The organism is Citrobacter braakii, from assembly GCF_009648935.1.
Classification (GTDB): domain Bacteria; phylum Pseudomonadota; class Gammaproteobacteria; order Enterobacterales; family Enterobacteriaceae; genus Citrobacter; species Citrobacter braakii.
Window position 1 is genome coordinate 2,076,176 of sequence record NZ_CP045771.1, and the last position, 230,686, is coordinate 2,306,861.

Here is a 230,686-nt window from a genome sequence, read left to right on the forward strand (position 1 = left end):
CTTGGTCCGGCCTGTGTACGCATGTGCCCGACCAAAGCCCTGCACCTGGTGAGTAACGTGGATATTGCCCGCGCCAGCAAACGTAAGCGTGAGCTGACTTTCAATACCGACTTCGGCGATCTCACCTTGTTTCAGCAGGCTCAGAGTGGGGATGCAAAATGAGCGCAATTTCACTGATTAACAGCGGCGTAGCCTGGTTTACGGCGGCTGCGGTTCTGGCATTTCTGTTTTCATTTCATAAACCGCTGAGCGGCTGGATTGCCGGGGTTGGCGGTGCGGTTGGCAGCCTGTGTACAGCGGCTGCGGGTTTCACCGTACTGACTAATGCTCTGGCGGTAAGCGGTGTGATGCCATTTATTGGTCACAGTGTGCAAATTACCCCGTTGAACGCTATCTGGCTGATTACATTGGGCCTGTGCGGCCTGTTTGTCAGCCTGTACAACATTGACTGGCATCGTCATCCGCAGGTAAAAGCCAACGGGCTGCTGGTGAATCTGCTGATGGCCGCGGCGGTATGTGCGGTGGTTGCCAGCAACCTCGGAACGCTGGTGGTGATGGCGGAAATCATGGCGCTGTGTGCCGTGTTCCTCACCGGCTGCAGCAAAGAGGGCAAACTGTGGTTTGCGCTGGGCCGCGTTGGCACGCTACTGCTGGCTATTGCCTGCTACCTGGTGTGGCAACGCTACGGCACCCTGGAGCTGCGCCTGCTTGACCTGCGCACTCAGGAGCTGCCGCTCGGGTCTGATATCTGGCTGCTGGGCGTGGCGGGTTTTGGCCTGCTGGCCGGGATTATTCCGCTGCACGGATGGGTGCCACAGGCACACGCCAATGCCAGCGCACCGGCTGCGGCGCTGTTCTCTACCGTCGTCATGAAGGTGGGGCTGCTGGGTATTCTCTCCCTGTCGCTGCTGGGCGGTAATGCGCCGCTGTGGTGGGGCATTACGCTGCTGGTGCTGGGAATGATCACCGCGTTTGTCGGCGGTCTGTATGCGCTGATGGAACACAACATTCAGCGTCTTCTGGCATACCACACGCTGGAAAACATCGGCATTATTCTGCTGGGGCTGGGCGCTGGCGTAACCGGAATTTCCCTGAATCAACCTGCGCTGATTGCGCTGGGTTTGACCGGCGGTCTGTACCACCTGGTAAACCACAGCCTGTTCAAAAGCGTTCTGTTCCTGGGCGCAGGCAGCATCTGGTTCCGTACCGGTCATCGTGATATCGAAAAACTGGGCGGTATCGGTAAACGTATGCCGGTTATCTCTCTGGCGATGCTGGTTGGCCTGATGGCGATGGCCGCACTGCCGCCGCTGAACGGTTTTGCCGGTGAGTGGGTTATCTACCAGTCCTTCTTTAAGCTTGGCAACAGCGGTGCTTTTGTCGGTCGTCTGTTAGGACCGTTGCTGGCGGTAGGACTGGCGATTACCGGCGCGCTGGCGGTGATGTGTATGGCGAAAGTCTATGGCGTTACGTTCCTTGGCGCACCGCGCACGAAGGAAGCTGAAAATGCCTGCTGCGCGCCAATCCTGATGGGCGTTAGCGTAGTCGCGTTGGCTATCTGCTGCGTGATTGGGGGCGTTGCTGCGCCGTGGCTGCTGCCGATGATCTCCGCTGCCGTTCCGCTGCCGCTGGAAACCGCGAACACCACCGTTTCTCAGCCAATGATCACGCTGCTGCTGATCGCATGTCCGCTGTTGCCGTTCATCATCATGGCGATTTTCAAAGGCAACCGTCTGCCATCGCGTTCACGCGGTGCGGCATGGGTGTGTGGTTACGATCACGAGCAGTCAATGGTCATTACCGCACACGGTTTTGCCATGCCGGTGAAAGAAGCCTTTGCGCCGGTACTCAAACTGCGCAAATGGCTGAATCCGGTATCACTGGTTCCGGGCTGGCAGAATGCGGCTGCACCGGTGCTGTTCCGTCGCCTGGCGCTGATTGAGCTGGCGGTACTGGTGGTGATTGTGGTTTCACGAGGAGCCTGAGAATGAGTGTTCTATATCCGTTAATTCAGGCGCTGGTGCTGTTTGCCGTTGCGCCGCTGCTGTCCGGTATTACCCGCGTGGCACGTGCGCGTTTGCACAATCGCCGCGGTCCGGGCGTTTTGCAGGAATACCGCGACATTATCAAACTGCTGGGCCGTCAGAGCATTGCGCCTGCGGACTCCAGTTGGGTTTTCCGCCTGACGCCGTTTGTGATGGTGGGTGTGATGCTGACTATCGCCACCGCGTTGCCGGTAGTGACCGTTGGCTCACCGCTGCCGCAACTGGGCGATCTGATCACCTTAATTTACCTGTTCGCCATCGCCCGCTTCTTCTTCTCTATCGCGGGCCTGGATACCGGTAGCCCGTTTACCGCTATTGGCGCCAGCCGCGAAGCGATGCTCGGCGTGCTGGTTGAACCTATCCTGCTGCTGGGTCTGTGGGTTGCGGCGCAGGTTGCTGGCTCAACGCATATCAGCAATATCGCCGATACCATTTATCACTGGCCTGCTGCACGCAGCATTCCGTTGATTCTGGCGCTGTGCGCCTGTGCTTTCGCCACCTTTATCGAAATGGGCAAACTGCCGTTCGATCTGGCAGAGGCAGAGCAGGAGCTGCAGGAAGGTCCATTGACCGAATACAGCGGCAGCGGTTTTGCGGTGCTGAAATGGGGCATTAGCCTTAAGCAACTGGTCGTTCTGCAAATGTTCGTTGGCGTGTTCCTGCCGTGGGGACAGATGGAAACCTTCACCTCGGGTGGGCTGCTGCTGGCACTGGTAATTGCCGTCGTCAAACTGGTTCTCGGCGTGCTGGTCATCGCCCTGTTCGAAAACAGCATGGCGCGTCTGCGTTTTTGTGCCACTTCACGCGTGACCTGGGCCGGTTTTGGGTTTGCGTTTTTAGCGTTCGTCTCCTTGCTGGTGGCGTGATTTAAGAGAGTTTGAGCATGTCTGAAGAAAAATTAGGTCAACAATATCTCGCGGCGCTGCACCAGGCCTTCCCGGGCGTCGTGCTGGATGAAGCCTGGCAGACCAAAGATCAGCTGACGATCACCGTCAAGGTGAACTACCTGCCGGAAGTGGTGGAGTTCCTGTACTACAAACAGGGCGGCTGGTTGTCCGTGCTGTTTGGTAACGACGAACGTCAGCTGTGTGGTCATTATGCCGTGTACTACGTGCTGTCGATGGAGCAGGGTACCAAGTGCTGGATTACCGTGCGCGTTGAGGTCGATGCCAATAAGCTGGAGTTCCCGTCCGTCACGCCGCGCGTGCCTGCTGCGGTCTGGGGCGAGCGCGAAGTGCGCGATATGTACGGTTTGATCCCGGTTGGTTTGCCCGATGAGCGTCGTCTGGTACTGCCGGATGACTGGCCGGACGAACTCTACCCGCTGCGTAAAGACAGCATGGATTATCGCCAGCGCCCCGCGCCGACTACCGATGCTGAAACCTACGAGTTCATCAACGAACTGGGCGACAAGAAAAACAACGTGGTGCCGATTGGCCCATTGCACGTCACCTCTGATGAACCCGGTCACTTCCGTCTGTTTGTTGACGGCGAGAACATCATCGACGCCGACTACCGTCTGTTCTATGTCCACCGCGGCATGGAGAAGCTGGCGGAAACCCGCATGGGTTACAACGAAGTGACCTTCTTGTCCGACCGCGTGTGCGGCATTTGCGGCTTTGCGCACAGCACCGCCTATACCACCTCCGTCGAGAACGCGATGGGCATCGTCGTGCCGGAACGTGCGCAGATGATCCGCGCCATTCTGCTGGAAGTTGAACGCCTGCACTCGCACCTGCTGAACCTCGGCCTGGCCTGTCACTTTACCGGTTTTGACTCCGGCTTTATGCAGTTCTTCCGCGTGCGTGAAACTTCCATGAAGATGGCGGAGATCCTCACCGGGGCACGTAAAACTTACGGTCTGAACCTGATCGGCGGTATTCGTCGTGATCTGCTGAAAGAGGATATGATCCAGACCCGTCAACTGGCGCAGCAGATGCGTCGTGACGTGCAGGAACTGGTCGATATGCTGCTCAGCACGCCGAACATGGAACAGCGTACCGTAGGTATTGGCCGTCTGGATCCGGAGATTGCCCGTGACTTCAGTAACGTCGGCCCGATGGTACGCGCCAGCGGCCATGCGCGTGACACCCGCGCCGATCACCCGTTTGTGGGCTATGGCCTGCTGCCGATGGAAGTTCACAGTGAGCAGGGTTGCGACGTTATTTCTCGTCTGAAAGTCCGTATCAATGAAGTCTACACCGCACTGAATATGATCGACTTTGGTCTGGACAACCTGCCTGGCGGCCCGCTGGCTGTGGAAGGTTTCACCTACATTCCACACCGCTTTGCGCTGGGCTTTGCTGAAGCGCCGCGCGGGGATGACATCCACTGGAGTATGACTGGCGACAACCAGAAACTGTATCGCTGGCGCTGTCGCGCGGCGACTTACGCCAACTGGCCGACGCTGCGCTACATGCTGCGTGGCAACACCGTTTCCGATGCCCCGCTGATTATTGGTAGCCTCGATCCTTGCTACTCCTGTACCGACCGTATGACCGTGGTCGATGTGCGTAAGAAGAAGAGCAAAGTTGTGCCGTACAAAGAACTTGAGCGCTACAGCATCGAGCGTAAAAACTCGCCGCTGAAATAAGGAATCGCCATGTTTACCTTTATCAAAAAAGTCATCAAAACCGGGGCGCCGACATCGTCGTATCCGCTGGAGCCGATTGCGGTCGATAAAAACTTCCGTGGCAAACCGGAACACAATCCGCAGCAGTGCATTGGCTGTGCGGCCTGTGTGAATGCGTGCCCGTCGAACGCGCTGACGGTAGAAACCGATCTGGTCACCCATGAGCTGGCGTGGCAGTTCAACCTCGGCCGTTGCATCTTCTGCGCCCGCTGCGAAGAAGTCTGCCCGACGGCGGCAATCAAGCTGTCGCAGGAGTATGAACTGGCGGTGTGGAAGAAAGAGGATTTCCTGCAGCAGTCCCGCTTTGCGCTGTGTAATTGTCGCGTATGTAACCGCCCGTTTGCGGTACAAAAAGAGATCGATTACGCCATTGCGCTACTTAAGCACAACGGTGACAGCCGTGCGGAAAACCACCGTGAAAGCTTTGAGACCTGCCCGGATTGTAAGCGCCAGAAATGCCTGGTGCCGTCTGACCGTATTGAACTGACTCGCCATATGAAAGAGGCCAGCTGATGAGCAATTTATTAGGCCCACGTGACGCCAACGGTATTCCGGTACCGATGACGGTGGATGAATCCATTGCCAGCATGAAAGCGTCGCTGCTTAAAAGCATCAAGCGTTCAGCGTACGTTTACCGTGTGGACTGCGGCGGCTGCAACGGCTGTGAAATCGAAATCTTCGCTACGCTTTCTCCGCTGTTTGATGCCGAACGTTTTGGGATCAAAGTTGTACCATCACCGCGCCATGCGGATATCCTGCTGTTTACCGGCGCGGTAACGCGTGCCATGCGCTCTCCGGCGCTGCGCGCCTGGCAGTCTGCGCCAGATCCGAAAATTTGTATCTCTTACGGTGCCTGCGGTAACAGCGGCGGTATCTTCCACGACTTATACTGCGTATGGGGCGGCACGGATAAAATCGTACCGGTGGATGTGTATATTCCTGGCTGTCCGCCAACGCCTGCGGCTACGCTGTACGGTTTTGCAATGGCGCTGGGTCTGCTGGAACAAAAAATTCACGCGCGTGCGCCAGGTGAACTGGACGAACAGCCGGCTGAAATTCTGCATCCGGATATGGTTCAGCCGCTGCGCGTGAAGGTGGATCGTGAAGCACGCCGTCTGGCGGGCTACCGCTACGGTCGCCAGATTGCTGATGACTATATGACCCAGTTAGGGCAGGGCGAGCATCAGGTGGCGCGCTGGCTGGAAGCGGAAAACGATCCGCGTCTGACCGAGATCGTCACGCATCTTAATCATGTTGTCGAAGAGGCGCGTATCCGATGAGTGAAACGGTGGTGTTCAGTCAACTGAGCCGTAAGTTTATTGATGAGAACGATGCAACGCCCGCTGAGGCGCAGCAGGTTGTCTATTACAGCCTGGCGATTGGTCACCACCTTGGGATCATCGATTGCCTGGAAGCGGCGTTAACCTGTCCGTGGGATGAATATCTGGCGTGGATTGCCACGCTTGCCGAAGGCAGTGAAGCCCGCCGGAAAATGGAAGGCGTGCCGAAGTACGGCGAGATCGTCATCGATTTCAACCATGTGCAGATGCTGGCGCGCGCGTTCGATGATGCGCGTGCCGTGCAGACCCCGCAGCAGCAGGAGTGGAGCAAGCTGATGCTTAGCATGCTTCACGATATCCACCAGGAAAGCGCCATCTATCTGATGGTGAGGAGACATCGTGACTGACGTTTTATTATGTGTGGGTAACAGTATGATGGGCGATGACGGCGCGGGGCCGCTGTTAGCCGAAATGTGTGCTGCAAATCCTCAAGGTCAATGGGTTGTCATCGACGGCGGTAGCGCGCCGGAAAACGACATCGTCGCCATCCGTGAGTTGCATCCGCAGCGTCTGTTGATTGTGGATGCCACCGACATGGGGCTAAACCCTGGTGAAATCCGCATTATCGATCCTGATGATATTGCCGAGATGTTCATGATGACCACCCACAACATGCCGCTGAACTACCTGGTCGATCAGCTGAAAGACGACGTTGGCGAGGTGATTTTCCTTGGCATTCAGCCGGATATTGTCGGTTTTTACTACCCGATGACACAGCCGATCAAAGATGCGGTAGATACCGTTTATCAGCGATTAGCCGGGTGGGAAGGACACGGAGGGTTCGCTGAATTAGAGGCACCGGAAGCCTGAGCCTGAGGGCACTGAATACCGGATGGTGTGTCGCATTACCACCATCCGGATAACGTCGACACCCTCGAAACAGACTATTCACCTGCTTGTTCAATAATTAATTTCCCCTGCGTAACCGATACTTTTACCGACGTGCCCGTTGGGAACCCCGCCTGTTCCAGCCAGTCTCCGTTCATCGTGAGTGAAGCATGGCGGCTTATACGTCGTGTAAAACCGGTTTTGCGATCTTCATGCCGTACTCTGACATAGCTGACTTTAAAATGACGTAATGGCTTGTTGATAACCGCTTCGGCATTACCATTTTTACCAGACATAAACACTCCCTTGTTACGAATAAAACGATGGAAAACTACTGAATAAAATGCCAGTAAAAAGGCGGGAGGGCAAACCCGAAACTGGAAGGCAGATCCATAAAATAGAATGCAAATAATGAAAAAGATGAGAAGTTGATAATAGCTGGGGGGAGAATATTCTCTTCTTTTACTAATACGGGAGTTATATTATATTTCGGCGTTGTTCAGGGAGGTTATATACTCGAATTATTTAGAATTTGAATGTATGGGAAGTTAATATACAGGAGTTATTTATGCGTTCAGGTATTCGTTTGGTAAATTTAATTATTATTTCCTCTCTTCTTAGCGGGTGCGAGACGGCGGCTGACGCGTTCTTCTCTGCGGGAGACCGATTATTTCAACCGGGGGAGTCATCAGCTGCGTCAATGCCAACCTTGTCCGTCGCTGATTTTGTCGCGCCCTATACCTTAAATCCTGTTAAAGCCAATAAGGACTATCTTGGTGAATGGGTGAAGCTGCGGGGCGTGGTCATTGATATTCGTAAGATTAATGGTATTTCCAATGCTTATTCTTATCTTGTCAGCCTGAAAGACGAAAATAATAAAACGAACAACGTGATTCAGTTCCAGTTTGGCTCCCATAATAGTACGAATGTTGAGTCATTACAGATTGGCCGGAGCGCGACAATTATTGGTCAGGTCCACGCGTTGGGCGAAGCGCCTTTGCCGCTGCTGCAAAATCCTAAAGTTGTACAATAAAAATGATAACAGACAGCGGGTATATATATTCTGAATAATACGTGTTGCCGGATGGCGGCGTCATCCGGCAATATTGTTATTCCAGATCGGTCCCGTTGCTCGCAATCACTTTCTTATACCACCAGAACGATTTTTTGCGTTTACGCGCTAACGTGCCGTTGCCCGCGTCATCGCGGTCCACATACACAAAACCGTAGCGTTTGCTCATCTCACCGGTTGAGGCTGAAACCAGATCGATACAGCCCCAGGTGGTGTAGCCCAGCAGCGGCACGCCATCTTCAATAGCATCTGCCATGGCGCGAATGTGCTCGCGTAAATAGCTAATGCGATAGTCGTCATTGATTTCGCCGTTAGCATCGATTTCATCTTTCGCCCCCAGCCCGTTTTCCACCAGAAACAACGGCTTCTGGTAGCGGTCATACATCATATTCATGGTGATGCGCAGGCCGAGCGGATCGATACCCCAGCCCCATTCGCTGGCGGCAATGTACGGATTACGCAGCGACTTCACCACGTTAGCGGCGCTGGTATTGCCAGTATTCATTTCAGCGGAGGCGCAGCGCGATGCGTAATAGCTAAACGAGACGAAATCGACGGTGTTTTTCAGGATATCGTCATCTCCCGCCGCTTTTTCTATCACCACGCCTTTTTCGCGAAACACACGGGCAGAGTAAGCGGGGTAAGCCCCGCGCGCCTGCACATCAATAAAGAACAGGTTTTCGCGGTCTTTTTCCAGCGCGGTCCACACATCTTCCGGTTTACAGGAATAAGGATAAAAATTACCGCCCGCCAGCATACAGCCGACCTGGTTTTGCGGATTAATTTCATGGGCAATTTTAGTTGCCAGGGCGCTGGCAATCAGTTCGTGGTGGGCGGACTGATATTTCACCTGATCCTGATTTTCACCTTCTTCAAACACCAGTCCGGCGCCAGAAAAAGGGCTGTGCAGCATAATGTTGATTTCGTTGAACGTTAGCCAGTACTTCACCAGACCGTCAAAGGCCTCGAAGCAGGTACGGGCGTAGCGGGTAAAGAACTCTACCATTTTGCGGTTACGCCAGGAGCCATACTCGCTGACCAGATGCATCGGCACATCGAAGTGACACAGCGTAACTAACGGCTCAATACCGTATTTTTTACACTCGGCAAACACGGCCCGGTAAAACGCGATACCCTCTTCATTAGGCGTCAGCTCGTCGCCGTTGGGGTAGAGACGGCTCCAGGCAATGGAAGTACGAAAAACCGTAAACCCCATTTCCGCCATCAGCGCGATATCTTCTTTATAGCGATGATAAAAGTCGATTGCCTGATGGCTGGGATAAAATTCGCCATCCCGCAGCGTAAAGCGTTTTTCCTGACCCAGTTTGACGGCCATGCGGTTTGTGCCGTGGGGGATCATATCGACGGTGGTCAGCCCTTTGCCGCCTTCCCGGTATGCCCCTTCAGACTGGTTGGCGGCCAGTGCGCCGCCCCATAAAAATCCTTGCGGAAAAACAGACATAGTTAACCTCAGTTCATACCAGTCAAATGCTGGCTCTATTGATATTGCCTGGTTGCGCGGCCTGGTTGCTTCTGGCCTGCGCGGCTGCATCTTCGACAGGAATATCTTCAAAGCCGAGGAGCAGTGTTAATACAAAGGAAAGCACGACCGCCAGCGCCATCACGCCAAACACCCAAACGATGGTCATCGGATTGGCTGGATCGAAAAACTGTACGCTGGTGAACAAGCCTGGAGCCGCCATGGAGTGGCTCGCCAGTCCGGCCATTCCGGCAACGGCACCGCAGATAAAGCCGCTGATAAGACTCGCAATCAGTGGGCGTTTCAGGCGGATCGCCACGCCATACAGCGCGGGTTCGGAAATGCCTGCCATGATGGCCGAGGCGGCTGCCGCTAACGCCGTCTGACGCAGTTCCGGGTTTTTGGTTTTCCATGCCACTGCCAGCGATGAACCGCCCAGCGACAAATTGGCGCCAATTTCTGACGGCATCACCATGCCTTCTTTTCCGGTTTCGGCAATGGTCTGAATAATGGTTGGCGTGAAGACGCGGTGCATACCGGTCATCACCAGCAGCGGCCACAATGCGCCCATAATGGCCACCGACAGCCAGCCGAGATAGCCGTGAATGGTATAAACCAGCGCTGAAATTGCACTACCGATCCAGATACCGATCGGGCCAATGATGACGATGGCGAGTGGGGCGGCGATCAGCACGATTAGCATCGGTTTAAGGAAGTTTTTGGTTACCGCCGGAGTGATGCGATCGACCCAGCGTTCGATGTAGGACAGACACCAGGTCATGACCAGCGCCGGGATCACCGTGTAGGTGTATTTCACCGCCGTCACCGGGATCAGGGCAAACTCAACGTGCTCACCCTGCGCGGCCTTCGCCATCAGTTCGATGAAGCTGGGATGCACCAGTACGCCAGCGATGGCGATTGCCAGCGACATGTTGGTTTTGAATTTTATGGCTGCTGAGGCGGCGACCATCAGTGGCAGGAAGAAGAAGGCACCGTCGCCGATTACGGTCAGAATAGTGAGCGTGGACGATCCTTTCACCAGCACGCCGGTCATTTCGAGGATCATTGCCAGCAGCTTGAGCATTGATCCGCCGATAATAGCCGGGATCAACGGGGACATTGTGCCGATCAGCGCGTCGAGGATCCCCGCGCCAATCCGCTTCAGCGTCAGCCGAGGTTTGGTTTGCGGCTCTGCAGGTTGCATATTGGCAGGCAACAGGCTGACTACCTCGCGATACGCCTGCGAAACGGTGTTGCCGATGATCACCTGGCACTGGTTATCGCTGCGCACCACGCCGAGCACGCCAGGGAGCGTCTTCAGCGTCGTGCTGTCGACCTGCGAGTCATCTTTGATAACGAAACGCAAACGGGTCATACAGTGGGTCACTGCTGTGATGTTGTCCACGCCTCCCAGAGCCGTCACAACCGAGCGCGCCAGCGCTGCATAATTTTTGGACATCGGATTTAATCCTGTTTTATCAGTAGAGTACGTTATGTTTTATCCGTTCACGTTGGTCGCTTTTCTGGGTTGATGAAACGCAGATAGGAAACCGGTTCCACAAAATCATGTTTAAATTACACGTAATGGGCAAGGTTTAATTTTGATCGTTTTTTATAATTGTGACTCCGATCACCAGATGTCAGCGTTTGCAATTTAGCAGCAAGGACAGCGGCGAAACGGTGCAGTACACTGCGTCACATTGAGAGAAAAGGGATGAGTAATATGACCACGATGCTGGAGGTGGCGAAGCGTGCCGGGGTGTCAAAAGCGACGGTTTCCCGGGTGCTTTCCGGGAATGGCTATGTCAGCCAGGAAACCAAAGACCGCGTGTTTCAGGCCATTGAAGAGAGTGGTTACCGCCCTAACTTGCTGGCACGCAGTCTGGCAGCGAAAACCACGCAGACGCTGGGTCTGGTGGTAACTAACACCCTTTATCACGGCGTCTATTTCAGCGAACTGCTGTTTCATACCGCGCGGATGGCGGAAGATAAGGGACGCCAGTTGTTGCTGGCTGACGGTAAGCACAGCGCAGAGGAAGAGCGTCAGGCGATCCAGTACCTGCTCGACCTGCGCTGTGACGCGATTATGATCTATCCGCGTTTTCTTAGCGTGGATGAGATAGACGATATCATCGACGCCCACGCCCAGCCGATTATGGTGCTTAATCGGCGGCTGCGGAAAAATACCAGCCACTGCGTGTGGTGCGATCAAAAGCAAACCAGTTTTAACGCCGTTACTCAACTCATTGCCGCCGGGCACAAAGAGATTGGTTTTATTACTGGCTCGATGGATTCGCCAACCGGCGTGGAGCGACTTTCAGGCTATAAAGACGCGCTGGCACATCATGGCATTCCGCTTAATAATGATTTGATTGTTAAAGGGAAATGGACGCCAGCCTGCGGCGCGGCGGGAGTCGATACTTTGCTTTCGCATAAGGTCAATTTTACCGCGCTGGTGGCCAGCAATGATGATATGGCGATCGGTGCGATGAAGCAGTTGCACGCGCATGGCGTGCGCGTCCCTGCTCAGGTGTCGGTGATTGGCTTCGATGATATCGCTATCGCGCCATACACTATTCCGGCGCTTTCCAGCGTCAAAATCCCGGTAACGGAAATGATTCAGGAAACGATAGGCCGCCTGATCTTTATGCTGGATGACGGGGCGTTTACCCCGCCAAAAACCTTCACCGGTGAACTCATTCAACGCGACTCTGTTGCGCCGCTCGTTTTGCGCTGACGGCTGTCATTTGTCATCGTCACTAGTGACGATGACACGGTTTCTCTGCATTCAGCAAAATAAAAAACCTTTAATAACAGTCAATTAAATTCTGGCACGATTTATGAATGCTTCGGCAGATAATCTGTCATTGCTGGAGAAATTGATGAACCGTTTCATCATTGCAGACGCCAATAAATGCATTGGTTGCCGTACCTGTGAAGTGGCCTGCGTGGTATCCCATCAGGATAACCAGGACTGCGCATCGCTGACCCCTGAAACCTTTTTACCCCGCATTCACGTCATCAAAGGCGTTAATGTCTCCACGGCGACGCTGTGCCGCCAGTGTGAAGACGCGCCGTGCGCTAACGTCTGCCCGAACGGTGCAATCAGCCGTGATAAAGGCTTTGTCCACGTGATGCAGGAGCGCTGCATTGGGTGTAAAACCTGCGTTGTGGCTTGCCCTTATGGCGCAATGGAAGTGGTCGTGCGTCCGGTTGTTCGTAACAGCGGGGCAGGTCTGAACGTCCGGGCAGAAAAAGCCGAAGCCAATAAGTGCGACCTGTGCCACCATCGTGAGGCCGGCCCTGCCTGTATGGAAGTCTGCCCGACTCACGCGCTAATTTATGTGGATCGCAATAAGCTTGAGCAACTGAGCGCTGAAAAACGCCGTCGCGCGGCGCTGGATTCCACGGCATCTTTGCTGTTCTGATATCTGAAAATCCGCGTAAAATACGTGCCGGATAAGGCGAAGCCGCCATCCGGCAAACGGACATTTCAGGGATACAATACCGCGGGAATTCATCATGACAATAAACAACCACTCCGGCGTACAGCTGCGTATTCGCGGTAAGGTACAGGGCGTCGGATTTCGCCCCTACGTCTGGCAACTGGCGCAGCGGTTACAGTTACATGGCGATGTGTGTAACGACGGTGACGGTGTGGTTGTGCGTATACAGGAAGATCCGGCAGAGTTTATTGCGCAGTTGCATCAACACTGCCCGCCGCTGGCGCGCATTGACAGCGTTGAGAGCGAACCGTTCGCCTGGACGCAGCCGCCTGCCGATTTCTCGATTCGGCAAAGTGCTGGCGGCACGATGAATACGCAAATCGTTCCGGATGCCGCGACCTGTCCAGAATGTCTGGTTGAAATGAATACCCCCGGTGAACGCCGCTATCGTTATCCCTTTATCAACTGCACCCACTGTGGCCCGCGCTTTACGATTATCCGCGCCATGCCCTACGATCGCCCGTTTACCGTGATGGCGTCATTCCCACTCTGTGCGCAATGCGATAAAGAGTATCGTGATCCGTACGACCGTCGCTTCCATGCCCAGCCCGTTGCCTGTCCGGCATGCGGTCCCCACCTCGAATGGTTTAGCGCGGGTGAGCGGGCGGAGAAAGAAGAGGCGTTGCAGGCGGCAGTATCGCGCCTGAAAGCGGGCGGTATTGTGGCCGTTAAAGGGATTGGTGGGTTTCATCTGGTGTGCGATGCACGAAATGATGACGCCGTAGCGCTGCTCAGGCTGCGCAAACACCGTCCGGCAAAACCTCTGGCAGTGATGCTGCCCGGTGATGACGGACTGCCTGAACCCGCTCGTCGTTTGCTGACAACCCCAGCCGCGCCGATCGTGTTGGTGCAGAAACGCTATATCGCAGCATTGAGCGAGGGCATTGCGCCAGGGTTAACGGAAGTGGGCGTCATGCTGCCAGCGAATCCGTTGCAGCATTTGCTCTTACAAGAGATGAATTGTCCGTTGGTAATGACCTCCGGCAATCTCAGCGGCAGACCGCCCGCTATTACCAACGCGCAGGCGCTGGAAGATTTACACGAAATTGCCGATGGTTTCCTGCTGCATAACCGCGAAATTGTGCAGCGGATGGATGACTCTGTGGTACGCGACAGTGGGGAGATGCTGCGTCGTTCACGGGGTTACGTGCCGGATGCGGTGGCGCTGCCGCCAGGATTTCACGACGTGCCGCCGATGCTTTGCCTGGGCGCAGATCTGAAAAATACCTTCTGCCTGGTGCGTGGTGAACAGGCGGTTATCAGCCAGCATTTGGGCGATCTCAGCGATGACGGCATTCAGCAGCAGTGGCGTGATGCGCTGCGCCTGATCCAAAACATTTATGACTTTACGCCGCAGCGTATCGTGCATGATGCACACCCTGGTTATGTTTCCAGCCAGTGGGCCAGCGAAATGAATCTGCCAACCGAAACGGTGCTGCATCACCATGCGCATGCCGCTGCGTGTCTGGCCGAGCACGGCTGGTCGCTCGACGGTGGTGACGTGATTGCCCTGACGTTAGACGGTATCGGCATGGGGGAAAACGGCGCGCTGTGGGGGGGAGAGTGTTTGCGGGTCAACTATCGTGAATGCGAGCACCTTGGCGGCTTACCGGCGGTAGCGCTGGCGGGGGGCGATCTGGCGGCAAAACAGCCGTGGCGCAATTTGCTCGCGCAGTGCCTGCGCTTTGTTCCTGACTGGCAGCGCTACCCGGAAACATCGGTGCTGCAACATCAAAACTGGAACGTGCTGGCGCGCGCCATTGGGCGGGGGATTAACGCGCCGCTGGCGTCATCGTGCGGACGGCTGTTTGATGCCGTTGCCGCCGCGCTTCAATGTGCGCCGGAATCGCTGAGTTATGAAGGTGAGGCGGCCTGCGCGCTGGAGGCGATGGCATCGCAATGTGCTGGCGTTGAGCACCCTGTCACGGTGCCGCTTGATGGCAATCAGCTGGACTTAGCGGTTTTTTGGCAGCAATGGCTGACCTGGCAGGCCAAACCTGCCGAAAGAGCGTGGGCGTTTCACGACGCGCTGGCGCGTGGGTTTGCTACCCTGATGCGTTTGCAGGCCGAAGAGCGGGGGATTAAGACGCTGGTATTCAGCGGAGGTGTGATGCATAACCGCTTATTGTCAGCCCGGCTGGCGTTTTATCTGCATGATTTTACCTTACTGTTCCCACAGCGTTTACCGGCGGGCGACGGCGGGTTGTCGTTGGGGCAGGGCGTGATTGCCGCGGCGCGGGCGTTGGCGCAAAAATAAAAAAAGCCCCGGGACTGGCGGGGCAAGAACAACAGGTCGGGGCATACCGACAAGTGGCAACGCACATCCATGTGCGTGAGGTTAATAAATCAAGCAACGGTATCCTGTACTTACACGGGCAGCGTTTTCAGCAGCGCAAAGGCCTCTTTCATGCGGTCTTCGCTGACGACAAAGGCACATAGCTGGCCTGCGTCGTTCATCCCTCTGGCCACCATCCCTTGCGCTTCGGCGGCAATATGCCAGTTCAGATCGCGGCGCTGGGTTTCCCCAGCCAGATGCAAAGGTAATTCCGGCGTTTTGACTTTTACCAGCATGGCAGGCAACTTCAATGGTGCATTGCCGCCGAGCAGGTTTTTCGCCAGATACATGGCGCTCAGCTGAATCGGTTGCAGGAACGGGAGTACCTGACCGTTAATTTCCGCACAGTCGCCGAGAGCATAAATGTCCGGGTGGCTGGTTTGCAGGTAACTGTCGACGCAGACGCCACGATTGATGTTCAATCCGGCGCGACGCGCCAGCGCGGTTTCAGGGCGCAGACCCGTAGCGGCGATCACCGCATCGACTTCTATGCTGCGGCTACGATCGAGCGTGGCGCGAATCCCCGACTCCGTTTTCTCCAGCCCCTGAAGCTGCGATTTCAGCAGCAGGTGTACGCCCATATCGGTCAGACGATGCTGTAAGCGACTGCTTACTTCTGGCGGCATCAGCGAAGCCAGAATGCTGGCGGCGTTGTCGATAAGCGTCACCACTTTACCAGCACGACAAAAATCCATCGCCAGTTCGCTGCCAATCAAGCCGCCGCCGACAATCAGCACCCGTTGGGCGTCACGCAGTTGTGTTTCACAGGCGCGATACTCTTGTTGGCTGTTCAGTGTGAGCATTAACTCACGTCCGGTAATCGGCGGTACGAAGGCAGATGCTCCCGTCGCCAGCACCAGTTTGTCGTATGGCCACTGTTGCTCCTGGCTTTTCACTACGTGAGCATCGGCATCGATGTCGGTTACCCAGGTGTGCGGAAAGAGGCGCAAATTAAACTGTTCGGCAAACTCCCCCGCCGACTGGCGGGTGAGGTCGTCTGCACGTTGCGACTGACTGATAACATGGCTGAGATCGGGCTTGTTGTACTCATCCATACTGTCCGCAGCAATCAGGGTCAGCGGGATATTTGCATCCTGCTTACGGATATTTTTGACTAACTGGCGGGCGGCGAAGCCCGAACCAATAATGACAATTCCGCGGCTCATTTTGCCTCCGTTGCCAGTACGTCGAAGACGTCTTTACCTAATGAACATTCCGGGCACAGGAAGTTATCCGGCACGTCGCTCCACGGTGTTCCCGGCGCGACATCCTGCAGCGGTTCACCTTTTGCCGGGTCGTAAATCCACTGGCATACGCTGCACTGCATGCTTGGACCAAGATCAGCGGCAGCCGCAGCGGCACAGGCGCACTCTTCCTCTTTGGTTGCCGTTTTGACGATTGTTTCCGGCAGCGGAGCAAGCGCCCACTGACGTGCGATTTCACGGCCATGCTGGCGACACAGTTCCAGCGCGTCCAGATCCGGACGCCATTTCGCTTTCAGACTCAGCGACATCTCGAAACCGGCATCCTGCAAGCGTGTGGACAAACGGTCTACCGCACCGCCGCTCCAGCCGTGTGAACCAAAGGCGCTGGCGCGTTTGTTACGAAAACGCAGGCCGGTCATCTCTTCTACCAGACCGGCGATTTTTGGCATCATTACGTTGTTCATCGTTGAAGTACCAACCAGCACGCCTTTAGAGCGGAAGACGTTAGTCAGGACTTCGTTTTTGTCGCTACGGGCGACGTTAAAGATTTTCACCGCCACGTTCGGGTCAACTTCGTTGATGCCCTGGGCAATGGCGTCCGCCATCATGCGGGTGTTGTTGGACATGGTGTCGTAGAAAATGGTGATACGGTCTTCCTGATAGTCAGCCGCCCATTTCAGATACATTTCAACGATTTGTGTCGGGTTGTCGCGCCATACCACGCCGTGGGAAGTGGCAATCATATCCACCGGCAGGTTGAAGCCGAGAATCTCAGTGATTTTCGGTGTAACCAGACGGCTGAACGGTGTCAGGATGTTGGCGTAGTAACGCTGGCACTGTTCGAACAGTTCGGTCTGGTCAACTTCGTCGTTAAACAGACGTTCATCACAGTAGTGCTGGCCGAAGGCATCGTTACTGAACAGCACCGCATCGCCGGTCATGTAGGTCATCATGCTGTCAGGCCAGTGCAGCATCGGTGTTTCAACGAAGATCAGCTGCTTACCGTTGCCAATGTCCAGCGAGTCGCCGGTTTTCACCACGTTGAAGTTCCACTCCGGGTGGTGGTGGTGCCCGTTGATAGAGTCAATAGCGTTGGCTGTGCAGTAAATTGGCGTGTCCGGGATGCAGGACATCAGTTCAGTCAGCGCACCGGCATGGTCCTCTTCCGCGTGGTTAATGATGATGTAGTCGATATCTGCCAGGTCAATTTCACTGCGCAGGTTCTGCACGAATTCACGGCTAAACTTGTGGTCTACTGTATCGATCAGGACATTTTTTTCTTCACGGATGAGATAGCTGTTGTAGCTGCTACCGCGCAGCGTTTTATATTCAGTCCCGTGGAAATCACGAACTTCCCAGTCACGTTGGCCAACCCAATGAATGTTATTTTTAACCAGAATAGACATAGCAACCTCAGTAATTAATTCAGCGTTTTTCTAAAAAAGATGTTTTGCTTATTGCAGGTTGCGTGCCAACTTTTTATTTTGTTGATTTTAAAGGGTTTGTTTTTTAATGCCTATAAGGTGGTAGTCAAAATGACTATTCATTTTATTGTCAATATGACAATATGAATTGTCAAAATGACAATGAGGTCGTCATGAGTTTTTCCGTAGACGTGCTGGCGGGTATCGCCATTGAATTACAAAGCGGTATTGGACATCAGGACCGTTTTCAACGCCTGATAACCACATTGCGTCAGGTGCTGGAGTGCGACGCGTCGGCATTGCTGCGCTATGAGTCGCGACAGTTTATTCCGCTGGCGATCGATGGGCTGGCGCAGGACGTTCTCGGCAGGCGCTTTACCCTGGAAGGGCATCCTCGTCTGGAGGCGATTGCCCGCGCCGGGGACGTGGTTCGTTTCCCTGCCGACAGCGATTTGCCAGACCCTTACGATGGGCTGATTCCGGGCCAGGAGAGCCTGAAGGTACACGCCTGCATTGGCTTACCGCTGTTCGCTGGTCAAAATCTGATTGGCGCGTTAACGCTGGATGGCATGGAGCCCGATCAATTCGACGTTTTCAGCGATGAAGAACTTAGGCTGATTGCCGCGCTGGCGGCGGGCGCGCTGAGCAATGCGCTGCTGATTGAACAACTGGAAAGCCAGAATATGTTGCCGGGCTCGTCGACGGCCTTCGAGCAGGTGACTGAAACCCAAATGATTGGCCTGTCGCCCAATATGCTGCAGTTGAAAAAAGAGATTGAGATTGTGGCGGGATCCGATCTCAACGTACTGATTAGCGGCGAAACGGGGACCGGGAAGGAGCTGGTAGCTAAGGCTATCCATGAAGGTTCGCCGCGCGCGGTGAATCCGCTGGTGTATCTGAACTGCGCGGCGTTGCCGGAAACCGTAGCGGAAAGTGAGCTGTTTGGTCACGTAAAAGGCGCCTTTACCGGGGCTATCAGCAATCGTAGCGGTAAGTTTGAAATGGCTGACAATGGGACGCTGTTTCTCGATGAGATTGGCGAGCTCTCGCTGGCGTTACAGGCTAAGTTGCTACGTGTGTTGCAGTACGGCGATATTCAGCGTGTGGGTGACGATCGCAGCCTGCGCGTGGATGTTCGGGTGCTGGCGGCAACGAACCGTGATTTACGGGAAGAGGTGCTGGCCGGGAATTTCCGTGCGGATTTGTTCCACCGTCTGAGCGTCTTTCCCCTTTCCGTACCGCCCCTTCGTGAACGCGGCGAAGATGTGGTGCTGCTGGCCGGTTATTTTTGCGAACAATGTCGGCTGCGGCTGGGACTTTCCCGCGTGGTGTTAAGTCCCGGCGCGCGTAGTCATCTGTTGAATTACGGCTGGCCCGGGAACGTGCGTGAGCTGGAACATGCCATTCACCGGGCGGTTGTTCTGGCAAGGGCCACCAGGGCAGGGGATGAAGTGGTGCTTGAGGCGCAGCATTTTGCCCTGCAGGATGAAACCCCGGCTCCCCAGGCAGAGGTTGTTGCGGAGATCCCGCAGCATCGCAACCTGCGTGAGGCAACGGAGTCATTCCAGCGGGAGATGATCCGCCGGGCGTTGGCGCAAAATAATCTCAGTTGGGCGGCAAGTGCGCGGGCGCTGGAAACAGACGTCGCCAACCTGCACCGGCTGGCGAAACGTCTGGGGCTGAAGGATTAGAGAATACCTGCCTGATAGAAATCCTGCAGGTTGATAGCACCGGTGAGTTTACCGTTTTCATCTACCACCGGTGCGGCAGTGATTTTGCGCTTCATCAGGATCTCTTTGGCGTCAATGGCGCGGCTCTGGGCCTGCAGCGTAATGCCATTATGGGTCATTGCTTCGCTAACCTGAGTGGTGAGCGCTCCGCCGCCAACCAGCCAGCGGCGCAGGTCGCCGTCGGTAAAGACGCCTTTCACCAGCGACTCGTCGTCGCAGACTGCCACCAGGCCAAGACCCGTACGGCTTAGTTCCAGCATCGCGTCCATGACGCTGGTGGTGAGCGTCACCTGCGGAATGGCATCGTCACGGCGCATCAGATGATGCACTTTATTTAACAGACGAGCGCCCAGCGCACCCGCCGGATGCGAGCGGGCAAAATCTTCTTCGTTAAAGCCGCGCGCCTGCATCACGGCGATTGCCAATGCGTCGCCCATCATCAGAGTGTTCACGGTGCTGGAAGTCGGTGCCAGGCGCATCGGACAGGCTTCACGCTCAACGGAAATATCCAGCACGGCTTTGGCTGCCAGACCCAGCGGTGAGGTCGGTTTTCCGGTCATTGCCAGCAGAGCGACGGATTTGTCTTCCAGGCGCGGAATGATGAGATCCAGTTCTTTTGCGCCGCCGGAGTAGGAAATAAACAGCATGACATCACGGCTTTCAATCATCCCTAAGTCGCCGTGCAGCGCTTCAGCCGGATGCACAAAAAAGGCGGGCGTGCCGGTACTGGCGAGGGTCGCTGCTATTTTTTTGCCAATATGGCCTGATTTGCCAATCCCGGAGACAATCACTTTGCCTTCGCAGTGGATGATAGTATTGGCGGCGCGGACAAAATCATCGCCCAGTCGTTCAGGCAGTCGGCTGGCTTCCTGTAGCTCCAGCATTAACGTCTGACGGCCCGCGTTCAGTAGTGCATCACTCATTGGTTTCTCCGGTTATGATCACTTCAATCCCTTTTGCTTCCAGCGCCTGACGAAACGCTGGGTTGATACCCGCATCGGTAATCAGCTTGTCGACGCTTTCCAGACTGCACACAACATTGGGGCTTTTGCGCCCAAATTTTGACGAGTCAGCCATCAGAATCACTTCGCGAGCGGCATTGCACATCGCTTTACTGACGCTAAACACCTCATTAAAGGTGGTCACGCCGGCATTGAGGTCAATGCCGTCGGTACCCATGAAGAGTTTATCAAAGCTGAACTGCTCAAAGGCGTTTTCTGCCAGCTGACCGTGAAATGACGCAGATTTTTTGCGAAAGGTCCCGCCGGGCATCAGGATAGTTTGCTCGTTGTCCAGCTCTGAAAGGGCGTTAACAATGTGCAGACTGTTGGTCATGACGGTGATGTTGCTAAAGCGGGTGAGCATCGGCACCATCTGCAATACGGTGCTGCCCGCATCCAGAATAATCGAGTCGCCATCGTGAATAAAACGGACGGCGGCTTCAGCAATCTGCTCTTTTTTATGCGTATTGATTAGCGTTTTGTGATCGATTGGCGGGTCGGATTCGTCTTTATTTAATACCACGCCGCCATAGGTACGAATGACGGTTCCGGCATTCTCCAGAATGACCAGGTCTTTGCGAATGGTCGTGCCGGTTGTGTCAAAGTAGTGGGCCAGTTCTTCAACCGAGCATTTCCCCTGCTTTTGCAGGTGCTCCAGTATGGCTGCCTGTCGCTGACGAGGTTTCATAGGCGTGATTACCCTGACTTATATATACCCGTCATACTTCAAGCTGCATGTGTGTTGGCTTTCCTCGCTCACCCTAGTCACGTACTTATGTACGCTCCTGGGGATTCGCTGCGTCGCCGCCTTCCTGCAACTCGAATTATTTAGGGTATAGGTTGCAAAATGATAATTTCGCAAGCTATTAGCATTCACAACGAAATTACCCATGTTTCAGTTTAAGCGCCAATGATAGTGCATTCTGCGCTAACGGATCATGGGGAAAGATCACATCAGGCTGTAAATCATCAAGATGTTTGCCCATTATCGTGGCAATTTTACCGGGCCTGGCAAATACAGTAAGACCTTTCATAAATAACGAATCGGTAACCCGCTGCTGTTCATCCAGCGCGATGGCGACCACCACGCGGGGTTTAAACCGTCCACCGGAACGACCTACGCCAACCCGACCCCGCTGGCAGAGTTGATCAAACGCCCGATTAAAGCGGGATATTTGCCAGCCACCGAGCGCCAGTTGCAGGCACCAGGCGATAGCGGCGACGGTAATCAGTGCGGAAACCATAATGTGCTCCTTTGATTTTGCCGGATGGTGGCTGTGCCTTATCCGACCATGTGTGTGTAGGCCCGGTAAGCGCAGCGCCACCGGGCAATCATGTTTCTTAGAACATCACCTGACCACCGGTCACGTTAATGGACTGACCGGTGCAGTAAGAGGCTTTCGGGCTGGCGTAAAACAGCAGCATGTTCAGCACGTCCTGATAATCGCAGCCGCGCTTAAGCGGAACCTTATCAATGTAGTACTGCTCGACTTCGTCTGGCTTAAGGCCAAGCTTGGTCGCATATTGCGGTAATAATGACTGAAACATCGGTGATTTCAGCAGATTGCCGAGCATCAGTGAATGCACGGTGATCCCGTATTCCGCCAGATCTAGCGCCAGCGACTGGGTTAAACCTACACCGCCAAATTTTGCCGCGCTATAGCCTGAGTTGTGTTTACTGCCCACTTTCCCTGATTTGGAGTTGATCTGGATAATGCGTCCCTGGACGCCATCGCGGATCATCAGGCGTGAAAATTCACGTGCGCAGAGGAAGTAGCCGACCAGATTCACCTGCAGTGAGCGGTCGAAATCCCCAAGCTGAAAGTCGCTGATAAACGCGGCTTTAGCGATACCCGCGCTGTAAACCAGCAGATCGACGCGGCCAAATATTTCATCCACTCCGCGCGACAGCGCCAGCACACTCTGTTCGCTGGTGGCATCAGCGCCAAAACCGTAGGCGGTGCCTTCGCCAAACTCGGCGTTAATTTCCTGCGCGACGTTGGCGGCTTTATCGCTTTGGATATCCACCACCGCGACGCGGTACCCTTCTGTCGCAAGCCCACGGCAAAGGAATGCCCCCAGGGTCTGGCCTCCACCAATGACAACGGCAACCTGATTCATCTTTATCTCCTTCAATCTTAAGCAATAAACTTCAAAATACAGCCCGGTGCGATACCGTCCGGTACGGGGCCCGCAACGTGTACGGTGCCGGGAAATTCCGCTTCACTCAGTCCGTCAAAACGCAGAGTGATATGCCCCAGTTCACGTAAGTTTTGTTCCGCCACGCTGCCAACGGCTGTGACCGGGTAGTGATGCTGGCCTAGCTCAAATTGGATCCCAGCCTGCAAAGAGCCGTTCAGCTCCCCATGGCAATGGATGAAGCAAAATTCTTCGATATCCGCAGGCGCGCCTTCACGAAAGGTAATTAGCATCTGGTCGCAGAGTGCATCCGGGGCGCTCTGGCCGATGCGGGTGATGGTGGTTTCATAAATCACGGTCATTTTTGAGTGCCTCTTATTGGTAAATAAAGCCGGAAACAAACCAGGCGATGAGAACGGTCGGTGCGCCGGTCAGAAAACGACTCACCAGTACGGATGGCACACCGACGCGGACCGTGTCCTGGCGCGCTTCGGCTAGCGACAATCCGACTGGAATAAAGTCGCATGCCGCCTGAGCGTTAATGGCGAACAAGGCAGGTAGCGCCAGATGCGGAGGAATGTTCCCCAAACCAATCTGTACGCCGATCAGGACGCCGATAACCTGGGCGATGACCGCACCAGGGCCGAGGAAAGGGGACAGCAGCGGGAAAGAGCAGATCAGCGCCAGGGTTACCAGCCCCAGCGGATGGCTGGCCAGCGGTGCGAGTCCATGGGCAATCCAGTCCCCCAGGCCAGACGCCATAATGATGCCGATCAGCGCCGAGACGAACGCCATAAACGGCAGAATGGTTTTCAGGACGGTATCGATAGTGTCTCGCCCGGCCTGAAACAGAACCGCAACGGCTGAACCCATTCCCATGCCGACTTTTGCCAACAGACCGTCGCTTTGTTCGGTAATTTTCTTGCTGGTGTCGTACTCGCGACCCATCGTGCTGTTTGCAGGCGTTGGCGCAGCGGATGCTTCACCGATAACGGTAATGTTTTCTTCTTTCACGCCAGAGACATAGATATCTTCGATAATATATTGGGCCAGCGGACCGGATTTACCCGTCGCGTGAATATTCACTGTTGGTATACGACGTTTTGGATAGATCCCGCAGCGCAGCGTGCCGCCGCAGTCGATGATCGCCACGCCAATTTCGTTCTCTGGCGGCTCGCCTTCTTTGAAGCCATCAACGGCCTGCCAACCTGTCAGGCTGGCTATCCTGTCGACTATTGCGGGGCGAGTCCCTGCGGTGATATAGACAATTTTCTTGCCTGGCACGGCATCCAGTTCAAGCGGGCCGCCCCAGCCGCCGGTGCCTTTTTCAATACGAATACGCGTCATGATGCTGCTCCCGCCAGATGTACTTTCTGCTCAAGTTGAATGCCCATTTTTTTCTCAAAGATGGTGGTGGTGAAATCGGTCACCCAGCCGCGGAAGAAGTTGGTCACCAGGCCGACCAGCAAATAGCTTACCGCCAGCGGGCCGAGCGGAAGACCCAGCGTGGTCAGACCGCTGGCGATCCCCAGATAGACGAACAGCTCACCGGGGTTGATGTGGGGAAATAAGCCGTTCATTGAATGGCAGCTGTAAGAGGCGGCTGCGTAGTAGCTGGGCTTGAACTTTTCCGGCATAAAGCGGCCCAGGCTCAGCGTCATAGGATTACAAAACACAAATGTGCCGATGCACGGCAGCAGTAGATAGCGGGACAGCGGGTTTCCGGCGCAGCGCTGGGCAAAACGTTCAATACGTTGCTGACCGATAAAGTTAATCAGCGCATTCATGATGACCAGCAGACTGATCAGCAGAGGCAGAATACCGGTCACCATGCCGGTAAACACCTCTCCGCCTTTCTGGAACAATCCGATAAACCACTCAGCACCGAGTGTGATGGTGTCGATCATTATTCTACTCCTGTAGGGGTTTTAGTTATCTTGCCAAACGGTAACTAATTTTAATCAGATTGAAAGATTTAAAAGTGTTATTTTGATCGCAAAATGAAAGATAAATATTTTAATTTGAAAGGTTGTGCGTGAGAACGCGCAAATGTGCCGGTCAGGAGTGCAAGAGGGGGGAAATTCTGTGAAGGAGAGCGACTACTGCTTCCTTGTGTGGCGGAGGATGCTTTACCATACTTCTCCCAGGCTGAATTTGTTTAATGGATGTCTCATGTTCAAGCGTCGTTATGTAGCGTTACTTCCCCTTTTTGTATTGCTTGCTGCTTGTAGCAGCAAACCTAAACCTTCAGAGACTCAAACGACTACGGGTACGCCATCCGGCGGCTTCCTGCTTGAGCCACAGCACAATGTCATGCAAACGGGCGGCGATTTTGCCAATAATCCAAACGCGCAGCAGTTCATCGAGAAAATGGTGAACAAGCACGGCTTTGACCGCCAGCAGTTGCAGGAGATCCTGTCGCAGGCCAAGCGTCTGGACTCAGTATTGCGTTTGATGGACCGCCAGGCGCCGACGACTCAACCGCCAGCCGGACCTAACGGTGCATGGCTGCGGTATCGTAAACAGTTCATCACTCCGGATAACGTGCAAAACGGTGTGGCCTTCTGGAACCAATATGAAGATGCGCTGAACCGTGCATGGCAGGTCTACGGCGTACCGCCGGAAATTATCGTTGGCATTATTGGCGTAGAGACTCGCTGGGGCCGGGTGATGGGTAAAACGCGGATTCTGGATGCGCTGGCGACGTTGTCGTTTAACTATCCTCGTCGTGCGGAATACTTCTCTGGTGAACTGGAAACCTTCCTGCTGATGGCGCGAGATGAAAGCGACGATCCGCTCGATTTGAAAGGTTCTTTCGCAGGGGCGATGGGCTACGGCCAATTTATGCCATCTTCCTATAAACAATATGCCGTTGATTTCAATGGCGATGGTCACATTAACCTGTGGGATCCGGTTGATGCTATCGGTAGCGTGGCGAACTATTTCAAAGGCCACGGTTGGGTGAAAGGCGATATGGTTGCGGTTCCGGCGAATGGCCAGGCGCCTGGGCTGGCGAACGGCTTTAAAACCCAGTACAGCATTTCTCAGCTTGCCGCCGCAGGCCTGACGCCGCAGCAGTCTCTGGGTAATCATCAGCAGGCCAGCCTGCTGCGACTGGATATCGGTACCGGTTATCAGTATTGGTATGGACTGCCGAACTTCTACACCATCACCCGCTATAACCACAGTACCCACTATGCAATGGCCGTGTGGCAATTGGGTCAGGCGGTCGCGCTGGCGCGCGTGCAGTAATCATTTGTTATCGGTCTACAGGGGCAATCCCTTGTAGACCGAATAGGCTATCCTGGTGCGTTATCCGGTACTCTTTTGAATGCGGTTTATCTATTTTCTGAATGCCCCTCGTAAAATTGTCTCCTCATCCCCATCTTGGTTATGAAAGTGCTATCTTGTCCGGCATATTTTTTTAACTGACAGAGGCTGAAATGACCGACAGTGAACTGATGCAGTTAAGCGAGCAGGTTGGCCTGGCGTTGAAAGCGCGCGGGGCAACCGTGACGACGGCAGAATCCTGCACTGGCGGCTGGGTAGCCAAAGCAATTACGGATATTGCCGGCAGCTCCGCCTGGTTTGAACGCGGGTTTGTGACCTACAGCAATGAAGCCAAAGCGCAGATGATTGGCGTGCGCGAAGAGACGCTGGTCCAGCATGGGGCGGTGAGCGAACCTGTGGTGGTGGAGATGGCGATTGGCGCGCTAAAAGCGGCCCGCGCGCATTTCGCTGTTTCGATTAGCGGCATTGCGGGGCCAGATGGCGGCAGTGAAGAAAAGCCCGTGGGGACGGTATGGTTCGCTTTTGCCAGCGCGAGCGGCGAGGGGATTACTCGCCGGGAATGCTTCAGCGGCGATCGCGATGCGGTACGTCGACAGGCGACCGCCTACGCGTTACAAACCCTGTGGCAACAATTTCTACAAAACACTTGATACTGTATGAGCATACAGTATAATTGCCCCAACAGAACATTATCTATCACGTTTCGCGGTTTAACCCGAAAGCGGCATGACAGGAGTAATTAATGGCTATCGACGAAAACAAACAGAAAGCGTTGGCGGCAGCGCTGGGTCAGATCGAAAAGCAATTCGGTAAAGGCTCCATCATGCGCCTGGGTGAAGACCGTTCCATGGATGTGGAAACCATCTCCACTGGTTCGCTTTCTCTGGATATCGCATTGGGCGCGGGCGGTTTGCCAATGGGCCGTATCGTTGAAATCTACGGGCCTGAATCTTCCGGTAAAACGACGCTGACCCTGCAGGTTATTGCTGCCGCCCAGCGCGAAGGTAAAACCTGTGCGTTCATCGATGCGGAACACGCACTGGATCCCGTCTATGCGCGCAAGCTTGGCGTTGATATCGACAACCTGCTGTGCTCTCAGCCTGATACCGGTGAACAAGCGCTGGAAATCTGTGATGCGCTGGCGCGCTCCGGTGCGGTTGATGTTATCGTTGTCGACTCCGTTGCCGCATTGACGCCGAAGGCAGAAATCGAAGGCGAGATTGGTGACTCTCACATGGGCCTTGCGGCACGTATGATGAGCCAGGCCATGCGTAAGCTGGCCGGTAACCTGAAGCAGTCCAACACGCTACTGATTTTCATCAACCAGATCCGTATGAAGATTGGCGTTATGTTCGGTAACCCGGAAACCACCACCGGTGGTAACGCCCTGAAATTCTATGCTTCTGTTCGCCTGGATATCCGTCGTATTGGCGCGGTGAAAGAAGGCGACAACGTGGTTGGTAGCGAAACCCGTGTTAAGGTCGTGAAAAACAAAATTGCAGCGCCGTTCAAACAGGCTGAATTCCAGATTCTTTACGGTGAAGGTATCAACTTCTACGGCGAACTGGTTGATTTGGGCGTGAAAGAGAAGCTGATTGAAAAAGCCGGTGCATGGTACAGCTACAACGGTGAGAAAATTGGTCAGGGTAAAGCGAATGCCACTAACTGGCTGAAGGAAAACCCGGCAACTGCGAAGGAAATTGAGAAGAAAGTACGCGAGTTACTGCTCAATAACCCGGATTCAAAACCAGACTTCTCTGTTGATGACAGCGGTGAAGATGTAAAAGAAACGAACGAAGATTTCTGATAATCTGACGTTATCGCACATAGAAGGGCTGCATACCATGCAGCCCTTTTCCATTTCTGAAGGCTCACTATGACAGAAGCAACTTCCCGCCGCTCCGCTTATTCCCGACTTCTTGACCGCGCTGTACGTATACTGGCGATGCGCGATCACAGCGAGCAGGAACTGCGGCGTAAGCTGGCCGCTCCGGTGATGGGAAAAAATGGACCGGAAGACATTGATGCAACGCCGGAGGATTACGACAAGGTCATCGCCTGGTGTATTGAAAGTCGTTATCTGGATGATGACCGCTTCGTTCAGCAGTTTATCTCCAGCCGTAGCCGTAAAGGTTATGGACCCGCGCGTGTGCGTCAGGAATTAAACCAAAAAGGGATTTCGCGGGAAGCCGTTGAACGGGCCATGCGCGAGTGCGAAATTGACTGGGCAGGGCTTGCGCGCGCGCAGGCCATTCGTAAATACGGAGAACCTTTACCTGTAGATTTTTCAGATAAGGTAAAGGTCCAGCGCTTTTTGCTCTACCGTGGCTATCTGATGGAAGATATTCAGGCAATATGGCGAAATTTTGACGATTGAGCGCATACGGGATTTTACTTCCCAGTAAAGAAAACTTATCTTATTCCCACTTTTCGATTGCCAGAGGCGCAGTTTACGTGCCGATGCTGGTAATGACATTTCGTTAGCTTGATTTCTTCAGGATAATTATGAGCAAGAGCACCGCTGAGATCCGTCAGGCGTTTCTCGATTTTTTCCATAGTAAAGGACATCAGGTAGTTGCCAGCAGCTCCCTGGTACCGAACAATGACCCTACTTTGTTGTTTACCAACGCCGGGATGAACCAGTTCAAGGATGTGTTCCTTGGCCTCGACAAGCGTAATTATTCCCGCGCAACCACCTCGCAGCGTTGCGTGCGTGCGGGCGGTAAGCACAACGACCTGGAAAACGTCGGTTACACTGCACGTCACCATACTTTCTTCGAAATGCTGGGCAACTTCAGCTTCGGCGATTATTTCAAACATGATGCTATTCAATACGCATGGGAACTGCTGACCGGTGAAAACTGGTTTGCCCTGCCAAAAGAGCGTCTGTGGGTCACCGTCTATGAAACTGACGATGAAGCCTATGAAATCTGGGAAAAAGAAGTCGGCATTCCGCGCGAACGTATCATCCGTATCGGTGATAACAAAGGCGCGGCTTATGCTTCCGACAACTTCTGGCAGATGGGTGATACCGGCCCTTGCGGTCCGTGCACCGAAATTTTCTACGACCATGGCGACCACATTTGGGGTGGCCCTCCGGGAAGCGCAGAAGAAGATGGCGATCGCTACATTGAGATCTGGAACATCGTCTTCATGCAGTTCAACCGTCAGGCTGACGGTACCATGGAACCGCTGCCGAAGCCGTCCGTGGATACCGGTATGGGCCTTGAGCGTATTGCGGCCGTGCTGCAACACGTTAACTCCAACTATGAAATCGACCTGTTCCGTTCACTGATTGAGTCCGTGGCGAAAGTCACTGGTGCGACCGATCTGAGCAACAAGTCGCTTCGCGTTATCGCTGACCATATCCGCTCCTGTGCATTCCTGATTGCCGATGGCGTTGTCCCGTCGAATGAAAACCGTGGTTATGTGCTGCGTCGTATCATTCGTCGCGCGGTACGTCATGGCAACATGCTGGGCGCGAAGGATACCTTCTTCTACAAGCTGGTTGGTCCGCTGGTGGACGTCATGGGCTCCGCAGGTGAAGAACTGAAGCGTCAGCAGGCTATGGTTGAGCAAGTTCTGAAAACCGAAGAAGAGCAGTTTGCGCGTACACTGGAGCGTGGTCTGGCGCTGCTGGATGAAGAACTGGCAAAACTGTCCGGTGATACACTGGATGGCGAAACCGCATTCCGTCTGTATGACACCTACGGTTTCCCGGTTGACCTGACGGCGGACGTTTGCCGCGAGCGCAACATTAAGGTTGACGAAGCGGGCTTTGAAGCCGCAATGGAAGAACAGCGCCGTCGCGCACGTGAAGCCAGCGGCTTTGGCGCAGACTACAATGCGATGATTCGTGTTGATGGCGCCTCTGAATTTAAAGGCTACGAACACCTGGAACTGAACGGCAAAGTGACCGCGCTGTTTGTTGATGGTAAAGCGGTAGACGCAATTAACGCAGGTCAGGACGCAGTTGTCGTACTGGATCAGACTCCGTTCTATGCGGAATCTGGTGGTCAGGTTGGCGACAAGGGTGAACTGAAAGGCGCAGGCTTCGCGTTTGCCGTGAGCGACACGCAGAAATATGGCCAGGCCATTGGTCACATCGGTAAGCTGTCTGCGGGTTCTCTGAAAATTGGCGATGCAGTACAGGCTGATGTTGATGAAACTCGTCGTGCGCGCATTCGCTTGAACCACTCCGCAACGCACCTGATGCACGCGGCGCTGCGCCAGGTACTGGGCACGCATGTGGCACAGAAAGGCTCGTTGGTTAACGATAAAGTGCTGCGCTTCGACTTCTCTCATACTGAAGCTATGAAGCCTGCTGAAATCCGTGCCGTTGAAGATCTAGTGAATGCGCAAATTCGTCGCAATCTGCCGATTGAAACGAACATCATGGATCTCGAAGCGGCGAAAGCCAAAGGCGCAATGGCGCTGTTTGGCGAGAAATATGACGACCACGTGCGTGTTCTGAGCATGGGTGATTTCTCTACCGAACTGTGTGGTGGTACTCATGCCAGCCGTACGGGTGATATCGGTCTGTTCCGTATTGTGTCTGAGTCAGGCACTGCGGCGGGCGTTCGTCGTATCGAAGCTGTGACCGGTGAAGGCGCTATCCAAACCGTGCATGCTGAGAGCGATCGCTTAAGCGATATTGCGCAGCTGCTGAAAGGCGATAGCCAGAATATTGGTGACAAAGTTCGTTCCGTGCTGGAGCGTACGCGTCAACTCGAAAAAGAATTGCAGCAATTGAAGGAACAGGCTGCGGCGCAGGAGAGTGCAAATCTCTCCAGCAAAGCGGTTGATATCAATGGCGTGAAGCTGCTGGTCAGCGAACTCGCGGACGTTGAGCCGAAAATGTTGCGTACCATGGTTGATGATCTGAAAAATCAACTGGGGTCTACCGTTATCGTTCTGGCAACGGTAGTGGAAGGTAAGGTTTCTCTGATTGCGGGTGTGTCTAAGGACGTGACAGATCGCGTGAAAGCAGGGGAACTGGTTGGAATGGTCGCTCAGCAGGTAGGCGGTAAGGGTGGTGGTCGTCCGGACATGGCGCAAGCCGGTGGTACGGATGCTGCGGCTCTGCCAGCAGCGTTAGCCAGTGTGAAAGGCTGGGTCAGCGCAAAACTGTAATAATTATAAGCGTAAGTCGACGCTGCGGACTTCAATCCGCAGCGTTTGTATCAACGCTATCGACAACGATAAAGTCAGGTTGAAGTTGTGTATATCGGCTAAACTTAGGTTTAACAGAATGTGATGCCGTGACTGCTTACACTTAGGTGTTTGTCATCGCTTACTTTTTGGCGTTATATGATGGATAATGCCGGGATACAGAGAGACCCGACTCTTTTAATCTTTCAAGGAGCAAAGAATGCTGATTCTGACTCGTCGAGTTGGTGAGACCCTCATGATAGGCGATGAGGTCACCGTGACAGTTTTAGGGGTGAAGGGCAACCAGGTGCGCATTGGCGTAAACGCCCCGAAAGAAGTTTCTGTCCATCGTGAAGAGATCTACCAGCGTATCCAGGCTGAAAAATCCCAGCAGTCCAGTTACTAAGGTTTTCGCGTCTCACCTTTCTGGTGAGGCGCAACCTGATTGAATTATCCCTTTTCTTCTCTTTTCTTCTTCGTCTTCCTCATTTTTTCGATTCTCATCCGCGTATTGCCTTTCCCTGCGATTTTTCCGTTTGTTCATTGCCTCAGGAAATTGCCAATTTATCTGTTGATAAAACACTCTTTTTGCCGTTTTTGCAGACTAATTGCGCGTGAAATGTGCAAACGATAAAAGCGCTGGAAAAATTGTTTGACTTATAAGTCCCAGAAAGTAATATGTGCGCCACGCAGCGACGATGAGCAGAAACAAGTTCTTCGAAGCACTCGCAAGAGGCGTGTTGGTGAGGTGGCCGAGAGGCTGAAGGCGCTCCCCTGCTAAGGGAGTATGCGGTCAAAAGCTGCATCCGGGGTTCGAATCCCCGCCTCACCGCCATTTGCATCCGTAGCTCAGCTGGATAGAGTACTCGGCTACGAACCGAGCGGTCGGAGGTTCGAATCCTCCCGGATGCACCATCTTCTCTGCAATAGCGCATTAGCGTTGTTACAGAAAATCGATATCACTTTAGCAGTGATATCAAATCTGCAGTAAGTAAGTTTCCCTGATGCATCCGTAGCTCAGCTGGATAGAGTACTCGGCTACGAACCGAGCGGTCGGAGGTTCGAATCCTCCCGGATGCACCATCTTCTCCGAGATAACAGCACAACTGTTGTTTCATGGTCTGCGAGATAATCGCGAGCACCAGGGAGGATAACGTTGCTTCAGCAACGGCCCACAGGGCGAGGCGCAGCCGAGTAATCCTCCCGGATGCACCATCTCTTACTTGATATCGCTCATTACGATATCAATATCGGCAGTAAAGCAAGTTTCCCGATGCATCCGTAGCTCAGCTGGATAGAGTACTCGGCTACGAACCGAGCGGTCGGAGGTTCGAATCCTCCCGGATGCACCATCTTCTCCGAGATAACAGCAAAACTGTTGTTTCATGGTCTGCGAGATAATCGCGAGCACCAGGGAGGATAACGTTGCTTCAGCAACGGCCCACAGGGCGAGGCGCAGCCGAGTAATCCTCCTGGATGCACCATCTTACTTGATAGCGCTTTAGCAGCGACATCAAGTCTGCAGTAAAGCAAGTTTCCCTGATGCATCCGTAGCTCAGCTGGATAGAGTACTCGGCTACGAACCGAGCGGTCGGAGGTTCGAATCCTCCCGGATGCACCATCTTCTCTCCTTTGAATCATTTCCACATACTCCCGGAACACCCCTTAATTCGCTGTCAGCGACAAAATCAATCAATTACGATAAAATAACGTCTGGTCATTCGGCTTGTGAGAAGACGATGTACGAACGTTATGCGGGTTTGATTTTTGATATGGATGGCACCATCCTGGATACCGAGCCAACGCACCGTAAGGCGTGGCATGAGGTATTGGGGCATTATGGGTTACGTTTTGATGAACAAGCCATGGTCGCCCTCAATGGCTCCCCAACGTGGCGTATTGCCCAGTCGGTAATTGAATTGAATCATGCCGATCTTGACCCTCATGCATTGGCGCGTGAAAAAACCGACAAGGTGAGAAGCATGCTGCTGGATAGCGTCCAGCCTTTGCCATTGGTTGACGTCGTGAAAGCCTGGCATGGTCGTCGTCCTATGTCGGTAGGTACGGGGAGTGAAAGCGCGATTGCGGAAGCTCTGCTCGCACACCTTGGGCTGCGTCGCTATTTTGATGCTGTAGTCGCAGCCGATCACGTACAACACCATAAACCTGCTCCTGATACGTTTTTGCTCTGTGCCGAACGTATGGGTGTTGCTCCGGCGCGCTGTGTCGTATTTGAAGATGCCGATTTTGGGCTTCAGGCGGCGCGTGCCGCAGGAATGGACGCGGTGGATGTCCGGTTATTGTGAGTGATGGACTATCGCTCCTGTCACTGTTTGCCAGCAGTTTTCTCAGCGCTACGCTATTACCCGGCAATTCTGAAGTTGTTTTAGTTGCTTTGCTGGTCTCTGGGATAAGTCATCCCTGGGTCTTAGTCTTAACAGCAACAATGGGTAATAGCCTTGGAGGGTTAACTAACGTTATCCTTGGGCGTTTCTTTCCATTGCGTAAAACATCGCGCTGGCAAGAAAAAGCCACTGGCTGGCTGCGGCGCTATGGCGCTGTCACACTATTATTAAGCTGGATGCCGGTTGTGGGTGATTTACTGTGCCTGTTAGCTGGATGGATGCGCATCTCGTGGGGTCCAGTACTTTTTTTCTTATGCCTTGGCAAGGCGCTGCGCTATGTAGTTGTCGCAGCGGTTACGACGCAAGGCATTATGTGGTGGCACTAATTGTGTTGTGAGATAGCCTTCAGGGTAACCAATACCATTATGCTAATTAAAACGATTTTGACAGGCGGGAGGTCAATTTGATCCCGGACGTATCACAGGCGCTGGCCTGGCTGGAAAACCATCCTCAGGCGTTAAAGGGGATTCAACGTGGGCTGGAGCGCGAAACGCTGCGCGTTAATGCAGATGGGTCATTAGCAACGACAGGCCATCCTGAGGTGTTAGGCTCAGCGCTAACGCATAAATGGATAACCACTGACTTTGCCGAAGCGCTGCTGGAGTTTATTACGCCTCCAGGCGACGACATTGAGAAAATGCTCACGTTCATGCGCGACCTACATCGGTATACCGCCAGGAACCTGGGCGACGAGCGTATGTGGCCGTTGAGCATGCCTTGCTATATTGCCGAAGGTCAGGATATCGAACTGGCGCAGTACGGTACGTCGAATACCGGTCGTCTGAAAACGCTGTACCGTGAAGGCCTCAAAAACCGTTACGGCGCGCTGATGCAGACTATCTCCGGCGTACACTACAATTTCTCATTGCCGATGGCTTTCTGGCAGGCGAAATGTGGCGTAACGGACGGCGAAGATGCTAAAGAGAAGATCTCCGCGGGTTACTTCCGTCTGATCCGCAACTACTACCGTTTTGGTTGGGTGATCCCGTATCTGTTTGGCGCCTCTCCGGCCATTTGTTCCTCTTTCCTGCAAGGAAAACCGACAACCCTGCCGTTTGAAAAAACCGACTGTGGGATGTATTACCTGCCGTATGCGACGTCGCTGCGTCTGAGTGATTTGGGCTATACCAATAAGTCGCAAAGCAATCTCGGAATTACGTTTAACGATTTGCATGAGTATGTGGCAGGATTAAAGCGCGCGATTAAAACCCCTTCCGAGGAGTACGCGGCGATCGGTCTGGAGAAGGACGGTAAGCGTCTGCAAATCAACAGCAACGTTCTGCAGATTGAAAATGAGCTGTATGCGCCTATTCGCCCGAAACGCGTCACTCGTCGTGGCGAAACGCCTTCTGACGCGCTTCTGCGTGGCGGTATTGAGTACATCGAAGTTCGCTCACTGGATATCAACCCGTTCTCACCGATCGGCGTGGACGAGCAGCAGGTGCGTTTCCTCGATCTGTTTATGGTCTGGTGTGCGCTGGCCGATGCCCCGGAAATGAGCAGCGATGAATTGCTGTGTACGCGTAAAAACTGGAATCGGGTGATTCTTGAAGGTCGTAAGCCTGGGCTGACGTTAGGTATTGGCTGTGAAACAGCCCAGTTCCCGCTGCCTAAGGTAGGGAAAGATCTGTTCCGCGATCTAAAACGCGTGGCACAAACGCTGGACAGCATCGATGGGGGAGAGGAGTATCAAAAGGTCTGTGATGAACTGGTTGCCTGTTTTGACAACCCAGAACTGACTTTCTCTGCCCGCATCCTACGGTCTATGATTGATGAAGGCATTGGCGGCACGGGTAAAGCGCTGGGTGAGGCTTACCGAAATCTGCTGCGTGAAGAGCCGTTAGAAATATTGCAGGAAGCGGAATTTATTGCTGAAACCGAGGCTTCAAAGCGTCGTCAGCAGGAGATCGAAGCGGCTGATACTGAGCCGTTTAGCGTGTGGCTGGAAAAGCACGCTTGATACAAAAGAAAAAGGCCACTCGGGAGTGGCCAAAATTTCATCTCTGAAAACAGGGATGATGATAACAAATGCGCGTCTTTCATATACTCAGACTCGCCCCGGAACAAAGAGTTCAGATTATTTTCAAAAAATTTATCGGAGGTGGCTAAATGCCGTTGTTAGATAGTTTTACTGTCGATCACACCCGGATGGAAGCTCCCGCGGTCCGGGTTGCAAAAAAGATGAACACCCCCCATGGCGACGCAATCACCGTGTTTGATCTGCGTTTCTGCATTCCGAACAAAGAAGTGATGCCTGAGAAAGGTATCCACACGCTGGAACACCTGTTTGCAGGTTTTATGCGTAACCATCTCAACGGCAACGGCGTGGAGATTATCGATATCTCTCCGATGGGATGCCGCACTGGCTTTTACATGAGCCTGATTGGTACGCCAGACGAGCAGCGTGTTGCCGACGCGTGGAAAGCGGCGATGGCGGACGTGCTGAAAGTGCAGGATCAAAACCAGATCCCGGAGCTGAACGTTTACCAGTGTGGCACGTATCAGATGCACTCTCTTAGCGAAGCACAGGATATCGCACGTCATATTCTGGAGCATGATGTACGCGTTAACAGCAATGAAGAGCTGGCGCTGCCGAAAGAGAAACTGCAGGAACTGCATATTTAGTCATACTGATTAGTTGTTCCAGTATTTAAATTAACCTCGGCTTATAACCGGGGTTTTTTATTGCCTCCCGTAAACCATCTCCCTGGGAGGTGGTTTACGGGGCAATAAAAAAGGGATCCGCAGATCCCTTTTATCAGATATTTAGTGCGCGCCACCGCCGCCGCCGCCCGCACCGAAGGGTGGTTTGGCAAACCACACCAGGCCAAGCAATACCAGGAAGATCCCCGCCGACATCCAGAAGATTTCGTTGGCGGAAATAATCAGCCCCTGATTGGTGATCTGCTGGGCTATCCAGCCTGACGCCTGCTGGTGCGTCATCCCTAAATCCTGCAGCTTATCGTACATTGCCTGCGCGTTTGGATTGTAAGGATTAACGGATTCCGTTAACTGCGCATGGTGAAGTGACTCGCGGTTAGTCCACATCGTCGTCGTAATTGATGTGCCAATAGAGCCGGCCAGCGTTCGCGTAAAGTTCGACAAACTTGATGCCGCGGCCAGACGCTCAGGCGGTAAGCCGGACAGCGTGATAGTCGTCAGCGGCATAAAGAAGCAGGCTACCGCGAACCCCTGAATAAACTGTGGCCAGGCCGATGCGCCAAAGTCCATACCCGGTTCGAACGTCCACGCACGCCAGTAGAAACAGACGGCGTACATAATAAAACTGAACGTAACTAACCGACGCATATCAAGCTTGTGCGCGAAGCGGCCGATAATCGGCGATAAGATCACCGGAATCACCCCAACCGGCGCTGACGCCAGACCGGCCCAGGTTGCCGTATAGCCGTATACCTCCTGCAACAGCTGCGGCAGCAGGACGATTGCGCCGAAGTAGAGCATATAGGCCAGACTGATACACAGACAGCCGATGGTAAAGTTGCGCGACTTAAACAGTGAGAGGTCGACAATGGGGTGCTCGTCGGTAAGCTCCCAGACGATCAGGAAGCTGATGGCGACAACGGCGACCACCGTCAGGATGATAATCTCCTGAGAGGCGAACCAGTCCAGCTCTTTGCCGCGGTCGAGCATAATCTGCAAACTGCCGATACCAATGACCAGCAGGGCCAGACCAATGGCATCGATGCGCCGCTGCTCGGTTTTGGTTTCCCGACCGCGCAGGGTTTGCAGGGTCATCAATACCACCGCAGCACCGATTGGCACGTTGATGAAAAATATCCAGCCCCAGTGATAGTTGTCGCTGATATAGCCCCCAAGAATAGGGCCACATATCGGGGCAACAATCACCGTCATCGACCATAGCGCCAGGGCGATGGAACGCTTGGCGGGAGGATAGTTATTCAACAACAAGCTTTGTGACAGCGGAATTAATGGACCGGCGACAATCCCCTGGATTACGCGGAAGAAAATCAGCATGCTCAGGCTGGTGGACATCCCGCATGCCCATGACGCAATGACGAAGGCGATAGTTGACCACATGAATAGCCTTACTTCGCCAAAACGCTTTGCCAGCCAGCCGGTGATCGGAATCGAGATAGCGTTCGCCACCCCGAATGAGGTGATCACCCAGGTTCCCTGGCTCAGTGAAGAGCCGAGGTTCCCGGCGATAGTGGGGATCGCCACGTTAGCAATGGTGGAGTCCAGCACCTGCATGAATGTCGCCAGGGACAGCGCGATCGTCATAATGACGAGCTGCGCGCCTTCCAGCGGTTTTTGCTGTTGCATCACACGCACCTTTGAATTAGCCCGCGTTGGCCTGCACGATCTCTTCGATCATCTTATTGACCGGAGCAAGGTTGATTTCCCGTGCATTACTTTCTGATACCGGCGTGGTGCGAACCTGGCTTGCCAGAATTTGTCCGTCACGATTTGAGGTATCTACCGTAACCAGCGTAGATAAACCGATACGCAGCGGATGCTGCGCCAACTGCTGTGCATCCAGTTCAATACGCACTGGTAGACGCTGGACGACTTTGATCCAGTTACCCGTCGCGTTTTGTGCTGGCAGCAGGGAAAAGGCGCTGCCCGTACCCATATCCAGGCCGACAACCTTACCGGTATATTTCACGTCATCGCCGTAAATATCACTGATAACGGTCGCCGGTTGACCGATACGCATGTGCGCGAGCTGTGTTTCTTTGAAGTTGGCATCCACCCACAGGTTAGTGGCTGGAACGACCGCCATCAGCGGCGTGGTCGGGCTAATTTGCGCTCCCGGCTGCACGGAACGACGGGAAACATAGCCAGTCATTGGGCTGACGATTCTGGTTCGTTCCAGCGCCAGCCAGGCATTGCGCACTTCAGTGGCCGCCTGTTGCACGGCGGGCTGGTCTTCCAGCTTACTGCCGAGAATCATCGCCTGGTTGGCATTATATTGTTGGATAGCGACATCAAGCTGAGCCTGAGCGCTGGCGACGGCATCACGCGCATGTTGCAGCTCTTCGCGGCCAATCAGGTTGGCGTTGCCCAGCGGGACACGGCGATTAAAGTCGCTTTGTGCCTGCGCCAGCGCGGTTCTCTGCACTTCAATGCTTGCCTGCAACTGCTTGCTGTTGATCATCAACTGGTGCGTCTGACGCACGCTGGAAGCCAGCGCAGTTTTGGCTTTTTCAAATGCCTGCTTTGCGTCCGTCTGGTCGAGGGTGACCAGCACATCGCCTTGTTTTACAAAGTCAGTGTTATCAGCCCAGACTTTCGTCACGCTGCCTGATACCTGCGCCATGATTTGAACCTGGTTCCCTGCCACGTACGCATCGTCTGTCTCTTCGACATGACGCAGTACTAAAAACCAATAAATCCCATATGCCACGGCAATGATAATAAAGAGCAAGGTCAGAAGGAGCAGCATACTTTTACGTTTGCCATTCTTCTTGACCGGTTGCTGCGGGGTTTGAGTCTCCGCATTTGCGCTCATGTTGTTCTCCACGATCTTCTTTTTTTTTCACATCGGCTGAGCCGACCTGTTTATCAGACAGGCCAGCAGTATGCGTGCTGGCCTGTCGGTTTTTTCATTTATAAATCTGGATTTCTGAGCGAGTCGGCGCGTTAGCGCAACGCTTCTAATACCGCGCCATCCTGCTCCATCTGGTCAAGACGGGTCAGAAGTTTACGGGTAATTTGCTCAAGCTGATCTTTTTCGGTGGTGCTGAGAGATGACCAAAGCTGATGCAGGCAGTTATGCTGAGGCGGTAACACCTCTTGCAAAAATGCGTGGCCTTTCTCGGTCAATTGCAGATGCAGACAGCGGCGATCGTTATCGCTTTCGCGACGTTCGATCCAGCCACGTTTTTCTAACTCATCCGCAATGCGGGTTGCGTTAGTGCGTGACGAGCCAAGCGCGCAACTCAGTTCAGAAGGCTGAATACTGTGGTTTTCCTGAGACTCCAGCGTAATCAACGCCATAAACAATGTCTCGTTAATCCCTTGAGCTTTCAGCATCTTATTGCGGTTTTCCAGCAGCTTGCCCTGCATGTGCATGCATAGACGAGTCAGAAGCACTTCCTGATAAGGGAACTCTTCGTAGCGGCTGGCGCGAAATTTTAGCATTTGTTCAATGGGCGTAAACGAACTATCCATTTGGGTATAACCTCATTAATTTCAGCCGATATAGTAACGACAGTGACAAATAAAGTAAATGTATTATTTATTTAAAATGATTGTTTTTATCTATAAGACAATCAGCATTTTCCAGGCTAATCCATAGCCCAGAGCACTCAGTAAGGTTGGAATGATGATGCTGCGGGTCTTATAGAAGCTTGCGCCCAGTATGACAAACCCCACCAGCGTAGGCACGAACCGACGAGAGTCGTGCATCACTTCTGGCGCGGTAGACACCACCAACAGGGCGCAAATTGATGCAATGCCAATGGTGTCGAGTAATATGCCCGTCGCGCCGCGCTTCGTCGGGCGAACATTCCCCACTCCAAGACGGAGCGGCAAATAACGAAAACAGTAGTTAACGCAGCCGACCAGCAGGCCAAGCAGCAAGACCTCATAGCTCATCGGGACCTCCCTGCCAAAATGACTGGATAAGAGCCGTCAGGCATCCGCAGACAATGCCTGCAAGGATGGCGGCAGGAATGGAAAACAGCATGACGCCAGCCAGCGCGCCGGCCAGTGCTGCAGTTACACAAAGTGCTTGTTGACGCTGGAAAGAGGCGAGCAGGAAGCTCATGAACAGCGCCGGGAGCATGAAGCCCAACGCCGCTTCAACTGCCGGGTAATCCTTGAGTAAACCACTACCGGAAAACGCGCCGATCACCGTGCCAAACACCCAGGAGGCCCAGGAGCATAGCGCAATGCCGATCATCCAGTTTTCACTCCAGCGCCGGTTATCCCGTACCAGCTTCGCCGTGGCGGCGGCAAAGACTTCATCGGTGAGGCCAAAGGCCCACAGCGCGCTTTTGGGTTTGCTCAGTCGCTGGGCGATTCGGCTACGCAGGGAAGGTCCGTACAAAACATGGCGTACATCCATGGCCATGACGGTCAGTGCGGCGACCCACAAAGAACTGCCTGCGGCGAGCATTGTGGTGATGACAAACTGGCTGGCTCCCGCATAGATAATGCAGGAGAAAAACACGCTTTCAACCGGAGTAAAGCCAAGGCGAGTGGCATTGAGACCAAATGCAAAAGCGACCGGAATATAGCTGATGACTATTGGCAGGCTGTCTTTGAATCCTTCAGTTAGCGTCGCAGAACTGGGTTCAGACTGGGATATCGGGCTTTCCATAGGGTTATAGGTTTCATTACCGAAATTAATATAAATTGGTTCAATGAGTTATAACCTTAGCAGACTGATGGGCTCCTTAACACCCTGCGGAGCCCAATCAGCGGTAAACATACGCTATATGCTTAATTTACGGCTTCCTGACGGTGATATCCTCGCCACCAGACCAACAGGTTGAGTAGGGCAACTGTCGTACCGGCCAGACAAACGCCAGCCCAACCGGCATGCTGCCAGGCGGAGGCCGAAATCAGCGAACCTGCCGCCCCGCCAATAAAATAGCTGGTCATGTATCCGGCGGTCAGGCGATTACGCGCGTCCGGATGAATGCGATAGATAACCGTCTGGTTGGTGATATGCACACCCTGAACGGTGAGGTCCAGGACCAGGATACCGATAATCAGCATTGGTACGGAACTATGCCCTAACCAGATAGCCCACCAGGAGAGCAGCAGTAATAACAGACCTGTGGTCGTGGTGAGATGTGATTTTCCCTTATCGGCAAAACCACCTGCCGGACGCGCGCCTAACGCCCCTGCGGCCCCTGCCAGGCCAAACAGCCCGATCGTTCCTTCGGAGTAGTTAAACGGCGGCGCGGCGAGCAAAAACGCCATAGAGGTCCAGAGAATACTGAAATTGGCAAAGGTCAGGCAGCCCAACATCGCGCGGGTACGCAGCAATTTATCATGGATAAACAGGCTGAATACGGAGCCTAACAGTTGCGGATAGTTGAGATGAGTATCTGATTTCATCTTCGGCAGACCGCGCCACAGCGCAATCGCCATCAGCGCCATTAATATCGATGCGACCCAAAATACGGTGCGCCAGCCGCCAAGATTGGCCAGTAATCCCGCCACGGTGCGCGCCAGCAGGATACCCAGCAGCAGGCCGCTCATAATGGTGCCGACAACTTTACCGCGCTTATCCGGCGTGGCAAGCGTCGCCGCCAGCGGAACCAGAATCTGTGCCACTACCGAGAACAATCCGGTAAGGGCGGTGCCGAGGATCAGCATGCCCAGCGACTGGCTGCTGGCGGTAATAAGCATGCCGCCTGCCGCTAACAGCGTCATGGAGACGATCAGCATCCGACGTTCAAACATATCGCCAAGCGGTACTAAAAACAGCAGGCCGGCGGCATAGCCGAGCTGGGCCGCGGTGACGATAAAGCCAGCGGTGCTGGCCGATAGCGAAAAGTTACGTGCGATGGTGTCGAGCAGCGGCTGCGCGTAATAGTTACTGGCGACGGCGAGGCCGGTGGCGATAGACATTAACAGGATCAGCGAAGGGCTAAGTCCCTGAGTGGTTTTCGTCATGGTTTTCAACTGAAAAATGGGTTGCAGAAAACAATCATAACGTAAGTGATTAAATGTTGCTGATTTGTTGGGTGATGGATTGTGTGGTTGGGAGGAGGGCGTGTAGGCCGGATAAGGCGCATCGCGCCACCATCCAGCATTGGTGTGATGGCGCTACGCTTATCAGGCCTACGAGGGGGTTATTTCTGCGCAGCCAGCGCTTCTTTCACCCAGCCATCAAACTGTTGCTGGTGGGCTTTGATCCAGCCGTCAACGTGACCCTGTACGTCGGCTTCAGATGCTTTCCCGTCGTGCATCATCGCGTTCTGCGCGTTGATATCCGCCAGCGGCAGCTTCATGACGGCAAACAGTTTCGCCGCAGCCGGGTTTTTCTCCGCCCAGGCTTTGTTGGCGACGATATGCATAGTGTTCACCGGGAAGCCGTAGTTGGCGCCGTTTGGCAGCTTGGTATCAATGTCTTTCTGCTCGCCTGGCAGGGAAGAGAACGGCACCTGCAGCCAGACCACATCTTTACCCGGTTTCATAACGTCGCTCACCCAGTACGGTGTCCAGGTGTAGTAAAGAATGGGTTTGCCTTCTTTAAAGCGGGTAATGGTGTCAGCCATCATCGCCGCATAGTTACCGTGGCTGACCTCGACGGTTTTTTCCAGATCGAAGGCTTTGTTCTGGTGGTTGATCACCGCTTCGCAGCCCCAGCCCGGCGAGCAGCCCATCATGTCTGCTTTTCCGTCGCCGTTGGTGTCAAAGATTTTGGCGATCTTCGGATCTTTTAACTGGGCAATGTTGGTGATTTTATACTGCTCAGCGGTTTTTTTATCGATCAGATAACCTTGCGCGGCACCCGTAACGAATACCCCCTCGCGATAGAACTTTTTGTCTCCGCCCGCTGCGGCATACATATCATCATGCAGAGGCTGCCAGTTCACAGCGGTAAAAGTTGCATCGCCAGAGGCAATGGAGGTATAGCCGACGTTGTAGTCAACTTCGCTTGTTTTGTTAACGGTATAACCCAGTTTCTCCAGCGCACGGGCGACCAGTTGCGTCTGGAAGGATTCTTCAGAGATAGTGCTCTGGATTGGCTGTACAGTGATGCCTTTGCCTGGCAGATCGGCAGCGAAAGTGCTGGTGGAGACAAGGGTGGCAAACGCTGTGGCAATAATGACGTTCTGTCGCATCGTTGTTCCTTAATTATTGGAGGGACGTATAGGCCCGGTAAGCAATGCGCCACCGGGCAACGGGTGAATTACTTCGTGAATGGGCGAGTGATAAGCCCAACGGGACCGGTGGTGTACCAGCGACGGTTACCACGGCTACGGGCGTCGCGACCGACAGCCTGCGTCAGGCGGTCGAGAATGATGGCGAGGATCACGATCCCAACCCCGCCGACGGTGGCAAGCCCCATATCCAGACGACCGATTCCGCGCAGAACCATCTGACCCAGTCCGCCGACGGCGATCATCGACGCGATGACGACCATTGAGAGCGCCAGCATCAGCGTCTGGTTGACCCCGGCCATAATGGTAGGCATCGCCAGCGGGAGCTGGACTTTAAACAGCATCTGACGCGGGCTGGCGCCAAATGAGCGCGAGGCTTCAATCAAGTCGGCTGGCACCTGGTTAATCCCCAGAATGGTCAGACGCACGATTGGCGGCAGGGCGAAGATAATCGTCACCACCACGCCCGGGACGTTGCCGATACCAAACAGCATGACGATCGGCACCAGATAGACGAACGCCGGTGTGGTTTGCATGGCGTCCAGCAGCGGACGAACAATTTTTGCCGCCCGTGGACTGCGCGCCAACCAGATCCCCATGGGTAGACCGATCACCACGCAGAACAGCAGCGCGGTTAGTACCAGCGCCAGGGTGATCATGGCCTGCGACCACGCGCCGATGGCCCCGATTGCAATCAATGAAATCAGCGTAGCAACGCCCATTCCAACGCCGGAAATCTGCCAGGCAATCAGAGCGAACAGGATAATCGCCACCGGGGCTGGCATACCCAACAGAAGCTGCTGGAAGCCGTTGAGAATATAATCCACCGGGACTCGAATGCCCTGGAAGACCGGACGGAAATGGGTAACGACCCAGTCGATCCCTTCTGTGACCCAGCTATCCAGCGGGATCAGCGTTTTATGGAACGGATCCATAATATTGAAATGCTCTGGCGCCGGCGCGGGTGCGCTGGTCAGCCAGTCTGCGCCACCGCCGTCAGCTGGCGCGCCTGATGGCGTACTCCAGGCATCGGCGGTTTGTGCGGCACTGTCGGCCGCTGGTGTGGTATCCCACGGATTGGTTTGATCAGCCATTGTTTGCCCCCTCACGATCTAAAGCCTGTAACAGCATGCGTTTTGAAATAATGCCCACATACTGCTGTTCCTCATCAACAACCGGCACCGCGCACGGGGCCTGGCCGACATGAGAAAGCAACTCGCTGAGAGGAGTTTGTGCATCCACGGCTAGCGGCTCATCGATCAATGCCGCTTCAATACCTTGCGCCTGACTTAATGCTGTTTTTAAAGAGTCGATAGAGACAACGCCGACGAATTTATTGCCGCGCTCGATCACGTAACCATATTCGCGATCTTTGTCCTGCAATAATTGCAGCGCTGAACGTGGACCGACCCCGGGCGTTTTACGAATTAAACCTTCAGGGCTACGACGTGAAATATCCTTGGCACTAAAGACCTGGCTAATATCAACGCCGCGGAAGAAGGTGCGTACATAATCATTGGCCGGATTATTCAGGATTTCATCTGGCGTGCCGACCTGGACCACTTCACCGTTTTGCATAATGGCAATTCTGTCGCCAATACGCATAGCTTCGTCGAGATCGTGGGAAATAAAGACCACGGTACGTTGATGTTTCGCCTGTAGTTTTACCAGTTCATCCTGCATCTCGGTACGAATTAACGGATCGAGGGCAGAAAAGGCCTCATCCATTAATAAGATGTCAGGGTTAATGGCTAATGCACGGGCGAGGCCCACACGCTGGCGCATCCCTCCGGAAAGTTCATCCGGGTATCCGTGAGCATAATTCTCCAGACCAACCTGACGCAGCGCATCTAACGCTTTTTCACGACGTTCATCCGCGCCAACACCGGCTAATTCCATGCCGAATGCCGTATTGTCCAGGACCGTCATGTGCGGCATCAGGGCAAAGGACTGGAAAACCATCGCAATCTTTTTTCTGCGCACCTCGCGAAGCTCAGCATCGGATATCCGGGCGATGTCTACGCCGTCAATCAATACTTGCCCGCGGGTGGGTTCAATCAGGCGATTGAGAAGGCGTACCATTGTGGATTTACCCGAACCGGATAATCCCATGATGACAAATATCTCGCCTTCTTCAATGGCCAGACTGGCGTTCTTAACGCCAAGCGATAGCCCTGTTTTATCCAGAATCTGCTCTTTTGAAAGTCCTTTTTCAATATATTTGAAGGCTCTCTGCGGATGCTCTCCAAATATCTTATAGAGATTTTTAACTTCTAATTTAATTGCCATGCAATAGAATGATTCCTGTTATTTGTTTATATCGATATATTACCTGATGGAAATAGTGACCTTTTTCTACCCTAACATACTGAGAATCTGAGACAACCCTGAATTTGTTTGTGGCACGAATATTGCCGAAGGCCATGTGGCGGGACTTCCCGTGATATAAGGGCTGAGCGCGAATGTGAATGGGGTAATATTTTTTGTAAATGGCAATGAAAAGTCGCCTGAATTGCTGAAATGCAGGCGAATAATGCGTCTGATATTGAGTGTAGATCACACAATTATATTTGCACGACAAAAGTGTGATCCTGTTAAAATATTTCCGCGAAAAATGTACGGTATTTCCCGCGGAAATGAGTGCTAGAAATTCCAGTCGTCGTCTTCGGTTTCGACAGCTTTTCCCATCACGTATGATGAGCCGGAACCCGAGAAGAAATCGTGGTTTTCGTCAGCGTTGGGCGACAGCGCAGCAAGGATTGCCGGGTTAACCTCCGCCATTTCTGGCGGGAATAATGCCTCATACCCCAAATTCATTAATGCCTTATTGGCGTTGTAGCAAAGGAAGGCTTTGACGTCATCCACCCAGCCGGTTTCTGCATACAATTCTTCCGTATAACGAGCTTCGTTATCATACAATTCCATCAGCCGGTCGAGGGCAAAATTCTTTAACTCCTCGCGTGCGGATTCAGAAATGTGCTCCAGACCTTTTTGATATTTATAACCAATGTAATACCCGTGAACTGCTTCATCACGAATGATCAGACGAATGAGATCGGCGGTATTGGTCAGTTTTCCGCGGCTGGAGAAATACATTGGCAACCAGAAGCCGGAATAGAACAGGAAGGATTCCAGAAACACGCTGGCAATTTTTTTCTTCAACGGTTCGTCGCTGGCGTAATGTGTCAAAACGATCTGTGCCTTGCGCTGGAGTGGGGTATTTTCTTCACTCCACGCGTAAGCCGCATCCACGTCTTTGGTCTGGCAAAGAGTGGAGAAAATTGAGCTGTACGAACGGGCGTGCACCGCTTCCATAAAGCTGATATTCGATAGCACCGCCTCTTCATGCGGCGTTAACGAATCGGCCATCAATGCTGGCGCACCGGCTATGTTCTGAATAGTGTCGAGCAGCGTCAGCCCGGTAAAAACGCGGATAGTCAGCTGCTGTTCGGCGGCGTTCAACGTTTGCCAGGCCGGGATATCGTTGGAGAGCGGGACCTTTTCCGGTAGCCAGAAGTTACTGGTCAGGCGATTCCAAACCTCGAGATCTTTATCATCCTCAATCTTGTTCCAGTTGATGGCACTCACGCGGGATAATGTCATGTTGTCCTCCTTACAGCGCGCATGACACGCAACCTTCGATTTCGGTTCCTTCCAGCGCCAACTGGCGTAGTCGGATGTAATACAGCGATTTGATGCCCTTACGCCAGGCGTAAATCTGCGCTTTGTTGATATCGCGAGTGGTGGCGGTATCGGGGAAAAAGAGCGTCAGTGAAAGCCCCTGATCGACATGCCGCGTTGCTTCAGCGTAGGTATCAATGATTTTTTGTGGACCAATCTCGTAGGCATCCTGATACAAGGCCAGATTCTCATTGGTCATAAACGGGGCAGGGTAGTAAACGCGCCCGGTTTTGCCCTCTTTGCGAATCTCCACTTTTGACACGATCGGGTGAATGCTTGATGTCGCATGGTTGATGTAGGAGATAGAACCCGTTGGCGGAACCGCTTGTAAATTCTGGTTATAAATGCCGTAGCGCATGACATCTTCACGCAGCTGCGACCACATTTCGCGCGTTGGCAGCGTAATGCCGCTGGCGGCAAACAGTGTGCGAACCTTGGCAGTTTTTGGCTGCCAGTCGCCCTGCAGATACTGGTTAAAATACTCACCGCTGGCGTAGCGGGACTGTCTGAATCCGGCAAAGGTTTTGCCGCGTTCCCGGGCGAGCTTCATCGACGTATTCAGCGCATGCCAGGTGATGGTGTAGAAATAGAGATTGGTGAAATCCAGCCCTTCAGGTGAGCCGTAGGCGATACCTTCCCGTGCCAGATACCCGTGCAGGTTCATCTGCCCAAGACCGATAGCGTGCGATGCGCTGTTCCCGGCCTCAATTGAGGGTACGCTGCGGATATGGCTCATGTCCGAAACGGCCGTTAAGCCGCGAACCGCCGTTTCCACGGTGCGCCCAAAGTCTGGCGAATCCATGGTATGAGCGATATTCAACGAGCCGAGGTTGCAGGATATATCGTGCCCTGTTTGTGCGTAATTGAGGTTTTCATCGTAGGTGGAAGCGCTATTAACCTGCAAAATCTCCGAGCACAGGTTGCTCATATTGATTCGACCGGCAATCGGATTGGCGCTATTCACCGTGTCTTCAAACATGATGTAAGGGTAGCCGGACTCGAACTGGATCTCGGCCAGCCGCTGGAAGAAATCGCGGGCGTTAATGTATTTTTTGCGCACTCGTTTGTCGGCAACCAGTTCGTCATACCGTTCAGTTACGGCGATATCACCGAATGGTTTGCCGTAAATTCGTTCCACGTCATACGGTGAAAACAGCGCCATTTGGGCATTTTCTTTGGCTAACTGGAAGGTGACATCCGGGATCACCACTCCAAGCGAGAGCGTTTTGATACGGATTTTCTCGTCGGCGTTTTCACGTTTGGTATCGAGAAAACGCAAAATATCCGGATGATGCGCGTGCAGATACACCGCGCCCGCACCCTGACGCGCCCCTAATTGATTCGCATAAGAAAACGCATCCTCCAGCATTTTCATTACCGGGATCACCCCAGAGGACTGGTTCTCAATGCGCTTAATGGGCGCACCCGCCTCACGCAGGTTAGAGAGCAAAAATGCCACGCCGCCGCCGCGTTTGGAGAGTTGCAGCGCCGAGTTGACCGCCCGTCCAATTGACTCCATGTTGTCTTCAATGCGTAACAGGAAGCAGGAAACCAGCTCGCCGCGTTGCTGTTTACCGCAGTTTAAAAAGGTTGGCGTGGCGGGTTGAAAACGCCCGGAGAGCATTTCATCGGTCAGTTGCAGAGCGAGCGCTTCATCGCCCTGCGCCAGAGTGAGCGCCACCATCGTTACGCGATCCTCAAAGTCTTCGAGATAGCGCTTCCCGTCGAACGTTTTCAGCGTATAGCTGGTGTAGAACTTCCATGCGCCGAGGAACGTCTGGAAACGGAATCCGCTGGCGTGGGCGTGGGCGAATAGCTTCAGCACAAACGCGCGATCGTAGCGGGCTAACACGCTGGCATCGTAATAGCCTTCATCCACCAACGTGTCCAGACGCGCCTGCTGGCTGGCAAACGTCACCGAGTTGGGGCGGACGTGGGCGGTAAAGAATGCCTCCACCGCCTGATGGTCTTTGTCGAACTGAATGCGCCCGGCCTTATCGTACAGATTCAGCATGGCGTTCAGGGCGTGATAATCCAGCGTCTGCTGTATTACACGTTCTGCGGTTGTCGTTGCCAAAATTCGCTCACTCCTTTTTGCACGTTGTCGATATCGCTTTGGGTGCCCATCAGCTCAAAGCGATAGAGCCACGGCACGCCGCATTTTTGTGAGATGACATCACCCGCGCGACCGTAGGCGTCCCCGAAATTGCGATTGCCGGAGGCGATCACTCCACGGATTAACGCCCGGTTGTGCGTATCGTTTAAAAAGCGGATCACCTGTCTCGGGACCGCGCCAGCTGTACCGCCGCCACCGTAGGAGGGCACGATTAAAATGTAAGGTTCGTCTACCCGGATCCGCTCGCGTTCGTTAAGCGGAATGCGGATGGCCGGCAGCCCCAGACGCTGCATGAAGCGGTGCGTATTTTCGGAGCTGCTGGAAAAGTAGACGAGCTGACTCATGCGCTGGCCACTTGAGGAGCCGGGCGCAGACGGTTGATCATGTCCGGGCGAAATCCTGACCAACTGGTTTCCCCTGCGACCACGACCGGTAACTGACGAAAGCCTTGATCGCGCAGGCGATCAGCCATATCGGGGTGTAAATCGACGTTTACCATCTCAAAGTCAAACCCGCGGCTTTCCATCGCCCGCTTAGTGGCGTGGCACTGAACACAGTTGTTACGAGTGTAAATGACAATGCGCATGATTCGTATTTCCATCTAAAAGTAAAAGAATGACGCGATAGAGGGCGTCAGGTTGCGTGTGTCTTGATAGAGGAGATACTAGATGTAGTTTTAAAAAGATTCAACCATACAAGATATGGTAATTTTAGATTGATGAGGGCATGGGTGATGAGCGTGACGGAGGAAGTGATAGAAACTATGGCAGGTTGCCGGATGGCGTTTATGTCGCCATCCGGCAGCGCAGAATCACATGCGCATCCCTACCGCCAGACGGTTAAAGCAGTTCATCAGGCTAATAGCAAACGTCAGATCGCTAATCTCTTTCGCGTTAAAATGGTCGAGCAGCGGCAGATAAACGTCATCTTCGGCATGGGTGCTGGCTATATGGGTGACGGATTCGGCCCACGCCAGCGCCGCACGCTCCTGCTCGCTGAAGTGATGACTCACCCGCCAGCCTGCCAGCGCGTCCAGTTTGGCCTGCGCAACACCGGATTTGCGCAGCGCCTTACTGTGCATTTCCAGGCAAAAGGCGCAGCCGTTGATTTGCGAGACTCGCAGGTAAATCAGTTCCGTCAGCGTAGGTTCCAGCGCGCAGTTTTCCAGCGCTTTGCTGGCCTGAACCAAAGCGTTATAGATTTCAGGACTGAGTTCATAATAGGGCTGGCGTAACATTGTCATGGTATTTCTCCTCGTTTGGATGACCCGCAATGTAGCACTATAATGGACTGCTACAGAGAGCCATATTGTTGCCAAAAAAGCAGACCATAAATGCCACGCTATCAGCAAATCGCCCGTCAGTTAAAAAACGCCATTGAGAAAGGTGAACTAAAGCCAGGCACAAGATTGCCCTCCAGTCGGACCTGGGCCCAGGAGCTGGGGGTATCACGTTCGACGGTGGAAAATGCCTATGCAGATCTGGTGGCGCAGGGCTGGCTCACGCGGCGCGGGCAGGCAGGAACATTTGTCAGTGAGCAACTGCGACCGGAAAACGCACCTGTGTCTCCCGCCATCTTCGCCGGAGAAAACCCCAGGCCGCAGCCTTTTCAGATGGGATTACCCGCACTCGATCTCTTCCCGCGGGACGTCTGGGCGCGGGTGATGGGGCGGCGTTTACGCACCCAAACGCGTTTTGACCTGGCCGTGGGCGATGTTTGCGGCGAACGGGTTTTACGTCAGGCGATTGTCGATTACCTGCGCGTCTCACGCAGTATTGAGTGCCAGCCGGAGCAGATTTTTATTACTTCAGGCTACGCGGCATCAATGACGTTAATCCTGCGCGCTCTGTCTCAACCCGGTGAGGGGATGTGGGTCGAAGATCCTGGCTTTCCGTTGATTCACCCCGTGGTGGCTCAGGAGCGCATTGAGCTGATGCCGGTGGCAGTTGATGCCGATGGCCTGGATGTCTGCGCTGGGATCCGTGACTACCCGCAGGCGCGTTTTGTGCTGCTCACACCCGCACACCAAAGTCCGCTGGGCGTCGCCCTGTCATTAGACCGTCGCCACCAACTGCTTGAATGGGCGACTCGGGCACAGGCGTGGATCATTGAAGATGATTACGACAGTGAATTTCGCTATCACGGTAAACCGTTGCCGCCGCTAAAAAGTCTGGATGCGCCCCAGCGGGTGATTTATGCCGGAACGTTCAGCAAATCGATGTTTCCGGCTTTGCGCACGGCATGGCTGGTGGTACCCCTGACTCAGGTCGAACATTTTCGTCAGCAGGCGGCGCTAACGGCCTGTAGCGTTCCGGTTTTATGGCAGCAAACGCTGGCGGATTTTATGCAAGATGGCCACTTCTGGCGCCACTTAAAACGTATGCGCCAGAATTATGCCCTGCGACGTCAATGGATGGAAAACGCGCTGAGCGAACAAGGATTTAACGTCATTCCTCAGGAAGGAGGGATTCAGTTGGTGATAACTGTCGACGGAGATGATGTTGCGCTAGTGCGCAAAGCGAATCAGGCCGGGCTGGCGGTTCAGGCGTTAAGCCGCTGGCGAATAACTTCAGCAGGAAAGGGGGGAATATTGCTGTCGTTTACCAACATCAGCTCGGTGGAAATGGCGCAGCAGGCGGCGTATCAACTGCGGATGTCGCTGACATAATTCTGCGCGGTTCTTAAGATATTCGTCCCACCATCGCCACTCGTTTATGGACTTTTCTGAAAGCGTTGCTAATGCTGAATCAGGTAAGGTAAGCCCGCAGTAAAAAAGATAACGAGGAAAATATATGTATTTACGACCTGATGAGGTGGCGCGCGTACTTGAAAAAGTGGGCTTTACCGTCGATGTAGTGACGCAAAAAACGTACGGCTATCGTCGTGGCGAAAATTATGTGTACGTTAACCGTGAAGCACGTATGGGACGTACCGCATTAGTTATCCATCCCACGCTAAAAGAGCGCAGCTCTTCGCTGGCGGAACCTGCGACGGATATTAAAACCTGCGATCACTACCAGCAATTCCCGCTATATTTAGCCGGAGAGACTCACGAACATTATGGTATTCCGCACGGCTTCAGTTCGCGAATTGCGCTTGAGCGTTATCTGAGTGGGTTGTTTGGCGACGTTAGTTCAAACTAATAATGCGACTGGCAGGGCCAGTCGCGAAGAGATCTGTCAGGCTTTAGCCTGATGATAGCTGCTGACCTTAAACAGGCGGCGGCAATAATCAAGAAAGTAGCCATAGACCGCGCCCATTAGCATTGATACCACGATGTTCGAACTTACTGCAGCCGTAATCTGGTGCCAGTCGGCGCCAACCGTCAAAAGAATAATCACATACACTGGTGACTGGAAGGTAACATAAGCCAGCACGTCCGCCAGGTTTTTCCCCCATCCTGCTTGCGTGGCTTTACGCGCCGCGCGCATAAACAAATCGCGATACATGCCGTATGGCCACGCGATCAGGATGTTGACGGGGATAGCCACCAGTCTGGAGTACAGAGACTGTTCGAAGCTCATTCCTGAAAGGAATATTTCGATCAACATGTTCACGACAGAACAATAAACAACCATCGCGAACGTGTCTGCTACTGCATGACGCAAGCGTGACTGCGGAGAGAACATGTTAATGCTCCTTGTAAAAAGGGAAAAAAAAGTTTTGAATACCTTCTTGCTAGTGATTTGTCTTGCTGCTTTCGCGTTTGAATAGGATATCTGCCTGGATAATAACTAGCAACTAGCTTAAAATTTTTATTTATTACCTTTTTGTCGATAAAATGCTCTGCAATGGTTTGTTTTTTGTTCGTTTTGGTATTTTCGTTGCTGATTTAATTAAAGGCATTTTAGATCAATGGGTTATGGAAATTTGTTTTTCTGAATTTTTTGCGCTCCTTTTCTCAATGTTGACTAATGTGCAATATGTATACGCACCGGCTCCGCGCGATGTTGTGGCCTGTTTCTCGAGTGATACCCTGAGACTCCTTGCAGGTATATTTATAGCGACTAGCAGAGGAATAGAATATATCGCATAGGCGATATCAAAATGGATGCTATAAATACACGAATTAGCTTTTTTGATTAGTAATATGCGAATAAATTAGACTGGAAATATAATAAGCAGTTGCATACAATATTTAGTGTAATACCGTTTTTATGTTTTACGTTAAAGAGGTTTTGTTAATATGAGTTCAATGTTAAAAAACTTAAATAATATCCGCTCGTTGCGTGCAATGGCTCGTGAATTTTCCGTTGATGTGCTGGAAGATATGCTTGAAAAATTCAGGGTAGTGACCAAAGAACGCCGCGATGAAGAAGAACAACTACAGCGCCAACGTGCAGAACAGCAGGAAAAAATTAATACTTTGCTGGCGCTGATGCAGGCAGACGGGATCAATCCGGAAGAACTGCTGAGCATGACGCCTGCGATGGCAGGTTCAGTTAAAAAACGTCAGCCGCGCCCGGCGAAATATCGTTTTACCGATCTCAATGGTGAAACAAAAACATGGACCGGACAGGGTCGCACACCGAAGCCAATTGCCCAGGCACTGGCTGCCGGTAAATCTCTTGATGACTTTTTGATCTGATTATTAATGCGGTGAGGGCGACCTCACCGCTTATTTTCAGCAAACGCCAAAATCACCCTCTTCGGTATATCGCGTCACGTCAGCTGCTTTTAGCGTGAATTTTTCGCCGCTTTCATTACTGGCGTGTACCGCCACAATGTGATCGCCATTGACTTCGACAACTTTCAGTTTAGGTCCACCCATGCGTGGTTGAACCAGATCGCCAGGTTTAAACATATTGCTCTCCTTTATTTATCGCAGAACTCACCATAGATCACGTCAATCAGCGGGTACAGCGCAGTTTCAATGATTACTGCTTAATGAGTACGTCGGTTCCAGGGCATGATATCCAGCAATCGCGCCATGCCGCAAAAGCCGGTCACGCCAGCGAGTATTAGCCCGGCGCCCACAAAACCGCTCAGCAGGAAGAAGGCGCTGCTAACGGTGTAGCCCAGAATGACGCCGAGTAAGGCAAGGCTGCCTGCGGCTATCTGCACCTGGCGCATCAGCGGTAACGGTTGTGAACGATCTTTTGCCACCGGAAAACCTGCGGCTTTCCAGCCGTCAATGCCACCTTCCAACAACCAGACCTGCGCAGGCGCGGCAATAGCGTTCAGTTTTGTCGCCGCGTTTTGTGTACGTTTGCCTGACTGGCAGTGAAAAATCACCTGCCCGGCGCGTAAATTCGCAGGCAGCGATCCCTGCTCTAGCGTAGGTAATGGCGCCAGATGTGCCTCCGGAATATGCTCGTACAGATACTCGTCAGCATCGCGGATATCAATCAGTTTTGCGCCTTGTGCGACCAGCGTCTGCGCCTCGCGTGGGGAAATCGTCCCAATGGTCATGATGGCTCCTTATGGGCAATACAGTGTTTTTAATGTGGCGATCAGTGAATTCACGGCCGCATTTTTGATGGAGTACAGGATGCGCTGGGCATCGCGTTGGCTGTCTATCAGGCCCTCTTCGCGCATACGCGCCAGATGCTGCGAAGTGGCGGAAGGACTCAGGCCGGTAACACGGGCTAATTCGCCCGCGCTGGTACCGGGTGAGCCGCAGAGCATGCACAAAATCAGCAACCTTTTCGGGTTACTCATCGCTTTTAGCAGGGCGGCAGCCTGCTCAGCGCTGGCCTGGAGTTGTTCAAGTTCAGTCATATGTATTTAAGCATGTTCTAAATTAAGATTATTCTAAAATAAACGGTCAACGTACGCCAGCGTAAAGAGCGTAAAGGAGGGTAAAACAGCAGGGGAAGGCTGGCAGAGTTAGGTACACTGACTATGCTTAGAGATAAAATCTCTTTTTAAACAATGAGTAACTTTTTGCTTGTATGGAGTGTGTATGGGTTTCTGGAGAATCGTTTTTACTATTATTCTGCCCCCGCTTGGCGTGCTGCTGGGGAAGGGGTTCGGCTGGGCATTTATCCTCAATATTGTTCTGACGCTGCTGGGCTACATCCCGGGTCTGATCCACGCCTTCTGGATACAAACGCGTAACTAATTACCTTTCTACTACGGCGCTTTGGCGCCGTTTTCTTTGCGCTCCTTACTCCTCTGCTACACTTCCTGGTGTTGATTGTTAACTACTGAGGTGGATATGGGACTCTTTAATTTTGTAAAAGATGCGGGTGAAAAACTGTGGGATGCGGTTACTGGCAACCATGACACTGCCGATCTGGCAAAAAAGGTACAGGAACACCTGAACAAAACGGGCATCCCGGATGCGGATAAAGTGAACGTCCAAATTAACGAAGGTAAAGCCACCGTTTCTGGCGATGGATTAAGTCAGGAAGCGAAAGAAAAAATTCTGATTGCGATTGGCAATATCTCTGGTATTGCCAGCGTCGACGATCAGGTAAAAACTTCTGCGCCGGCGAGTGAAAGCCAGTTTTATACCGTAAAATCAGGGGATACCCTGAGCGCTATTGCCAAACAGGTATACGGTAACGCCAACCTGTATAACCAGATATTTGAAGCGAATAAACCGATGCTGAAAAGCCCGGATAAAATTTATCCAGGGCAGGTTTTGCGTATTCCAGAACAATAAGAATGTTCAGGCTTATTACGTCAGCAATTTGCCGGACATCGCTTGTTGAATAATCGGAATGGGCGTCAGCAGGTGCTGGCGCATTAATTCGCTGGCACGTGCGGCATCGCGTGCCAGAATTGCTTCGGTCAGCGTTTGGTGCTGATCGTGTTTATCTTCCAACATCTCCACCGACAGCACCGTCTTTCGCAGCCAGATAAACCGGTAGCGCGCCGCCAAATCGAATAGCCGTTCGCGCATTTGCAGCAGATACTGTGAACCGCAGCCAGCGACAATTGCCGAGTGAAAAGCCTGATGGCGCTGATCCCACTCGTCGAGCATCTGTTCACTGGCGTCAACGGCTTCAAGCTTGCCGAGCATATGCGCCCGCGCCAGGATTTCAGCTTCCCAGGCGTCGCCGCCGCGTTCAATGGCCAGCGCGACCAGCATGGCTTCCATATTGGCGCGGGCATCGAAAATATCGAGTAACTCCTGTTCGGACATTGGGGCGACACGATACCCTTTCTGATTGACCACCGTGACCAGCCGCTCGGCAACCAACTGCGAAAGCGCTTCGCGTAACGGTCCCACGCCAAGCTCATAGCGTGAGGTCAGCAGGCTCATACGCAGTTTTTCATCAGGCTGATACACACCGCGGATGATGTCGTTTTTCAGCCAGCGGTATCCATCAATGGCCGTCGGTTGGGGAATGGCGGTCATGGTCTTACTCCTGAACGGTTTTCCCGGCCTGCGCCGGGAAAAGGTTTAATGCGTATTTTGCAACGGTGCTTTTTGCCACGATAGCAGTTTTTTCCAGCGTGACATAATAGGCACGGTGCAAATAATTCCTATGGCTAACAACCCGGTAGAGATAACTTCCAGTTGTTGAGCCGGGCGAAAGAGCATCACCACCAACACAAAGATAATAAAGGCGATTACCAGCCAGGTAAGCCACGGATAGAGCCACATTTTCAGTTTAATTTCACCGCCTCGCGCCAGCAGGATTTTGCGCATCCGCAGTTGGGAAATTGCAATCACCAAATAAACCAGCAGGGCGATGGCACCGGAGCTGTCGATCAGGAATTTGAACACCTTGGCCGGGGCGTAATAGTTGACCACCACGGTGAGGAACGCGGCACCCGTAGACAGCAACACCGCCACATAAGGCGTTTTACTCCGGTTCGTTTTACCCATAAAGGCGGGAGCATCGCCACGACGGCTCAGGGAGTAAAGCATACGCGACGACGTATACAGCGCGGAGTTCAGACAACTGGTTACCGACAGCAATATGACACAGTCCATGATCAGCTTCGCGTGTGGGATATGCAGTAACTCCAGCACCGAGCGGTAAGAGCCCACCTCTTTCAGTCCCGGCATGTTCCACGGAATCAGCGCGACGACCACGAAAATAGAGCACAGATAGAAGATGGAGATACGCCAGATAACCGAGTTGGTGGCGCGGACGATGTGCTTATCCGGGGTATCGGACTCGGCGGCGGCGATGGTAACAATCTCTGCGCCCATAAAGGAGAACATGGTGATTAGCATCGCGCTGATCACCGCGCCAAAGCCGTTGGGCATGAAGCCGCCCTGATCCCACAGGCGCGAAACTCCGCTGACCTCGGCATAGGGGTAGAAACCGCTAATCGCCACCGCGCCGAGAGTGATAAACGCCAGTATGGCAATCACTTTGCACAGCGCCAGCCAGAACTCGAACTCACCGTAATTTTTGACGCTCAGCAAATTACTGCCGGTTAATGCCAACGTGATAACCAGAGAAAACAGCCAGATAGGAATGCCTGGAACCCAGGAGTGCAGAATGATGGCGGCGATATTCGCTTCCAGCGGGATAACCAACACCCAGAACCACCAGTACAGCCAGCCGATGGTATAACCCGCCCACGGCCCGATGGCCTTATCGGCGTAGGTGGAAAAGGAACCGGTATCCGGGGTGGCAACGGCCATTTCGGCCAGCATGCGCATAATCATCACCACCAGCAATCCGGCGAACAGATAGGCCAGTAATACTGCGGGACCGGCTTCTGCAATCGCCACGCTTGAACCCACAAACAAACTTGCGCCGATAACCCCGGCAATAGACAGCATGGTGACGTGGCGTGATTTCAGCCCGCCCCCTAAATCATGTGATTGTGACACTTGCCCCATCTTTTAAACCTCTCGAAAGTATTTCACTTGGGAGAGCACCCCGGCATTCCCGCGCCGGGGCACGCGTATTTATTGTTATTGACCCTGTCTGCCGGATGGCGGCTCCGCCTTATCCGGCCTGAGGATTGCGTTTTTTATTGGTCGAATGCGGTGTTAACCCTGCTTCGCTTCGGCAAAACACTGAGCGATAATGTCCAGCCCCTGGCGGATTTGGGCATCTTCAATGGTCAGTGGGACAAGAATGCGCAGTACGTTGTAGTAAGGTCCGCAGGAGAGCAGGATCAGCCCTTTATCGCGCGCACGCGCGACGATTTCCGCGGTCAGTTTGGCGTTTGGTTTCGTGTGATCGCCGTCTTCAAACAGTTCGATTGCGATCATCGCTCCCAGCCCGCGTACATCGCCAATCTCGCGGTGGGTTTCCGCGATAGCCAGCAGGCCTTCGCGCAGGGTTTGCCCCAGGTCGTTGGCTTTTTGCAGCAGATTTTCCTGTTCGAAAATATTCAGTACCGCCAGTGCGGCGGCACAGGCAATCGGGTTACCGGCATAGGTACCGCCCAGACCGCCCGGTGGGATAGCGTCCATGACTTCGGCGCGCCCGGTCACTCCCGCCAGCGGGAAGCCACCGGCGATAGATTTGGCGAAGGTGGTGAGATCGGGCGCAACGCCCATCTGCTCCATAGCGAACAGCGTACCGGTACGGCCCGCGCCGCTCTGTACTTCATCGGCAATCAGCATGATGCCGTGCTCGTCACAAATGGCGCGCAGACGTTGCATAAAAGCAGGAGAGGCGGCGTAAAAACCACCTTCGCCCTGGACGGGCTCAATCACGATGGCGGCAACATCTTCCGGAGCGGCATCATTTTTGAAGATACGGTGAATGCTGGCGATAGCATCGTCTTCACTGATGCCGTGCAGCGGGCAAGGATAAAGCGCACGGTACACGTGGCCCGGCATCAGTCCCATTCCTGCAGAGTACGGGTTTACTTTCCCGGTCAGCGACAGGGTGTAGTGGGTTCGACCGTGGTAAGCGCCGCTGAAGGCGATAGTGCCGGTTCGTTTGGTGGCAGCGCGGGCGATTTTCACCGCGTTTTCCACCGCTTCCGAGCCGGTTGTCACCAGCAGGGTTTTTTTAGCGAAATCGCCCGGCACTTTCTTATTCATGATTTCGCACAGATCCAGGTACGGCTCATAGGCCAGCACCTGAAAACAGGTATGGGACAGCTTTTTCAACTGTGCTTCTACCGCAGAGACGATCTGCGGGTGCAGGTGGCCGGTGTTCAGCACCGCAATACCGCCAGCAAAATCGAGGAATTCACGGCCTTCAACGTCCCAGACTCGACAGTTTTCTGCACGCTCGGCAAAAATAGGGTGGATTTGTCCTACGCCACGGGGAACGGCGTTGCTGCGGCGTTGCATAAGTTCTTTGTTGGTGCTCATCAGGTGTTCTCCAGTATTTATTTTATTAAAGGCCGATGCACATATATTTGATTTCTAAGTAGTCTTCGATGCCGTATTTCGATCCTTCACGGCCAAGACCGGAGGCTTTGATTCCCCCAAACGGGGCGACTTCGTTGGAGATAATGCCGGTGTTAATCCCGACAATGCCGTATTCCAGCGCTTCGCCAACGCGAAAGACGCGGCTCAAATCACGGGCGTAGAAATAGGCGGCCAGACCAAACTCGGTGTCATTGGCCTGAGCGATGACGTCAGCCTCGTCCTTAAACCGGAACAGCGGAGCCAGCGGGCCGAACGTCTCTTCTTTGGCGACCTTCGCGTTATCAGGCACATCCACCAAAATGGTGGGCTGGAAGAAGTTGCCGCCGAGTGCGTGAGGTTTGCCACCCGCGATAATGCGCGCGCCTTTATCCAGAGCATCGGCGATGTGTTCCTGCACTTTGGCTACCGCTTTCTCGTCGATCAGCGGCCCGGTGGTGACGTCAGGCTGCAGACCATCACCGAGGTGCAGTTTGCTCACTGCCTGCTGGAGTTTTTCGGCAAAACGGTCATACACGCCGTCCTGCACGTACAGGCGGTTGGCGCAGACACAGGTTTGGCCAGCGTTACGGAACTTTGATGCCAGTGCGCCTTCCACGGCTTTATCGAGATCGGCATCGTCAAAGACGATAAACGGCGCATTGCCGCCCAGCTCCAGCGACACTTTTTTGATGTCTTTGGCGCACTGCTGCATTAACTGACGGCCAATTTCGGTTGAGCCGGTAAATGACAACTTGCGTACCAGCGGGTTGCCAGTTAGCTCGTTGCCGACCGCGCTCGCTGAACCGGTCACCACGCTGAAAACGCCTGCCGGGATCCCGGCGCGATTGGCAAGCTCTGCCAGCGCCAGTGCGGAGTAGGGGGTCTGGCTGGCCGGTTTAAGCACCATTGTGCAACCAGCCGCCAGCGCCGGACCGGCTTTGCGGGTAATCATCGCCGCGGGGAAGTTCCACGGCGTAATCGCGGCGGTAACGCCGATCGGCTGTTTGATGACGATTAGGCGTTTGTCGGCCTGGTGGCCGGGGATCGTATCGCCATAGATACGTTTGCCCTCTTCGGCAAACCACTCAATAAAGGAAGCGGCATAGGTGATTTCACCTTTGGCTTCTGCCAGCGGTTTACCCTGTTCCAGGGTCATCAGACGGGCGAGATCGTCCTGATGCTCAATCATCAGGTTGAACCAGCGGCGCAGGATGTTGGCCCGCTCTTTGGCGGTCAGCGCACGCCAGGCAGGCAGAGCGCGGTTAGCGGCGTTAATCGCTTCGCGGGTTTCATCCGCCCCCATTTTCGGTACGCTACCTAATTGCTGACCGTTGGCGGGGTTGGTCACCGCGATGGTCTCGCCGCTGTTGGCGTCACGCCAGTTGCCGTTGATCAGTGCCTGCTGGCGAAATAAGGTTGGATCGTTAAGTTGCATAATTGCGTCCTGTCTAAATCGTTTTAACGGGTGAATGCGGCGTGTAATGTTTCCACGCTACGTGCCGCACGCAGCGTGCGTCCGGGATTACTCTGGTTCTCCAGCAGCGCATGAACTTTGCTGACAATATGCGCGCCGATAGGGATCGCCGACGTTGCTGCCGGAGAAGGCGCGTTACAGGTGTGAATTGAGCGTGGCGTGGTGACAAACAGGAAATCGTCGATTAGCTTGCCGTCCGGCGACACAGCCTGTGCCCGCACGCCTGCAGGCCAGGGCTGCAGATCCTTGAGCGTCAGACTCGGGCAGTACTTTTGTACCAGCCGCAGATAACCGCTTTTGCACAGCGAATTCTTCATTTCGCCAAGTCCTGAGCGCAGGTTGTTTTGCAGCACGCGACGAATGCCGGAAGAGCTGAGGATCTCCAGCGTATCGCTGAGCGAGAAGTCGCGTTTACGGTAGCCTTCACGTTTAAATGCCAGTACCGCGTTGGGGCCCACGGTGACGCTGCCGTCAATCATCCGGGTCAGATGAACGCCGAGAAACGGCATCGCCGGGTCGGGGATGGGGTAGATCAGATGGTTGACTATCTGGTTATGTTCTGACGCCAGACGGAAATATTCGCCACGGAACGGACAGATGATAAAGCCGGGTTCAACGCCGAGCATTTTCACTAGTCGGTCCGCCATCAGGCCAGAGCAGCTGATCAGCGTCGCTCCCTCAAATTCCTGACCCTGACGGGTATGTACGACAACGCCCGCAGCGTGCTCTTTTAGCGCGCTGACCTCAGCGTTGTAGATAATCTCACCGCCTTTGGCCTGAAATATCTTCGCCATCGCAGCGGTGACTTCGCGGTAGCTGACGATCCCGCTCGACGGAACAAAAATACCGCCCAGCCCGGTGATGTTGGGTTCACGCTCGCGAAGCTCCTGCGCATTCAGCCATTCGCGCTCAAGGCCGTTAGCGGCGGTGCGATCCCACAGCGCGCGCATGCGCTCCATTTCCAGATCGGAGGTGGCAACCAGCATTTTTCCGCAGACGTCGTAGCGGATGCCGTTTTGGTCGCAAAAGGCTTTTGTGGCGCGATTTCCGGCCAGGCAAAACTGCGCCTTCAGGCTGCCGGGGGTGTAATAGACCCCGGCATGAATTACGCCGCTGTTGTGGCCCGTCTGATGACAGGCCGGGCCGGACTCTTTTTCCAGCAGCGCGATTCTGGCGTCCGGATAGACATCAATCAGCTGCATGGCGGTCGACATGCCGATAATGCCGCCGCCAATAATCACAAAATCATACATCCGCTTTATTCCTTCGCGCTTACTGATGAGTCTGGTAGTGGTTTGTCGCGTAAGCGAAATAACCACGCTGGCGCATCAGCTCGCGGCGCAGGTCAGGATGCGAGGTGAAGCGATCGCGACCGTGCAACCAGAACAGGTTGTTGATTAGCAGGAATTTACCGACTGAAACCGGAACGGAAATAATGGCCTTGCTGGTTTCCAACGCATCGGACAAATCGCTCAGCCAGACGCCTTCTTCATAATCTTTTGGCTGGACGAACTGGTCGATGTAGCGCATCACCGGGCGGCCCTGCTGGTCAACGTCAAACACCGGATGGAACACTTCCTGGCTGACGTTTTTGCTTGGCGGTGCGGCAAAGCGCATGGCGCGACGCGCCAGCGGGTGGGCAAAGTACTGATCCAGATGTTCCCAGTCGTCGAGGTGCAGCAGCAGCGAGTTACCGCCGGTCATGTTCTGCTCGTCAATCTTCATCATCAGCACATAGTCGGTGATTTCTTCGAGGTAGGTTCCGTCGTTATGCAGTTCCATTACACGGTGCGGCTGGCGCAGATAGCTGTCTGAGTTATCAACGTTTTTCACCACAAAACGGGCATAGTATTGACCGCTCATCGCATCAAAATTGGAGCGCCCGATAAGATGCGCTACCGCCGTCGCCAGCTTGACCATCTCTTCAGCCTGTGCCACATCATCCACGCCAACGGCGTTGATCAGCAGTGCGCCTTCGGCACGATCGAGCAACGTTTTCAGCAGCAAAGGCTGCAACTGATTGCCGCACAGGTCGTCGAGGATCTTGCCCACTTTGAAGCGCAGGAAGGATTTGTATTCCAGTGCCTGCACCGGCCACTGCGCTACGGCTTTCAGAAATTGCTCAGTGGTCTCAGCGGAAAAAGTCAGCTCCAGCAGGCGTGGGGACTGGGCTGATGGTTTCAACGTGAAACCGCTGTAGTGCTGGGCTGGATCATCAGCGTTCGGTTTTACGGCAGTCAGTGCGTTCATCAAATCGTTCCTCTCAGTAGATTGTCAGGGAGATATGGCGCAGCTCGTTTCGTAGCCATAAATTAAAAATATCTACATTTTTGAAAAACGCGCACAGAATGGGTTTATTTGTTTATTATTTGTGATCAAAAACAACAATTATTTAACATTATAAAAAGTGAGGTTAAGTACGGAGAGGAGAAGGGAGGACAGGTAATGTTATTTTAAAACAAAGAGTTAATTATTCTGCCGCTGAGGGTAACTCAACGGCAGCAGCAAAGTCAGTAACCGACTTTATAAATGCGCCCGGTTTGGATGCCTTCCACGCTGCGGCGATAGGCATTGGCAACGGTAGCGGCGGGGACGCTTTCAAAGCCAGGGAAGAAACCATCGTATGCTTCGGCGGATTCACTGAGTACGGTTGGGCTTATCAGGTTAATGCGCTGACCACGACCTAGCTCACAGGCAGCAGCGCGCACAAATCCTTCCAGCCCGGCATTGATCGTTGCTGCATTCGCCCCTTGTGTGATGGGTTCATGGGCGATAATGCCGCTAATTAGCGTAATCGAGCCGCCATCATTGAGGAAATGTTGCCCGGTTAATGCCAGACGTATCTGGCCTAATAGCTTATCCTGTAATCCCTGATTAAAGTCCTCGTCGGTCATTGTCGACAGCGGACCAAAGAACAGGTTGCCGGTGGCGGAAACGATCGCATCTATCCGACCGACTTTTTCAAACAATGCCCCGACACTCTCCTGCGAGGTGATATCGACCTGGTAATCTCCCCGCGTGCGACCTACGCGGATCACCTCATGTTTACGGCTTAACGTTTCTGTAACTGCGCGCCCCACTGTACCGCTGGCACCAATAATGACGATTTTCATAACCACCTCCAGAATAGTGTGAGCCACTATTCTTTAATGAAAATGAAATCGGATAAACTGGCTATAAGTTAGATGATTACTAACCAGAGGTTTGTAATATGGATAAGCTGCGCGGCATGGAAACGTTTATCGCCGTGGTGGAGAGCGGAAGCTTTACCTCCGCGGCAACAAGACTCGAGATGTCTGCGGTGATGGTGGGAAAATATATCACCCAACTCGAAGCACAGCTCGGCACGCGTCTGCTGGAGCGCAATACTCGCCGCCAGAGCCTGACCGATGCCGGGCGTGTCTATTTTGAAGAAGCCCGCCGCGTGCTGGAGCAGGTGTCGATAGCCGAGCGTTCGGTAGAGCGTCTGCGGCTGGCCCCTGCGGGGACGCTGCGCATTAGCGCGCCTACTTCTTTTGGCGCTTGCGTTATCTCGCCGCTGGCCGCTGCGTTTTTACAGGCCTGGCCAGAGGTGCGCATTGAGTTGGATCTGACCAACCGGATGGTTGATCTGGTGAATGAAGGCGTCGACCTGGCGATCCGTATTGGCGATATCCATCAGACTGATGTGGTGGCGAAATACCTGTGCCCTTACCGTATGGCGATCTGTGCATCAAAGGATTATCTTGCCCGTCATGGCACGCCCCTTACGCCTGCGGATCTGGTGGATCATCTGTGCCTGTCCCATACCGTGTGGACAGCTCGCAATGAATGGATACTGCCTGGCGTGACGGGCGAAGTTAGATGGAAGCGCGATGCGATCCTGCGCTGTAACGATGGTCATGGCCTGCGTATGGCGGCGGTAGCGGGGGCCGGACTGTTATTGCAACCGGAGGTGCTGCTGGCGCAAGAGTTGGCTACCGGGAAACTGATTCGGATACTGGAAAAGTTTACGCCGCAGCCGCGGCCGATTCATCTACTGTGGCGACAAGATTTGCGTCCGCTGCCCAAGCTGACGCGGTTTGTTGAGCACGTACTCAGTGCCGTTCAGGAATTAAGATGAAAATGCCGGATAAGGCGCGTCAGCGCCGCTATCCGGCATATTATTAGCTGATATCCACCTGCGGTTTGCTGTTACGTTTACGAATCAGGCGTAGCACTGGCGGGACCACGATAACCAGTACCGCCATCACCAGCAACACTTTCGCCACGCCGCTGGCCCACAGAATATCCATATTACCGTTACTGATAGACAGCGCCCGACGCAGGTTCTGCTCCAGCATTTCCCCGAGAACGAAGCCTAAAATCAACGGCGACATCGGGAAGTGCATTTTGCGCAATATGTAGCCCAGCACGCCGAGGGCAACCATCAGCACCAGATCGAAAGTGGTGCTGTGGACGGCATACACGCCCACCGCGGAGACTGCCGCGATAGCCGGTACCAAAAACCACAAGGGGATGGTCAGCATACGGGTAAACAGGCCGATCAACGGGATGTTCATCACCAGCAGCATCACGTTAGCAATCAGCAGCGCCGCAATCAGCCCCCAGACGATGTCCGGCTGTTCGGTGAACATGGCCGGACCCGGTGTGATATTGTACAGCGTCAGCGCGCCCATCATCACCGCCGTGGTGCCGGAGCCCGGTACGCCGAGCGTCAGCATCGGGATAAAGGAGCCACAGGCCGAGGCGTTGTTGGCGGCTTCGGGGGCCGCCACGCCGCGTATATCCCCTTTGCCGAAGCTGTCGCTATTGCCGCTGAGCTTTTTCTCGGTCATGTAGGTGATAGCGCTGGCAATGGTTGCGCCCGCGCCGGGAAGGACGCCGACGAAAAAGCCAATCACCGATGAACGCAGGGTTGCGCCAACGCACTGCGCACCTTCTTTGGCGTTAAATAACATGCGGCCCGTTTTACGCACCAGCGTCTGGCCACTGCTGGTATGTTCCAGCATTAACAGTATTTCAGAGACTGAGAACAGCCCAATCACTACCACGATAAACTGCACACCGTCGGAGAGATGAACGCTGTCAAAGGTAAAGCGATAAACCCCGGTATTGGCGTCTACGCCGACGGTCGCAAGGCCGAGACCGATAAGCGCTGCCAGAAATGATTTCAGCGGGTTTTGCGCCATCATGCTGCCGAGGCAGGCAATGGCGAAAACCATTAAGGCAAAGTATTCCGCCGGACCGAAGGCCAGCGACCATTGGGCTAACGCCGGGGCAAACAGAATGATGCCGCCGATAGCGATAAGCGAACCAATGAAAGAGCTGACCGCCGAGATAGAGAGCGCAACGCCGCCGCGGCCTTGCTGCGCCATCGGGTAGCCATCCAGCGCGGTCATAATCGCCGCCGCATCGCCGGGAACATTCAGCAAGATGGAGGAGATACGTCCGCCGTATTCACAACCTATGTAGACCGTAGCCAGCAGGATCAGCGCAGATTCTGCTGGCAGATGCAAAGCGAAGGCCAGAGGCAGCAGGATCGCCACGCCGTTAATGGGTCCAAGACCAGGCAACAGCCCGACAATGGTACCGACAAAACAGCCAATCAGGGCGATGACCAGGTTTTCCGGCGTCATGGCCACCGCGAAACCCTGAGAAAGATAAATCCAGGTATCCATCGTTTCTCCGTTAACCCAGCCAGGCGCCGAGTGGTAAGGTGACGTCAAGCAGCCGGTCAAAGGCATACCACAGCAGAATGCCGAGTACCGCGCCGGAAATCCCCGCAGCCGGAATCGTTGCGCCGAACAGCATGCCAATCACCACGGTGAGAATGGCGGTGGAGATGGGAAAACCGAGCCATTCGAAACCCCAGGCGTACATCAACAGAACAATCACCATCGTCAGCAGCTTTTGCAGCACGTGACGGCGGGGCCAACTGATGGTGTCGGGATGGCGCAACAGCAGCGCCACGGCGCATACCAGCATCAGGCTGATAATGCCAAGCGGAAAGGGACGCGGCCCAACCGGCTCATAGCTGTATTCGCTGGTGATTTGCCAGGCCACGAACAGCCCGGCTATGCAGAGCAACAGCCAGATACCTGCAAAAATACGATCGCTCATCATCTTTGCCTCTGCGCTTATTTCGCCAGACCGAAGGCTTTCGCCTGCTCACGGTAATCCGTGACCTGCTTTTTCACGTATTCGTCGAGCTGCTTACCGCTCATGTTGAATTCAAACAGGCCGCGCAGATCGCGCTGCTTTTTAAACTCATCGGTCTGCTGGAGTTTGTTAAAGGCATCAACCCACCACTGATACTCGGCGTCGCTGACTTTTGGTCCAACGTAGAAGCCACGAATGATGGGCCACACGAGGTCGTAACCCTGCTCTTTGGCGGTTGGTACGTTAGCTAACTGGCCTGGCAGACGTTGATCAGAGAACACGGCGAGCACGCGGATTTTGTCGCCGCTAAGATAAGGCACCATCTCGCTGAGATCGCCGGAAACCACCTGGACGTGATTCCCCATCAGCGCGGTGACCGGTTCGCCGCCGCCCTCAAAGGCCACATAGCGCATCTTGTGTGGATCGACGTTGGCTTTTTGCGCCAGCAGCGCCGACTTCATCCAGTCCTGACTACCGATAGAGGCGCCTGCGCCAATGACCACGCTGTTAGGATCTTTCTCCATTGCCGTCAGCAGATCTTTCAGCGTTTTCCAGGGTGAGTCCTGGCGTACGGCAATCATGCCGTAGTCAGTGCCGACGCTTGCCAGCCAGCGGACATCATCAACGCCGTAGCGACCAAACTTCCCTTGTGACAGGTTAAGCAGCGAGCCGCCGGAGAATGCCACTACGGTACCCGCTTCAGCCGGACGTTGCGCGACGATCGCGTTATAGGCCACGGCGCCAACGCCGCCGGGCATGTAGGTTACGCGCATCGGTTTTTCGATAGCGCCGGTTTCCATCATGCTCACTTGAATCAACTTACAGGTGAGATCGAAACCACCGCCAGGTTTAGCAGGGGCGATACATTCTGTGCGCGATGGCGCTTGTTCCGCCAGAACAGAGGTACTCATCAGTAAAATGCTTGCAGTAAGGGTACGAAGTAACTGTTTTTTCATTGTTTATCCTCACGCCGGAAAACCGGATTTTCGGGTACGGAAGAAGATTTTTGTGATTATGTGAGCCGATGTGTAGCGGTTCGGTTGCATGATTGTTAAAACATTAACCTTTCAATTCCCTTTCAATGCGGCAGAAACTTTACAGGATGTGATATGCGTCTCTTATTAGCGGAAGATAACCGTGAGTTAGCTCACTGGCTGGAGAAAGCGCTGGTGCAAAACGGTTTTGCCGTCGACTGCGTTTTTGATGGCCTGGCGGCCGACCATCTTTTACATAGCGAAACGTACGCGCTGGCGGTGCTGGATATCAATATGCCGGGACTGGATGGTCTTGACGTCGTTCAGCGCCTGCGCAAACGCGGGCAGACGCTTCCTGTGCTGCTGTTGACGGCGCGCAGCGCGGTGGCCGATCGGGTGAAAGGATTGAACGTTGGGGCCGATGATTATCTGGCAAAACCGTTTGAAATCGAGGAGCTGGATGCCCGGCTGAGGGCTTTGCTACGCCGCAGCGCGGGGCAGGTGCAGGGCATACAGCAACTGGGCGAACTGGCGTTTCACGATGAGGGCTATTTTCTGTTGCAGGGGCAGCCGCTGGCGCTCACGCCGCGCGAACAGGCATTGCTGACGGTGCTGATGTACCGTCGATTGCGACCGGTTTCGCGTCAGCAGTTGTTTGAACAGGTCTTCAGTCTAAACGATGAGGTCAGCCCCGAAAGCATTGAGCTCTACATCCATCGTCTGCGTAAAAAGCTACAGGGAAGCGATGTGCGCATCGCCACGCTGCGCGGGCTGGGCTATGTGCTGGAGCGTAGCGATGAAGTGGGTTAAACCCCAATCGTTGTACCTGCAACTGCTGATGTTTCTGGGTTTGCCGCTCATGTTGTTGTGGGGGTTGTCGGCATTTAACAGCTATGTCAGCGCGCTACAGGCGGCGACGCAGGCGTATGACCGGACGCTGCTCTCGTCTGCCAGAACCGTCTCCGAGCGACTGGTGGTGCACAACAAACAGCTGGAAGTGAATGTGCCGTGGGTGGTGCTGGACAGCTTTGAGCTGAATATGAACGACAGGTTGTATTACAAGGTGGTCGATCCGGCGGGGAAGGTTATCTCAGGTTATGACGATTTACCTGCGATGCCGCCTGCGACATCGCGTACGCGGCTTTATCCGGCGCTGGCGTGGTTTTATCACACTGAATATCGCGGGGAGGCAATTCGCGTGGCGCGTCTGCTGCAGCCCGTCAACGAGGGCGGCATTATAGGCATGGCGGAGATTTATGTCGCCGAAACGCTGCAATCGCGACGTTACCTGGCGCGACAGCTGCTGTTTTCCTCGTGGGTTTCGCAAGGGCTGCTGGTGCTGCTCACGCTGGTGCTGGTCGGCTGGCTGCTGCGTCGGGTGTTACGCCCGATGCGCCAGCTGTCATCGCTGATGGTGCGTCGCGAGCCTGGGCTGTTGACGCCGCTGCCGGAGCTGCTGCCGTGGTCGGAAACCCGTCTGTTGATTGTGGCATTCAACCGTTATCTGGAACGACTTCGCGGCCTGATCTCTCGCCAGGAGCGCTTCAGCGCGGATGCTTCCCATCAGCTTAAAACGCCGCTGGCGGTGCTAAAAACTCAGGCGTCGGTGGCCCTCGCCAGCCAGCAGCCGCAGCAATGGTATGAGAGTCTGCAAGCCATGAGCTCCACGCTGGACAACACCATTCAACTGACGGAAAGGCTGTTACAGCTGTCGGCTGTGAAGCGCAAAGAGCAAGGAGAAAGGCACTTCTCGCCGGTTAATTTGTATGAGGTGGTGCAAAGCAGTTGTTTCACGCGACTGGCGCAGGCGCGCAGTAAAGGGATCGATCTGGGCTATGAGGGGGAACAGGATGTGGTGTGGATTGAGGGCGATGAAGTCCTGCTTGGCGAACTGTGCGGGAATCTGCTGGATAACGCACTGAAATATACGCCGCCGCATGGTGTGGTAACCGCCCGTCTGCTGCGAAAAGGAGAGGCGGTGGTGCTGGTGGTTGAAGATAGCGGGCCGGGTATCGATGAGCAGATGGTGCACCAGGCGCTGCTACCGTTTCATCGCCTTGATAACGTCGGTAATGTCCCTGGCGCCGGGATAGGCCTGGCGCTGGTCAACGACATTGCTCGTCTGCACCGCACGCACCCTCAGCTATCACGGAGTGAAACATTAGGCGGGTTAAGCGTACGACTGCGGTTTTTATGCCTGGTGCGAGACGCGCAGGACGATCAGCATCGTCCTGCGCCTGTTATTTAAAGGTCACCGTCGCATTGACAGGGATACTAAATGTGCCGGGTTGGGGAGGATTCTTCAGCCAGAACAGGGTTGCCATGAACTCTTTGCGTCGGCTGTCGCTCTGGTTGGTAAACGCGCTGCTGGCAAAATCGATACGGTTGCCGCTGATAATGTCCCCGGAGCCGGGGTGTGCAGCATCCTGGAGCGTAACGCCGATATCTGGCGTCCCCTGACCGGTAAAAACTGCGCCGCTGTTGCTTGTGGTGCCGGTAAACGTTACCGCGTAGTTGATGCCGCGACATTCATGCTTCCCGGCGGCTTCTGCGGCAATAACGGCAAACTGTTTACTGTGGCTGTTATCTTTTCCCACTTTTGCTTCGGTAATGCTGATCCTGCCAAACTCGACGGTATCCGTTCCTTTGTCAGAGCTGATAGAGACGATCGGTTCGCAGTTGATATAACTGATGTTATTCAGGCCATTAAGCGCGGGGCCAAAGTTTTTTGCCGGATTGCTGGTGGAGCAATGCGAACCGCAGGCGTTAATGCTGCCAATACCGTCGACGACGAAAACTTTGTTGATGGTGCGACCGGCCAGCGCAGGCAAAGGATCCGGGAGTTTTCCGGTAGCGACCAGACTGAGGTTAAAGGTGAAAGAAAATGTTTGTGGGCGCGCCTGGCAGTCACTGGTATGGCTGTGGTTATTACTGCTGCAGTAGTTGTCTGAACGTGTTCGGGGCAACGTTGCCTGATATTGGGTGGTGACGGCCTGGGCGCTTTGATCGTAGGGGCGACCATCAATGCTCACCACCAGTTTCATATTGGTTCCCTGCAGAAAATGCGCAAACTCATGATCTGGGTCGATGTAGATTCTGGCGGCTTCGCCGTGGGGCATATAGTCTGTGTCGCGGCAAGTGACGCTAACGGTTTGTGGATTGGACACCCAAACGGTGTCCCCAGCGGTGGTACTGTGGCTGATTTTAATGGGATCAACGTGTACGGAGACGCTGTTTGCTGTACAGGTAACCGCATAGCTTGCACTACTGAATATCGGCAAACAAAGCAGCACCACGAGTTTAACTATTTTTAACGGATTCATTGATTGCACCTTACGAGCCGACGCACTGGGCGGTAATTTGTGTATATCCGATTTTCTTCACCGGCTGGTTATGGTTATCCGGCATTTGAATAAAGCAGTGTTCATTTGCATGGGAGCCCCAGCGCACTTCCAGGCGAGAATTGTCTTCCACGCCGCTGGCATACAGTGCGCCATGCATACCGACCAGACCGTGGCTACGACCTTTGGTATCTCGTACGTTCGCGCCGACCGGGGGGGCAATGTTGCCGGGCATGACGGCATTGACCAGATAGTTGCGGCCGCTGAAGGTTTCAAACACCACTTTGCCGATGGCTTTCTCTGTTGGAACAATTTTTTTCTGTGCCTGCGGAATATCCAGCCCGGCACCAATATCAGCAGTATTCAGACTCACCACGTTGTAATGCCATGCGTCTGCGGCGGTAAGGACCGCATAGCCGTTACCGTCAATTGCCACGCCATTTTGTTGCTGGATATGGACACCGTTGGCATTTTTGGCTTCGACCAACACCATGGTGTCGCCAGGAGAGTGCATGAGCGTCACGCCGCCTGCGTGCAGCATTGCCCCGCCGCTGATGCCCATATTCATATTCTGGTAGTTGCGTCCTGCGCTGTAGCCCCCCTGAACATTCATCTTGTCGCCTTGCCAGGCGGCGTTAACCCCGGCAGAGGAATCCTGTCGATCGGTGGTACTGCCCTGAACGCCCCAGCTCAGACGATCGTCAAATGCTGTATTGCTGTAGCTGGTGGAGTAGCTGTCGCCATTCTGCTGGCTATGCATGATGTTGGTGGAGACAAAGCCGCGGCTATCCATGAAATCGAATGGAATGGAAAGCGTCAGGTTGATACTGTGATCCTGGTAGTCGTACTGGTTACGGGTATCCTGTACATAAACGCTCCAGTTGATTTTCCCCAGTGTATCGTTGTAACCCAGCTGTATCGTGCGGTCGTGACTCCCGTTGTGCCAGTAGTTTTGCTGGCTGGCACTGACGTAAAGAGAGGCGTTATCCCACAAACGCTGGTTAACAGAGACCTCAAAACGTTGGCGGCGATTATTGTAGTTAGTGGTGTAGTAATGCTTTTTGTTGTGCTCCTCGCCAGGAAAACGCAGCTGTTGATTCGGGTCGTCATAGGCGATGTCGTAATAGCCCGAGGACCAGCTGTTATGCTCGTTAATGGTGTCGCTAAAGCTGTAATAACCGGAGGTATTGTAGCGGTAGCCTACCAGACGGAAATCCGTACCGTACTGGTTCAGCGATTTGGAGTATAAGAAACGGTAACTTTGTCCTGTGGACGCATCTCCACTGGCAAGCTGCGCTCTGGCGGTAGTGATATCGAAAGAGATCGCGCCGAACTGGTGCAGATCCTGAGCGATCCCGGTGGCAATCGCATTATAGCTTTCTGCGGTCAGGAAACCACCGTACAACGTGGAGCCAAAGCTGAGACCATAACTCAATGTGCCTTGAACAAAGCGGGGCCGCCAACCGCCGCTGTAACCGTCGCGGTATTCCCCTGCCGTAAACTGAAAGCGGCTGTTACCTGCACGCAGCATGTTCGGGACCGCTGAATAAGGCACACTGAAATTACGCCGACTGCCATCGGCTTCAATAACGCTGACGTACAGGTCGCCGCTTTGGTTGCTGGGGTTAATATCGTCGATGTCAAATGCGCCCGGCGCGACGTTTTTACTGTAAATCAGATAGCCATTTTGACGGATTTCGATTGTGGCATTGCTATTGGCGACGCCGCGAACGACTGGCGCAAAATCGCGTTGGCTATCAGGCAACATGTTTTCATCGCTGGTGAGTTGTGCCCCGGTAAACTGGATGCTGTCAAATACATCGTCGTCCGTATAGGTTTGCCCGAAGCGCAAGCGGCTACGCAGTGCAATAATATTACGTTCCACCCACGTGGAAACCGCCTGCCATTGACGGCCTGAACCGCTGGCATAGCTGAAAGTAGACTGGTTACGAAAATGCCATCCCGCCAGGTTTATACCGTTGGCAAAACTGGCAAAAACAGAGTCATGATCCTGGCCCTGTTCAATCAGGTGCGTCGTATTGGCGTTGTAGCCGACAAAAGCGGCATTAATCCCATCGTCATAGGCCGATTCAGGCACGGCGTCATGCGCAGTCGAAAGCAGAAACGCTTCCGGCACTGAAATATCAATGCGCTGGTAGTTTGCATCTGCCGTCAGGCGGCTGTTTGCGATCAGAGCCGTGAGCTCCACGCAGGTATCGGCGTTACCCTCCGGGATTTTAATCCCGTATTTGCGCAGATCGTCCGCGCTCAGGCAAGGTTGCGGCTTGCCTTGTGGTTTACGTCTTTTAAAGTCAACATTGCGCGTTTCGACGAAGCTATGGTCAAGATATATATCGTATTCAAACGTGCCTTCGCTAAGTCCGTCATTACGGGCTATTTGCACTACGGAGGTAATATTTTGCGTACCATGTACAAAACGGGTATTAAACTGCGGCGTGCTGCTGGCGTATGCAGGTATGCACACGGCCAGCGTTGACAGCGTAAAGAGGGTGTACCGTTGCGGGTGCTTATTTTTTTTCATCATGTGCAACCCCAGCTTAATTGCAAGATACCGGGACGTTATTAACCGCGTTAGTGCCGCCGTAATCATCTACCCAGCTAAAACCGATATGGCTGACTTTTTGCTGTGACAACGCAAACGTGCGTTCGCCATGCGGATTAATCATGTCGGCATCAATGTTTTGGCCGTTAATATGTAATTGCGTCAGGGAGATATGTAACGGCGTCGCATTGACCGCCCGCAGAGTATGACCGTGGCACTGCCACTGTAATTTCTCAACGGCTTCAGGTAGCGTCATATTCAGCCCAACAGGGCGATAAAATAGTTTGATGCGAATACGCTGCGCCAGCTGTAAGGTATTTTCTTCATTCTCGATGGTGGGGATTTCCTGCACATTAATCCACACTACAGATTCAACATCCTCAGGAAAGCCGTTGCCCTGATAAATAGCTCGCAACACGGCTGATTTATGGCCGTCAAGTTTCAGGATCGGAGGCGTAATTAACATTGGCAGATTGGCTGGCGTCTCATCCGGATTACCATTATCCAGCCACGTCTGTACCATATATGGCTTGTCTGTATTATTGTTGACGTCAAACATCGCCGCTTTATCGTTCTCATTATAAATAACGCGTGTTTGACCCAAATTAATTGCGCTGTGAGCGGTGCTAACCACACACAGCAACAGGTAAAAGAATATTTTATTCATCAGGTGCACTTTCCAGGTTCAGGGAAGAGTGCCATCCATAGCAATCAACGTCCGTTATTTATAAATGACGGTGTAATTCATATCCGCAGTGATCGTGCCAGCCGCAGGCAGCGTTGCGCCAATTTGCTGATATTTGGCGACCAGATCGATTTGTGCATCGCCATTTTGATCTGCTTTTAAGCTCACCTCATTACTACCGGAAGCGAAATCGAGGGCATGACCCGCTTGATCCACTTCGATGCCAACATCGGTGGCAGAAGCCGAGCCACGTTTCGCTTCCAGAAGTGCTGTGTTACTGCCAGGGGTTTTACCAGTAAAGACCACCACATAGCCGCTTCCTCCAGTTACCCCACTACAGCCGCTAAACTGCAACGTAAACGGAGTATCGCCGGTGCTAGAGCCCGCGCCGCTAAATAGCTGGTTGGTAACTTGTGGCAATGCCACTGTTTTACCTGGCTGGTTTGCTGTGCTCACCACGCAGGTACTGGCAACAATTTCACCGGTAAAATGGACCGTCGCGGTGGCTTTAGAACCTGTTGCGGCAGTGGTAACGTAATTCGCTGCTGCGCCAGCATTAGCGGCAAACAAAGCGACCAGTACACTGCTGGTAAGTGCAGTTTTCATCATCATAACTCCGTTAAATTTATTATTTACCCAGAAAAGTACTTGTCAGAGGCACAGATTCAGCTGGAGTTCATCAACGTCAAAAAATGATGTAGGACTTCATTTGAAAGAAATGATTAACGTGCGTAAATTGCTCAACAAGTAATCCGGCGCGGATATTATTTATTTGCGAAAAATAAGTAAACAAAATTTTTTGGCATCATTGAATGGCTTTGGAAGGTGTTTTTATATATATCTTAACAAAAGTGTATACATTGTTATCAATAATTCGTTGGGGCGATTTACGCTGCTTTTAACAAAATTTTAATGCTGTCATTTATTCTCTTCTCTTTATTTTAAATCGATGTGTTGGTAAGCGCTGAAAATTCTGATGCTAAAGGTGTGTTCATGCAGAATGTTGACATTAGTAATATGTAACACGCATTTTCTCAATGATTGGCTATCGTTTTAATTGAAGTCATGCTTGCCGCTTCATCTCCTCGGATTTGCTACAATTATTTAAACTAAATTTTTTTTATTATTCGTTTTTTTTTGAATTTTGAGCGTGAAAATGAAAGCAATCCCATACTCCTCGTAAAGTACCTTATTTATAATAAGGTTGCTAATCATTGCTTTGTAAATGTGTTACTAAGTTATTTTTATGGTGGGAATTATAAATACACTTATTGATTTCTTCTGTCGCTCTCCAGGACTCTCATCACTGACCGTAGCGCAACGAGGTTTGGACAAAGTATTGCTTTTTGTAAGGTTAACCCGTTGTCAGGCGCTCATCATGTGATTCTAGCCACTAGTAGCTTATGAATTGTGATCTGTCAATGACGTTTATGTTGCAATTAATCATGTTTTTCAAGGATGAAATTAAAAAATATTACCAATAAATAGTCATCTAAATCATTAGGTTGCATTTGTATGGTGCGAAACCCATCACATTGTATTACATTGTTTTTTACATTTACTGACAGTGTGCCATTGCGTTTTTAAGACTTGTGATATAATTAGCAACATAAATGAGAAAAAAACAATTAAAGATCAATAAATAATGGGCTGAGATATGCTTAAAAAATCGCTAAAGATTAGCAGCCAGGGATATCCAGTCTTTTTAAAACTGGTCGATTTCATTGTAATCAATGCGACGTTAATTTTTAGCGCCCATCTGTTAGGTCTGGCACCATTTAACACCATTGCCATTCTGAGTATTCTCTTCTCAGTCTTTTTCTTACTGTTTGCTGAATACATTAAAATGTATCAACAAAAGATTAAGACGATCGGTTTACGTAATCAAAAACGGTTGGTTTTTTGTACGCTACTGGCAATTTTTCTGAACGAACTGGTCAGCATGACGGTGGCTGAACCCAAGTCTCTCGGCTACTTAGACAAACTGCCTTCCCCCTTTTATTCAGCGATTATTTACTGGTACTTCATCCCATTACCTTTTCTTTATTACATTCGCTTTTTCATTTTTAAATATTCAACGAAAAAGAGTATGCGCGTGGCGATTATTGGTCTGACTGACAATGGTCTGGCGGCAGAAAACGCGTTAATGGATGAATACGCTAATATCACATTAGATCTGGCTTTTTATGATGAGCGCGCCTTATCCCGCTGTGGCGATATCGTCGATAAGGTAAAAAGCCCCTTTCGTGGGCCGGTGATCAATCTGGTTGAGGAAGCCCGGCAGGGAAATATAGACGAAATCTACATCGCTTTACCGATGGTAGCTTTACAACGCATTCGTCATTTTTTGGCGATGATGTCAGACACTACCGTAGATACGTATATTGTTCCTGACTTCTACACCTACAGTAACAACATGTCCAAGCTGCGCTCCATTCACAACCTGCAAACTATTGGCATTTTTAGTTCGCCGTTTGAAGGGGCGGGGTCGTTTATCAAGCGGGCGGAAGATTTGGTACTTGGTAGCATCATTATGGTGATGATTTCTTCGCTGATGTTGGCCATTGCCATTGGAATCAAACTCACTTCCCGCGGGCCAGTCTTTTTCAAACAAGACCGGTATGGTCTTAGCGGGCAAAAAATTAAGGTCTGGAAGTTTCGCTCGATGCGCGTTATGGAGAACGCCGATACGGTTATTCAGGCCACTAAAAACGATCCGCGGGTAACCAAGTTTGGTAGTTTCTTACGCCGCACCTCACTGGATGAACTGCCGCAATTTATCAATGTATTGCAGGGAAGTATGTCGATTGTCGGTCCCAGACCTCATGCGGTTACGCATAATGAGCAGTACCGTAAACAGGTCGAAAATTACATGATCCGCCATAAAGTTAAGCCTGGGATCACCGGGCTTGCGCAGATCAACGGTTTCCGCGGGGAAATCGATGCGCTTTATAAGATGGAAAAAAGGGTTCAGTACGATATTGAGTACATTCAAAACTGGTCTTTATGGTTGGATATAAAAATTATTATTAAAACTATTTTCAAAGGATTTATCGGTAAGAATGCATACTAAATTACTCGTGATTACCGGAATCGTGATATCGCAGCCCGTATGGGCTGATTTAACACCGAAATCACACATTGGCTTTGCGGGGATCGACTTCCAGGGCAAGGTCGCTGTGGACTATGGTTATAATGATAACGTGTCTTATCAGCCACATAGCAGAGATGCTATCGGTTCCTCGTTTCAGAGCGCAGCGCCCGTTTTGAGTATGATCGGAGAGCGCGGTCAGGATAAGTATTTACTGATGTACTCCGGTGATTATCGTAACTACTCAAGCGATTCCGCTGATAACTATAACGATCATTTTTTCCGTTTTAACGGTGCCTGGCGCTATGGGCTCAAGCACGGCTTAACACTCAATCTGGAGGATACGCTTGGGCACGAATCCCGCGGTCGAGGGATCACTGAGGGGTTTCTACCGGGTCAATTCGAGCTGTATGGGATTAAATCTCCGCTGACGACGAATTTTATTAACAGTGAATTGCGCTACAGCTTTGGCGCGCCGGATGGGCGCGGGAAAGCGGAACTGGCGTTGTTATACAAAAAACTGACGTTCGGCAATACGTCTGACGCCCAGGAGAGTAGTGAAGATTTCTACAATTACATTCAGGAACAGGAATGGCACGAAAATAGCCTGGTGGCAGAAATTTTTGACCAATACACATCCAGAACGCGTTTTCGCTATAGCTTTATTACTAACCAGCGTCACTATGATAACAACTCAGAAAAAGACACTAATGAGTATTATTTGCTGTATGGCCTGAAGTCGCAGTTGACGGGAAAAACCAATGTCGACATGAATATTTCATGGTTGTACAAGACATTTGAAAACAACGCAAACTCGCATGATTTTAATGGTCTAAACTGGGATATAAAAGGGGAGTGGAAGCCGTTACAGCAGTCTGTTTTCACGGTGCACTCAGCGCAAAGCATTAAAGACCCATCGGAAGTTGGGGGATATATTTTAGTCACCCAGTATGGTCTTTCTTACCAGCACTTCTGGTTAGGCAACCGTTTTTCTACCTTGCTGGATTACTCATACACTTCAGAAGACTATAAAAAACAGAATAAAGATCGGCATGATAAAGATGGGGTATTTAGCGTAACCATGAGCTATGACTACACGCCGTCGGTCAATTTTGAGATTAAATATCAAGTAGATACGTTGAATTCGAATAAGGATACTGATTCGTTTTATATCGGTCCCAACGACAATCAGGAAGTCATCAGAACGTTGGGTTATGATAATTCTATGATTATGCTTAAAGCTAAGGTTCAGATCTAAAATGAAAATAATAGAACTGTGCGCGGTTTTGCTATTCAGTATCCTGATGGTCGGATGCACAACGTCCAGCCCGAGATTAATGGACGATCCTGCTACTGTTCAGCAGGATTACCGACTTGGGGCAGGGGATACTGTCAATATCGCTGTTCATGGTCAACCCGATATGACGATGCGGTTTATTTTGGATAAGAGTGGGGAGATTAATTTCCCGTTTGTTGGTGCTCTTATATTAAAAGATAAAACTGTTGAGCAGGTGACTAACGAATTAACTCAACGCCTGACTGGAGATTATTTTACTACTCCGATGGTGACGGTGAGTATTGCGGAGTTCCGTAAATACTATGTTTCTGGCGAGGTGAAAAGTCCGAATGGATTCGCTTATGAGCCAGGACTTACCGTCGAGAAATCTATTGCGCAGGCGGGGGGATTTACAGATCGTGCTGACCGTCAAGATATCAACATTCGCCTGTCAGGTAGCAATCAGCTGCTTGAGAATGTTGATTTAACGCACTCTGTTCATCCTGGGGATGTCGTGATTATTGGCATGGGGTTCTTCTGACGATGAAACTATCAATAGTGGAAAACGGCAAAAAACGAGAAAGCACTGTTGAATTCTCCCGCTTTGCCAAAGCGCTGAAAAAGAACGCCTGGAAAATCGCGCTGGCCGGTATCGTTGCCGGGGTCGTGGCTTATCCGTTAATCAGCATGATGTCCTCAAAGTATGTATCAACGGCGACGGTGCTGATTAAGGCGCAGGCCGATAACGTTTCTCCGTTCCCACAGGTTGATGGTTTCGATTCAACGCGCAGTGGTTACTACGAAACGCAATATGCGTTGATGCATTCACGAATTGTGCTCGAGCAAGCCGTTCGCGATATGAAGCTGGATGAAAACCCGGCATTTACCGGGGAAAAAGCCGATGCTCAGGGCGCTGATAGCAGTGAAAGTCGGCAACTGAGAATGGAGCTGGCGCTGAAAACGTTGTCGAAAAACCTGAATGTCATCGGTATTCGGACAACGAACCTCGCCTCTATTACCTATGAATCGACTTCGCCCCAGGTTGCGGCTGATATCGCCAACGGCGTCGCGCAGGCTTTCATCAACTATACGCTGGAGCAAAAGCGTCAGAAAGTAGAGAAAGCCCGCGAACTGAATTATGAAAAAATGGAAGAGATTCAGAAGTCGATAGCGAAGCAAAAAGAAGAGATGGAAAGCTATCTGAAAAATGCCGGGCTGTTGACCTTTCGCGGTATCGATGGTTTTGAAACTGAGCAGTTAAGTATCGTGACCAATCGTCTGGCCGACGCGACCCAACGTCGTGTTGCCGCTGAATCCGTTTATAACGAGGTGAATGGAGCAGGGAAGTCCGCCGAGAGCGTTATCTCGCTGCCTTCGGTCTCTAACCATGCTCAGATTCAGGATCTGCGCATTGCGTTGATTCAGGCGCAGCGTACGTTGTCTGAACTGCGCAAAGTTTATGGGCCAAAAAACCCCGCCATTTTAAAAGCAGAGGCCGATGTTCAGTCGATCCAAAGCCAAACAGGACGGGTGTTGGGTGAGCTGAAAGTCGGCTTACGTCAGCAATATCTGGCGGCGCTGGCGGATGAAAAGAACTATCAGCAACAGGTGGAACAGCAGAAAGAGATCTTCCAGAAAATGGCGTCAAAACGGGATGCCTGGAACGGCCAAAAACTGTCGTTAGATAAAATGGAAGACCTGTATAAATCGCTCTATCAGCGTACTCAGGAGCTGTCGCTGTCCGGCGTGAATGCCGATGCGGTGTTATACGATCCCGCAGTTCCCGCATTAAAACCGGCGAAGCCGAATAAATCACTGCTGTTGGTGATGGTGGTCATGCTGGTGGTCGTGTTCAGCATCATGTATTTCATTGTCAAAGCGGCGATGGATAACTCAATCGCCAGCCTGAGTCGCATGAAAAAGCGCCTCAACGTTACCCCGCTGGGCGAAATCCGTCGTTTTAGTGGAACCTCAGGGCGTGCGCAAGTGCGGGACATGATCCTGAAGAACCCGCTGAATGCTGATATTGTGCACGGTATCCGTACCCGGATTATGCTGGATAATCGTCCATTACAGACGCTCGCCGTGGCATCGACGGAACACGGTGATGGGCGTTCTTTGTTGGCGAATCTGTTAGCGAACTCCTTTAGTTTTGACCAGAAAACGCTGCTTATTGATGCGGATTTCTTTAATACGGGCGGGCTTTCTTCTGAACTGGCATCACCTACATCCGCAGGCCTGGCTGAGCTGCTGCGCGGAGAGACTCAGCTGGAACAGGCGCGGATCACGCTCAGTGATAATCTCGACTTTATTGCGCACGGCAAGAGCACCATCTCTTCTTTACTGATGTTGTCGTCGGAGCATGTTGAACCCTTAATGCGCGAACTGAAATCGCATTATCAGCGCATCATTATTGATGTGGCTGCTGTGAATCAGAGTCAGGATGTTCAACTGATCAAACGTGCCGTCGATGGGGTTGTTTTCATTGTGAAAGCCGGGGTGGAGTCGGCGGGACACATCGCCAGCGCGCTGGATAAGATTGAGGAAAATAACGGCGTGGTGATTGGCGCGGTACTCAATGCGGTTGAAGAAAAAGATCTTGAAACCCAGGAGGGTCTGCGTTCACTTAACTTCAGTACCGATCAACTGATGACGACGCCAGGCCGGGTATGAGTCTACTGAAGAGCGCTTCCACGATAGCCGGTTCATCAGTCATCTCGCAGTTGATTGGTGCGCTGTCTATCTGGTTGATTTCGCACAAGTACGATATGGCTGAGGTGGGGCTTTATGCGCTCAATTACAGCATCGCCGTGGTGGGCGCGCAGGTGTGCACCTTTGCATCGCAGCTTTTAATTCCAAAACAGCACGACGACGAACTGGTACAGAACGTCGTTTTTTGCCTGATCCAAAGCACGATCATTGCCTTACCGTACGCCGTACTGACAGCGTGGCTGTTTCACCAGAACATCATGTTCCTCTATTTGCTGACGCTGGCGACGGCGTGGGTTTTAATCTCGGAAAACCTGTCGCTGCGCACGGCCAATTTTCGTTTTCTGATTTTCCAGCGCATCTCTGTCTCTGTGGTGGTATTACTTTCGGTTCTGGTTACGCATCAGGTGCAACTGTTTTATTGGTCATGGGCCTGCGCGACGATGGTGCTGACCATAAGCTGTATTTTGCATTCATTTGATATTCGTTCCGTGGCGGCCAGACATTTGCGACCTGCCAGTAACTGGCATTTTTTCAAACAAAATATCCATCACATTACCAAAGTCGGTAGTGCGGAAGTGCTGGCGATGGCCAGCAGCAATTTGCCGATTATGTTGATTAACTTTTGGTTCTCGGCGCTGACGGCAGGTTATTTTTCCGTGGTTAGCCGCTTTTGCCTGGCGCCGGTGGTGATCATCGGCAATGCAGTGCGCAATACTATTTTTTCCAAGTGGTCTATCGACTTCAGAAATAACACCTTTAATTATCAGGAATATACCAGGGTACGGTTGCTACTGTTGGTTCTGGGGGTTATCTGTACTCTCGGGGTGTTTATTTTCTATCCAATAGTGATGCGTCTGGGCTTTAGCGAAGACTGGATTAACTCCATTGAGACGTCGCGCTACATGTTGCCCTATTTATTCCCGGCGCTGGCGATAAGCCCTCTGACGGTGATTGAGCTTATTTTTGGTTCCCACCGCTATTTTCTGCGTATCCAACTGGAACAGCTGGCGATTGTGTTATTCGCATTTGTCGTCATTCCCTATTTTCATAAAGATTATGCTACGTCGGTTATCCTGTTTTCTTCACTGACATTTATTCGCTACGCCTTCATTTATCTGAAAATGAATAAGCGAGCCAATCTTCTGAAAGACAAGCCGGTGATACTATGACGCTGAATACCGGATACTATTTACAGGTTTTTAGCTTTGTCACGCTGATCCTGTGTGGCCTGGTGCAATACTTTACCGGCATGCAGTCGGTGCTATGGATCCCCTTTTTCCTGACCCTGTTGATGGTGGGATTATTGGTGATGCAGACGCGTGATGGCTCGCTGCAGCTGGATGCGCAGGAGACGATTGTCCTGGCGTTGTATTTTTCGTTCCTGATACTGGCCGGAACATCGACGCTGATTCAGGGCGGGATCACCGTCGCGATTGTGGCATTTAAAAATGAAATCGCATTGTCACTGGTGATGATCTGTTTGCTGCTGGGATTTTGCCGGGAGTCGCAGGTTTACCGTGCAACGCGCTATCTGTACTGGGTGTTTTACGCGCAAATCCCGGTAATGATTTATCAGGTTTTGCTGGTCGTTCCCCAGCGCGTTGCGGTGCGTGGCGAAGATGAGAAATGGGACTCCGTGGTTGGTACGTTTGGCGGTGACCCCATGGGGGGCGGTAACACTGCTGCGATGGGCCTGTTTTGCCTGTTGATTATGTTGTTAAAAGTCTCTGAGTATAAGCACGGGTTGACCTCGTTCAAGTCCATGGCGTTGCACATTGTTCTTGGGATCGGGCTATGTATTATTGGTGAAGTGAAGTTCGTCATTCTGCTGTCACCTCTGTTCCTCGCGTGGGTGTGGATCTCACCGAGCTACGTCAAAGACGTCAGTAAGGTTAATCTGAAAACGCTGTTGGTTATTGTGGCGGACATGCTGCTGCTTATTAGCCTGTCGATAGTGATCCTCGCGTACTATTATTCTTCCGCGTTTGGCGGCGATCCGTCGAAAAGCTCGTTAAGCATTTTCATCGACTCCTTAAGCTATATCTTTGACCCGAACTACATCATGTCTACCGGGGAGTTAGGGCGCTTTACGACGTTCCTGTTCTGGTTGAAAAATAACGATCTGTGGGGGCTTTCAGGAACGTTATTTGGTTATGGGCTCAACGCCACAAACAGTGGGAGTACGGTGTCGCCGGGCTTTTTGAATATCATTTATAACTTAATTCTCGACTCGACTTCCCTGAGTATGCTGCTGTGGGAAGTCGGGGTGATCGGCACGTTACTTTTTATTAGCTTATTCATTTATATCCTGAAAGTTTGTCAGCCAAAGCCATTACTGACGCTTGAACAACTGGACCAGCAGGATCTTCAGTTGCTGAGCTTTGCACCGGCGTTTAACGCTTTTGCTATCAGTTGCTTAATTAGCTTACCTTACAGCCAGATACTGATGATTACACCGATGTTACAATTCCTGTTCTATTTATCACTAGGATCAAGTTTAGTGATTCGTCGAACCGTCCTTCGCTGTGTAGGGTAATTGTATGGACCAAAAACCGTTTATTTCAGTGAGTATTAAAACACTCAATGAATCTGAATGTATTGAGAAAACGATAGACAGTATCCGCAGGCAGCTTGTTGATTATCCACATAAAATTATAGTGGCAGATAGCCTGTCAACGGATAACACCCAACAGCTTGCGATCGATAAAGGGGTGACCGTGGTCTCTTTAACTGACCCAGGCGATCGCTGCTGCGGCGTCGGGCATCAGTTAGGTTATCTGTATAGTGAAGGGGAATATCTGTTGCTGATGGACGGCGACATGGAGCTGGAAGAGGGCTTTGTGGATCAGGCTGTCGCTTTTTTGCAGGCTGAGCCGGAATATGCAGGTGTCGCGGGAACCGTTGAAATGGACGATGCCGTTAACTATGAATTTAAATCGCGTAAGCAGCGTATTAGTAAAATCTATCCGCTTGGAGATAGCGACCATTTAGGCGGTGGTGGGTTATATCGCCGCTCTGCGATTGAGAAAATTGGTTATCTCACCAACCGTAATTTGCACGCTTATGAAGAAGCCGAACTTGGCCTGCGTTTGCTCGATGCGGGTTATAAACTACGCCGTCTGAATATTCCGTATTTTATTCATACTTCGCATACCATGCCGACCTTTCAGATGCTGAAGCACCGCTGGAAAAGCGGATACTATCAGGCACCGGGCGAGCTTTTACGTTGTGCGTGGGGAAAACCTTATTTCGGCAAAGCGTTAAAAATGGTTAAGAATGAGGCGATTTTTTCTGTGTATCTGATTGCCTTGTTTATTGCGGCGGTGACCTTCAATCTCGAACTTTTCGATATTGCATTTCTACCCTTGCTTGCATTTATTATCTTGAAAACCGTGCAGAATCGATCGTTATTGAACGGATTGCAGAGCGTAATGAACCTGGCCGTGCTTTCTGCGGGACTTGTTAAAGGGTTGACTAAACCAGTACGCGATCCGTTGACTCCGCCTGACAGTAAAATCATTCATGAATAACTAAGGCTGGCGCAATGAAAGTTTTATTAGTGAATAAGTTTTTTTTCATTAAAGGCGGCGCGGAAACCGTTTATTTTCAAGAGCGCGAGATGCTGAAACAGGCCGGAGTACAGGTTATTGATTTCTCGATGCAGCATGAGAACAATTTCCCTTCGGACTATGCGGATTATTTCGTCAGCAATGTGGACTACCACCAAGAGCGCAATCTGCTGGGCGGGCTCAAAACGGCGGTTAACTTTATTCATAATTCGCAGGCCTGCAAAAAGATGCTGGCGCTACTACAAAAAGAGCGTCCGGATATCGTCCACTTCCATAACATTTACCATCAGTTAACGCCGGCGTTGATTAAAGTGGCCCGCAATTTTGGCTGCAAAACGGTGCTGACCGCGCATGACTATAAGATCGTCTGTCCTGCCTATTCCATGCTGCGCGACGGTAAAGTGTGTGATTCCTGTATTACCGGGACGGTTTTCAATGCCTTCAGGTATCGTTGCCAGGAAGGCTCCGCTTCAAAAAGCCTCCTGCTCTCTTTAGAGGCGACCTGGCAGTATATTGCGCAAAATTACCAGGCGCTGGATGTGATCGTTTCGCCGAGCGTCTTTTTACGCGGCGTATTGTTGCGTACGCTGCCGAATTCGCGCATTGATGTTATCGTCAATGGCGTTGATGACAGCCGTCCTCTGGGTGAGGTAAGCGATGCGGGCTATATGCTGTACTTCGGTCGCCTGAGCCGTGAAAAGGGCGTGGCAACGTTATTGGCGGCGCATGAGAAAATGCAGAACAAAGCGCCGCTGAAAATTGTGGGGCACGGTCCCCTGCACGATGAATTAGTCGCCCAATACCCGGACGTTGAGTTTTTAGGTTATGTGCAACAAGGGGAAGCTCTCGATAACCTTATTAAGCATGCGCGGGCAGTGATCCTTCCTTCAGAATGCTATGAAAACTGTTCTATGGCGATATTAGAGGCGATGTCCTTAGGCAAGCCGGTGATCGGATCGCGCATCGGCGGCATCCCGGAACAAATTCGTGACGGTATCGAAGGGATTTTATTCGAACCTGGCAATGCGCAGGAGTTAGCAAATGCGCTGGATGCACTGGCCGACTCGCCAGAGAAGGCGCGGGTCATGGGCTTACAGGGTCGTGCGCGATTGAGTGAAAAATATGCGCTGAGTAAACATATGGATACTCTACTGGCGCTCTATAAAGAACTGCTGAGCAGGCCATAGTATGAGTAAAAAAATAACGGTTTTTGGTACGCGTGGTATTCCCGATGTATTGGGCGGGGTGGAGACACACTGTCAGAATCTATATCCTGCCATTAAGCAGCAGTTGGACGTTGATATTTGCGTGATTGCACGCTCGCCGTATGTAAATTACAAACGATCGTTATATAAGAAAGTTGAAACCTACGCGCTGTGGGCACCCAAAAAGCGCTCGCTGGAAGCGATTGTCCATTCTGTTTTAGCGGCATTTAGGACAAGTATCGACCATTCGGATATTGTGCATGTCCATGCTATCGGGCCTGGGCTTGTGATCCCATTATTACGCATGTTAGGGAAGAAGGTGGTGTTCACCCACCATGGACCTGATTACGATCGTCAAAAATGGGGATTCGTTGCCAAAAAAATATTGCTGCTGGGTGAGCGTTGGGCAGTGAGATATGCCAACGAAGTGATTGTGATTTCTGAGGTTATTAATCAACTGATCCAGAAAAAACACGCTCGCTATGATGCGCATTTAATTCACAATGGCGTCAACGAGCCGCGGTCGTTATCTGCGCTGACCATCGACAATACGCTCTCCCGCTTTGGGCTGCAGCCGAAAAACTACCTCGTGGTGGTTGGGCGATTTGTGGAAGAAAAAGGGATGCATGATGCCATCGCCGCTTATCAGCGCAGCGGTTTAACTATGCCGTTAGTGTTAATTGGCGATGCGGATCATCCGACCGAATACAGCATTCGCCTCAAAAAGCTTGCCGCGGACACGCCTGGCGTTGTGATGACGGGGTTCTTGCGTGGTGATGAGCTTCAGGCGGTGTTTTCGCAGGCCCAGATGTTTGTGATGCCTTCATACCATGAAGGATTGCCCATTGCGCTGCTGGAAGCGATGTCATTTTCTCTTCCTGCCGTCGTCAGTGATATTCCGGCTAACCTCGAAGTTCAACTGCCGTCCGAGGCCTATTTTAAGGTGGGGGATGTGACCAGCCTGGCCGAAAAATTAACCGAGTGGGCGGCAACCAATAGCGTGGACTATCGTGTATATTTGCAAAACTACAACTGGCATGAAATCGCCAAAAAGACGATTAACGTCTATCACTCAATTGATAAAGATATAGGTTAATTTTGACCAGTCCTCAAAATCGTCCTCCCGTCATCGAACGATTTTATGCTCATCTTGACGAGCCGATTGCGCAAGGGTTGACCCCTGAACAAAAAGAAGGGGTGGAAAAAGCGATCCTGGCCTCGACTCTGACTTCGCGGCATCAGATCGATATTCGCCGAAGCTTTCCCTTTTTCAGTAAACGCTATTATCTGGTTTTTTTGTTTGGCAGAGATTTGCGTCGGCAGCATCGTCAGGAATCGACCCTGTCGAGAATATTGCTCACTTTTTTGCTGCTGATTGCCGTGTTGTTCGTTACCTGCTGCGTGTTGCTGACGCTGTATATGATCAAATCAGCATTAGGTATTGATGTGTTCCAAAATTTTCATGTGGGTATATGGGACTGGTGGTTAAGCCTGAAAAACCGCTAGCGTAAACAAACCTGTGGAGGGCGTCACTGCGATGAAGTGTAAATGGGTTTCTGCGCTGTTGTTGATGTCCTTTCCGTTGGCGGTTATGTCCGCATTAACGACCGTAACCCCCAAAGCATTAACGGGCCCGCTAACCAATCCGGGGATTGGCGTGGCAAGTTTCCATCAGGGGTACGGTGAAACGCTGGGTCTGGCGGACTATCCCAATACCGGATTTGAATACGAGCGATTTTACTGGCGAGAGCTGGAGCCTGTTGAAGGTCAGTATAATTTTGCGCTGGTGGATGATGCCTTCAAATACGCGGCAGCGCATCGTCCCGCGATGAATGTCGGGCTGCGGTTTATGGTGCTTGCCGATCCGGGGGATGGCACAAAAATTCCCGATTGGCTGATTAAAAAAGGCGTGAAAGGCGGCTGGACGCCCGATAATAAAACATTTATTCCGGATTTAAGCGACCCACTGTTTATTGAGTACAGCCAGCGTCTGCTGAACGCATTCGGAAAACGCTACGACGGTAATGAGAATCTCGCTTTTGTGGATATCGGCATGGTGGGGGCCTGGGGTGAATGGCATAACAGCAATTTCCCTGATCTGAAACCACTGTTGGAGCAGTACACCACCGCGCAGTTAGACCCCTACGTCGCAATGCACTTTTCTGCCTTCCCTTCGACGCCGAAAATAATGTTGATGAGCGGTGGGCAAAGCCTGGCGAATGCGGTGGCGCGAGGGGCTGGATGGCGGGCGGATTGCTGGGGTGACCTGCGCGTATTTTCGGACTCCTGGAGCCATATGGCCGATGATTACCCGCAGCGATTACTGGCAGCACAGCAGAGCTATACGGGGTTTAATGATGCCTGGAAACGTGCGCCGGTCAGTCTGGAAATCTGTTCATATATGCAGGACTGGAAGAACACCTTCCACTATACGCGTGCCGAAGTGCAGGGCATTTTTGACTGGGCGGTCAAGCAGCACGCCAGCACGATCAACCTGAAATCGAGAGCGATACCCAGCGATTATCGACCGATTGTTGACGACGCGCTGACCAAACTGGGCTATCGGTTTCGCTTAGCGTCTCTGAGCCATGAGTCCGTGTGGGACGGCGGACAAACGTTGAGGTTGAACAGTACCTGGTATAACGAAGGTATCGCACCGATTTATCTGCCCTACACGCTGGCATTTCGTGTGGTGGATAGCGCCAGTAAGGTAGTGGCGCAGGGGAATGCGGCGGATGATATACGACGTTGGCTCCCGGGCGTTTATCAGGTTAGCTACGCATTGCCCATGCCGGGTCGACTGGCGAAAGGGCAATACGCCATTGAGGTTTCTATGCTGGATAAATCCGGGGCGGCAAGAATTAGCTTTGCCAACGAAGGAAAGCAGAGCAGCGGCTGGTATCGCGTATCAACGATAACGGCACGCTAACCCGTCACGGCAACGAGCCTGAGGCTCAGGCTCGTTGCCGGGTACATCAGATGTTATAACCATTCGGGTTGTTTTTTTGCCAGTTCCAGGTGTCACGCATCATTTCATCAAGGTTGTAGATGGCCTTCCAGCCTAACTCTTTGTATGCCAGTGACGGGTCAGACCAACATTCGGCAATGTCGCCGGGCCTTCTGTCGACAAACTGATAGCTTATTTTTTTCTGCGCCGCTTTTTCAAACGCCTCAATCAGATTAATCACGGAATAACCGACCCCGGTACCGAGATTAATCACCTTGTAGGCTGCGCCTTTGTTCTGGCTATCCAGCGCGGCTAAATGGCCGGTCGCCAAATCCATGACGTGGATATAATCACGAACGCCGGTGCCGTCGGGGGTTGGATAGTCATTACCGTACACCGACACGGTTTTCAGCTTACCAATCGCAACCTGGGAGATGTACGGCACCAGGTTATTGGGGATACCGTTGGGATCCTCACCAATCCGACCCGATGGATGGGCGCCGACTGGGTTAAAATAGCGCAGGCAGGTAATGCGGAAATCGGGCTGCGCGCGGGAGAAATCGGCCAGAATCTGTTCGACCATTAATTTAGAGGTACCGTACGGATTGGTGGTACCCCCCGTACGCGATTGCTCGCTCAGCGGCACGCTTTCCGGATTACCGTATACCGTAGCTGATGAGCTAAAAATGAATCGATTAACGCCTGCGGCCAGCATCTCATCCAGTAAAACCAGCGTTCCAGTGACGTTGTTTTCGTAGTAAGCAAGGGGTTCTTTTATCGACTCGGAAACCGATTTGAGGCCCGCAAAATGAATGACATCGGTGATGTTATGGTTGGCGAAAATGTTTTTTAATGCCTGCCTGTCGAGAACATCAGCGATATAGACAATGGGTTCCCTTCCTGTGAGTTCCGCGACCCTGTCCAGCGAGATACGGCTGGCGTTTGCCAGATTATCGATGACAACGACATCATCGCCTCTTTCCAGTAGCGTTAAAACAGTATGTGAACCAATATAACCTGCACCACCAGTGACAAGAATAGCCATACAGACTCCAGAAAAATGCTAAAAACCCGAGCGATTTTCCACCAATACCACCCAAGGATCCAGTGGATCAGTTATTTTGCCGGGAAAGGTATACGTTTCTATATTTTATCATACACTTATAGGATATTTTTTTAAAGATTGCCAACAGACTGAACTTATTTATTTTTGTATCATAGGCAATATAGTTACTTGAGAAATTTAGCGTGTGAACGCCATCACTGTGGTTGATCGACGAATTGATTTGTTCGATCAGATTCTCATCAAAAGTAGCGTCATTCAGTGTGACTAATTCTTTGATGTAGATAGATTTTCCATATGTTTCAGGTGTGCATTCCTGGGTTAAGAAATACACTTTATTATCGGCAAGATAAGGCGCACCCGCTCCCCGATGATGATGATTGCTCACCTTCAATGCAGGAGTAATTCTTTGCCACTGTCCGTGGAGATGCTCTGCCGAATGAATAATTATTTTATTATCCATGGTGGTCGACATAAGATAGCAGGTCTCATTCATTGAAAGAAAAATGTTATCTGTCACTTCGGTATCAGAGATTAGAACTTTAATTTTCTTCCAGCGTGTAGGAAACTCTACTGACTGAAACAGTATCACTTCTTTTCTTTCTGATGATTCAGGAATCATGAAGAGCTGATCGTTAATATTAATCAGGAACGGAAATGATAAATGACACATCAGGTCGTCAAAACCTTCAAGTTTCACGTCATCAATTTCAACCAGTTCACGATCAAGAATACGGCATCGGAGCGTGCCTTTCGAGTTGCGAAAGCTAAAAGCTTCATAAAAAACATACAGTTTATCATCTTTTTCAATAAGAAAAGGATCGGCCTGAAACGTATATTTCTTTTTTAACTGCTGTGCAGCGGATTTACTTAATATATCCAGTGTATTATTCGGAAATAAGTGTGTACCATGATCTTTAATAATCATGATATCCCACGACTCATGATAGAATAACATATTTATTATTCTTTTTATTTTTGCTTGCATTCGTACCCGCTCCTTTTTATCGCCTGCATCATGTATGAACAGCTATTTGCGGCTCAGTTCATGAGACCTGTCGCAACGTTGTATGAATGTGCGAAAACTGATGTGAGAACACCAGTGGCTATTTTAAAACTAGTCGCAAGCATGTTTTTTGTCTATAGCACAAAAGTAGGTAAAAGCTCTCCAGAGCATCCTTGCTCCAGTGGACGATTTACTCGAAATGCACCTGCGGGTTATCAGCAAGGGAAACGTAGGTTTTGCTGTTTTTATCCAGGGTACGGATTTCACCGCTTTCGATGTCATATACCCAGCCGTGCAGACGAAGCGCATTATTTCGCAGCCCAACCGCGACGCAAGGATGCGTTTTAATATTATTGAGCTGTGCGATAACGTTTTCTTCCACCATGGCGTTAACTTTATCGATTGGGTTTTCCCAGGTTTTCTTCTCAACCACGGCTTTCGCGGCATCGGCATAGTGCAACCAGTGAGCCACCGCGGGCATCGGATCCAGAGGCTGGCTATCGGCAATGGCTTTCATCGCGCCGCAGTTGGAGTGTCCGCAAATGACGATATCCGTCACACCAAGTGCGACAACCGCGTATTCAATCGTAGCAGATACGCCACCGGGTTCCGGTCCAAAAGACGGAACGATATTACCGGCGTTGCGGATAACGAAAAGCTGTCCGGGCTCTTGCTGAGTAACGAGTTCTGGCACCAGGCGGCTATCGGAACAGGAGATGAAAAGCGCTTTGGGATTCTGGCTGGATGCCAGGCTGCGAAAGAGTTCCTTACGTTGAGGGAAAATCTCTTTTTGGAAGTTGAGGAAGCCCTCAATGATATGTTGCATAGCAGTGTCTCTTTTCTCTGTTTAAGCAGGTTATGATGAAGATCACACTTTCCAGTTTAACACCAGCCGACAGAACGGAAAAACTTTATAGCAGTTCTGCAACATCTTTGTATAGTTTTGCCCCACCGTGGCGGGGCAAAGAGTGTGATGCGCGCTACGCGTTCTGTCGTTTTTGGTACGCGGCTTTCAGTCGGTTCATCGCTTCTACCAGTACCGAGCGCGGGCACCCAACGTTGAGTCTCATGTGACCCTCTCCACCGGGGCCATATTGCGCGCCTGGTGACAGACCCAGTTTTGCTTCCTGCACAAAAAATGCGCCTAGCTGTTCATCGCTAAGATTCATTTTTTCCGCGTTCAGAAACAGAAGATACGATGCTCCGCCATACACAATGGAGATTAAGGGACAGTGCTTTTCAATTTCACTTTTAACAAACGCCACATTGTCGGCCAGGTAGGCTAATAATTTTTGGTGCCAGTCGCCACAATGGGTAAAGGCGCTGTAAATGGCCGCCTGCTGTAATGAATGTGTCTCGGCAAGGTAGCAGTTATCCAGGAAACCATAGAACTGATGGCGTAATTCATTATTTTTAATAATGGCAATTCCGCCCTGGATCGCCGCCGTGTTGAAGGTTTTACTGATTGAGGTCAGCACGATTGACTGGCTCCCTGTCGCTTCGTCTAAAGTAAAAAACGGCAGATGGCGCTTGCCTGGCAGGGTTAAATCACTATGCACTTCATCTGAGAGAATAATGACGCCAGCTTGCTGACAATAGTGACTTACTTTTTCCAGCGTTTCCCGCGACCACACCATACCGCCCGGATTATGCGGCGAAGGGAAAAGAAACATTTTGCACTGCTTGAGTTTTTCGCTGAAATCATGCCAGTCAAATTCGTAATGACCCTCTTTCTCAATGAGGCGCGTTTGAATCAAATTCCTGCCGCTGGTATTTACCAGATTAGGGTAGGGGTCATATATTGGCGTACAGGTTAAAATATTATCACCTGGTCGGGTAAACACCATCAGAGAGAGCACGATAGTTTTTATGACGCCGGGAATAAAATGCAACCAGTGTGGCTTTATGTCGACATCATACTGTTGCGCATACCAATGAATAACGGACTCTTTCCATTGCGGATAATCCAGGTTGTAGCCTTGTACCGGCTGCGACACCACTGAACGCAGTGTGCTCATGATTGGCTCTGGCGTCACAAAATCCATATCTGCAATCCACAGCGGTAATACATCGGTGGTGCCGTACATCTGTTGTAATTGACCGTATTTACGGCAATTAACATCCCTTATGACAATATCATCAAACAAAGACATTGCTGACTCCTGGACAGTCTCTGAAAAATAGTTTAAGCAACGCAACAGTGAAGAATATTTCTGTATATCTAATCGATATATTAAATTTACCCTGGTGGTAGCCAATATTTAGCTATTTATTAGCCTATGATTTTTGCTCAACCATATGCTCTGTAGCTTCATTTGGTTCATATTTAGCAATACCAATACCGGTGGCCGCCCACAGCAGGGCAAAGATGATGCCGCTGTAGCAGAGGATTGCCCATGGCAAATAATCAAGCGTCGCCACGCCCAGCATCGTGGCGCAATAAACGCCCGAGGCAGACCAAGGGATAATCGGTTCGACAACGGTTCCGGCATCTTCGGTAGTACGCGAGAGGTTCTTTGTCGCAAGCCCTCGTTTTTTATATTCTTCTTTAAAGGCATCGCCGCACAGCAGCAGTGGCAAGGTTCCATTTGCCGTACAGGCACAGATGGTGAACGTCGTCACAATCGTGGTGGCCACCAGGCGGAATGTGGATTTAACGCCTTTCGTGAGCGCGTTTATCACGGTGTGCAAAGAGCCTGTCGCACTCATTGCGCCGGCAAAGCTGAAGGCGCTGAAGACGGTGACGAAGCTGCTAAACATTGAAATGGCGCCGCCTCGTTCCAGTAAGCGGGAAACATCTGATGACAGTGTTGGCAGGTTATCTCCGGTGAGCATCGCGAGCTTAAAACCGCTAACCACGGATTCGCCAACCGATGATGCGGTAAATTGCTGAAAGGCTAATGCCAGAATCATCGAGACTATTGTGGATAAAAAGAGCATCGGGATTGGCGGTCTTTTTGACAGTGAGCCATACAAAACGATGATCGGTGGCAACAGTAGCAGAATGTTAAAGTGATAAATCTGGCCGATAGCGTTCATCAAGTTGGTGATATTGGCTGGCGCGCTGGATGAGGCATCAATGCCCATGCCCATATAGCTGTATACGACGCAGCAAATAATAAATCCCGGGCCGGTGGTCCACAGCAGATGGCCGATATGCGAGTACAGGTTTACACCGGCAGCCAGCGCCGCCATGTTGGTTGAGTCAGAAACCGGAGAAAGCTTATCACCAAACCAGCAGCCGGAGACAATAGCGCCAGCAGCAATGGGCAGCGAAACATTCAGACCAATCGCTACGCCAATCATGGCGATCCCGACGGTTCCGATAGATCCCCAGGAGGTGCCGGTACAGACTGAGATCAGCGCTCCCAGCATAAATGCTGAAATATAGAAATACTGCGGGTTAATCCACTTCAGACCATAATAAATCATCATTGGAATAGTGCCTGACACCATCCATGCGCCAATTAAGAAACCGATACTGGCGACGATTAATATGACAGGAAGCGCTTCAGATATTTTATTGCAAATAGATTGTAGAATGTCATCCCACGTGTAGCCGTGAGCGATGGCGATAAACGAGGCGGTTGCGGTTCCCATGAGGATCATGGGTTCAGCTCGAATATTGAAGATAAAATATCCGATGCTAATTCCACCCAGCATGACTATCATGGGTAAAACTGACCAAAAGAAAGACAATGGCTTTCTGTTGTTGGCGGTGCAGCTATTTAATTCCATAATTCCATCCCAATCGTTAATGGTTGAACACGTCAAATAAATACCTGCTACAGGTCACCCATAACTGAGTAACATAGTTGCCAGAGTTCATGGCTGAACCCTATTTTATTAACTGCTGCAGATTATCTATTTTGACCTGCTATTCTGATGCTTATATTTTGGTTGTAAGGTAAGAGTGAGTTTGACGAATAAATTACCCCTCGGCATAAGGTGAATGATTTCGGCGCTGTTGGCTCAGTTTGCGATACTGCTGCGGCGGCATGCCGACGTATTTATGAAATGAGCTATAAAAACGGCTGCTGGATCGGAAACCTGCAATTGTAGCGATATCCAGAATTGTTTTATCCGTATCGCTGAGCAAAGCCCGCACATGGTTGATGCGCATTGCGGTAATATACTGTTTCATTGTTAGTTGCATCACGCGATGAAAAATGCCCATCGCATAATTTGGGTTGAGCTTAACGTGTTCGGCAATAGCATCGACCGTAAGCTGTTTGTCGCAGTTTGCGGCAATAAACTCCAGCATCTGGCTGACGTAAAACTGTGAATGCCGTGAAATACTGTTTTTCTGGGTGCGCGATGTTTTGTTACCCAGCACTGGCCGCCAGCCAGCGAGGCTAAATCGCTTGAGCATCAGGGCAATCTCATCAATGGCTAATTGACGAATTTGCTCATTGTCGCTGTTGAGTTCACTCTGCCAGCGCTGCACTTCAAAAGCACTCAACTGCTGCGAGGCAAGCGACGTAATCACCATCCCATGCGTCACGTGGTTAATCAGTTCCCTGTCCAGCGGCCAGGACAAAAACAGATGCATCGGTAAGTTGAAGATGGCCATCTGTTTACAGTGCCCGGCATCCGTCAGCTGATGGGGTGTGCAGGCCCAGAACAGCGTGATAAAGCCCTGTTTGCTTTTCACCACTTCGTCATTGAAAAGGTACTCCACATCGCCATCAAACGGCACATTCACTTCAACCTGACCGTGCCAGTGGCTGTAGGTCATGGCCAGCGGAGCCCGCAGCTCGACGTCCATCCGCTGATACTCTGAGTAGAGCGCCAGCGGACTTCGCGACTTTTTTTCATAGCTGCGACACATATGTGGGTCGAGCGGCAGCTGCGGGGTACTTTTTGCCATTATGGGTGGGTTCCTGAATAGTGAATCTGACCATGGGTAGCGCCAAAGCATGAACATAGCTTAACCGAAAAAAAACGCCGTTTTCTCTCCATTTTCGCGAAGTTATTCCCAAAAGCTCAGATCCTGTGCCTGTCGCTTGCCGATCTGAGTTAACGGGAATGGCGGTTTTTAATTTAAAAAACGGTCAATCAAAGCTGCTCACTTTGCAAAGCGACAGCGTTTTTCTGCCAATAAATCGGATTCATAGCGATAGCCAATATTCACGCAATACCATACATTTTGTATGTATCCATATCTTAAGGAATCATCATGTCCAGGCTCCGTACTTTAGCAACGGCTTTAGTTGCCGTTGCCGCGATGTCGATGTGCGCTATCCCCATTTCGGCTAACCCCGGTAATGGCAACGGAAATGGTAATAGCGGCAACCATGGTAATAGTGGGAATAAGGGTAATAGCAGTCATAGCCAGAAAGGAAACCCAGGCCCAAAAAACAACTCGCAATCGGAACAGCGTAAAAATTATGGCAAGCCGGACCATGTTGATAGTGATATTAGCTATAACGTGGCCAGGCAATATGCCGTCAGATATGGTTTGACGGGATATAAGTCACTGCCTCCGGGCATCGCCAAAAATCTGGCGCGAGGAAAACCACTTCCTCCGGGGATCGCTAAGAAAAGTGTCCCATCCTCGATGCTGAATCAACTGCCATATTACCCGGGTTATGAATGGCAGGTTGTTGGCGACAATCTGGTGTTGATTGCACTGAGCACGGCAATTGTCACCGCGGTTATCAATGGTGTGTTTGATTAAGTATCCCTGTACTTAACCACCAAAAGCCCGCGCTACGCGGGCTTAATTGTTAAAAAAATGGGGCTCACAAACCATACAGTTTTATTTTTCGATAGAGCGTGGCAATACTGACTCCCAGTTCTGATGCAGCCTGTTTTTTGCCCTCCACGCTTGAACCAAATCGCTGAATGGCATTTTCGATAGCGTCCCTTTCCGCTTGTTTTCCTTGGTTCGCCAGCTGTCGGGGTTGTGCGGTCATCGTGGTTTTCCTGCTGTCAGCCGGGGAGAGTAAATAAGGAGGCAGATGGCTGGCGTTGATCCCGGCGGCTTCTCCGCGCATCACAAAAATGTATTCGATGACGTTGCGTAATTCACGAATGTTCCCCGGCCAGTGCCAGGCATAAAGGCGATTAATAACGTCATCGGGCAGTTTTTGCGGTGCACGTTGGTAACTGACCGAAAACTCATCGGCAAAGTATTGTGCGAGGACGGCGATATCAGCCCTGCGTTCACGCAGGGAAGGAAGCACCAGAGGGACGACATTCAGGCGATAGAAAAGGTCTTCGCGAAACTGATTATTCTCCACCATCGCGCTAATATTTTTGTTGGTCGCGGCAATAATGCGCACATCAATATTAATGATGTTATTAGAACCCACGCGGGTGATCGCTTTTTCCTGCAACACCCTGAGCAGCTTGGCCTGCAGGTGCAGCGGCATATCGCCGATCTCATCCAGAAACAGGCTGCCGCCGTTGGCCAGTTCAAATTTCCCCATTCGTCCTTTGGGATCTGCACCGCTAAATGCACCGCGTACATAGCCAAACAGTTCGCTTTCCAGTAGTTGCTCAGGGATTGCCGCGCAGTTGATTGTCACGAAAGGGGCGGCTTTACGGGGGCTGTTTTGGTGAATGGCAAATGCCACGACCTCTTTACCCGAGCCGCTTTCCCCGGTGATGAGCACGCTGGCGTAGCTGTTGGCAATTTTGCTAATGGTGCTTCTGAGCTGCTCCATTGAGGAAGAGTGGCCAATCAGCCGCACCTGCGTGTCAGACTCATAAGGGGATGGAGTAAGGTTACTCAGGTAGTCGTGCGCATCACGAAAGATGACCATCGTTAAGCGATCGTTATCCAGCGAGGAGAGCGAAATTTGTTTGCACAGTACATGGTGTTTCTGGCCTTCAAGCGTCAGCCATGCTTCTTCATCGCCATACAAACTGTCCCCGGTTGTTTCAATGGTCAGCGGTAATCCCTGAACTTCGCGGTTGAGAATGCGATCGGCTGAATGATTGGCATGCCAGATAAGACCATTGCCATCAATTGCTACAACGCCGCGGTCCATGGCATCGATCAGACGCCGAAATGCGCCGAGGGTTTCCTGCGCGCGTAAACGCTCCAGACATTCAAAGACCTTACTGGAGATCATTACCGCGATTTGCTCAATAAAAGTGACAAATTTATCAATCTGGCTCAATAACGCGTCACGCTGCGCCTGGGTTGAGCAAATAATTCCGATCACGCCAATCACACGATTGTTGAGAAAAATTGGTGCGTTCAAATCCAGCATTTCAGAACAGTAGTGGTGTTTTTCACATAACTGACACAGCGGATGTTCGCCGGGGTTTTTGATAAGAACCGTTTCTCGGACCTGCAAAACGTGGTGGTAGATGTAGCCATTTTTTGCCACGTTTTCATTGAGCATATGTCGGTATTTACCGGTGCCAGCGATGCGCATTAAGGATTCATCGATGATTTCAACATCCGTTCCGGTTATGCCAGAAATAGCGTCGGCATAATTGCAGATATCATCCTGGATATTGCTGAGTACTGAAATCATGGTACTTCTCCGGCAGCGAGTGGCATTTCTCAAGGGAGATGATAAATATGCGAAGCAATGCAAAAATGATTTGCGAAAAATCAATCTACTGCTCTGTTTTTGGATGTTTTTTTTATTTTATCTTCCGCGATCACACTATTTATCAATTGTGAGAATTTATCAAACGAGGCGATAAACTAACGCTGTGGTATTTTTCAGTGCCCATCTCGTTTTCTTTTTAATTATTTGAAAATAAAGACTTTATTAAAATATTTATAAGGTTTTACTCGATTAATAAAAAACTGGTAAGCATTTTGCTCTATTGGCAATACCGATAGCGTAAATATCTCTGTATACGTCTATTACAGGGAGTGAAATACCAGAACAATGAGGTTTTATGATGCAGGAAAACTTATCATTTTTTATCAACCAGACGCCGTTTACCGAACATCCAAACGCGCCGCTGGCACCGTTTAGTCGCCAGGAACTGGTAAAAGCGTTGAATTTTCATCGGTCTATTCCGGGTTATGCGCCGACGCCGTTATATACGCTGCCGGCTCTTGCAAAAAAGCTGGGTGTTAAAAATATCTATCTCAAGGATGAGTCTCAGCGTTTTGGCCTGAAAGCCTTCAAAGCGTTGGGCGGCTCCTATGCGATGGCGTGCCATATCGCGGAATTAATCGGCAAGGATATCAGTGAACTGCCGTTTGACGTGATGACCAGCGAAGAGGTGCGCCGCGATCTCCAAACCGTCACGTTTGCCACCACCACCGATGGCAACCACGGTCGCGGTGTGGCGTGGATGGCGCGCCAGCTGAAGCAAAACGCCGTGGTTTATATGCCGAAGGGCTCTTCGCAGCAGCGTTTGACCTCCATCCGTAATGAAGGCGCTACCGCTGAAATCGTCGATATGAACTATGACGATGCGGTTCGCATGACCGCTGAACAGGCACAAAAGCATGGCTGGATTGTGGTGCAGGATACCGCCTGGGAAGGGTATGAAAAAATCCCGCAGTGGATTATGCAGGGCTACGGCACGCTGATGCTGGAGGCGATAGACCAGCTGCATCAGGTTGCGCCGACGCATATTTTTGTTCAGGCAGGCGTTGGCTCGTTTGCCGGAATGGTGCAGGGAATGGTGGCGGCAGCCTGGGGTGAACACCGCCCGAAAGTGATCGTCGCTGAAGCGTTAATTGCCGATTGTCTTTACCGCTCTGCCCGTTCTAAAGAGGGGGATGCAATTGCGGTGGGCGGCGATTTGCAAACCGTGATGGCTGGTCTCGCCTGCGGTGAGGCGAACAGCATCGGCTGGAAACTGCTACGTGATTATGCCAACGCATTTGCCTCCTGCCCTGATGAAGTTGCAGCGCTGGGCATGCGTATGCTGGGTAATCCGTTGGCGGGCGATCCGCAGATCGTATCCGGTGAGTCCGGCGCGGTCACTTCCGGTCTGCTGGCGCTGCTGATGACCTCACCTGAACTGGCGCAAACGCGTGAACAACTGGGGCTGGATGCGCATTCCCGCGTGCTGTTGGTCAGTACCGAAGGCGACACCGACCCACAACAATATCTGGATATTGTCTGGGGCGGTCAGTACCCGGGCATCAAATAACACATTTCCTGATTGAGAGAAATAACGGAGAAACCCATGTTATCTGCAAAACGTATTGATGAAGTCATTAAAAACTGTCAGGCGCTGATCCAACAAAAAAGTTATTCCGGTCAGGAAGGGGAAGTGGTTAATGCCATAAAAAAAATGATGCAGCATTACCAGTTCGATGACATCCACGTTGATAAGTACGGCAACATTGTGGGCGGCATTGTCGGCAATCAGCCGGGGAAAACGCTGGTTCTCGATGGACATATCGATACCGTGCCGGTCAACGAAGAGAAGTGGAGCCGCAACCCGTACGGCGGCGATATCGACGATGGCAAAATTTATGGTCGCGGTACAACCGATATGAAAGGTGCCGTGGCGGCGATGATTTCCGCCGTGGGTTTTTTCGGCCAGGACAATCAGCGTAATTTTGCCGGCAAAATCTACGTTGCCTGCATCGTGCATGAGGAGTGCTTTGAAGGTATTGCTGCCCGGCTGGTCAGCGAGCGCTATAAGCCGGACTACGTGATCATCGGTGAAGCTTCCGAGTTAAACCTGAAAATTGGTCAGCGTGGCCGCGCTGAAATTGTGGTCGAAACATTTGGTAAACCCGCGCACTCCGCCAACCCGCAGGCAGGCATTAACGCGGTGTACAAAATGGCGCAATTGATCGACAAAATTCGCACAATTACTCCGCCAACGCACCCGGTACTGGGGCCTGGCATTCTGGAGCTTACCGACATTAAATCTTCGCCATACCCAGGAGCTTCGGTAGTGCCGGATTATTGTCGCGCAACCTACGATCGTCGTTTGCTGGTGGGTGAAACCAAAGAAAGTGTTATTGCCCCACTGGAAAATGCGCTTGCGGAACTTACCGCACAGGATCCGCAGTTTAAGGCCCGTGTCTCCTACGCGGTAGGTCAGGAGTCTTGCTATACCGGTGCCACGATTGAGGGCGAGCGCTTCTTCCCGGGCTGGGTGTATGACGAGTCTGACGAATTCGTGCAGGCCGCTCTGGCTGGCGTTCGCGAGGCCGGGTTTAATCCAACCATCACACAGTACTCATTTTGCACCAACGGCAGCCACTATGCGGGCGAAGCGGGAATTAAAACTATCGGCTTCGGACCTTCACGCGAAAACCTGGCCCACACCATCGATGAATATATCGAGATTGATCAGTTAACCGGCTCGGCCAGCGGCTATTACAGCATCATTCAGACACTCTATCGCCAATAAAAATAAAGATAACAACCTCTTACCTTACAAGTGGTGTCGTGAAACGACACCGCTATGGAGAATAACGATGAAAACCATTTTCAAAAACGGAAATGTAATCGATGGAACGGGCAGTGAAGGCAGAATTGCCGATGTGATGGTTGACGAAGGACGCATTGTCGCAATCGGACAAATTGACGTTGGCGTTAATGAGCAGGTTATTGACGCAACGGGAAAAATTATTTGTCCTGGTTTTATTGATACCCATACGCACTCTGACCTGTCGGCCATTATTAACCCCGCGCTGTCGGCAAAAATTCGTCAGGGTATTACCACCGAGCTGTTAGGGCAGGATGGTGTCGCCCTGGCGCCGTTGCCTGAAGAATATATTCCGGCCTGGCGTAAAAATATCGCCGGACTGGATGGCGATACCGACAAAATAGACTGGAAATATAAAAACACAGACGGCTACCTCAATCTGCTGGCATCGCGTCATCCGGCGACAAACCTCGCGTATTTAGTTCCGCATGGCAACGTACGCATGGAAGCCATGGGCCTGGATGGGCGCCCCTCTACTCGTGAGGATGTGGCGAAGATGTGCGAAATCCTTGAGCGGGAGTTACAAGCGGGGGCGTTTGGTCTTTCCACTGGGCTCATCTACATGCCTTGCGCCTTTGGCGATACCGCCGAAATGATTGAACTGTGCAAAGTGACGGCGAAATATGACGGGATCTTTGTAGTGCATCAGCGCAGTGAAGCAGACGATATTATCAACTCAACGCAGGAACTGATTGATATCGCCACCGCCACCGGTGTCTGGCTGCATATTTCACATATGAAGGTTTGCGGTAAGAAAAACTGGGGGCTGATTGACCAGATGCTGGGCATGTTGGAACAGGCGCAGGAAGAGGGGATTCGTATCTCTTTCGACCAGTATCCGTATGTGGCGGGCAGCACGATGCTCGGCGTGATCCTGCCGCCGTGGGTCCACTCCGGTGGCACTGACAAATTACTTGAGCGGCTGGCCTCGCCTGAACTGCGCGCCAAAATGATCGACGATATTCAGCAGGGCATTCCCGGCTGGGATAACTTTATCGATTTTGCCGGGCTGGACCAGATTTTTGTCACCAGCGTGAAAACGACAAAAAACCAGGATGCCGTCGGTCTGAACCTCGTTCAGTTGGGCGAGCTACGCGGAAAAGATCCGTACAACGCCACCTTCGATCTGCTGTTTGAAGAAGAAAATGCCGTTGGGATGGTCGACTTTTACGGTACTGAAGAGCATGTGATTAAGTTCCTTTGCCGTCCTGAGCAAAACGTCTGTACCGACGGTTTAATGGGGGCTGGCAAACCGCACCCGCGCGTGTTTGGCGCATTCCCTCGTGTGCTCGGTAAATATGTGCGTGAAGAGGGATGTCTGAGCTGGGAAGCGGCAATCCGTAAGATGACTGGCAAACCCGCTGAGGTATTAGGCCTGCAGGATCGTGGGCTGCTGAAGGTGGGTTATGCGGCGGATATTGTGATGTTCGATCCTAACACCATTGCCGATAAGGGCACTTTTGTTGAACCCAATCAATATCCGGAAGGGATTGAAATTGTCATGGTTAATGGGCGCATTGCCTTAATCAATGGCACTGAAAGTTATGCCTGTAGCGGTACGGTTATTAGAAAACAATATTAATAAATAACGCTAAACACGCATTGATTTATCGCGACCATTTATGGCCGCGGTAGATCACTACACCCTAAGGACATCACAATGAACCTACAAACGTCTTTACCTTCAGGTAAACCAAAGACCTGGAAAGCAAGGTATACCGTCCTGACATTGATCTGGCTGGCGTGGCTGCTCTCTTTTCTCGACAGAATGGTGATGAGCGTTTCTCTCCCTTATATCGGCAAAGATTTAAATCTGGATACGACCCAACAAGGGTTAATTATTAGCGCCTTTTTTATTGGTTATGCCGCATTTCAAATTCCCGGCGGTTTACTGGCGGATAAGTTTGGTTCGCGCAAAATCATGGCCATCGGTATTGCCTGGTGGTCTGTTTTCACCAGCTTAACCGGCGCCGTGTTGACGCTGCCGCTAATGCTGGCCGTTCGCTTCTTCTTTGGTGTTGGTGAAGGTTGTTTCCCGTCGGCTTCCTGGAAGATGATATCAACCTATTTCCCGTCGAAAGAGCGTGGCCGCGCCACGGCGATTCAGTCAACGGTAAACACCTTAGGCCCGGCGCTGGCGGTAGTGGTAGCCGCAAGCATAATCGGGGCCTTTGGCTGGCACATGGTCTTTATCGTGCTAGGTATTCCGGGTCTGTTTATCGCGGCGGGGATCTACTTATTTACCCGTGACAATCCGAAAGATCACCCCGCAATTACGCAGCAGGATCTGGCGGAACTGGCTGCTGACGAGCAGGGAAGCCTGCAAAACACCAGCGGTATCGCGTTTAAAGACGTCCTCAAAATGCCGGTGCTCTGGCAAATGGCAAGTATCTGGTTTTTGTTTGATATCACCTTCTGGGGCTTTTCAACCTGGCTGCCAAGCTACCTGATCACCGTTCGTGAGTTTTCTCTGGCAAAAACCGGCGTCATGGCGGCCATTCCCTTCCTGTTTGGCGCAGGCGGAACGTTGTTAGGCGGCTATTGCTCAGATAAATTTAAACCCCAGCGTAAAACGTTGTATGTCGTGACCTCCGTTATTGCCGCGGGTTTCCTGTATCTGACCTTCAGCGTGAGCAGTGCAGATATGGCGGTGGTTTATCAGTGTATTTCAGCCCTGTTCATGTTCTTCGCCATGGCGACATTCTGGGGCATTCTGATGGACACCATTCCCAGCAACATCATGGGGCGGGCATCCGGGATCGTTAACTTTGGCGGTCAGATGGCGGGAGTCGTTTCTGCACCTATCATCGGCTGGCTGATTCAAAGCAGTGGTGGAAGTTATAACAGCGCCTTTATCTTTATGATTGCCGCGCTGTTGTGTTCTGCCGTCGTTACGCTGACCGTGAAAAGCTCCCATGCTATTGGGGCGTTGCCCAGTAAAGCCTGATTCATGACTGACTCCTGTGGCTCTGTTGTTTCCTGAGCCACAGGGCGTTTTACTATCAAATCAGCAGGTTTATTATCTTTTTCTCCAGATTTGACCTGGTATAAAAATGATTCTTAGATAGCTATTCTGCATATACACCTTTGCCGTTGTGATGAAAACTCCCCCTGGTTATATGACCCCGGCCATTAAGAATGAATCATAATAAATGAGAGATTTATCCTACGCGTGTAGGAATATTCCTTTTGGTTGTGTTAATGGTTTGATATTTAGATAGGCTCAAGGTTTAAAATTTGTAAAATACAGTGTTGCATTTATGCCTTATTCTTCGTTTTTATAAAAAACTAATAAATATACGTGTGAATGTGTTAGGATTTACCTGATAACGCCTTATTTTTATAAATTATAATGCTTAAGGCTCACCTGCTCGATAGCCATCGCCTCTCTTTATTTATCGGGATTCTTATACGCAATGAACGCGATAATCGTTGATGATCACCCATTAGCTCGCATAGCCATCCGCAACTTACTCGATACTAATGGTATTACCGTAACCACCGAGCTCGACAGCGGAGAGCATGTGGTCCAAACCGTTGAAAAAACTAAGCCGGAGCTACTGATTATTGATGTGGATATTCCGGGCATCAGCGGCATCGAAGTGCTGGAGCAACTGCGAAAGCGGCACTATGCTGGTGTAATCATTATCATTTCAGCCAAAAATGAATTTTTTTACGGCAAACGTAGCGCCGAATATGGTGCCAATGGATTTGTGAGTAAAAAAGAGGGTATGAATAATATTCTTGCCGCAATCGAAGCTGCAAAAAATGGGTATAGCTATTTTCCCTTTTCCCTTGAGCATTTTACTGGCTCATCTGTCAGCGAACAGGATAAGCTTGATACGTTGTCGACCCAGGAAATGAGAGTGTTGCGTTATATTCTTAACGGTATGGATTACAGCACTATTGCCAGCAAAATGAACATCAGTAATAAAACGGTAAGCACCTATAAAAGCCGTTTGATGGAGAAGTTAGATTGCTCGTCATTAATGGAAATTTATGATTATGCGCAAAGAAATAAAATAGGATAGAGTAATGCTGGAACGCTTGTTTATTTTTTTGATGGTCATATTTACCATCGGGTTTTCTACGGGTGTAAGCTCAGCCCGGCAAGTTGAGCTAAAAAGTAACTATAATACCTCAGTACAACATATCGGCCTGAACAGGGAAGAAACAAACTGGTTAGCGCATAAAAAAACCTTGGTTGTTGGCACCTGGTTACCGGAAGTCTCCCCCATTGTTTATCAAAATAGCGGTGAATATTATCGGGGCGTCAACGCGGATTATCTTGCGCTAATGCAAAAGAATCTCAATATAAAAATTGTTATAAAGCAGTATGATAATGAGCAAGAAGCGCTGACCGCACTTGCCAGTAACGATGTAGATACATTGATAACTCAGCTGTCCCGGCGACAAGATGTCGGCGGCCATTTATTGCGCACTTCGGCATTACTGACGACGTGGCCGACGCTTGTGACCTCGCTAAAAAACACCATGCTGCCGCTGACCTCGGAGCATCCGGTTAGCGTCGCGTGTGTGCGAGATTGTCCTTTTCTTGATGTTATCCAGGATGCTTTTCCTGAAGCTAAAGTCTCATTTTTCGACGACGAGTATCAGGCCATGGCATCGGTAGTGAACGGTGATAACCAATATTATATTGGGAACAATATCACCAGCAGTCATTGTGTCTCCCGATATTTTTCGCAATCACTGGTTATTACGCACTACTTTGATAAACAAGAGCAATATAATTATTTTGTGGTGAAGGACGACCAGCCAGTATTAAGAAATATTCTTGATGGTTTCATTACGTCAATCAGTAATGAAATTCATATGCAGGTCATGCAGAACTGGCTGAACCGCGGTAACCTTGCTTTTCTGAATGCGCCTATTCCTTTTACCGATCAGGAAAAAGCGTGGCTGAAGAAGAAACATACTATTCGCATTCTTATCAATCCAGATTATCCGCCTTACACGCTTGTCGATCGCAGCGGTGAGTTACGTGGAATTCTTGGCGATTTGCTGAATATTATTCATCTGCAAACGGGGATTGATTTTGAGCCGGTTTTGGCCAACACCAAAAGTGAACAGACCAAACAAATAAGCGGCGAACGATGGGATATGTATCCCACTATCACCCTGACAAATCAAAATCAGCACAATTCGACCTTTAGCGATCCGCTGATGAATGTGGCATTTGTGATTATCACTTCCCGTGATGAAACGGCCGATTCGTTACTGAATACACCGATCCGTATTGCGTTGCCCGCCGGGCATGTTTTGGAAAGTGACCTGAAACAACGCTACCCGCAGGCCACCTGGGTGGATGCTGATACTGGCAGCGTCGCGATGACTATGCTCAGGGATGGCAAGGTTGACGCGGCAATTGCTACCGAATTGTCGGCAAGGTTCATGGTCGATCATGACTACCAGAAAAACATGCACTTTTTTAGGCTACCAGATATGCCTGGCGCGTCGGTGAGCTTTGCGGTTTCTCCCCACGAGCCCATGTTGAAGTCCGTAATGGATAAAACGCTGCAGGCGATACCGCCGCGTGAGATTTTGCAGATGACGGAGAAGTGGTCGAAAATTTCTAATACGCAGGTCGATCTCTGGAGTCGGTATAGCAAACAGTTCTATCAACTGGTGGTGTTTGCGCTGTTGCTGATAGCAATTAGCCTGATCTGGGGGATCTCACTCTCCCGTGAGGTCAATAAAAGAAAACAATCACAGCGGCAGCTGGAAGAGCAGCTTCATCTCAAAGAGGCATTGTCTCAAGAACTGGAAACCGAAAAAAATAAAGCGATTGAAGCAACCAAGGCCAAAAGTCGCTTTCTTGCGAGCATGAGCCATGAATTACGTACCCCTGTCAGCTCGATTGTGGGCTTTCTGGAATTACTGTCGAGCTCAGAACTCAGCCCGGCACAACGAAAAGAGGCGATTGCTCTTACCGCAGCGACAGCCCAGTCATTGCTTGGGCTGATCGGTAAGATTCTGGACGTTGATAAGATTGAGTCTGGTAAATATCAGGTTGTTCCTCAATGGACGGATCTCTCGCAGCTCATTGAATTGCAGTGTCACTCTTTTGATGCCTTAGCCAGACAGAAAGGCGTTACGCTTGCTTGCGTAAGCCAGTTGCCGGCAAACGAGCGGGTGTTTGTCGATCAACAAGCTTTGCGGCAAATTCTCACCAACCTGGTGGGCAATGCGCTGAAGTTTACCGAGCAGGGTAGCATTCATGTGACAGCCCGTTTAACCCCTGACGGGGAGAATCACGGTACCCTGACCATCGCCATTAGCGACACCGGTTGCGGGATTAGCGAAGAGGAGCAGGCCGGGCTGTTTCGTCGCTACGCTCAGGGGCGCTGTGGGCGTCAACAAACGGGGTCTGGTCTGGGATTATTTATCTGCAAAGAGCTGGTGACGCTGATGGGTGGTACGCTGGAGTTGATGAGCGTCCCGGCGCAAGGAACTACGTTTACCATAACGCTGCCGGTTGAGACTGCCCGCCAGTCAGTTGTACCGGATAGCAACACGCCGGGGGCGCTGTTGCCGCTGCCGTGTCTGTCTATTTTGATAGCAGATGACAACCCGACCAATCGCCTGTTGCTTAAGCGACAGTTGAACGCCATTGGTTACAGCGTGGATGAAGCGTGTGATGGTGAGGAAGCCGAAGCCAAACTGGCTAAAAAATCATACGACCTGTTGATTACCGATGTGAATATGCCGAAGAAGGACGGGTTTGATCTTGCGGCTTCGTTACGTCGTCAGCAGCCTCATTTACAAATATGGGGACTGACGGCCAGCGCGCTCCCACAGTCACGTGACAGGTGTCTGCAAAACGGCATGAATTTGTGTCTGTTTAAGCCCGTGTCGATTCAGACACTGACGCATGAATTAAGCAAAATCGAAACCGGTTATTCGTCTCCTTGTGCAATCCGGCATTTGAAATTCAATGTCTTGACGGAAAATACCGGCGGCGATCGCGCATTAATGAACGAGATACTCGAAACATTCCGCGAGGCAACGTTTAGCGATTTACAGGCGGCTGAGAAAGCCGTTGAGCAAGACGAACCCCAGCTGTTTTTGCGAGCCCTTCACCGGTTGCATGGTTCGGCGCAAATTCTGGGCATTACTGCTCTTCAGACGCTATGCGAACCTTTTGAATCGATGCGACATGACGATCTTCCTCTGGCAGTACGCCAGGAAGCATTACAGAAGATTGTTGCCGTCATGCGGGAAATTGAGATTGAGATTAACAGTCTGATTAGCCATTAACCCCCCTGATCGGGTTGCCGTAGCAACCCGATCAGGAGAGAAAGTCCTGGTTCAACACTCCGTAGTGCTGAGTATTACTGGCCTGCGCCCAGCATCTCGCTATCGATCACAATGCCTTCTTCAGCACCCTTTAACACAAGGTTTGCTTCATAGTATTTACCTGAAGACAGCAGTTTTTGAGCGCTGGCAACGGCTTTACGCGTCTGATTCAGGGGCATCAGGTATTGGGTCTGAAGCACGCTGATACCCGCCAGTTGCAAGGTATCCACAGCACCTTTCCAGTCGCCTTTAGCCATTTTGCCATTCGCTGTATTGATAGCAGATTCTTTAGCTGGGGTGGCAATATAGTCTTCTGACAGCGCAATCGTAGCGTTGATAATCACGTACAGATCGTCAATCATCTTGGCTTTAGGCGCAGCTTTTACAAATTTCGCCCAGTCGTGGCTGTCACCCGCAAGCAGGGAAGCGGCGTCATCGGTTAACTTTTTAGCACTGTCAGGCTGTCCATGAAACAGGGCCAGACGGGCAAGCTGAATATCACGCATCGCGTTTGCACCTTGTACTGCGACCTGCATAATATCGGCAGCTTCTTTTTGTACATTGGCGGTAGCAGTTTGTGCCGGCGTGGTAGTGGTAGCTGCCAGTACCGGGGCTGAGCCCATCATGGTTGCAAGCAGACCTGCAAGAATAATCTTTTTCATTACTTTCTCCTGAATAAATTTGGTATATCTCACCAAACGAAATAAGCATATTAAATAACTTCGAAGAGTGGAATCAGAGCCAGGATAGAATAATGAGCGTTTAATCTTACAGGTGTCAGACGTCTGACGCGTGTAGGATTATGCGGATAATGACATTCCTTTATTCTTATATACGAATTCGGAGTGAAAGCCTTATCATTCCATTGTAAGTGATATGTATTAAGTGAATATTACTCTTTTATTAGTAGGTTACATTGCGTTTCTATGTAACGGAGGATGTATGTTTGTTTTTAATCAGCGTAGCCTGAAAGCATTTAATGAAAAAACACTATTTCATTATAAAAGACACGCCACAATCATGGCCGTGCTGTTGTTGGTTTGCGGCATCTGCTGCTTAATCTATCCAATCGCTGCAGGTGTTTACTTAAGCTATGCAACAGGTTTTATGTTCCTGGTGTGCGGCTTCTATTCTATTTACAGCCTGTTTTCCTCGGGTAAAAAGCAGTTGAAAGCCAAATTTACCTATGCCTTTTTTGCTATCGCATGGTTGCTGCTGGGATACTGTTTCCTCGAAAATCCTGTGATAGGTATGAATTCATTGGCAATGGTTTTTTGTTGCCTGTTTATTCTTGGCGGGATTTTTCGTGTTGCTTCCGGCGTCAAAATGTTCCGCAGTCCGGGCTATGGATGGAATATTTTTATCGGTATTTTTGACCTGCTTATTGCAGCCGTGTGGCTGAATATGGATCCCGACCGTTCTTATGTATTTACCTCCATCTTTATAGGCGTTGAGATGATCTTTAGTTCTTTGGCTTTTATCAGTCTGCGCAGAAATGCGTCGTTGGTACAAACTGAAAAACTCGCCGATAAAAATTAATGCTACTTCTGGAGCGCATTGTGAATATTAAATTGATTGTCTCTGCAGCTATTCTTATGACCTCTGTTATGGCGCCGATGAGCCGTGCTTTTGCTACACAGGCAACGGAAGCGGCGCCACAAGATATGACCTGTAAAGAATTCGTTGATATGAGTCGGCAATACATGACAGCAATTGCCTTTGTGATTGTTAATAAAAATTCGGATTTTAAAGGCGATGATTATGTTCCCCTGCACGAGGTGGAAACTGTCGCTGTACCGAAGATGATTAAAATGTGTCATCGACACCCTGATACTAAATTGGGCGAGCTGGCCGTAAATCTGAAGGGCTCCGGTCTGAACTATTGATTACCCGTTTTGATAGCCTGGCATGAGTCAGAATTGACAACCTCTGTACCTACCTTAGTTGTTACCCTACAAGAAAAAATCCACGTAATGTTTACCCTGCTATCCACGAGAAATTCGCTGGATAACAGGGCCCGCTAACAACCGTAGACCTGATAAGCGAAGCGCCACCGGGCATTGATTACCCGCAGAGCAGAGGGACTCAAGTGTGGTGGAGAATGCCACTCTTAACGTAGTCACAGTATCGTCACTGTAATGAAATGAAGAACTTAAAGTGAACGGAACCCTTTCTCTGAGAGAGCATTGAGAATCCCTGGGATTTAATAAACTTATCCCAGGGATAATCACGTACGAGGGCAGGGAATCAGCGCCGTGTTTTGAATCGCGCCAGCATGTTTTCTACGAGAACAAAGAACAGCGGAACAAAGTAGATCGCCAGCACTGTTGCGGCCAGCATCCCACCAATAACACCCGTACCGACGGCATTTTGCGCGCCAGAGCCCGCGCCGTTGCTTATTGCCAGAGGGATAACCCCTAAGATAAAGGCCAGTGACGTCATCAAAATAGGGCGTAAGCGCATTTGCGCGGCCTCTACTGCGGCTTCAAGCGGCGTTTTTCCTTCCTTTTGCATGATCTCGACGGCGAACTCGACGATCAGAATGGCGTTTTTAGCCGAGAGCCCCATGGTGGTGAGCAGGCCTACCTGGAAGTAAACATCATTGCTCAGGCCGCGCAAGTCGGTCGCCAGCAAAGCGCCGACCACCCCGATTGGCACAACCAGCATTACCGAGAACGGTATCGACCAGCTTTCATACAGTGCCGCCAGTGCCAGAAACACGACGATCAGCGAAATGCCGTACAGCATTGGTGCCTGGTTTGTGGACAGCGCCTCCTGATAAGACAGACCGGTCCAGGCATAGCCGACGCCCGCAGGCAGTTTATTTATCAGCGATGCCATAAATTTCATCGCATCGCCGCTGCTTTTCCCTTCGACCGGCTGGCCCAGAATTTCCATTGCAGGCTGACCGTTGTAGCGTTCAAGGCGGGGAGAACCGTAGGTCCACTCGGTGGATGAGTAGGCCGAAAGCGGCGTCATAGCGCCGGAGGCATTACGTACGTACCAGTGATTAATATTATCCGGCAACATACGGAACGGCGTATCGGCCTGGACATACACTTTTTTAACGCGTCCCTGATTCAGGAAATCATTGACATAGCGACTACCGAACGCCGTAGAGATGGTCTGATTGATATCCGATAATGCAACGCCCATGGCTTCTGCCTTCGTGGCGTTGACATGAATGCGGAACATCGGTGTATCTTCCAGACCATTCGGGCGCACCCCGTCGACCTCACCGGACGACTGGTTGGCCAGCGCCAGAAGCTCGTTTCGGGCCTGCATCATTTTTTCATGCCCAAGGTTACCGTTATCCAGCAGCTCCATGTCAAACCCTGAAGCCGTTCCCAGTTCTGCAACAGCGGGTAAATTAAACGGATAAACGACGGCATTATTGATGGTGCTTAAGGCCATCATCGCCCGTCGAATAATGGCGGTAACTGAGTTTTCTTCACCAACGCGTTCTGACCACGGTTTCAGGCTGATAAACGCCAGACCGTTGTTTTGCCCCTGGCCGCTAAAACCAAATCCGCCTACGGTGAAAACCGAAGCGACATTTTTCTGTTCTTTCGTCAGGTAGTAATCCGTTATTTCCCCGAGCACTTTGCTGGTGTTCACCATCGTCGAGCCCGAAGGCAATTGCGCGGTGGTCATGAACACCCCCTGGTCTTCTTCAGGCAAAAAGGAGGTCGGGGTACGTAGAAACAGCACAATCATGCCCGCGCCAATCACTAAGTACACGACCATATAACGGCCTGTGCAACGTAGCAGTTTACGGGTGCTGTCCGTGTAGTGCTGAGTACATTTCTCCATAAAGTGATTGAAACGGGTAAACAGAATATGTGTGTTTGCTTTTTCTCCCTCGTGGGATTTCAACAGCATGGCGCAGAGTGCTGGCGTCAGGCTCATCGCCACAAACACCGACAGCAGCATGGAGGAGATTAAAGTGATAGAAAACTGACGGAAAATTTCACCGGTTGCTCCGCTCATAAATGCCATCGGCATAAATACGGCGGATAACACAACGGCAATACCGACCAGCGCTCTCTGCAACTGGCCCATCGCTTTGTGGGTCGCCGCTTTTGGTGACAAGTGTTCTTCGGCAATAATGCGTTCTACGTTCTCAACCACCACGATGGCATCATCGACTAACAACCCTATCGCCAGCACCATGCCAAACATCGTGAGCGTATTAATCGAAAAACCCGCGATGTCGAGTATCGCAAAGGTGCCAAGGATAACTACCGGAACGGCGATTGTGGGAATAAGCGTTGCGCGGAAACTTTGCAAAAACAGATACATGACGAGGAATACCAGAATGATTGCCTCAATCAAAGTATGAAAAACCCCCTGAATCGAAATTTCGATAAACGGAGTGGTGTCATAGGGATAAACGGTTTTCATGCTGGCCGGAAACCAGGCCGATAATCTGTTCAGCTCTTGTTTGACTGCCTGGGATGTTTCCAGGGCATTCGCGCCAGCGGCAAGTTTAATTGCAATCCCGGCGGCGGGTTTTCCGTTGTAGCGTGCAACCGTTGCATAATTTTCCGCACCCAGCTCAATTCGCGCGACATCGCGCAGCAGAACCTGGGAGCCATCTTGCTGAACTTTAAGGAAGATCTTGCCAAATTCATCAGTAGTTTGCAGGCGCGTCTGGACGATTATCGACGCATTTAGCTGCTGATCGGCTGACTGAGGCATGCCTCCCAACTGCCCGCCCGATATCTGGTTGTTCTGAACTTTGAGTTGGGTAATGACGTCCTGAGGTGTGAGGTTATACTTGTCGAGCTTTTGCGGATCCAACCAGATACGCATGGCGTATTGCGAACCGAATAACTGTACGCTCCCCACCCCGGCAGTGCGGCTTATTGGGTCTTTGATGTTCGAGGCCACATAGTCGGCAATATCATATTGGCTCAGGCTGTTATTATCAGAGATAAAGCCGGCGACCATCAAAATATTGCTGCTGGATTTATCAACACTGATCCCTTGCTGCTGTACTTCCTGCGGTAAAGAAGGCATCGCCAGCTGCAGTTTATTCTGTACCTGAACCTGCGCAATATCGGGTGACGTGCCCGTTTTGAAGGTCAGGATAATCGACGCATTACCTGCCGCATCGCTGGTGGATGACATATACATCAGGCCATCAAGACCATTCATATTCTGTTCAATCACCTGAGTCACGGAGTCTTCAACGGTCTTTGCGTCTGCCCCTGGGTAGGCAGCGCTGATGGTAATGGTTGGGGGAGCAATTTGTGGATACTGGGCGATCGGCAGGTTCATTATCGCGATACCGCCCGTAAACATCATGATAATGGCGAGCACCCAGGCGAAAACCGGGCGCTCAATAAAAAAGTTGGCCATGAAGAAAGTGTCCTTAATACCTGAAATATTACTGTTCAGTTCCCGCGTCAGGAGTGGTCAGTTTTGAAGGGAGGACCCGGGCTTTGATTCCCGGACGAATTCTTTGTAATCCGGACACAATGACCCGATCGCCGGGGCGTAATCCTGCTGTCACCAGCCATTGATTGCCAACGGCCTTCACGGCGTTTATTTCGCGCAGTTGCACCACGTTTTGCTGGTCAAGGATCAGCGCGGTGGCTTTTCCTTGTTCGTTATGCGTAATCCCTTGTTGGGGGACCATCAAAACGTTCTGCTGGCTGCCTTCGTCCAGCAACGCCGTGACATACATGCCGGGTAAAATTTCACCTTCAGGATTGGGGAACACGGCGCGCAAAGTCACCGATCCGGTGGTCTCATCGACGGCGGGATCGGAAAACTCAAGCGTACCGGTATGGCGATAGGGTTTGCCGTTTTCCAGCATCAGCTCAACAGGAATTTTGCCTTGTTGCTGGGCAATTTTGCCGTTGGCTTTCTCTTCTTTCAGGCGTAAGAAATCTTGTACTGACTGTGTTAAATCAACATAAATCGGATCCAGCCGCTGAACGGTGACCAGCGCGTTTTCCTGATTTGCGGTGACCAGGGCACCCACGGTTACGGAGGATTTACCGCTGATGCCATCAATCGGTGAGGTGACATTAGCGTAACGAAGGTTGATGGTGGCCTGCTCAAGATCCGCTTTGGCGACGGCGACATTGGCTTCTGCTTCATTAAGCTGTGAGCGTGTCGTGTCGTAGTCCTGGCGGCTGACGTAATTGGATTTTATTAACGCTGACTGCCGATTTAATGTCAGACGCACATTATTGGCCGTCGCCAGTGCCTTTGCCAGCGCGCCTTTGGCTGAATCCAGTCGTGCCTGCAGCGGGGCAGGATCAATTTGATACAGTGACTCTCCTTTGCTGACTTTATCACCTTCAATAAAGTTGCGTTTTATGATGATCCCACCAACCTGAGGGCGGATTTCGGCGATCTCGAATGAAACCGCGCGACCTGGAAGTTCACTTTTAATATTCACTGAAGAGGGCGCTAAGGTAACAACGCCGACCTCGGGCTCCATCGCGGTGGTTTTTACTGCAGGTTTATTATCGCAGGCGGTGATGATGACGCTACTAAAAAATAATGGTATCAACAGTAAGCATTTTCTGTTCATAGTAATCCCTGAATAAATCGTAAACACCAATTTTCTTTTATTACAGGCAGGGTGGGAGAGTTATCGGTAAATAACAAAAGATGCTCAGGAATGAGATGGCTAAAGCCCATTTTTTCGCTCAAGTGTTAGCGGGTAAAATTATATGTAACAGGAAGAGTGCGTGCTAAGCGAAGGATCTCATAAAGCAGGATGGCGCAATAAGGCTAACGCGGGGTGATGTGGTGGGCGTTTGTCAGTACCCGACTCCGGTATATATTCGCGCCATCTTACTACAGAGATTATTTCACTAGCTCCGGAGTTACCTGAGTTACTGTATTAGCGTAATAGGGGGCGCCCCACATGGGTTCAGGCCAGAACGCGCCATAGCCGTAATCCCACATATTATAGGTGGTGTTGACTGACTCCGTTAAATGCCAAACCTGAATGCCTTGTAAATCAACTTTAACAAAGTTGTACGGGATTTTGTTGATGAATCCTGGTTCATCTCCTTGAATTGTCCCCAAAATAGTAACGAAATGGTTTCTGTAGTTTACCGGATCGAGAAAACCTTTCTGCTGGGCCAGAATACGTCCCTGATAGCTCGCGTCTATTTGCGGTTTAGCATAGTTGTTCAGTGGCAGAACGGCGATTTCCAGTAATGTATCCGTTTTGGTGTTAATCACATTGATGACTTTACCCCCAAAGCGGGCCTGCTGATCGGTATATAATCCCGGTTGGTTATGCACGGAGATAAAGTTTTTTTGTATATCTGGTTGATTATTACCTTTGATATTCTCAGGAATTGAAGCGCATGACGCCAGGGTGAAAGCAAGGGCAACAATTATCAACCCTTTTGTTTTTTTCATTTTACTTTCCTGCTAAAAAAAAGACAGGCCTATAGTAACCCTTTGCTCATTATTGTCAGCAAACGTGCCGTTGATTATCTAAAATTAATATTATTGTAGCTTATGGTAATAACAGGCTGTATTTTATCTGGTCGCTGGATAAGGGTGAAAGCGTGTGGCGACAGGGAAAGCGATTTACTGTCGCCACACGTGGAGTGAGGTCCAATGCGTTACCGTGCCCTGGTTTAGCCAGGTGGGTAGGCAATCCTGGATTACGGCTTATTACTACGATTTACTAACGCAGACGTTCGTTGGCGAAAAGGTATTGCCTAACAGGTAGGCATTATCAATTTTATATATTTGCGCACGCTTACTGGGTGTGAACGGGTCATAGATATTATGGATAAACATCTCATCCGACACGTTATCCAGACTGTGTTTACTCATTTTCACGTCTTGCAGAAAAACGACGCCCTTATCTTTTATCCGATAATTAAAACTGACGGAGCGTTGCAGGATAAGGCGACGTCCTGGGCGGTTGTCTGCCAGTGGGGTTGTGGTAATAATCCCTGAGAAATCAATGACGCCAGTGTTATCTGTTTGCAACTGGATCATCAGGCTACCATCGTATTTCCCACCCCCGGGCAGTTCGGGTAGTGAAAGTGTGGAGACGCAATGCACGCTTATTCCCTGATTGACTGGAATGAGGGTGATTCCATTCGCGCTTAACAAGGCGCTGACAGCGACCAGAACGGCCGCTCCTGCAAGTAATATCTTGGTTTTATATTTAGTATTCATGGATATAAAGGTCCTTGCATCCAGCAAACTTTGTTTTTTCTGCATTATTGAAAGTACAGCGGGATAAAAATATGCGACCTTTTTCACCGTAGACGTACAGATCGTCAGGCTGGAAAATAAACAATGCGCCAGCCAGACACTTCAGGTGTAAATCAGCCATTTTTTTGGCTTTTTCAAGTTTCGCAGTTGCCACTTCTCGTGAGCTTTCAAAAACGGTATAGACCGGACAGAGGTCGATATTGCCAAGTTTATACAACTGTACGACGGGAAGGTTGTTTTGAGTGCTGTTAAACAATGTGTTGACTGGGTAAAGAAGCATGAATAACGAGACACCCCCAGCTGTAAGCAGCATCATTTTTACGCGTTTTGACAGGGAAGGCGTGGCTTTTGCGGGAGTGAGGGACGCCGCGGAAACCAAAGGCGATTCCTCTATGGTGGTTACCAATCCTTCAGCGATGAAAAAGCCGACCCGTGGTACTGTTTGAATAATCTCGTGTTCACAACCGAGCTCCTGTAATCCTTTACGAATCAAAGAAATATACTGGCTTAATGAGTTGTTTGAGGCTTGCAGACCATTTTTGTCCCAGACATTCGTAAACATCTCTTCTCTCGAGACTACTTTCCCTTCCTGCTCGAGGAGATAGGTGAAGATCCTGTTTGCGGTAATAGACAGGGTGAGTGAGTTGTCCGACGGGCTCAGGCTCGCCAAAACGCCATCATCAGTCCTAAATGTAACTTCATTGTTAATTAGATATTTCATTTTTTCATCATTAACAGGGTATTACGTAATTATAAACCATAGTGGTATTTCTTCTTCACTACAGTATCGTGAGAGGTGTCAGGGCCGATGCAGGAGGAGGGGGGCATTTTAGCATTGTAAAATATCCCCTCTGGCATAAAAAACTATGAAATTGTTCATTTTAAGTATAAATGCCTACTTCACGCTGATTAAATTATAAGAGTGCTACTATTTTCAGATAGACCATTATAATCATTCGCCGGTTTGAGAACTGCGTAGTTCTGAGCCTCTGGTTGATTTACAAATTGTCAGTAACTTTAGTAAGTGGCATTTTTATAATGAGTAAACGAAAATTTACTTAAGTAAAATAATCTAAAAATAGTATGGTATCAAGCGTCTTAAACAACAATTAGAAAGGCTTTGATATTTTTTACTTATTACATTCAACCCCTGGCGGTACAGATGCCGCGGAACTTGCTTATCGCGAGGTGTGTATTCGACAGAATGTAACCCCTGTTTCTCGCAGTTATAATTTAAGTAACTCAAATGGGTTATGTTTTTCAATATAACCCATGCAATAAGATTTCTCTTATAAGTTGTTTGTTGTTTTAGAGCTGTGATTATAAATGTTTTTTACGGGGTATGAAATAAATTAATATGCGTTTTATTTAATTTGAAATGTTTGTTTATTGTGTAGAAAATTAGGTCGTCATATTACATTGTTTATGCAATTCATTAACAGTTGCTTATGTGTTCCTGTGATGACATCGATACTTAAATCTATAATCACTTATCTTTTTAGATAAAACATCTATAAATTGAAAATTTATCAGTATAAATAGATTGGTTGTTGATGCGGTAATACCATTCGTCATGTACAGATCGCTCAATGTTTCAGCGGAAAAAACTCCAGAGAAGAGGTATCTGACCGCTGGGTAATTATGAGCATCCCATAATGCTATGTGACCACGAATTTTTCCCAGGAAGGGTATTCGTGGAATTATTCGGAATGGTAATGATGAACAAGATTTTTAAAGTGGTATGGAGTGTTTCGCACTCTTGCGCGGTTGTTGTTTCTGAACTGGCAAAACGTTGTGGTGCTTCTGTGGAAACCAATAGTTCTGCTCGCATTGAATCTGGAACGCATAAATTTAATATTTCAAGAATTGCGCTAAGTATAATAGGTGCCGTACTGGCTACGCATTCAATATATGCTTTTGCCGCTGACTACGTCTTGCCTGATTACTTACCGTCGACTAACGCTAATGGCGCAGGGCAACTTGTTGTCGGTGACGGTGAAAACATGAATATTATCACCGGTACTAAAGGATATGGCAGCATTGCCTCTGGTGCATCGGGCTTTAAAACGATGACTATTCAGCAGGCAATGGATAATGGTTATATTTCGTCAGGTAGTGAAAATATAAATCTGACGCAGACGACTTTAGGTGGTCGTACCCACAGCATTCAATACGTTGACCCCATCACCGGGGCTTCGCGTACAGTCCAGGTGTATGACAGCGATAATTTTGCCTCTACCAGCGTTGGCGATCTGACGACTTATCTGGGGGTCAGCGTCGGTGATGGGCAGTATGTGAATATGAAGCTGGCGACAGTGACATCAGGCGGCACGCTTGATGTGAATGTTGGTTCAACGGAAAGCGGCTGGGCATCGAACTCGGCAAATATCTTCAATGCTGTCACCAAGGTCTCTGGAGTTTATAACGTTGAGAGCAGCGCCAGTGACACTAAAGACGCGGTACTGAATTACAACGCCAAAACCATCGTACAAAGCGGTAGCGTTGGTAATGTCGCGAAAAATACCGGTAAAGATTATAACTTTGATACCGCAACCTATAACGGCACCTTCTCCAGCGCGCTTGGCGAGTATACGGTTAATAATCTTGATGATTTAAAAAACTACAATGATGCTCTGGTGAAAGCCGTAGAGGCTGGGCAACTTTCGCCCACGGACTACGAAGCTGAGCTTCATAAAGCCTATACCACGGAACAGAAAAACATTCACTTCGACACCAATATCCCGGATGGCGATGCGGTGTTGCAGGCTGCGAATCGTGATGTGAACAGTTTTATTAAAGCTTCCGGTGCGCGCTCTGTCGTCAATATTTCTGCTGATGCCAATATTCAGGCGGTTTTTAGCGATACCTCCGTGGTGACGCTGACCGACGGAGCCACCCTCAATAACAACGGCACACTGGGGGTTGCCGCCGGTGCAGCCGGTGGTGATTATGTCGTTTCAGCGCGTGATAGCATCGTAAATAACAATGGAGTTATTGATGCGGGTACCAGTCTTGATGTGAAAAATGCGTGGGTTGGCGCCCATACCGGGATTCTCGCGACCGGGACGACAAAGGTACAGAACGACGGCGTCATCAACCTTGCCTCGCATCAGGATATCTATAACGCCTATGGCGTGCTGATGAATGACACGGCGACCTTTATTAATAACGGAGTAATGAATATTGCCACCGGAGGTGAGCCTGCGAAATCTTCCGATGGTGTCTATACCTACGGTGTGTTTGTTCAACGTAATGCAGTGGCTACTAATAACGGGACGCTCTACATCGGACGCACTGCACAAGCGGTAAAAGATGAGGCGACCAGTGAAGTCCAGGTCACTCTTCCGGCCATTGGTATGTTTGTGAAGAGTGGAACCATCAATAACACCGGGAACATCACGATCGGAGAAAAAGTCGAGAATGCTGTTGCCATTCAGGCAAACGGCAGTGCGTCTCCTGGTGCAATCAACGTTACCCAGGACGGCGTCATTGACATCAATGGCATCGGCTCAGCGCAAAATATTGGCCTGATGGGGATTAACGGTGCAAAAGGGCTGGTAAACAGCGGCACGATTAACCTCAATGGGTACAGCGCCAGCGGTATTGAACTGCAGGGAGGGAGTCAGGCGCTTCACTCGGGTACGATAAATATCACCAATGGTAGTACCACGGATAATACATTAAAAAATATTGGTGCCTGGGTCGAGGGGACCGGGTCTCAACTCACGATGAGTGGGAGTGTGAATCTTGCTGCTGATAACGCCATTGGTCTGCACGTTCGTGACGGCGGCGTTATCGATATTACCGATACGGGCAAAGTCTCATTTACCAGTGGCAAAAACCAGATTGGCTATTTTATTTATGGTGAAGGTTCAAAAGTAAACGCCTCCTCTACCAATACGCAAGATGTCTCGACTGAAGGGTCAACATTATATCGCATAGAAGGTGGGGCGACTTTTGATGGCAGCGGGTCGTCTGGTACGACAATGACGGCATCAGGCACCGACAGCACTATTCTGCAGGTGACCGGGACGGGGAGCCATTTTGATTCCGGCTCGCAATCGCTGAGTATCACGGGGGACGGCGCGACCGGGATTCGGGTTGAAGGCGGAGCGGATGGGGTTATCACCAAAGACGCGGTGATCGTGAAACTTTCCGGTAAAGACACCACCGCCGGGATTGTGGACGGTAATTATTATGACTTGTCCGGGAATGTCGATGAGAATCAGAAAGGTGACTCAATCCTGACCAGTTACGCCACGCTGAATACCAGTAATACGGCGGATGGTGCTTTCGGCTACATCGCCCGCAACGGCGGTACGCTCAACCATAAAGGCAGCATCGACTTTGACCAGGCGGGCAGCACAGGCGTGCTGGTTTCCGGTGGTACGTTGAATAACGACGGCGACATCAAGGTTAATGGCGTGGCGGTCAGCATCGAAGGCGCTGATTCCGTTGTGAACAACAATGCGACGGTTACCGCGACGGATGGCACCGCAGCCTATCTCGTGGGCAATGATGCGTCATTAAGTTTGACGGGTTCGGGAGAAACCAAAGCATCGGGAGACGCGCACGGTATCTTGTTGGCCGCCGGTGCGAAAGGTCTGCTGGTCGATGGAGCCATCATCACGATGGACAGTACGGGTAAAGGAAGCGCGATTGAAAACGTCGCCAACATTGCGGGTATCCAGCTAAAAGATACAACTATCAGTGTGGGGAATGGAATCGGTATTCATACCGGAGCATCCCTGGCGCAGACCAACTCCGGAACGATTAATGTAACGGGGAGCGGTACGGGGATCCTGTTTGAAAATATCGACGGCAGCGAAACGAATCAAACGCTGGATATGTCTGACTCGCGCGATCTGGTTATCAATGTTGAGCAGGCTGCGGGTAAAGGGATCGTCACCAATGCGTCAACCGACCTGAAAACGGGCGTCAGCGTTAACGTACTCGACGTTAACGGTGGTGAAGCGTTGATTGTCGGTGGCACGACCAAAAATGTTGAACAGGCTGGTGAGTTGACATCGAAATCGACCAGCCACGCGGTGGTGAATGTTGATAACGGTTCCCTGGAAACGTTTATCAATAAAGGCGTTATTAAAGCGCTGGATGCGTCGCAAAAAGCGGTAGAAATGCTCTCGGGGGCAGGCATCGCGTTTACTAACGCGGCGGGAGCCAGCATTGTTGGTCAGGTTAACCTGATGAGCGGTGATAACACCGTTACGCTGGAGTCTGGCAGTACCGCAACCGACATCAAGACGGGCAGTGGTAACGATCTGTACCTACTGAAAGATGTCAAAGAGACAGAAACCTCACTGTTTACCAGCCTCAATGGTGGTGATGGGGAGGATACACTTCAGTTGAATAACGCACAGTACATCCTCAATCACGCTGATGCTATTACCGGCATGGAGCATATCGATCTGACTGCTGGTTCAGTATTTACCGTTAATAATGTTGATTTTGCGTTGGGTGATAACCAAAACGATGCGACCGGTACGGGTTACAACATTGATACGACCAGCACCTTGTCGCTGAATTCTGACGCTGCGCTGGCTTTTAATAGCCATCTGGCGGGAACCGGAACTGTCGCCGTTGATGCCAGCGGTAATGCGTTTGATTTTACCAGCAACAATGCGGCAGATGGATTCAACGGTACGCTGGCGCTAACGAACAGCACCTTTGAGCTGGCTGGATTAAATACTCAGGCGCTGAGCCAGGCAACATTAAATGTAGGCGAGGGGAACGTCACCCACGTGGGGTCCGGTGAGCAAAATATCGGAGGCCTGGCGTTTAACGGCGGCACCGTCAGCTTTGACGGGGTGACGCCGGGGCAGAGCAGTTCCGAAGGAACAATTCATGCTGGCGCGATGGATCTCTCCGGACGCGGAACCGTGCAGGTTGATACCGGCACGATTACGAACGATCGTCCGCTGGCTGATACCACGCTATCACTTCTTGAGCAGGACGATGCGCAGTCCCTGATTCAACTGGCAACATCTGATTCTTCCGTCACCGGCGGTGCGGGCAATCTGACGCTGACCGATAGCAATGGCAATATCATCAGCGATGGGGTTGAAGCCGGCATCAGCCAAAATGGCGAGATTGTTGCGAATGGAACCTATGATTATCGCCTCACCGGAGGGGATAACGATGATGGACTGTACATTAGCTATGGTCTGACACAAGTCGAACTGCTCGCATCCGGAGACAATGCACTGGTCCTGGATGCGAACGGAAAAACCGGTAATGCCGCAGATCTGAGCGCTCGCGTGACTGGCAGTGGCGATCTGGCGTTTGACAGCGCCAAAGGCCAGACGGTATCGCTATCGAATATGGATAACGATTACACCGGTATCACCGATGTGCGCAGCGGCAACCTGCTGATGAAAAACGATAATGTTCTGGGACAGACCGGTGAACTACGTCTGGCCGCCGATACCGGTTTTGACATGAATGGTCATAGCCAGACTGTCGGTAAGCTGACGGCGGGGGCTGACTCACTGCTGAACATCAATGGCGGTAGCCTGACCCTGGAGCAGGGCGGAACAGCCGATGGAATATTGACCGGAAGCGGCGCGCTAAACATCAATGGCGATACGCTGACCATCACCGGTGAAAACAGCACGCTGACGGCAAAAACGACCATTGCAGAAGGTGCGCGCGTGCTGATGAACACGACGCTGGGTCTCGGCACGGGCGATATTGTGGCGGCGGGAACGCTGACGATGAATAAGGCGGCAGGTGTGCTTTACAACAGCATCAGCGATGCCGGACGGATTGAACTTACCGAAAGCGATGTCGCGCTGGTGGGCAACAATAGTGCCTTTACGGGACAATTTGCTATTGATGCGGATTCCCGGCTCACCGCGTTCACCGCAGAAAATCTGGGCAGCGCAGAGGTGCGCAATAGCGGTTCACTGGTGCTGGACAGTCATACCGACTGGCAGCTTAATAACGACGTTTATGGTAGCGGCGACGTGACCAAGCTGGGAGCCGGATCCATTACCGTCGGTGATAACGCCGCCTGGACGGGGAAAACGGATATTGAGCAGGGCGGCCTGGTTCTGGGTGACGGCACATCTCCCGTCACGCTTGCCAGTACCGAGGTCAACATAGCTACGGCGGGGATGCTCTCGGGTGTAGGGGGCGTCGCAGGTAATGTGAATAACGCCGGTGTGCTGCAGGTGGGTACCGGGACCGGTGACAACCTCCTGTTCACTGTAGAGGGAGACCTGGTTAACAGCGGTATCCTCGCAACCGGTGTGAATGGTCAGCAGGCCGGTAATCAACTGGTGGTCAATGGCAATTACACGGGTAATGATGGTCATCTTTCCTTAAACACCTCGCTGGGGGATGACAATTCCGTTACGGATAAGCTGGTGGTGAAAGGTGATACCAGTGGCACTACTTCTGTCAGCGTCACTAACGCCGGTGGGAAAGGTGCCGCAACGATTGATGGTATCGAAGTTATCCATGTTGATGGCGTATCGGACGGTGAGTTTATTCAGGCTGGCCGTATTGTGGCGGGGGCATATGACTACAGCCTTGGACGTGGTCAGGATGAAAACAGCGGCAACTGGTATCTGACCAGCGGTAAAACCAACCCCGATCCGCAGCCAAACCCGGATCCAGATCCCGATAAAGATCTGCGTCCGGAAGGCGGCAGCTACACGGCTAACCTGGCGGCAGCCAACAACATGTTCGTCACCCGTTTGCACGATCGTCTGGGCGAAACGCAGTATATCGATGCCCTGACCGGCGAGCAGAAAGTCACCAGCATGTGGATGCGCCACGTCGGTGGGCACAACAACTGGCGTGACGGTAGCGGCCAGTTGAAAACCCAGAGCAACCGTTACGTATTGCAACTGGGGGGCGACATTGCGCAATGGAGCCAGAGTGGGCTTGATCGCTGGCACCTTGGCGTGATGGCGGGCTACGGTAACGATCACAGCAATACCCAGTCTTCACGCACGGGCTATCGTTCAAAAGGCTCAGTGAATGGCTACAGCACCGGCGTTTATGCCACGTGGTATGCCAATGATGCGTCGCATAACGGCGCCTGGCTGGACAGCTGGGCTCAGTACAGCTGGTTTGATAACAATGTTAAAGGCGATGACCTGCAAGGCGAATCGTACAAATCGAAAGGGGTTACCGCTTCGCTGGAAATGGGATATGCCCAAAAAATGGGCGAGTTTGCCGGCAGTCACGGAACGCTGAACGAATGGTACATACAACCTCAGGCGCAGGCAGTCTGGATGGGAGTGAAGGCGAACGACCATCGTGAAAGTAACGGTACCCGTATCACCAGCAACGGTAATGGTAATGTGCAGACCAGACTGGGCCTGAAAACCTGGATTAAGAGCCATCACCAGATGGATAACGCTAAAGAGCGTGAATTCCAGCCGTTTGCCGAGCTGAACTGGCTGCACAATTCACGCGATTTCAGTACGACCATGGATGGCGTGAATGTGCGCCAGGATGGAGCGAAAAATATAGCCGAGGTAAAAGTGGGTGTGGAGGGACAGGTGAGTCCTCGTCTTAATCTGTGGGGCAATATCGGGGTTCAGGCTGGCGACAAAGGGTATAACGACAGCGCTGCGATGGTAGGTGTGAAATGGAACTTCTAAGCTGATTCTACCGGGCAAGTTCAGCCAGACTGGCGCATGTCAGTCTGGCCATTTCCTCCTGAAAAAATCTCAAAAAAGCGTCCTTCGGGGCGCTCTGTTCAACAACACGAGTTAATCATGTCTGTAACCAAGAAAATCACACCCATCATGCTGGTGTTGCTTTTTCTTCTGGCCGGTGTGCTGACGTCATGGCAGCAATGGGATAGAGAGGGACAACTTGTCAGAGAACACGCGATAAATAGCCTGGTCGAAGAAATCGATACGATATTTGACGACGTAAATACACTGGCTGTGTTAGCCAGCGCACATATACAAGAGAATTGCACTGACGATCTGCTACGAAAATTGCGTCTTCTTACGGCGTCTGGCGAGAAGATTCGTTCAGTCAGTATCATCAGGAACGGTGAGTGGAACTGCTCTTCTCTTGAAGGCCGAGAATTGCCGGGGATTATTTCCAATGGAACGACTACACACTCACTGATGATTGAACAGATTTATCGGCTGAACACGGAGATGTATATAATCTATTTTCCGTTTCAGGGGCAGGTGGTGGCTGTTGCAGTATATAAAGCGGCGATCGAAAAAATTCTTATGGATTTTGCCCGTAAAGAAAAAATTGATGTGCATTTTTTATTGTATCCAGAAAAACATCCTTTCGTGCAGATGGCCTCGCAAAACTATCCTTTCTGGATTGTGACGGATTCACAGGATGGCATTGCGGATTATGTGCGGGATAATCATTATCTTCTTATTTTATTTGTGGTTCTGTCTTTGCTGTTATATTTCCACTTACGCCGGGCGCAGCGGATATCACCGATAAAAATACTGCAGCGTGCGATTAATAATGATGAATTTATTCCGTTTTATCAGCCCGTCGTTGAACTCGCTTGCGGAAAAATCGTCGGGGCTGAAGTCCTTGTTCGCTGGAATCACCCTGAGCAGGGAATTATTCCCCCTAACGAATTTATCCACACGGCTGAACATAGCGGCTTGATCAATGCGCTGACGCTAAAATTGTTGACGCAGGTAGAGGTTGATATGCGGTGCCTTAGGGCTCAGTGTGATATACCATTTCATATCGGTATTAACGTACCTCCACTTTCACTGGAGGATCATGAATTTACCGATGCCACTATCGCCTTTATTCAGCGGATGAACTTGTTTCATATTGGCGTAATGCTGGAAATCACCGAACGGCAGCAGAATCTGATCCGTGAAAGTGTTCTGAGGCGCTTGAAAGAGGCAGGCGCTGCGCTAGCCCTGGATGACTTTGGGACCGGATATTCTAACTATGCTGCGCTGCAACGCATTTCGCCGCGGTTCTTGAAAGTTGATAAGATGTTTATCGACTCACTGGGTAAAGGCGGCGTGAGTGATACTATCATCAGCAATATTGTTCACCTGTCTGAACTGGCCAGGATCCCACTGGTGGCGGAAGGAATAGAAAGTGAAGAACAGATGGAGAGGCTGCGACGGATTAACGTTAGCTTTGGGCAGGGGTATCTGTTCAGTAAACCAATACCCTTTAATGCGTTTCTACGTTTATTATAAGGATTGCTAATAATAAAAAACCGCGAAAGCGGCTTTTTATTATTGAATGGCTGGAAGATTACTCGCTGACTTTTTTCTCAACGGAGGCAGCACCTTCTTTGGTCTTATTCCAGCCTTTCTCGGTACCTTCTTTTGTTGCATTCCAACCTTTTTCAGTACCTTCTTTGGTTGTATTCCAGGCTTTTTGTGAGCCTTCACTCACTTTACTGCTCAGGTCATCTTGTTTACCTTCAGCAGCATGTTTTGCTTTTAATTTTTGCTCTTCGCCCTGATTCTGTGCCTGATGCAGTTTTTCTTTTGCGGTATTGGCATTTTCGTGCGCGGCGGCTACATCATTATCAGTTGCGTGTGTCGTCGCGGCAATAACGGGAGAAGCCAGCAGAATTGCAGATAATGCGATAATTGTCTTTTTCATAATATCCTCGCTTAGCGTTATAAGTTATTAGCGTGATTAAGCATGGCACACGAACGAAGCGCTGGCTTTAGGAAAAAACTGTAAGTGCTGATGACGGTATTTATCCATTTTGTGCAGCTGTGAGCGATCAATACGGTAATTTTGTGGTGGGTCAAAAAGCCGCATTCAGTGTTAGGTTAAATAATAATTAGTTGTCGTTATTAAGCATGGATATATTAAGTATGTGTAAGTATCCATGCGTTTAGGCCCAACGAAAACAATAGAGCTTTTCGTTGGGCCTATCAATGGGCCTAAAAGGTTCGGATTTAATTAGTTCTCTTCGGACTTCGCGGGACAAATTGAGGGCACAAAAAAGCCCGCAGGGCTTGCGCCGTGCGGGCTCTTAGGACTTCATCGGATGACTCTGGTAATCACCGATGGAGAATTTTGGTGGAGCTGGCGGGAGTTGAACCCGCGTCCGAAATTCCTACATCCTCGGTACTACATGCTTAGTCAGTCTTTACATTCGCCTGGCACCTGCGGACAGACACGCCACTACCAGACTAGCCTGATTAGATTTAACGCTTCAACCCCAGGCAGGGCCTCCACGCGATCTCTTTTGGGTTTGACCTCTCTTTGATCCCCGTCTTAAGAGCGGAAGCTAGGGAGAGAGGGCTCAGAGCAGGTTATTAAGCTGCTAAAGCGTAGTTTTCGTCGTTTGCGACTATTTTTTTGCGGCTTTTTACGAGGCCAACCGCCCCTCGGCATGCACCTTGGGTTTCGCGAATCCCGTCGAATCCAGAATCAGCCCCAATGTGTTAGAGCAAGTATAACAGACTTGTGACACGCGTGACCAGCCCCCGCAACCCCTAATCCTCAAGGATTTACCGCTCGCGCAGCGCTTCTTTTGCGCGATTAAACGGTTTGATTAAATAGTCGACGATGGTTTTTTCACCTGTTTTTATATCCACTGTGGCAATCATTCCCGGTACGATGGAGAAATGGCGTCCCAGTTTGTTCTGTAAGAAGTCCTGATGGGTGCGGATAAACACGCGGTAGTAGAATATCTCCGGTTTCACTTTGTCTTGAATAGTATCCGGGGAAATAGTTTCGACTACGCCTTCCAGACCGCCATAAATCGCGTAGTCATAAGCGGTTATTTTCACCAGCGCCCGTTGGCCGGGGTGGATGAACGCGATATCGCGCGGAGACAGGCGGGTTTCTATCAGCAGATGATCGTCCAGCGGTACAATCTCCATCATCTCGCCATTGGGCGGGATAACGCCGCCAATGGTAGTGACCTGGATGTTTTTCACAATACCGCGCATCGGCGCGCGCACGGTCAGGCGGGTGACGGAATCCTCGCGTCCTTTCAAAATAGCCGCCAGCATATCCACTTCGGCATTGGCTTTTGACAGCGCTTCCCGCGCCTGCACGAAGTATTGTGAGCGCAGATCGGTGATTTTTAATCCCAAATCGCTTTTTTGTCGTTGCAGACGCAGCACTTCAACGTGGCTGGCGGCACCACTTTTTTCCAGCCGTTGGGTTATGGCCAGCTCTTTATTTACCGAGACCAGCGCATCCTGCAGTTCTGCCATAGAATCAGCGAGCTGCGCGCGGCGACTTTTATACAAGCGCGTTTCGGAGGCGATGAGATCCGGCCAGGCGCGTAGTGAAGCGGGAAAAACGAGCGGCAGATCGTTAACTTCGGCATTGAGCCTTGCGCTGGAAGCCAGTGAAGCGCGATAGCGGGCGGCGCTCTCCCCAACGTTGGACTCAGAGCGAGTGGGGTCGAGGCGCGCGACAATCTGATTAGCCTGTACTTTATCTCCCTCGCGTACCGTGAGCTCGGCGAGAATGCCGCCATCCAGCGACTGCAAGACCTGCTCGCGCGAGCTGGGGATTACCTTCCCGCTGCCGGTCGAGACTTCATCCAGCTTGCCGAAATACGCCCAGATACCCAGGACGGCAAACAGCAGCGTGCTGAGCAGAATAATGCGGCTGGCCCCGGAGAAACGGTGCTCGCGGCGGATATCGAGGTCGTCCATGGCAGCGTCATGCGGATTGGTTTTCATTTTTCCACTCCCGACCGTGAGTAGGGGCTGGTGCCCGGCTCGCATTCAGCGCCTGCGCTTTCGGGGCATCCATGACCAGTTGACCTTCTTTTAACACCACTACGCGCTCGACCAGCTCCAGAACCGGTACGCGATGGGTGGCGACAATCAATGTTCGGTTGCCCAGCCACTGGTTCAGGCGCTGAATAAACTCTCGTTCGGTATGTTCATCCAGCGAGGCGCTGGGTTCGTCGAGCAGCACGATATTGGGCGATCGCAGCAGCATTCTTGCCAGCAGGATCGACTGCCGTTGTCCACCGGACAGACCGTTGCCGCCCTCCATAATGGGGTGCGCCAGCCCTTTGGCGAGTTGTTTAACGAAAGCCGCCGCGCCGCTCACCTCCAGCGCTTCGAAGATCTGCGCGTCGCTGGCATGCGGTGCGCCGAGGGTCAGGTTCTCGCGCAGGGTGCCGAAAAACAGCCGCGCATTCTGACTGAGAAAACCGATATTTCGGCGTAAATCGGCCATATCGATCTGCGCCAGGCTCAGGTTATCGAGTCGGACATCGCCCTGGATAATCTCTACGCCACCCGCCATGGCCTGTAGCAGTGTTGATTTCCCGGCGCCGTTACGCCCGAGGATCGCCACCCGTTCGCCGGGCATGACCTCCAGACGCGAGATGCGCAGCGGAACGCGTTGATCGTCGCTGTGGTAGCGAAAGTGCGCGTTTTCAAACAGATAATGGCCGTGAAAAATCTCCTGATGCACCCGGTCTTCATCGTACTGCGTTTCGGTGGGAAGCTGCATGATGCTGTCTAACCCCATCTTCGCCGCCTTGACCTGCTGCCAGCGGGCCAGCACGCCGCACAGGTTCGCCATCGGGGCAATCATTCTGGAACCGAGCATCGACGCGGCCACCACCGCCCCGGTGGTCATTGTGCCTTCAATGACCATCGGCGCGCCGAACATAATGATGGCGGCGTAGACCAGGCTTTGTACCGACATGCCCCAGCCAATCAGCCCCTGAGTCAGCTTGCGCGTGCGCAGCCCGGACTCTCCGGTAATACGGATGTAGCTGTTCCACTGTTGTAAAAAGCGGTTTTCCGCCTGCATCAGCTTGATATCTTCCAGCCCCTGAACGCTCTCGACCAGCACCGCGTTGCGCAGGGTGGATTCATGCGCTGCCTGGTTGGCGAGCACCGCCAGTTTCTTCTGTAACAGCAAACCAGGCAGGATCATCAGCAGGGCCGCGACGGGGGCTATCCACGCCAGCGGCGGGGCGATAAAGGCCAGCACCACGATAAACAAAAAGAAAAACGGTAGATCGACAATCGTCGACAGGGTCGAGGAGGTGATCATCTCGCGAACCTGTTCCAGCTCGCGCAGTTGAGAAATAAAGCTCCCCGTCGAGCGGGGGACGGCGCTGTTGCGCAGCCGCAATGCGTGGCTGAACACGCGATCGGAAATGCGCATATCAGCGCGTTTGCCGAGCAGGTCCATTATGTGGGTACGCGCTTCGCGCAGCAAAAAGCCAAACAGCACCGCCACCAGAACGCCGGTGGAGAGAACATACAGCGTTGGATAAGACTGGGCGGGGATCACCCGATCATAGACCTGCATCGAAAAGATAATCCCGGCGAGCGACAGGACGTTAATCAGAAAGGCGGCAACCATGACCGGCAGGTAAGGGCGGATGTCCTGTAACACCAGTTCGCGCATCCAGTCGGGCTTGAAGCGCGAAATATAGCGGTCTACCCGACTGTCCTTCAGCGCCGACAGCGGGCGCAGCGCGGTAATGCTCACGATCTCCGGCAGAAGTTCTGCAACTGTGAGTCGGTTACGCTGGCCCTCTTCGGCGATGATAAAAACATCCAACGCATCTTCACCGTTGAAATGTTCTATCACCATCAGTTGGCCGTCGCGCAGTTCCGCCACCACCGGCAGACGCCACTGGCCGAATGCCTGCGTGGCGGTATCCAGCGCATGAAATGACAGCCCTGCCTGACGCGCCAGCTGCGCCAGGGCCATAGCTCGGCTTTTTCCCGCAAACCACGGGGCGTTGGCCTGGATTGCGCCGGGCGAACAGGCAACGCGATAGTGGCTGGCAATATGCGTCATCGCCAGCGCCCACTGGCTCAGGGCGTGTTCGCCAATCGCATCTTCCGCATGTGTATCGACGTCGCTCATAGCTTTATCTCCACCGATTGAATACTGCGGTTATTTAAGGCGAACGCCTGGCGAAGCGAGCCGGTGTTATAGAGGCAGTTCAACTGGAGCTGGCGCAGCTGGTTTTGAGTCTGGAGTTCAGCAAAACGGGCCTGATATACCTCCTGCTCGGCGTTAAGCACGTCGAGCAGTGGGCGTGACCCGAGGTCCAGATACTGCTGTTGATAAAGCTCGCGCGTTTGTTCACTCAGCCGTTGCTGGCGACGCAGGATCTGCAGGGCAGTGGCGAGGCTCATTGCCTGGCTGCGGGATTCCAGTAATTTCTGCCGTACTTCAAGTCGGGTACGCTGGATGGAGTACTGTGCAGACTCTACCGCGTGACTGGCGGCGTTGCGTCTGGCGGTGAGTCCGCCCCCCTGATACAGCGGCATCTCGACTTTTACCCACGTGGAGTACTGGGTTTTGTCGAGCACCTCATGGCTGGGGTATTTGTCGTTGAGATAGTGCTGAACCGACGGCTCCAGGGAGATAGTGGGCGTCATCTGCGCGTTGGCGTAATCGAGATTTGCCTGGGCCACATTCGCCTGCGCCCATGCCGCCAGCACCGCGGGAACCAGCTTATCGTCCGGTTTGACCACATCACAACTGCTGTCCAGTTTGACCGGAAATTCGTTGCTGATGCCGTTAAGCGAGTTCCAGCCGAGGAAGCTCATCAGCGTTGCCTTGCTGCTGTCGAGATTGGCCTGATACTGCGCCAACTGAGAACGTGCAGACTCGATACGCGCATCGGTTTGCACCACGTCGGATAGGGAGGTTGCCCCTTCATCATTGCGTTGACGGGTCAGCCGACCAATACCGTTCAAGGCGCTGAGCTGCTCTTCGGCGGCGTCCACCATTTGCTGCCACGTCTGCACCTGGACTATCGCGTTGGCGGTTGCGTGGGCGATGGTATCAATACTGAGTAACACATTCGCCTGCTGTTGTGCGGATCCGGCGGTTTCAGCACGGACCTGGCTTGCCACTTTGCCGAAGTCGTACAGCATTTGCGACACTGAAATAACCAGGGCCGGGCTAAAGCCGTGATCGGTGTAAGTATTGCTGTAACCGTTGTTCATCCCGGCAGAAACCTGAGGGTAATATTTTGATTTCGCCACGTCGATCTGCTCATTTTGTGAGAGCAGTTTGCCGATGGATTCACGAATAGAAGGATGCCAGCTCACGGCGCGACTCACTGCGTCGTTGAGCGTCAGGCTGCCGGGGGCGGCGGCGCTCAGCGGCAGATCGGCAACCGCGCCGTCCAGCGAGGGCAGCATCTGGCTGGTGGCCAGGCCTTCCGGCGTAATAATTTGCGGTTCATCTTCGGCATTCACCCGCAGGGTACAGAGCGTTAATGCCAGCAGTAAGGCAACAGGCGCGACATTTCTCATGGTTTATCCCTTACAAAATACGGCAGCGACGACTGTTATTGCCCCGGACGTCATGGCATCCGGGGCTGTAGTTATGGCGCTTTAACGTTATGCGTTAGCTTCAGGGCACAATGTGATTTTGTTGCACCAGCTCATCGAGCGTGGTGTGTACGTTCTCCAGCGTTATGAGATTGGTTGAGTGATAAGTGTTGCCCGTACCGTCGCGGTCGATAGCAATCACCGTGTTGTTACCGCTGGTGGTCACGGTGAGGTAGTTGCCGAGCGTAGCGTTCTGCCCGTTCCAGCCCACCAGCAGGTCGCCGATATCGATTTTGTCGCCCTGGGCCAGCGAGAAGTTGGTCCAGTTGTCGGTAGCACCATTGCTAATGTTGCCGCCGGTAGCGTCGTTGGCGTTGAGCAGGTGATAAATCAGCGTATCGCCGTAGACCGATCCGGTGATCACCTCATGCTGTGCGGTGCTTACCATCTGCGGATTCATATTGATGGTCAGCGTAGCGGTGTCCGTATGCCCGTTTTGGTCGTTAAGCGTATAGGTAAAGGTCTCTTTGCTGGTGATCGATGCTACGGTTGCACCCGGCTTCAGCGTGTAGATGTATGAGCCATCCAGGTTCATGGTCAGTGATCCATAATGACCCTGAATTATTGCGCTACTGGCGCTGCTGGCCGGATTGAGGGTGGCAGTACTGCCGTTAAAGCCGGTGACGGTGAGCTGGGTATGGACGGTTGAGAGCTGATCGTGCGCGCCGGCGGCATCACTGCCATCAAAAATATTGCCATTCACCGTGGTGGCGTTAACGTCATAGGTATTGAGGTGCCATGTCGTGCCCGTGACGTTTGGCGTAATGCTGACGTTGCCAACTGCTAGTCCTCCCATTGTTCCGGTGAAGCTGATGTTGTAATGGCCTGCGGCCAGCTCGGCATTACCCAGCGAGATGGCAATTGAACTGCCTAACAGGCTGATGGAACTGGCGGGTACAGAGCCAGAAAGCGAGAATCCGTCGGGACCGGTGATTGTCCAGGCAATGCCCAGCGTACCGACGGTGATAAGCGTGCCGATGTTGAAGTTGAGCGTGGCGCTTTTCAGTACGTCATTTGTCGCGATATCAAACGAACCTGTACCGGTTGCTTTGTTCCCAAGCGTCGGAATTGTCGCTGTTCCCAGCGCGCCGCTTCCGTATGCAGCAGAATCCTGAACGGTACTTACCGCCATTGTGCTGCTGACGTCATTTACGGCGTCCAGCGGCTGCGGCGTTGGTTTGATATTCAGCGAGGCGCTGCCGGTATCGCCGTTTGGTGCTCTGACCTTATACACGAAGCTGTCCGGGGTGTTGATACCGTCTGCACCCAGTCCGCTTCTTAGCGTGTAGGTGTAGTTCCCCTTCGCATCGATAGTCAGCGTGCCGTACTGCCCATTAATAGTGGTAGTGCCCGTCCCGTTAACGACGATACCGTTTACTTCGGTGATAACGGTATTGGCCGGAGCCGAGTCGTTGACCAGCAGATTGCCATTGGTTGTCGCACTCAGGCTGTCGACGGCGTAGGTGTGATCGGCCTGAATATTCAGGGTATAGCTGGTCAGCAGCGTCAGGCCGCCGGAAGCGTTAAGCAGGAACAGATAATCGCCACCCGGTAGCGTAATGGTATACGCTGACGAACTTCCGCCCAGTAGGGCAGTGACCCAGTTTGGCTGTACCCGGTACTGCTCATACTGCTGAATTGACTCGTTGAAGCGATAAACATAGAGATCGAAGCCGCCAAGCGTCACGCCGAGAACATTCGCCTGTACGGTCAGCGTGCGGGTTGCGCCATCGTCAACGTTGAACTTAATCGGGTTAGTCAGACCGTTGACCAGACTGACGTCCAGCACATTGCCGAGTCCGACGCTGGCGAGCGTGAAGCCGGTTTGTTGTGATGGCAAGTGGTCAACCGCGATGACCTGCGTTCCGTAAGTCAGCACTGCTGCATCGTCTGCCGCGGTTACCGTGCTGGTGGTTGGAGCCTGACCGAGCGTTACCACCAGTTTTGCCGAGGAGTGATCGCTGCCATGCGTCAGCGTGTAGGTGAAGCTTTCGGAGCGCCCATACACCGAGATTGACGTATTGGTCAGGGTATAGGTGTAGCTACCGTTCTGATTGATATGCAGGATGCCGTATTTCCCCTGCACATCAATGCCGCCCGCCGGGATATTCACGACGTTGCCGTTACCGTCGGTGATGGAGGTGACCAACGTGCCGGAAGGCGCATTATCCTGCCCATTGGCGGGATCGGTATCCGTGATGATGTTCCCGGATTCCGTGGTACCGCCGATGATGGTCCCTGCGCTGGCTTTCACCACCGAGACATCAAGGCTGGTGTATGCGCCGGTCGCCAGCAGGTTGGTGTTGTAACTGACCACGCGGTAATCACCGCCAGTCAGCCCGCCGTAATTGAGCGTTACGCCCGAGGCGCCCAAGGTGAGCAGGCTGGCGAAGTCTGGTTTCCCGGTATCCACCACCGTTACCCAGGCATTCAGCCCGGTGTCAAAGCGTTGGATGACGATCTCCAGCGTGTTTAACAGCGACAGCACCACGCCGGTCGCGGCGGCATTGATCGTAATGGACCCGCTGCCGCCAGAAGCGATGCTGAAATTAACGCTTGCCGTATCGTTCCCCAGCACGTTGGCGACATTCCCCAACGCATTAACCAGCAGGAAACCATAATCGCTTTGATGATCGGTGCTGACGATGACATCGGTTTGCAGCGGCAGACTGGTGACATTGTCTTCAGCCAGCAGCGGTAATACCGGTGCGATAGCGCTTGTCGGCGATGAGGTATTGCCCGCCGCATCGGTCGCTGTGGCGGACAGCGACTGACCTTCAATCTGGCGAACCGGCAGGTTGACGCTGTAGACACCGCTGCTGTTGGCGATTGCCGTCACGCTGGTGCCGCCGGGCAGGGAGATAGTGACCGTGCTTCCCGCTTCGGCGACGCCGCTGACGGTGCCGCCATCGGCGCTGATCAGTATCGTTGGCGCGGTCGGTGGCGTGGTGTCCACAATCACGCTGAACGAGCTGGACAACCCGCTTGCGCCGTTGGCGTTTGTTGCAGTGGCGGTAAACGCGTGGTTACCTTCGCTGAGCGCCCCGGATGGGGTAAAGCTCCAGATCCCGTTACCGTCTGCGGTCGTGGTGCCCATTAGCACGCCGTTGTTGTACAGGCTGACGATGGCGTTAGCCTGCGCCGTTCCGCTGAGCGTTGGCAGCGTATCATTGGTGGTTTTGCCCGCCGCGACGGGCCCCGTGATCGTACCGACGTCATCGAGAACGGTGGCAATAACCGGCGCAGGCGGTACGCCAGTAAACGGTGCCAGAACGTTACCCGCCGTGCCGATGTTGCCTGCGGCATCCTGGGCGCTGACCTGCAGCGTTTGCCCACTGATTTGCGGTGGGTTCAGCGTGAAGGTGAAATTACCGGAGGCGTTGGCGGTTGCCGTGCCGAGCACCGTTCCACCGCTGGAGGTAATAATGACCGTGCTGTTTGGCTCGGCAACGCCGGTGAGCGTGGTACCGTTGGCGTTTACCGCCAGCCCTGTAGGAATGCCCGGGGCGACGGTATCGACCACGATCGCTGCCGCAGACGATATGCCACTGGTATTACCCGCACTGTCCGTTGCGGTGATGGTAAAGGAGTGGGTACCTTGTGCCAGCGCGGTGGTTGGGGTGTAACTCCAGTTGCCGCTGCCGTCCGCCGTCACGCTGATGACAAAGCTGCCGTTATCGTAAATATCGACACGCGCGTTGGCTTCTGTGGTGCCGTTTAACGTTGGGCGTGCGTCGTTGGTTGGCTGATTAGCGCCAATCGCCCCGGTGTTTGGCCCGACGTCGTCAATAATGCTGCTGATTGAAGGCTGCGTCGGCGCTGTGGTGTCGACCACCACGCTAAAGCCTGCCGTCGCACTGCTGGTGTTGCCCGCCGCATCTGTCGCGGTGACGGTGAAGGTGTGCGATCCATTCGTCAGCGGCGTAGTTGGGGTAAACGACCAACTGTTATTACTTTGCACCAGCGCCGTACCCAGCAGGGTGCTTCCATCATAGATGCTGACGGTGCTGCCTGCCTCGGCGGTACCGTTCAGCGTCGGGCGCGCATCGTTGGTCAGTTGTCCGTTGTTGAGCGCCGCATTGAACACGCCGCCTGCGATATCATCCACCACTGAGACCAGCAGCGGGGCGGATGGCGCAATGGTGTCGACATTAATAATAAACCCGCCGGAGGTGGGACTTACGTTTCCGGCCGCATCGGTGGCGATAGCGGTAAACACATGCTGACCGTTACCCAGCGCGGCAGGCAGATATTCCCAGGTGCCGTCTATCGCCGCAGTTACCGTTGCCAGCAGCGTGCCATTATCGTAGATGGCTACTCGGGCACCGGCTTCCGCCGAGCCGTTGAGTACGGGACGGGTGTCGTTGGTAAAGGCCCCGCTCGACAGCGTTCCGGTTCCCGGTAGCACGTCATCAAAAGCCTGGATAATCGTTGGCGCAAGCGGGGCGGCGGTATCAACAACGATGTTAAATCCAGCGGACGTGAGGCTGACGTTTCCGGCAGCGTCGGTGGCTGTCACCGTCAGCGCGTGGTTACCGTTGCCAAGCTCGGTTCCTGGCGTGAAGCTCCAGGCGCCCGTGCCATCCGCTGAGGTAAAGCCGATAAACGATCCGTTATCGTAAACTCTTACCGTGGCATTGGCTTCAGCCGTGCCGCTAAGCGTCGGGAGTGGATCGTTCGTGGCCTGACCGTTGTTCAGATTACCGATCAGCGGGCCGACATCATCTGCAACCTGAGTAATCGCTGGCGCACCAGGCAACACGGTATCCACGATAAGCGTGAAGCCATTGGATGGCTGGCTGGTATTACCGGCGCTGTCGGTGGCGGTGACGGTCAGCGTATGCGGGCCGTTACTGAGTGCATCCGTTGGGGTTAAGCTCCAGGTGCCGTTAGCCCCAACGGTGGTGGTGCCGATGGGCTGACCATCGCTCAGGACGGTAATGGTCGCGCCAATTTCACCGGTGCCGCTCAGGGCCGGACGTGATTCATTCGTGGTCTGCCCGTTGGTTATCGGGCCTGTTGTCGGTGCGGTGCTGTCCTGAACTGAACTGATGACCGGGATTGACGGGGCAACTGAGTCCAGCTCAATAGTAAACGATGATGATACTCCGCCGGAGTTACCTGCCTGATCGGTGGCAACGGTGGTGAATATATGTTGTCCCTGTCCCAGCGGTGCATCCGGTGTGAAGCGCCAGTTGCCTGACTCGTCCACCTGCGCTGTACCGATGGCGACGCCGTTATCACGGATCGTGATGATGGTACCGATCTCGCCTTTGCCGTTCAGCGTAGGCTGCGCATCGTTTGTCAGTTGTCCGTTGGTCAGTGTTGTATTGCCGGGCTGATCGTCAATTACGGAGGTAATGGTCGGTGCCGCTGGCGGCAGTGTGTCGACGACAACCACAAACGGCGGCGTTGCCGGGCTGATATTGCCCGCGCCATCTGTGACAGTGGCAGTCAGCGAGTGACTGCCTTCACCGAGAGCAGGCGCAGGCGTAAAGCTCCAGTTGCCGTTTTCATCGCTGATGGTTGTGCCGATGACCGCCCCGTTATCGCGGATGGTAACAAGCGAATCCGCCTCGGTAACGCCAGCAAGCGTTGGAGTATTATCGTTGGTCAACTGCCCGGAGGTCAGGGTCTGAATCGCACCAACGTTGTCCGTGACTGTCACAATAGAGGGGGCATTCGGCACCAGGGTATCGACAATGATCTGGAAATCACCGGATGGATCTCCCTGGTTGCCTGCGGCATCTGTTGCGCGAGCGGTAAAGATATGGTCGCCTTCTCCCAGCGGAGCGGTCGGGGTAAAACTCCAGAATCCGTTGCTGTTTACCGTGGTAGTGGCATAAGCGATGCCATTATCGTAAAGGGTGATGGTTGCCCCCGCTTCGCCGGTTCCGTTAAACGTCGGGCGTGAATCGTTGGTAATTTGCCCTTTATCCAACGATCCGGTGCCAGGGGCAATATCGTCAATAATGCTGGTGATAGTTGGCACCTGCGGGGGCGTGGTGTCGATGGTGATTGCGTAGTTGGGCGACAGACCACTTGGGGTACCGTCCACTGTTTGTGAAACCGTGAAGTTATAGGTTATGCCGTTAGTCAGCGCAGTGGGTAGCTGATAACTCCATGCGCCAGACACGGCATCGGCGGTTACCGTGGCGATGGATGCGCCATTTTGATAGATAGTCACCGATGCCCCAGCAGTGGCCGTCCCTTGCAGCAGCGGTAAGGTGTCGTTGGTGGTTTTACCGTTGCCAATCACCCCCATGATGGGCGCGATGTCATCAACGATCTCAAGAGTCGGTGGATGCGGAACGCTGGAGGTAGCGGCGTTAAACGTTGTAGGGTCGCTTTGATTTCCGGCGGGGTCCTGAGCGATGGCATTGAGCGCCTGACCGGTTGTTTGCGCTGGCGAAATGGTGACAGCAAAGTTACCAGAACCGTCTGCCACCCCTTGGCCGAGAATGGTGTTACCGCTGCGAATAATCACGGTGCTGCCGGCGTCGGCCGTACCGCTTACCAGCGTCCCGTTAGGATCTACGCTGGTAACCGTAGGCGTTGCAGGCGGCTGGGTATCGACAATCAACGTCAGCGGGTTATCTGCAGCCAGTGAGTTACCTGCAGCATCCACGGCGCCGAACGTCAGTGTGTGAGTGACGTTCGGCGTGAGGGGAACATCCACACTCCAGGTGCCGTTAGCAGCAACCGTAGCCGTAGCAATTGCGACGGGATTATTGCCATCGAAAATTAACACTGTACTGCCCGGTGTGCCGGTCCCGCTAATGGTCGGGGTGGTATCGTCCGTGACGCTGCCACTGGTTAGCGAACCGGTAAAGATTCCAACGTTATCCTGGATATCCGTTACCTGCGGCAACGTCAGCTTCGTGTTGTTAACCGTAAACGAAATGCTGTTTGAATTGTTGCTGATGTTACCTGCCGGATCGGTTGCGGTGGCGCTTAATGTGTAGCTTCCGTTCGCCAGCGCAGTCCCTGGCGTAATACTCCAGGTTCCACCAGCCACCGTTGTAGTACCGATCACCGTCCCCCCGTTATACAGGGTGATGGTATCCCCGTCTGTGCCAGTACCGCGAATGGTTGGTGTGGTGTCATCAGTCACGGCATCTGGCGCAAGGTCGCCCGTGACATCACCGACATTATCGTTGGCGGCGATGATCACCGGTGGTGCAGACGGCGTCGTGTCGATGTTCAGTGTTATGGCGTTAGATGGCAGGCTGACGTTGCCTGCTGGATCGGTTGCGGTGAGAGTTACCTGATAACTACCAGGAGCAACCGGTGCTGACGGAGTGAAGCTCCAGGTACCGTCTGCACCTACTGTTGTTGTTCCCTGCAATGAGGGAGTACCGGCAAGATAGAGGGTAATCAGATCCCCGACGTTCCCCGTGCCGCTAAAGGTTGGCGTGGTGTCATTGGTGTTGCCATTAGTGACCACACCCGTTACCGGAGCCACATCGTCGGTAATGATTGGCGCGGCTGGTTGTGCGGGAGGCGTATTGTCTACTGTCAGAGTAAAGCTTGCCGACGGGATCCCCGTGTTGCCTGCAACGTCAGTCGCCGTGGCGGTAAATTTATGCGGCCCGTCGGCGAGTGAGGTTGGGGTAAATGTCCAGGTGCCGTCTGGCTGTACGGTGACGGTGCCAATAGAACCGCCATTATCATAAATCGTAATCTTCGCGCCGGGCTCGCCGGTTCCGGAGAGTTCGGGATTCGAGCTCTTGGTACTGCTGCCGTTACTCAGCGTTTGTAGATTTGTCCCAATCAGACCTTCTGCGGAGCTGATAACCGGGGCAACTGGTGGGGTGGTATCAATCGTCAGCGTAAAGTTCCCGGCATTGCTGGCGTTGCCTGCAGCGTCCGTGGCGATAGCGGATAAATTGTGTGCGCCTTCACTGAGCGGTTGGCTGAGTTGAATACTCCAGGTGCCGGCGGGTAAAACCGTTGTGCTGCCAATTGGCGTGGAACCCTCATAGAGGGTAATTGTAGAACCGGCTATTCCGGTTCCTTTCAGCTCTGGTAAGGTATCGTTTGAACGGCTTCCGGAAGGCAGATCGATCGGCGCATTCCCAACGTCGTCGGTGGCAGCCAAAATGACAGGATCGCCTGGCGGTTGAGTATCTACGGTAACGCTGACCACTGTGGGTGAGGTGATGACATTACCGGCAGCATCGGTTGCCGATACCGTAAACTGATGAGTGCGGTCGCTGAGCACCTGATTTCCCGGAACGGTATAGCTCCAGGTGCCCGAACTGTCGACAAGAATAACCGTCATCAACAGACTGCCATCGTACAGGCTCACCAGTGAACCTGGTTCACCGGTACCCGAGAGGGTTGGCGTGTTATCGTTGGTGACCCAACCGTTATTTGCAACGTTGCCCGTAATGCTGCCAACATCATCGTTAACCAACGTTATTACTGGAACGGTTGGGGCGATGCTATCGACAATAATTTTCCAACTGGCGGCGCTGCTGGTGTTGTTGGCAGCGTCTGTTGCCGTCACCGTAAATACGTGCGCGCCCTGGCTTAGTGCTGCGGTGGGCGTATAGTTCCAGTTACCGTTGTTATCAGCGTTAACGGTCGCAAGCAGGGTGCCATTATCATAAATTTTGACCCGCGAACCTGCTTCGGCGATGCCTTCAATTTTCGGTTTATCGTCGTTGGTTAACGCATTGTTATTGATGGGGCCAGTGAAATCGTCAACATCATCAGTAACGGCAATAATAACTGGCTGGTTTGGTGCAGTGATATCCGGAGCCAACGCGGAGGTAGGCTGACTCTCGTTATTGCTACTGTCCGTTGCGGTGACTTTTACCGTTTCGCCGTTCTTTTGCGACGGCGCGATAGACACGGTGAAATTGCCGCCGCTGTCAGCCTGGCCTATGCCTATCGGGTTACCGTTGCTGTCTTTTACGGTAACGGTGCTTCCTGCTTCAGCATGTCCGCTTACAGAACCGCCGTCTCCGGCGACGGTGACGCCGGTTGGCGCATCAGGTGCCGTGGTGTCCGGTGCGGTGACAGAGGCGTCGTCGCCCTTGTTGCCTGCGGTGTCGGTCGCATTTGCCGTAAGGGTCTCGCCGTTGGTTTGCGGCGGAACCAGCGTTGCGGTGAAATCCCCATCCGTATCGGCAGTTGCCGTACCAATGATATTGCCATCTGGATCCAGAATATTGACCGTACTGTTGGGTTCGGCCTTGCCGGTGACCTGGTCGCCAGTGCCATTAACTAGCAGGTTTGTTGGGGGCTGTGGCGCGGTAATGTCTGGTGCAAGCGCCGTTTCTGGCAGGCTTGGGTTTCCTGCCGGATCGGTTGCGATGGCTTCAACGGTTTCACCATTGGTCTGTGGTGGGTTAATGGTGATGGTAAATGAGCCGTCCGTTCCGGCGACGCCGCTGCCGATCTGAGTTCCGCCACTGCCGGTGATAACCACGGTATTGCCTGGTTCGGTCGTTCCGGTGACGACAGTCCCATCCGCAGATACGTTGAGATCATCAGGTGGCGACGGTGGCTGGGTGTCGATGTTGATATTGAACGCTGGTGACATGCCTCCTGTACCTGACTGGTTTGTCGCGGTGGCGCTGAAGGTGTGTAGCTCATCTGATAACGGGGAGCTGGAAGTCCATGTCCAGTTACCGTTACCGTCAGCCAGTACGCTGTCGATAATTGTGCCGTTGTCGTAAATAGTCACCGTGCTGTTGGCGTCGGCAGTGCCAGAGAGCGTGGGGGTATTATCATTGGTGGCCTGATTATTGCTCAATGGTCCGGTTGAGGGTGCAAAATCATCCATTATGCTGACGATAACGGGCACGCCTGGGTAGCCAGAGTTGGTGGCATTGAAAGAGGTATCTGGCCCGATGTTGCCTGCTGGGTCCTGAATTTTCGCGATCAGCGCTTCACCGTGCGTCTGTGAGGGCGAAATCGCGATGACGAAATTGCCGGTTTGACCGACCGTTGTTGAACCCAAAACCTGATTATTACTGCCGATGATAATGACCAGGCTTCCCGCCTCAGCGCTACCGGTTACCGTTGTACCTTCCGGATTAACGGAGGAAATGACTGCGGCTGCAGGCGGGGTGGTATCAACGGTGAATGTCGGCACGCGCGTTTCCGCGCTCACGTTACCCGCGGCGTCAGTTTGCGTCAGCGTCAGATTGTGAACACCATCGCTGAGCGGAATGGCCGGTGTAAATGTCCAGTTCCCATTGTCATCCACCCGGGCCATGCCAATCAGAATGCCGTTATCAGAAATGCTGATGAAACTACCTACTTCGCCTGTACCAGTGAGCGTCGGCGTGGCATCGTCGGTTACGCCGTTATTGGCGATAAAGCCGGTAATGGAACCGACATTGTCGGTTTCCTGAGTGACCACGGGGGCGTCGGGGGCAAGCGAATCGACAATAATTTCCCAACTGTTCGACATGCCGCTGCTGCCAGCACCGTTTGAAGCGCTGACGGTAAACTGGTGTGTGCCGTCTGCCAGAGGAGAGGATGGCGTAAACGACCAGTTGCCGTTGGCATCGATTGTGACCTTGCCTATTTCGACGCCGTTATCAAAAATATGTAATGTGGCATTCGCGGGGCCGGTGCCCTGGAGTGTCGGCGTATTATCGTTGGTGGATTCCTGCTGATTGACAGGGCCAGTAATCAGCTCCTGGTTATCGATTATGCTGGTGATAACGGGGACGTCAGGCCTGTTAGGGGTTGTCGTTGGCGGTGTGCCGCCATCACCGTCACCGTCACCATTACCGTCACCATTACCGTTACCGTTACCGTTACCGTTACCGTTACCTTCGCCGTTGCCGCCGCTACCATTGCCGTTCCCGTTCCCGGCATTACCGTTCCCAGCGTTATTATCGCTCCCACCGCCGCCACCGCCACCACCCGCAGCGAGGCCAATCCCGCCAGCGACAGCGATCCCGCCAAGAACCCACGGCCAGACGGCGCCGCCTTCATGACTGCCTTCGGCCGTCATCAGCGGTGTGAGATCGTCCAGGTGCTGGAAATGGAATGCTCCGTCAGTATCCTGAACCCACCACAGTGCGCCATTACTGTCCTCCAGAACAAGTTGGTTTTGCGCTTCACCTTTTCCGAGGTAGAAATTTTTAATAGTGATGGTTTCACCTGAGCGGAGTGTGACAACCAGATCCTGATTAACGCGCGTGAGTTGACTCACCTCCTCACGCGACACAGACAGTTTCACGATAGAAGGTGAACTGAGCGTAACTTCAGAGGCTTCAACATTTGTGGAAACGCCTGTTAATTTTGATACAACGGCGAGTAGACGCATATGTTCACTCCTGATGGCATGCCGGGAGTATTAATCCGCAACAGCGCGCTGGGAAAATGAGCAGACAGGGGCTCCGTTCATCATAAAGATGAATTTACACATGTAATTTCATTGATTAGGTCACATAGATGTTAGTTTATTGATTAAATACGTCCGGGCCCTTTCTGCTGAATAGTTCTTTCGTATTAGATGATATAGTCAGAAAGAAAGTATTCTGCAACTTATCCATATTAAAAAAGTAATTAGTCATTTGAAAAGGATACTTTCCAGTTTGCTTTTAATGGTTGTTTTTATGGTAAATAATTGTATTTGAATGGGTTTGTTTTTATTGAAATGAACACTAATATAATAAACAACAGTAATAATAGTGTTATTAAATAAATGTAGATATGAATGCTATGGTCTTGAACTTTTATATTATTGGACTATAGACCGCAACGGTAATGACAGGGGGTTTATTTCATATCTGAACGATTCAGCATAAATAAACTATAAACGAGGTGAATGTATTGTGTGGGTTTCGATAACTAAAAAATAAGAACCAGTCTCAGGAGGGGAGACTGGTCACAGGGGAGTAGCGTTTAGCGGCCAGCATTTTTCATGATACGCGCTTTATCTAACTGCCATTCGCGTTCTTTCACATCAGAGCGCTTGTCGTGCTGTTTCTTACCTTTCGCAACGCCAATTTTCACTTTGCACCAGGCATTCTTCCAGTACAACGAAAGCGCAACGACGGTATAACCATCACGATTCATACGACCATACAGGGAGTCGAGTTCACGCTGGTTTAACAACAGTTTACGGGTTCGGGTGGGGTCGCATACCACGTGTGTTGAGGCCACCGCCATCGGCGTGAAGTTGGCGCCAAACAGGAACGCTTCGCCGTCTTTGAGTATGACATAGCTGTCGCCGATGTTGGCTTTACCCGCGCGCAGGGATTTGACTTCCCAACCTTGCAGGGCGAGTCCTGCTTCGAACTCTTCTTCAATAAAGTATTCGTGTCGTGCGCGCTTGTTTAGCGCGATTGTGGCTGAGCCAGGTTTGTGTGCTTTTTTCTTCGTCATAATGCCGCTCAGTATAGGTAATCTGGAATCGAAAAACACCCCATTTCATCCAGCGGGGCGCAAGGCGCTATCTTAGCACGAGTTAGGCTATAGCGTTTTTTTTAGCGGGTGATAAATGGTATTATTTGTGTGATTGATATTGATGGGAATTGTTATGCCTCAGATTAGCCGGACCGCTTTAGTACCCTACAGTGCGGAACAGATGTATCAGCTAGTGAATGATGTTAAGTCCTATCCTCAGTTTTTGCCGGGTTGCACCGGTAGCCGCGTACTGGAGTCGACTCCGGGACAAATGACGGCCGCTGTGGATGTCTCGAAAGCAGGGATCAGTAAAACGTTCACCACGCGCAATCAACTGACCAGTAATCAGAGCATTCTGATGCATCTGGTCGATGGGCCGTTCAAGAAGCTGATTGGCGGCTGGAAGTTTACGCCACTGAGTCATGAAGCGTGTCGTATTGAATTCCACCTTGATTTTGAGTTCACCAATAAGTTAATCGAGCTGGCGTTTGGCCGTATCTTTAAAGAACTGGCTTCAAATATGGTGCAGGCCTTCACGGTTCGCGCGAAAGAGGTTTACAGTGTCAGCGTCGGCTAAAATTGTCGTTGAAGTGGCGTACGCGCTACCCGAGAAACAGTATTTACAGCGCGTAACGCTGCAGCAGGGCGCAACGGTGGAAGAGGCTATCCGCGCTTCCGGGCTGCTGGAATTACGTACCGATATCGATCTCAGTAAAAATAAAGTGGGTATCTACAGCCGTCCGGTAAAGCTTGCTGATGTTCTGCATGACGGCGATCGGGTGGAAATTTACCGGCCACTGATTGCTGACCCAAAAGAGCTGCGCAGACAGCGAGCAGAGAAATCCGCTAAAAAGTAACAAACAATAAAAAAGGTGCTCATTGAGCACCTTTTTTTGATCTCTCAAACCTACTTGTTATCGGTCAAAGCGGGTTTGTTATCAATGTTGGTCAATACGCCGCTGCTGTTAAAGGTCAGCGTCAGCGTTTGCTGGGTTACGCCTTCATGTCCAGGTTGCTGACGGAACACATAAAACCAGGTGTTAGTGCCAAAAGGATCGGACATCATTGGTGTACCCAGAGCATAAGCAACCTGCTGTTGCGTCATACCCGTGCGCACTTTAGCGACATCGGTAGGTGTCAGATAATTTCCCTGGTTGATGTCAGGGCGGTAAACCACTCGCTCCAGAGTGGAACAGCCTGCAGTCAACATCAGTAGTACTGCTGCAGCAGCAGTCAGCGTTTTACAGCGCATAGTGATTTGATTCCTTTTCGGGCCCGAGCAGTACGCGGCTCATATGTAATATGCCGATGATAATAGACCTTTCACCACTTTAAAACCTTTTGCTGTCGGGTCGGTCGGCGATTTTATGTTGAACTCAGACCTTCACAAGGTAAAAAAGTTTATGCCGCCAGCAGTTCTTTTGCATTTGCGAGGGTATTGCGCGTCACTTCGCTACCGCCAAGTAGACGGGCTAATTCCTGCAGGCGAGCGCGTTTATCAAGCGGCTGCATGTGTGTTTCCGTCATCGCGCCATCTGTTTCTTTGCTGACATAGAAATGTTGATGACCACAGCCCGCAACCTGCGGCAGGTGAGTAACACACATTACCTGCGTTGACTCGCCCAACTGTCGCAACATTTTACCCACTACCGCAGCCGTCGGGCCGCTGATACCAACATCCACCTCATCGAAAATTAGCGCAGGCGTTTCCATCTTACGTGCTGTAATGACCTGAATAGCCAGCGCAATACGTGACAGTTCCCCGCCGGAAGCGACTTTCGCAATTGGCTGTAACGGCTGACCTGGGTTAGTGGTTACTTTAAACTCCACGCGATCGGCACCGTCTGCGCTCAGATGATGCTCCTCAAATTTCACATCAATGCAAAAGACACCGTGCGGCATCGAGAGAGCATGCATGCTCTCTGTAATAAGTTGCCCCAGTTCCTGCGCATAATGCTGACGCTGTTGGTGCAGCATTTTTGCCGTTTCCAGCGCCTGCTGGTGGTGATTGTTCACCGCCAGGGTTAAGGTTTCGAGCGAGTCGGCCTGATCGTCCAGTTGCTGTTGTTCATCCAGCAACGACTGATAAAACTGTGGCAGCACTTCAGGGGCAACATGATGCTTACGTGCCAACGAGATTTGCCTGGAGATACGCTGTTCGAGTTCGAACAAGCGGTTAGGGTCTAAATCCAGACGATCGCAATAGTGGCGCAGCTCGTCGCTGGCTTCGCTGAGTTGGATGGTGGCCTCTTCCAGCATATCCAGAATACCTGAAAGTTTGCCGTCCATGCCTGCCAGTTCAGTGACCAGGTGTTTTGCGGTGTACAGTTGGCTTTGCAGATTGATGTCTTCACCATCTGCCAGGATAGCCAGCGCCTGTTGGCTGGTGGTGAGCAATTGCCCACTGTTAGCCAGGCGCTTGTACTCTTCATCAATTTGCTCAAACTCACCCGGCTGCGGATTGAATTCGTTCAGTTCCTTTAACTGGTATTGCAACAATTCCGCCCGGGCTGCGCGTTCCAGGCTTTGTTGCTGATGATGCGCCAGGTCACGGCAACTTTGGTGCCATAGTTGGTAGCGCGCAGCCATTTCCTGGGTCAGAGACGCTTCATTGGCGTAACCATCAAGCAGGGATTTTTGGTGTTCTGATTTTGTCAGGAGCTGATGCGCATGCTGGCCATGGATTTGAATAAGTAACTGGCCCAGCTCGCGCAACTGCGATAACGGAACGGCGGTTCCGTTAATAAACCCACGGGAGCGGCCATCGCTGCTGATAACGCGACGCAGCAAACACTCACGGCCTTCCTCAAGCTGGTTCTCTTCCAGCCAGCGCAGGGCTGCGGGGGTATCTTTTAAGGCAAAACGGGCGCAGAGGTCGGCTCGCATGGCGCCTGCACGCACCATGTCTGCGTCTGCGCGTCCGCCCAGACACAAACCGAGAGCATCAATGGCAATGGACTTACCCGCACCGGTCTCACCGGTGATAACGGTCATTCCGTTCTGGAAATCGATCTCAAGTTCACGAACGATAGCAAAATTGCTGATGGTCAGTTGTGCCAACATAGCTGTTTTCCTGTATGAAAAACCATAACTGTGATTTCATACAGTATAAACTGGTTTTTTATACAGTAAAGAGGTTAGCGTTAAATTAGAATAATTTTTTTGACCAACCAAGCTTAGTGCTTAATGTGTTGAAATAGCTGTAATCTTTTGGATGTATCAGGTTCAGATGATAATCACAGCGGCGAATCAATACGTCTTCACCTTCCTGTATAGGTAGGGCGATTTGGCTGTCACAGCTGATCTCCAGATCGTTACGGCGATGAGAAAAGCGCAGGCGAATGGTGCTGCTACTGTTGATCACCAGCGGTCGCGCGGAAAGCGTATGCGGAAACATGGGTACCAGCGTAATGGCATCCAGAGAAGGCGTCAGAATTGGGCCTCCGGCAGAGAGCGAGTAGGCGGTAGAGCCGGTCGGCGTCGAGATAATCAGCCCATCTGAACGTTGGGAGAAGGCAAAAATTTCATCGATATAGACTTCAAATTCAATCATGTGCGCCACTTTCCCGGGGTGCAGCACAACTTCATTGATGGCAGTGCTAATGCGCTTCTGGCAATCCTGCTGACACACCTGAGCTTCGAGTAAAAAGCGCTTTTCGCTGATGTAGTGGCCTTCCAGCACGTCAGCTAACTGTTGCTGGGCATTGTCTGGGTCAAGGTCGGTCAAAAAACCGAGGTTGCCGCGGTTAATGCCAATAACCTTGATGTCATAACGTGCCAGGGTGCGTGCGGCGCCCAGCATATTGCCGTCGCCGCCGACTACCACGGCGAGGTCTGCCTGTTGGCCAATTTCTGCGAGCGTGCCGGTTTTCACATTTTTCAGCTGCAGTTCGTGGGCGATTTGTTGCTCAACGATAACCTCATAACCTTTGGTGCACAGCCAACGGTAGAGCATTTCATGTGTGGTCAGTGCAGTGGGGTGACGTGGATGCCCCACAATGCCAATACACTTGAAATGTTTGTTCATTTTCTCGAGGTCCTTGTAACGAAGATTAGTGACAATGTGAGTACTTCCCTTGAATCCCTGAATCTGATCCCCATAATAAGCCAAGTTAGCGAGATGAATGCGAAAAAAACGCGGAGAAATTCATGAGTAGTAAAGAACAGAAAACGCCTGAGGGGCAAGCCCCGGAAGAAATTATCATGGATCAGCACGAAGAAGTTGAGGCGGTTGAATCAGACGCTTCTGCTGAGCAGGTGGATCCGCGCGATGAAAAAATTGCGAATCTGGAAGCTCAGCTTGCTGAGGCCGAAACTCGCGAGCGCGACAGCGTGTTGCGTATCAAAGCGGAAATGGAAAACCTGCGTCGTCGTACCGAACTGGACGTAGAAAAAGCGCATAAGTTTGCGCTGGAAAAATTCGTCAACGAACTGCTGCCGGTGCTGGATAGCCTGGACCGCGCGCTGGAAGTGGCGGATAAAGATAATGACGCTATGGCGGCGATGGTTGAAGGTATTGAGCTGACCCGTAAGTCAATGCTGGATGTCGTGGCAAAGTTTGGTGTACAGGTGGTTGCGGATATCGATGTGCCGATGGACCCGAACGTGCACCAGGCAATTGCAATGGTAGAGTCTGACGACGTTGCTGCCGGTAATGTGCTGATGGTAATGCAGAAAGGCTATACCCTGAACGGACGTACCATCCGCGCCGCGATGGTCTCTGTGGCGAAAGCCAAAGGCTAATCAGCCTTCAGGCCGGGTAATGCTCACGCGCTACCCGGCCTGAATTACTCTCACTGGTCCGACACGCTTTCCCGTAGCGGTTTGACCGGCAATACCTGCACCTGTTTAATCATATTGTCCTGCACGTCGAGAATATCGATATCGTACTGTCCAATGCGCACACGCGTGCCGGCAACCGGGATCTCTTCCAGCGCTTCAAGAATAATACCATTCACGGTACGTGCGTCATCTTCCGGCAGGTGCCAGTTAAACGCCTTATTGATTTCACGAACGTTGGCGCTGCCGTCAATGATCACCGAGCCATCATTCTGCGGCGTTACCTCTTCGGCAAGCGTGGGTGACATTGAGGTGGTGAAGTCGCCGACAATCTCTTCCAGAATATCTTCGACCGTGACCAGCCCCTGAATATCGCCATATTCATTAACAACCAGACCCACTTTCTTCTTGTTTCGCTGAAACTTAATGAGCTGGGTGCTGAGAGGCGTACCTTCCGGGACGTAATAAATTTCGTCGGCGGCACGTAACATGGTCTCTTTGGTGAACTCTTTTTTCTCTGCCATCAATCGCCAGGCTTCACGTACGCGCAGCATACTGATGGCGTCGTCCAGCGAGTCGCGGTACAGCACAATACGGCCGTGTGGAGAGTGCGAAAGCTGACGCACGATTGACTTCCAGTCATCGTTAATATCAATGCCGATGATTTCGTTACGCGGGATCATGATGTCATCGACGCTGACTTTTTCCAGATCCAGCACTGACAGCAGCATATCCTGGTTACGGCGTGAGATTTGCGAGCGCGATTCATTCACCAGCGTTCGCAGTTCATCTTTACTCAGCGAACCGCTCACCACGATATCCGTTTTGATGCCCATCATGCGCATAAGTAGCCGCGTGATGGTGTTGAGTAGCCACACCAACGGCATCATCAGAATCTGCAGTGGAGCCAGCAGTACACTGCTCGGATAGGCGACTTTTTCCGGATACAGCGCGGCAATAGTCTTGGGCAGTACTTCGGCAAAAACCAGCACGACAAACGTCAGTACCCCAGTGGCAATGGCGACACCCGCATCGCCATACAGGCGCATACCGACAATGGTGCCGAGCGCGGAGGCCAGAATATTCACCAGATTATTACCGATGAGCACCAGGCTTATCAGGCGGTCCGGCTTACGAAGTAGCTTTTCAACGCGTTTTGCCTGACGATTTCCCTGCTTGGCCCGATGACGTAGACGATAGCGATTCAGGGTCATCATTCCGGTTTCAGAACCGGAAAAATAGGCGGAAATGACCACCATGATGAGAAGCGTGACAATGAGCGTGGTGGTGGAGATGTGTTCCACGTAGGGTTCCTTAAAGATTTAACTCACGAACTGCTGCAGGATACGACTGCCGAAATAGGCCAGCGTTAGAATGCCTGCGCCTGCGACGTTAAACCATACGACGCGACGTCCGCGCCAGCCTTCATGGTAATGCCCCCACAACAGAACGATATAGACAAACCATGCCACGATAGAGAGAACGGCTTTATCAATGTTCTCGGTACTGAACAGGTTATGCATGTAAAACAGGCCAGTACACAGGGTGAGCGTCAGCAGAACTACGCCAATTTGGGTGATATGAAACATTTTCCGCTCAATACTCATTAGCGGCGGCATCTCATTGCTGAAGGCCAGTTTTTTGTTTTTCAACTGGTAGTCGATCCATGCCAGTTGCAGCGCATAGAGTGCGGCGATAATCAGCGTGGCGTAAGCGAATAGCGATAGCCCGATGTGAATCATCATGCCCGGCGTAGCTTCGAGATGGGTGATGAACTCGTTCGGCATAAACGTGGCGAAGGCCAGGTTGATCAGCGCAAAGGCGTAGACAATGGGCAGCAATAGCCAGCCACGATTGCGGGAAGCGACGATAGTCATTACCGTACAGATCATCAGGCTAACCAGCGAGCCGACGTTCAACAGACTCAGGTTTTGTCCGCTTTCACCGCCGGGCAGAATTCGCGCTTCCAGGGCGATAGCATGACTTACCAGCGCGACGACCGCAGAGAGAATAGCCATACGCCGCCAGCCGCTGTTTTTTTGCAGCAGAGCGGGAATAATCAGCGCGAGGCTGACTGAGTAGGCGACAAGGGCGAGCAGAGCAAAAACGGGCATATAGGTGTCGACAGTTGGCCAGTGATAAAGAAAAGCAGTATAGCGTTACGTGACCGCTGCTCCAACCGTTGCATAACAACAAAGGCGGCTTCATGTTATACTGCGACAAATTTCTGTTGATGTGTCGCTGTCGCGACCGACCGTTTCCACCCCAGGCGAGAGACAATGTTTGATAATTTAACCGATCGTTTGTCGCGCACGCTGCGCAATATCAGTGGCCGTGGACGCCTTACTGAAGACAACGTTAAAGAGACGCTGCGCGAAGTGCGCATGGCGCTGCTGGAGGCTGACGTAGCGCTGCCGGTAGTGCGTGAGTTTATCAATCGCGTAAAAGAGAAAGCGGTTGGTCATGAAGTTAACAAAAGCCTGACGCCGGGTCAGGAGTTCGTCAAGATTGTCCGTAACGAACTGGTTGCGGCAATGGGCGAAGAAAACCAGACCCTGAATCTGGCTGCACAGCCGCCAGCCGTTGTGCTGATGGCTGGTCTGCAGGGGGCGGGTAAAACGACCAGCGTCGGTAAGCTGGGGAAATTCCTGCGTGAGAAGCACAAGAAGAAAGTGCTGGTGGTCTCCGCGGACGTTTATCGCCCGGCGGCGATAAAACAGCTGGAAACGCTGGCCGAGCAGGTCGGTGTGGACTTCTTCCCGTCGGATGTCGGCCAGAAGCCGGTCGATATCGTTAACGCCGCGCTGAAAGAAGCCAAACTCAAATTCTACGACGTGCTGCTGGTGGATACCGCCGGTCGCCTGCACGTTGATGAAGCGATGATGGACGAAATCAAACAGGTCCACGCTTCTATCAAGCCGGTTGAAACGCTGTTTGTGGTCGACGCCATGACCGGTCAGGATGCCGCGAATACCGCAAAAGCCTTCAACGAAGCGCTGCCGTTAACCGGTGTCGTGCTGACCAAAGTTGATGGTGATGCTCGTGGTGGTGCGGCGCTCTCTATTCGTCATATCACCGGCAAGCCGATTAAATTCCTCGGCGTCGGCGAGAAAACCGAAGCGCTGGAGCCGTTCCACCCGGATCGTATTGCTTCGCGTATTCTCGGCATGGGTGACGTGCTGTCGCTGATCGAAGATATCGAAAGCAAGGTTGACCGCGCGCAGGCAGAGAAATTAGCCAGCAAGCTGAAAAAAGGCGACGGCTTCGATCTCAACGATTTCCTTGAGCAGCTCAACCAGATGAAAAACATGGGCGGCATGGCAAGCCTGATGGGCAAGCTGCCTGGCATGGGGCAGATCCCAGACAACGTGAAATCGCAGATGGACGATAAAGTGCTGGTGCGTATGGAAGCCATCATCAACTCGATGACGATGAAAGAACGCGCTAAGCCGGAAATCATCAAAGGTTCCCGTAAACGCCGTATTGCTGCCGGCTGCGGTATGCAGGTACAGGACGTAAACCGCCTTCTGAAACAGTTCGACGACATGCAGCGCATGATGAAGAAAATGAAGAAAGGCGGTATGGCGAAGATGATGCGTGGCATGAAGGGTATGATGCCGCCAGGCTTCCCTGGTAGATAAATATATCGGGCTACCTAATTTGCCTTTTTGACGTTGGGGTGGGCTCGAAATGCTCACGTACTGCATGTACGTTCCGCTTTCTGCGCACACACCGACGCCAAACTGGCTGCAATGGTAACGCCCTGGTATAAAGCCTCATCACATGTTGATTGCTTTTTTCCCAGAAATCAGTAAAATTTTCGGGCTTTTAATATGACACCCGGGCTCCGTTCCTCGATGGGGCCTGGGTGTTTTATTCACACAAGAGGATGTTATGGTTACTATTCGTTTAGCTCGTCACGGCGCTAAAAAGCGTCCGTTCTACCAGGTTGTTGTTACCGACAGCCGTAATGCACGCAACGGTCGCTTCATCGAGCGCGTTGGCTTCTTTAACCCAATCGCTAGCGAAAAAGAAGAAGGCACTCGCCTGGATCTGGATCGCATCGCTCACTGGGTTGGCCAGGGCGCGACTATTTCTGATCGCGTAGCTACGCTGATCAAAGCAGCAAACAAAGCAGCTTAATCTGTCACGGTGGTCATGATGAGCAAGCAACTCGCCGCGCAGGCTCCTGTGGAACCCATCGTTTTGGGGAAAATGGGGTCTTCTTACGGTATCCGTGGTTGGCTCAGAGTGTTTTCTTCCACTGAAGACGCCGAAAGCATTTTTGACTATCAGCCCTGGTTTATCCAGAAGGCGGGTCAGTGGCAGCAAGTACAGCTGGAAAGCTGGAAGCACCACAATCAGGATCTGATCATCAAGCTGAAAGGCGTTGACGATCGTGATTCGGCGAATCTACTGACTAATTGCGAAATTGTCGTGGATTCCTCGCAGTTGCCAGCGCTGGAAGATGGTTCCTACTACTGGAAAGACCTTATGGGCTGCCTGGTAGTGACCACTGAAGGTTACGATCTCGGTAAAGTCGTCGATATGATGGAAACCGGTTCGAATGACGTCATTGTCATTAAGGCAAACCTGAAAGATGCGTTTGGTATCAAGGAACGTCTTGTACCGTTCCTCGATGGGCAGGTTATCAAGAAAGTCGATCTCGCTACTCGTACTATCGAAGTAGATTGGGATCCTGGTTTTTAAACCACCGGATAAACGGTAAAAGTCGGCGTTATGGGGATTGGCTTGTGTTTATAGGTATCGTTAGCCTGTTTCCAGAAATGTTCCGCGCAATTACCGATTACGGGGTAACTGGCCGGGCAGTAAAAAATGGCCTGCTGAACATCCAGAGCTGGAGTCCTCGTGACTTTACTCATGACCGGCACCGTACCGTGGACGATCGTCCTTACGGCGGCGGACCGGGGATGTTAATGATGGTGCAACCTTTACGGGACGCCATTCATGCAGCAAAAGCTGCGGCTGGTGAAGGCGCGAAGGTGATTTATCTTTCACCTCAGGGACGCAAGCTTGATCAAGCGGGTGTGAGCGAGCTGGCAACGAATCAGAAACTGATTCTGGTGTGTGGTCGCTATGAAGGAATAGATGAGCGCGTGATTCAAACCGAAATTGACGAAGAATGGTCAATCGGCGATTACGTTCTCAGCGGTGGTGAGTTACCGGCAATGACGCTGATCGACTCCGTTTCTCGGTTTATTCCGGGAGTTCTGGGTCATGAAGCTTCGGCAATCGAAGATTCGTTTGCTGATGGGTTGCTGGATTGCCCGCACTATACCCGACCTGAAGTGTTAGAACAGATGGAAGTACCGGCGGTGTTACTGTCGGGGAACCACGCTGAGATACGTCGCTGGCGTTTAAAACAGTCGCTGGGCCGGACCTGGCTTAGAAGACCTGAACTTCTGGAAAACCTGGCTCTGACTGAAGAGCAAGCAAGGTTGCTGGCGGAGTTCAAAACGGAACACGCACAACAGCAGCATAAACATGATGGGCTGGTCTGAGACCCCCAAATATCAGTTTACCCAGGATAAGAGATTAAATTATGAGCAACATTATTAAGCAACTTGAACAAGAGCAGATGAAGCAGGACGTACCTTCCTTCCGTCCGGGTGATACCGTGGAAGTGAAAGTATGGGTTGTTGAAGGTTCCAAAAAACGTCTGCAGGCATTCGAGGGCGTGGTTATCGCTATTCGTAACCGCGGTCTGCACTCTGCATTCACTGTTCGTAAAATTTCCAACGGCGAAGGCGTTGAGCGTGTCTTCCAGACTCACTCTCCGGTAGTTGACAGCATTGCTGTTAAACGTCGTGGTGCTGTTCGTAAAGCTAAACTGTACTACCTGCGTGAGCGCACTGGTAAGTCTGCTCGTATCAAAGAGCGTCTTAACTAAGATTCGCGCAAGCGACATCCTGTTAGAAAAGGGCTGGCCGAAAGGCTGGCCCTTTTTTTATTCCGACCTTGCTCTTTTGTTTTATTGCAATTGGATGACTGCGCGGCGCGCAGCCAGTTGAGGACTTTTACGGCGTAGCGATCACGACTGCAACCCGGCGGTTTTCAGCACGACCTTTTGACGTCTGATTACTGGCGATCGGGTATTTTTTCCCGAGTCCCTGAGTTGTCAGGTTAGAGCGGGGAATATTGGCGCCCTGTGCCCAGGCATCGGCGACCACATTCGCGCGTTTGAGCGACAGCGCTTCGTTGTAGCTGTCTTCGCCGTAGTTATCGGTATGACCATCCATACGCGCATGGTTTAACCCGGTAGCTGCCAGTTTGGATGCCATTTCCTGGATCTGCTTTTCACTTTCAGGGCGGAGCTTATAGTCGTTTTTGTCAAACAGGATGTTGTCAGACAGACCAAGAGACCAGTCTCCGGAAGCTTCGGTAAATCCGTACGATTTCATGGCTGCAATTTGCTCCGGGGTAAATTTTCCCTGAGGTGCCTGACAGCCTGCCAAAATCAGTAAAAGCAGAAGAAACGGGGATGATAGACGTTTTAGCATGTGTAAGTCCTTATTTTTTAATAATGCGTTCAGAACGCAAATTTTTGGCCTGATACATATTTTTATCGGCAAGTTCTTGTAATTTCTCGGCAGAGGCATGTTCCCACGTCAGCGCAAAACCAATGCTGAGTGTCATGCTTGCCTGATGACCGTTATGCAGGTCAAAAGGTCGGTTAAACTCGTGTGACAGTGCCGCGCAGATCCGCTGAACTTCGTATTCAGAGTGAACGCTGTACAGCACCATAGCGAACTCATCGCCGCCAAGTCTGTAGGGGTGATGTCGATTACCACCAAACTCGGACAGCCTGTTTGCAACTTCAATCAGGACCCGATCCCCCGCTGCGTGGCCCCAGGTATCATTAATAAATTTAAAATTATCACCATCAAGAAATAACAGTGCGGAGCTGCTGTGGGCGGCATGGTCATTCATCAGGGCGTTAATGCTGCTGCGAAATGCGGCGCGATTCGCCAGGCCGGTCAGCGGATCGTGTAGCGCCGTACGCAAAAGCTGGGCGTTCTTTGCCTGCAGTTTAAGTTGCCACTCCTCCATCTCGTCCAGCAGACTATTAAAGTCCTGGGCAAAAAGGTGAAACTCTTCAATGCGCTCTTCTGAAACGCGTCGTGAAAAGTTACGGTTGGTACGAACATCATGTACCACCTCGGTTATATTTTGCAGGGCTTCCACGACGCCATTATGTAAATAACGAGTGAGCATTAATGCAATGCCAGAGGCCAACAGAATGCACCCGGTAAGGACGGCCAGCGACAAATAGATGAAATGGCTGATAACGCTATCGCGCGCAGTCAATCGTACTTCGCCGATGACGTTGCCATTATGCAAAATAGGTTGAGTGACCGGTTGGGGAAACAGCCAGTGGCTGATAAGTCCGCTGATTTTTTCAGTGGTATCCTGCGCGTTATAGCGCCAGGTGGCGATCACCTTCTGGTTTTTATTACGAACTTCTGCAACGGAAAATTGCCCCTGCTGGCCCAGTGCTGCCAGCGTTTCAGTTGCTGCGACGCCATCAGAAAAAACTAATGCTGCTTCAAGCGTGCGGGTCATGGTTGCAGCGGTCAGATCCAGGTTCTTTTGCGCATACTGTCTCAATGCCAGCACCGAAGAAATGCTGAGCAGCAGCCAGATCAGCGTCATAGTTACCAGAACGCTGATTATGCTGATACGCCGTAATGTCCGCTTAAACGTCGGGCGTGTTATGGGAGAATGGCCCTTATCCATGCTTCTGATTCCGTGCAAGCATTAATACGTCCGGACTGACCCTTACGCCACTGCGTGAAAGGGAATCCATATTTACGGAAAATCTCACATCTTCATCTTTAATTATGAGGCAAAAGGCGCTGCCAATAACGCATTCGGGGTTCTGTTCGGCAATTAATAGCAATGCCTTAGACGGATATTTATTCTTTAATTCCACCTGATAAGTAGGGGATTCTTTTCCAAAATAAAAACCGTCACACTGCGAAATTAATATTTCTTGTTCCGTACGAATGATGACGGGAAGATAGGGTAATGCTCCGGCACTGGTATCTCCCAGGACACTGGAAAAACGCGATGAAGAGAAAATACACAGTTTTGGGGGCCCGGACAGTGCAGGCCAGCGCGTATAACTGACGATGCCGGAAACCATAGCGCGTACAGATTTTGCTTCTTCCGTAACGCTTTGGGCGTACAGCGGTAATCCGGTCAGGAGCAGTGCCAGTAGAAGTATGAGTCGGTAAGAATAGCTCATGAATAGTTACCTACCAGCGTTTGCCGTAAAACGTCGAAATACATTCAAGATTATTTAGGACAAAATAACATTATTTTACTAAGCCGTCATTATGCCAAGTTGAAAGCTATTAGTAATTTAAGTTAAGTCTTAGTGATTTATAAAATATAAGCTATTGTTTAATTTAATCTTATTGAGGCTGCACCTTCATTTGCTCCTTTTTGCCAGGCACTGTGTAACTGGTCAATATTTTCGACCGTATCACAACTTGGGGGAAAGGTTTTCCCGGTCAAACCTCTGGCGTAAACAAAATCCGGCTGGCAGATTTTACGTTGTCCCTCGGCATAACCCTTAAGATATTCCGTACGATCGACTTCGGGGTCATTGTAGTTGTCGGCAAGAGTTTCATTATCTTTAACGGCATACCCCGAAATGGCATCTTGTATTCCGGCGTCGTACCAGGCGGTTCCCGTCCATGTGGGGGCGTGGGTATAAGGATCTATCTGACATCCGCTAAGAAGTAATAGAAATAGGGTGCTGATGAGTTGCTTCATTGCCTGTACTCCCTCGTTTTTTTAAGCATAGTGGATCTCAATACCGGATGATGTAAATTTTAATGTACACAATGGAGGGCGTATTCTGTCATTAAAGTGCGTGTTGTAAATTAAAATTTACGGTTTGTGGATTGAAATCTTTACCTGTTGTGTTATCGTTATCACCTCCTCGCTGAGGATCAACTATCGCAAACGAGCTAAACAGGATCACCATCATGCAAAAAGACGCGCTGAACAACGTACATATTACCGACGAACAGGTTCTGATGACTCCGGAGCAGCTGAAAGCTGAATTCCCGCTGAGCCAGGCGCAAGAAGCGCAAATCTCCCAGTCGCGTAAAACCATTTCAGATATTATCTCTGGTCGCGATCCGCGCCTGCTGGTGGTATGTGGCCCGTGTTCCATTCACGATCCTGAAATGGCTATTGAGTACGCTCGTCGGTTTAAAGCCCTTGCCGCAGAGGTCAGCGATAGCCTCTACCTGGTGATGCGCGTCTATTTTGAAAAACCCCGTACCACCGTCGGCTGGAAAGGGTTAATTAACGATCCTCATATGGATGGCTCTTTTGATGTTGAAGCCGGCCTGAAAATTGCGCGTCAGCTGCTGCTTGAACTGGTGAATATGGGACTACCGCTGGCAACTGAAGCGCTGGATCCCAATAGCCCGCAATACCTGGGCGATCTGTTTAGCTGGTCTGCAATCGGTGCGCGTACCACGGAATCGCAGACTCACCGCGAAATGGCTTCCGGTCTTTCGATGCCGGTCGGCTTTAAGAACGGTACTGACGGTAGCCTGGCGACCGCCATTAACGCGATGCGCGCGGCGGCACAGTCGCACCGCTTTGTTGGTATTAACCAGGCTGGACAGGTTGCACTGCTGCAAACTCAGGGTAACCCGGACGGTCACGTGATCCTGCGCGGTGGTAAAGCGCCGAACTACAGCCCGGCAGATGTCGCCCAGTGCGAAAAAGAGATGGAGCAGGCGGGACTACGACCTTCTCTGATGGTAGATTGCAGTCATGGTAACTCCAATAAAGATTACCGCCGCCAGCCTGCCGTGGCTGAATCCGTGATTGCACAAATCAAAGATGGCAATCGCTCGATCATTGGCTTGATGATTGAAAGTAATATTCACGAAGGTAACCAGTCTTCTGAACAGCCGCGTAGCGAAATGAAATACGGCGTGTCTGTAACTGATGCCTGCATTAGCTGGGAAATGACGGATGCGCTACTGCGTGAAATTAGCCAGGATTTAAACGGCCAGCTGTCGGCGCGTGTAGCATAAGAGGTTGGTTATGGTTGCTGAATTGACCGCATTACGCGATCAAATTGATGAAGTCGACAAGGCGCTGCTGGGTTTACTGGCACGTCGCCTGGAGCTGGTGGCCGAAGTCGGTGAAGTAAAAAGCCGCTTTGGGCTGCCTATCTACGTGCCGGAACGGGAAGCCTCTATGCTGGCCTCCCGCCGGGCGGAAGCGGAAGCCCTTGGCGTGCCGCCGGACCTGATTGAAGATGTGCTGCGCCGGGTTATGCGCGAGTCTTACTCCAGTGAGAACGACAAAGGATTTAAAACGCTTTGTCCTTCTCTGCGACCGGTGGTGATTGTCGGCGGCGGCGGTCAGATGGGACGTCTGTTCGAAAAAATGCTCACCCTGTCAGGTTATCAGGTACGGATCCTGGAACAGCAGGACTGGGATCGTGCGCCGGAGATCGTCTCTGATGCTGGCATGGTGATCGTCAGTGTGCCGATCCACGTCACTGAGCAGGTGATCGCCAAATTACCGCGTCTGCCGTCCGACTGCATCCTGGTGGATCTGGCTTCGGTGAAAAATGGTCCTTTGCAGGCGATGCTGGCGGCGCACGACGGCCCGGTGGTGGGATTACACCCCATGTTTGGCCCGGACAGCGGCAGTCTGGCAAAGCAGGTTGTCGTCTGGTGTGACGGACGTCAGCCGGAAGCTTATCAGTGGTTTCTGGAACAGATTCAGGTGTGGGGTGCGCGACTGCATCGGATCAGTGCTGTTGAACACGACCAGAACATGGCATTTATTCAGGCATTGCGTCACTTTGCGACCTTTGCTTACGGTCTGCATTTAGCGGAAGAGAATGTTCAACTGGAGCAGTTACTGGCACTCTCTTCGCCGATTTATCGCCTTGAACTGGCGATGGTCGGACGTCTGTTTGCCCAGGATCCGCAGCTCTATGCCGATATCATTATGTCGTCTGAGAGTAACCTTGCGCTGATCAAACGCTACTACCAACGTTTTGGTGAGGCGATCGGTTTACTGGAGCAGGGCGATAAGCAAGCGTTCATCGACAGCTTCCGTAAGGTGGAGCACTGGTTTGGTGATTATGCGAAACGCTTCCAGAACGAAAGCCGTACTTTGTTGCGCCAGGCTAACGATAGTCGCCAATAAATACGCTGCTTGATGGCAACGCTGATGCGTTGTATCAGTCATACAAGGATCGGCTAAAGAATGCCGGATAAGCGTAGCGCCATCCGGCATTGTCAAACGTTAGCTTGGATCGACCGGCACCACATTCTCACTTGGATAGCAGCCAAGTACTTTCATCGAGCGCGTAATCTCACCTAACTCCTTCAATGCTTTTTGCATCTGGGGTGATTCCAGGTTGGCCTGGATATCAAGATAAAACATTTCTTCCCACGGATTGCCGTGAATCGGGCGTGACTCCAGTTTAGTCATAATCAGATTATGGTTGCGCAGTACCAGCAGAGCTTCTACCAGCGCACCGGCTTGTTGTCCTGTCGCCATCAGCAACGTGGTTTTTGCTGGCACTTGATCGGAAACATTGATTGCCTTGCGCGCCAGTACCACGAAGCGGGTGATGTTTTGCGTCTGATTAGCTTCGATATGCTCGAGAACCTGCAAACCGTATAGTACGCCTCCGGCTTCGCTCCCCAGAGCCGCCACGCGCGGTGAGTTAGCCTGCGCAACTTTTTCCATCGCCGCCGAGGTGCTTTCGGTGTACTCAATCTTCCAGTGTGGGTAACGACTCAGGAATTTGCTGCACTGCTGGAATGGCTGCGGATGGCTATATACCGTTTCAATGGTCTCGAGATCTGTCGTGCCGGACACCAGTAGGCAGTGGTCAATCGTGATAGTCATCTCGCCAACGATAGACAGGCTGGTGTGCTGTAGCAGGTCGTAAACGTCGTTAATCCCACCGGAACTGGTGTTTTCAATCGGAACCACTGCGTAGTCAGCTTGTCCGGTTTCGACCTGATTAAAGATATCGGCAAATTTCGCGCAGCCGCTTTCTATAAATTGTTCAAAATGGCGGGCAGCATACTGGCGTGCGGCAAGATGAGAATATGACCCTTTTGGCCCAAGGAAAGCAACGCGTGCTGAGTGCGGGTTAATTTTGTTCAGATGCTGCTGGAGCAGTGCCTGCTGAGTCAGGACGGAGTCTTCGATTATGAGCTGGAACAGGCGAGTGATGTAGTGAGCATCAAGATGATGTGCTTTGCCAAGCTGAATCAGTCGGTCCAACAGATCGCGCTCACGGTCGATATCACGAACTGGACGATGTGAAAGGAGCTTAGCTTTGCCAACTTCTACGGCCAGTCCACGTCGCTCAGCCAGCAGGGCCAGTAATTTTTCATCCAGCGTGCTGATCTTATCGCGCAGCGCCAGCAATGGGTTATCCGATGTCATAGTGTTGCCTTTCTTGTTATCAATAAAAAAGGCCCCCCGTTGTGGGAGGCCTTATTGTTCGTCTTCGCATTCTTTATCACACGACGAAACGCCTCCCATTCAGGGGAAGGTAAAAAAGAATGCGAAGAAGAACGGGACAAGTTTCATGTAATTTTCCTTTGGCTACGTCAGTAAAGTACCCGTACTGTTTTCACCCTGTCAACAAAAAACGCGCCCGGAGGCGCGTTGGCGATACACTCAATGTAAGGGACTACTCTTCTTCTGCTTCGACGAAGTTGGCGTCTTTGACTGAAGTTGTTGCACGACGGGCTTCGCCTTTGTGCTGCACTTTATTGAGCTGCCGTTCCAGCTTGTTGATCAAATCGTTAATTGCGGTGTACATATCCTCGTGTTTTGCGCTGGCGACCAGATGTCCGTTCGGTGTATTGATGGTGGCATCAGCAATGAAACCCTGCGGCTCCTTAGACAGAATGATATGTGGATTAATCAGATGAGTTTGCCATTTTTCGAGTTTGGCGAGACGGTCTGCGACATGCTGGCGAATTGCCGGAGTAATTTCCATTTGTTTACTGGTAATGTTCATTGTCATAAATTTTACCTCTTGTCTTTCCCGTCTTGGTGATTCCAGCATACCGTTCCTAATGTCAAAATGTGTGATATTAATCACATTTTTTTGTCGCTTTTTGTCAAGAAAACCTTTTTGTGAGGCACCGCAGGAACAAGCGATTTTTTACTTGAGGAATACCTGAAAGCAGGCCATATTTGATGAGATGCGTTGTAGCTAAACCGCTTCAGTTGTGACGTTTACGGATAAAAAAACGGCAGCCTTTGGGCTGCCGTTTGCATTCTGAGATAAATCAGGTATTGCTGCTGTTAGCGGCAATGATTTTCGCTACTTTTTCTGCCTGCGCATTCATCTGCATCTGGCGATAAGCATTTTCCATCAACGGCAGGGCATTGCGTGTTGCCTGAGTATCCGGGAAGTCGCGCAGCATGCCTTCCACACGGTTTACCACGGCAACCCATGCACCGCGGGCAGTGTAGTATTCCACAACGGAATATTCATACTTCGCCAGACGGTCTTTCAGGAATACCAGACGTTTGGTGGCGTCAGTGGTGTACTGGCTGTTCGGATAGCCACGTACCAGTTTGGAAAAGTCATTAAACGCAGCTCGGGCATGTTGCGGATCGCGATCGCTGCGATCAACACCAAAGAATCCTTGCAGTGCGCTATCATCCAGCGCCATATTGGTCAGGCCACGCATATACATGACATAATCAATGTTAGGGTGTGTCGGGTTAAGACGAATAAAACGATCGATGGCAGCCTGAGCAAGTGGCAGATCGGCGTTTTTGTAGTAGGCGTAGATGAGATCTAATTGCACCTGCTGAGAATACGGTCCAAATGGATAACGGTTATCCAACGCTTCTAATTGCGTTATTGCCTGTTTCCAGTTACCGTCCTGCAGCTTTTGCTGAGCAGTCGCGTAGATTTCATTTGGCGGATTATCGGGCACCTCTTCCTTTGAACCAGAGCAACCCGCCAAAAACAGGCTCAACGTGGCTGCTGCCACCAGATATTTCATGCGCGTCATGACGTTTTGACTTTCCTCAAAATGTTTTACGGGAGATTCTCTGTTCCTGCTCCCGGTTAAGACCAGCTACAATAGCACACTATATTAAACGGCAAAGCCGTAAAACCCAACGTTAAACGAAGAAGCAGTTTATGGCACAACGAGTAGAACTCACCGCAACAGTCTCCGAAAACCAGCTCGGTCAACGCTTAGATCAGGCTTTGGCCGAATTGTTCCCTGATTATTCGCGATCGCGCATAAAAGAATGGATCCTTGACCAGCGCGTACTGGTAAATGGCAATCTTTGCGATAAACCGAAAGAAAAAGTGTTGGGTGGAGAGCGCGTCTCCATCATTGCAGAAATTGATGAAGAGGTTCGTTTTGAACCTCAGGATATCCCACTGGATATCGTTTATGAAGATGACGATATTCTTGTCATCAACAAACCCCGTGACCTCGTAGTGCATCCGGGCGCCGGTAATCCTGATGGCACGGTATTGAATGCATTACTGCATTACTACCCGCCAATCGCGGATGTTCCACGTGCTGGTATCGTGCACCGTCTGGATAAAGACACGACCGGATTAATGGTGGTGGCAAAAACCGTTCCGGCGCAAACGCGTCTGGTGGAGTCGCTGCAGCTGCGTGAAATTACCCGTGAGTACGAAGCCGTGGCGATTGGTCATATGACGGCAGGCGGAACCGTTGAGGAACCGATTAGCCGCCACCCGACCAAGCGTACGCACATGGCGGTACACCCGATGGGGAAACCGGCGGTGACGCACTATCGCATTATGGAACACTTCCGTGTGCACACGCGTCTGCGGCTGCGTCTGGAAACCGGACGTACGCACCAGATCCGCGTGCACATGGCGCATATCACCCATCCGCTGGTGGGCGATCAGGTCTACGGCGGTCGTCCGCGTCCACCGAAAGGCGCTTCTGACGAATTTATCTCCGTTCTGCGTAAGTTCGATCGTCAGGCGCTGCACGCGACTATGCTGCGTTTATATCACCCAATTTCAGGTATCGAAATGGAATGGCACGCACCGATTCCACAAGATATGGTGCAATTGATTGAAGTGATGCGCGCTGATTTCGAAGAACATAAGGATGATATTGCCTGGTTATGAGTGAGCTAATTGTCCCGCAGTGGCCGATACCGCAAAGTGTTGTGGCGTGTAGTTCTACCCGTATTGGCGGTGTTAGCATGCCGCCTTATGATTCGCTGAATCTGGGCGCCCATTGCGGGGACAACCCGGAGCATGTTGAAGAGAACCGCAAGCGGCTGTTTGCTGCGGGCAATCTGCCGTCAAAGCCAGTCTGGCTGGAGCAGGTCCACGGTAAGGATGTCCTGAAACTGACCGGCGAGCCCTACGCCTCCAAACGTGCGGATGCTTCTTACAGCAATACGCCGGGCACCGTGTGTGCAGTGATGACGGCCGACTGTCTGCCGGTGCTGTTTTGCAATCGCGCTGGAACGGAAGTCGCGGCGGCACATGCGGGTTGGCGCGGATTATGCGCCGGCGTGCTGGAAGAGACGGTGGCGTGTTTTGCCGACAAACCTGAAAACATTATTGCCTGGCTAGGCCCGGCGATTGGCCCGAACGCGTTTGAAGTGGGAGCAGAAGTTCGCGCAGCGTTCATGGCGAAAGATCCGCAAGCGGACCTCGCATTTGTACCGCATGGTGATAAATATCTGGCGAATATTTACCAGCTTGCGCGTCAGCGTCTGGCAAATATCGGAGTAGAGAACATCTACGGTGGCGACCGTTGCACCTTCAGCAAAAGTGAGATGTTCTTCTCTTATCGTCGCGACAATACCACGGGTCGTATGGCAAGTTTTATTTGGCTGATATAACCTAAAGAATCAAGACGATCCGGTACGTGTAATTTTCTTTTCACATAATTCAGGTCATTCACCTTGAATAATTGAGGGATGACCTCATTTAATCTCCAGTAGCAATTTTGACCTGTTATGGGAGGAGTTATGCGTCTGGATCGTCTTACTAATAAATTCCAGCTTGCTCTTGCCGATGCCCAGTCACTCGCATTGGGGCACGACAATCAATTCATCGAACCACTTCATCTAATGAGCGCCTTGCTGAATCAGGAAGGGGGATCGGTACGTCCTTTATTAACGTCTGCTGGCATTAATGCTGGCCAGTTACGTACAGCCATTGACCAGGCGTTGAGCCGGTTGCCGCAGGTAGAAGGTACCGGCGGTGATGTGCAGCCTTCTCAGGATCTGGTGCGTGTACTGAATCTTTGCGACAAGCTGGCGCAAAAACGTGGGGACAACTTTATTTCGTCAGAACTGTTCGTACTGGCGGCGCTTGAGTCACGCGGTACGCTGACCGATTTACTAAAATCAGCAGGTGCGACGACCGCGAATATCACTCAGGCAATTGAACAAATGCGTGGAGGTGAAAGCGTGAATGACCAGGGGGCTGAAGACCAACGTCAGGCCTTGAAAAAATATACCGTCGACCTGACCGAACGTGCCGAGCAGGGCAAACTCGATCCGGTTATCGGGCGTGATGAAGAAATTCGCCGTACCATTCAGGTACTGCAGCGGCGTACTAAAAATAACCCGGTGTTAATCGGCGAACCAGGTGTTGGTAAAACGGCCATCGTTGAAGGGCTGGCCCAACGAATTATCAATGGTGAAGTGCCGGAAGGCTTAAAAGGTCGCCGTGTGCTGGCGCTGGATATGGGTGCGCTGGTGGCTGGGGCCAAATATCGTGGTGAGTTTGAAGAACGCTTAAAAGGCGTGCTGAACGATCTCTCGAAACAGGAAGGCAATGTCATCCTGTTTATTGATGAGCTGCATACTATGGTTGGGGCGGGTAAAGCCGATGGCGCAATGGACGCCGGGAACATGCTGAAACCGGCGCTGGCACGCGGGGAACTGCACTGTGTAGGCGCAACAACGCTTGATGAATATCGCCAGTACATCGAAAAAGATGCGGCGCTGGAACGTCGTTTCCAGAAAGTATTTGTAGCCGAACCTTCAGTAGAAGACACCATCGCGATTCTGCGTGGCCTGAAAGAACGTTATGAGCTGCACCACCATGTGCAGATCACTGACCCGGCGATTGTTGCGGCAGCTACGCTGTCTCACCGCTATATTGCCGATCGTCAGTTGCCGGACAAAGCTATCGACCTTATCGATGAGGCGGCATCCAGCATTCGTATGCAGATTGACTCCAAGCCGGAGGAACTCGACAGACTCGACCGCCGTATTATCCAGCTCAAACTGGAACAGCAGGCATTAATGAAAGAGTCTGATGAGGCGAGTAAAAAACGTCTCGATATGCTCAACGAAGAGCTGGACGATAAAGAGCGCCAGTATTCTGAATTAGAAGAAGAGTGGAAAGCTGAAAAAGCATCCCTTTCGGGAACGCAAACTATCAAGGCTGAGCTGGAGCAGGCGAAAATCGCCATCGAACAGGCGCGTCGTGTCGGCGACCTGGCGCGGATGTCTGAACTGCAGTACGGCAAAATTCCTGAACTGGAAAAACAGCTGGAAGCAGCCACCCAGTCTGAAGGCAAAACCATGCGTCTGCTGCGTAATAAAGTCACGGATGCAGAAATTGCAGAAGTGCTGGCGCGCTGGACCGGGATCCCGGTTGCTCGCATGCTGGAAGGCGAACGGGAAAAACTGTTGCGTATGGAGCAGCAGTTGCACAGCCGCGTGATTGGCCAGAACGAAGCGGTGGAAGCCGTTTCTAACGCCATCCGTCGTAGCCGTGCTGGCTTGTCCGATCCAAATCGCCCGATTGGTTCATTCTTGTTCCTTGGCCCAACCGGTGTCGGTAAAACTGAACTGTGCAAAGCGCTGGCAAACTTTATGTTCGACAGTGACGATGCCATGGTGCGTATCGATATGTCCGAGTTTATGGAGAAACACTCGGTGTCTCGTCTGGTCGGGGCGCCTCCGGGATATGTCGGCTATGAGGAAGGTGGATATCTGACAGAAGCGGTACGTCGCCGTCCTTACTCTGTCATCCTGCTGGATGAAGTGGAGAAAGCGCACCCGGATGTGTTCAATATTCTGTTGCAGGTGCTTGATGATGGTCGTCTGACTGACGGGCAGGGGAGAACGGTCGACTTCCGTAATACGGTTGTCATCATGACCTCGAACCTGGGGTCCGATCTGATTCAGGAACGCTTCGGTGAGCTGGACTACGGCCACATGAAGGATATGGTCCTGGGCGTCGTGAGCCATAATTTCCGCCCGGAATTCATCAACCGTATAGATGAAGTTGTTGTATTCCATCCGTTGGGTGAGCAGCACATTGCTTCTATTGCACAGATCCAACTGCAACGTCTGTACAAACGTCTGGAAGAGCGTGGCTATGAAATCCATATCTCTGACGAGGCGCTTAAACTGCTGAGTGCGAATGGTTACGATCCGGTGTATGGCGCACGTCCACTCAAACGTGCTATCCAGCAACAGATCGAAAACCCGCTGGCGCAGCAAATTCTGTCTGGTGAGCTGATTCCTGGCAAAACGATTCGGCTGGAAGTGAATGACGATCGCATTGTGGCAGTGCAGTAAGTCACAAAACGACAATAAACGAGCCCTGCGGGGCTCGTTTTTGTTTAAAAACAAAGCAAAAATCAATGTGGTGGTTGAAAAGTAGTCGCTTGATAAGTTTTTTGTATTTTTAACTTGTCAGCCTGAAATAACTCCCTATAATGCGCCTCCACTGACACGGAACAACGGATTACAAACCGCCGGGTCAGCGGAGAAAAGCGAAAATAAACGCTTGACTCTGTAGCGGGATGGCGTAATATGCACACCCCGCGCCGCTGAGAAAAAGCGAAGCGGCACTGCTCTTTAACAATTTATCAGACAATCTGTGTGGGCACTCGAAGATACGGATTCTTAACGTCGCAAGACGAAAAATGAATACCAAGTCTCTGAGTGAACACGTAATTCATTACGAAGTTTAATTCACGAGCATCAAACTTAAATTGAAGAGTTTGATCATGGCTCAGATTGAACGCTGGCGGCAGGCCTAACACATGCAAGTCGAACGGTAGCACAGAGGAGCTTGCTCCTTGGGTGACGAGTGGCGGACGGGTGAGTAATGTCTGGGAAACTGCCCGATGGAGGGGGATAACTACTGGAAACGGTAGCTAATACCGCATAACGTCGCAAGACCAAAGAGGGGGACCTTCGCGGCTCTTACCAACGGATGTGCCCAGATACGACTAGCTAGTAGGTGGGGTAACGGCTCACCTAGGCGACGATCCCTAGCTGGTCTGAGAGGATGACCAGCCACACTGGAACTGAGACACGGTCCAGACTCCTACGGGAGGCAGCAGTGGGGAATATTGCACAATGGGCGCAAGCCTGATGCAGCCATGCCGCGTGTATGAAGAAGGCCTTCGGGTTGTAAAGTACTTTCAGCGAGGAGGAAGGTGTTGTGGTTAATAACCGCAGCAATTGACGTTACTCGCAGAAGAAGCACCGGCTAACTCCGTGCCAGCAGCCGCGGTAATACGGAGGGTGCAAGCGTTAATCGGAATTACTGGGCGTAAAGCGCACGCAGGCGGTCTGTCAAGTCGGATGTGAAATCCCCGGGCTCAACCTGGGAACTGCATCCGAAACTGGCAGGCTAGAGTCTTGTAGAGGGGGGTAGAATTCCAGGTGTAGCGGTGAAATGCGTAGAGATCTGGAGGAATACCGGTGGCGAAGGCGGCCCCCTGGACAAAGACTGACGCTCAGGTGCGAAAGCGTGGGGAGCAAACAGGATTAGATACCCTGGTAGTCCACGCCGTAAACGATGTCGACTTGGAGGTTGTGCCCTTGAGGCGTGGCTTCCGGAGCTAACGCGTTAAGTCGACCGCCTGGGGAGTACGGCCGCAAGGTTAAAACTCAAATGAATTGACGGGGGCCCGCACAAGCGGTGGAGCATGTGGTTTAATTCGATGCAACGCGAAGAACCTTACCTACTCTTGACATCCAGAGAACTTAGCAGAGATGCTTTGGTGCCTTCGGGAACTCTGAGACAGGTGCTGCATGGCTGTCGTCAGCTCGTGTTGTGAAATGTTGGGTTAAGTCCCGCAACGAGCGCAACCCTTATCCTTTGTTGCCAGCGGTTCGGCCGGGAACTCAAAGGAGACTGCCAGTGATAAACTGGAGGAAGGTGGGGATGACGTCAAGTCATCATGGCCCTTACGAGTAGGGCTACACACGTGCTACAATGGCATATACAAAGAGAAGCGACCTCGCGAGAGCAAGCGGACCTCATAAAGTATGTCGTAGTCCGGATTGGAGTCTGCAACTCGACTCCATGAAGTCGGAATCGCTAGTAATCGTGGATCAGAATGCCACGGTGAATACGTTCCCGGGCCTTGTACACACCGCCCGTCACACCATGGGAGTGGGTTGCAAAAGAAGTAGGTAGCTTAACCTTCGGGAGGGCGCTTACCACTTTGTGATTCATGACTGGGGTGAAGTCGTAACAAGGTAACCGTAGGGGAACCTGCGGTTGGATCACCTCCTTACCTTAAAGAACCGACCTTTGTAGTGCTCACACAGATTGTCTGATGAAAAGTAAATAGCAAGGCGTCTTGCGATTGAGACTTCAGTGTCCCCTTCGTCTAGAGGCCCAGGACACCGCCCTTTCACGGCGGTAACAGGGGTTCGAATCCCCTAGGGGACGCCACTTGCTGGTATGTGTGAGTGAAAGTCGCCGACCGAAGTATCTCAAAACAGACTTCCGAGTCTCGTTTGAGATATTTGCTCTTTAAAAATCTGGATCAAGCTGAAAATTGAAACGACACACTGTTTCATTTCTCCGTAATAAGAAATGAAAAGCGGTGTGTTCGAGTCTCTCAAATTTTCGCAATACTGAAGTGTTTTACGAAACATCTTCGGGTTGTGAGGTTAAGCGACTAAGCGTACACGGTGGATGCCCTGGCAGTCAGAGGCGATGAAGGACGTGCTAATCTGCGATAAGCGTCGGTAAGGTGATATGAACCGTTATAACCGGCGATTTCCGAATGGGGAAACCCAGTGTGATTCGTCACACTATCATTGCGTGAATACATAGCGTAATGAAGCGAACCGGGGGAACTGAAACATCTAAGTACCCCGAGGAAAAGAAATCAACCGAGATTCCCCCAGTAGCGGCGAGCGAACGGGGAGCAGCCCAGAGTCTGAATCAGCATGTGTGGTAGTGGAACGGTCTGGAAAGTCCGGCGATACAGGGTGATAGCCCCGTACACAAAAGTGCATGTGTTGTGAACTCGAAGAGTAGGGCGGGACACGTGGTATCCTGTCTGAATATGGGGGGACCATCCTCCAAGGCTAAATACTCCTGACTGACCGATAGTGAACCAGTACCGTGAGGGAAAGGCGAAAAGAACCCCGGCGAGGGGAGTGAAAAAGAACCTGAAACCGTGTACGTACAAGCAGTGGGAGCCTCTTTATGGGGTGACTGCGTACCTTTTGTATAATGGGTCAGCGACTTATATTCTGTAGCAAGGTTAACCGAATAGGGGAGCCGAAGGGAAACCGAGTCTTAACTGGGCGTTAAGTTGCAGGGTATAGACCCGAAACCCGGTGATCTAGCCATGGGCAGGTTGAAGGTTGGGTAACACTAACTGGAGGACCGAACCGACTAATGTTGAAAAATTAGCGGATGACTTGTGGCTGGGGGTGAAAGGCCAATCAAACCGGGAGATAGCTGGTTCTCCCCGAAAGCTATTTAGGTAGCGCCTCGTGAATTCATCTTCGGGGGTAGAGCACTGTTTCGGCTAGGGGGTCATCCCGACTTACCAACCCGATGCAAACTGCGAATACCGAAGAATGTTATCACGGGAGACACACGGCGGGTGCTAACGTCCGTCGTGAAGAGGGAAACAACCCAGACCGCCAGCTAAGGTCCCAAAGTCATGGTTAAGTGGGAAACGATGTGGGAAGGCACAGACAGCCAGGATGTTGGCTTAGAAGCAGCCATCATTTAAAGAAAGCGTAATAGCTCACTGGTCGAGTCGGCCTGCGCGGAAGATGTAACGGGGCTAAACCATGCACCGAAGCTGCGGCAGCGACACTATGTGTTGTTGGGTAGGGGAGCGTTCTGTAAGCCGTTGAAGGTGTGCTGTGAGGCATGCTGGAGGTATCAGAAGTGCGAATGCTGACATAAGTAACGATAATGCGGGTGAAAAACCCGCACGCCGGAAGACCAAGGGTTCCTGTCCAACGTTAATCGGGGCAGGGTGAGTCGACCCCTAAGGCGAGGCCGAAAGGCGTAGTCGATGGGAAACAGGTTAATATTCCTGTACTTGGTGTTACTGCGAGGGGGGGACGGAGAAGGCTATGTTAGCCGGGCGACGGTTGTCCCGGTTTAAGCATGTAGGCGGAGATTCCAGGTAAATCCGGAGTCTTGTTAACGCTGAGGTGTGATGACGAGGCACTACGGTGCTGAAGTAACAAATGCCCTGCTTCCAGGAAAAGCCTCTAAGCATCAGGTAACACAAAATCGTACCCCAAACCGACACAGGTGGTCAGGTAGAGAATACCAAGGCGCTTGAGAGAACTCGGGTGAAGGAACTAGGCAAAATGGTGCCGTAACTTCGGGAGAAGGCACGCTGATATGTAGGTGAAGTGATTTACTCATGGAGCTGAAATCAGTCGAAGATACCAGCTGGCTGCAACTGTTTATTAAAAACACAGCACTGTGCAAACACGAAAGTGGACGTATACGGTGTGACGCCTGCCCGGTGCCGGAAGGTTAATTGATGGGGTTATCCGTAAGGAGAAGCTCTTGATCGAAGCCCCGGTAAACGGCGGCCGTAACTATAACGGTCCTAAGGTAGCGAAATTCCTTGTCGGGTAAGTTCCGACCTGCACGAATGGCGTAATGATGGCCAGGCTGTCTCCACCCGAGACTCAGTGAAATTGAACTCGCTGTGAAGATGCAGTGTACCCGCGGCAAGACGGAAAGACCCCGTGAACCTTTACTATAGCTTGACACTGAACACTGGTCCTTGATGTGTAGGATAGGTGGGAGGCTTTGAAGTGTGGACGCCAGTCTGCATGGAGCCAACCTTGAAATACCACCCTTTAATGGCTGGTGTTCTAACGTAGACCCGTAATCCGGGTTGCGGACAGTGTCTGGTGGGTAGTTTGACTGGGGCGGTCTCCTCCTAAAGAGTAACGGAGGAGCACGAAGGTTAGCTAATCCTGGTCGGACATCAGGAGGTTAGTGCAAAGGCATAAGCTAGCTTGACTGCGAGAGTGACGGCTCGAGCAGGTGCGAAAGCAGGTCTTAGTGATCCGGTGGTTCTGAATGGAAGGGCCACCCCTCAACGGAACAAAGGTACTCCGGGGCTAACAGGCTTATATCATCCAAGCCTCCATATCGACGGCGGTGTTTTGCCCCTCAACGTCTGCTCATCACATCCTCAGGCTGAAGCAGGTCCCAAGGGTATGGCTGTTTGCCATCTCAAGTGGGACGCGAGCTGGGTTTAGAACTTCTTGAGACAGTTCGGTCTCTATCTGCTGTGGTCGCTTGTGGATTGCGGGGGGCTGCTCCTAGTACGAGAGGACCGGAGTGGACGCATCACTGGTGTTCGGGTTGTCATGCCAATGGCATTGCCCGGTAGCTAAATACGGAAGAGATAAGTGCTGAAAGCATCTAAGCACGAAACTTGCCCCGAGATGAGTTCTCCCTGACCCTTTAAGGGTCCTGAAGGAACGTTGAAGACGACGACGTTGATAGGTCGGGTGTGTAAGCGTAGCGATACGTTGAGCTAACCGATACTAATGAACCGTGAGGCTTAACCTTACAACGCCGAAGATGTTTTGGCGAAAGAGACATCGAAATTCAGCTTGATTACAGATTACATCGACATGCGAGAAGCGTGTTGATAAACAGAATTTGCCTGGCGGCTGTAGCGCGGTGGTCCCACCTGACCCCATGCCGAACTCAGAAGTGAAACGCCGTAGCGCCGATGGTAGTGTGGGGTCTCCCCATGCGAGAGTAGGGAACTGCCAGGCATCAAACAAGTGAAAAAGCCCATCCTGCCGGATGGGCTTTTTTGCGTCTGCAGGGCAGTCAGAACTGCCGGATGCAGCGTACCATTTTATCCAGCCCACACTATTTCAAACCGATTGTTCTCTTTCTCGAACATATCTGAATCCTTTCTCTGCTAATGAAAACCGTGATCTTTCTCTCATAATAAATTATAACAATTATATAACATTTATTTCACCAAAAAAGACACAACCACCATTGATAAATTAATGCAATCGTTGGCAGGGGTACAATTCTAATGGCTGATAGCAGTGTAACTGAGAACGGGGCGCTGGCAGACGGCGATACTCGGCGTCGTATATGGGCGATTGTCGGAGCATCATCAGGGAATCTGGTCGAATGGTTTGATTTCTATATCTATTCTTTCTGCTCTCTCTATTTTGCTCATATCTTTTTTCCATCAGGAAACACCACCACGCAACTCTTACAAACAGCCGGAGTTTTTGCTGCAGGCTTTCTGATGCGACCGATTGGCGGCTGGCTGTTTGGTCGCATCGCGGATAAGCACGGGCGTAAAAAGTCGATGCTGCTGTCAGTTTGTATGATGTGTATGGGATCGCTGGTGATCGCTTGTCTTCCGGGATATGAAACCATCGGTACCTGGGCTCCTGCTCTATTGCTGCTGGCTAGGTTATTTCAGGGGCTGTCTGTGGGTGGTGAATACGGGACCAGCGCTACCTATATGAGTGAAGTAGCCGTTGAAGGTAAGAAAGGTTTTTATGCTTCCTTCCAGTACGTGACGTTAATCGGCGGGCAGTTACTGGCACTGCTGGTTGTGGTCATATTACAGCAAACGTTAGAAGACTCAGCGCTAAGATCGTGGGGTTGGCGTATTCCATTTGCGTTGGGCGCCGTACTGGCTATTGTTGCGTTATGGCTACGTCGACAGTTGGATGAAACCTCGAAACAGGACGTTCGCGCGCTGAAAGAAGCTGGCTCTCTGAAAGGTCTGTGGCGTAATCGCAAAGCCTTCATCATGGTGCTTGGCTTTACCGCTGCTGGCTCGCTGTGTTTTTACACGTTCACAACCTACATGCAGAAGTACCTGGTTAATACCGCCGGTATGCATGCCAACGTAGCCAGTGGGATTATGACGGCGGCACTGTGTGTGTTTATGCTGGTGCAACCGTTGTTCGGTGCCTTGTCAGATAAAATTGGCCGACGTACTTCAATGCTGTGTTTTGGCGCGTTGGCCGCGATTTTCACCGTCCCCATTCTGACAGCGTTGCAAAGCGTGACGTCTCCGTATATGGCGTTTGCTCTGGTGATGTGTGCCTTGCTGATTGTGAGTTTCTATACGTCAATCAGCGGTATTCTGAAGGCCGAGATGTTCCCGGCACAGGTGCGCGCTCTGGGGGTTGGATTATCTTATGCAGTGGCCAATGCTCTGTTTGGTGGCTCAGCCGAATATGTTGCGTTATCCCTGAAGTCTGTCGGTATGGAAACAACATTCTTCTGGTACGTTACAGCACTGGCAATAGTCGCATTTTTGGTATCGCTGATGCTGCATGGGAAGGGGAAAGGTCTGCGCCTCTAGTGATGTGCCAGTTGCCAGACCGCATAGCCGGTAGACGCACCTGCAACATCCCAGGCGAAGTCTTTCCAGCTCCAGCCGCTCCCAGCGGGACGGCTGTCCCATAACTCTTTTGACGCGCCCAGGCTGACAGAGAACATCAGGCCGATAGCCGCGCTGCGATCGCGGCTGTTGCCCTGATGTTGAGTATATTCGTTTCCAGCTGCGGAGAGCATAGCGGAGGCGATAAAGTGTTGAGCCTTGTCTTGTCCGCTCCAGCGGTCGTTTGCCATGTGGCTGCAGCCAGAAATGGCCAGGATACTGAAAAGAATAAACAAGCGCACCGTTGCCTCCATAGGAAAAACCCCGTCACTGGACGGGGTCTTGGTTACAGAATACGGCTAATTAGTCTGTCGATACGGATACGGCGTAGTCGACGGATGAGCTTACGCACTTTGACTGGATAGTCGGCAATGCTTTGCAGGTCGCGATAGTGCTTAACGACGGTGGTATGCGTGCGAATAAGCTCCAGCTCTTTATCGCGCTGGGGAGTCAGCTCTTGCTTCGGATCGTGGATAAGGATGGCGTTTTCCAGATCCAGACGCCAGGCGCGAGGGTTAAGGTTGTTGCCGGTGAGCAGCATCCATTTATCATCAACCCACATGCCTTTCAGATGATAGGTGTTGTCATCATCTTTCCATAAGCGCACGACCAGTTGGTCGGTATTCACGTAATATTGCAGTCTGCTCAGGAAACGGCGCAGGTTAATTTCATACAGGTAGGGCAGCGCGCCGATGATTTTAAATGGCTCATCTTCTGGAATGAAAAAGTCGTTGGCGGTTTTATCACCGACAATGATCTCGACCTTTTTGCCTTCACGCAGCAGCTGAATGATATTGCGCACCAGTATAGCGGGCAGGTTGAAATAAGGGGTACAGATTGTGAGCTTGTGCTCCGCGCAGGGCATAAGGTGGAAAATGGTCTTATTTAACAGACTGGATTTTCCAAGGCCTACCAGAGGCGTTACCGAAAGCTGTTCATTATCCGCATCACCCTGAAAATGGAATGACGCATCGCGCAGTTCCTGACGGTACAGGCGGATGTCGTTTTTAATTTCCGGGCTTTTAGGGCGATTAATATCATCAAGGCGATTAACGCCGCGACCGTTCATCAGGTTCTGCGTGACCCAATCGAACATGATATCGGCCATTTGAGCATTGCGAATCAACTGATAACGGTCATAGCGATATTTATCATGCTGATGCAGATAAACATCATTCAGGCTGGCCCCGCTATACAGGACGCTGTCATCGATGATAAAGCCTTTAAAATGCAGGACGCCAAGCGCTTCTCGGGTGTTAATCGGAACACCGTAGACAGGAATATCAATACCTGGGTTTTCTTGTGCCATTCGGCAATACCAGTCAGCGTTGGTATTCGATGCTGCAGCACCAATACGTCCGCGCTGGGCTCGGTGCCAGTCGACAAGCACCCGGACATCCAGTTCAGGACGCTGCCGTTTTGCCGCATAGAGCGCGTCGAGTATGCCTTTGCCACCGTCATCCTGTTCCAGGTACAGCGCAATAATGCAGATCCGTCGCGTCGCGCTGGCTATTTTTTCCAGCAGAGTCTCCCTGAAATTAGCGGGAGCATAAAAGAAATCTACATCATCAACTGACTGAGAAATCTTGGGTAGTTGGGCAAGGTGTTGTTGATGTTTATTACGCTTAAATTTTGACAACATCACAGTGCATTTCTTCTCTGTTCATTGAAGGGTCCTCTGTGCTATGCAGACGACATAAGCGGGTAATGATACCACCAGTACCTATTAATGTGGTCAACATTTCCAGTACCTTACTCACGATTCCTCAAATTGGGCCAGATTAAGCGTTAGCCCAACAATTCCCTCTTCGAGTTGGACGTCAACAGCGAACCCGAGTTTCCGGGCCAGGGCGACCATCCCACGATTGTTTGGCATCGTAATACCATTCAAACGTCTAAGTCCGTGATCTCGGGTATATGCAATTAATTTTTCCATCAACCGGCGACCCAGTCCAAGCCCTTTGAGATCTGAACGAACCAGCACGGCGAACTCGGCGTCAATGTTATCAGGATCCGAGATTGCTCGCGTTACGCCGAGGATCTCTTGCTGATTGTTTTTACAGCGTACCGCAACAAAGGCCATTTCCCGATCGTAGTCGATCTGCGTCATATTGGCTAAATCTTCGTGGGTAAATTCGTTGATCTCACTGAAATAGCGATAATAAAGATCTTCTTTTGTTACCTGAGAAATGAACTGCTGCAGATGAGGTTCATCCTCGGGCAAAATAGGGCGGAACAAGCAACGCTCGCCGTTCTTCAACTCCACCCATTCTTCAAGCTGATGGGGGTAGGGACGTATAGCCAGCCTGCTTTCGTTATCGCCCGTGAAAGGGGCAATGTCCAGCGTGACATCCAGCGCGGTAAATTCACCGGCGGAGGCCAACAGCGGATGAATATCCAGACGCTGAATTTCCGGACAATCGACGATCAGATTGGAGACCTGCACCAGAAGCTGACTTAACCCGGCGATATCCAATGGGCGTAATGCGCTGCGAGCGCGGATCTTTTTATTTTTGATCCCCTGGATCACCAGATAACGCGCCAGATTCATGTTCAATGGCGGCAACGCCACCACGGCTTGCTCTTCTGGTCGCCACTCAACTCCGCCTTCACCAAGCATAATCAACGGGCCAAATACCGGGTCATGTTCAACGACGACGCGCAGCTCCTGAGCGCCAGCGCGATTCGCCATACTTTGTACTAATAAACCGTGAATGCGCGCCTGCGGCCAGGCCATTTTTACCCGATCAAAAATCGCATTGGCTGCCTGCTGCACCTCTGTTGCCGTTCGCAGGTAGAGCATTACCCCCTGAACTTCTGATTTATGCGGGATATCAGGAGAACGTAGCTTTAGCGCCACCGGGTAACCGATTTGCTCCGCGATGTGTACGGCTTCAGCGCTGTCGCTGGCGATCCACGTCGGCAGCGTGTGTAAGCCATAGGCTTGTAAAATCGGCTGCACTTCATGGGTATCCAGCGACGTTGCTCCTTCAGCAATCGCCTGCTGTAACAGATTATGCGCCTCGGCGGTGTTGGTGGTCAGGTAGTCGGGCAGCGCAGGGGTTTCCCGCAGTTGCTTCTGGTTACGCCGGTACTCCACCATATGCATAAACGCGGTGATGGTGCCTTCTGGCGTGCGGTAGGTAGGTAATCCGGCTTCGCTAAACAGTCTACGGGCTTCCTGGGAGGAAAACTCTCCGCACCAGTTGGTCAGCAACGAGACGAACTTACCGCGGGGATGACGTTTTACCGCTTCGATTAACGCTTGTGCGCTTTCTGTTCCCGGGGCGGCTGCGCTGGGTGAGTGAATCACCATCAGTGCGTCGAAATCCTGGCTGGCGAGCAAGATATCCAGCGTCTTAACGTAGTGTTCGCTGCTGGCATCGTCTCGCAGATCCAGCGGGTTGGCGATATCAATATGTTCAGGTAACGCATCGCGTAATTTCTGGCAGGTATCTTCACTCAGTGTCGCCAACTTGCCATTTTTTGACCACAGCTCATCTAATGCCAGTGCGGCAGGCGCGGCCCCATTGCTGATGATCATCAGCCTGTCGCCGCGCAGCGGACGCATGTGGCTTAGGGTTTCTACCGCAGAGAAGAGCTCGTGAGTGTCTTGTACGCGTAATAAACCGGCGCGCTGGATAGCCGCGTCCCACGCAGGGTCCATCCCTGCACTGGTATGCAGTAAACGCTGCGCCGCCGGACTGCGACCGCTCTTAATCACCAGAATGGGTTTATTGCGCGAGGCGCTGCGGGCGGCGGAGACAAAGCGCCGGGCATCACTTAAATGTTCGAGATACAGTAATATCGCGCTGGTTTTACTGTCGCGCGCCAGGTAATCCAGCAGTTCATCAACGTCGATATCCAGGCTGTCGCCCAGCGCGATAAACCAGGAAAAACCCATGTCGCGCTGCTGCGCCCAGTCCAGAATGGTGTTGGAAATCGCCGCTGACTGGGAAATAAATGCCAACTTACCGCGCTTGATGGGGACGGGAGAAAAGCTGGCGTTAAGCCCCTGCCAGGGCGCGAGAAGCCCCAGGCTGTTGGGGCCTAGCAGACGTATGTTGTAGCGTGCGGCGCAGGCCAACAATTCCAGGTGCTGCGATGCGGGAGCTGAAAGAATAATGCAGGTTTTACAGCCTTTCTCGCCAAGCGCTTCGAGTAATGCCAGGTTGCGGCTGGCATTGGTGCACAACACGGCAAGGTCTGGGCTAAAAGGCAGGCTGTTGATATTGGGCCAGGCCAGGACGCCCAACACCGCTTTCCATGCTGGCGTCACTGGTAAAACAGGTCCGTTGAAACCGCCGGCAAGCAGGTTACGCATCATCAGGTAACCTGCGCGATTAGGCTTCATTGACGCCCCAATCACCGCAATGGATTTCGGTCGCAGTAATGCTTCCAGACCACGCTGACTCATATCGGCTTCCTTAATGACACCAGTGACCGAATGATTTTAAACGCTTTCTGGCGAGTCTGCTGTGACGCTTCCCTGATGTTGAGTTTTTCCTGCCAGGTAGCGGGTTTTAAAGCGAGTGAAATGTTCGCTCAACCCCTCCGCGGCTTGCGTATCGCCCGCCAGATCCAACAACGCGATGGCCACTTCGGCAGTACAGTATTGCCCTTCGGCGTGAATGCCACGCAGGTGGTAAGCGGAAAGTCGCGATAAATCAACGGAGATCACCGGCAGGTTATCAAGGTACGGGCTTTTGCGGAACATTTTACGCGCTTCAGGCCAGGTACCATCAAGCATGATAAACAACGGCGGTTTACCGGCTGGTGGCGCGAAAATCACTTCACGCTCTTCGCCCGCATAGGATGCCGGGAATACAACCATCGGCTGATAATCCGGATTTTTCACCAGTTCGAGCAGCGCCTGTGGCGGTTCGGTGCGTGACCACTGAAAAGCCGTGGTATCGGGCAAAATATCGGCAATCAAACGTCCCGTATTGCTGGGCTTCATCGGCTCGGTATCAAACATCACCAGACAAAAGCGGCTTTTGGCCTCAGACGGCACCAGCGTTGCGCACAAGCAGAGCTTCAGCGGCAGCAGGCAGCGCTGACAGCGGCGAATGCGATTACCTCGGGCAAGGAAAGGGCGCGTGGCGCGCGCGAGGCGCTCAGCGCGTAACTGAAGAACAGCGTTATCGGTCATGGGAGAACACGTTGAAAAACGCTATTGTCGCAGAGGTGAAAACGGGGCACAAGATGCGCCCCGTAGAGATTATAATGATTCGTTAAGCCAGCTATCAAACGGGGCTTTAGGTACGGCGCCATTAAGCATGTCGACGATTTCACCTTTTCTGAAGATCATAATGGTCGGGATGCTGCGGATACCGAAACGGGCGCTGAGTTCTCGCTCGGCTTCTGTATTCACTTTAACAAAACGCACTTTACCGCTACGCTCTTCCGCGACATCTTCAAAAATCGGGGCGAAGTTACGGCATGGACCACACCAGGGGGCCCAAAAATCAACCACCACCGGGAGATCGTCTTTTAACAGTTTATCCAGTGTTTCACCGGTCGCATTGATCACCTCCCCATCAAACAGGTCGTGACCACAGCGTCCGCATTTAGCCGCTTCCTGGACACGATCGTCGGGGATGCGGTTGATAGCCTGGCAGCTGGTACAAACGGTATTCATAACTAACCTCTGGATGAGTGGAGTGGACTTCACGGCAGTAACGCCAGTATGTTTCTATTATGTTACATATTATCGGGGAGTCTGTTCTAAACAACAATGCGTTTTATTCAATGAGTACAATAGTCCTTAGCTTTTAAATGAAATAATGGCTAACGACGTGCACATCGGGTAATCTTCGCGCTTCGCGCAGAGCAGGTGGAGAAAAACATGAGCGACGAACTGAAGAATAAAAACGGCAAGGTCAAAGTGATGTACGTCCGCAGTGACGATGACTCGGACAAACGCACCCAAAATCCACGTACTGGTAAAGGCGGCGGTCGCCCCGGTACTTCCCGAGCCGAAGGCGGTCGTCGCCCTGCCCGTGATGACAGAAAGGGTCCGAACAGCGAACGTGGTCGTGAACGTGGTCGTGGCCGCGATGTAGAACGCGACCGTGGACGTGAAGATTCACCATGGCGTACCGTGTCCCGCGCACCGAATGATGATGCAGCAGACAAAGCCGATCACGGTGGTATCAGCGGCAAAAGCTTTATCGATCCTGAAGTATTACGTCGTCAGCGCGCGGAAGAAACCCGCGTTTACGGTGAGAATGCCTGTCAGGCTCTGTTCCAGAGTCGTCCGGACGCTATTGTTCGCGCCTGGTTTGTTCAGAGCGTAACCCCACGCTTTAAAGAAGCATTACGCTGGATGGCGGCGAACCGCAAAGCCTACCACGTGGTTGACGAAGCCGAGCTGGCGAAAGCCTCCGGCACTGAACACCATGGCGGCGTCTGTTTCCTGATCAAAAAACGTAACGGTACCACTGTTAAGCAGTGGGTTGGTCAGGCCGGGGCGCAGGATTGCGTGCTGGCCCTGGAAGACATTGCTAACCCGCACAACCTGGGCGGCATGATGCGTAGCTGCGCGCACTTCGGTGTGAAAGGCGTGGTGGTACAGGATGCGGCGCTGTTGGAATCAGGTGCGGCTATCCGCACCGCTGAAGGCGGAGCTGAGCACGTTCAGCCGATCACCGGTGACAGTATTGTCGATGTGCTGGACGACTTCCGTAAAGCGGGTTACACGGTAGTGATGACCTCAAGCGTGAAAGGCAAGCCGCTGTTTACTACCACGTTGCCGGAAAAAATGGTGCTGGTATTAGGGCGTGAGCGTGAGGCTCTGCCAGAAGCAGCATGCTCAGCCGACGACCTGTGCGTGGCGATAGACGGTACGGGCAACGTAGAAACGCTCAACGTTTCTGTCGCGACCGGCGTGCTGCTCGCGGAGTGGTGGCGTCAGAACAAAGCCTGATAATAAAAATGCCAGCGATTCGCTGGCATTTTTTTACTCGCTTTCTGCGGGTAATACCGGCGTCCAGTCAATCGGCTTTTCACCTCGCTGTTCCAGCCACTCATTAGCCAGTACAAAGTGATTGCAGCCAAAGAAACCGCGATGCGCAGAGAGCGGTGATGGGTGCGGCGCTTTCAATACATGGTGACGCTGCGCATCAATAATCGCGCCTTTCTTTTGTGCGTGTGAACCCCAGAGCAGGAATACCACGCCTTCCCGATGTTGGTTAATCAGGCTGATGACTTTATCGGTAAATGTTTCCCATCCCAGACTGGCGTGCGAATGTGCCTGCCCGGCACGGACGGTAAGCACGGTGTTGAGTAACAGCACACCCTGGCGTGCCCAGCTTTCCAGATATCCGTGCGTTGGGCGTGTGAAGCCAGGAATCGTTGCTTCCAGCTCTTTGTACATGTTCAGCAACGAGGGCGGGGTGGCAATACCGGGGCGGACAGAAAACGCGAGACCGTGTGCCTGGCCCGGACCGTGGTATGGATCCTGCCCCAGGATGACGACTTTCACGTCGCCAAGTTCGGTAAAGCGAAAAGCGTTGAATACATCTTTTTGTGGCGGATAAATTGTCATACCTGACTGACGCTCGCCCGCCACAGTATGCAGCGTGTTAACAAAATAAGGCTGCTGTTTCTCTTCTGCCAGCACATCGTGCCAGGTTAATTCGGTGGCCATCTCGCTCTCCTGCGAATTTTCAATCCCCCTAGCTTAACTGCTTCTTTCGGCGTCGCAAAATTCTGTACGTTTCTCAAGGGTCTACCCCTTAAAGATAGTTGAAAATTTATGTAAAAAGTTTAGCTGCGCATGTGGCGTAAGTTGATGTAAAACAATAAAATCCACCTATCACCACTTTTCATGTGTGGTTTTTATTGATTTAAATCAAAGATTCAAGGGTGTGTGAGGGGTATATATACACTCAAGCAACAATGGTTTTACCAATTGGCCGGATGACGGCCAACCGAGATCAAATAATTTTGCCGGGGAGGCATCAAATGATTACAGGTATCCAGATTACTAAAGCTGCAAATGACGACCTGCTGAACTCTTTCTGGCTGCTGGACAGCGAAAAAGGCGAAGCACGCTGCATCGTTGCGAAAGCAGGTTTCAATGCTGATGAAGTCGTTGCTGTCAGCAAACTGGGTGAAATCGAATACCGTGAAGTACCGGTAGACGTACAGCCGGAAGTCCGTGTGGAAGGTGGTCAGCACCTGAACGTGAACGTTCTGCGCCGCGAAACTCTGGAAGATGCGGTTAAGCATCCGGAAAAATATCCGCAGCTGACCATCCGTGTTTCTGGTTATGCCGTGCGTTTCAACTCTCTGACGCCAGAACAGCAGCGCGACGTTATTGCTCGTACCTTTACTGAGAGCCTGTAAGGCTCACGGGGAATAACCCCGTCTGGCAGAGAATCTGAAAGCGGAAGATGCCAACGTATCTTCCGCTTTTTTGTGCACAAAAAATGCCGGGCTAAACGGCCCGGCATTCGGTTTACTCTTTGTCGGACTGCTGGGAAGCAGCTCCGCTTGGCTTACGGCGTTTGCCGACATTTTTGGCGTCGCGGTGACGTTTTTTCACCCGCGGTTTCTCTTTCTCTTTCGCTTTTTGCTCCGCGCGCTTCGCCAGCACTTTCTTGGATGGCTTACCGTTAGATTTCTCACTTGGCGCGCGCGTGGTTGGACGCAGTTCGTCGATGACGCGTGCTTTCAGTGGCTCGTCAATGTAGCGGCTCGCTTTGCCGAGCAGCAGATGGTCGTGGGCTTCAACCAAAGAGATCGCAGTACCTTTACGGCCTGCACGACCGGTACGGCCAATGCGGTGCAGATAGGCATCGCCACTGCGCGGCATGTCGAAGTTAAACACATGGCTGACGTCAGGAATATCGATCCCACGAGCGGCAACGTCGGTTGCTACCAGCACGTTCACACGACCATCGGTCAGGCGTTTGATCGCTTCATTACGTTTGTTCTGCACCATCTCGCCTTCGAGATAGCAGTTATTAATGCCCGCCTGGCGCAGCCAGCCTGCCAGCTCGTGCACACGCTCGCGTTTACGTACGAAGACAATCGAGCGAGTCGCTTCCGGCTGTTTTAACAAATGGATCAGCAGGGCCGTTTTGTGCTCGATGTCATCGGCACGGTAGTAAAACTGATGAATTTTCTTGCGTTCGCGCGTAGACGGATCCGCCGAAACTTCGACCGGATCCTCCAGCAGACGCTCAGCAAAATCTTTGATCGCATCGCCTTCCAGCGTGGCGGAGAACAGCATAGTTTGCTTACGCCAGCGGGTTTCTCCAGCGATATGCTCGATGTCCTGGGCAAAGCCCATGTCCAACATGCGGTCTGCTTCATCGAGGATTAGTGTCTCAACCGCATGGCAGTCGAAGTTTTCTTCTTTAATGTACTGCAGCAGACGACCGGTAGTGGCGACCACGATGTCCTGGTTTTCGCTAAAGACTTCCATGTGGTTCATGTAAGCCACGCCGCCGGTAATCGTGGCGATATCCAGATGCGTATTCTTCGCCAGTTCACGGGCGTGTTCGGCAACCTGCATCGCCAGTTCGCGCGTCGGGGTCAAAATCAAAATGCGCGGCGGGCCAGATTTCTTGCGCGGGAAGTCGAGCAGGTGCTGCAACGCTGGCAGCAAATATGCCGCCGTTTTACCGGTGCCTGTCGGCGCAGAACCGAGTACATCACGGCCATCGAGCGCAGGCGGAATGGCGGCAGCCTGAATGGCGGTCGGGCGAGTGAAACCTTTTTCCTGGAGGGCATCCAGAAGGCTTTCATCGAGTTCAAGTTCGGAAAAAGTCGTTACAGTCATGTTCTACCTCTGAGTGGGGCGCTGATTATAGACGTTACGGCTGCAATCTTCATCTGTTTGTATGGATATACCTTCTCAGGTATTGTTTTTATCCTATGTTATCGTTTTTTTTCCAGGAAGGTTGTTCTTCATGCCCCAGTCTACATCCGTACTTAGACGTAATGGATTTACTTTTAAGCAGTTTTTTGTGGCACACGATCGTTGTGCAATGAAAGTCGGAACGGACGGCATTTTATTGGGGGCCTGGGCCCCTGTTGCTGGCGTAAAGCGGATCCTGGATATTGGTACCGGGAGCGGCCTGTTGGCGCTGATGCTGGCTCAGCGCACAGATGAAAACGTCATCATTGACGCTGTGGAGCTTGATGTTGATGCCGCGCAGCAGGCGCAGGAGAACATCGCGCAATCTCCGTGGATGCATCGCGTGAACGTTCATACCGAAGATGTGCAGCAGTGGGTACCGCGCCAGACCGTGCGCTTTGATTTGATCATCAGCAACCCTCCCTATTATGAACAGGGAGTGGGATGTGCCACGCCGCAGCGCGAGCAGGCTCGCTACACCACCACGCTCGATCATCAAGTATTGCTGACGCTGGCGGCAGACAGCATTACGGAAGAAGGCTTTTTCTGTGTGGTGCTGCCCGAACAGATTGGTAACGTCTTTTCCCAGCAGGCACTGGGCATGGGCTGGCATCTGCGATTGCGCACGGATGTAGCAGAAACCGAGGCCCGACTACCGAATCGGGTACTGCTGGCATTCTCCCCGCAGGCCGGGGAGTGCTTTAGTGACAGGCTGGTGATCCGTGGGCCAGACCAACGTTACTCTGAAGGTTACACGGCGCTGACCCAGGCGTTTTATCTGTTCATGTGATGACTTAGCGGCGAGAGAATGGACGGGCCCGCCTCTGGAAGCTGTTCTGGATAATCCAGCGTATAGTGCAGGCCCCGACTCTCTTTACGCATCATCGCGCAGCGGACAATCAGCTCAGCAACCTGCACCAGATTGCGCAGTTCCAGCAAGTTGTTCGACACGCGGAAATGAGCGTAATACTCGTCGATTTCCTGTTGCAACATGGTGATACGGCGCAGGGCGCGCTCCAGACGTTTAGTTGTGCGCACGATACCGACGTAATCCCACATAAATAGCCGCAGCTCATGCCAGTTATGCTGAATCACAACCAGTTCATCCGGGTTTTCTACCCGGCTTTCATCCCAATCCGGGAGGGTGCTGACGCTGCGAGCATAAGGCATTCGCCTGTCGATATCTTCAGCCGCGGACCAGCCGTAAACCAGGCACTCCAGTAATGAGTTTGACGCCATCCGGTTGGCTCCATGCAGGCCGGTGTAACTCACTTCGCCGATCGCATACAGCCCGTCGACATCCGTACGGCCAAAGTCATCCACCATCACGCCGCCGCAGGTATAGTGCGCGGCAGGAACGATGGGAACCGGCTCTTTGGTCAAATCGATGCCCAGTCCCAGCAATTTTTCATAAATCATCGGGAAATGCTGACGAACAAATTCTTCCGGTTTATGGCTGATGTCGAGAAACATGCAGTCAGCGCCCAGGCGCTTCATTTCGTGGTCGATGGCGCGGGCAACAATATCGCGGGGAGCCAGTTCGCCACGCTCGTCAAAATCGGGCATAAAGCGCGAACCGTCCGGGCGCTTCAGATGTGCGCCTTCGCCACGCAGCGCCTCGGTTAGCAGAAAGTTGCGCGCCTGCGGGTGATACAGCGCTGTCGGGTGAAACTGGTTAAATTCCAGGTTGGCGACACGGCATCCCGCGCGCCAGGCCATCGCAATCCCGTCACCCGAGGAAATATCTGGATTGGTGGTGTATTGGTACACCTTTGACGCGCCGCCGGTGGCCAACACTACTGACTTGGCATGGCAGGTTTCTACGGCTTCTTTATTACGGTTCCAGATCCAGGCTCCGACAACCCGACGCGTTCCCGGCAGACCGATTTTATCGGAGACAATCAGATCGACGGCATTACTGCGCTCAAGAACCCGTATGTTGGGGTGATTTTGTGCCTGGCTGACGAGGGTGGTTTCGACTTCTTTACCGGTGGCATCCGCAGAGTGCAGAATGCGTCGATGGCTATGACCGCCTTCACGGGTCAGGTGATAGCTTTCTTCACCGTTGGGCTGAACCTGCGTATCAAATAAGACGCCCTGATCGATAAGCCACTGAACGCAGGTGCGGGCATTGCTGGCGACAAATTCAACCGCATGGCGATCGCACAGGCCGGCCCCGGCAATCAGAGTATCTTCAACGTGGGAATCGATGCTGTCGGTTTCATCAAACACCGCGGCAATACCGCCCTGGGCATAAAATGTCGAGCCTTCGCTGACCGGACCTTTGCTCAGGACAATAACCTGATGTTTTTCGGCCAGGCGCAGCGCCAGTGAGAGTCCGGCAGCCCCGCTGCCAATGATCAGCACGTCACAGGATAATTCAGGAGTCGTATTCATGATTTTTGTTTAATTTACTAAACAGTGTTTGGTCACCATAGCACCACATTGCGCGATACTGCACGTTTTATTTTTAAATGTGTTGCAGTGACTAAACATGAAAAAAAAGCATGACGAGGGCGAAATGAGCAAAAATATTTTGTGAAGCAGGCCGTTAGCACCAGATTATGTGATGAAATAAAGTGGCCGTTGGGTTACTCTGCAAGCGGTGAAATGGGCATTTCTAAACAGATAGTGCGTCGATCGGATTATGTAGACTTATAATGAGAGATAAGACCTGTCTACAACATGACAAACAAAAAACAATGCGTAACGGAACTTTACGAAACTTGAGCACTCTAAGCATTTGCTTGCTCATAGTGAAGCTGATGGAGTGGCGTTTCGAAGGCGCGTGGAAATTTGGTTTGGGGAGACTTTACCTCGGATGAGCGAGCAGTTAACGGACCAGGTCCTGGTAGAACGGGTCCAAAAGGGAGATCAGAAAGCCTTTAACCTACTGGTAGTGCGCTATCAGCATAAGGTGGCGAGTCTGGTTTCTCGCTATGTACCGTCGGGCGATGTACCCGATGTAGTACAAGAAGCATTTATCAAGGCCTATCGTGCGCTGGACTCGTTCCGGGGAGATAGTGCTTTTTATACCTGGCTGTATCGTATTGCAGTCAATACAGCGAAGAATTACCTGGTCGCTCAGGGGCGTCGTCCACCTTCCAGTGATATTGATGCGATTGAAGCAGAAAATTACGAAAGTGGCGGTGCGCTGAAAGAAATTTCGAACCCTGAGAACTTAATGTTGTCAGAAGAACTGAGACAGATAGTTTTCCGGACTATTGAGTCCCTCCCGGAAGATTTACGCATGGCAATAACCTTGCGGGAGCTGGATGGCCTGAGCTATGAAGAGATAGCCGCTATCATGGATTGTCCGGTAGGTACGGTGCGTTCACGTATCTTCCGAGCGAGGGAAGCTATTGATAATAAAGTTCAACCGCTTATCAGGCGTTGACGATAGCGGGATACTGGAAAAGGTATTAGGCATGCAGAAAGAAAAACTTTCCGCTTTAATGGATGGCGAAACGCTGGATACTGAGTTACTCAAAGAGCTGGCTCATGACCCGGAAATGCAAAAAACCTGGGAGAGTTATCACCTGATTCGCGATTCTATGCGAGGTGATACCGCCGACGTTCTCCATTTCGATATTTCCGCCCGTGTAATGGCTGCCATCCAGGATGAGCCAGTACGTCAGACGGTGCCATTGATTCCTGAGGCCCAGCCAGCACCGCACCAGTGGCAGAGAATGCCATTCTGGAAGAAAATGCGTCCGTGGGCCGCGCAGCTTACCCAAATGGGTGTGGCCGCGTGTGTATCACTTGCAGTTATTGTTGGCGTCCAGCACTATAATGGGCAATCTGAAACGTCCCAGCAGCCCGAAACGCCGGTATTTAATACATTACCGATGATGGGTAAAGCCAGTCCGGTAAGCCTGGGTGTACCCTCTGACGCGACGGCCAGCGGCGGTCAGCAACAGCAGGTACAGGAGCAGCGTCGTCGTATTAATGCCATGTTGCAGGACTACGAACTGCAACGTCGACTGCACTCTGAACAGCTTCAGTTTGAGCAGGCCCAAACACAGCAAGCCGCTGTGCAGGTGCCAGGAATTCAAACTTTAGGAACGCAATCGCAGTAATGAAGCAACTTTGGTTTGCCATGTCACTTGTGGCTGGTAGCCTGTTTTTCTCTGTAAACGCCTCGGCCAATCCTGCGTCCGGGGCGTTGTTGCAGCAGATGAATCTGGCCAGCCAGTCGCTAACCTATGAGCTGTCATTTGTCAGCATCAATAAGCAGGGTGTTGAATCCCTACGTTATCGCCATGCCCGCCTGGATAACCGTCCGCTAGCGCAACTGTTGCAAATGGATGGGCCGCGCCGGGAAGTGGTGCAGCGTGGCAATGAAATCAGCTATTTTGAGCCTGGTCTCGAACCGTTCACGCTGAACGGCGACTATATCGTTGACTCTCTGCCCTCTCTGATTTACACCGACTTCAAACGTCTTGCTCCCTACTATGACTTTATCTCAGTAGGTCGCACCCGCATTGCCGATCGGCTCTGTGAAGTGATCCGCGTTGTCGCCCGTGACGGTACGCGTTACAGCTATATCGTCTGGATGGACACGGAGACTAAGCTGCCGATGCGCGTCGATCTTCTCGACCGTGATGGTGAGACGCTGGAACAGTTCCGTGTTATCGCCTTTACCGTAAACAACGGCGTTAGCGATAGCATGCAGGCGCTGGCGAAAGCCAATCTACCGCCGTTGCTGTCAGTTCCTGCGGGCGAGAAAACCAACTTCAACTGGAGCCCGTCGTGGTTGCCGCAAGGCTTCAGCGAAGTTTCCAGCAGTCGACGTCCGCTGCCGACGATGGATAACATGCCGATCGAATCGCGCCTATATTCTGATGGCCTGTTCAGTTTCTCCGTGAACGTAAACCGTGCGATGCAAAACAGCGCCGATCAGCTGTTGCGAACCGGGCGTAGAACGGTTAGTACCAGCGTGCGTGATAACGCGGAAATTACGATTGTGGGCGAGCTTCCACCGCAAACGGCGAAGCGTATCGCGGACAATATTAAGTTCAGGGCTGCACAATGATTAAAGAGTGGGCGACAGTCGTCTCCTGGCAAAATGGTCTGGCGACGGTCAGCTGTGATGTTAAAGCATCATGTAGCAGCTGTGCTTCCCGGGCCGGATGCGGGAGCCGCGTGCTGAACAAACTTGGGCCGCAGACCACGCATACCATCGTGGTGCCCAGCGACGAACCCTTAGCGCCCGGTCAAAAAGTTGAACTGGGTATTGCCGAGGGTAGCTTGCTGGGTTCAGCGATGTTGGTCTACATGTCTCCGTTGGCGGGGCTCTTTCTCTTCGCGGCGCTATTCCAGGTGCTGTTTGGTTCCGACCTTGCGGCATTAAGCGGAGCCGTGCTGGGGGGCGTGGGCGGATTCCTGATTGCCCGTGGATACTCTCGTAAGCTTGCTGAGCGCGAAGCCTGGCAGCCGGTCATTCTGAACGTTGCTCTTCCACCCGATCTCATTCGCGTCGAAACCCAACAGTGATAGCTTTGCCTGATGGCGCTTGTGTCGCCATCCGGCAAAAGTTTCACCGACTTTGCAAAGTTGTTTCCAGTTCCCGCTATCCTTGCTCTATGAACATTTCCTCGCCTCAGCGTTGTAGTGTAGAATGCGGCGTTTCACTTAAACAGACGTTAAGCTCAGATCAGCGACTTCTCAGAGCCTGCTCAGGCGGGCGTAAGGCACAATAATTACACTATATGAAGAACATACGTAACTTTTCAATCATAGCTCACATCGACCACGGTAAATCGACGCTGTCTGACCGTATTATCCAGATCTGCGGTGGCCTGTCTGACCGTGAAATGGAAGCGCAGGTTCTCGACTCGATGGATCTTGAGCGTGAGCGCGGTATTACTATCAAAGCGCAGAGCGTGACGCTCGATTTCAAAGCATCTGATGGTGAAACCTATCAGCTTAACTTTATCGACACCCCGGGCCACGTTGACTTCTCGTATGAAGTTTCCCGCTCGCTTGCCGCCTGTGAAGGCGCACTGCTGGTGGTTGATGCCGGACAGGGCGTCGAAGCACAGACCCTGGCTAACTGCTATACCGCCATGGAAATGGATCTGGAAGTGGTGCCGGTCCTGAACAAAATTGACCTGCCAGCCGCCGATCCTGAACGTGTGGCGGAAGAGATCGAAGATATCGTCGGTATCGATGCGACGGATGCCGTTCGCTGTTCGGCGAAAACCGGCGTTGGCGTCACTGACGTTCTTGAACGTCTGGTGCGCGACATCCCGCCGCCTGAAGGCGACCCGGAAGGTCCGTTACAGGCGCTGATCATCGACTCCTGGTTCGATAACTACCTGGGCGTCGTATCTCTGGTGCGTATTAAAAACGGCACCATGCGTAAAGGCGACAAAATTAAAGTGATGAGCACCGGTCAGGTCTATAACGCTGACCGTCTGGGCATCTTCACGCCAAAACAGGTTGACCGTACCGAGCTGAAATGCGGCGAGGTGGGTTGGTTGGTTTGTGCGATTAAAGACATCCTGGGCGCACCGGTTGGCGATACCCTGACGCAGGCGCGTAACCCGGCGGACAAGCCGCTGCCAGGCTTTAAAAAAGTGAAGCCGCAGGTTTACGCCGGTCTGTTCCCGGTGAGCTCTGACGACTACGAAAACTTCCGTGACGCGCTCGGCAAGCTGAGCCTCAACGATGCCTCCCTGTTCTATGAACCGGAAAGCTCAACCGCGCTGGGCTTCGGCTTCCGCTGTGGCTTCCTCGGTCTGCTGCACATGGAGATCATTCAGGAACGTCTGGAGCGTGAATACGATCTGGATCTGATCACTACCGCGCCGACCGTAGTCTACGAAGTCGAAACCACGGCGAAAGAGACGATCTATGTCGATAGCCCGTCCAAGCTGCCGCCGTTGAACAACATTTACGAACTGCGTGAGCCGATTGCTGAGTGTCATATGCTGCTGCCGCAGGCTTACCTCGGTAACGTCATCACGCTGTGTATCGAGAAGCGCGGCGTACAGACCAACATGGTTTACCACGGTAACCAGGTGGCGCTGACCTATGAAATTCCGATGGCGGAAGTGGTACTCGACTTCTTCGACCGTCTGAAGTCAACTTCTCGCGGCTATGCGTCGCTGGACTATAACTTCAAACGTTTCCAGGCGTCTGACATGGTGCGCGTTGATGTTCTCATCAACAACGAACGTGTCGATGCGCTGGCGCTGATTACCCACCGCGACAACTCCCAGAGCCGTGGTCGTGAACTGGTCGAGAAGATGAAAGATCTGATCCCTCGCCAGCAGTTTGATATCGCGATCCAGGCGGCCATTGGTACGCACATCATCGCGCGTTCAACGGTTAAGCAGCTGCGTAAAAACGTTCTGGCGAAATGCTACGGTGGCGATATCAGCCGTAAGAAAAAGCTGCTGCAAAAACAGAAAGAGGGTAAAAAGCGCATGAAGCAGATCGGTAACGTCGAACTGCCACAGGAAGCCTTCCTCGCCATTCTGCATGTCGGTAAAGACAGCAAATAATCTTAAGGAGTTGGCATGGCGAACATGTTTGCCCTGATTCTGGTGATTGCCACACTGGTGACGGGCATTTTATGGTGCGTAGATAAATTCATCTTCGCGCCTAAACGCCGGGAGCGTCAGGCAGCAGCGCAAGCTGCTGCAGGTGATTCACTGGATAAAGCAACGCTGAAAAAAGTGGCCCCTAAGCCAGGCTGGCTGGAAACCGGGGCATCCGTTTTCCCGGTTTTAGCTATTGTGCTGGTGGTGCGTTCATTTATTTATGAGCCGTTCCAGATCCCGTCTGGTTCGATGATGCCGACACTGCTTATCGGTGACTTTATCCTGGTGGAGAAATTCGCCTACGGGATTAAAGATCCGATTTACCAGAAAACGCTGATCGAAACCGGCCATCCGAAACGCGGTGATATCGTGGTGTTTAAATACCCGGAAGATCCGCGTCTGGACTACATCAAACGTGCTGTCGGTTTACCGGGAGACAAAGTGACGTACGATCCGGTGGCGAAAGAGGTAACTATTCAGCCAGGATGCAGTTCCGGTCAGGCGTGTGAAAACGCGCTGCCGGTAACGTACTCTGATGTTCAGCCAAGTGATTTTGTGCAGACCTTTGCGCGTCGTAACGGCGGTGAAGCGACCAGCGGTTTCTTTGAGGTTCCGCTGAATGAAACGAAAGATAACGGTATTCGCCTCTCCGAGCGTAAAGAAACGCTGGGTGAGGTAACGCACCGCATTCTGACCGTGCCAATCGCGCAGGATCAGGTGGGGATGTATTACCGTCAGCCAGGCCAGCAGTTGGCAACCTGGATCGTCCCGCCGGGACACTACTTCATGATGGGTGATAACCGTGACAATAGCGCGGACAGCCGTTACTGGGGATTTGTGCCGGAAGCGAATCTGGTTGGTAAAGCGACCGCTATCTGGATGAGTTTCGATAAGCAAGAAGGCGAATGGCCGACCGGTGTGCGTTTAAGCCGTATTGGTGGCATTCACTAATCGCTGATAATCGTTCACGTTGTCGTCATAATGGCGACAACGTGAATTATTTCTCGGATAAATTCCCGCAGACTAACGACATCCCTTGTCGTTGTGTATAGAATATTCCCCCGAAGTTTGAGGTTGGCACCGACAGGTTGCCACGGCACACGAAACAGCGTTGGTTTGTGTATAAATGCATTCAGCCGAAGCGGGATGGCTAAGCGAAATGCGTATATCAGGTCTGTTTCGTGTGCTGAATTGTTGACGCATTCATTTATTGGTATCGCATGAACCCCATCGTAATTAATCGGCTTCAACGGAAGCTGGGCTACACTTTTAATCATCAGGAGCTGTTGCAGCAGGCATTAACTCACCGTAGCGCCAGCAGCAAACATAACGAGCGTTTAGAATTTTTAGGCGACTCTATTCTGAGCTTTGTTATCGCTAATGCGCTGTATCACCGTTTTCCGCGTGTGGATGAAGGTGATATGAGTCGCATGCGCGCGACGCTGGTTCGCGGCAATACGCTGGCTGAATTAGCCCGTGAGTTTGACCTCGGTGAATGTTTACGTTTGGGGCCAGGCGAGCTGAAAAGCGGCGGTTTCCGTCGTGAATCGATCCTGGCAGATACCGTTGAAGCCTTGATCGGCGGCGTCTTCCTCGACAGCGATATTCAAACCGTTGAACAACTGATCCTGAACTGGTATCAGACTCGTCTGGATGAAATTAGCCCAGGCGATAAACAAAAAGATCCGAAAACGCGCCTGCAGGAATATTTGCAGGGTCGCCACCTGCCGCTACCGTCCTATCTGGTGGTGCAGGTTCGTGGTGAAGCACACGATCAAGAATTTACTATCCACTGCCAGGTCAGCGGCCTGAGTGAACCGGTGGTTGGCACAGGTTCGAGCCGTCGTAAGGCTGAGCAGGCTGCCGCCGAACAGGCGTTGAAAAAACTGGAGCTGGAATGAGCGAAGAGAAAACTTACTGCGGATTTATTGCCATCGTCGGTCGCCCGAACGTCGGCAAATCCACCCTGTTGAATAATCTGCTTGGGCAGAAGATTTCCATAACCTCACGTAAGGCTCAGACAACACGTCACCGTATTGTTGGCATCCATACCGAAGGTGCGTATCAGGCGATTTATGTTGATACCCCGGGCCTGCATATGGAAGAAAAACGGGCGATCAACCGCCTGATGAACAAAGCGGCAAGCAGCTCGATTGGTGATGTTGAACTGGTTATTTTCGTTGTGGAAGGCACCCGCTGGACGCCGGACGACGAAATGGTGCTCAACAAGCTGCGCGACGGTAAAGCCCCGGTTATTCTGGCTGTGAACAAAGTGGACAACGTTCAGGAAAAAGCCGATTTACTGCCGCACCTGCAGTTCCTGGCAAGCCAGATGAACTTCCTTGATATTGTCCCGATTTCTGCCGAAACCGGTCTGAATGTTGATACCGTTGCGGGCATCGTGCGTAAGCACCTGCCGGAAGCCATTCATCACTTCCCGGAAGATTACATCACCGACCGTTCTCAGCGCTTTATGGCGTCTGAAATCATCCGTGAAAAGCTGATGCGTTTTCTGGGGGCTGAACTGCCGTACTCCGTTACCGTGGAGATTGAGCGCTTTATCTCTAACGAACGCGGTGGTTACGATATTAACGGTCTGATCCTCGTTGAACGTGAAGGGCAGAAGAAGATGGTTATTGGCAACAAAGGGGCCAAAATTAAAACCATCGGCATCGAAGCGCGTAAAGACATGCAGGAGATGTTCGAAGCGCCCGTTCACCTCGAGCTGTGGGTGAAAGTGAAATCCGGCTGGGCCGATGACGAGCGCGCGCTGCGTAGCCTCGGTTACGGCGACGACGTCTAATTTTTCATAGGTTATGGCTTTCGAGGTGCAGGAAGGCGGCAAGACCGCAGATCCTCGGGAGCTTACTCAAGTGAGTGACTGGGGTGAGTGGGCGCAGCCAACACACCTGCAGCTTGAAAGACGGCGGGTATGATGGAAGGATGGCAACGCGCTTTTGTCCTGCATAGCCGCCCGTGGAGCGAAACCAGTCTCGTGCTGGACGTCTTCACGGAAGAATCGGGTCGTGTGCGCCTGGTGGCTAAAGGCGCGCGATCCAAACGTTCTAATCTCAAAGGCGCGCTCCAGCCTTTTACTCCGTTGTTGCTTCGCTTTGGTGGACGTGGTGAGGTCAAAACCTTACGCAGTGCCGAAGCCGTTTCTCTGGCTCTCCCCCTTAGCGGTATCACACTGTACAGCGGCTTGTATATCAACGAGCTTATCTCTCGCGTACTTGAGTATGAGACCCGCTTTTCTGAACTCTTTTTCGACTACCTGAACTGTATTCAGGCGCTGGCTGGCGCGACGGGTTCGCCAGAGCCTGCGCTGCGTCGCTTTGAGCTGGCCTTACTTGGACATCTGGGGTACGGCGTCGATTTTACCCACTGTGCGGGTAGTGGCGAGCCGGTGGACGACACCATGACCTATCGTTACCGGGAAGAAAAAGGGTTTATCGCAAGCGTAGTGATTGATAACGCCACCTTTACCGGACGCCATCTGAAAGCACTCGAATCGCGGGAATTTCCGGATGCTGATACGCTTCGCGCCGCGAAACGCTTTACCCGCATGGCGTTAAAGCCGTATCTTGGTGGTAAGCCGTTAAAAAGCCGGGAACTGTTCCGGCAATTTATGCCAAAACGCGCAGTAAAAACAAAAAATGATTAACGAGGATGGATTGCCATGGCCGAATTACTGTTAGGCGTCAACATTGACCACATTGCCACTTTACGTAATGCACGCGGCACCGCATACCCTGACCCGGTTCAGGCGGCGTTTATCGTTGAGCAGGCGGGCGCAGATGGCATTACCGTGCACCTGCGTGAAGACCGTCGCCATATTACCGATCGCGACGTGCGCATTTTGCGCCAGACGCTGGATACGCGTATGAATCTGGAAATGGCGGTAACCGAAGAGATGCTGGCGATTGCCGTTGAGACTAAGCCGCATTTTTGCTGCCTGGTGCCGGAAAAACGTCAGGAAGTGACGACTGAAGGTGGCCTGGACGTCGCCGGTCAGCGTGACAAGATGCGTGATGCCTGCAAACGCCTGGCGGACGCAGGCATTCTGGTTTCGCTGTTTATCGATGCTGATGACGAACAGATTAAGGCTGCTGCTGAAGTCGGCGCGCCTTACATCGAAATTCACACCGGCTGTTACGCCGATGCGAAAACCGACGCTGAACAGGCCAGCGAACTGGCGCGTATCGCCAAAGCGGCGACCTTTGCCGCCAGCCTTGGTCTGAAGGTGAATGCGGGGCACGGCCTGACGTACCACAACGTTAAAGCCATCGCCCGGATCCCGGAAATGCACGAGTTGAACATTGGCCATGCCATTATCGGCCGCGCGGTGATGAGCGGTCTGAAAGATGCAGTAGTCGAAATGAAGCGCCTGATGCTGGAAGCGCGTGGCTAATGGCGATTCTGGGATTAGGTACGGATATCGTGGAGATTGCCCGCATCGAAGCGGTGATCTCCCGTTCCGGCGACCGTCTGGCAAGACGCGTGCTCAGCGACAACGAATGGGCAATCTGGGAGACGCATCAGCAACCGGTGCGCTTTCTGGCGAAGCGTTTTGCGGTCAAAGAGGCGGCAGCAAAAGCCTTTGGTACCGGTATTCGCAACGGTCTGGCGTTTAATCAGTTTGAAGTCTTTAACGACGAACTCGGTAAGCCGCGTCTGCGGTTATGGGGGGAGGCGTTAACACTGGCGGAAAAACTCGGCGTCGCACATATGCATGTGACGCTGGCCGATGAGCGTCACTACGCCTGCGCCACGGTGATTATCGAGAGCTAACGTTTTGTCGACCTGATAAGCATCGCGTCATCAGGCAACGTTACAGCTTATCGGCGTGGTGCATCAGTACAAACTTATCCCACAGCTGCTCTTCCGTTTCGACATGTGCCGGATCTTTCAAAATAGTATTGGGGATCGGGCACACCTTCTGGCAGGTTGGCGTGTCGTAATGGCCTACGCATTCAGTACACTTGTCGCTGTTAATCTCGTAAATGCTGTCACCCATCGAAATCGCCTCATTCGGGCATTCGGGCTCGCACATATCGCAATTGATACACTTTTTAGTGATTAACAGGGCCATCAGGAAACTCTCAAAACATCACAAATCGGGCGGGCATTATACGCGCATTCTTTGCTCAGACCAGTTTTTTTACCAGTGCTTCGCTGTGGCGAATGCGTTCCGGGGCATGCTCCAGATCTTGCTGCACCAGCGCCATAAACAGTAAATCAGTGAGCATCATTTGCGCATGGGTAGAGGAAATCGCTGCGCTGCGCGTGGCCTGTTCTTCAGCAATCGTGTACAGACAATGAGTTGCGCGCTGTTGCAGGGCGTTAGGGGTAAATCCGGTGATGGCGAGAATTTTGGCCCCAGCGCGCAACGTTTCATCCGCAGCCAGGTTGAGTTCGCGGCGTTCTCCGGTATACGAAATGGCCAGCAGCAGATCGTTGGGTGAAAGCGCCTGCACCGCCGCCAGCAGGGCGTGCATATCGCGTTCAACCACCGCGTTAAACCCAATCTTTAGCAGTTTCCAGGCAAAATTCTGCGCTACCAGACCCGATGCGCCAATCCCGGTCAGGATAATGCGCCGGGCTGAGCGCAGCATCGTGACGCTCTCCATCAGTTTCTCTTCGCTGTTGACGTCCAGCGTCGCATGCATCGCGGCCACGTTTTCTTTAATCAGTTTTTCGCCCACCATACGCATGGGGTCGTCACCGCGAATCTGATTATGCACCGGAATGGAATGAGGGTTGGGATTGCTGGCCAACGCTTCGCTAATCGCCAGTTTCAGCGCCGGAAACCCTTTAAAGCCCATCTTTTGCGCGAACTTCACCACGCTGGACTGGCTGACGCCTGCTTCAAAGGCCAGCTGCTGTGAGCTGAGATGACGCGCGGTATCCGGCTGAGCAAGAAGATAATCCGCAAGTTTTTTATCGCTTTGCGCGAGGTCCGGGTAACGCTGACGAATGCGAATTAAACAGTTCATGCTGTCTCCTGGCGAAAACGTGATGGCGATTGCAAAACAAAATTTCACTCGCCTGGATGAATATAATATTCCATTATGACAGATTATTATGAATTAAAAATTCCTAAGGAACAAAAAATGAATCTCGGTGCATTAGTTTCAGAAACCCGCAATCCACAGACCATGGATCTGGATGCGCTCTCAACGTTGGAGTTGGTTCATCGATTTAATCAACAGGATACGCTGGTAGCGGAAGCAGTAAAAGCAACTCTGCCTCAAGTTGCGTGCGCGGTCGATGCGGCAGCCAACGCGCTAAAAGCCGGTGGACGCATTATTTACATGGGTGCAGGTACCAGCGGGCGTCTTGGGGTGCTGGACGCGTCTGAGTGCCCACCGACCTTCGGTGTACCGCATGGTCTGGTAGTTGGGCTGATTGCCGGGGGGCCGGGCGCGCTGCTCAAGGCGGTAGAAGGCGCGGAAGATAACCCGCAGTTAGGCGAAGACGATCTGCGCGCACTCAACCTTACCGCACAGGATCTGGTGGTTGGTCTGGCGGCTTCAGGTCGCACGCCGTATGTGATTGGCGGGCTGAAATATGCGCGTTCGGTGGGCTGTACGACGGCGGCTATTTCCTGCAATCCGGATTCTCCTGTCGCGCATGAAGCGGATATTGCGATCTCCCCGGTGGTGGGACCGGAGGCGTTGACCGGGTCAACACGACTGAAATCCGGCACCGCGCAAAAACTGGTGCTCAATATGATCTCCACCGGTGCGATGGTGAAATTTGGCAAGGTGTACCAGAACCTGATGGTGGATATGCAGGCAACCAACGTCAAACTGGTCGATCGGGCGTGCCGTATGGTGGTTGAAGCCACCGGCATTGCGCGTGAACAGGCGCAAGCGCTGTTAAAGCAGACTGATTTTGACGTTAAGCCAGCGATTTTAATGGCGCTCACCGGCCTGGATGCCGCTGCCGCCCGTGAAAAGCTTGCCGCTCACCAGGGTTTTTTACGCGCGGCGTTAGAACACTAAGAGGTGTATATGGATAAGACGGCGGTGCTGGCCAGCGACATTCTGCTGGGCGTAGGCGGAGAGCAAAATATTCTGCGCCTGGAAAACTGTATGACCCGCGTCAGGGTGGAAGTTCAGGATGACGATCAGATTGATATTCCCCGTCTCAGGCAACTGCCCGGTGTTAGCGGTTACGTGAAGCAGGGCGCGCAGCATCAGATAATCGTCGGCCCCGGTAAAGCTGCCAAGGTGGTGGATGCCATGCGCTCCCTGATTGCCGATGGCGGCGAGCGTGCAGATGTGAATAATATCGATCGCACCAAATCAGAGGCCAAAGCGAAGTACAAAGCGCCAATGAGCGATGCGCTGCGCAAGCTGGCGAACGTCTTTATCCCTCTTATTCCGGCGTTTATCGCCTCCGGTTTGATTACCGGCATTATTAACATCCTTAAGCGACCGGATATCGTGGGGGATTTTGCGACCCATTATCCGAATATGCTGGGGCTGATGGGCATATTTGGTAGCGCCGTGTTTGCCATCATGAATATTCTGGTTGGGGTGAATACCGCCAAAGTCTTCGGCGGCTCTCTGGCGATGGGTGGGGTGATGGCGGGGATCCTCTCCAGTCCGCAGCTGGCGCAGATTACCCTGTTTGGCGAAGCGTTGCAGCCGGGGCGCGGCGGGGTGATCGCAGTGCTGCTGGTGGTTGCGCTGATGTGTTGGATCGAGCGCAAATTCCGCGAGCTGTTGCCGGAATCGCTGGAGCTTATCCTTAACCCGCTGCTGACCACCATCATTACCGGGGCCATCGCGATTGTGGCGCTGCAACCACTTGGAGGCTGGATTTCTGAATCTATCGCTCACGGCGCATCCTGGGCTATCGACCGCGGCGGTTTCCTGGTTGGTGCCATACTGGCGGGAACTTTCCTGCCATTGGTGCTCACCGGACTTCATCAAGGGTTGGTGCCCATCCACGTTGAGCTGGTACAGGCGCACGGTTATAACGCGCTCTTTCCTATCCTGGCGATGGCAGGCGTTGGACAAGTAGGGGCTGCGATAGCGGTGTTGATGAAAACCCGCAATGCGCGGCTAAAGAAAGTGATCAAAGGAGCGCTGCCGGTCGGGCTGCTGGGCATTGGCGAGCCGCTTATTTTTGGCGTCACGCTGCCGTTGGGTAAACCGTTTATCGGTGCCTGTCTTGGCGGAGCGGTAGGCGGGGCGCTGATTAGCTACTGGAAGGTGGCGACGGTTATCACCTTTGGCATCTCCGGTTTGCCGCTGGCACTGACGATTGTTGCCGGAAAAGTGATGTTCTATCTGTTAGGCTATCTGGTAGCAGTTATCGCCGGGTTCCTGTTTACCTGGCTATTGGGGTTCAACGATCCAGAGGAATAAGGTTTGACCAATCACCAGCGCCGCGTTGTTTTTTTTGATTTGGATGGCACGTTACACCAGCAGGATATGTTCGGTAGCTTTATACGTTATCTGCTGCGTCGCCAGCCGCTGAACGCGTTGCTTGTGCTGCCTCTGCTACCGGTGATTGCGCTGGCGCTGCTGATACAAGGGCGCGCCGCCCGCTGGCCAATGAGCCTGCTGTTGTGGGGATGCACTTTTGGTCGTAGCGAGGCGCGTCTGAAAGGGCATCAGGCTGACTTTGTGCGCTGGTTTCGCAGTAACGTGACGGCCTTTCCGCTCGTGCAGCAGCGCCTGACAACCTACCTGTTAAGCTCTGACGCCGAAATCTGGCTTATCACTGGCTCCCCGCAGTCGCTGGTCGAGCAGGTGTACTTCGACACGCCGTGGCTACCGCGAGTCAATCTGATCGCCAGTAAAATGGCGCGGGGATTCGGCGGGTGGGTGCTGCCTCTGCGCTGTCTGGGCCATGAGAAAGTGACGCAACTGGAACGCCACATTGGTGCGCCGCTTCAGCTTTACAGTGGCTACAGCGACAGTAATCAGGACAATCCTCTGCTCTCTTTTTGCCAGCATCGCTGGCGCGTCACGCCGCGCGGAGAGCTACAACAACTCGAATAGAGTAAACGATAGCGTCTGTGTATAATGCGCCCGCTTTGATTACTGGAGTTACCCCCTTTGTCTGAAGTTGAATTTAGCCACGAATACTGGATGCGTCATGCTTTAACGCTGGCTAAGCGCGCCTGGGATGAGCGTGAAGTCCCGGTGGGCGCGGTATTAGTACATAACAACCGCGTGATTGGCGAAGGCTGGAACCGTCCGATTGGTCACCATGATCCGACTGCCCACGCTGAAATTATGGCGCTGCGTCAGGGCGGCCTGGTGCTGCAAAACTACCGTCTGTTGGATACCACGCTGTATGTCACTCTGGAGCCGTGTGTGATGTGCGCAGGCGCGATGGTGCACAGCCGTATCGGCCGGATCGTTTTTGGCGCGCGCGATGCGAAAACGGGGGCAGCCGGGTCATTAATGGATGTATTGCATCACCCTGGAATGAATCATCGGGTGGAGGTGACCGAAGGGGTGCTACGGGATGAATGCGCCACGTTGCTCAGTGATTTCTTCCGCATGCGTCGTCAGGAAATCAAAGCGCTGAAAAAAAACGCCAATTTGTAAATGCCGGTCTGATTGCCTGATGACGCTGCGCTTATCAGGCCTACGAGGCTACTTGTCCTCTTTTTTCTGCGGTGAAAACAGCAGGGAAGGGGAGTGCGACAGGTAATTTGACGACGTCTGAGACAAAAACGCCGAAAGCGGCAATTCATCTTTACCTATTAGCTCTGTCGGCGTCACCGCCGGGTAATCCTGCGCCAGTTGCTGCGTTTCAAGCGCCCGTTTTTCTTTCTCCTGCAGATACCCCACCAGGCTAATCTGGTACTTACGGATATTTTCTACATAAGCGTAGGCTTCGTGGCCACGTGCATAACCATAGGTCAGCTTGTTGTAATACGGCTTTTGGCTGAGCAGCGGCAGACGCTGTTTTACGTCGGACCAACTGTTCGGATTGCCTTTGGTTTTCACGGTCAGCGCCCGTGCATCCAGCATGTGCGCATAACCCATGTTGTAGGCTGCGAGCGCAAACCAGATGCGTTCCCCTTCGGGGACGGTATCGGGCACTTTACTCATCATATCCTGCAAATACCGTGCGCCGCCGCTGATGCTTTGTTCGGCATCGGTACGGTCAGTCAGTCCGAGACTTTGAGCGGTATTTTTGGTCAGCATCATCAACCCGCGTACGCCGGTCGGGGAAGTGGCCTGCGCGTCCCAGTGTGACTCTTGATAAGAGATTGCGGCGAGCAGTCGCCAGTCTATCTCCTGCGCATATTTCTCAAACAGCGGCTTAAGGTCCGGCAATACGCTGTCTACGGCGCGTAAAAAGGTGCGGGTATCAACATAGTCAAAATCATCGCCATGTCCGAGATACTTTTCTTCTAGTCGCGCCAGAGAGCCGTCTTCATTCATGGTGTTAAAAAAATCCAACAGGGCGGCAGACAGCGTGTTGTCATCGTCCAGGCGACTAAACCAGGTCACCGGCTGTTCGTCAGATACGTCCAGCGCTACGGCCAGTTCAGGATGTACGCGTTGGTATAAGCTGATGGCGACGGAATCGGCAATGGTGTAATCCAGCTTCCCGGCGATAACATCATCAAGCAGTTCAGTAGTGCCCTTTTTGTCATCCACCTTCCAGCTCAGATCGGGAAATTTATTCTCTTTAAGTAACTGGAGATCGTTAACCACCACGTGCCCCGGGGCGATGGTCAGTTGATTTTCGTTCACGGTGGCAAGAGTGCGCGGGCGGTATTGCCCAACCCGATACACCAACTGTTGTGAAACCGAATAGTATGTCGGACCTGGCTGGTAATTTTTCACCCGCTCGCTGTTATATACCAGGCCTGCGGCTAACAGATCGGCATGGCCGTTATCCAGGTCGTCAAAAAGCTGGCTGATGTTCTGGCGCACGGTGACTTTTAACTTCACGCCCAGATAGTTGGCGAACGCCTGAGTCAGTTCATAATCCAGGCCGAATTTCTTACCGTTGAGGGTCGCGTAAGTTAACGGCGAGTCGAGGGTACTGACGCGCAGTTCTCCCCGCGACTGAATGGCGGCGATACGATTTTCGGCTTTACCGAACCAGGGAATAGATGGCCAGAGGGCCGCTGCCAACAACAGCGTTAATATGCCGATGAACAGATAATTAATCTTTAATTTTTTCAATTAGTTAATTCTCTGAACCGTACGTTGTCTCTGCCTGCTGTGGTGATGATTAAGAAGTGAAGTCGTCATTAATGAGCGGCATTTTGCTTAAACTTGCGTCAGTTGGCAACTTATTCAGAAACCAGACCGCATTTGATGATAAGCGAAGGTCGTGATTTTATTTCGACGCAAACGGTTTCGTCGGCGCGGTAGATTCTTTATAATGACGCCCGTTTCCCCCACTTGGGCACACCGAAAGCTTAGAAGACGAGAGACTTATGATGGAAATTCTGCGTGGTTCACCTGCACTGTCTGCATTCCGTATTAACAAACTGCTGGCACGTTTTCAGGCTGCCAACCTCCAGGTCCACAATATTTACGCCGAGTACGTCCATTTTGCCGATCTGAATGCACCGTTGAATGAGGATGAGCACGCCCAGCTTGTACGCCTGCTGAAATATGGTCCTGCTCTTCACAGCCATGCCCCTGAAGGCAAACTGCTGCTGGTTACGCCTCGCCCTGGCACCATCTCCCCGTGGTCTTCTAAAGCGACTGATATTGCCCACAACTGCGGCCTGCAACAGATTAGCCGTCTGGAACGTGGCATTGCCTGGTATGTAGAAGCCTCTACGCTGACCGCTGAGCAGTGGCAGATGGTTGCCGACGAACTGCACGACCGCATGATGGAAACGGTTTTCTCTGCGCTGAACGATGCCGAAAAACTGTTTGTCCATCACCAGCCTGCGCCGGTCTCCAGTGTTGATCTGCTGGGTGAGGGACGACAGGCGCTGATCGACGCTAACCTGCGTCTCGGTCTGGCGCTGGCGGAAGACGAAATCGACTATCTGCAGGATGCGTTTACCAAACTGGGACGCAACCCGAACGACATTGAACTGTACATGTTTGCGCAGGCTAACTCCGAGCACTGCCGCCACAAAATTTTTAACGCCGACTGGGTTATCGACGGTAAACAGCAGCCCAAGTCGCTGTTCAAGATGATCAAAAACACTTTCGAAACCACGCCGGACCACGTGCTGTCTGCCTATAAAGACAACGCCGCGGTCATGGAAGGTTCTGAAGTGGGCCGCTACTTTGCCGACCACAAAACCGGCCGCTACGATTTCCATCAGGAGCCAGCCCACATCCTGATGAAGGTTGAAACCCACAACCACCCGACGGCTATCTCTCCGTGGCCGGGCGCGGCTACCGGCTCCGGCGGCGAAATCCGCGACGAGGGTGCAACCGGTCGTGGTGCAAAACCGAAAGCCGGGCTGGTGGGCTTCTCCGTTTCCAACCTGCGTATTCCTGGCTTTGAACAGCCGTGGGAAGAAGACTTTGGTAAGCCGGACCGTATTGTTACCGCGCTCGATATCATGACCGAAGGTCCGTTGGGCGGCGCGGCGTTTAACAACGAATTCGGTCGTCCGGCGCTGACCGGCTACTTCCGAACCTACGAAGAAAAGGTCAACAGCCACAACGGCGAAGAGCTACGCGGTTACCATAAACCGATCATGCTGGCGGGCGGGATCGGTAACATCCGTGCCGATCACGTGCAAAAAGGTGAGATCGTCGTTGGCGCCAAACTGATCGTCCTCGGCGGCCCGGCGATGAACATCGGGCTTGGCGGCGGGGCGGCCTCCTCTATGGCTTCCGGCCAGTCTGATGCCGATCTTGATTTCGCTTCGGTACAGCGCGACAACCCGGAAATGGAACGTCGTTGCCAGGAAGTTATCGACCGCTGCTGGCAGATGGGCGATGCGAACCCGATCCTGTTTATCCATGACGTTGGCGCGGGCGGTCTGTCTAACGCCATGCCGGAGTTGGTAAGCGATGGCGGTCGCGGCGGTAAGTTCCAGCTGCGCGATATTCTTAGCGACGAGCCGGGTATGAGCCCGCTGGAAATCTGGTGTAACGAATCCCAGGAGCGCTATGTGCTGGCGGTTGCAGCTGACCAGCTACCGCTGTTTGACGAACTGTGTAAGCGCGAGCGCGCGCCGTATGCGGTGATCGGTGAGGCCACTGAAGAACAGCATCTCACACTGAGCGACAGCCACTTCGATAACCAGCCGATCGACATGCCGCTGGATGTGCTGCTGGGTAAAACCCCGAAAATGACCCGCGATGTGCAGACGCTGAAAGCCAAAGGCGACGCCCTGAATCGTGGCGAAATCTCGATTGCAGATGCGGTTAACCGCGTGCTGCATCTGCCGACTGTCGCTGAGAAAACGTTCCTCGTGACGATCGGCGACCGTACCGTTACCGGCATGGTGGCGCGTGACCAGATGGTTGGTCCGTGGCAGATCCCGGTAGCCAACTGCGCGGTCACCACCGCAAGCCTGGATAGCTACTACGGTGAAGCGATGTCTATCGGTGAGCGTGCGCCAGTTGCGCTACTGGATTTCTCGGCTTCTGCGCGTCTGGCGGTAGGTGAAGCGCTGACTAACATTGCGGCAACGCAGATTGGCGATATCAAACGCATTAAACTGTCGGCTAACTGGATGGCTGCTGCGGGTCACCCCGGTGAAGATGCCGGGCTGTACGAAGCGGTAAAAGCCGTTGGGGAAGAATTATGTCCGGCGCTTGGCCTGACTATTCCGGTGGGTAAAGACTCTATGTCGATGAAAACCCGCTGGCAGGAAGGTAATGAGCAGCGTGAAATGACTTCGCCGCTGTCGCTGGTGATCACCGCCTTTGCCCGCGTGGAAGACGTGCGCCACACGATAACCCCACAGCTCTCTACTGAAGACAACGCCCTGCTGCTGATTGACCTCGGTCTTGGTCACAACGCGCTGGGCGCGACGGCGCTGGCACAGGTTTATCGTCAACTGGGCGACAAGCCTGCCGACGTGCGTAACGTTGAGCAACTGAAAGGCTTCTACGACGCCATTCAGGCGCTGGTCGCGCAGCGTAAGCTGCTGGCCTACCATGACCGTTCCGACGGCGGACTGCTGGTTACGCTGGCGGAAATGGCCTTCACCGGTCACTGCGGTATTGACGCTGATATCCACTCTCTGGGTGACGATCGTCTGGCGGCGCTGTTTAATGAAGAGCTGGGCGCAGTGATCCAGGTTCGCGCTGCTGACCGTGAAGCGGTTGAGGTGTTGCTGGCACAACATGGCCTGGCAGATTGCGTGCACTATCTCGGCCAGGCGGTAACGGGTGACCGTTTCACCCTGAGCGCCAACGGTCAGCCGGTGTTCAGCGAAAGCCGCACCACGCTGCGCATGTGGTGGGCGGAAACCACCTGGCAGATGCAGCGTCTGCGCGACAACCCGGAGTGTGCCGATCAGGAACACGACGCGAAAACCAACGATGCCGATCCTGGCCTCAACGTTAAACTGTCGTTTGATATCAACGAAGATGTTGCCGCCCCGTACATCGCTACCGGCGCGCGTCCAAAAGTGGCCGTGCTGCGCGAGCAGGGCGTGAACTCCCACGTCGAAATGGCGGCTGCCTTCCACCGTGCGGGCTTTGACGCCATCGATGTGCATATGAGCGACCTGCTGGGCGGACGCATCGGTCTGGGTAACTTCCAGGCGCTGGTCGCTTGTGGCGGGTTCTCTTATGGCGATGTGCTCGGCGCAGGGGAAGGCTGGGCGAAGTCGATTCTGTTCAACAACCGCGTCCGTGATGAGTTCGAAACCTTCTTCCATCGCCCGCAAACGCTGGCGCTCGGGGTGTGTAACGGTTGCCAGATGATGTCTAACCTGCGTGAACTGATCCCGGGAAGCGAGCTGTGGCCGCGCTTTGTGCGTAACCACTCCGATCGTTTTGAAGCCCGCTTCAGCCTGGTCGAAGTGACGCAAAGCCCGTCTTTACTGCTTGCCGATATGGTTGGTTCGATGATGCCGATTGCCGTTTCTCACGGTGAAGGCCGTGTGGAAGTGCGTGACGGCGCGCATCTGGCCGCGCTGGAGAGTAAGGGGCTGGTGGCGCTGCGCTACGTTGATAACTTCGGTAAGGTGACCGAGACCTACCCGGCTAACCCGAACGGCTCGCCGAACGGAATTACTGCCGTTACTACTGAAAATGGTCGCGTCACCATTATGATGCCGCACCCGGAACGCGTATTCCGTACCGTGAGCAACTCCTGGCACCCGGAAAACTGGGGCGAGGACAGCCCGTGGATGCGTATCTTCCGCAACGCGCGTAAACAGCTCGGGTAATCAGCTCGATAACCTTTAAGCCCCTCTGCGTGAGGGGCTTTTTTTTGTCAGTCATTTTGTATGCCGCTATCCGACAATGCGTTTAAGTGTCGGGAAATCCCGACATAGGCGGGGTTACGCTGTCGCTAAAAAGAGACATTTAATTATATGATTTACAATGACTTTGTTTTTAAGTGCTGTGGGTGTTGCTGATTGGCGACAGTAAGGGTGAAAAATAGCCAAAATCATTTTTCATATGAATAAGAACATTTTCCATATTTATCATTGTGTTAATAAAGTGTTTTGAATATTGGCACAGATGCTGCATAATATAGCCCAGTGGCTCATTCACCTTCTTATGTCAGCCCCTTCGGGACGTGCTACATAAACTTCGAATGACGCACAACAAGGTGCCTGCCGTCCAACATCTGATATTAGCATCGCTCATATCAACCTTCGGGCGAAACGTCGAGTTAGGCACCGCCTTATTCCATAACAAAGCCGGGTTAATCCCGGCTTTGTTGTATCTGACGTTCCCCTCAGTTAGCATCAACCTATTCCTGTCCATTGAGAGTAACGCCTTGAAGCGCTGGTCTGTTTTCCCCCGATCTTTACGTCAATTGGTTACGTTGGCATTTTTGCTTATCCTGCTGCCGTTGTTAGTTTTGGCCTGGCAGGCGTGGCAAAGTCTGAATGCCCTGAGCGCGCAGGCGGCGCTGACGAACCAAACCACGCTGATTGACGCCAGACGCAGCGAAGCGATGACCAATGCCGCGCTGGAGATGGAGCGTAGCTACCGGCAATACTGTGTGCTTGATGACCCGACGCTGGCTAAGGTTTACCAGAGCCAACGTAAACGCTACAGCGACATGCTGGATGCGCATGCGGGCGTGTTGCCGGATACCAAGCTTTATCAGGCACTGCGTCAGGACCTCAACGATCTCGCGCAGTTACAGTGCACCAACAGTGGTCCTGATAGCGTGGCGGCGGCGCGGCTGGACGCTTTCGCCAGTGCCAATACTGAAATGGTACAAGCGACGCGCACGGTCGTCTTTTCTCGTGGGCAGCAGCTACAGCAGGAAATAGCCGAACGTGGGCAGTTCTTTGGCTGGCAGGCGCTGGTGCTGTTTCTTGTCAGCCTGGCGATGGTGTTGCTGTTTACCCGCATGATAATCGGTCCGGTGAAGGGCATAGAAAAAATGATCAATCGTCTGGGGGAAGGGCGCTCGCTGGGCGATAGCGTATTATTTACGGGACCCCGGGAGCTGCGCTCCGTGGGGCAGCGCATTATCTGGCTGAGCGAACGTCTCTCCTGGCTGGAGTCGCAACGACATCAGTTTTTACGCCACCTGTCTCATGAGCTGAAAACGCCTCTGGCGAGTATGCGCGAAGGTACCGAGCTGTTAGCCGATCAGGTCGTTGGGCCGTTAACGCCAGAGCAAAAAGAGGTGGTCGGTATTCTCGATGACAGTAGCCGCAACCTGCAAAAACTGATTGAGCAACTGCTCGATTACAACCGCAAGCTGGCGGATGACGAGGTTGAGCTTGAACGTGTGGAAATCGCGCCGCTGGTGGAAAGCGTTGTTTCTGCACATAGCCTGCCCGCTCGCGCCAAAATGATACATACTGATGTTGCGCTTGCGGTGAACGCCTGCCTGGCAGAACCGATGCTATTGATGAGCGTGCTGGACAATCTTTATTCCAATGCGGTGCACTATGGCGCTGAATCCGGTAACATTTGGATCCGCAGCAGTTTGCATGGCTCAATGGTATACATTGATGTAATGAATACCGGCACACCGATTCCAGAAGCAGAACAGACCATGATCTTCGAGCCTTTTTTCCAGGGTAGCCATCAGCGAAAAGGGGCGGTAAAAGGAAGCGGGTTGGGGCTGAGCATTGCCAGAGATTGCATCCGCCGTATGCGGGGCAAACTGTATCTGGTTGATGAGCATGCGCAAAACGTTTGTTTTCGCATAGAACTGCCGCTATCTGCAGCGAAAAATCACTAAAATAAACCTAAGTCTGGTGAGTATGCCATACGTTGTTGTCCGAATGCTTAAACGACATTTTTTCCGTCGCGTCATCCTCGCAAGCCTGCCGTGTCTGGCGCTGGTAGGCTGCGTCCCGAACGCGGTGAATCATATTATCGGCGACCCCTCGCAGGAGAAAATTCCGCCTCATCAACTGGCGGACTACCTTGCAACCGACTGTAGCGATATCTGGTCGCTGTCTGGTCAGCCCACAGAGACCAATCCGCTGTACTGGCTGCGGGCGATGGATTGCGCCAATCGCCTGATGCCGGTACAGGCGCGTAGTGAAGCCAGCACGATGATGCCTGATACCTGGCAGGGGGCTTTCAGGCGCGGGATCCTGCTTGATAACGCCAACATTACGCCGCCTGAAAGGCGGGAGACGGTTACGCGCCTCGACGCATTAAGCCCGCAAATTCCGCCACAGGTACGCCCGCTCTATCAGGTCTGGCGCAGCAGTCAGACGTTGCAGTTGCAACTGGCCGAAGAGCGTATGCGCTACAGCAAGCTTCAGCAGGCGTCAGACAGCGATCTTGATACGCTACGTCAGCAGCAGCAACATTTGCAGTCTCAGCTCGATCTTACGACCCGCAAGCTGGAGAATCTGACCGATATCGAACGCCAGCTTTCCACGCGCAAACCTGCCGGTAGTTACAACCCTGATGCGCCGCACGGGAACGAAAAAGTCACCCTACCTGATAACGAGGAAGGCGCAGCGCCGTCTGCCGATGAGGTCACGCCATGATAAGCCGTAAGCCCGCGCATCTGCTGCTGGTGGATGACGATCCCGGCCTGTTGAAATTACTTGGAATGCGCCTGACCAGCGAAGGCTACAGCGTCGTAACCGCAGAAAGCGGGCAGGAAGGGTTACGGGTACTGAACCGTGAAAAAGTGGATCTGGTTATTAGCGATCTGCGCATGGATGAAATGGACGGCATGCAGCTGTTTACTGAAATCCAGAAAGTGCAGCCGGGAATGCCGGTTATTATCCTCACCGCTCACGGTTCCATCCCCGACGCCGTTGCGGCGACTCAGCAAGGGGTGTTCAGCTTTCTCACTAAGCCGGTGGATAAAGACGCGTTATACCATGCGATCGACGGGGCGTTGGAACAGTCTGCGCCTGCCGCTGATGACAGCTGGCGTGAGTCCATCGTCACCCGCAGCCCACTGATGCTGCGCCTGCTGGAACAGGCGCGCATGGTGGCGCAATCGGACGTAAGCGTATTGATCAACGGCCAAAGCGGAACCGGGAAAGAAGTTTTTGCCCAGGCCATTCATAACGCCAGCCCGCGCAGCCACAAGCCTTTTATTGCCATTAACTGTGGCGCATTGCCGGAACAACTGCTGGAGTCCGAACTGTTTGGTCATGCGCGCGGCGCTTTTACCGGTGCGGTGAGCAATCGTGAAGGGCTGTTTCAGGCCGCGGAAGGCGGGACGCTGTTTCTCGATGAGATTGGCGATATGCCCGCGCCGTTGCAGGTTAAATTGCTACGTGTATTGCAGGAGCGAAAAGTCAGGCCGCTGGGCAGTAACCGCGATATCGATATTGATGTGCGGATCGTTTCCGCGACCCACCGTGATTTACCCAAAGCGATGGCTCGGGGGGAATTTCGCGAAGATTTGTACTATCGCCTCAACGTGGTAAGCCTGAAGATCCCGGCGCTGGCCGAGCGTACGGAAGATATTCCGCTGCTGGCAAACCATCTGCTGCGCCAGTCTGCTGAACGACACAAACCGTTCGTGCGCGCCTTTTCGACCGATGCCATGAAACGGTTAATGACCGCCAGTTGGCCTGGTAACGTGCGTCAGTTGGTTAACGTGATTGAGCAGTGCGTGGCGTTGACCTCTTCGCCGGTGATCAGCGACGCGCTGGTGGAGCAGGCGCTGGAAGGGGAGAACACCGCGCTGCCGACCTTTGTTGAAGCGCGTAACCAGTTTGAACTCAACTACCTGCGTAAGCTGTTGCAAATCACCAAGGGCAATGTGACTCATGCGGCGCGAATGGCGGGGCGCAACCGCACCGAATTCTACAAGTTGCTCTCTCGCCATGAGCTGGATGCAAACGATTTCAAAGAATAAATCTGCGGATTATGTTAGTTTTATTCGATCAAAAGACAGGCGACCTTTTCAAGGAATAGCATGAAAAAGATTGATGCGATTATTAAACCCTTCAAGCTGGACGACGTCCGCGAAGCGCTGGCTGAAGTCGGCATTACCGGTATGACTGTAACAGAAGTGAAAGGGTTTGGCCGTCAGAAAGGCCATACTGAGCTGTACCGTGGTGCGGAATATATGGTGGATTTTCTGCCGAAGGTAAAAATTGAAATTGTGGTCACCGACGACATCGTCGATACCTGCGTCGACACCATTATTCGTACTGCCCAGACCGGTAAAATCGGCGACGGTAAGATTTTTGTCTTCGACGTGGCACGCGTGATTCGTATTCGCACCGGTGAAGAAGACGACGCGGCAATCTAAGCCGCGCCGTGCTTGCCTGATGGCGCAGCGCCATCAGGCATGAGTAATTACAAGACTTTATGCGGGCCGAAGCATTCGTAATGAATGTTCTCGTTTTTCACGCCCAGATCGACCAGCTGCTTCGCGGCAAACTGCATAAAGCCAACCGGACCGCACAGATAAAACTGCATCGCCGGATCGCTGATTGCGCCTTCCAGTTTGTTCAAATCCATCAGACCAACGCTATCAAACGCACCTTTCGCGCGATCGGCTTCGGTTGGCTCACGATACCAGGTGTGTGCGCTAAAGCGTGGCAGCGTTTTGCTCAGTTCATTCACTTCATCGGCAAAGGCATGTACATCGCCATTTTCTGCCGCGTGGAACCAGTTAACCTGCGCCGTATGATTCGCTTTTGCCAGCGTATCCAGCATCGCCAGCATCGGGGTCTGACCTACGCCTGCTGAAATCAGAGACACTGGGGTATCGGTCGCAACGTCCATAAAGAAATCGCCCGCAGGTGCAGCTAAGTGAACGACGTCGCCCACATTCGCATGGTTGTGCAGCCAGGTGGAAACCTGACCACCGTCTTCACGCTTCACAGCAATACGGTAGCCTTTGCCATCGGGTTTACGGGTCAGTGAGTACTGACGAATTTCCTGATGCGGGAAACCTTCCGGCTTCAGCCAGACGCCCAGGTATTGCCCCGGATGATATTCAGCCACTGCGCCACCGTCGACAGGTTCAAATTCAAAGCTGGTGATAAGCGCACTGCGTGGGGTTTTTGCCACGATGCGGAAAGGACGGGTACCTTTCCAGCCGCCATTTTTATTGGCATTTTCGCTGTAGATCTGCGCTTCACGGTTGATGAAAACGTTCGCCAGCACGCCGTATGCTTTGCCCCAAGCATCCAGAACTTCCTGGCCTGGGCTGAACATCTCGTCCAGCGTTGCCAGCAAATGGCCACCTACGATGTTGTACTGCTCCGGTTTAATCTGGAAGCTGGTATGCTTCTGCGCGATTTTCTCAACGGCAGGCAACAGCGCCGCCAGGTTCTCGATATTGCTGGCATACGCGGCAATAGCGTTAAACAGCGCTTCCCGCTGATCGCCATTACGCTGGTTACTCATGTTGAAGATTTCTTTCAGCTCTGGGTTATGCGTAAACATGCGATCGTAGAAATGGGCGGTCAGCTTCGGGCCTGTTTCAACCAGCAGGGGAATGGTGGCTTTCACTGTAGCGATGGTTTGTGCGTCAAGCATACGGTCTTCCTTTATCTGAAATTTTAATGATGTATGTCAAATGCATCTTATAAAAAATACCCCTGCATTGTAAATGGTTCTTTGTCACTTTGCGTTGTAAAGGTTACATCGTGAAAAATCTGCATCACAAACCTGAAAAGAAATCCGTTGAAATTCAGCAGACCTTTGTTCTCCAAAGCCTTGCGTGCCGTGAAGGTAATCGTTTGCGTAAAATCCTTTGTCAAGACCTGTTATCGAAGAATGATTCGGTTATACTGTTCGCCGTCGTCCAACGGGACTGCCTTTTTAGGCCGAAATTCTATTGTTAGCTGAGTCAGGAGATGCGGATGTTAAAGCGTGAAATGAACATTGCCGATTATGATGCCGAACTGTGGCAGGCTATGGAGCAGGAAAAAGTACGTCAGGAAGAGCACATCGAACTGATCGCCTCCGAAAACTACACCAGCCCGCGTGTTATGCAGGCGCAGGGTTCTCAGCTGACCAACAAATACGCTGAAGGTTATCCGGGCAAGCGCTACTACGGCGGTTGTGAGTACGTTGATATCGTTGAGCAATTGGCTATCGATCGTGCAAAAGAGCTGTTTGGCGCTGACTACGCTAACGTACAGCCGCACTCCGGCTCCCAGGCTAACTTCGCTGTTTACACCGCTCTGCTGCAACCGGGTGATACCGTTCTGGGTATGAACCTGGCGCAAGGCGGCCACCTGACTCACGGTTCCCCGGTTAACTTCTCTGGCAAGCTGTACAACATCATCCCTTACGGTATTGATGAGTCCGGTAAAATTGACTACGAAGATATGGCTAAGCAGGCCAAAGAGCACAAGCCGAAGATGATCATCGGCGGCTTCTCTGCTTACTCCGGCGTTGTTGATTGGGCAAAAATGCGTGAAATCGCCGACAGCATTGGCGCATACCTGTTCGTTGACATGGCGCACGTTGCGGGCCTGATCGCCGCAGGCGTTTACCCGAACCCGGTTCCACACGCGCACGTAGTGACCACCACCACCCACAAAACCCTGGCGGGTCCGCGCGGCGGCCTGATCCTGGCGAAAGGCGGTGACGAAGAGCTGTACAAAAAGCTGAACTCCGCGGTGTTCCCAAGCGCGCAGGGCGGCCCGCTGATGCACGTGATCGCGGCGAAAGCCGTGGCGCTGAAAGAAGCGATGGAGCCTGAGTTTAAGGTTTACCAGCAGCAGGTTGCCAAAAACGCCAAAGCGATGGTGGAAGTGTTCCTGAACCGTGGCTACAAAGTGGTTTCTGGCGGTACTGAAAACCACCTGTTCCTGCTGGATCTGGTTGATAAAAACCTGACCGGTAAAGAAGCTGACGCCGCACTGGGCCGCGCTAACATCACTGTTAACAAAAACAGCGTGCCGAACGATCCGAAGAGCCCGTTTGTGACTTCCGGTATCCGTATCGGTTCTCCGGCTGTAACTCGCCGTGGCTTTAAAGAAGCGGAAGTGAAAGAGCTGGCTGGCTGGATGTGTGACGTTCTGGACAACATCAATGACGAAGCCGTTATCGAGCGCGTCAAAGGTAAAGTTCTGGATATCTGCGCACGCTTCCCGGTTTACGCGTAATTCTGCTTTACGCAAAACGAAAGGCCGCTGATGCGGCCTTTTTTAATGCCTGATAGCGCTGCGCTTATCAGGCTGCTATCACAACGACTTCAGCGGCACGCTTTCATTGCACAGTGCTTCCTCGCTTACCACTCGTCCTGAATGAATTAACTTACGCAGTGCGCGCACTTCGCGTCCGTTGTTGAGCGCTACTGCGCCAATTAGCTTCCCATCACGCAGGTGGAACCAGATAGCCTTGCCATCATCCGGATTGCCACGACATAGCCATGTTTGCCCTTGCATATCGCCAACAAACTGCAGATTGTCATTAAATTGGTCGGTCCAGAACCAGCCTGGCGCCTTCTCCGGCAACGGCAGGTTAAGCATTGCGGCAGCGGCAATCTGTGCCTGGTTATTGGCATTTTCCCAGCTTTCTACCCGTTCTAACGAACCGTCGGGCTGGCGCGTTATCGCCACATCACCAGCGGCAAAAATCGCGGGATCGGAGGTGATGCAGGCGGAGTCAACGATAATACCGTTAGCCGTCTCCAGCCCCGCTTCGCGAGCCAGCGCATCATTCGCCACGATACCGATGCCATAAACCAGCGCATCGGCCTGTAGCGTCTCGCCGTTTTGCAGGGTAAGCGAGATAAACTCTCCCGCTTCGGCGTGCTCAATGGCGCTGTTGAGCAGTACCCGCACCCCTGCCTGTCGGTGGCGGTTTAGCAGATAGTCGCGCACCGGAGCAGGGGCGTTGCGACCCATTACCGTTGAGACCAGCTCCACTAACGTCACCCGACAGCCGCGTTGGATCGCGCTGGCCGCTAATTCCAGGCCAATGGTGCCCGCACCGACAATCACAATCGACTTGCCCGGCAGCAAGGCACCGCGCAGACGCTCGGCATCTTTGGCGTGACGCAGGGTAAAGCAACGTTCGCCCAGTTTATCCAGCAGCGGCAGCGGTCTGGCGGCGGCCCCGGTCGCCAACAGCAACTGCGACCAGCGGTATGACTGACCATCGGCGAGCATCAGCGTGCGCGAGGTGCGGTCAATCTGATGCAGCGTGACGCCGAGATGCAGCTGTACGTTGTTCTCCCGCCACCAGTCAGCGTTCAGGATCGGCTGTCGCTGTGGATTTTCGTCCAGCAGCATTGCTTTGGAGAGCGGAGGGCGTTCATAGGGTAGATACGGCTCATCGGAAAACAGATGCAATTCGCCGTTAAATCCTTGCTGACGCAGTGCGACGGCGGCCATTGCCGCAGCCTGACCACCGCCGACGATAGCGATAATTTTAGGGCTCATAACGCCTCCTCAGAGATCCAGTCCGGCGGCAACGTGACGAATACCGCGAATGCCCAAACCGGCATCGGCATTGATCATCACGCCACTCAATGTGCGATTGTTGCGCTTTGACGCCAGCATCACATACGGGCCGGTAAAATCCGCTGGCTCAGGAAAAAACTGCAACGGCAAAATGGCGGCGATTTTTTCCGGCGTCAGCGACTGCATAATCGACGCATCGCCCTGGCCCAGCGCCTGTGGGCCGCGCAGATCGGTCGCCATACCGCACGGACCGACGCCGTTGACGCGCACCTTTGGCGCCAGCTCGTAGGCTAACTGGCGAATCAACCCGGTGGCGGCATGTTTAGAGGCGGTATACAACGGACCGCCGCCGCCGGGATACCACGCCGCGTTGGAAAGGGTAAAGATGATGTTGCCTTCGCTGGCGATAAGCGCAGGGGCGCAGGCTTTTGCGCCCAGCAGATAGCCCAGCACGTTGACGTTAAACAGCTCATGAAAGCCGCTCTCCAGCGCGTCTGCTGGCGTATTGACCAGCGAGGCGTTGTGATCCCATATCCCGGCGTTGCCGATCAAACAGTCCAGCGTGCCGTAGCGCGCCAGAATTTGATCCACCGCGCGCTGATAGTCGGCGTAGCAGGTGACGTTGCCTTCTACTGCCAGCACATGTTCGCCAAAACGTTGGCGCAGGCTGGCGACTTTGGCTGGCGAAAGTTCCAGCGTGGCGACCCGCGCGCCTTCCTCAATGAAACGCTCGACCAGCGCCAGGCCAAGACCGGAGCCGCCGCCGGTGATAAAGACCACGTTATCGCGTAAATCGCTCATCTCGCGTCCTCTGGAATATCAACGAACACATCGCTACCTTCCACGTACACCGCGTAGGTGGTCAGCGGATCGGTGGCAGGTAAACACAACGCCTTACCGGTTTTCAGGCAGAAACTGGCGGCATGCAGCGGGCATTCCACCGTCGCGTCGTCTTCCAGATAACCTTCCGACATCGAGGCATTACCGTGGCTACAGCGATCGTTGATGGCATAAAACTCGCCGCCAACGTTGAACAGCGCGATGACGGGCGAGGTGTCGAGCCGGAGCGCTTCACCCTCCGGCAAATCCCCTACGGGGCAGGCATAAATACGACTCATCAGAACAATACACTCAGGTTATGGGAGGTGATCACCGCTTGATCCAGCACGATCTCACGCTCCAGTAAGCGCCACTCATCGCCCGGTAAACGGCGCACTTTGTCCATGCGCATGCCGACGTAAAAGGTTTCATCGCGCTCTTTTTGCGCGCGATACAGCAGATAGTTAAGGCGCACGGCGAATACATCCGGCACTTCGGTTTCACTGACCTGGCAGTTGCTGATCAGGTGTCGGGTACGCGACGGCGGCTCCTCTGCCCAGGCCATTCCGGTTTCCAGTCGCGCAATACGGCGTTCAAGCTGATCTTTGTTGTCGTTAAAAATCCAGGTGGTTGGCGGCTGCACGCCTTTGCGACGATCGCGCGTCTGGGCATTGACCGTTGTGCGCATGGTATAGCGAATGTCGTCATCCAGCTGCGCCAGCCAGTCGCGAAACTGCCAGTCATCCAGCAGGCTGGCTTCATGGTAGAGAAACTGCGTAATGCGGTGATGCAGTTCCAGGGAAACTAAAGCGCTCATTTCATCACCTCCTGCTGGTAAGCGGCGGTTTTTTCCTGCACTTCCTGCCAGCTTTCGCTGCTGAGTAAATCAGCCCAGCGCTGATACATGCCGCGGGCGGCGGTTTCTGAGAAGATGTAGTTGGTGATCCCCGGAATGCCGTCTTCACGACGTTTCTCCTGACCTAACCCCATTTCCAGGCACAGTTTGCTATTACGCGCCCGATGGCCCTTCAGAAGTTTTTGAATTTCACACCAGTTTTCCGAGTCGTCCTGCTCAAGGAATCCGGCGGGGCCAAAAGCGCGCGTAGCGCTGTTTTCAAATGCGGCTTTCACTTCATCAGAGGCGGCTTTATCGGTAATACAGAACGCCCACACTTCAACCTGATCAGGACCGCGCGGATGCCAGACGCGCAACGTAGCGGTACCATTGAGCCAGGAAAGCGTTGGAAAAATATTGTTGTGACCGGCCAGACGCAGAGCACGAACCTTACCCAGACGCTGTTCAGCTTCCGCGTAGGTGTCGCGGTAGTAGCTGGAGACTTCGCCGTCGACCCACACGTTGGCATCCGGCTTTTCGGTAAAGAAGAAGCCGCTGCCGTGCCCGTCCTGGCCGAACTGTAGTGCATCTTTGTCGGTTTCCCACACCGGGCGAGCGGTTTGTCCGTCACCGAGGCGTTTATCGCTACCGTCGTCTTTTGCCCCCAACACCTGCACAGCGGAGGCGTGGCTGAACAATGCGTGATACTGATCGCTGGCAAACTGTTCGGCGGGGAATTTCCAGTTACAGTCGATGGTCCACTTCTGTACGCCGCCGACGATTTCTGTGCCGCCTTCGCGGCGGTCAAGCATACCGTCGAGATACCACGCGATGTCGCCGAGATAATCGCGCAGCGTGGGCGCGGTGGAGTCCCAGTTGCCGAAAATCAGCCCTTTATAGCTCTCTACGCCAGGAACTTCGTTCAGTCCCCAGTGCGATTTGCATAGCCCTTGCGGGTAAGCGCGAGGCTCCAGCGGGACGTCGATCAGCTCGCCATTGATACCGTACGACCAGCCGTGATACGGGCAGGTAAAGGCGCGAGTGTTCCCGCAGTCGGCGTAGCTGACGCGCATCGCCCGGTGGCGGCACTGGTTGAGAAACGCTTTGATGCTGCCGTCTTTCTGGCGAACCACCACGACCGCATCCTCGCCCATGTAGGTGTTAAAAAAATCACCGGCTTTGGGGATTTGGCTTTCGTGGGCGAGAAATAGCCAGCAGCGCCCGAAGATGCGCTCCAGCTCTAGTTGGTAAATTTCTGGGTCAGTATAAATCCGTGGGGTTACACGACCGTTTTGCGTGTCGATCAGTTGGTAGATGTCTAAATTTGAGGGTGTGGTCATATTTTTTAATCCTGAAAGATAAGATGTATTGACCTTCTATTTTTGTGCCATAAGGATGTTGCTGGTTAGTTATCAATCTGTGAAATAGTAAATTTCTACCAGTTGAGACATTTTTTCGATAACAAGGAGAAGGGCATGGAACTGAGGCACTTACGCTATTTTGTGGCGGTGGCGCAGGCGCTGAATTTCACCCGGGCGGCAGAAAAGCTGCATACCTCTCAGCCGTCGTTAAGCAGCCAGATCCGCGATCTGGAAACCTGCGTGGGCGTTCCGTTACTGGTGCGGGACAAGCGAAAAGTTGCGCTGACGGCGGCCGGGGAGTGCTTTTTACAGGACGCGCTGGCGATCCTTGAGCAGGCGGAAAATGCCAAAGTTCGCGCCCGTAAAACGGGGCAGGAAGATAATCATTTCTCTATTGGTTTTGTCCCTTCCGCTGAGGTGAATTTGCTCCCGAAAGTGCTGCCCTTATTTCGTTTAAAACAACCGGATACGCACATTGAGCTGGTAAGCCTGATAACCACCGAACAGGAAGAAAGGATCCTCAACGGAGAACTGGATGTGGGCTTAATGCGTCACCCGGTGTACAGCCCGGAGCTGGATTATCTGGAGCTGATTCATGAGCCGCTGGTCGTGGTGTTACCGGTGAATCATCCGTTAGCCAATGAGCAAGCGATCTCCGCAGAACATCTGCATGGCATAAATTTTGTCAGTACCGATCCCGCTTATTCCGGGGCGCTAGCGATGATTGTCAAAAACTGGTTTCAGCAGCAGAAAAGCCAGCCCAATATTGTGCAGGTAGCGACCAATATTCTGGTGACCATGAATCTGGTCGGCATGGGACTGGGGGTGACTTTGATACCCGGTTATATGAATAATTTTAATACCGGGCAGGTGGTTTTTCGGCCTATTGTTGGCGATGTTCCGACCATTGCCCTGCTGATGGCGTGGAAAAAAGGGCCAATCAAACCGGCATTGACCGATTTTATCGCCACTGTGCATGAACGTTTAGCCGTGAGCCTGGCGGAGTAATGACTACAGCTCGCTAAGCTGTGATTCGACATAAAGATAGCCAATTCCCATGAGTTGCTGAGGGCGATTAAGCTGACCGAAGCTTATCTGAGTTGCTCTGGCACGCGGGTTATCGCCGTGATCGAACGGATTAAACCCGGTTTGCTGTACCAGCGTATTGAGCCAGCTATCGCCAAATGCACAGCTACGACCATACAACCATATTTGATTAATGTTCAGTATATTCAAAAAATTATAAAGACTCAGGCCGATGGCGCTGGCGGCATGTTCGGCCCAGGCCTGAATGCGAACATCTCCGTGTTGCCAGGCAGTAATAAGCTGGTCGGTGGTGAGCGTTTCCGGGTCGTAAAGGGATGTCGGCTGCGATTTCATCCACACGCGGGCCTGCTTTTTCAACGCGCTCAATGACGCCACTGTTTCCAGACAGCCATAACGGCCACAGTCACAGGCGATCCCATCGGGATGAATGATGGTATGTCCAATCTGACCGCTGCCATACAGACTCCCGCGCCAGATGTTATCGTTAATCACAAACGATGAGCCAATACCGTAATCAACGTTAATCACGCAAAAATCACCGTTAGCCGCCGGGTTTTGCCATTTTTCCGCCAGCGCCAGCATCACGCAGTCATTATCCAGCCGGACCTGTACGCCGAGCATCTCCTCCAGCAGATATTTTATTTCCACCGGTGTTTTCCACGGCGCCTGAGGCATGGTTTTTGATGCGCCGGTTATCGGATCAACCTGACCGTGAACGCCAAGCGCCAGATTAATCGTGACCTCGGGAAATTGTCGACGATATTCCCGCCAGTGCGCCGCCAATGCTGTCAGCAGCGCTTTTGGCGATTCGGGGTTGATGACTTCATGCTGCCAGTCGCCGACGGCAACCAGCCGAGCATCCGCCAGTTGACTGGTGATGCTGGTGGGGGTGACGTTGATACACAGCGTCCAGGCACCTTTTTCTGGCAAATGATAGCTGCCACTGCTCAAACCGCGCTGGCTTAAAGTTTCTCGTGAATGGCTGATTCTTCCTTCATCCATCAGTTCTTCGAGGATATTGCTAACCGCCGGGATCGACAGGCTGGTGAGCTGCGCCAGCTGTGACTTGCTGAGCTGCTTTTCTCGCCACAGATGTGACAAAAAAATCTGTTTATTCGCCTGACGTACCCTGGCGTTGTTGAACCCCGAACGCTGCATTCACTTAACTCCCTTAACTATATTGCGTGAGCATTGCGCATTTTAACGCCACTTAACTGCCGCAGAATAGCATCAAGTTGAATTTTTACTTTTGTTTATTAAGTGGAGCGCGGCATGTACGGTTCAGTAAAAGTTTGGCAGGAAACGATCACCCTCCCCACGTGGACAGCGGGTGAAGAAGACGCCAACCCAATGTTTCTGGAAAAGCGAGTTTATCAGGGGTCTTCAGGAGCGGTTTATCCCTATGGCGTGATTGATACGCTGACCGGCAAACGTGAAATGCGCGACTATCAGGCGGTATGGATGGAGAATGACTTCATTCGCATCATGCTGCTGCCGGAGTTAGGCGGACGCATTCATCGAGCGTATGACAAAGTGCAGCAGCGCGACTTCGTCTACTACAACGAAGTGGTAAAACCTGCGCTGGTCGGTCTGCTTGGGCCGTGGATCTCTGGCGGCATTGAGTTTAACTGGCCGCAACATCATCGCCCGACCACCTTTATGCCGGTGGATTTTACGCAACAGCAGGGTGAGCAGGGCGAATACACCGTCTGGATGGGCGAGGTAGAGCCCATGCGTGGTTTACAGGTCATGACCGGATTCACGCTGTATCCGGATCGCGCGTTGATCGAGATAACCGGGAAGGTTTTTAACGGTAACGCTACCCCGCGCCACTTCTTATGGTGGGCGAATCCGGCGGTGAAGGGCGGCGACGATCACCAAAGCGTGTTTCCACCGGATGTGACGGCGGTATTCGACCACGGTAAGCGCGATGTTTCTGCGTTTCCCATCGCCACCGGCACATACTACAAAGTGGACTATTCGGCTGGCGTGGATATCTCGCGCTACAAAAACGTACCAGTGCCGACCTCCTATATGGCTGAAAAATCTGATTATGATTTTGTTGGTGCCTGGCATCACGGCGAGCGCGGTGGGTTGCTGCATGTGGCCGATCACCACGTTTCGCCAGGGAAAAAACAGTGGACTTGGGGTTATGGCGACTTTGGCGTTGCCTGGGATCGTAATCTCACTGATGACAACGGTCCGTATATCGAACTTATGACCGGGGTCTTTACCGATAACCAGCCGGATTTCACCTGGCTTGCGCCGTACGAAGAGAAAGTCTTCGTGCAAAACTTCCTGCCTTACAGCGAACTGGGTATGGTGCAAAACGCCAGCACGCAGTTGGCGCTTCGTCTGGTGCGTGAGAGTCGCCAGCTTTCTGTGGGCATTTATGCGATTGCGCCGTTACGCGATGTTCAGGTTACGCTTGCCGCACACGGGCAGCCATTCTATGAAAATACACTCACTCTGGAGCCGGGACAGAGCTGGCTGGCTGATGTGTCAGACAATGGCCATACCCGGGTGACAATGACCGTCACTAACGCCGATGGTGCTACGCTTTTGCAGTACGAAGAGCACATCGCGCAAGAGTTACCGCTGCCTTCGGCGGCCGTCGCGCCAGCACAGCCAGAAGCACTCTCTAATACCGATGAACTCTATTTTATTGGTCAGCATCTGGAGCAGTACAACCATGCCAGCCGCTATGCTGAAGATTATTATCGCCGCGCGCTGGATGTTGATCCGCTGGATTACCGCAATAATGTGGCCCTGGGGACGCTGGCGCTAAACCGCGCGGACTGGGCGCTGGCGGCGCATTGTGCGGGTAAGGCGCTGGAACGGGCGCATAAGCTCAATAAAAATCCGCGTGATGGCGAGGCGAGCATGCTGCTGGCCGCCGCACAGGAACGTCAGGGCGACAATGACAGCGCTTGGGATAATTATTATAAGGCCAGTTGGAGCGGCAACTGTCGGGATGCGGCTTTCTGGTCGTTAGCGCGTCTGGCGATGAAGCGTCAGGACTACGTTGGCGCGTTGGAAAAAATCGAGCAGAGCCTGCGCTTTAACGGCAGTAATAACCTGGCGATGGGACTGAAAGCGCTGGCGCTGGCAAAACTTGATCGCATTCCGCAAGCCCTGGACTACATTCGCCAACAGCTGGTTGATTATCCTCTGAGCTACACCCTGCACTATGCGCGCTGGGCCATCTGTCAGGACGAGGCGACGGCACAAGCGCTGATCTCGATTACCGGGCGGCGCGGTACCAACGCGTGTGAACTGGCAGGCTGGCTGATCTCATTGGGGCAAAAGGATGCTGCCCGTGGCGTGCTGGAACTGCTCGACAGCCAGGAAACGCTGCCTATGCTGTGGCGCGCCTCGCTAAGTGACAACCCACAACCCTTCATCGAACGTGCCCGCGAATGCCTGCAAAACCGCGTTCGTTTCCCCAATACGCTGGATGAAGTGCAGATGCTGCAAACCCTCGAACAGAGCGCTTTTGCCCGCTATTTACTTGGCTGTTTCTGGTACAGCAAACGGCGTTATGCCGAAGCGGTATCCTGCTGGCAGTTTACCCTTGCGCAGGAAGCGGATTTCGCTCCTGTACACCGCTTACTGGGGATCTATGCCTGGAACAAACTGCATGATGCGCAGCAGGCGATGCAGTATCTGTCGCAGGCCGTGGCACTGGAGCCGCAAAATGCCCGTTTCCTGTTTGAACTCGACTATCTCAAGAAGCTGATGGCGCAACCGGCTGAGCTGCGCCTGCAGCGACTGGAAGCCAGCAAAGAGATTGTCTTCCATCGTGATGATCTGACGGTGGAACTGCTCAGTCTGTGGAATGGATTAGGGCGTTACGACGATGCCGCAGCAGTATTACGTGAGCGCGTGTTCCATCCGTGGGAAGGTGGTGAAGGCAAAGCCACAGGGCAATATCTGCTGAATCAGATGCATCGTGCGCTGGCTGCCATTCAGTCCGGCGACCCGCAAACCGCCATCGCGCAGTTGCAACAGGCGTTGCACTACCCGCAAAACCTCGGGGAGGGGCGTTTACCCGGACAAACGGATAACGATATCTGGTATTTACTGGGACATTGCGCGCAGCAGCAGGGGTGTTTTGATGAATCCCAGCGTTACTTCTCCCGTGCGACGCGCGGCGGTAGCACACTGGATGCCGGCCGTTACTACAACGACCAGCCTGTGGATTATCTCTTCTGGCAGGGTATGGCGCAGAGAAAACTTGGCGATGATGCTCAGGCGAACGCTCTGTTTAATAGCTTCCTGCAATGGGTTGAATCGCATCGCGACAATGTCCCGGATGTCGATTTCTTTGCCGTATCGCTACCCGATCTGGTGGTGCTGGATACCTCAGCACAAGCAAAACACCAGCAACACTGCCTGTTTATCAGTGTGCTCGGGCATCTGGGGTTGGGAAATAGTGCTGCTTGCCAGCGCGATCTTGACGCACTCCTGCAGCTCAATCCGGCGCATGACAAGGCATTACTGCTGCGTCACGCCATTAACGTAAGGCTTTTCCAGTAACACCCGAAATGGGTGGGGGCAACCTCACCCGAAACCTACTGTCCCCTGCGTTTCCCTGAAAGAGGAATCATAATGAATAACGCGCAGACACATTTAAAGATTGGTTACGTCTGGACTATCTGCCTGGTTGCGGCCTGCGGTGGTTTACTGTTTGGCTATGACTGGGTGGTGATCGGTGGGGCAAAACCCTTCTATGAAGCCTATTTCTCGATTACCGATCCGGCGCAATCCGGCTGGGCGATGAGTTCGGCTTTGGTCGGTTGTATCTTTGGCGCGCTGATTTCCGGATGGTGCGCCGATAAGTTTGGCCGAAAGATGCCGCTGATTCTCTCGGCGATCCTCTTTAGCGCTTCCGCCTGGGGAACTGCCGTCGCCAGTAATTTCGACATGTTTATTGTTTATCGCATCGTTGGAGGCGTGGGGATTGGTCTGGCGTCTGCGCTAAGCCCGTTGTATATCGCCGAGGTTAGCCCGGCTGAAAAGCGTGGGCGCTTTGTTGCCGTTAACCAGCTCACTATCGTGATTGGCGTACTGGCGGCGCAGCTTATCAACCTGATGATTGCCGAACCAGTAGCCTCAGGCGCTACGCAGCAGGCGATTGTGGAAAGCTGGAACGGTCAGACGGGCTGGCGTTGGATGTTTGGCGCTGAATTAGTGCCCGCGATAATTTTCCTGGTGCTGATGTTCTTTGTACCTGAATCGCCGCGCTGGCTGGTGAAAGCAGGCAAAGCCGATCGTGCGCGTACCATGCTGCAGCGCATTGGTTCCGCGGAATATGCTGGTCAAACGCTGAAAGAGATTGAACATACGTTGCAAAAAGATAATCACAAGGTCGCGTGGTCAACGCTGTTACAACCGCAGATCAAACCGATCGTGATTATTGGAATGGTGCTGGCAGTGTTCCAGCAGTGGTGTGGGATCAACGTTATTTTCAACTATGCGCAGGAGATCTTCGCCTCTGCCGGATTCGACATCAACGGTACGTTAAAATCGATCGTGGCGACAGGGATCATCAATCTGGTCTTTACCCTTGCCGCTCTGCCGTTAGTAGACAAAATTGGTCGCCGTAAACTGATGTTGTTCGGGGCGTCAGGATTAACGGTTATCTATATGCTGATTGCCGGGGCGTACGGGTTGGGCATTATGGGCTGGCCGGTTCTGGTTCTGGTGCTGGCGGCGATCGCTATTTATGCCCTGACGCTGGCCCCGGTGACCTGGGTGCTGCTGTCTGAAATTTTCCCTAACCGCGTCCGCGGGCTGGCGATGTCGCTCGGTACGCTAGCGCTGTGGATTGCCTGCTTCCTGCTGACCTATACTTTCCCGCTGCTCAATGCGAGTCTGGGCGCGTCGGGAAGCTTCCTGTTGTACGGTGTGATTTGCGCGATGGGATTCATGTATGTTCTGCGTAATGTTCCGGAAACCAAAGGCGTGACGCTGGAAGCGCTGGAAGAGCAGCTGGCGGCGCAGCATACGAAAGTTGGCGCATCAGCCCAACAACGAAGCGCTCGCTAATGGATGGTCTGCTGATGCTACAAAACGCACATCTGCGGATGTGCGTAGATCCGCAGGGCGGTTCGCTATTAAGTCTGGTTTCGTTACAACATCAACAGGCAATTTTACGCGAAGGTCATGGTCAGCAGCCCGGTGATTGCGGCCTGTTCCCGATGCTGCCGGTCGCGAATCGGGTGGCGGGAAATCGTTTTATGCTGCGCGGTGAAGAGGTGGTGTTACCTCAACATGGCGCAGATGACACCTTTTTCCTGCACGGTGACGGCTGGCTGCAACGCTGGCAGGTTATCACCGTGACCCAAAGCGGTTGTTTGCTGCAGTTGCGCAGTTGGCATCCCTGTGGCTATGACTATACGGCGCAAATTTGCTATCAACTGGAAACCTCAAGCCTGCACGTCTCGTTGACGCTCACCCATTGCGGTGAACAGCCGATGATTTATGGCTGTGGGTTCCATCCGTTTTTCGCTTTTGATAAGCACAGCACGGCGCAATTCACCACCGGCGGCTACTGGCCGGAGGGGGAACAGCATCTGCCGCTGGAATGGCAACGTGAAATCCCTCCAGCGGCGGATTTCATGTACGCGCAATATGGCGAGGATAGCTGGCTGAACGTTGGATATTCTGGCTGGAGCGGGCGGGCCGTTATTCAGCGAGATGTGATGAAAGTCACGATTTTAGCGCAAACTCCATGGTTGATGCTGTTCAGAATGTCGGGTGAGGAGTTCTTGTGCCTGGAGCCGCAAACGCATCCGGTGAATGCCCACCACATGCAGGGGCAGCCGGGATTGCAGGTTTTAGCGCAGGGAGAACGCTGCCATTTTGCGATGCAGATTTGCGTCGAATAGGGCAAAAATCATGTTATCTGCCTGTTAATGCTCTCTTGCGCCAGCCTGCGTTTGTCGCCAGACTATCGCCTCCAAACGGGAGGGATTCATGGCTTTGCATTCCACGCGCTGGCTGGCGCTCGGTTATTTCACCTACTTCTTTAGCTACGGTATTTTTCTGCCTTTCTGGAGCGTCTGGCTCGAAGGGCTGGGGCTGACGCCGGAAACCATCGGTTTACTGCTGGGCGCGGGGCTGATTGCCCGTTTTCTCGGCAGTTTGCTGATTGCGCCGCGCGTAAGCGATCCCTCTCGTCTGATCTCCGCTTTACGTATTCTGGCCCTGTTGACGCTGGTGTTTGCGCTGGCCTTCTGGGCGGGCACCAACGTGGCGTGGCTGATGGTGGTGATGGTCGGCTTTAACCTGTTTTTCTCGCCGCTGGTGCCGTTGACCGACGCGCTGGCCAACACCTGGCAAAAACAGATAACCATGGACTACGGTCGGGTAAGGCTGTGGGGATCCGTTGCCTTTGTGATTGGCTCCGCGCTGACCGGTAAGCTGGTGAGCCTGTTTGACTATCGGGTGATCCTGGTCCTGCTGTCGCTTGGCGTCGCGTCGATGCTATTGGGGATGATGATCCGCCCGAGCGTGCAGCCAGCAGGGGAAAACCGTCAGCAGGAGAGCGCGGGATGGCCCGCCTGGCGTGCGTTGATAACCCAAAGCTGGCGTTTTCTGGCCTGTGTGAGTCTGTTGCAAGGTGCGCATGCCGCTTATTACGGGTTCAGCGCCATCTACTGGCAGTCTGCCGGATATTCCGCTTCGGCGGTGGGCTATTTGTGGTCATTAGGCGTGGTGGCGGAAGTGATTATTTTTGCGCTCAGTCACAAGCTATTCCGCCGCTTTAGCGCGCGCGATTTGCTGCTGCTTTCCGCTGTTTGCGGCGTGGCACGTTGGGGTTTGATGGGCTGGAGCACTGAGCTACCGTGGCTGATTGTGGTGCAAATCCTCCATTGCGGAACCTTTACCGTCTGCCACCTGGCGGCAATGCGCTATATCGCGACGCGCCAGGGCAGCGAAGTGATACGTTTGCAGGCGGTGTATTCTGCGGTGGCGATGGGCGGCAGCATCGCCATCATGACCGTATTCGCAGGCTACCTGTACCAGAATCTGGGCAACGGCGTATTCTGGGTGATGGCGCTGGTGGCGCTACCGGCAATCTTTCTGCGCCCGAAGGTGGTGGCGCAGCCTGCAACGTTATGATTCGAGGATTTTGCGGATCTGCTGCTGCTGATGCGGCGTAAGTGCCAGATCCGCATGAATCAACGGCGGTGAAAACAGCGGCAGCGGCGTGGTATACGGCGTAATAATCAGAGTGACTCCGCGCGGCGAACCCTGTTTTTGAAAGTCCTGCATCGGCATATGTTTTACGTTGAGCGGCAGCAGCGTCAGTTCGCGCAGCTGTTGCTCAATATGCGCTTCAAGTTGTTCATTGTTGCCGGTCAGCAGGATAATCTGCTTCTCGTGCAAATCCTTCTCCTGCATCAGCCAGGCACCGAAAATAACGGCGACCAGCCCGATCTCTTCTTCTGAAAACTGCACATCGTACTCCGCTTCGAAGCCATGTATCGCCTCGCGGGTAGTACGAACCAGACGGGGATAAAGTCGGCTGAACTCCTCCGGCAGCGTGTTATCAATGCCAATGGCAAACACGCTGCGGTTAAGCGCCTGGGCAAGGTGAATATACAGCTGATCGTTCAGTCCTTGCTCATCGCTGAAGCGCACATTGCCATACTCGCGAAAACGCAGCACCAGC

Annotated in this window: 192 protein-coding genes, 6 tRNA genes, 3 rRNA genes, 1 other RNA gene and 1 other annotated feature (2 of these 203 cut by a window edge); of the genes, 106 read left to right on the forward strand and 96 right to left on the reverse strand. The window is 52.4% G+C overall.

The features are described 5' to 3' along the window. The 8 genes in view from hycB to hycI are tightly spaced (at most 17 nt apart) and all read left to right on the forward strand, a layout consistent with a single transcriptional unit that may run on beyond the window. On the forward strand, window positions 1–162 hold the 3' end of the coding sequence (gene hycB / locus GFC06_RS09660; RefSeq protein ID WP_016154189.1) for a formate hydrogenlyase subunit HycB. It extends 450 nt beyond the left edge of the window; only the last 162 of its 612 coding nucleotides appear in the window; the start codon falls outside the window, past its left edge; its stop codon occupies window positions 160–162. Continuing rightward, the gene (gene hycC / locus GFC06_RS09665) at window positions 159–1,985 is read left to right on the forward strand and encodes a formate hydrogenlyase subunit 3 (protein WP_047499440.1); all 1,827 of its coding nucleotides are present in this window, start codon (window positions 159–161) and stop codon (window positions 1,983–1,985) included. Before hycB ends, hycC begins: the two co-directional genes overlap by 4 nt. 2 nt (window positions 1,986–1,987) lie before the next feature. Continuing rightward, on the forward strand, window positions 1,988–2,911 hold the full coding sequence (locus GFC06_RS09670; RefSeq protein ID WP_046274832.1) for a respiratory chain complex I subunit 1 family protein: 924 nt from the start codon (window positions 1,988–1,990) through the stop codon (window positions 2,909–2,911). 17 nt (window positions 2,912–2,928) lie between these two features. Further along, window positions 2,929–4,638, forward strand: a complete 1,710-nt coding sequence (hycE, locus tag GFC06_RS09675) for a formate hydrogenlyase subunit HycE (protein ID WP_016154186.1) — start codon at window positions 2,929–2,931, stop codon at window positions 4,636–4,638. 9 nt (window positions 4,639–4,647) lie between these two features. Further along, window positions 4,648–5,190, forward strand: a complete 543-nt coding sequence (hycF, locus tag GFC06_RS09680; RefSeq protein ID WP_016154185.1) for a formate hydrogenlyase subunit HycF — start codon at window positions 4,648–4,650, stop codon at window positions 5,188–5,190. Next, on the forward strand, window positions 5,190–5,957 hold the full coding sequence (gene hycG, locus GFC06_RS09685; RefSeq protein WP_003037388.1) for a formate hydrogenlyase subunit HycG: 768 nt from the start codon (window positions 5,190–5,192) through the stop codon (window positions 5,955–5,957). The genes hycF and hycG overlap by 1 nt, the downstream gene beginning before the upstream one ends. Continuing rightward, window positions 5,954–6,364 (forward strand): formate hydrogenlyase maturation HycH family protein, encoded by a 411-nt coding sequence (locus GFC06_RS09690; protein ID WP_003037385.1) that lies wholly within the window; start codon window positions 5,954–5,956, stop codon window positions 6,362–6,364. The genes hycG and GFC06_RS09690 overlap by 4 nt, the downstream gene beginning before the upstream one ends. Next, window positions 6,357–6,827, forward strand: coding sequence for a hydrogenase maturation peptidase HycI (gene hycI, locus GFC06_RS09695; RefSeq protein ID WP_141875572.1), 471 nt, complete (start codon window positions 6,357–6,359; stop codon window positions 6,825–6,827). Before GFC06_RS09690 ends, hycI begins: the two co-directional genes overlap by 8 nt. A 74-nt stretch (window positions 6,828–6,901) precedes the next feature. Here the strand turns inward: hycI and GFC06_RS09700 are convergent, their stop codons facing one another. Then, window positions 6,902–7,141 carry a SymE family type I addiction module toxin gene (locus tag GFC06_RS09700; RefSeq protein WP_016154182.1) on the reverse strand — a complete coding sequence of 80 codons (240 nt, stop codon included), beginning with the start codon at window positions 7,139–7,141 and terminating at the stop codon, window positions 6,902–6,904. Between the two features lie 272 nt (window positions 7,142–7,413). On the opposite strand from GFC06_RS09700, the gene GFC06_RS09705 reads away from it, so the two are divergent. Beyond that, window positions 7,414–7,878 carry an OB-fold putative lipoprotein gene (locus tag GFC06_RS09705; RefSeq protein ID WP_049282636.1) on the forward strand — a complete coding sequence of 155 codons (465 nt, stop codon included), beginning with the start codon at window positions 7,414–7,416 and terminating at the stop codon, window positions 7,876–7,878. A gap of 76 nt (window positions 7,879–7,954) precedes the next feature. Here the strand turns inward: GFC06_RS09705 and GFC06_RS09710 are convergent, their stop codons facing one another. Both GFC06_RS09710 and ascF read right to left on the reverse strand, forming a co-directional pair. After that, window positions 7,955–9,379: a 6-phospho-beta-glucosidase gene (locus tag GFC06_RS09710; RefSeq protein WP_103928518.1), complete on the reverse strand. Its 1,425-nt coding sequence runs from the start codon at window positions 9,377–9,379 to the stop codon at window positions 7,955–7,957. A 22-nt stretch (window positions 9,380–9,401) separates the two neighbouring features. After that, the gene (gene ascF / locus GFC06_RS09715) at window positions 9,402–10,856 is read right to left on the reverse strand and encodes a PTS cellobiose/arbutin/salicin transporter subunit IIBC (RefSeq protein WP_049268536.1); all 1,455 of its coding nucleotides are present in this window, start codon (window positions 10,854–10,856) and stop codon (window positions 9,402–9,404) included. 264 nt (window positions 10,857–11,120) lie between these two features. Between ascF and GFC06_RS09720 the strand changes: the two genes are divergently transcribed. The 3 genes from GFC06_RS09720 (at window position 11,121) to hypF (ending at window position 15,160) form a co-directional block, all read left to right on the forward strand. Beyond that, window positions 11,121–12,134 carry a LacI family DNA-binding transcriptional regulator gene (locus GFC06_RS09720; RefSeq protein WP_103766755.1) on the forward strand — a complete coding sequence of 338 codons (1,014 nt, stop codon included), beginning with the start codon at window positions 11,121–11,123 and terminating at the stop codon, window positions 12,132–12,134. A gap of 145 nt (window positions 12,135–12,279) precedes the next feature. After that, window positions 12,280–12,825, forward strand: a complete 546-nt coding sequence (gene hydN / locus GFC06_RS09725) for an electron transport protein HydN (protein ID WP_003037366.1) — start codon at window positions 12,280–12,282, stop codon at window positions 12,823–12,825. Window positions 12,826–12,919: 94 nt separating this feature from the next. Further along, entirely contained in the window at window positions 12,920–15,160 is a 2,241-nt protein-coding gene (gene hypF, locus GFC06_RS09730) for a carbamoyltransferase HypF (RefSeq protein ID WP_049282638.1), read from the forward strand. 110 nt (window positions 15,161–15,270) lie between these two features. Here hypF and norW read toward each other — a convergent pair whose 3' ends face one another. After that, window positions 15,271–16,404: an NADH:flavorubredoxin reductase NorW gene (gene norW, locus GFC06_RS09735; protein WP_153690095.1), complete on the reverse strand. Its 1,134-nt coding sequence runs from the start codon at window positions 16,402–16,404 to the stop codon at window positions 15,271–15,273. Then, window positions 16,401–17,849, reverse strand: coding sequence for an anaerobic nitric oxide reductase flavorubredoxin (gene norV / locus GFC06_RS09740; RefSeq protein WP_016154175.1), 1,449 nt, complete (start codon window positions 17,847–17,849; stop codon window positions 16,401–16,403). The genes norW and norV overlap by 4 nt, the downstream gene beginning before the upstream one ends. A 191-nt stretch (window positions 17,850–18,040) precedes the next feature. Here norV and norR point away from each other — a divergent pair, with 191 nt between their 5' ends. Continuing rightward, entirely contained in the window at window positions 18,041–19,558 is a 1,518-nt protein-coding gene (gene norR / locus GFC06_RS09745; protein WP_153690096.1) for a nitric oxide reductase transcriptional regulator NorR, read from the forward strand. Here norR and gutQ read toward each other — a convergent pair. From gutQ to srlA, 7 genes are all read right to left on the reverse strand, one after another. Continuing rightward, window positions 19,555–20,520, reverse strand: a complete 966-nt coding sequence (gene gutQ, locus GFC06_RS09750) for an arabinose-5-phosphate isomerase GutQ (protein ID WP_046274841.1) — start codon at window positions 20,518–20,520, stop codon at window positions 19,555–19,557. The two genes, norR and gutQ, sit on opposite strands and share 4 nt — an antisense overlap. Further along, window positions 20,513–21,286 (reverse strand): glucitol operon DNA-binding transcriptional repressor SrlR, encoded by a 774-nt coding sequence (srlR, locus tag GFC06_RS09755; protein ID WP_153690097.1) that lies wholly within the window; start codon window positions 21,284–21,286, stop codon window positions 20,513–20,515. The genes gutQ and srlR overlap by 8 nt, the downstream gene beginning before the upstream one ends. Before the next feature lie 196 nt (window positions 21,287–21,482). Next, on the reverse strand, window positions 21,483–21,842 hold the full coding sequence (gutM, locus tag GFC06_RS09760) for a transcriptional regulator GutM (RefSeq protein ID WP_016154172.1): 360 nt from the start codon (window positions 21,840–21,842) through the stop codon (window positions 21,483–21,485). Window positions 21,843–21,939: 97 nt separating this feature from the next. Next, window positions 21,940–22,719 carry a sorbitol-6-phosphate dehydrogenase gene (srlD, locus tag GFC06_RS09765; protein ID WP_003037345.1) on the reverse strand — a complete coding sequence of 260 codons (780 nt, stop codon included), beginning with the start codon at window positions 22,717–22,719 and terminating at the stop codon, window positions 21,940–21,942. A 17-nt stretch (window positions 22,720–22,736) separates the two neighbouring features. Next, window positions 22,737–23,099: a PTS glucitol/sorbitol transporter subunit IIA gene (gene srlB / locus GFC06_RS09770; RefSeq protein WP_016157310.1), complete on the reverse strand. Its 363-nt coding sequence runs from the start codon at window positions 23,097–23,099 to the stop codon at window positions 22,737–22,739. Window positions 23,100–23,112: 13 nt separating this feature from the next. Next, entirely contained in the window at window positions 23,113–24,084 is a 972-nt protein-coding gene (gene srlE, locus GFC06_RS09775) for a PTS glucitol/sorbitol transporter subunit IIB (protein WP_016154170.1), read from the reverse strand. Beyond that, entirely contained in the window at window positions 24,081–24,644 is a 564-nt protein-coding gene (gene srlA, locus GFC06_RS09780) for a PTS glucitol/sorbitol transporter subunit IIC (RefSeq protein ID WP_016154169.1), read from the reverse strand. Before srlA ends, srlE begins: the two co-directional genes overlap by 4 nt. Before the next feature lie 265 nt (window positions 24,645–24,909). On the opposite strand from srlA, the gene mltB reads away from it, so the two are divergent. The 15 genes from mltB (at window position 24,910) to luxS (ending at window position 36,209) form a co-directional block, all read left to right on the forward strand. After that, complete coding sequence (mltB, locus tag GFC06_RS09785) at window positions 24,910–25,989, forward strand: lytic murein transglycosylase B (RefSeq protein ID WP_046274844.1); 1,080 nt, start codon at window positions 24,910–24,912, stop codon at window positions 25,987–25,989. A gap of 191 nt (window positions 25,990–26,180) precedes the next feature. Then, window positions 26,181–26,678, forward strand: a complete 498-nt coding sequence (gene pncC / locus GFC06_RS09790) for a nicotinamide-nucleotide amidase (RefSeq protein ID WP_016154167.1) — start codon at window positions 26,181–26,183, stop codon at window positions 26,676–26,678. A 92-nt stretch (window positions 26,679–26,770) separates the two neighbouring features. Next, complete coding sequence (gene recA / locus GFC06_RS09795) at window positions 26,771–27,835, forward strand: recombinase RecA (RefSeq protein ID WP_016154166.1); 1,065 nt, start codon at window positions 26,771–26,773, stop codon at window positions 27,833–27,835. 69 nt (window positions 27,836–27,904) lie between these two features. Continuing rightward, a complete protein-coding gene (recX, locus tag GFC06_RS09800) occupies window positions 27,905–28,405 on the forward strand; it encodes a recombination regulator RecX (protein ID WP_016157307.1) in 501 nt (166 codons plus the stop codon). Window positions 28,406–28,533: 128 nt separating this feature from the next. Beyond that, complete coding sequence (gene alaS, locus GFC06_RS09805) at window positions 28,534–31,161, forward strand: alanine--tRNA ligase (RefSeq protein WP_047499455.1); 2,628 nt, start codon at window positions 28,534–28,536, stop codon at window positions 31,159–31,161. A gap of 238 nt (window positions 31,162–31,399) precedes the next feature. Continuing rightward, window positions 31,400–31,585 carry a carbon storage regulator CsrA gene (csrA, locus tag GFC06_RS09810; protein ID WP_000906486.1) on the forward strand — a complete coding sequence of 62 codons (186 nt, stop codon included), beginning with the start codon at window positions 31,400–31,402 and terminating at the stop codon, window positions 31,583–31,585. A 336-nt stretch (window positions 31,586–31,921) separates the two neighbouring features. Next, window positions 31,922–32,014: transfer RNA gene (locus tag GFC06_RS09815), tRNA-Ser, on the forward strand. Between the two features lie 3 nt (window positions 32,015–32,017). Then, window positions 32,018–32,094 (forward strand) — tRNA-Arg (locus GFC06_RS09820). Window positions 32,095–32,185: 91 nt separating this feature from the next. Further along, a tRNA-Arg gene (locus GFC06_RS09825) sits at window positions 32,186–32,262 on the forward strand. A gap of 192 nt (window positions 32,263–32,454) precedes the next feature. Beyond that, window positions 32,455–32,531 (forward strand) — tRNA-Arg (locus GFC06_RS09830). A gap of 192 nt (window positions 32,532–32,723) precedes the next feature. Then, window positions 32,724–32,800 (forward strand) — tRNA-Arg (locus tag GFC06_RS09835). A 118-nt stretch (window positions 32,801–32,918) separates the two neighbouring features. Beyond that, on the forward strand, window positions 32,919–33,485 hold the full coding sequence (gene yqaB, locus GFC06_RS09840; protein ID WP_049270940.1) for a fructose-1-phosphate/6-phosphogluconate phosphatase: 567 nt from the start codon (window positions 32,919–32,921) through the stop codon (window positions 33,483–33,485). Beyond that, the gene (locus tag GFC06_RS09845) at window positions 33,482–33,910 is read left to right on the forward strand and encodes a YqaA family protein (RefSeq protein ID WP_003839664.1); all 429 of its coding nucleotides are present in this window, start codon (window positions 33,482–33,484) and stop codon (window positions 33,908–33,910) included. Before yqaB ends, GFC06_RS09845 begins: the two co-directional genes overlap by 4 nt. Window positions 33,911–33,987: 77 nt before the next feature. Further along, window positions 33,988–35,544 (forward strand): glutamate--cysteine ligase, encoded by a 1,557-nt coding sequence (gene gshA / locus GFC06_RS09850; protein ID WP_016154161.1) that lies wholly within the window; start codon window positions 33,988–33,990, stop codon window positions 35,542–35,544. A gap of 149 nt (window positions 35,545–35,693) precedes the next feature. Next, a complete protein-coding gene (gene luxS / locus GFC06_RS09855) occupies window positions 35,694–36,209 on the forward strand; it encodes an S-ribosylhomocysteine lyase (protein WP_153690098.1) in 516 nt (171 codons plus the stop codon). A gap of 141 nt (window positions 36,210–36,350) precedes the next feature. Here the strand turns inward: luxS and emrB are convergent, their stop codons facing one another. The 14 genes from emrB to GFC06_RS09925 all read right to left on the reverse strand — a co-directional run bounded on the left by emrB (window position 36,351) and on the right by GFC06_RS09925 (window position 50,454). Beyond that, complete coding sequence (emrB, locus tag GFC06_RS09860) at window positions 36,351–37,889, reverse strand: multidrug efflux MFS transporter permease subunit EmrB (protein ID WP_047499457.1); 1,539 nt, start codon at window positions 37,887–37,889, stop codon at window positions 36,351–36,353. A 16-nt stretch (window positions 37,890–37,905) separates the two neighbouring features. Further along, a complete protein-coding gene (gene emrA / locus GFC06_RS09865; protein WP_049282740.1) occupies window positions 37,906–39,078 on the reverse strand; it encodes a multidrug efflux MFS transporter periplasmic adaptor subunit EmrA in 1,173 nt (390 codons plus the stop codon). 131 nt (window positions 39,079–39,209) lie between these two features. Then, a complete protein-coding gene (emrR, locus tag GFC06_RS09870) occupies window positions 39,210–39,740 on the reverse strand; it encodes a multidrug efflux transporter EmrAB transcriptional repressor EmrR (RefSeq protein WP_003037300.1) in 531 nt (176 codons plus the stop codon). A gap of 90 nt (window positions 39,741–39,830) precedes the next feature. Further along, complete coding sequence (ygaH, locus tag GFC06_RS09875; protein WP_016154157.1) at window positions 39,831–40,166, reverse strand: L-valine transporter subunit YgaH; 336 nt, start codon at window positions 40,164–40,166, stop codon at window positions 39,831–39,833. Further along, window positions 40,156–40,893, reverse strand: a complete 738-nt coding sequence (locus GFC06_RS09880) for an AzlC family ABC transporter permease (protein WP_019077531.1) — start codon at window positions 40,891–40,893, stop codon at window positions 40,156–40,158. Before GFC06_RS09880 ends, ygaH begins: the two co-directional genes overlap by 11 nt. A 122-nt stretch (window positions 40,894–41,015) precedes the next feature. Next, window positions 41,016–42,200 carry an MFS transporter gene (locus GFC06_RS09885; RefSeq protein ID WP_047358817.1) on the reverse strand — a complete coding sequence of 395 codons (1,185 nt, stop codon included), beginning with the start codon at window positions 42,198–42,200 and terminating at the stop codon, window positions 41,016–41,018. 179 nt (window positions 42,201–42,379) lie between these two features. Next, a complete protein-coding gene (gene proX, locus GFC06_RS09890) occupies window positions 42,380–43,375 on the reverse strand; it encodes a glycine betaine/L-proline ABC transporter substrate-binding protein ProX (protein WP_016154154.1) in 996 nt (331 codons plus the stop codon). Between the two features lie 68 nt (window positions 43,376–43,443). Continuing rightward, window positions 43,444–44,508 carry a glycine betaine/L-proline ABC transporter permease ProW gene (proW, locus tag GFC06_RS09895; RefSeq protein WP_016157302.1) on the reverse strand — a complete coding sequence of 355 codons (1,065 nt, stop codon included), beginning with the start codon at window positions 44,506–44,508 and terminating at the stop codon, window positions 43,444–43,446. Continuing rightward, window positions 44,501–45,703: a glycine betaine/L-proline ABC transporter ATP-binding protein ProV gene (proV, locus tag GFC06_RS09900; protein ID WP_016157301.1), complete on the reverse strand. Its 1,203-nt coding sequence runs from the start codon at window positions 45,701–45,703 to the stop codon at window positions 44,501–44,503. The genes proW and proV overlap by 8 nt, the downstream gene beginning before the upstream one ends. Window positions 45,704–46,057: 354 nt before the next feature. Further along, window positions 46,058–47,017 carry a class 1b ribonucleoside-diphosphate reductase subunit beta gene (gene nrdF / locus GFC06_RS09905; RefSeq protein WP_153690099.1) on the reverse strand — a complete coding sequence of 320 codons (960 nt, stop codon included), beginning with the start codon at window positions 47,015–47,017 and terminating at the stop codon, window positions 46,058–46,060. 10 nt (window positions 47,018–47,027) lie between these two features. Further along, window positions 47,028–49,172, reverse strand: coding sequence for a class 1b ribonucleoside-diphosphate reductase subunit alpha (gene nrdE / locus GFC06_RS09910; RefSeq protein WP_153690100.1), 2,145 nt, complete (start codon window positions 49,170–49,172; stop codon window positions 47,028–47,030). After that, window positions 49,145–49,555: a class Ib ribonucleoside-diphosphate reductase assembly flavoprotein NrdI gene (gene nrdI / locus GFC06_RS09915; RefSeq protein WP_016157298.1), complete on the reverse strand. Its 411-nt coding sequence runs from the start codon at window positions 49,553–49,555 to the stop codon at window positions 49,145–49,147. The genes nrdE and nrdI overlap by 28 nt, the downstream gene beginning before the upstream one ends. Then, entirely contained in the window at window positions 49,552–49,797 is a 246-nt protein-coding gene (gene nrdH, locus GFC06_RS09920; protein WP_016157297.1) for a glutaredoxin-like protein NrdH, read from the reverse strand. Before nrdH ends, nrdI begins: the two co-directional genes overlap by 4 nt. A 225-nt stretch (window positions 49,798–50,022) precedes the next feature. After that, window positions 50,023–50,454 carry a carboxymuconolactone decarboxylase family protein gene (locus GFC06_RS09925; protein WP_153690101.1) on the reverse strand — a complete coding sequence of 144 codons (432 nt, stop codon included), beginning with the start codon at window positions 50,452–50,454 and terminating at the stop codon, window positions 50,023–50,025. 90 nt (window positions 50,455–50,544) lie between these two features. Between GFC06_RS09925 and pdxR the strand changes: the two genes are divergently transcribed. Then, on the forward strand, window positions 50,545–51,879 hold the full coding sequence (pdxR, locus tag GFC06_RS09930) for a MocR-like pyridoxine biosynthesis transcription factor PdxR (RefSeq protein WP_049043316.1): 1,335 nt from the start codon (window positions 50,545–50,547) through the stop codon (window positions 51,877–51,879). Window positions 51,880–52,003: 124 nt separating this feature from the next. After that, window positions 52,004–52,354 carry a DUF2002 family protein gene (locus GFC06_RS09935; RefSeq protein WP_016154145.1) on the forward strand — a complete coding sequence of 117 codons (351 nt, stop codon included), beginning with the start codon at window positions 52,004–52,006 and terminating at the stop codon, window positions 52,352–52,354. A 36-nt stretch (window positions 52,355–52,390) separates the two neighbouring features. On the opposite strand, the gene alaE is transcribed toward GFC06_RS09935, so the two are convergent. Then, the gene (alaE, locus tag GFC06_RS09940) at window positions 52,391–52,840 is read right to left on the reverse strand and encodes an L-alanine exporter AlaE (RefSeq protein WP_016154144.1); all 450 of its coding nucleotides are present in this window, start codon (window positions 52,838–52,840) and stop codon (window positions 52,391–52,393) included. 557 nt (window positions 52,841–53,397) lie between these two features. Between alaE and stpA the strand changes: the two genes are divergently transcribed. Beyond that, on the forward strand, window positions 53,398–53,799 hold the full coding sequence (stpA, locus tag GFC06_RS09945) for a DNA-binding protein StpA (RefSeq protein ID WP_153690102.1): 402 nt from the start codon (window positions 53,398–53,400) through the stop codon (window positions 53,797–53,799). A gap of 36 nt (window positions 53,800–53,835) precedes the next feature. Here stpA and GFC06_RS09950 read toward each other — a convergent pair whose 3' ends face one another. From GFC06_RS09950 to GFC06_RS09960, 3 genes are all read right to left on the reverse strand, one after another. Further along, on the reverse strand, window positions 53,836–54,015 hold the full coding sequence (locus tag GFC06_RS09950; protein ID WP_016154141.1) for a hypothetical protein: 180 nt from the start codon (window positions 54,013–54,015) through the stop codon (window positions 53,836–53,838). A gap of 80 nt (window positions 54,016–54,095) precedes the next feature. Beyond that, the gene (locus GFC06_RS09955) at window positions 54,096–54,623 is read right to left on the reverse strand and encodes a rhodanese family protein (RefSeq protein ID WP_016154140.1); all 528 of its coding nucleotides are present in this window, start codon (window positions 54,621–54,623) and stop codon (window positions 54,096–54,098) included. Window positions 54,624–54,632: 9 nt separating this feature from the next. Further along, a complete protein-coding gene (locus tag GFC06_RS09960; protein ID WP_016154139.1) occupies window positions 54,633–54,932 on the reverse strand; it encodes an ArsR/SmtB family transcription factor in 300 nt (99 codons plus the stop codon). Between the two features lie 184 nt (window positions 54,933–55,116). Between GFC06_RS09960 and GFC06_RS09965 the strand changes: the two genes are divergently transcribed. After that, window positions 55,117–55,275 carry a YqaE/Pmp3 family membrane protein gene (locus tag GFC06_RS09965; RefSeq protein WP_003037242.1) on the forward strand — a complete coding sequence of 53 codons (159 nt, stop codon included), beginning with the start codon at window positions 55,117–55,119 and terminating at the stop codon, window positions 55,273–55,275. 96 nt (window positions 55,276–55,371) lie between these two features. Continuing rightward, window positions 55,372–55,821, forward strand: a complete 450-nt coding sequence (lysM, locus tag GFC06_RS09970; protein ID WP_016154138.1) for a peptidoglycan-binding protein LysM — start codon at window positions 55,372–55,374, stop codon at window positions 55,819–55,821. Window positions 55,822–55,836: 15 nt separating this feature from the next. Here the strand turns inward: lysM and csiR are convergent, their stop codons facing one another. The 7 genes from csiR to GFC06_RS10005 form a co-directional block, all read right to left on the reverse strand. Next, window positions 55,837–56,520 (reverse strand): DNA-binding transcriptional regulator CsiR, encoded by a 684-nt coding sequence (gene csiR / locus GFC06_RS09975; protein WP_153690103.1) that lies wholly within the window; start codon window positions 56,518–56,520, stop codon window positions 55,837–55,839. A 45-nt stretch (window positions 56,521–56,565) separates the two neighbouring features. Next, a complete protein-coding gene (gene gabP / locus GFC06_RS09980; protein ID WP_016154136.1) occupies window positions 56,566–57,966 on the reverse strand; it encodes a GABA permease in 1,401 nt (466 codons plus the stop codon). Between the two features lie 153 nt (window positions 57,967–58,119). Beyond that, window positions 58,120–59,403 carry a 4-aminobutyrate--2-oxoglutarate transaminase gene (gabT, locus tag GFC06_RS09985; protein ID WP_153690104.1) on the reverse strand — a complete coding sequence of 428 codons (1,284 nt, stop codon included), beginning with the start codon at window positions 59,401–59,403 and terminating at the stop codon, window positions 58,120–58,122. Between the two features lie 25 nt (window positions 59,404–59,428). Then, complete coding sequence (gene gabD / locus GFC06_RS09990; RefSeq protein WP_103766765.1) at window positions 59,429–60,877, reverse strand: NADP-dependent succinate-semialdehyde dehydrogenase; 1,449 nt, start codon at window positions 60,875–60,877, stop codon at window positions 59,429–59,431. 23 nt (window positions 60,878–60,900) lie between these two features. Beyond that, the gene (lhgO, locus tag GFC06_RS09995; protein WP_103766766.1) at window positions 60,901–62,169 is read right to left on the reverse strand and encodes an L-2-hydroxyglutarate oxidase; all 1,269 of its coding nucleotides are present in this window, start codon (window positions 62,167–62,169) and stop codon (window positions 60,901–60,903) included. Between the two features lie 19 nt (window positions 62,170–62,188). Continuing rightward, window positions 62,189–63,166, reverse strand: a complete 978-nt coding sequence (gene glaH, locus GFC06_RS10000; RefSeq protein ID WP_103766767.1) for a glutarate dioxygenase GlaH — start codon at window positions 63,164–63,166, stop codon at window positions 62,189–62,191. A 260-nt stretch (window positions 63,167–63,426) separates the two neighbouring features. Continuing rightward, entirely contained in the window at window positions 63,427–64,029 is a 603-nt protein-coding gene (locus GFC06_RS10005) for a short chain dehydrogenase (RefSeq protein ID WP_103847967.1), read from the reverse strand. Between the two features lie 98 nt (window positions 64,030–64,127). Here GFC06_RS10005 and GFC06_RS10010 point away from each other — a divergent pair, with 98 nt between their 5' ends. Beyond that, window positions 64,128–65,018, forward strand: coding sequence for a LysR family transcriptional regulator (locus tag GFC06_RS10010; RefSeq protein ID WP_016157283.1), 891 nt, complete (start codon window positions 64,128–64,130; stop codon window positions 65,016–65,018). 43 nt (window positions 65,019–65,061) lie between these two features. On the opposite strand, the gene GFC06_RS10015 is transcribed toward GFC06_RS10010, so the two are convergent. From GFC06_RS10015 to GFC06_RS10025, 3 genes are read right to left on the reverse strand one after another with little or no spacing between them, the layout of a single operon-like run. After that, on the reverse strand, window positions 65,062–66,576 hold the full coding sequence (locus GFC06_RS10015; RefSeq protein WP_016154129.1) for a tripartite tricarboxylate transporter permease: 1,515 nt from the start codon (window positions 66,574–66,576) through the stop codon (window positions 65,062–65,064). 10 nt (window positions 66,577–66,586) lie between these two features. Then, window positions 66,587–67,021 (reverse strand): tripartite tricarboxylate transporter TctB family protein, encoded by a 435-nt coding sequence (locus GFC06_RS10020; protein WP_016154128.1) that lies wholly within the window; start codon window positions 67,019–67,021, stop codon window positions 66,587–66,589. Window positions 67,022–67,035: 14 nt separating this feature from the next. Next, a complete protein-coding gene (locus GFC06_RS10025; RefSeq protein WP_016154127.1) occupies window positions 67,036–68,013 on the reverse strand; it encodes a Bug family tripartite tricarboxylate transporter substrate binding protein in 978 nt (325 codons plus the stop codon). A 153-nt stretch (window positions 68,014–68,166) separates the two neighbouring features. Here GFC06_RS10025 and tctD point away from each other — a divergent pair, with 153 nt between their 5' ends. Together tctD and GFC06_RS10035 are read left to right on the forward strand one after the other, a co-directional pair. Beyond that, complete coding sequence (gene tctD, locus GFC06_RS10030) at window positions 68,167–68,841, forward strand: transcriptional regulator TctD (protein ID WP_016157281.1); 675 nt, start codon at window positions 68,167–68,169, stop codon at window positions 68,839–68,841. Beyond that, the gene (locus tag GFC06_RS10035; protein ID WP_047499479.1) at window positions 68,828–70,279 is read left to right on the forward strand and encodes a sensor histidine kinase; all 1,452 of its coding nucleotides are present in this window, start codon (window positions 68,828–68,830) and stop codon (window positions 70,277–70,279) included. The genes tctD and GFC06_RS10035 overlap by 14 nt, the downstream gene beginning before the upstream one ends. Here the strand turns inward: GFC06_RS10035 and GFC06_RS10040 are convergent. Genes GFC06_RS10040 through GFC06_RS10055 form a run of 4 tightly spaced genes read right to left on the reverse strand, consistent with a single transcriptional unit; the run spans window position 70,272 to window position 75,229 of the window. Beyond that, a complete protein-coding gene (locus GFC06_RS10040; protein ID WP_049282755.1) occupies window positions 70,272–71,354 on the reverse strand; it encodes a fimbrial protein in 1,083 nt (360 codons plus the stop codon). The genes GFC06_RS10035 and GFC06_RS10040 overlap by 8 nt on opposite strands. Window positions 71,355–71,364: 10 nt before the next feature. Next, window positions 71,365–73,917, reverse strand: a complete 2,553-nt coding sequence (locus GFC06_RS10045; RefSeq protein WP_153690105.1) for a fimbria/pilus outer membrane usher protein — start codon at window positions 73,915–73,917, stop codon at window positions 71,365–71,367. A 13-nt stretch (window positions 73,918–73,930) separates the two neighbouring features. After that, window positions 73,931–74,602 (reverse strand): fimbrial biogenesis chaperone, encoded by a 672-nt coding sequence (locus GFC06_RS10050; RefSeq protein WP_047499484.1) that lies wholly within the window; start codon window positions 74,600–74,602, stop codon window positions 73,931–73,933. 54 nt (window positions 74,603–74,656) lie between these two features. Then, entirely contained in the window at window positions 74,657–75,229 is a 573-nt protein-coding gene (locus GFC06_RS10055) for a fimbrial protein (RefSeq protein ID WP_047499486.1), read from the reverse strand. A gap of 1,048 nt (window positions 75,230–76,277) precedes the next feature. Between GFC06_RS10055 and GFC06_RS10060 the strand changes: the two genes are divergently transcribed. The 11 genes from GFC06_RS10060 to GFC06_RS10110 are packed head-to-tail and all read left to right on the forward strand — an operon-like array spanning window position 76,278 to window position 89,402. Continuing rightward, window positions 76,278–77,693 carry an undecaprenyl-phosphate glucose phosphotransferase gene (locus GFC06_RS10060; RefSeq protein ID WP_153690106.1) on the forward strand — a complete coding sequence of 472 codons (1,416 nt, stop codon included), beginning with the start codon at window positions 76,278–76,280 and terminating at the stop codon, window positions 77,691–77,693. Continuing rightward, complete coding sequence (locus GFC06_RS10065; protein WP_153690107.1) at window positions 77,683–78,969, forward strand: outer membrane beta-barrel protein; 1,287 nt, start codon at window positions 77,683–77,685, stop codon at window positions 78,967–78,969. Before GFC06_RS10060 ends, GFC06_RS10065 begins: the two co-directional genes overlap by 11 nt. 1 nt (window position 78,970) lies before the next feature. Then, window positions 78,971–79,528 carry a polysaccharide biosynthesis/export family protein gene (locus GFC06_RS10070; protein ID WP_016154118.1) on the forward strand — a complete coding sequence of 186 codons (558 nt, stop codon included), beginning with the start codon at window positions 78,971–78,973 and terminating at the stop codon, window positions 79,526–79,528. A 2-nt stretch (window positions 79,529–79,530) separates the two neighbouring features. Next, window positions 79,531–81,660 (forward strand): GumC family protein, encoded by a 2,130-nt coding sequence (locus GFC06_RS10075; protein WP_153690108.1) that lies wholly within the window; start codon window positions 79,531–79,533, stop codon window positions 81,658–81,660. Beyond that, the gene (locus GFC06_RS10080) at window positions 81,657–82,868 is read left to right on the forward strand and encodes a lipopolysaccharide biosynthesis protein (protein ID WP_141875553.1); all 1,212 of its coding nucleotides are present in this window, start codon (window positions 81,657–81,659) and stop codon (window positions 82,866–82,868) included. Before GFC06_RS10075 ends, GFC06_RS10080 begins: the two co-directional genes overlap by 4 nt. Beyond that, the gene (locus tag GFC06_RS10085) at window positions 82,865–84,235 is read left to right on the forward strand and encodes a capsular biosynthesis protein (protein WP_153690109.1); all 1,371 of its coding nucleotides are present in this window, start codon (window positions 82,865–82,867) and stop codon (window positions 84,233–84,235) included. The genes GFC06_RS10080 and GFC06_RS10085 overlap by 4 nt, the downstream gene beginning before the upstream one ends. A gap of 4 nt (window positions 84,236–84,239) precedes the next feature. Continuing rightward, the gene (locus GFC06_RS10090) at window positions 84,240–85,229 is read left to right on the forward strand and encodes a glycosyltransferase (RefSeq protein WP_016154114.1); all 990 of its coding nucleotides are present in this window, start codon (window positions 84,240–84,242) and stop codon (window positions 85,227–85,229) included. A gap of 14 nt (window positions 85,230–85,243) precedes the next feature. Beyond that, a complete protein-coding gene (locus tag GFC06_RS10095; RefSeq protein ID WP_047358833.1) occupies window positions 85,244–86,455 on the forward strand; it encodes a glycosyltransferase family 4 protein in 1,212 nt (403 codons plus the stop codon). Window position 86,456: 1 nt separating this feature from the next. Beyond that, window positions 86,457–87,569: a glycosyltransferase family 4 protein gene (locus tag GFC06_RS10100; RefSeq protein ID WP_153690110.1), complete on the forward strand. Its 1,113-nt coding sequence runs from the start codon at window positions 86,457–86,459 to the stop codon at window positions 87,567–87,569. Window positions 87,570–87,571: 2 nt separating this feature from the next. Beyond that, window positions 87,572–87,979: a hypothetical protein gene (locus GFC06_RS10105; RefSeq protein WP_016154111.1), complete on the forward strand. Its 408-nt coding sequence runs from the start codon at window positions 87,572–87,574 to the stop codon at window positions 87,977–87,979. A 31-nt stretch (window positions 87,980–88,010) separates the two neighbouring features. Further along, window positions 88,011–89,402 (forward strand): DUF4832 domain-containing protein, encoded by a 1,392-nt coding sequence (locus GFC06_RS10110; protein WP_153690111.1) that lies wholly within the window; start codon window positions 88,011–88,013, stop codon window positions 89,400–89,402. A gap of 46 nt (window positions 89,403–89,448) precedes the next feature. On the opposite strand, the gene galE is transcribed toward GFC06_RS10110, so the two are convergent. From galE to melR, 6 genes are all read right to left on the reverse strand, one after another. Next, window positions 89,449–90,465 (reverse strand): UDP-glucose 4-epimerase GalE, encoded by a 1,017-nt coding sequence (galE, locus tag GFC06_RS10115; RefSeq protein WP_016154109.1) that lies wholly within the window; start codon window positions 90,463–90,465, stop codon window positions 89,449–89,451. A 67-nt stretch (window positions 90,466–90,532) separates the two neighbouring features. Then, window positions 90,533–91,471: a glucosamine inositolphosphorylceramide transferase family protein gene (locus GFC06_RS10120; protein WP_153690112.1), complete on the reverse strand. Its 939-nt coding sequence runs from the start codon at window positions 91,469–91,471 to the stop codon at window positions 90,533–90,535. Between the two features lie 208 nt (window positions 91,472–91,679). Continuing rightward, complete coding sequence (locus tag GFC06_RS10125) at window positions 91,680–92,315, reverse strand: carbonic anhydrase (protein WP_047499502.1); 636 nt, start codon at window positions 92,313–92,315, stop codon at window positions 91,680–91,682. A gap of 154 nt (window positions 92,316–92,469) precedes the next feature. After that, window positions 92,470–93,642 (reverse strand): MalY/PatB family protein, encoded by a 1,173-nt coding sequence (locus GFC06_RS10130; RefSeq protein WP_103766777.1) that lies wholly within the window; start codon window positions 93,640–93,642, stop codon window positions 92,470–92,472. Window positions 93,643–93,766: 124 nt separating this feature from the next. Next, on the reverse strand, window positions 93,767–95,227 hold the full coding sequence (nhaC, locus tag GFC06_RS10135; RefSeq protein WP_016154105.1) for a Na+/H+ antiporter NhaC: 1,461 nt from the start codon (window positions 95,225–95,227) through the stop codon (window positions 93,767–93,769). A gap of 193 nt (window positions 95,228–95,420) precedes the next feature. Beyond that, on the reverse strand, window positions 95,421–96,359 hold the full coding sequence (gene melR, locus GFC06_RS10140) for a transcriptional regulator MelR (RefSeq protein ID WP_016154104.1): 939 nt from the start codon (window positions 96,357–96,359) through the stop codon (window positions 95,421–95,423). Window positions 96,360–96,668: 309 nt separating this feature from the next. On the opposite strand from melR, the gene GFC06_RS10145 reads away from it, so the two are divergent. Further along, window positions 96,669–97,169, forward strand: coding sequence for an anti-virulence regulator CigR family protein (locus GFC06_RS10145; RefSeq protein ID WP_153690113.1), 501 nt, complete (start codon window positions 96,669–96,671; stop codon window positions 97,167–97,169). A 64-nt stretch (window positions 97,170–97,233) separates the two neighbouring features. Here the strand turns inward: GFC06_RS10145 and GFC06_RS10150 are convergent, their stop codons facing one another. Further along, window positions 97,234–98,982: a sigma-54 interaction domain-containing protein gene (locus GFC06_RS10150; RefSeq protein WP_049270992.1), complete on the reverse strand. Its 1,749-nt coding sequence runs from the start codon at window positions 98,980–98,982 to the stop codon at window positions 97,234–97,236. Window positions 98,983–99,358: 376 nt separating this feature from the next. Here GFC06_RS10150 and dpaL point away from each other — a divergent pair, with 376 nt between their 5' ends. The 6 genes from dpaL to GFC06_RS10180 all read left to right on the forward strand — a co-directional run bounded on the left by dpaL (window position 99,359) and on the right by GFC06_RS10180 (window position 109,150). Then, on the forward strand, window positions 99,359–100,573 hold the full coding sequence (gene dpaL, locus GFC06_RS10155; protein ID WP_444546550.1) for a diaminopropionate ammonia-lyase: 1,215 nt from the start codon (window positions 99,359–99,361) through the stop codon (window positions 100,571–100,573). A gap of 36 nt (window positions 100,574–100,609) precedes the next feature. Then, window positions 100,610–101,794, forward strand: a complete 1,185-nt coding sequence (locus GFC06_RS10160; RefSeq protein ID WP_047499508.1) for a YgeY family selenium metabolism-linked hydrolase — start codon at window positions 100,610–100,612, stop codon at window positions 101,792–101,794. A gap of 67 nt (window positions 101,795–101,861) precedes the next feature. Next, window positions 101,862–103,454: an N-acyl-D-amino-acid deacylase family protein gene (locus GFC06_RS10165; protein ID WP_016157258.1), complete on the forward strand. Its 1,593-nt coding sequence runs from the start codon at window positions 101,862–101,864 to the stop codon at window positions 103,452–103,454. A gap of 78 nt (window positions 103,455–103,532) precedes the next feature. After that, on the forward strand, window positions 103,533–104,819 hold the full coding sequence (locus GFC06_RS10170; RefSeq protein WP_047358943.1) for an MFS transporter: 1,287 nt from the start codon (window positions 103,533–103,535) through the stop codon (window positions 104,817–104,819). Window positions 104,820–105,288: 469 nt separating this feature from the next. After that, complete coding sequence (gene evgA, locus GFC06_RS10175) at window positions 105,289–105,903, forward strand: acid-sensing system DNA-binding response regulator EvgA (protein WP_016157256.1); 615 nt, start codon at window positions 105,289–105,291, stop codon at window positions 105,901–105,903. A gap of 4 nt (window positions 105,904–105,907) precedes the next feature. Next, window positions 105,908–109,150, forward strand: coding sequence for an ATP-binding protein (locus GFC06_RS10180; RefSeq protein ID WP_153690114.1), 3,243 nt, complete (start codon window positions 105,908–105,910; stop codon window positions 109,148–109,150). A gap of 74 nt (window positions 109,151–109,224) precedes the next feature. On the opposite strand, the gene GFC06_RS10185 is transcribed toward GFC06_RS10180, so the two are convergent. Further along, on the reverse strand, window positions 109,225–109,851 hold the full coding sequence (locus tag GFC06_RS10185; RefSeq protein WP_153690115.1) for a YfdX family protein: 627 nt from the start codon (window positions 109,849–109,851) through the stop codon (window positions 109,225–109,227). Window positions 109,852–110,131: 280 nt separating this feature from the next. Between GFC06_RS10185 and GFC06_RS10190 the strand changes: the two genes are divergently transcribed. Continuing rightward, window positions 110,132–110,728: a DUF308 domain-containing protein gene (locus tag GFC06_RS10190; protein WP_047358942.1), complete on the forward strand. Its 597-nt coding sequence runs from the start codon at window positions 110,132–110,134 to the stop codon at window positions 110,726–110,728. Continuing rightward, complete coding sequence (locus GFC06_RS10195) at window positions 110,728–111,075, forward strand: HdeA/HdeB family chaperone (RefSeq protein WP_153690116.1); 348 nt, start codon at window positions 110,728–110,730, stop codon at window positions 111,073–111,075. The genes GFC06_RS10190 and GFC06_RS10195 overlap by 1 nt, the downstream gene beginning before the upstream one ends. A 361-nt stretch (window positions 111,076–111,436) precedes the next feature. Here GFC06_RS10195 and GFC06_RS10200 read toward each other — a convergent pair whose 3' ends face one another. The 5 genes from GFC06_RS10200 to GFC06_RS10220 form a co-directional block, all read right to left on the reverse strand. Beyond that, window positions 111,437–114,553 carry an efflux RND transporter permease subunit gene (locus tag GFC06_RS10200; RefSeq protein ID WP_153690117.1) on the reverse strand — a complete coding sequence of 1,039 codons (3,117 nt, stop codon included), beginning with the start codon at window positions 114,551–114,553 and terminating at the stop codon, window positions 111,437–111,439. Window positions 114,554–114,581: 28 nt separating this feature from the next. Beyond that, window positions 114,582–115,739 carry an efflux RND transporter periplasmic adaptor subunit gene (locus GFC06_RS10205; protein ID WP_016157251.1) on the reverse strand — a complete coding sequence of 386 codons (1,158 nt, stop codon included), beginning with the start codon at window positions 115,737–115,739 and terminating at the stop codon, window positions 114,582–114,584. A 278-nt stretch (window positions 115,740–116,017) separates the two neighbouring features. Then, a complete protein-coding gene (locus GFC06_RS10210) occupies window positions 116,018–116,584 on the reverse strand; it encodes a Slp family lipoprotein (RefSeq protein ID WP_153690118.1) in 567 nt (188 codons plus the stop codon). A gap of 264 nt (window positions 116,585–116,848) precedes the next feature. Then, window positions 116,849–117,361: a hypothetical protein gene (locus GFC06_RS10215; protein WP_047414843.1), complete on the reverse strand. Its 513-nt coding sequence runs from the start codon at window positions 117,359–117,361 to the stop codon at window positions 116,849–116,851. After that, a complete protein-coding gene (locus GFC06_RS10220) occupies window positions 117,351–118,121 on the reverse strand; it encodes a winged helix-turn-helix domain-containing protein (RefSeq protein WP_153690119.1) in 771 nt (256 codons plus the stop codon). Before GFC06_RS10220 ends, GFC06_RS10215 begins: the two co-directional genes overlap by 11 nt. A 997-nt stretch (window positions 118,122–119,118) precedes the next feature. Here GFC06_RS10220 and GFC06_RS10225 point away from each other — a divergent pair. Both GFC06_RS10225 and GFC06_RS10230 read left to right on the forward strand, forming a co-directional pair. Continuing rightward, on the forward strand, window positions 119,119–126,033 hold the full coding sequence (locus tag GFC06_RS10225; RefSeq protein WP_228522559.1) for an autotransporter outer membrane beta-barrel domain-containing protein: 6,915 nt from the start codon (window positions 119,119–119,121) through the stop codon (window positions 126,031–126,033). A gap of 117 nt (window positions 126,034–126,150) precedes the next feature. After that, the gene (locus tag GFC06_RS10230; RefSeq protein ID WP_160312096.1) at window positions 126,151–127,584 is read left to right on the forward strand and encodes an EAL domain-containing protein; all 1,434 of its coding nucleotides are present in this window, start codon (window positions 126,151–126,153) and stop codon (window positions 127,582–127,584) included. Window positions 127,585–127,642: 58 nt separating this feature from the next. Here the strand turns inward: GFC06_RS10230 and GFC06_RS10235 are convergent, their stop codons facing one another. From GFC06_RS10235 to smpB, 7 genes are all read right to left on the reverse strand, one after another. Next, window positions 127,643–127,999, reverse strand: coding sequence for a hypothetical protein (locus GFC06_RS10235; RefSeq protein WP_003826111.1), 357 nt, complete (start codon window positions 127,997–127,999; stop codon window positions 127,643–127,645). 427 nt (window positions 128,000–128,426) lie between these two features. Further along, window positions 128,427–128,790: a transfer-messenger RNA gene (gene ssrA, locus GFC06_RS10240) on the reverse strand. A gap of 72 nt (window positions 128,791–128,862) precedes the next feature. Beyond that, window positions 128,863–130,026 carry an HlyD family efflux transporter periplasmic adaptor subunit gene (locus GFC06_RS10245; protein ID WP_085951071.1) on the reverse strand — a complete coding sequence of 388 codons (1,164 nt, stop codon included), beginning with the start codon at window positions 130,024–130,026 and terminating at the stop codon, window positions 128,863–128,865. Window positions 130,027–130,033: 7 nt separating this feature from the next. Beyond that, entirely contained in the window at window positions 130,034–132,220 is a 2,187-nt protein-coding gene (locus GFC06_RS10250; RefSeq protein WP_153690122.1) for a type I secretion system permease/ATPase, read from the reverse strand. Then, window positions 132,217–133,626 carry a TolC family outer membrane protein gene (locus GFC06_RS10255; RefSeq protein WP_046275995.1) on the reverse strand — a complete coding sequence of 470 codons (1,410 nt, stop codon included), beginning with the start codon at window positions 133,624–133,626 and terminating at the stop codon, window positions 132,217–132,219. The genes GFC06_RS10250 and GFC06_RS10255 overlap by 4 nt, the downstream gene beginning before the upstream one ends. A 100-nt stretch (window positions 133,627–133,726) precedes the next feature. Then, on the reverse strand, window positions 133,727–145,000 hold the full coding sequence (locus GFC06_RS10260) for a BapA/Bap/LapF family large adhesin (RefSeq protein ID WP_153690123.1): 11,274 nt from the start codon (window positions 144,998–145,000) through the stop codon (window positions 133,727–133,729). A 581-nt stretch (window positions 145,001–145,581) separates the two neighbouring features. Next, window positions 145,582–146,064, reverse strand: coding sequence for an SsrA-binding protein SmpB (gene smpB, locus GFC06_RS10265; protein ID WP_003031211.1), 483 nt, complete (start codon window positions 146,062–146,064; stop codon window positions 145,582–145,584). A gap of 154 nt (window positions 146,065–146,218) precedes the next feature. Here smpB and ratA point away from each other — a divergent pair, with 154 nt between their 5' ends. Both ratA and GFC06_RS10275 read left to right on the forward strand, forming a co-directional pair. After that, complete coding sequence (gene ratA / locus GFC06_RS10270; protein ID WP_003031213.1) at window positions 146,219–146,662, forward strand: type II toxin-antitoxin system toxin RatA; 444 nt, start codon at window positions 146,219–146,221, stop codon at window positions 146,660–146,662. Continuing rightward, a complete protein-coding gene (locus tag GFC06_RS10275) occupies window positions 146,646–146,942 on the forward strand; it encodes an RnfH family protein (RefSeq protein WP_003839823.1) in 297 nt (98 codons plus the stop codon). The genes ratA and GFC06_RS10275 overlap by 17 nt, the downstream gene beginning before the upstream one ends. 50 nt (window positions 146,943–146,992) lie before the next feature. Here the strand turns inward: GFC06_RS10275 and bamE are convergent, their stop codons facing one another. The 3 genes from bamE to nadK all read right to left on the reverse strand — a co-directional run bounded on the left by bamE (window position 146,993) and on the right by nadK (window position 150,112). Then, the gene (bamE, locus tag GFC06_RS10280; protein ID WP_003826401.1) at window positions 146,993–147,337 is read right to left on the reverse strand and encodes an outer membrane protein assembly factor BamE; all 345 of its coding nucleotides are present in this window, start codon (window positions 147,335–147,337) and stop codon (window positions 146,993–146,995) included. 149 nt (window positions 147,338–147,486) lie between these two features. Next, on the reverse strand, window positions 147,487–149,148 hold the full coding sequence (gene recN, locus GFC06_RS10285; protein ID WP_016157188.1) for a DNA repair protein RecN: 1,662 nt from the start codon (window positions 149,146–149,148) through the stop codon (window positions 147,487–147,489). An 85-nt stretch (window positions 149,149–149,233) separates the two neighbouring features. Further along, the gene (gene nadK, locus GFC06_RS10290) at window positions 149,234–150,112 is read right to left on the reverse strand and encodes an NAD(+) kinase (protein ID WP_016154073.1); all 879 of its coding nucleotides are present in this window, start codon (window positions 150,110–150,112) and stop codon (window positions 149,234–149,236) included. Between the two features lie 122 nt (window positions 150,113–150,234). Here nadK and grpE point away from each other — a divergent pair, with 122 nt between their 5' ends. Further along, entirely contained in the window at window positions 150,235–150,828 is a 594-nt protein-coding gene (gene grpE / locus GFC06_RS10295; RefSeq protein ID WP_003031221.1) for a nucleotide exchange factor GrpE, read from the forward strand. 50 nt (window positions 150,829–150,878) lie between these two features. Here grpE and GFC06_RS10300 read toward each other — a convergent pair whose 3' ends face one another. After that, window positions 150,879–152,168, reverse strand: a complete 1,290-nt coding sequence (locus tag GFC06_RS10300) for an HlyC/CorC family transporter (RefSeq protein ID WP_008324538.1) — start codon at window positions 152,166–152,168, stop codon at window positions 150,879–150,881. Between the two features lie 18 nt (window positions 152,169–152,186). Next, the gene (locus tag GFC06_RS10305; RefSeq protein WP_003031224.1) at window positions 152,187–152,978 is read right to left on the reverse strand and encodes a cytochrome C assembly family protein; all 792 of its coding nucleotides are present in this window, start codon (window positions 152,976–152,978) and stop codon (window positions 152,187–152,189) included. Window positions 152,979–153,143: 165 nt separating this feature from the next. Here GFC06_RS10305 and ffh point away from each other — a divergent pair, with 165 nt between their 5' ends. The 5 genes from ffh to rplS all read left to right on the forward strand — a co-directional run bounded on the left by ffh (window position 153,144) and on the right by rplS (window position 156,775). Further along, complete coding sequence (ffh, locus tag GFC06_RS10310) at window positions 153,144–154,505, forward strand: signal recognition particle protein (protein WP_003031226.1); 1,362 nt, start codon at window positions 153,144–153,146, stop codon at window positions 154,503–154,505. Window positions 154,506–154,758: 253 nt separating this feature from the next. Continuing rightward, window positions 154,759–155,007, forward strand: coding sequence for a 30S ribosomal protein S16 (rpsP, locus tag GFC06_RS10315; protein WP_003031228.1), 249 nt, complete (start codon window positions 154,759–154,761; stop codon window positions 155,005–155,007). A gap of 18 nt (window positions 155,008–155,025) precedes the next feature. Next, window positions 155,026–155,574 carry a ribosome maturation factor RimM gene (gene rimM / locus GFC06_RS10320; protein ID WP_153690738.1) on the forward strand — a complete coding sequence of 183 codons (549 nt, stop codon included), beginning with the start codon at window positions 155,026–155,028 and terminating at the stop codon, window positions 155,572–155,574. A gap of 44 nt (window positions 155,575–155,618) precedes the next feature. Continuing rightward, a complete protein-coding gene (gene trmD / locus GFC06_RS10325; protein ID WP_016157187.1) occupies window positions 155,619–156,386 on the forward strand; it encodes a tRNA (guanosine(37)-N1)-methyltransferase TrmD in 768 nt (255 codons plus the stop codon). A gap of 41 nt (window positions 156,387–156,427) precedes the next feature. Continuing rightward, window positions 156,428–156,775: a 50S ribosomal protein L19 gene (gene rplS, locus GFC06_RS10330; RefSeq protein WP_002914145.1), complete on the forward strand. Its 348-nt coding sequence runs from the start codon at window positions 156,428–156,430 to the stop codon at window positions 156,773–156,775. A 127-nt stretch (window positions 156,776–156,902) separates the two neighbouring features. Here the strand turns inward: rplS and GFC06_RS10335 are convergent, their stop codons facing one another. From GFC06_RS10335 to GFC06_RS10350, 4 genes are all read right to left on the reverse strand, one after another. Then, on the reverse strand, window positions 156,903–157,385 hold the full coding sequence (locus tag GFC06_RS10335; protein WP_047358988.1) for an OmpA family protein: 483 nt from the start codon (window positions 157,383–157,385) through the stop codon (window positions 156,903–156,905). 10 nt (window positions 157,386–157,395) lie between these two features. Further along, a complete protein-coding gene (dgcN, locus tag GFC06_RS10340) occupies window positions 157,396–158,622 on the reverse strand; it encodes a diguanylate cyclase DgcN (protein WP_047414892.1) in 1,227 nt (408 codons plus the stop codon). Then, complete coding sequence (locus tag GFC06_RS10345; protein WP_153690124.1) at window positions 158,615–159,133, reverse strand: YfiR family protein; 519 nt, start codon at window positions 159,131–159,133, stop codon at window positions 158,615–158,617. The genes dgcN and GFC06_RS10345 overlap by 8 nt, the downstream gene beginning before the upstream one ends. 158 nt (window positions 159,134–159,291) lie before the next feature. Continuing rightward, window positions 159,292–159,666, reverse strand: a complete 375-nt coding sequence (locus GFC06_RS10350) for a DUF2799 domain-containing protein (protein ID WP_016154068.1) — start codon at window positions 159,664–159,666, stop codon at window positions 159,292–159,294. A gap of 215 nt (window positions 159,667–159,881) precedes the next feature. Between GFC06_RS10350 and aroF the strand changes: the two genes are divergently transcribed. Both aroF and tyrA read left to right on the forward strand, forming a co-directional pair. Continuing rightward, window positions 159,882–160,952, forward strand: a complete 1,071-nt coding sequence (aroF, locus tag GFC06_RS10355; RefSeq protein ID WP_016154067.1) for a 3-deoxy-7-phosphoheptulonate synthase AroF — start codon at window positions 159,882–159,884, stop codon at window positions 160,950–160,952. Window positions 160,953–160,962: 10 nt separating this feature from the next. Beyond that, complete coding sequence (gene tyrA, locus GFC06_RS10360) at window positions 160,963–162,084, forward strand: bifunctional chorismate mutase/prephenate dehydrogenase (protein ID WP_016154066.1); 1,122 nt, start codon at window positions 160,963–160,965, stop codon at window positions 162,082–162,084. A gap of 99 nt (window positions 162,085–162,183) precedes the next feature. Here tyrA and pheA read toward each other — a convergent pair whose 3' ends face one another. The 4 genes from pheA to bamD all read right to left on the reverse strand — a co-directional run bounded on the left by pheA (window position 162,184) and on the right by bamD (window position 164,939). Continuing rightward, window positions 162,184–163,344 (reverse strand): bifunctional chorismate mutase/prephenate dehydratase, encoded by a 1,161-nt coding sequence (pheA, locus tag GFC06_RS10365; protein ID WP_047499527.1) that lies wholly within the window; start codon window positions 163,342–163,344, stop codon window positions 162,184–162,186. Window positions 163,345–163,366: 22 nt separating this feature from the next. Then, window positions 163,367–163,492 (reverse strand) — a sequence feature (Phe leader region). Next, on the reverse strand, window positions 163,444–163,491 hold the full coding sequence (pheL, locus tag GFC06_RS10370; protein WP_100250063.1) for a pheA operon leader peptide PheL: 48 nt from the start codon (window positions 163,489–163,491) through the stop codon (window positions 163,444–163,446). Its footprint overlaps the feature before it by 48 nt. A gap of 102 nt (window positions 163,493–163,594) precedes the next feature. Continuing rightward, window positions 163,595–163,933 (reverse strand): ribosome-associated translation inhibitor RaiA, encoded by a 339-nt coding sequence (gene raiA, locus GFC06_RS10375; RefSeq protein WP_003031244.1) that lies wholly within the window; start codon window positions 163,931–163,933, stop codon window positions 163,595–163,597. Between the two features lie 268 nt (window positions 163,934–164,201). Next, a complete protein-coding gene (gene bamD / locus GFC06_RS10380) occupies window positions 164,202–164,939 on the reverse strand; it encodes an outer membrane protein assembly factor BamD (protein ID WP_016154064.1) in 738 nt (245 codons plus the stop codon). Window positions 164,940–165,070: 131 nt separating this feature from the next. On the opposite strand from bamD, the gene rluD reads away from it, so the two are divergent. From rluD to GFC06_RS10420, 8 genes are all read left to right on the forward strand, one after another. Further along, the gene (gene rluD, locus GFC06_RS10385; protein ID WP_153690125.1) at window positions 165,071–166,051 is read left to right on the forward strand and encodes a 23S rRNA pseudouridine(1911/1915/1917) synthase RluD; all 981 of its coding nucleotides are present in this window, start codon (window positions 165,071–165,073) and stop codon (window positions 166,049–166,051) included. Then, entirely contained in the window at window positions 166,048–166,779 is a 732-nt protein-coding gene (gene yfiH / locus GFC06_RS10390; protein ID WP_153690126.1) for a purine nucleoside phosphorylase YfiH, read from the forward strand. The genes rluD and yfiH overlap by 4 nt, the downstream gene beginning before the upstream one ends. A gap of 129 nt (window positions 166,780–166,908) precedes the next feature. After that, a complete protein-coding gene (gene clpB, locus GFC06_RS10395; protein ID WP_016154061.1) occupies window positions 166,909–169,482 on the forward strand; it encodes an ATP-dependent chaperone ClpB in 2,574 nt (857 codons plus the stop codon). Between the two features lie 416 nt (window positions 169,483–169,898). Beyond that, window positions 169,899–171,440, forward strand: a 16S ribosomal RNA gene (locus GFC06_RS10400). An 85-nt stretch (window positions 171,441–171,525) separates the two neighbouring features. Continuing rightward, window positions 171,526–171,601: transfer RNA gene (locus tag GFC06_RS10405), tRNA-Glu, on the forward strand. Window positions 171,602–171,820: 219 nt separating this feature from the next. Beyond that, a 23S ribosomal RNA gene (locus GFC06_RS10410) occupies window positions 171,821–174,727 on the forward strand. Window positions 174,728–174,823: 96 nt separating this feature from the next. After that, window positions 174,824–174,939 (forward strand): 5S ribosomal RNA (rrf, locus tag GFC06_RS10415). The 16S, 23S and 5S rRNA genes sit together here with 1 tRNA gene alongside, the layout of an rRNA operon. 275 nt (window positions 174,940–175,214) lie before the next feature. Next, window positions 175,215–176,513 (forward strand): MFS transporter, encoded by a 1,299-nt coding sequence (locus GFC06_RS10420; RefSeq protein ID WP_016154060.1) that lies wholly within the window; start codon window positions 175,215–175,217, stop codon window positions 176,511–176,513. Here the strand turns inward: GFC06_RS10420 and GFC06_RS10425 are convergent. The 5 genes from GFC06_RS10425 to trxC all read right to left on the reverse strand — a co-directional run bounded on the left by GFC06_RS10425 (window position 176,510) and on the right by trxC (window position 182,232). Then, window positions 176,510–176,833, reverse strand: coding sequence for a YfiM family lipoprotein (locus GFC06_RS10425; RefSeq protein ID WP_153690127.1), 324 nt, complete (start codon window positions 176,831–176,833; stop codon window positions 176,510–176,512). The two genes, GFC06_RS10420 and GFC06_RS10425, sit on opposite strands and share 4 nt — an antisense overlap. Window positions 176,834–176,877: 44 nt before the next feature. Beyond that, window positions 176,878–178,233 (reverse strand): CDP-diacylglycerol--serine O-phosphatidyltransferase, encoded by a 1,356-nt coding sequence (gene pssA / locus GFC06_RS10430; protein WP_003835350.1) that lies wholly within the window; start codon window positions 178,231–178,233, stop codon window positions 176,878–176,880. 114 nt (window positions 178,234–178,347) lie between these two features. Continuing rightward, window positions 178,348–181,008: a bifunctional acetate--CoA ligase family protein/GNAT family N-acetyltransferase gene (locus tag GFC06_RS10435; RefSeq protein ID WP_016157179.1), complete on the reverse strand. Its 2,661-nt coding sequence runs from the start codon at window positions 181,006–181,008 to the stop codon at window positions 178,348–178,350. 36 nt (window positions 181,009–181,044) lie between these two features. Continuing rightward, the gene (gene tapT, locus GFC06_RS10440) at window positions 181,045–181,743 is read right to left on the reverse strand and encodes a tRNA-uridine aminocarboxypropyltransferase (protein WP_016154057.1); all 699 of its coding nucleotides are present in this window, start codon (window positions 181,741–181,743) and stop codon (window positions 181,045–181,047) included. Between the two features lie 69 nt (window positions 181,744–181,812). Next, a complete protein-coding gene (gene trxC, locus GFC06_RS10445; protein WP_003037559.1) occupies window positions 181,813–182,232 on the reverse strand; it encodes a thioredoxin TrxC in 420 nt (139 codons plus the stop codon). Window positions 182,233–182,439: 207 nt separating this feature from the next. Here trxC and GFC06_RS10450 point away from each other — a divergent pair, with 207 nt between their 5' ends. Next, window positions 182,440–183,519, forward strand: coding sequence for a tRNA/rRNA methyltransferase (locus tag GFC06_RS10450; RefSeq protein ID WP_016157178.1), 1,080 nt, complete (start codon window positions 182,440–182,442; stop codon window positions 183,517–183,519). A gap of 33 nt (window positions 183,520–183,552) precedes the next feature. Here the strand turns inward: GFC06_RS10450 and ung are convergent, their stop codons facing one another. Beyond that, window positions 183,553–184,242: a uracil-DNA glycosylase gene (gene ung / locus GFC06_RS10455; protein WP_016154055.1), complete on the reverse strand. Its 690-nt coding sequence runs from the start codon at window positions 184,240–184,242 to the stop codon at window positions 183,553–183,555. A gap of 317 nt (window positions 184,243–184,559) precedes the next feature. Here ung and grcA point away from each other — a divergent pair, with 317 nt between their 5' ends. Further along, on the forward strand, window positions 184,560–184,943 hold the full coding sequence (gene grcA / locus GFC06_RS10460) for an autonomous glycyl radical cofactor GrcA (protein WP_003037563.1): 384 nt from the start codon (window positions 184,560–184,562) through the stop codon (window positions 184,941–184,943). 112 nt (window positions 184,944–185,055) lie between these two features. Here grcA and srmB read toward each other — a convergent pair whose 3' ends face one another. After that, window positions 185,056–186,384 carry an ATP-dependent RNA helicase SrmB gene (gene srmB / locus GFC06_RS10465; protein ID WP_047501525.1) on the reverse strand — a complete coding sequence of 443 codons (1,329 nt, stop codon included), beginning with the start codon at window positions 186,382–186,384 and terminating at the stop codon, window positions 185,056–185,058. A 130-nt stretch (window positions 186,385–186,514) separates the two neighbouring features. Between srmB and trmN the strand changes: the two genes are divergently transcribed. Continuing rightward, window positions 186,515–187,252 carry a tRNA(1)(Val) (adenine(37)-N(6))-methyltransferase TrmN gene (gene trmN, locus GFC06_RS10470; RefSeq protein ID WP_049282308.1) on the forward strand — a complete coding sequence of 246 codons (738 nt, stop codon included), beginning with the start codon at window positions 186,515–186,517 and terminating at the stop codon, window positions 187,250–187,252. Here trmN and nadB read toward each other — a convergent pair. Next, window positions 187,237–188,859 (reverse strand): L-aspartate oxidase, encoded by a 1,623-nt coding sequence (gene nadB / locus GFC06_RS10475; protein WP_047358259.1) that lies wholly within the window; start codon window positions 188,857–188,859, stop codon window positions 187,237–187,239. The two genes, trmN and nadB, sit on opposite strands and share 16 nt — an antisense overlap. Before the next feature lie 305 nt (window positions 188,860–189,164). Between nadB and rseD the strand changes: the two genes are divergently transcribed. The 12 genes from rseD to acpS all read left to right on the forward strand — a co-directional run bounded on the left by rseD (window position 189,165) and on the right by acpS (window position 198,803). Beyond that, a complete protein-coding gene (gene rseD / locus GFC06_RS10480) occupies window positions 189,165–189,287 on the forward strand; it encodes a rpoE leader peptide RseD (protein WP_223306697.1) in 123 nt (40 codons plus the stop codon). Further along, entirely contained in the window at window positions 189,284–189,859 is a 576-nt protein-coding gene (gene rpoE / locus GFC06_RS10485; RefSeq protein WP_003037573.1) for an RNA polymerase sigma factor RpoE, read from the forward strand. The genes rseD and rpoE overlap by 4 nt, the downstream gene beginning before the upstream one ends. 31 nt (window positions 189,860–189,890) lie before the next feature. Next, window positions 189,891–190,541: an anti-sigma-E factor RseA gene (rseA, locus tag GFC06_RS10490; protein WP_153690128.1), complete on the forward strand. Its 651-nt coding sequence runs from the start codon at window positions 189,891–189,893 to the stop codon at window positions 190,539–190,541. Then, the gene (gene rseB, locus GFC06_RS10495) at window positions 190,541–191,497 is read left to right on the forward strand and encodes a sigma-E factor regulatory protein RseB (protein WP_016154050.1); all 957 of its coding nucleotides are present in this window, start codon (window positions 190,541–190,543) and stop codon (window positions 191,495–191,497) included. Before rseA ends, rseB begins: the two co-directional genes overlap by 1 nt. Next, window positions 191,494–191,958 carry a SoxR-reducing system protein RseC gene (rseC, locus tag GFC06_RS10500; RefSeq protein ID WP_016157173.1) on the forward strand — a complete coding sequence of 155 codons (465 nt, stop codon included), beginning with the start codon at window positions 191,494–191,496 and terminating at the stop codon, window positions 191,956–191,958. Before rseB ends, rseC begins: the two co-directional genes overlap by 4 nt. A 215-nt stretch (window positions 191,959–192,173) precedes the next feature. Further along, the gene (gene lepA, locus GFC06_RS10505; protein ID WP_003037577.1) at window positions 192,174–193,973 is read left to right on the forward strand and encodes a translation elongation factor 4; all 1,800 of its coding nucleotides are present in this window, start codon (window positions 192,174–192,176) and stop codon (window positions 193,971–193,973) included. Between the two features lie 15 nt (window positions 193,974–193,988). Continuing rightward, a complete protein-coding gene (gene lepB / locus GFC06_RS10510; protein ID WP_016154048.1) occupies window positions 193,989–194,963 on the forward strand; it encodes a signal peptidase I in 975 nt (324 codons plus the stop codon). 269 nt (window positions 194,964–195,232) lie between these two features. Beyond that, window positions 195,233–195,913, forward strand: a complete 681-nt coding sequence (rnc, locus tag GFC06_RS10515) for a ribonuclease III (RefSeq protein WP_003037579.1) — start codon at window positions 195,233–195,235, stop codon at window positions 195,911–195,913. Next, window positions 195,910–196,815: a GTPase Era gene (era, locus tag GFC06_RS10520; protein WP_003037581.1), complete on the forward strand. Its 906-nt coding sequence runs from the start codon at window positions 195,910–195,912 to the stop codon at window positions 196,813–196,815. The genes rnc and era overlap by 4 nt, the downstream gene beginning before the upstream one ends. Window positions 196,816–196,947: 132 nt before the next feature. Beyond that, on the forward strand, window positions 196,948–197,676 hold the full coding sequence (recO, locus tag GFC06_RS10525) for a DNA repair protein RecO (RefSeq protein WP_016154047.1): 729 nt from the start codon (window positions 196,948–196,950) through the stop codon (window positions 197,674–197,676). Window positions 197,677–197,691: 15 nt separating this feature from the next. Further along, window positions 197,692–198,423: a pyridoxine 5'-phosphate synthase gene (gene pdxJ, locus GFC06_RS10530; protein WP_016157172.1), complete on the forward strand. Its 732-nt coding sequence runs from the start codon at window positions 197,692–197,694 to the stop codon at window positions 198,421–198,423. Continuing rightward, complete coding sequence (gene acpS, locus GFC06_RS10535) at window positions 198,423–198,803, forward strand: holo-ACP synthase (protein WP_153690129.1); 381 nt, start codon at window positions 198,423–198,425, stop codon at window positions 198,801–198,803. Before pdxJ ends, acpS begins: the two co-directional genes overlap by 1 nt. A 40-nt stretch (window positions 198,804–198,843) precedes the next feature. On the opposite strand, the gene GFC06_RS10540 is transcribed toward acpS, so the two are convergent. Both GFC06_RS10540 and GFC06_RS10545 read right to left on the reverse strand, forming a co-directional pair. Next, window positions 198,844–199,104, reverse strand: a complete 261-nt coding sequence (locus tag GFC06_RS10540; protein WP_003037590.1) for a YfhL family 4Fe-4S dicluster ferredoxin — start codon at window positions 199,102–199,104, stop codon at window positions 198,844–198,846. Window positions 199,105–199,159: 55 nt separating this feature from the next. Then, complete coding sequence (locus GFC06_RS10545) at window positions 199,160–200,008, reverse strand: MurR/RpiR family transcriptional regulator (protein ID WP_047501531.1); 849 nt, start codon at window positions 200,006–200,008, stop codon at window positions 199,160–199,162. Between the two features lie 117 nt (window positions 200,009–200,125). Between GFC06_RS10545 and murQ the strand changes: the two genes are divergently transcribed. The 4 genes from murQ to tadA are packed head-to-tail and all read left to right on the forward strand — an operon-like array spanning window position 200,126 to window position 203,587. Beyond that, on the forward strand, window positions 200,126–201,019 hold the full coding sequence (murQ, locus tag GFC06_RS10550) for an N-acetylmuramic acid 6-phosphate etherase (protein WP_016154044.1): 894 nt from the start codon (window positions 200,126–200,128) through the stop codon (window positions 201,017–201,019). A gap of 9 nt (window positions 201,020–201,028) precedes the next feature. Further along, the gene (locus GFC06_RS10555; RefSeq protein WP_153690130.1) at window positions 201,029–202,393 is read left to right on the forward strand and encodes a PTS transporter subunit EIIC; all 1,365 of its coding nucleotides are present in this window, start codon (window positions 201,029–201,031) and stop codon (window positions 202,391–202,393) included. A gap of 3 nt (window positions 202,394–202,396) precedes the next feature. Further along, window positions 202,397–203,032 (forward strand): phosphatidylglycerophosphatase C, encoded by a 636-nt coding sequence (yfhb, locus tag GFC06_RS10560; RefSeq protein WP_016157167.1) that lies wholly within the window; start codon window positions 202,397–202,399, stop codon window positions 203,030–203,032. A 57-nt stretch (window positions 203,033–203,089) separates the two neighbouring features. After that, window positions 203,090–203,587 carry a tRNA adenosine(34) deaminase TadA gene (tadA, locus tag GFC06_RS10565; protein WP_047501533.1) on the forward strand — a complete coding sequence of 166 codons (498 nt, stop codon included), beginning with the start codon at window positions 203,090–203,092 and terminating at the stop codon, window positions 203,585–203,587. A gap of 48 nt (window positions 203,588–203,635) precedes the next feature. Here the strand turns inward: tadA and mltF are convergent, their stop codons facing one another. Beyond that, entirely contained in the window at window positions 203,636–205,186 is a 1,551-nt protein-coding gene (gene mltF / locus GFC06_RS10570) for a membrane-bound lytic murein transglycosylase MltF (RefSeq protein ID WP_153690131.1), read from the reverse strand. A gap of 257 nt (window positions 205,187–205,443) precedes the next feature. On the opposite strand from mltF, the gene purL reads away from it, so the two are divergent. The 5 genes from purL to glnB all read left to right on the forward strand — a co-directional run bounded on the left by purL (window position 205,444) and on the right by glnB (window position 213,821). Then, window positions 205,444–209,331, forward strand: a complete 3,888-nt coding sequence (gene purL / locus GFC06_RS10575) for a phosphoribosylformylglycinamidine synthase (protein WP_103766628.1) — start codon at window positions 205,444–205,446, stop codon at window positions 209,329–209,331. A 560-nt stretch (window positions 209,332–209,891) separates the two neighbouring features. Beyond that, complete coding sequence (gene qseE, locus GFC06_RS10580; RefSeq protein ID WP_049282310.1) at window positions 209,892–211,322, forward strand: two component system sensor histidine kinase QseE/GlrK; 1,431 nt, start codon at window positions 209,892–209,894, stop codon at window positions 211,320–211,322. 22 nt (window positions 211,323–211,344) lie between these two features. Further along, window positions 211,345–212,088 carry a two-component system QseEF-associated lipoprotein QseG gene (qseG, locus tag GFC06_RS10585; protein WP_046275233.1) on the forward strand — a complete coding sequence of 248 codons (744 nt, stop codon included), beginning with the start codon at window positions 211,345–211,347 and terminating at the stop codon, window positions 212,086–212,088. Next, complete coding sequence (gene glrR / locus GFC06_RS10590; RefSeq protein ID WP_304412487.1) at window positions 212,088–213,422, forward strand: two-component system response regulator GlrR; 1,335 nt, start codon at window positions 212,088–212,090, stop codon at window positions 213,420–213,422. The genes qseG and glrR overlap by 1 nt, the downstream gene beginning before the upstream one ends. 60 nt (window positions 213,423–213,482) lie before the next feature. After that, complete coding sequence (glnB, locus tag GFC06_RS10595; protein ID WP_002914032.1) at window positions 213,483–213,821, forward strand: nitrogen regulatory protein P-II; 339 nt, start codon at window positions 213,483–213,485, stop codon at window positions 213,819–213,821. A gap of 47 nt (window positions 213,822–213,868) precedes the next feature. On the opposite strand, the gene hmpA is transcribed toward glnB, so the two are convergent. Further along, the gene (gene hmpA, locus GFC06_RS10600) at window positions 213,869–215,059 is read right to left on the reverse strand and encodes an NO-inducible flavohemoprotein (protein WP_153690132.1); all 1,191 of its coding nucleotides are present in this window, start codon (window positions 215,057–215,059) and stop codon (window positions 213,869–213,871) included. Between the two features lie 326 nt (window positions 215,060–215,385). Between hmpA and glyA the strand changes: the two genes are divergently transcribed. Next, on the forward strand, window positions 215,386–216,639 hold the full coding sequence (gene glyA / locus GFC06_RS10605; protein WP_003835277.1) for a serine hydroxymethyltransferase: 1,254 nt from the start codon (window positions 215,386–215,388) through the stop codon (window positions 216,637–216,639). A gap of 78 nt (window positions 216,640–216,717) precedes the next feature. On the opposite strand, the gene hcaD is transcribed toward glyA, so the two are convergent. The 5 genes from hcaD to hcaE are packed head-to-tail and all read right to left on the reverse strand — an operon-like array spanning window position 216,718 to window position 220,935. Further along, window positions 216,718–217,920 (reverse strand): phenylpropionate dioxygenase ferredoxin reductase subunit, encoded by a 1,203-nt coding sequence (gene hcaD / locus GFC06_RS10610; RefSeq protein WP_153690133.1) that lies wholly within the window; start codon window positions 217,918–217,920, stop codon window positions 216,718–216,720. 9 nt (window positions 217,921–217,929) lie between these two features. Continuing rightward, window positions 217,930–218,742, reverse strand: coding sequence for a 3-phenylpropionate-dihydrodiol/cinnamic acid-dihydrodiol dehydrogenase (gene hcaB, locus GFC06_RS10615; protein ID WP_153690134.1), 813 nt, complete (start codon window positions 218,740–218,742; stop codon window positions 217,930–217,932). Continuing rightward, a complete protein-coding gene (gene hcaC / locus GFC06_RS10620; RefSeq protein WP_016154025.1) occupies window positions 218,739–219,059 on the reverse strand; it encodes a 3-phenylpropionate/cinnamic acid dioxygenase ferredoxin subunit in 321 nt (106 codons plus the stop codon). Before hcaC ends, hcaB begins: the two co-directional genes overlap by 4 nt. Then, entirely contained in the window at window positions 219,059–219,577 is a 519-nt protein-coding gene (gene hcaF / locus GFC06_RS10625; protein ID WP_016154024.1) for a 3-phenylpropionate/cinnamic acid dioxygenase subunit beta, read from the reverse strand. Before hcaF ends, hcaC begins: the two co-directional genes overlap by 1 nt. Beyond that, on the reverse strand, window positions 219,574–220,935 hold the full coding sequence (hcaE, locus tag GFC06_RS10630) for a 3-phenylpropionate/cinnamic acid dioxygenase subunit alpha (RefSeq protein WP_153690135.1): 1,362 nt from the start codon (window positions 220,933–220,935) through the stop codon (window positions 219,574–219,576). The genes hcaF and hcaE overlap by 4 nt, the downstream gene beginning before the upstream one ends. Before the next feature lie 135 nt (window positions 220,936–221,070). On the opposite strand from hcaE, the gene hcaR reads away from it, so the two are divergent. Then, on the forward strand, window positions 221,071–221,964 hold the full coding sequence (gene hcaR, locus GFC06_RS10635) for a DNA-binding transcriptional regulator HcaR (protein WP_153690136.1): 894 nt from the start codon (window positions 221,071–221,073) through the stop codon (window positions 221,962–221,964). Between the two features lie 3 nt (window positions 221,965–221,967). On the opposite strand, the gene GFC06_RS10640 is transcribed toward hcaR, so the two are convergent. Next, complete coding sequence (locus GFC06_RS10640) at window positions 221,968–223,161, reverse strand: ROK family transcriptional regulator (protein ID WP_046275227.1); 1,194 nt, start codon at window positions 223,159–223,161, stop codon at window positions 221,968–221,970. Window positions 223,162–223,275: 114 nt separating this feature from the next. Here GFC06_RS10640 and GFC06_RS10645 point away from each other — a divergent pair, with 114 nt between their 5' ends. The 4 genes from GFC06_RS10645 (at window position 223,276) to GFC06_RS10660 (ending at window position 230,133) form a co-directional block, all read left to right on the forward strand. Next, window positions 223,276–226,542 (forward strand): DUF5107 domain-containing protein, encoded by a 3,267-nt coding sequence (locus GFC06_RS10645; protein ID WP_153690137.1) that lies wholly within the window; start codon window positions 223,276–223,278, stop codon window positions 226,540–226,542. Between the two features lie 72 nt (window positions 226,543–226,614). Further along, window positions 226,615–228,054: a sugar porter family MFS transporter gene (locus GFC06_RS10650; RefSeq protein WP_046275225.1), complete on the forward strand. Its 1,440-nt coding sequence runs from the start codon at window positions 226,615–226,617 to the stop codon at window positions 228,052–228,054. After that, window positions 228,054–228,896 carry an aldose 1-epimerase gene (locus GFC06_RS10655; RefSeq protein ID WP_153690138.1) on the forward strand — a complete coding sequence of 281 codons (843 nt, stop codon included), beginning with the start codon at window positions 228,054–228,056 and terminating at the stop codon, window positions 228,894–228,896. Before GFC06_RS10650 ends, GFC06_RS10655 begins: the two co-directional genes overlap by 1 nt. An 88-nt stretch (window positions 228,897–228,984) precedes the next feature. Then, complete coding sequence (locus tag GFC06_RS10660; protein ID WP_019077391.1) at window positions 228,985–230,133, forward strand: 3-phenylpropionate MFS transporter; 1,149 nt, start codon at window positions 228,985–228,987, stop codon at window positions 230,131–230,133. Here the strand turns inward: GFC06_RS10660 and csiE are convergent. Next, window positions 230,128–230,686, reverse strand: the final stretch of a protein-coding gene (csiE, locus tag GFC06_RS10665; protein ID WP_047358249.1) for a stationary phase inducible protein CsiE. Its footprint extends 719 nt past the window's final position; only the last 559 of its 1,278 coding nucleotides appear in the window; its start codon lies beyond the right edge, outside the window; it ends in the stop codon at window positions 230,128–230,130. The two genes, GFC06_RS10660 and csiE, sit on opposite strands and share 6 nt — an antisense overlap.

Bases quoted from the DNA above. Each gene is read 5' to 3' on its own strand.
- hycC (WP_047499440.1), top strand. From the start codon at position 159: ATGAGCGCAATTTCACTGATTAACAGCGGCGTAGCCTGGTTTACGGCG.
- GFC06_RS09670 (WP_046274832.1), top strand. From the start codon at position 1,988: ATGAGTGTTCTATATCCGTTAATTCAGGCGCTGGTGCTGTTTGCCGTT.
- hycE (WP_016154186.1), top strand. From the start codon at position 2,929: ATGTCTGAAGAAAAATTAGGTCAACAATATCTCGCGGCGCTGCACCAG.
- hycF (WP_016154185.1), top strand. From the start codon at position 4,648: ATGTTTACCTTTATCAAAAAAGTCATCAAAACCGGGGCGCCGACATCG.
- hycG (WP_003037388.1), top strand. From the start codon at position 5,190: ATGAGCAATTTATTAGGCCCACGTGACGCCAACGGTATTCCGGTACCG.
- GFC06_RS09690 (WP_003037385.1), top strand. From the start codon at position 5,954: ATGAGTGAAACGGTGGTGTTCAGTCAACTGAGCCGTAAGTTTATTGAT.
- GFC06_RS09700 (WP_016154182.1), bottom strand. From the start codon at position 7,141: ATGTCTGGTAAAAATGGTAATGCCGAAGCGGTTATCAACAAGCCATTA.
- GFC06_RS09705 (WP_049282636.1), top strand. From the start codon at position 7,414: ATGCGTTCAGGTATTCGTTTGGTAAATTTAATTATTATTTCCTCTCTT.
- GFC06_RS09710 (WP_103928518.1), bottom strand. From the start codon at position 9,379: ATGTCTGTTTTTCCGCAAGGATTTTTATGGGGCGGCGCACTGGCCGCC.
- ascF (WP_049268536.1), bottom strand. From the start codon at position 10,856: ATGTCCAAAAATTATGCAGCGCTGGCGCGCTCGGTTGTGACGGCTCTG.
- GFC06_RS09720 (WP_103766755.1), top strand. From the start codon at position 11,121: ATGACCACGATGCTGGAGGTGGCGAAGCGTGCCGGGGTGTCAAAAGCG.
- hydN (WP_003037366.1), top strand. From the start codon at position 12,280: ATGAACCGTTTCATCATTGCAGACGCCAATAAATGCATTGGTTGCCGT.
- hypF (WP_049282638.1), top strand. From the start codon at position 12,920: ATGACAATAAACAACCACTCCGGCGTACAGCTGCGTATTCGCGGTAAG.
- norW (WP_153690095.1), bottom strand. From the start codon at position 16,404: ATGAGCCGCGGAATTGTCATTATTGGTTCGGGCTTCGCCGCCCGCCAG.
- norV (WP_016154175.1), bottom strand. From the start codon at position 17,849: ATGTCTATTCTGGTTAAAAATAACATTCATTGGGTTGGCCAACGTGAC.
- norR (WP_153690096.1), top strand. From the start codon at position 18,041: ATGAGTTTTTCCGTAGACGTGCTGGCGGGTATCGCCATTGAATTACAA.
- gutQ (WP_046274841.1), bottom strand. From the start codon at position 20,520: ATGAGTGATGCACTACTGAACGCGGGCCGTCAGACGTTAATGCTGGAG.
- srlR (WP_153690097.1), bottom strand. From the start codon at position 21,286: ATGAAACCTCGTCAGCGACAGGCAGCCATACTGGAGCACCTGCAAAAG.
- gutM (WP_016154172.1), bottom strand. From the start codon at position 21,842: ATGGTTTCCGCACTGATTACCGTCGCCGCTATCGCCTGGTGCCTGCAA.
- srlD (WP_003037345.1), bottom strand. From the start codon at position 22,719: ATGAATCAGGTTGCCGTTGTCATTGGTGGAGGCCAGACCCTGGGGGCA.
- srlB (WP_016157310.1), bottom strand. From the start codon at position 23,099: ATGACCGTGATTTATGAAACCACCATCACCCGCATCGGCCAGAGCGCC.
- srlE (WP_016154170.1), bottom strand. From the start codon at position 24,084: ATGACGCGTATTCGTATTGAAAAAGGCACCGGCGGCTGGGGCGGCCCG.
- srlA (WP_016154169.1), bottom strand. From the start codon at position 24,644: ATGATCGACACCATCACACTCGGTGCTGAGTGGTTTATCGGATTGTTC.
- mltB (WP_046274844.1), top strand. From the start codon at position 24,910: ATGTTCAAGCGTCGTTATGTAGCGTTACTTCCCCTTTTTGTATTGCTT.
- pncC (WP_016154167.1), top strand. From the start codon at position 26,181: ATGACCGACAGTGAACTGATGCAGTTAAGCGAGCAGGTTGGCCTGGCG.
- recA (WP_016154166.1), top strand. From the start codon at position 26,771: ATGGCTATCGACGAAAACAAACAGAAAGCGTTGGCGGCAGCGCTGGGT.
- recX (WP_016157307.1), top strand. From the start codon at position 27,905: ATGACAGAAGCAACTTCCCGCCGCTCCGCTTATTCCCGACTTCTTGAC.
- alaS (WP_047499455.1), top strand. From the start codon at position 28,534: ATGAGCAAGAGCACCGCTGAGATCCGTCAGGCGTTTCTCGATTTTTTC.
- csrA (WP_000906486.1), top strand. From the start codon at position 31,400: ATGCTGATTCTGACTCGTCGAGTTGGTGAGACCCTCATGATAGGCGAT.
- yqaB (WP_049270940.1), top strand. From the start codon at position 32,919: ATGTACGAACGTTATGCGGGTTTGATTTTTGATATGGATGGCACCATC.
- luxS (WP_153690098.1), top strand. From the start codon at position 35,694: ATGCCGTTGTTAGATAGTTTTACTGTCGATCACACCCGGATGGAAGCT.
- emrB (WP_047499457.1), bottom strand. From the start codon at position 37,889: ATGCAACAGCAAAAACCGCTGGAAGGCGCGCAGCTCGTCATTATGACG.
- emrA (WP_049282740.1), bottom strand. From the start codon at position 39,078: ATGAGCGCAAATGCGGAGACTCAAACCCCGCAGCAACCGGTCAAGAAG.
- emrR (WP_003037300.1), bottom strand. From the start codon at position 39,740: ATGGATAGTTCGTTTACGCCCATTGAACAAATGCTAAAATTTCGCGCC.
- ygaH (WP_016154157.1), bottom strand. From the start codon at position 40,166: ATGAGCTATGAGGTCTTGCTGCTTGGCCTGCTGGTCGGCTGCGTTAAC.
- GFC06_RS09880 (WP_019077531.1), bottom strand. From the start codon at position 40,893: ATGGAAAGCCCGATATCCCAGTCTGAACCCAGTTCTGCGACGCTAACT.
- GFC06_RS09885 (WP_047358817.1), bottom strand. From the start codon at position 42,200: ATGACGAAAACCACTCAGGGACTTAGCCCTTCGCTGATCCTGTTAATG.
- proX (WP_016154154.1), bottom strand. From the start codon at position 43,375: ATGCGACAGAACGTCATTATTGCCACAGCGTTTGCCACCCTTGTCTCC.
- proW (WP_016157302.1), bottom strand. From the start codon at position 44,508: ATGGCTGATCAAACCAATCCGTGGGATACCACACCAGCGGCCGACAGT.
- proV (WP_016157301.1), bottom strand. From the start codon at position 45,703: ATGGCAATTAAATTAGAAGTTAAAAATCTCTATAAGATATTTGGAGAG.
- nrdF (WP_153690099.1), bottom strand. From the start codon at position 47,017: ATGACATTATCCCGCGTGAGTGCCATCAACTGGAACAAGATTGAGGAT.
- nrdI (WP_016157298.1), bottom strand. From the start codon at position 49,555: ATGAGTCAGCTCGTCTACTTTTCCAGCAGCTCCGAAAATACGCACCGC.
- nrdH (WP_016157297.1), bottom strand. From the start codon at position 49,797: ATGCGCATTGTCATTTACACTCGTAACAACTGTGTTCAGTGCCACGCC.
- GFC06_RS09925 (WP_153690101.1), bottom strand. From the start codon at position 50,454: ATGACAATGTTACGCCAGCCCTATTATGAACTCAGTCCTGAAATCTAT.
- pdxR (WP_049043316.1), top strand. From the start codon at position 50,545: ATGCCACGCTATCAGCAAATCGCCCGTCAGTTAAAAAACGCCATTGAG.
- GFC06_RS09935 (WP_016154145.1), top strand. From the start codon at position 52,004: ATGTATTTACGACCTGATGAGGTGGCGCGCGTACTTGAAAAAGTGGGC.
- alaE (WP_016154144.1), bottom strand. From the start codon at position 52,840: ATGTTCTCTCCGCAGTCACGCTTGCGTCATGCAGTAGCAGACACGTTC.
- stpA (WP_153690102.1), top strand. From the start codon at position 53,398: ATGAGTTCAATGTTAAAAAACTTAAATAATATCCGCTCGTTGCGTGCA.
- GFC06_RS09950 (WP_016154141.1), bottom strand. From the start codon at position 54,015: ATGTTTAAACCTGGCGATCTGGTTCAACCACGCATGGGTGGACCTAAA.
- GFC06_RS09955 (WP_016154140.1), bottom strand. From the start codon at position 54,623: ATGACCATTGGGACGATTTCCCCACGCGAGGCGCAGACGCTGGTCGCA.
- GFC06_RS09960 (WP_016154139.1), bottom strand. From the start codon at position 54,932: ATGACTGAACTTGAACAACTCCAGGCCAGCGCTGAGCAGGCTGCCGCC.
- GFC06_RS09965 (WP_003037242.1), top strand. From the start codon at position 55,117: ATGGGTTTCTGGAGAATCGTTTTTACTATTATTCTGCCCCCGCTTGGC.
- lysM (WP_016154138.1), top strand. From the start codon at position 55,372: ATGGGACTCTTTAATTTTGTAAAAGATGCGGGTGAAAAACTGTGGGAT.
- csiR (WP_153690103.1), bottom strand. From the start codon at position 56,520: ATGACCGCCATTCCCCAACCGACGGCCATTGATGGATACCGCTGGCTG.
- gabP (WP_016154136.1), bottom strand. From the start codon at position 57,966: ATGGGGCAAGTGTCACAATCACATGATTTAGGGGGCGGGCTGAAATCA.
- gabT (WP_153690104.1), bottom strand. From the start codon at position 59,403: ATGAGCACCAACAAAGAACTTATGCAACGCCGCAGCAACGCCGTTCCC.
- gabD (WP_103766765.1), bottom strand. From the start codon at position 60,877: ATGCAACTTAACGATCCAACCTTATTTCGCCAGCAGGCACTGATCAAC.
- lhgO (WP_103766766.1), bottom strand. From the start codon at position 62,169: ATGTATGATTTTGTGATTATTGGCGGCGGCATTATCGGCATGTCGACC.
- glaH (WP_103766767.1), bottom strand. From the start codon at position 63,166: ATGAACGCACTGACTGCCGTAAAACCGAACGCTGATGATCCAGCCCAG.
- GFC06_RS10005 (WP_103847967.1), bottom strand. From the start codon at position 64,029: ATGAAAATCGTCATTATTGGTGCCAGCGGTACAGTGGGGCGCGCAGTT.
- GFC06_RS10010 (WP_016157283.1), top strand. From the start codon at position 64,128: ATGGATAAGCTGCGCGGCATGGAAACGTTTATCGCCGTGGTGGAGAGC.
- GFC06_RS10015 (WP_016154129.1), bottom strand. From the start codon at position 66,576: ATGGATACCTGGATTTATCTTTCTCAGGGTTTCGCGGTGGCCATGACG.
- GFC06_RS10020 (WP_016154128.1), bottom strand. From the start codon at position 67,021: ATGATGAGCGATCGTATTTTTGCAGGTATCTGGCTGTTGCTCTGCATA.
- GFC06_RS10025 (WP_016154127.1), bottom strand. From the start codon at position 68,013: ATGAAAAAACAGTTACTTCGTACCCTTACTGCAAGCATTTTACTGATG.
- tctD (WP_016157281.1), top strand. From the start codon at position 68,167: ATGCGTCTCTTATTAGCGGAAGATAACCGTGAGTTAGCTCACTGGCTG.
- GFC06_RS10035 (WP_047499479.1), top strand. From the start codon at position 68,828: ATGAAGTGGGTTAAACCCCAATCGTTGTACCTGCAACTGCTGATGTTT.
- GFC06_RS10040 (WP_049282755.1), bottom strand. From the start codon at position 71,354: ATGAATCCGTTAAAAATAGTTAAACTCGTGGTGCTGCTTTGTTTGCCG.
- GFC06_RS10045 (WP_153690105.1), bottom strand. From the start codon at position 73,917: ATGATGAAAAAAAATAAGCACCCGCAACGGTACACCCTCTTTACGCTG.
- GFC06_RS10050 (WP_047499484.1), bottom strand. From the start codon at position 74,602: ATGAATAAAATATTCTTTTACCTGTTGCTGTGTGTGGTTAGCACCGCT.
- GFC06_RS10055 (WP_047499486.1), bottom strand. From the start codon at position 75,229: ATGATGAAAACTGCACTTACCAGCAGTGTACTGGTCGCTTTGTTTGCC.
- GFC06_RS10060 (WP_153690106.1), top strand. From the start codon at position 76,278: ATGCTTAAAAAATCGCTAAAGATTAGCAGCCAGGGATATCCAGTCTTT.
- GFC06_RS10065 (WP_153690107.1), top strand. From the start codon at position 77,683: ATGCATACTAAATTACTCGTGATTACCGGAATCGTGATATCGCAGCCC.
- GFC06_RS10070 (WP_016154118.1), top strand. From the start codon at position 78,971: ATGAAAATAATAGAACTGTGCGCGGTTTTGCTATTCAGTATCCTGATG.
- GFC06_RS10075 (WP_153690108.1), top strand. From the start codon at position 79,531: ATGAAACTATCAATAGTGGAAAACGGCAAAAAACGAGAAAGCACTGTT.
- GFC06_RS10080 (WP_141875553.1), top strand. From the start codon at position 81,657: ATGAGTCTACTGAAGAGCGCTTCCACGATAGCCGGTTCATCAGTCATC.
- GFC06_RS10085 (WP_153690109.1), top strand. From the start codon at position 82,865: ATGACGCTGAATACCGGATACTATTTACAGGTTTTTAGCTTTGTCACG.
- GFC06_RS10090 (WP_016154114.1), top strand. From the start codon at position 84,240: ATGGACCAAAAACCGTTTATTTCAGTGAGTATTAAAACACTCAATGAA.
- GFC06_RS10095 (WP_047358833.1), top strand. From the start codon at position 85,244: ATGAAAGTTTTATTAGTGAATAAGTTTTTTTTCATTAAAGGCGGCGCG.
- GFC06_RS10100 (WP_153690110.1), top strand. From the start codon at position 86,457: ATGAGTAAAAAAATAACGGTTTTTGGTACGCGTGGTATTCCCGATGTA.
- GFC06_RS10110 (WP_153690111.1), top strand. From the start codon at position 88,011: ATGAAGTGTAAATGGGTTTCTGCGCTGTTGTTGATGTCCTTTCCGTTG.
- galE (WP_016154109.1), bottom strand. From the start codon at position 90,465: ATGGCTATTCTTGTCACTGGTGGTGCAGGTTATATTGGTTCACATACT.
- GFC06_RS10120 (WP_153690112.1), bottom strand. From the start codon at position 91,471: ATGCAAGCAAAAATAAAAAGAATAATAAATATGTTATTCTATCATGAG.
- GFC06_RS10125 (WP_047499502.1), bottom strand. From the start codon at position 92,315: ATGCAACATATCATTGAGGGCTTCCTCAACTTCCAAAAAGAGATTTTC.
- GFC06_RS10130 (WP_103766777.1), bottom strand. From the start codon at position 93,642: ATGTCTTTGTTTGATGATATTGTCATAAGGGATGTTAATTGCCGTAAA.
- nhaC (WP_016154105.1), bottom strand. From the start codon at position 95,227: ATGGAATTAAATAGCTGCACCGCCAACAACAGAAAGCCATTGTCTTTC.
- melR (WP_016154104.1), bottom strand. From the start codon at position 96,359: ATGGCAAAAAGTACCCCGCAGCTGCCGCTCGACCCACATATGTGTCGC.
- GFC06_RS10145 (WP_153690113.1), top strand. From the start codon at position 96,669: ATGTCCAGGCTCCGTACTTTAGCAACGGCTTTAGTTGCCGTTGCCGCG.
- GFC06_RS10150 (WP_049270992.1), bottom strand. From the start codon at position 98,982: ATGATTTCAGTACTCAGCAATATCCAGGATGATATCTGCAATTATGCC.
- dpaL (WP_444546550.1), top strand. From the start codon at position 99,359: ATGATGCAGGAAAACTTATCATTTTTTATCAACCAGACGCCGTTTACC.
- GFC06_RS10160 (WP_047499508.1), top strand. From the start codon at position 100,610: ATGTTATCTGCAAAACGTATTGATGAAGTCATTAAAAACTGTCAGGCG.
- GFC06_RS10165 (WP_016157258.1), top strand. From the start codon at position 101,862: ATGAAAACCATTTTCAAAAACGGAAATGTAATCGATGGAACGGGCAGT.
- GFC06_RS10170 (WP_047358943.1), top strand. From the start codon at position 103,533: ATGAACCTACAAACGTCTTTACCTTCAGGTAAACCAAAGACCTGGAAA.
- evgA (WP_016157256.1), top strand. From the start codon at position 105,289: ATGAACGCGATAATCGTTGATGATCACCCATTAGCTCGCATAGCCATC.
- GFC06_RS10180 (WP_153690114.1), top strand. From the start codon at position 105,908: ATGCTGGAACGCTTGTTTATTTTTTTGATGGTCATATTTACCATCGGG.
- GFC06_RS10185 (WP_153690115.1), bottom strand. From the start codon at position 109,851: ATGAAAAAGATTATTCTTGCAGGTCTGCTTGCAACCATGATGGGCTCA.
- GFC06_RS10190 (WP_047358942.1), top strand. From the start codon at position 110,132: ATGTTTGTTTTTAATCAGCGTAGCCTGAAAGCATTTAATGAAAAAACA.
- GFC06_RS10195 (WP_153690116.1), top strand. From the start codon at position 110,728: ATGCTACTTCTGGAGCGCATTGTGAATATTAAATTGATTGTCTCTGCA.
- GFC06_RS10200 (WP_153690117.1), bottom strand. From the start codon at position 114,553: ATGGCCAACTTTTTTATTGAGCGCCCGGTTTTCGCCTGGGTGCTCGCC.
- GFC06_RS10205 (WP_016157251.1), bottom strand. From the start codon at position 115,739: ATGAACAGAAAATGCTTACTGTTGATACCATTATTTTTTAGTAGCGTC.
- GFC06_RS10210 (WP_153690118.1), bottom strand. From the start codon at position 116,584: ATGAAAAAAACAAAAGGGTTGATAATTGTTGCCCTTGCTTTCACCCTG.
- GFC06_RS10215 (WP_047414843.1), bottom strand. From the start codon at position 117,361: ATGAATACTAAATATAAAACCAAGATATTACTTGCAGGAGCGGCCGTT.
- GFC06_RS10220 (WP_153690119.1), bottom strand. From the start codon at position 118,121: ATGAAATATCTAATTAACAATGAAGTTACATTTAGGACTGATGATGGC.
- GFC06_RS10225 (WP_228522559.1), top strand. From the start codon at position 119,119: ATGAACAAGATTTTTAAAGTGGTATGGAGTGTTTCGCACTCTTGCGCG.
- GFC06_RS10230 (WP_160312096.1), top strand. From the start codon at position 126,151: ATGTCTGTAACCAAGAAAATCACACCCATCATGCTGGTGTTGCTTTTT.
- GFC06_RS10235 (WP_003826111.1), bottom strand. From the start codon at position 127,999: ATGAAAAAGACAATTATCGCATTATCTGCAATTCTGCTGGCTTCTCCC.
- GFC06_RS10245 (WP_085951071.1), bottom strand. From the start codon at position 130,026: ATGGACGACCTCGATATCCGCCGCGAGCACCGTTTCTCCGGGGCCAGC.
- GFC06_RS10250 (WP_153690122.1), bottom strand. From the start codon at position 132,220: ATGAGCGACGTCGATACACATGCGGAAGATGCGATTGGCGAACACGCC.
- GFC06_RS10255 (WP_046275995.1), bottom strand. From the start codon at position 133,626: ATGAGAAATGTCGCGCCTGTTGCCTTACTGCTGGCATTAACGCTCTGT.
- GFC06_RS10260 (WP_153690123.1), bottom strand. From the start codon at position 145,000: ATGCGTCTACTCGCCGTTGTATCAAAATTAACAGGCGTTTCCACAAAT.
- smpB (WP_003031211.1), bottom strand. From the start codon at position 146,064: ATGACGAAGAAAAAAGCACACAAACCTGGCTCAGCCACAATCGCGCTA.
- ratA (WP_003031213.1), top strand. From the start codon at position 146,219: ATGCCTCAGATTAGCCGGACCGCTTTAGTACCCTACAGTGCGGAACAG.
- bamE (WP_003826401.1), bottom strand. From the start codon at position 147,337: ATGCGCTGTAAAACGCTGACTGCTGCTGCAGCAGTACTACTGATGTTG.
- recN (WP_016157188.1), bottom strand. From the start codon at position 149,148: ATGTTGGCACAACTGACCATCAGCAATTTTGCTATCGTTCGTGAACTT.
- nadK (WP_016154073.1), bottom strand. From the start codon at position 150,112: ATGAACAAACATTTCAAGTGTATTGGCATTGTGGGGCATCCACGTCAC.
- grpE (WP_003031221.1), top strand. From the start codon at position 150,235: ATGAGTAGTAAAGAACAGAAAACGCCTGAGGGGCAAGCCCCGGAAGAA.
- GFC06_RS10305 (WP_003031224.1), bottom strand. From the start codon at position 152,978: ATGCCCGTTTTTGCTCTGCTCGCCCTTGTCGCCTACTCAGTCAGCCTC.
- ffh (WP_003031226.1), top strand. From the start codon at position 153,144: ATGTTTGATAATTTAACCGATCGTTTGTCGCGCACGCTGCGCAATATC.
- rpsP (WP_003031228.1), top strand. From the start codon at position 154,759: ATGGTTACTATTCGTTTAGCTCGTCACGGCGCTAAAAAGCGTCCGTTC.
- rimM (WP_153690738.1), top strand. From the start codon at position 155,026: ATGAGCAAGCAACTCGCCGCGCAGGCTCCTGTGGAACCCATCGTTTTG.
- rplS (WP_002914145.1), top strand. From the start codon at position 156,428: ATGAGCAACATTATTAAGCAACTTGAACAAGAGCAGATGAAGCAGGAC.
- GFC06_RS10335 (WP_047358988.1), bottom strand. From the start codon at position 157,385: ATGCTAAAACGTCTATCATCCCCGTTTCTTCTGCTTTTACTGATTTTG.
- dgcN (WP_047414892.1), bottom strand. From the start codon at position 158,622: ATGGATAAGGGCCATTCTCCCATAACACGCCCGACGTTTAAGCGGACA.
- GFC06_RS10345 (WP_153690124.1), bottom strand. From the start codon at position 159,133: ATGAGCTATTCTTACCGACTCATACTTCTACTGGCACTGCTCCTGACC.
- GFC06_RS10350 (WP_016154068.1), bottom strand. From the start codon at position 159,666: ATGAAGCAACTCATCAGCACCCTATTTCTATTACTTCTTAGCGGATGT.
- aroF (WP_016154067.1), top strand. From the start codon at position 159,882: ATGCAAAAAGACGCGCTGAACAACGTACATATTACCGACGAACAGGTT.
- tyrA (WP_016154066.1), top strand. From the start codon at position 160,963: ATGGTTGCTGAATTGACCGCATTACGCGATCAAATTGATGAAGTCGAC.
- pheA (WP_047499527.1), bottom strand. From the start codon at position 163,344: ATGACATCGGATAACCCATTGCTGGCGCTGCGCGATAAGATCAGCACG.
- raiA (WP_003031244.1), bottom strand. From the start codon at position 163,933: ATGACAATGAACATTACCAGTAAACAAATGGAAATTACTCCGGCAATT.
- bamD (WP_016154064.1), bottom strand. From the start codon at position 164,939: ATGACGCGCATGAAATATCTGGTGGCAGCAGCCACGTTGAGCCTGTTT.
- rluD (WP_153690125.1), top strand. From the start codon at position 165,071: ATGGCACAACGAGTAGAACTCACCGCAACAGTCTCCGAAAACCAGCTC.
- yfiH (WP_153690126.1), top strand. From the start codon at position 166,048: ATGAGTGAGCTAATTGTCCCGCAGTGGCCGATACCGCAAAGTGTTGTG.
- clpB (WP_016154061.1), top strand. From the start codon at position 166,909: ATGCGTCTGGATCGTCTTACTAATAAATTCCAGCTTGCTCTTGCCGAT.
- GFC06_RS10420 (WP_016154060.1), top strand. From the start codon at position 175,215: ATGGCTGATAGCAGTGTAACTGAGAACGGGGCGCTGGCAGACGGCGAT.
- pssA (WP_003835350.1), bottom strand. From the start codon at position 178,233: ATGTTGTCAAAATTTAAGCGTAATAAACATCAACAACACCTTGCCCAA.
- GFC06_RS10435 (WP_016157179.1), bottom strand. From the start codon at position 181,008: ATGAGTCAGCGTGGTCTGGAAGCATTACTGCGACCGAAATCCATTGCG.
- tapT (WP_016154057.1), bottom strand. From the start codon at position 181,743: ATGACCGATAACGCTGTTCTTCAGTTACGCGCTGAGCGCCTCGCGCGC.
- trxC (WP_003037559.1), bottom strand. From the start codon at position 182,232: ATGAATACCGTTTGTACCAGCTGCCAGGCTATCAACCGCATCCCCGAC.
- GFC06_RS10450 (WP_016157178.1), top strand. From the start codon at position 182,440: ATGAGCGACGAACTGAAGAATAAAAACGGCAAGGTCAAAGTGATGTAC.
- ung (WP_016154055.1), bottom strand. From the start codon at position 184,242: ATGGCCACCGAATTAACCTGGCACGATGTGCTGGCAGAAGAGAAACAG.
- grcA (WP_003037563.1), top strand. From the start codon at position 184,560: ATGATTACAGGTATCCAGATTACTAAAGCTGCAAATGACGACCTGCTG.
- srmB (WP_047501525.1), bottom strand. From the start codon at position 186,384: ATGACTGTAACGACTTTTTCCGAACTTGAACTCGATGAAAGCCTTCTG.
- trmN (WP_049282308.1), top strand. From the start codon at position 186,515: ATGCCCCAGTCTACATCCGTACTTAGACGTAATGGATTTACTTTTAAG.
- nadB (WP_047358259.1), bottom strand. From the start codon at position 188,859: ATGAATACGACTCCTGAATTATCCTGTGACGTGCTGATCATTGGCAGC.
- rseD (WP_223306697.1), top strand. From the start codon at position 189,165: ATGCGTAACGGAACTTTACGAAACTTGAGCACTCTAAGCATTTGCTTG.
- rpoE (WP_003037573.1), top strand. From the start codon at position 189,284: ATGAGCGAGCAGTTAACGGACCAGGTCCTGGTAGAACGGGTCCAAAAG.
- rseA (WP_153690128.1), top strand. From the start codon at position 189,891: ATGCAGAAAGAAAAACTTTCCGCTTTAATGGATGGCGAAACGCTGGAT.
- rseB (WP_016154050.1), top strand. From the start codon at position 190,541: ATGAAGCAACTTTGGTTTGCCATGTCACTTGTGGCTGGTAGCCTGTTT.
- rseC (WP_016157173.1), top strand. From the start codon at position 191,494: ATGATTAAAGAGTGGGCGACAGTCGTCTCCTGGCAAAATGGTCTGGCG.
- lepA (WP_003037577.1), top strand. From the start codon at position 192,174: ATGAAGAACATACGTAACTTTTCAATCATAGCTCACATCGACCACGGT.
- lepB (WP_016154048.1), top strand. From the start codon at position 193,989: ATGGCGAACATGTTTGCCCTGATTCTGGTGATTGCCACACTGGTGACG.
- rnc (WP_003037579.1), top strand. From the start codon at position 195,233: ATGAACCCCATCGTAATTAATCGGCTTCAACGGAAGCTGGGCTACACT.
- era (WP_003037581.1), top strand. From the start codon at position 195,910: ATGAGCGAAGAGAAAACTTACTGCGGATTTATTGCCATCGTCGGTCGC.
- recO (WP_016154047.1), top strand. From the start codon at position 196,948: ATGGAAGGATGGCAACGCGCTTTTGTCCTGCATAGCCGCCCGTGGAGC.
- pdxJ (WP_016157172.1), top strand. From the start codon at position 197,692: ATGGCCGAATTACTGTTAGGCGTCAACATTGACCACATTGCCACTTTA.
- acpS (WP_153690129.1), top strand. From the start codon at position 198,423: ATGGCGATTCTGGGATTAGGTACGGATATCGTGGAGATTGCCCGCATC.
- GFC06_RS10540 (WP_003037590.1), bottom strand. From the start codon at position 199,104: ATGGCCCTGTTAATCACTAAAAAGTGTATCAATTGCGATATGTGCGAG.
- GFC06_RS10545 (WP_047501531.1), bottom strand. From the start codon at position 200,008: ATGAACTGTTTAATTCGCATTCGTCAGCGTTACCCGGACCTCGCGCAA.
- murQ (WP_016154044.1), top strand. From the start codon at position 200,126: ATGAATCTCGGTGCATTAGTTTCAGAAACCCGCAATCCACAGACCATG.
- GFC06_RS10555 (WP_153690130.1), top strand. From the start codon at position 201,029: ATGGATAAGACGGCGGTGCTGGCCAGCGACATTCTGCTGGGCGTAGGC.
- purL (WP_103766628.1), top strand. From the start codon at position 205,444: ATGATGGAAATTCTGCGTGGTTCACCTGCACTGTCTGCATTCCGTATT.
- qseG (WP_046275233.1), top strand. From the start codon at position 211,345: ATGCCATACGTTGTTGTCCGAATGCTTAAACGACATTTTTTCCGTCGC.
- glnB (WP_002914032.1), top strand. From the start codon at position 213,483: ATGAAAAAGATTGATGCGATTATTAAACCCTTCAAGCTGGACGACGTC.
- hmpA (WP_153690132.1), bottom strand. From the start codon at position 215,059: ATGCTTGACGCACAAACCATCGCTACAGTGAAAGCCACCATTCCCCTG.
- glyA (WP_003835277.1), top strand. From the start codon at position 215,386: ATGTTAAAGCGTGAAATGAACATTGCCGATTATGATGCCGAACTGTGG.
- hcaD (WP_153690133.1), bottom strand. From the start codon at position 217,920: ATGAGCCCTAAAATTATCGCTATCGTCGGCGGTGGTCAGGCTGCGGCA.
- hcaB (WP_153690134.1), bottom strand. From the start codon at position 218,742: ATGAGCGATTTACGCGATAACGTGGTCTTTATCACCGGCGGCGGCTCC.
- hcaC (WP_016154025.1), bottom strand. From the start codon at position 219,059: ATGAGTCGTATTTATGCCTGCCCCGTAGGGGATTTGCCGGAGGGTGAA.
- hcaF (WP_016154024.1), bottom strand. From the start codon at position 219,577: ATGAGCGCTTTAGTTTCCCTGGAACTGCATCACCGCATTACGCAGTTT.
- hcaE (WP_153690135.1), bottom strand. From the start codon at position 220,935: ATGACCACACCCTCAAATTTAGACATCTACCAACTGATCGACACGCAA.
- hcaR (WP_153690136.1), top strand. From the start codon at position 221,071: ATGGAACTGAGGCACTTACGCTATTTTGTGGCGGTGGCGCAGGCGCTG.
- GFC06_RS10640 (WP_046275227.1), bottom strand. From the start codon at position 223,161: ATGCAGCGTTCGGGGTTCAACAACGCCAGGGTACGTCAGGCGAATAAA.
- GFC06_RS10645 (WP_153690137.1), top strand. From the start codon at position 223,276: ATGTACGGTTCAGTAAAAGTTTGGCAGGAAACGATCACCCTCCCCACG.
- GFC06_RS10650 (WP_046275225.1), top strand. From the start codon at position 226,615: ATGAATAACGCGCAGACACATTTAAAGATTGGTTACGTCTGGACTATC.
- GFC06_RS10655 (WP_153690138.1), top strand. From the start codon at position 228,054: ATGGATGGTCTGCTGATGCTACAAAACGCACATCTGCGGATGTGCGTA.
- GFC06_RS10660 (WP_019077391.1), top strand. From the start codon at position 228,985: ATGGCTTTGCATTCCACGCGCTGGCTGGCGCTCGGTTATTTCACCTAC.